General features: G+C 53.5%; 182 protein-coding genes, 6 tRNA genes and 2 pseudogenes. 133 read left to right on the forward strand and 57 right to left on the reverse strand.

Annotated features, from left to right (window positions below; genetic code table 11):
• Window positions 1–16 precede the first annotated feature (16 nt).
• On the reverse strand, window positions 17–4,018 hold the full coding sequence (locus AACZ64_RS03915) for a diguanylate cyclase (RefSeq protein ID WP_293615710.1): 4,002 nt from the start codon (window positions 4,016–4,018) through the stop codon (window positions 17–19).
• Window positions 4,019–4,332: 314 nt separating this feature from the next.
• Here AACZ64_RS03915 and AACZ64_RS03920 point away from each other — a divergent pair, with 314 nt between their 5' ends.
• A complete protein-coding gene (locus tag AACZ64_RS03920; protein ID WP_293615709.1) occupies window positions 4,333–5,004 on the forward strand; it encodes a biliverdin-producing heme oxygenase in 672 nt (223 codons plus the stop codon).
• Between the two features lie 17 nt (window positions 5,005–5,021).
• Window positions 5,022–7,121, forward strand: coding sequence for a sensor domain-containing diguanylate cyclase (locus AACZ64_RS03925; RefSeq protein ID WP_293615708.1), 2,100 nt, complete (start codon window positions 5,022–5,024; stop codon window positions 7,119–7,121).
• Between the two features lie 36 nt (window positions 7,122–7,157).
• Here the strand turns inward: AACZ64_RS03925 and AACZ64_RS03930 are convergent, their stop codons facing one another.
• The 5 genes from AACZ64_RS03930 to AACZ64_RS03950 form a co-directional block, all read right to left on the reverse strand.
• Window positions 7,158–11,120, reverse strand: coding sequence for a PAS domain S-box protein (locus AACZ64_RS03930; RefSeq protein ID WP_293615707.1), 3,963 nt, complete (start codon window positions 11,118–11,120; stop codon window positions 7,158–7,160).
• A complete protein-coding gene (locus tag AACZ64_RS03935) occupies window positions 11,120–12,325 on the reverse strand; it encodes an EAL domain-containing response regulator (protein WP_293615706.1) in 1,206 nt (401 codons plus the stop codon). Before AACZ64_RS03935 ends, AACZ64_RS03930 begins: the two co-directional genes overlap by 1 nt.
• A 201-nt stretch (window positions 12,326–12,526) precedes the next feature.
• Window positions 12,527–14,590, reverse strand: a complete 2,064-nt coding sequence (locus AACZ64_RS03940; RefSeq protein ID WP_339639715.1) for a response regulator — start codon at window positions 14,588–14,590, stop codon at window positions 12,527–12,529.
• The gene (locus AACZ64_RS03945; RefSeq protein ID WP_293614784.1) at window positions 14,590–14,988 is read right to left on the reverse strand and encodes a response regulator; all 399 of its coding nucleotides are present in this window, start codon (window positions 14,986–14,988) and stop codon (window positions 14,590–14,592) included. The genes AACZ64_RS03940 and AACZ64_RS03945 overlap by 1 nt, the downstream gene beginning before the upstream one ends.
• Window positions 14,985–16,130, reverse strand: coding sequence for an ATP-binding protein (locus tag AACZ64_RS03950; protein WP_293614785.1), 1,146 nt, complete (start codon window positions 16,128–16,130; stop codon window positions 14,985–14,987). Before AACZ64_RS03950 ends, AACZ64_RS03945 begins: the two co-directional genes overlap by 4 nt.
• Window positions 16,131–16,580: 450 nt before the next feature.
• Here AACZ64_RS03950 and AACZ64_RS03955 point away from each other — a divergent pair, with 450 nt between their 5' ends.
• The 3 genes from AACZ64_RS03955 to queF are packed head-to-tail and all read left to right on the forward strand — an operon-like array spanning window position 16,581 to window position 19,122.
• Complete coding sequence (locus AACZ64_RS03955; RefSeq protein WP_293614786.1) at window positions 16,581–17,522, forward strand: ABC transporter ATP-binding protein; 942 nt, start codon at window positions 16,581–16,583, stop codon at window positions 17,520–17,522.
• The gene (locus AACZ64_RS03960; RefSeq protein ID WP_036860768.1) at window positions 17,519–18,292 is read left to right on the forward strand and encodes an ABC transporter permease; all 774 of its coding nucleotides are present in this window, start codon (window positions 17,519–17,521) and stop codon (window positions 18,290–18,292) included. Before AACZ64_RS03955 ends, AACZ64_RS03960 begins: the two co-directional genes overlap by 4 nt.
• An 8-nt stretch (window positions 18,293–18,300) precedes the next feature.
• Window positions 18,301–19,122, forward strand: a complete 822-nt coding sequence (gene queF, locus AACZ64_RS03965; RefSeq protein ID WP_235189863.1) for an NADPH-dependent 7-cyano-7-deazaguanine reductase QueF — start codon at window positions 18,301–18,303, stop codon at window positions 19,120–19,122.
• A 16-nt stretch (window positions 19,123–19,138) separates the two neighbouring features.
• On the opposite strand, the gene AACZ64_RS03970 is transcribed toward queF, so the two are convergent.
• The gene (locus AACZ64_RS03970) at window positions 19,139–20,515 is read right to left on the reverse strand and encodes an adenylate/guanylate cyclase domain-containing protein (protein WP_272981052.1); all 1,377 of its coding nucleotides are present in this window, start codon (window positions 20,513–20,515) and stop codon (window positions 19,139–19,141) included.
• Between the two features lie 108 nt (window positions 20,516–20,623).
• Here AACZ64_RS03970 and AACZ64_RS03975 point away from each other — a divergent pair, with 108 nt between their 5' ends.
• From AACZ64_RS03975 to AACZ64_RS03985, 3 genes are all read left to right on the forward strand, one after another.
• The gene (locus tag AACZ64_RS03975) at window positions 20,624–21,181 is read left to right on the forward strand and encodes a nitroreductase (RefSeq protein WP_272981051.1); all 558 of its coding nucleotides are present in this window, start codon (window positions 20,624–20,626) and stop codon (window positions 21,179–21,181) included.
• 248 nt (window positions 21,182–21,429) lie between these two features.
• Window positions 21,430–21,520: transfer RNA gene (locus tag AACZ64_RS03980), tRNA-Ser, on the forward strand.
• A 337-nt stretch (window positions 21,521–21,857) separates the two neighbouring features.
• Window positions 21,858–23,204, forward strand: coding sequence for a YihY/virulence factor BrkB family protein (locus tag AACZ64_RS03985; protein ID WP_036860762.1), 1,347 nt, complete (start codon window positions 21,858–21,860; stop codon window positions 23,202–23,204).
• A gap of 65 nt (window positions 23,205–23,269) precedes the next feature.
• Here AACZ64_RS03985 and AACZ64_RS03990 read toward each other — a convergent pair whose 3' ends face one another.
• Together AACZ64_RS03990 and AACZ64_RS03995 are read right to left on the reverse strand one after the other, a co-directional pair.
• Entirely contained in the window at window positions 23,270–23,905 is a 636-nt protein-coding gene (locus tag AACZ64_RS03990) for a glutathione S-transferase N-terminal domain-containing protein (protein ID WP_036860760.1), read from the reverse strand.
• 205 nt (window positions 23,906–24,110) lie between these two features.
• Complete coding sequence (locus AACZ64_RS03995; RefSeq protein ID WP_272981135.1) at window positions 24,111–24,824, reverse strand: 16S rRNA (uracil(1498)-N(3))-methyltransferase; 714 nt, start codon at window positions 24,822–24,824, stop codon at window positions 24,111–24,113.
• A 203-nt stretch (window positions 24,825–25,027) separates the two neighbouring features.
• On the opposite strand from AACZ64_RS03995, the gene AACZ64_RS04000 reads away from it, so the two are divergent.
• Window positions 25,028–25,726 carry a lysozyme-like domain containing protein gene (locus tag AACZ64_RS04000; protein ID WP_200877080.1) on the forward strand — a complete coding sequence of 233 codons (699 nt, stop codon included), beginning with the start codon at window positions 25,028–25,030 and terminating at the stop codon, window positions 25,724–25,726.
• A gap of 76 nt (window positions 25,727–25,802) precedes the next feature.
• Here AACZ64_RS04000 and AACZ64_RS04005 read toward each other — a convergent pair.
• Window positions 25,803–25,879 (reverse strand) — tRNA-Arg (locus AACZ64_RS04005).
• Window positions 25,880–26,190: 311 nt separating this feature from the next.
• Here AACZ64_RS04005 and AACZ64_RS04010 point away from each other — a divergent pair.
• A complete protein-coding gene (locus AACZ64_RS04010; protein WP_272993161.1) occupies window positions 26,191–27,486 on the forward strand; it encodes a Glu/Leu/Phe/Val dehydrogenase in 1,296 nt (431 codons plus the stop codon).
• A gap of 20 nt (window positions 27,487–27,506) precedes the next feature.
• On the opposite strand, the gene AACZ64_RS04015 is transcribed toward AACZ64_RS04010, so the two are convergent.
• The 3 genes from AACZ64_RS04015 to AACZ64_RS04025 all read right to left on the reverse strand — a co-directional run bounded on the left by AACZ64_RS04015 (window position 27,507) and on the right by AACZ64_RS04025 (window position 30,775).
• Window positions 27,507–28,367, reverse strand: coding sequence for an alpha/beta fold hydrolase (locus AACZ64_RS04015; protein WP_293614788.1), 861 nt, complete (start codon window positions 28,365–28,367; stop codon window positions 27,507–27,509).
• Window positions 28,368–28,452: 85 nt separating this feature from the next.
• Window positions 28,453–30,201 carry a DUF4105 domain-containing protein gene (locus AACZ64_RS04020; protein ID WP_339639716.1) on the reverse strand — a complete coding sequence of 583 codons (1,749 nt, stop codon included), beginning with the start codon at window positions 30,199–30,201 and terminating at the stop codon, window positions 28,453–28,455.
• 97 nt (window positions 30,202–30,298) lie between these two features.
• Window positions 30,299–30,775 (reverse strand): DUF3015 domain-containing protein, encoded by a 477-nt coding sequence (locus AACZ64_RS04025; protein ID WP_293614790.1) that lies wholly within the window; start codon window positions 30,773–30,775, stop codon window positions 30,299–30,301.
• 277 nt (window positions 30,776–31,052) lie between these two features.
• Between AACZ64_RS04025 and ilvD the strand changes: the two genes are divergently transcribed.
• Both ilvD and AACZ64_RS04035 read left to right on the forward strand, forming a co-directional pair.
• Window positions 31,053–32,726, forward strand: coding sequence for a dihydroxy-acid dehydratase (ilvD, locus tag AACZ64_RS04030; RefSeq protein ID WP_293614791.1), 1,674 nt, complete (start codon window positions 31,053–31,055; stop codon window positions 32,724–32,726).
• 170 nt (window positions 32,727–32,896) lie between these two features.
• On the forward strand, window positions 32,897–33,676 hold the full coding sequence (locus tag AACZ64_RS04035) for a methyltransferase domain-containing protein (protein WP_293614792.1): 780 nt from the start codon (window positions 32,897–32,899) through the stop codon (window positions 33,674–33,676).
• 1 nt (window position 33,677) lies between these two features.
• Here AACZ64_RS04035 and AACZ64_RS04040 read toward each other — a convergent pair whose 3' ends face one another.
• The 4 genes from AACZ64_RS04040 to acnB form a co-directional block, all read right to left on the reverse strand.
• Window positions 33,678–34,166, reverse strand: a complete 489-nt coding sequence (locus tag AACZ64_RS04040) for a molecular chaperone DnaJ (RefSeq protein WP_339639717.1) — start codon at window positions 34,164–34,166, stop codon at window positions 33,678–33,680.
• Window positions 34,167–34,263: 97 nt separating this feature from the next.
• On the reverse strand, window positions 34,264–35,595 hold the full coding sequence (gene yegQ, locus AACZ64_RS04045; protein ID WP_293614796.1) for a tRNA 5-hydroxyuridine modification protein YegQ: 1,332 nt from the start codon (window positions 35,593–35,595) through the stop codon (window positions 34,264–34,266).
• Window positions 35,596–35,749: 154 nt separating this feature from the next.
• The gene (gene phaZ / locus AACZ64_RS04050; RefSeq protein ID WP_293614794.1) at window positions 35,750–36,973 is read right to left on the reverse strand and encodes a polyhydroxyalkanoate depolymerase; all 1,224 of its coding nucleotides are present in this window, start codon (window positions 36,971–36,973) and stop codon (window positions 35,750–35,752) included.
• Window positions 36,974–37,115: 142 nt separating this feature from the next.
• Complete coding sequence (gene acnB / locus AACZ64_RS04055) at window positions 37,116–39,725, reverse strand: bifunctional aconitate hydratase 2/2-methylisocitrate dehydratase (protein ID WP_339639718.1); 2,610 nt, start codon at window positions 39,723–39,725, stop codon at window positions 37,116–37,118.
• Window positions 39,726–39,978: 253 nt separating this feature from the next.
• Between acnB and AACZ64_RS04060 the strand changes: the two genes are divergently transcribed.
• From AACZ64_RS04060 to AACZ64_RS04130, 15 genes are all read left to right on the forward strand, one after another.
• Complete coding sequence (locus tag AACZ64_RS04060) at window positions 39,979–40,626, forward strand: glutathione S-transferase family protein (protein ID WP_293614614.1); 648 nt, start codon at window positions 39,979–39,981, stop codon at window positions 40,624–40,626.
• A 454-nt stretch (window positions 40,627–41,080) separates the two neighbouring features.
• A complete protein-coding gene (locus AACZ64_RS04065) occupies window positions 41,081–42,256 on the forward strand; it encodes a hypothetical protein (RefSeq protein ID WP_293614615.1) in 1,176 nt (391 codons plus the stop codon).
• A 32-nt stretch (window positions 42,257–42,288) separates the two neighbouring features.
• Window positions 42,289–43,572: an urea ABC transporter substrate-binding protein gene (urtA, locus tag AACZ64_RS04070; protein WP_293614737.1), complete on the forward strand. Its 1,284-nt coding sequence runs from the start codon at window positions 42,289–42,291 to the stop codon at window positions 43,570–43,572.
• 104 nt (window positions 43,573–43,676) lie between these two features.
• Window positions 43,677–45,344 carry an urea ABC transporter permease subunit UrtB gene (urtB, locus tag AACZ64_RS04075; RefSeq protein WP_293614616.1) on the forward strand — a complete coding sequence of 556 codons (1,668 nt, stop codon included), beginning with the start codon at window positions 43,677–43,679 and terminating at the stop codon, window positions 45,342–45,344.
• Window positions 45,341–46,489, forward strand: a complete 1,149-nt coding sequence (gene urtC / locus AACZ64_RS04080; RefSeq protein ID WP_293614617.1) for an urea ABC transporter permease subunit UrtC — start codon at window positions 45,341–45,343, stop codon at window positions 46,487–46,489. Before urtB ends, urtC begins: the two co-directional genes overlap by 4 nt.
• Before the next feature lie 26 nt (window positions 46,490–46,515).
• Window positions 46,516–47,319, forward strand: coding sequence for an urea ABC transporter ATP-binding protein UrtD (gene urtD, locus AACZ64_RS04085; RefSeq protein ID WP_293614738.1), 804 nt, complete (start codon window positions 46,516–46,518; stop codon window positions 47,317–47,319).
• Between the two features lie 22 nt (window positions 47,320–47,341).
• Window positions 47,342–48,037 (forward strand): urea ABC transporter ATP-binding subunit UrtE, encoded by a 696-nt coding sequence (gene urtE / locus AACZ64_RS04090; RefSeq protein WP_293614618.1) that lies wholly within the window; start codon window positions 47,342–47,344, stop codon window positions 48,035–48,037.
• An 85-nt stretch (window positions 48,038–48,122) separates the two neighbouring features.
• A complete protein-coding gene (locus tag AACZ64_RS04095; RefSeq protein WP_293614619.1) occupies window positions 48,123–48,947 on the forward strand; it encodes an urease accessory protein UreD in 825 nt (274 codons plus the stop codon).
• A 33-nt stretch (window positions 48,948–48,980) separates the two neighbouring features.
• Window positions 48,981–49,283, forward strand: coding sequence for an urease subunit gamma (locus tag AACZ64_RS04100; protein WP_293614620.1), 303 nt, complete (start codon window positions 48,981–48,983; stop codon window positions 49,281–49,283).
• Between the two features lie 28 nt (window positions 49,284–49,311).
• On the forward strand, window positions 49,312–49,635 hold the full coding sequence (locus tag AACZ64_RS04105) for an urease subunit beta (RefSeq protein WP_293614621.1): 324 nt from the start codon (window positions 49,312–49,314) through the stop codon (window positions 49,633–49,635).
• Between the two features lies 1 nt (window position 49,636).
• Entirely contained in the window at window positions 49,637–51,340 is a 1,704-nt protein-coding gene (gene ureC / locus AACZ64_RS04110) for an urease subunit alpha (protein ID WP_339639719.1), read from the forward strand.
• A gap of 10 nt (window positions 51,341–51,350) precedes the next feature.
• Window positions 51,351–51,791, forward strand: coding sequence for an urease accessory protein UreE (ureE, locus tag AACZ64_RS04115; protein WP_293614623.1), 441 nt, complete (start codon window positions 51,351–51,353; stop codon window positions 51,789–51,791).
• Entirely contained in the window at window positions 51,772–52,458 is a 687-nt protein-coding gene (locus AACZ64_RS04120; protein ID WP_293614624.1) for an urease accessory UreF family protein, read from the forward strand. The genes ureE and AACZ64_RS04120 overlap by 20 nt, the downstream gene beginning before the upstream one ends.
• A 21-nt stretch (window positions 52,459–52,479) precedes the next feature.
• Window positions 52,480–53,124, forward strand: coding sequence for an urease accessory protein UreG (gene ureG, locus AACZ64_RS04125; protein ID WP_293614625.1), 645 nt, complete (start codon window positions 52,480–52,482; stop codon window positions 53,122–53,124).
• Between the two features lie 31 nt (window positions 53,125–53,155).
• On the forward strand, window positions 53,156–53,359 hold the full coding sequence (locus AACZ64_RS04130; protein ID WP_339639720.1) for a hypothetical protein: 204 nt from the start codon (window positions 53,156–53,158) through the stop codon (window positions 53,357–53,359).
• Here AACZ64_RS04130 and AACZ64_RS04135 read toward each other — a convergent pair.
• Both AACZ64_RS04135 and AACZ64_RS04140 read right to left on the reverse strand, forming a co-directional pair.
• Window positions 53,356–54,294, reverse strand: a complete 939-nt coding sequence (locus AACZ64_RS04135) for a response regulator transcription factor (RefSeq protein ID WP_293614627.1) — start codon at window positions 54,292–54,294, stop codon at window positions 53,356–53,358. The two genes, AACZ64_RS04130 and AACZ64_RS04135, sit on opposite strands and share 4 nt — an antisense overlap.
• A gap of 13 nt (window positions 54,295–54,307) precedes the next feature.
• Window positions 54,308–57,715 carry an ATP-binding protein gene (locus tag AACZ64_RS04140; RefSeq protein WP_293614628.1) on the reverse strand — a complete coding sequence of 1,136 codons (3,408 nt, stop codon included), beginning with the start codon at window positions 57,713–57,715 and terminating at the stop codon, window positions 54,308–54,310.
• A gap of 349 nt (window positions 57,716–58,064) precedes the next feature.
• Between AACZ64_RS04140 and AACZ64_RS04145 the strand changes: the two genes are divergently transcribed.
• The 7 genes from AACZ64_RS04145 (at window position 58,065) to AACZ64_RS04175 (ending at window position 65,089) form a co-directional block, all read left to right on the forward strand.
• The gene (locus AACZ64_RS04145; protein ID WP_293614629.1) at window positions 58,065–58,208 is read left to right on the forward strand and encodes a hypothetical protein; all 144 of its coding nucleotides are present in this window, start codon (window positions 58,065–58,067) and stop codon (window positions 58,206–58,208) included.
• Between the two features lie 159 nt (window positions 58,209–58,367).
• Window positions 58,368–59,033 carry a tRNA isopentenyl-2-thiomethyl-A-37 hydroxylase MiaE gene (gene miaE / locus AACZ64_RS04150; RefSeq protein ID WP_293614630.1) on the forward strand — a complete coding sequence of 222 codons (666 nt, stop codon included), beginning with the start codon at window positions 58,368–58,370 and terminating at the stop codon, window positions 59,031–59,033.
• 76 nt (window positions 59,034–59,109) lie between these two features.
• Window positions 59,110–60,741: a tRNA-dihydrouridine synthase gene (locus AACZ64_RS04155; RefSeq protein ID WP_293614631.1), complete on the forward strand. Its 1,632-nt coding sequence runs from the start codon at window positions 59,110–59,112 to the stop codon at window positions 60,739–60,741.
• A gap of 132 nt (window positions 60,742–60,873) precedes the next feature.
• Window positions 60,874–62,016, forward strand: a complete 1,143-nt coding sequence (locus AACZ64_RS04160; RefSeq protein WP_339639721.1) for an efflux RND transporter periplasmic adaptor subunit — start codon at window positions 60,874–60,876, stop codon at window positions 62,014–62,016.
• A complete protein-coding gene (locus AACZ64_RS04165; RefSeq protein WP_293614633.1) occupies window positions 62,009–62,713 on the forward strand; it encodes an ABC transporter ATP-binding protein in 705 nt (234 codons plus the stop codon). Before AACZ64_RS04160 ends, AACZ64_RS04165 begins: the two co-directional genes overlap by 8 nt.
• Window positions 62,652–63,896: an ABC transporter permease gene (locus tag AACZ64_RS04170; protein ID WP_293614634.1), complete on the forward strand. Its 1,245-nt coding sequence runs from the start codon at window positions 62,652–62,654 to the stop codon at window positions 63,894–63,896. The genes AACZ64_RS04165 and AACZ64_RS04170 overlap by 62 nt, the downstream gene beginning before the upstream one ends.
• Window positions 63,893–65,089, forward strand: coding sequence for an ABC transporter permease (locus AACZ64_RS04175; RefSeq protein ID WP_293614635.1), 1,197 nt, complete (start codon window positions 63,893–63,895; stop codon window positions 65,087–65,089). The genes AACZ64_RS04170 and AACZ64_RS04175 overlap by 4 nt, the downstream gene beginning before the upstream one ends.
• A 28-nt stretch (window positions 65,090–65,117) precedes the next feature.
• Here AACZ64_RS04175 and AACZ64_RS04180 read toward each other — a convergent pair whose 3' ends face one another.
• The 3 genes from AACZ64_RS04180 to AACZ64_RS04190 all read right to left on the reverse strand — a co-directional run bounded on the left by AACZ64_RS04180 (window position 65,118) and on the right by AACZ64_RS04190 (window position 67,391).
• Entirely contained in the window at window positions 65,118–65,840 is a 723-nt protein-coding gene (locus AACZ64_RS04180; RefSeq protein ID WP_293614636.1) for a UDP-2,3-diacylglucosamine diphosphatase, read from the reverse strand.
• Window positions 65,841–65,870: 30 nt separating this feature from the next.
• Window positions 65,871–66,380, reverse strand: a complete 510-nt coding sequence (locus AACZ64_RS04185; protein ID WP_293614637.1) for a peptidylprolyl isomerase — start codon at window positions 66,378–66,380, stop codon at window positions 65,871–65,873.
• Window positions 66,381–66,491: 111 nt separating this feature from the next.
• Complete coding sequence (locus AACZ64_RS04190) at window positions 66,492–67,391, reverse strand: DMT family transporter (RefSeq protein WP_293614638.1); 900 nt, start codon at window positions 67,389–67,391, stop codon at window positions 66,492–66,494.
• Between the two features lie 168 nt (window positions 67,392–67,559).
• Between AACZ64_RS04190 and AACZ64_RS04195 the strand changes: the two genes are divergently transcribed.
• From AACZ64_RS04195 to AACZ64_RS04210, 4 genes are all read left to right on the forward strand, one after another.
• Window positions 67,560–69,230: a glutamine--tRNA ligase/YqeY domain fusion protein gene (locus tag AACZ64_RS04195; RefSeq protein ID WP_339639726.1), complete on the forward strand. Its 1,671-nt coding sequence runs from the start codon at window positions 67,560–67,562 to the stop codon at window positions 69,228–69,230.
• Window positions 69,231–69,278: 48 nt separating this feature from the next.
• A complete protein-coding gene (gene cysS, locus AACZ64_RS04200; RefSeq protein WP_339639727.1) occupies window positions 69,279–70,676 on the forward strand; it encodes a cysteine--tRNA ligase in 1,398 nt (465 codons plus the stop codon).
• 58 nt (window positions 70,677–70,734) lie between these two features.
• Window positions 70,735–71,616: a radical SAM protein gene (locus AACZ64_RS04205; protein WP_293614641.1), complete on the forward strand. Its 882-nt coding sequence runs from the start codon at window positions 70,735–70,737 to the stop codon at window positions 71,614–71,616.
• 222 nt (window positions 71,617–71,838) lie between these two features.
• Complete coding sequence (locus tag AACZ64_RS04210; protein ID WP_293614642.1) at window positions 71,839–72,780, forward strand: DNA cytosine methyltransferase; 942 nt, start codon at window positions 71,839–71,841, stop codon at window positions 72,778–72,780.
• Here the strand turns inward: AACZ64_RS04210 and AACZ64_RS04215 are convergent.
• The gene (locus tag AACZ64_RS04215; protein ID WP_293614643.1) at window positions 72,777–73,700 is read right to left on the reverse strand and encodes a hypothetical protein; all 924 of its coding nucleotides are present in this window, start codon (window positions 73,698–73,700) and stop codon (window positions 72,777–72,779) included. The two genes, AACZ64_RS04210 and AACZ64_RS04215, sit on opposite strands and share 4 nt — an antisense overlap.
• Window positions 73,701–73,705: 5 nt before the next feature.
• Window positions 73,706–74,794 (reverse strand): ParB N-terminal domain-containing protein, encoded by a 1,089-nt coding sequence (locus AACZ64_RS04220; protein ID WP_293614644.1) that lies wholly within the window; start codon window positions 74,792–74,794, stop codon window positions 73,706–73,708.
• A 417-nt stretch (window positions 74,795–75,211) separates the two neighbouring features.
• On the opposite strand from AACZ64_RS04220, the gene AACZ64_RS04225 reads away from it, so the two are divergent.
• The gene (locus AACZ64_RS04225; RefSeq protein ID WP_293614645.1) at window positions 75,212–76,675 is read left to right on the forward strand and encodes a hypothetical protein; all 1,464 of its coding nucleotides are present in this window, start codon (window positions 75,212–75,214) and stop codon (window positions 76,673–76,675) included.
• 672 nt (window positions 76,676–77,347) lie between these two features.
• Here the strand turns inward: AACZ64_RS04225 and AACZ64_RS04230 are convergent.
• The gene (locus AACZ64_RS04230; protein WP_293614646.1) at window positions 77,348–77,854 is read right to left on the reverse strand and encodes a PEP-CTERM sorting domain-containing protein; all 507 of its coding nucleotides are present in this window, start codon (window positions 77,852–77,854) and stop codon (window positions 77,348–77,350) included.
• Between the two features lie 511 nt (window positions 77,855–78,365).
• Here AACZ64_RS04230 and AACZ64_RS04235 point away from each other — a divergent pair.
• The 4 genes from AACZ64_RS04235 (at window position 78,366) to AACZ64_RS04250 (ending at window position 81,604) form a co-directional block, all read left to right on the forward strand.
• Window positions 78,366–78,650: a hypothetical protein gene (locus AACZ64_RS04235; RefSeq protein ID WP_293614647.1), complete on the forward strand. Its 285-nt coding sequence runs from the start codon at window positions 78,366–78,368 to the stop codon at window positions 78,648–78,650.
• 179 nt (window positions 78,651–78,829) lie between these two features.
• Window positions 78,830–79,429 (forward strand): hypothetical protein, encoded by a 600-nt coding sequence (locus AACZ64_RS04240; RefSeq protein WP_293614648.1) that lies wholly within the window; start codon window positions 78,830–78,832, stop codon window positions 79,427–79,429.
• Window positions 79,430–79,705: 276 nt separating this feature from the next.
• Window positions 79,706–80,368, forward strand: a complete 663-nt coding sequence (locus tag AACZ64_RS04245; protein WP_293614649.1) for a PEP-CTERM sorting domain-containing protein — start codon at window positions 79,706–79,708, stop codon at window positions 80,366–80,368.
• 447 nt (window positions 80,369–80,815) lie between these two features.
• A complete protein-coding gene (locus AACZ64_RS04250) occupies window positions 80,816–81,604 on the forward strand; it encodes a M90 family metallopeptidase (protein WP_293614650.1) in 789 nt (262 codons plus the stop codon).
• A gap of 181 nt (window positions 81,605–81,785) precedes the next feature.
• On the opposite strand, the gene AACZ64_RS04255 is transcribed toward AACZ64_RS04250, so the two are convergent.
• On the reverse strand, window positions 81,786–82,718 hold the full coding sequence (locus AACZ64_RS04255; protein WP_293614651.1) for a DMT family transporter: 933 nt from the start codon (window positions 82,716–82,718) through the stop codon (window positions 81,786–81,788).
• Between the two features lie 185 nt (window positions 82,719–82,903).
• On the opposite strand from AACZ64_RS04255, the gene AACZ64_RS04260 reads away from it, so the two are divergent.
• Window positions 82,904–84,334, forward strand: a complete 1,431-nt coding sequence (locus AACZ64_RS04260; protein ID WP_293614652.1) for an FGGY family carbohydrate kinase — start codon at window positions 82,904–82,906, stop codon at window positions 84,332–84,334.
• A gap of 12 nt (window positions 84,335–84,346) precedes the next feature.
• Here AACZ64_RS04260 and AACZ64_RS04265 read toward each other — a convergent pair whose 3' ends face one another.
• From AACZ64_RS04265 to folD, 3 genes are all read right to left on the reverse strand, one after another.
• Window positions 84,347–85,552 carry an FAD-dependent oxidoreductase gene (locus AACZ64_RS04265; RefSeq protein ID WP_293614653.1) on the reverse strand — a complete coding sequence of 402 codons (1,206 nt, stop codon included), beginning with the start codon at window positions 85,550–85,552 and terminating at the stop codon, window positions 84,347–84,349.
• 2 nt (window positions 85,553–85,554) lie between these two features.
• A complete protein-coding gene (locus AACZ64_RS04270) occupies window positions 85,555–86,295 on the reverse strand; it encodes a glycerophosphodiester phosphodiesterase family protein (protein ID WP_293614654.1) in 741 nt (246 codons plus the stop codon).
• An 85-nt stretch (window positions 86,296–86,380) separates the two neighbouring features.
• Complete coding sequence (gene folD / locus AACZ64_RS04275; protein ID WP_293614655.1) at window positions 86,381–87,226, reverse strand: bifunctional methylenetetrahydrofolate dehydrogenase/methenyltetrahydrofolate cyclohydrolase FolD; 846 nt, start codon at window positions 87,224–87,226, stop codon at window positions 86,381–86,383.
• Between the two features lie 165 nt (window positions 87,227–87,391).
• Between folD and AACZ64_RS04280 the strand changes: the two genes are divergently transcribed.
• The 4 genes from AACZ64_RS04280 (at window position 87,392) to AACZ64_RS04295 (ending at window position 89,485) form a co-directional block, all read left to right on the forward strand.
• Window positions 87,392–87,468, forward strand: a tRNA-Pro gene (locus AACZ64_RS04280).
• 37 nt (window positions 87,469–87,505) lie between these two features.
• Window positions 87,506–87,582, forward strand: a tRNA-Arg gene (locus AACZ64_RS04285).
• A 37-nt stretch (window positions 87,583–87,619) separates the two neighbouring features.
• A tRNA-His gene (locus AACZ64_RS04290) sits at window positions 87,620–87,695 on the forward strand.
• Window positions 87,696–88,264: 569 nt separating this feature from the next.
• Window positions 88,265–89,485 carry an HD-GYP domain-containing protein gene (locus tag AACZ64_RS04295; RefSeq protein WP_293614656.1) on the forward strand — a complete coding sequence of 407 codons (1,221 nt, stop codon included), beginning with the start codon at window positions 88,265–88,267 and terminating at the stop codon, window positions 89,483–89,485.
• Window positions 89,486–89,535: 50 nt separating this feature from the next.
• On the opposite strand, the gene AACZ64_RS04300 is transcribed toward AACZ64_RS04295, so the two are convergent.
• Window positions 89,536–91,860, reverse strand: coding sequence for a Tex family protein (locus AACZ64_RS04300; protein WP_293614739.1), 2,325 nt, complete (start codon window positions 91,858–91,860; stop codon window positions 89,536–89,538).
• A gap of 107 nt (window positions 91,861–91,967) precedes the next feature.
• Here AACZ64_RS04300 and AACZ64_RS04305 point away from each other — a divergent pair, with 107 nt between their 5' ends.
• The 3 genes from AACZ64_RS04305 (at window position 91,968) to fadA (ending at window position 96,154) form a co-directional block, all read left to right on the forward strand.
• Complete coding sequence (locus AACZ64_RS04305; protein ID WP_293614657.1) at window positions 91,968–92,642, forward strand: class I SAM-dependent methyltransferase; 675 nt, start codon at window positions 91,968–91,970, stop codon at window positions 92,640–92,642.
• Window positions 92,643–92,792: 150 nt separating this feature from the next.
• Complete coding sequence (gene fadB / locus AACZ64_RS04310; RefSeq protein ID WP_339639728.1) at window positions 92,793–94,943, forward strand: fatty acid oxidation complex subunit alpha FadB; 2,151 nt, start codon at window positions 92,793–92,795, stop codon at window positions 94,941–94,943.
• Between the two features lie 32 nt (window positions 94,944–94,975).
• Window positions 94,976–96,154 carry an acetyl-CoA C-acyltransferase FadA gene (gene fadA / locus AACZ64_RS04315; RefSeq protein ID WP_339639729.1) on the forward strand — a complete coding sequence of 393 codons (1,179 nt, stop codon included), beginning with the start codon at window positions 94,976–94,978 and terminating at the stop codon, window positions 96,152–96,154.
• A gap of 114 nt (window positions 96,155–96,268) precedes the next feature.
• On the opposite strand, the gene AACZ64_RS04320 is transcribed toward fadA, so the two are convergent.
• Window positions 96,269–96,577, reverse strand: coding sequence for a hypothetical protein (locus AACZ64_RS04320; protein WP_293614660.1), 309 nt, complete (start codon window positions 96,575–96,577; stop codon window positions 96,269–96,271).
• A gap of 232 nt (window positions 96,578–96,809) precedes the next feature.
• Between AACZ64_RS04320 and AACZ64_RS04325 the strand changes: the two genes are divergently transcribed.
• The 9 genes from AACZ64_RS04325 (at window position 96,810) to sthA (ending at window position 108,455) form a co-directional block, all read left to right on the forward strand.
• Window positions 96,810–98,162 carry a hypothetical protein gene (locus AACZ64_RS04325; protein ID WP_293614661.1) on the forward strand — a complete coding sequence of 451 codons (1,353 nt, stop codon included), beginning with the start codon at window positions 96,810–96,812 and terminating at the stop codon, window positions 98,160–98,162.
• A 133-nt stretch (window positions 98,163–98,295) separates the two neighbouring features.
• Window positions 98,296–98,380: transfer RNA gene (locus tag AACZ64_RS04330), tRNA-Leu, on the forward strand.
• A 39-nt stretch (window positions 98,381–98,419) separates the two neighbouring features.
• Window positions 98,420–99,745 (forward strand): trigger factor, encoded by a 1,326-nt coding sequence (gene tig / locus AACZ64_RS04335; RefSeq protein WP_293614662.1) that lies wholly within the window; start codon window positions 98,420–98,422, stop codon window positions 99,743–99,745.
• Window positions 99,746–99,930: 185 nt separating this feature from the next.
• Window positions 99,931–100,563, forward strand: coding sequence for an ATP-dependent Clp endopeptidase proteolytic subunit ClpP (clpP, locus tag AACZ64_RS04340; protein WP_293614663.1), 633 nt, complete (start codon window positions 99,931–99,933; stop codon window positions 100,561–100,563).
• A gap of 106 nt (window positions 100,564–100,669) precedes the next feature.
• Window positions 100,670–101,959 (forward strand): ATP-dependent Clp protease ATP-binding subunit ClpX, encoded by a 1,290-nt coding sequence (gene clpX, locus AACZ64_RS04345; RefSeq protein WP_293614664.1) that lies wholly within the window; start codon window positions 100,670–100,672, stop codon window positions 101,957–101,959.
• A 147-nt stretch (window positions 101,960–102,106) separates the two neighbouring features.
• A complete protein-coding gene (gene lon, locus AACZ64_RS04350; protein ID WP_293614665.1) occupies window positions 102,107–104,518 on the forward strand; it encodes an endopeptidase La in 2,412 nt (803 codons plus the stop codon).
• A 127-nt stretch (window positions 104,519–104,645) separates the two neighbouring features.
• The gene (locus AACZ64_RS04355) at window positions 104,646–104,921 is read left to right on the forward strand and encodes an HU family DNA-binding protein (protein ID WP_036860706.1); all 276 of its coding nucleotides are present in this window, start codon (window positions 104,646–104,648) and stop codon (window positions 104,919–104,921) included.
• Window positions 104,922–105,030: 109 nt separating this feature from the next.
• Complete coding sequence (locus tag AACZ64_RS04360) at window positions 105,031–106,908, forward strand: SurA N-terminal domain-containing protein (RefSeq protein ID WP_293614666.1); 1,878 nt, start codon at window positions 105,031–105,033, stop codon at window positions 106,906–106,908.
• A gap of 128 nt (window positions 106,909–107,036) precedes the next feature.
• Window positions 107,037–108,455: a Si-specific NAD(P)(+) transhydrogenase gene (gene sthA, locus AACZ64_RS04365; protein ID WP_293614667.1), complete on the forward strand. Its 1,419-nt coding sequence runs from the start codon at window positions 107,037–107,039 to the stop codon at window positions 108,453–108,455.
• Window positions 108,456–108,508: 53 nt separating this feature from the next.
• On the opposite strand, the gene AACZ64_RS04370 is transcribed toward sthA, so the two are convergent.
• A complete protein-coding gene (locus AACZ64_RS04370) occupies window positions 108,509–108,817 on the reverse strand; it encodes a hypothetical protein (RefSeq protein ID WP_293614668.1) in 309 nt (102 codons plus the stop codon).
• A 185-nt stretch (window positions 108,818–109,002) separates the two neighbouring features.
• Between AACZ64_RS04370 and AACZ64_RS04375 the strand changes: the two genes are divergently transcribed.
• The 3 genes from AACZ64_RS04375 to AACZ64_RS04385 are packed head-to-tail and all read left to right on the forward strand — an operon-like array spanning window position 109,003 to window position 112,198.
• Complete coding sequence (locus AACZ64_RS04375; protein WP_293614669.1) at window positions 109,003–110,247, forward strand: lipoprotein-releasing ABC transporter permease subunit; 1,245 nt, start codon at window positions 109,003–109,005, stop codon at window positions 110,245–110,247.
• Window positions 110,237–110,956 carry a lipoprotein-releasing ABC transporter ATP-binding protein LolD gene (gene lolD, locus AACZ64_RS04380; protein WP_293614670.1) on the forward strand — a complete coding sequence of 240 codons (720 nt, stop codon included), beginning with the start codon at window positions 110,237–110,239 and terminating at the stop codon, window positions 110,954–110,956. The genes AACZ64_RS04375 and lolD overlap by 11 nt, the downstream gene beginning before the upstream one ends.
• A 6-nt stretch (window positions 110,957–110,962) precedes the next feature.
• Window positions 110,963–112,198 carry a lipoprotein-releasing ABC transporter permease subunit gene (locus tag AACZ64_RS04385; protein WP_293614671.1) on the forward strand — a complete coding sequence of 412 codons (1,236 nt, stop codon included), beginning with the start codon at window positions 110,963–110,965 and terminating at the stop codon, window positions 112,196–112,198.
• Window positions 112,199–112,212: 14 nt separating this feature from the next.
• On the opposite strand, the gene AACZ64_RS04390 is transcribed toward AACZ64_RS04385, so the two are convergent.
• Window positions 112,213–112,767 carry a DUF2062 domain-containing protein gene (locus AACZ64_RS04390; protein ID WP_293614672.1) on the reverse strand — a complete coding sequence of 185 codons (555 nt, stop codon included), beginning with the start codon at window positions 112,765–112,767 and terminating at the stop codon, window positions 112,213–112,215.
• Window positions 112,768–112,937: 170 nt separating this feature from the next.
• Between AACZ64_RS04390 and AACZ64_RS04395 the strand changes: the two genes are divergently transcribed.
• The 3 genes from AACZ64_RS04395 to AACZ64_RS04405 are packed head-to-tail and all read left to right on the forward strand — an operon-like array spanning window position 112,938 to window position 117,132.
• On the forward strand, window positions 112,938–114,470 hold the full coding sequence (locus AACZ64_RS04395) for an FMN-binding glutamate synthase family protein (RefSeq protein ID WP_293614673.1): 1,533 nt from the start codon (window positions 112,938–112,940) through the stop codon (window positions 114,468–114,470).
• Between the two features lie 56 nt (window positions 114,471–114,526).
• On the forward strand, window positions 114,527–116,029 hold the full coding sequence (locus AACZ64_RS04400; RefSeq protein ID WP_293614674.1) for a glutamate--cysteine ligase: 1,503 nt from the start codon (window positions 114,527–114,529) through the stop codon (window positions 116,027–116,029).
• 2 nt (window positions 116,030–116,031) lie between these two features.
• Window positions 116,032–117,132: a succinylglutamate desuccinylase/aspartoacylase family protein gene (locus AACZ64_RS04405; protein WP_293614675.1), complete on the forward strand. Its 1,101-nt coding sequence runs from the start codon at window positions 116,032–116,034 to the stop codon at window positions 117,130–117,132.
• Here the strand turns inward: AACZ64_RS04405 and cobB are convergent.
• Window positions 117,129–117,836 carry a Sir2 family NAD+-dependent deacetylase gene (gene cobB / locus AACZ64_RS04410; protein WP_293614676.1) on the reverse strand — a complete coding sequence of 236 codons (708 nt, stop codon included), beginning with the start codon at window positions 117,834–117,836 and terminating at the stop codon, window positions 117,129–117,131. The genes AACZ64_RS04405 and cobB overlap by 4 nt on opposite strands.
• A gap of 113 nt (window positions 117,837–117,949) precedes the next feature.
• Between cobB and arsS the strand changes: the two genes are divergently transcribed.
• The 18 genes from arsS to AACZ64_RS04500 all read left to right on the forward strand — a co-directional run bounded on the left by arsS (window position 117,950) and on the right by AACZ64_RS04500 (window position 136,295).
• On the forward strand, window positions 117,950–118,924 hold the full coding sequence (gene arsS, locus AACZ64_RS04415; protein ID WP_293614677.1) for an arsenosugar biosynthesis radical SAM (seleno)protein ArsS: 975 nt from the start codon (window positions 117,950–117,952) through the stop codon (window positions 118,922–118,924).
• Window positions 118,924–119,598, forward strand: coding sequence for a TIGR04283 family arsenosugar biosynthesis glycosyltransferase (locus AACZ64_RS04420; protein ID WP_293614678.1), 675 nt, complete (start codon window positions 118,924–118,926; stop codon window positions 119,596–119,598). Before arsS ends, AACZ64_RS04420 begins: the two co-directional genes overlap by 1 nt.
• Window positions 119,595–120,242, forward strand: coding sequence for a TIGR04282 family arsenosugar biosynthesis glycosyltransferase (locus AACZ64_RS04425; protein WP_293614679.1), 648 nt, complete (start codon window positions 119,595–119,597; stop codon window positions 120,240–120,242). The genes AACZ64_RS04420 and AACZ64_RS04425 overlap by 4 nt, the downstream gene beginning before the upstream one ends.
• A 118-nt stretch (window positions 120,243–120,360) precedes the next feature.
• Window positions 120,361–120,549: a hypothetical protein gene (locus AACZ64_RS04430; RefSeq protein ID WP_293614680.1), complete on the forward strand. Its 189-nt coding sequence runs from the start codon at window positions 120,361–120,363 to the stop codon at window positions 120,547–120,549.
• Between the two features lie 102 nt (window positions 120,550–120,651).
• Window positions 120,652–121,290: a cytochrome c biogenesis heme-transporting ATPase CcmA gene (gene ccmA, locus AACZ64_RS04435; RefSeq protein ID WP_293614681.1), complete on the forward strand. Its 639-nt coding sequence runs from the start codon at window positions 120,652–120,654 to the stop codon at window positions 121,288–121,290.
• 2 nt (window positions 121,291–121,292) lie between these two features.
• Window positions 121,293–121,964, forward strand: coding sequence for a heme exporter protein CcmB (gene ccmB / locus AACZ64_RS04440; protein ID WP_293614740.1), 672 nt, complete (start codon window positions 121,293–121,295; stop codon window positions 121,962–121,964).
• A gap of 44 nt (window positions 121,965–122,008) precedes the next feature.
• Window positions 122,009–122,752, forward strand: a complete 744-nt coding sequence (locus tag AACZ64_RS04445) for a heme ABC transporter permease (RefSeq protein ID WP_293614682.1) — start codon at window positions 122,009–122,011, stop codon at window positions 122,750–122,752.
• A gap of 9 nt (window positions 122,753–122,761) precedes the next feature.
• On the forward strand, window positions 122,762–122,971 hold the full coding sequence (gene ccmD / locus AACZ64_RS04450; protein WP_293614683.1) for a heme exporter protein CcmD: 210 nt from the start codon (window positions 122,762–122,764) through the stop codon (window positions 122,969–122,971).
• 38 nt (window positions 122,972–123,009) lie between these two features.
• Complete coding sequence (gene ccmE, locus AACZ64_RS04455; protein ID WP_293614741.1) at window positions 123,010–123,465, forward strand: cytochrome c maturation protein CcmE; 456 nt, start codon at window positions 123,010–123,012, stop codon at window positions 123,463–123,465.
• A 23-nt stretch (window positions 123,466–123,488) separates the two neighbouring features.
• A complete protein-coding gene (locus AACZ64_RS04460) occupies window positions 123,489–125,462 on the forward strand; it encodes a heme lyase CcmF/NrfE family subunit (protein WP_339639731.1) in 1,974 nt (657 codons plus the stop codon).
• 16 nt (window positions 125,463–125,478) lie between these two features.
• Window positions 125,479–126,003, forward strand: a complete 525-nt coding sequence (locus AACZ64_RS04465; RefSeq protein ID WP_293614685.1) for a DsbE family thiol:disulfide interchange protein — start codon at window positions 125,479–125,481, stop codon at window positions 126,001–126,003.
• 13 nt (window positions 126,004–126,016) lie between these two features.
• Window positions 126,017–126,388, forward strand: a complete 372-nt coding sequence (locus AACZ64_RS04470) for a carboxymuconolactone decarboxylase family protein (protein WP_036860673.1) — start codon at window positions 126,017–126,019, stop codon at window positions 126,386–126,388.
• A gap of 117 nt (window positions 126,389–126,505) precedes the next feature.
• Window positions 126,506–127,063 (forward strand): cytochrome c-type biogenesis protein, encoded by a 558-nt coding sequence (locus AACZ64_RS04475; protein WP_293614686.1) that lies wholly within the window; start codon window positions 126,506–126,508, stop codon window positions 127,061–127,063.
• Window positions 127,060–128,250 carry a c-type cytochrome biogenesis protein CcmI gene (gene ccmI / locus AACZ64_RS04480; RefSeq protein ID WP_293614687.1) on the forward strand — a complete coding sequence of 397 codons (1,191 nt, stop codon included), beginning with the start codon at window positions 127,060–127,062 and terminating at the stop codon, window positions 128,248–128,250. Before AACZ64_RS04475 ends, ccmI begins: the two co-directional genes overlap by 4 nt.
• Window positions 128,251–128,380: 130 nt before the next feature.
• Window positions 128,381–131,881, forward strand: a complete 3,501-nt coding sequence (smc, locus tag AACZ64_RS04485; protein WP_293614688.1) for a chromosome segregation protein SMC — start codon at window positions 128,381–128,383, stop codon at window positions 131,879–131,881.
• A gap of 109 nt (window positions 131,882–131,990) precedes the next feature.
• Window positions 131,991–132,944, forward strand: coding sequence for a cell division protein ZipA (zipA, locus tag AACZ64_RS04490; protein ID WP_293614689.1), 954 nt, complete (start codon window positions 131,991–131,993; stop codon window positions 132,942–132,944).
• Complete coding sequence (gene ligA / locus AACZ64_RS04495; RefSeq protein WP_293614690.1) at window positions 132,944–134,977, forward strand: NAD-dependent DNA ligase LigA; 2,034 nt, start codon at window positions 132,944–132,946, stop codon at window positions 134,975–134,977. Before zipA ends, ligA begins: the two co-directional genes overlap by 1 nt.
• A 76-nt stretch (window positions 134,978–135,053) precedes the next feature.
• Window positions 135,054–136,295 carry an MFS transporter gene (locus AACZ64_RS04500; protein WP_293614691.1) on the forward strand — a complete coding sequence of 414 codons (1,242 nt, stop codon included), beginning with the start codon at window positions 135,054–135,056 and terminating at the stop codon, window positions 136,293–136,295.
• A 5-nt stretch (window positions 136,296–136,300) separates the two neighbouring features.
• Here the strand turns inward: AACZ64_RS04500 and AACZ64_RS04505 are convergent, their stop codons facing one another.
• Window positions 136,301–137,092 carry an RNA methyltransferase gene (locus AACZ64_RS04505; RefSeq protein ID WP_293614692.1) on the reverse strand — a complete coding sequence of 264 codons (792 nt, stop codon included), beginning with the start codon at window positions 137,090–137,092 and terminating at the stop codon, window positions 136,301–136,303.
• Window positions 137,093–137,132: 40 nt separating this feature from the next.
• Here AACZ64_RS04505 and AACZ64_RS04510 point away from each other — a divergent pair, with 40 nt between their 5' ends.
• On the forward strand, window positions 137,133–137,498 hold the full coding sequence (locus AACZ64_RS04510) for a TraR/DksA family transcriptional regulator (RefSeq protein WP_293614693.1): 366 nt from the start codon (window positions 137,133–137,135) through the stop codon (window positions 137,496–137,498).
• 10 nt (window positions 137,499–137,508) lie between these two features.
• Here the strand turns inward: AACZ64_RS04510 and AACZ64_RS04515 are convergent, their stop codons facing one another.
• Genes AACZ64_RS04515 through AACZ64_RS04535 form a run of 5 tightly spaced genes read right to left on the reverse strand, consistent with a single transcriptional unit; the run spans window position 137,509 to window position 140,611 of the window.
• Window positions 137,509–138,291 (reverse strand): pyridoxine 5'-phosphate synthase, encoded by a 783-nt coding sequence (locus AACZ64_RS04515; RefSeq protein ID WP_293614694.1) that lies wholly within the window; start codon window positions 138,289–138,291, stop codon window positions 137,509–137,511.
• 3 nt (window positions 138,292–138,294) lie between these two features.
• Complete coding sequence (locus AACZ64_RS04520; protein WP_293614695.1) at window positions 138,295–138,864, reverse strand: peptidylprolyl isomerase; 570 nt, start codon at window positions 138,862–138,864, stop codon at window positions 138,295–138,297.
• A 4-nt stretch (window positions 138,865–138,868) separates the two neighbouring features.
• Window positions 138,869–139,540 (reverse strand): TIGR04211 family SH3 domain-containing protein, encoded by a 672-nt coding sequence (locus tag AACZ64_RS04525; RefSeq protein WP_272993052.1) that lies wholly within the window; start codon window positions 139,538–139,540, stop codon window positions 138,869–138,871.
• Window positions 139,541–139,566: 26 nt separating this feature from the next.
• Window positions 139,567–139,866 carry a YciI family protein gene (locus AACZ64_RS04530; protein WP_272993050.1) on the reverse strand — a complete coding sequence of 100 codons (300 nt, stop codon included), beginning with the start codon at window positions 139,864–139,866 and terminating at the stop codon, window positions 139,567–139,569.
• A gap of 4 nt (window positions 139,867–139,870) precedes the next feature.
• A complete protein-coding gene (locus tag AACZ64_RS04535) occupies window positions 139,871–140,611 on the reverse strand; it encodes a VC0807 family protein (RefSeq protein WP_293614696.1) in 741 nt (246 codons plus the stop codon).
• Window positions 140,612–140,817: 206 nt separating this feature from the next.
• On the opposite strand from AACZ64_RS04535, the gene AACZ64_RS04540 reads away from it, so the two are divergent.
• The 12 genes from AACZ64_RS04540 (at window position 140,818) to AACZ64_RS04595 (ending at window position 157,427) form a co-directional block, all read left to right on the forward strand.
• The gene (locus AACZ64_RS04540; protein ID WP_293614697.1) at window positions 140,818–142,632 is read left to right on the forward strand and encodes a thiamine pyrophosphate-binding protein; all 1,815 of its coding nucleotides are present in this window, start codon (window positions 140,818–140,820) and stop codon (window positions 142,630–142,632) included.
• A 5-nt stretch (window positions 142,633–142,637) separates the two neighbouring features.
• Window positions 142,638–143,453, forward strand: coding sequence for a hypothetical protein (locus AACZ64_RS04545; protein WP_293614698.1), 816 nt, complete (start codon window positions 142,638–142,640; stop codon window positions 143,451–143,453).
• Between the two features lie 2 nt (window positions 143,454–143,455).
• Window positions 143,456–144,256 (forward strand): hypothetical protein, encoded by an 801-nt coding sequence (locus tag AACZ64_RS04550; RefSeq protein WP_293614699.1) that lies wholly within the window; start codon window positions 143,456–143,458, stop codon window positions 144,254–144,256.
• Between the two features lie 3 nt (window positions 144,257–144,259).
• The gene (locus tag AACZ64_RS04555) at window positions 144,260–146,398 is read left to right on the forward strand and encodes a TonB-dependent receptor (RefSeq protein WP_293614700.1); all 2,139 of its coding nucleotides are present in this window, start codon (window positions 144,260–144,262) and stop codon (window positions 146,396–146,398) included.
• 36 nt (window positions 146,399–146,434) lie between these two features.
• Window positions 146,435–147,379: an ABC transporter substrate binding protein gene (locus AACZ64_RS04560; RefSeq protein ID WP_293614701.1), complete on the forward strand. Its 945-nt coding sequence runs from the start codon at window positions 146,435–146,437 to the stop codon at window positions 147,377–147,379.
• Window positions 147,380–147,419: 40 nt separating this feature from the next.
• Window positions 147,420–151,853 (forward strand): EAL domain-containing protein, encoded by a 4,434-nt coding sequence (locus AACZ64_RS04565; RefSeq protein ID WP_339639733.1) that lies wholly within the window; start codon window positions 147,420–147,422, stop codon window positions 151,851–151,853.
• A gap of 126 nt (window positions 151,854–151,979) precedes the next feature.
• Window positions 151,980–152,603 (forward strand): L-threonylcarbamoyladenylate synthase, encoded by a 624-nt coding sequence (locus AACZ64_RS04570; protein ID WP_272981040.1) that lies wholly within the window; start codon window positions 151,980–151,982, stop codon window positions 152,601–152,603.
• 100 nt (window positions 152,604–152,703) lie between these two features.
• A complete protein-coding gene (locus AACZ64_RS04575) occupies window positions 152,704–153,546 on the forward strand; it encodes a ScpA family protein (protein ID WP_339639734.1) in 843 nt (280 codons plus the stop codon).
• A 23-nt stretch (window positions 153,547–153,569) separates the two neighbouring features.
• Window positions 153,570–154,268, forward strand: a complete 699-nt coding sequence (gene scpB / locus AACZ64_RS04580) for an SMC-Scp complex subunit ScpB (RefSeq protein WP_339639735.1) — start codon at window positions 153,570–153,572, stop codon at window positions 154,266–154,268.
• Window positions 154,268–155,095, forward strand: coding sequence for a 23S rRNA pseudouridine(2605) synthase RluB (rluB, locus tag AACZ64_RS04585; RefSeq protein ID WP_272981036.1), 828 nt, complete (start codon window positions 154,268–154,270; stop codon window positions 155,093–155,095). The genes scpB and rluB overlap by 1 nt, the downstream gene beginning before the upstream one ends.
• Before the next feature lie 35 nt (window positions 155,096–155,130).
• The gene (locus AACZ64_RS04590; RefSeq protein WP_339639736.1) at window positions 155,131–156,147 is read left to right on the forward strand and encodes an NAD-dependent epimerase/dehydratase family protein; all 1,017 of its coding nucleotides are present in this window, start codon (window positions 155,131–155,133) and stop codon (window positions 156,145–156,147) included.
• Window positions 156,148–156,152: 5 nt separating this feature from the next.
• Window positions 156,153–157,427 (forward strand): acyltransferase, encoded by a 1,275-nt coding sequence (locus AACZ64_RS04595; protein ID WP_293614708.1) that lies wholly within the window; start codon window positions 156,153–156,155, stop codon window positions 157,425–157,427.
• A gap of 10 nt (window positions 157,428–157,437) precedes the next feature.
• Here the strand turns inward: AACZ64_RS04595 and AACZ64_RS04600 are convergent, their stop codons facing one another.
• The 4 genes from AACZ64_RS04600 to AACZ64_RS04615 are packed head-to-tail and all read right to left on the reverse strand — an operon-like array spanning window position 157,438 to window position 160,951.
• A complete protein-coding gene (locus AACZ64_RS04600) occupies window positions 157,438–158,184 on the reverse strand; it encodes a YciK family oxidoreductase (protein WP_293614709.1) in 747 nt (248 codons plus the stop codon).
• The gene (locus AACZ64_RS04605; protein ID WP_293614710.1) at window positions 158,153–158,860 is read right to left on the reverse strand and encodes an HAD-IA family hydrolase; all 708 of its coding nucleotides are present in this window, start codon (window positions 158,858–158,860) and stop codon (window positions 158,153–158,155) included. The genes AACZ64_RS04600 and AACZ64_RS04605 overlap by 32 nt, the downstream gene beginning before the upstream one ends.
• 16 nt (window positions 158,861–158,876) lie before the next feature.
• Window positions 158,877–159,584: a bifunctional 2-polyprenyl-6-hydroxyphenol methylase/3-demethylubiquinol 3-O-methyltransferase UbiG gene (ubiG, locus tag AACZ64_RS04610; RefSeq protein WP_272981032.1), complete on the reverse strand. Its 708-nt coding sequence runs from the start codon at window positions 159,582–159,584 to the stop codon at window positions 158,877–158,879.
• Between the two features lie 41 nt (window positions 159,585–159,625).
• Window positions 159,626–160,951, reverse strand: coding sequence for a TRZ/ATZ family hydrolase (locus tag AACZ64_RS04615; protein WP_293614711.1), 1,326 nt, complete (start codon window positions 160,949–160,951; stop codon window positions 159,626–159,628).
• Window positions 160,952–161,127: 176 nt separating this feature from the next.
• Between AACZ64_RS04615 and gyrA the strand changes: the two genes are divergently transcribed.
• The 12 genes from gyrA to AACZ64_RS04675 all read left to right on the forward strand — a co-directional run bounded on the left by gyrA (window position 161,128) and on the right by AACZ64_RS04675 (window position 174,193).
• A complete protein-coding gene (gyrA, locus tag AACZ64_RS04620) occupies window positions 161,128–163,686 on the forward strand; it encodes a DNA gyrase subunit A (protein ID WP_272993022.1) in 2,559 nt (852 codons plus the stop codon).
• A gap of 12 nt (window positions 163,687–163,698) precedes the next feature.
• Window positions 163,699–164,784: a prephenate dehydratase gene (gene pheA / locus AACZ64_RS04625; protein ID WP_272993019.1), complete on the forward strand. Its 1,086-nt coding sequence runs from the start codon at window positions 163,699–163,701 to the stop codon at window positions 164,782–164,784.
• A 21-nt stretch (window positions 164,785–164,805) separates the two neighbouring features.
• Window positions 164,806–165,924, forward strand: coding sequence for a histidinol-phosphate transaminase (hisC, locus tag AACZ64_RS04630; protein WP_293614713.1), 1,119 nt, complete (start codon window positions 164,806–164,808; stop codon window positions 165,922–165,924).
• Window positions 165,921–168,140, forward strand: coding sequence for a bifunctional prephenate dehydrogenase/3-phosphoshikimate 1-carboxyvinyltransferase (locus AACZ64_RS04635; RefSeq protein WP_293614714.1), 2,220 nt, complete (start codon window positions 165,921–165,923; stop codon window positions 168,138–168,140). Before hisC ends, AACZ64_RS04635 begins: the two co-directional genes overlap by 4 nt.
• On the forward strand, window positions 168,137–168,835 hold the full coding sequence (gene cmk / locus AACZ64_RS04640) for a (d)CMP kinase (RefSeq protein ID WP_293614715.1): 699 nt from the start codon (window positions 168,137–168,139) through the stop codon (window positions 168,833–168,835). The genes AACZ64_RS04635 and cmk overlap by 4 nt, the downstream gene beginning before the upstream one ends.
• Before the next feature lie 115 nt (window positions 168,836–168,950).
• The gene (gene rpsA, locus AACZ64_RS04645; protein ID WP_293614716.1) at window positions 168,951–170,633 is read left to right on the forward strand and encodes a 30S ribosomal protein S1; all 1,683 of its coding nucleotides are present in this window, start codon (window positions 168,951–168,953) and stop codon (window positions 170,631–170,633) included.
• Between the two features lie 55 nt (window positions 170,634–170,688).
• Window positions 170,689–170,982 carry an integration host factor subunit beta gene (gene ihfB / locus AACZ64_RS04650; RefSeq protein WP_036860636.1) on the forward strand — a complete coding sequence of 98 codons (294 nt, stop codon included), beginning with the start codon at window positions 170,689–170,691 and terminating at the stop codon, window positions 170,980–170,982.
• Window positions 170,983–171,082: 100 nt separating this feature from the next.
• Window positions 171,083–171,376: a LapA family protein gene (locus AACZ64_RS04655; RefSeq protein WP_293614717.1), complete on the forward strand. Its 294-nt coding sequence runs from the start codon at window positions 171,083–171,085 to the stop codon at window positions 171,374–171,376.
• A gap of 13 nt (window positions 171,377–171,389) precedes the next feature.
• Window positions 171,390–172,580 (forward strand): lipopolysaccharide assembly protein LapB, encoded by a 1,191-nt coding sequence (gene lapB / locus AACZ64_RS04660; protein ID WP_293614718.1) that lies wholly within the window; start codon window positions 171,390–171,392, stop codon window positions 172,578–172,580.
• A gap of 40 nt (window positions 172,581–172,620) precedes the next feature.
• Complete coding sequence (pyrF, locus tag AACZ64_RS04665) at window positions 172,621–173,328, forward strand: orotidine-5'-phosphate decarboxylase (protein ID WP_293614719.1); 708 nt, start codon at window positions 172,621–172,623, stop codon at window positions 173,326–173,328.
• 62 nt (window positions 173,329–173,390) lie between these two features.
• Entirely contained in the window at window positions 173,391–173,705 is a 315-nt protein-coding gene (locus AACZ64_RS04670) for a helix-hairpin-helix domain-containing protein (RefSeq protein ID WP_293614720.1), read from the forward strand.
• 65 nt (window positions 173,706–173,770) lie between these two features.
• Window positions 173,771–174,193 carry a nuclear transport factor 2 family protein gene (locus AACZ64_RS04675; protein WP_293614721.1) on the forward strand — a complete coding sequence of 141 codons (423 nt, stop codon included), beginning with the start codon at window positions 173,771–173,773 and terminating at the stop codon, window positions 174,191–174,193.
• Window positions 174,194–174,217: 24 nt separating this feature from the next.
• Here the strand turns inward: AACZ64_RS04675 and AACZ64_RS04680 are convergent, their stop codons facing one another.
• Genes AACZ64_RS04680 through AACZ64_RS04690 form a run of 3 tightly spaced genes read right to left on the reverse strand, consistent with a single transcriptional unit; the run spans window position 174,218 to window position 177,660 of the window.
• Window positions 174,218–175,465 carry a class I SAM-dependent methyltransferase gene (locus AACZ64_RS04680; RefSeq protein ID WP_339639737.1) on the reverse strand — a complete coding sequence of 416 codons (1,248 nt, stop codon included), beginning with the start codon at window positions 175,463–175,465 and terminating at the stop codon, window positions 174,218–174,220.
• The gene (locus AACZ64_RS04685; protein WP_339639738.1) at window positions 175,452–176,279 is read right to left on the reverse strand and encodes a DUF1365 domain-containing protein; all 828 of its coding nucleotides are present in this window, start codon (window positions 176,277–176,279) and stop codon (window positions 175,452–175,454) included. The genes AACZ64_RS04680 and AACZ64_RS04685 overlap by 14 nt, the downstream gene beginning before the upstream one ends.
• Entirely contained in the window at window positions 176,272–177,660 is a 1,389-nt protein-coding gene (locus tag AACZ64_RS04690) for an FAD-dependent oxidoreductase (RefSeq protein ID WP_339639739.1), read from the reverse strand. Before AACZ64_RS04690 ends, AACZ64_RS04685 begins: the two co-directional genes overlap by 8 nt.
• Window positions 177,661–177,821: 161 nt before the next feature.
• On the opposite strand from AACZ64_RS04690, the gene AACZ64_RS04695 reads away from it, so the two are divergent.
• From AACZ64_RS04695 to AACZ64_RS04705, 3 genes are all read left to right on the forward strand, one after another.
• Window positions 177,822–178,442 (forward strand): sigma-70 family RNA polymerase sigma factor, encoded by a 621-nt coding sequence (locus AACZ64_RS04695; protein WP_293614725.1) that lies wholly within the window; start codon window positions 177,822–177,824, stop codon window positions 178,440–178,442.
• Complete coding sequence (locus tag AACZ64_RS04700) at window positions 178,432–179,082, forward strand: ChrR family anti-sigma-E factor (protein ID WP_293614726.1); 651 nt, start codon at window positions 178,432–178,434, stop codon at window positions 179,080–179,082. Before AACZ64_RS04695 ends, AACZ64_RS04700 begins: the two co-directional genes overlap by 11 nt.
• Window positions 179,083–179,146: 64 nt before the next feature.
• Window positions 179,147–180,562, forward strand: a complete 1,416-nt coding sequence (locus AACZ64_RS04705; protein ID WP_293614727.1) for an FAD-binding domain-containing protein — start codon at window positions 179,147–179,149, stop codon at window positions 180,560–180,562.
• Between the two features lie 52 nt (window positions 180,563–180,614).
• On the opposite strand, the gene AACZ64_RS04710 is transcribed toward AACZ64_RS04705, so the two are convergent.
• From AACZ64_RS04710 to AACZ64_RS04725, 4 genes are all read right to left on the reverse strand, one after another.
• A complete protein-coding gene (locus AACZ64_RS04710) occupies window positions 180,615–181,073 on the reverse strand; it encodes a DUF393 domain-containing protein (protein ID WP_293614728.1) in 459 nt (152 codons plus the stop codon).
• Entirely contained in the window at window positions 181,063–182,073 is a 1,011-nt protein-coding gene (locus tag AACZ64_RS04715; RefSeq protein ID WP_293614729.1) for an FAD-dependent oxidoreductase, read from the reverse strand. Before AACZ64_RS04715 ends, AACZ64_RS04710 begins: the two co-directional genes overlap by 11 nt.
• A gap of 52 nt (window positions 182,074–182,125) precedes the next feature.
• The gene (locus AACZ64_RS04720; RefSeq protein WP_339639741.1) at window positions 182,126–182,599 is read right to left on the reverse strand and encodes a glutathione peroxidase; all 474 of its coding nucleotides are present in this window, start codon (window positions 182,597–182,599) and stop codon (window positions 182,126–182,128) included.
• Between the two features lie 124 nt (window positions 182,600–182,723).
• Window positions 182,724–183,029, reverse strand: coding sequence for a hypothetical protein (locus AACZ64_RS04725; protein ID WP_293614731.1), 306 nt, complete (start codon window positions 183,027–183,029; stop codon window positions 182,724–182,726).
• Between the two features lie 64 nt (window positions 183,030–183,093).
• Here AACZ64_RS04725 and AACZ64_RS04730 point away from each other — a divergent pair, with 64 nt between their 5' ends.
• From AACZ64_RS04730 to AACZ64_RS04745, 4 genes are read left to right on the forward strand one after another with little or no spacing between them, the layout of a single operon-like run.
• Complete coding sequence (locus tag AACZ64_RS04730; RefSeq protein ID WP_293614732.1) at window positions 183,094–183,675, forward strand: DUF2878 domain-containing protein; 582 nt, start codon at window positions 183,094–183,096, stop codon at window positions 183,673–183,675.
• On the forward strand, window positions 183,662–184,165 hold the full coding sequence (locus tag AACZ64_RS04735) for a chalcone isomerase family protein (protein ID WP_293614733.1): 504 nt from the start codon (window positions 183,662–183,664) through the stop codon (window positions 184,163–184,165). The genes AACZ64_RS04730 and AACZ64_RS04735 overlap by 14 nt, the downstream gene beginning before the upstream one ends.
• A gap of 15 nt (window positions 184,166–184,180) precedes the next feature.
• Window positions 184,181–184,747 (forward strand): DUF3833 domain-containing protein, encoded by a 567-nt coding sequence (locus AACZ64_RS04740; RefSeq protein WP_293614734.1) that lies wholly within the window; start codon window positions 184,181–184,183, stop codon window positions 184,745–184,747.
• Between the two features lie 58 nt (window positions 184,748–184,805).
• Entirely contained in the window at window positions 184,806–185,594 is a 789-nt protein-coding gene (locus tag AACZ64_RS04745; protein WP_293614735.1) for an SDR family NAD(P)-dependent oxidoreductase, read from the forward strand.
• Between the two features lie 149 nt (window positions 185,595–185,743).
• On the opposite strand, the gene AACZ64_RS04750 is transcribed toward AACZ64_RS04745, so the two are convergent.
• Window positions 185,744–188,149: an acyl-CoA dehydrogenase gene (locus AACZ64_RS04750; protein ID WP_339639740.1), complete on the reverse strand. Its 2,406-nt coding sequence runs from the start codon at window positions 188,147–188,149 to the stop codon at window positions 185,744–185,746.
• Between the two features lie 253 nt (window positions 188,150–188,402).
• Between AACZ64_RS04750 and AACZ64_RS04755 the strand changes: the two genes are divergently transcribed.
• From AACZ64_RS04755 to AACZ64_RS04765, 3 genes are read left to right on the forward strand one after another with little or no spacing between them, the layout of a single operon-like run.
• Window positions 188,403–189,227, forward strand: a complete 825-nt coding sequence (locus AACZ64_RS04755) for a methyltransferase domain-containing protein (protein ID WP_293615735.1) — start codon at window positions 188,403–188,405, stop codon at window positions 189,225–189,227.
• Between the two features lie 12 nt (window positions 189,228–189,239).
• Window positions 189,240–189,890: an MBOAT family O-acyltransferase gene (locus AACZ64_RS04760; protein ID WP_293615734.1), complete on the forward strand. Its 651-nt coding sequence runs from the start codon at window positions 189,240–189,242 to the stop codon at window positions 189,888–189,890.
• A 34-nt stretch (window positions 189,891–189,924) separates the two neighbouring features.
• Entirely contained in the window at window positions 189,925–190,140 is a 216-nt protein-coding gene (locus AACZ64_RS04765; protein ID WP_293615733.1) for a hypothetical protein, read from the forward strand.
• Between the two features lie 127 nt (window positions 190,141–190,267).
• Here the strand turns inward: AACZ64_RS04765 and AACZ64_RS04770 are convergent, their stop codons facing one another.
• The gene (locus AACZ64_RS04770) at window positions 190,268–193,303 is read right to left on the reverse strand and encodes an efflux RND transporter permease subunit (RefSeq protein ID WP_293615732.1); all 3,036 of its coding nucleotides are present in this window, start codon (window positions 193,301–193,303) and stop codon (window positions 190,268–190,270) included.
• On the reverse strand, window positions 193,303–194,403 hold the full coding sequence (locus AACZ64_RS04775; protein ID WP_293615731.1) for an efflux RND transporter periplasmic adaptor subunit: 1,101 nt from the start codon (window positions 194,401–194,403) through the stop codon (window positions 193,303–193,305). Before AACZ64_RS04775 ends, AACZ64_RS04770 begins: the two co-directional genes overlap by 1 nt.
• A gap of 192 nt (window positions 194,404–194,595) precedes the next feature.
• On the opposite strand from AACZ64_RS04775, the gene AACZ64_RS04780 reads away from it, so the two are divergent.
• From AACZ64_RS04780 to AACZ64_RS04815, 8 genes are all read left to right on the forward strand, one after another.
• Window positions 194,596–195,633 (forward strand): MBL fold metallo-hydrolase, encoded by a 1,038-nt coding sequence (locus AACZ64_RS04780; RefSeq protein ID WP_293615730.1) that lies wholly within the window; start codon window positions 194,596–194,598, stop codon window positions 195,631–195,633.
• 130 nt (window positions 195,634–195,763) lie between these two features.
• Complete coding sequence (locus tag AACZ64_RS04785) at window positions 195,764–197,029, forward strand: FAD/NAD(P)-binding oxidoreductase (RefSeq protein ID WP_293615729.1); 1,266 nt, start codon at window positions 195,764–195,766, stop codon at window positions 197,027–197,029.
• A 257-nt stretch (window positions 197,030–197,286) separates the two neighbouring features.
• On the forward strand, window positions 197,287–197,703 hold the full coding sequence (locus AACZ64_RS04790; RefSeq protein ID WP_293615728.1) for a PilZ domain-containing protein: 417 nt from the start codon (window positions 197,287–197,289) through the stop codon (window positions 197,701–197,703).
• A 214-nt stretch (window positions 197,704–197,917) separates the two neighbouring features.
• Complete coding sequence (locus AACZ64_RS04795; protein WP_293615727.1) at window positions 197,918–198,481, forward strand: nucleoside deaminase; 564 nt, start codon at window positions 197,918–197,920, stop codon at window positions 198,479–198,481.
• Between the two features lie 275 nt (window positions 198,482–198,756).
• Window positions 198,757–199,503 carry a PEP-CTERM sorting domain-containing protein gene (locus AACZ64_RS04800; protein WP_293615726.1) on the forward strand — a complete coding sequence of 249 codons (747 nt, stop codon included), beginning with the start codon at window positions 198,757–198,759 and terminating at the stop codon, window positions 199,501–199,503.
• Window positions 199,504–199,836: 333 nt separating this feature from the next.
• Window positions 199,837–200,694, forward strand: coding sequence for a glycosyltransferase family A protein (locus tag AACZ64_RS04805; RefSeq protein ID WP_293615725.1), 858 nt, complete (start codon window positions 199,837–199,839; stop codon window positions 200,692–200,694).
• Between the two features lie 2 nt (window positions 200,695–200,696).
• Window positions 200,697–201,254 (forward strand): dTDP-4-dehydrorhamnose 3,5-epimerase family protein, encoded by a 558-nt coding sequence (locus AACZ64_RS04810; protein ID WP_293615724.1) that lies wholly within the window; start codon window positions 200,697–200,699, stop codon window positions 201,252–201,254.
• The gene (locus tag AACZ64_RS04815; protein WP_293615723.1) at window positions 201,251–202,222 is read left to right on the forward strand and encodes a Gfo/Idh/MocA family oxidoreductase; all 972 of its coding nucleotides are present in this window, start codon (window positions 201,251–201,253) and stop codon (window positions 202,220–202,222) included. The genes AACZ64_RS04810 and AACZ64_RS04815 overlap by 4 nt, the downstream gene beginning before the upstream one ends.
• A 170-nt stretch (window positions 202,223–202,392) precedes the next feature.
• Here AACZ64_RS04815 and AACZ64_RS04820 read toward each other — a convergent pair whose 3' ends face one another.
• Window positions 202,393–202,575 (reverse strand): (4Fe-4S)-binding protein, encoded by a 183-nt coding sequence (locus tag AACZ64_RS04820; RefSeq protein WP_293615722.1) that lies wholly within the window; start codon window positions 202,573–202,575, stop codon window positions 202,393–202,395.
• A gap of 471 nt (window positions 202,576–203,046) precedes the next feature.
• Between AACZ64_RS04820 and AACZ64_RS04825 the strand changes: the two genes are divergently transcribed.
• The 4 genes and pseudogenes from AACZ64_RS04825 to AACZ64_RS04840 form a co-directional block, all read left to right on the forward strand.
• A complete protein-coding gene (locus AACZ64_RS04825) occupies window positions 203,047–203,484 on the forward strand; it encodes a BLUF domain-containing protein (RefSeq protein ID WP_293615721.1) in 438 nt (145 codons plus the stop codon).
• Between the two features lie 212 nt (window positions 203,485–203,696).
• Window positions 203,697–205,082, forward strand: a complete 1,386-nt coding sequence (locus AACZ64_RS04830) for an amino acid carrier protein (RefSeq protein ID WP_293615720.1) — start codon at window positions 203,697–203,699, stop codon at window positions 205,080–205,082.
• The gene (locus tag AACZ64_RS04835) at window positions 205,082–206,185 is read left to right on the forward strand and encodes a PLP-dependent aminotransferase family protein (RefSeq protein ID WP_293615718.1); all 1,104 of its coding nucleotides are present in this window, start codon (window positions 205,082–205,084) and stop codon (window positions 206,183–206,185) included. Before AACZ64_RS04830 ends, AACZ64_RS04835 begins: the two co-directional genes overlap by 1 nt.
• A 171-nt stretch (window positions 206,186–206,356) precedes the next feature.
• A pseudogene (locus AACZ64_RS04840) lies at window positions 206,357–206,476 on the forward strand (integrase core domain-containing protein); the annotation flags it as partial.
• 201 nt (window positions 206,477–206,677) lie between these two features.
• On the opposite strand, the gene AACZ64_RS04845 reads toward AACZ64_RS04840, so the two are convergent.
• A complete protein-coding gene (locus AACZ64_RS04845) occupies window positions 206,678–206,860 on the reverse strand; it encodes a (4Fe-4S)-binding protein (protein ID WP_293615716.1) in 183 nt (60 codons plus the stop codon).
• Between the two features lie 211 nt (window positions 206,861–207,071).
• Between AACZ64_RS04845 and AACZ64_RS04850 the strand changes: the two are divergent.
• Window positions 207,072–207,562: pseudogene (locus AACZ64_RS04850) on the forward strand (ATP-binding cassette domain-containing protein); the annotation flags it as partial.
• A 142-nt stretch (window positions 207,563–207,704) separates the two neighbouring features.
• Here the strand turns inward: AACZ64_RS04850 and AACZ64_RS04855 are convergent.
• Window positions 207,705–208,574 (reverse strand): LysR family transcriptional regulator, encoded by an 870-nt coding sequence (locus AACZ64_RS04855; protein ID WP_293615714.1) that lies wholly within the window; start codon window positions 208,572–208,574, stop codon window positions 207,705–207,707.
• Between the two features lie 117 nt (window positions 208,575–208,691).
• Here AACZ64_RS04855 and AACZ64_RS04860 point away from each other — a divergent pair, with 117 nt between their 5' ends.
• Window positions 208,692–209,462 carry a ferredoxin--NADP reductase gene (locus tag AACZ64_RS04860; protein WP_293615712.1) on the forward strand — a complete coding sequence of 257 codons (771 nt, stop codon included), beginning with the start codon at window positions 208,692–208,694 and terminating at the stop codon, window positions 209,460–209,462.
• The last annotated feature ends 87 nt before the right edge of the window (window positions 209,463–209,549 follow it).

Consider the following 209,549-nt stretch of genomic DNA (forward strand, 5'->3'; position numbering starts at 1 on the left):
CAAACCGTCAGAAACTCTACTTTTGAATTGTCCACTTGACGGGGAAGCTTACGCTGGAGTAGCCGGTACCAAAGTCGTCAATCGCCACGAATATTCCCATTTCCTGGAGCTCCTTGATTTTTTCAAGGGAGTTCTTGACGTTGATGATCAAGAGGCTTTCAGTAACTTCCAATTCCAGGTTTTTTGCTGGCAGGCCGGTTTCAGCCAGAATGGTACGCACGCGCTCAACAAAATCCTCCTGGCGGAACTGGAGGGCCGAGACGTTGACGGATACCGGTACATCCAGAATGTCTCGTACACGCCAGTCCTGGGTTTGGCGGCAAGCCTCTCTCATTATCCATTTGCCGAGCGATATAATGATGCCGCTATCCTCGGCGAGGGGAATAAATTGGTCGGGAGTGACCAGCCCGAAATCCGGGTGTTGCCAGCGCACCAGCGCTTCTATGCCAACGAGGTGTTTATTGCGAAGGTCGATTTGTGGCTGATAGACCAGAAAGACCTCGCCTTTATCTGTGGCAGAGCGCAAGGCGTTCAGTATTGTCAGGTGTTCCCCGACATCGGCTCCCATCTCCCCCGCATAAAAATGGTATCGATCCTGCCCGCTCTGTTTGGCTGTCATCATGGCAATATCGGCGATGCGCATAAGACCCTGTACATCGCGGCCGTGCTCCGGATATAAAGCGATGCCGATACTGGCAGTGACCACGAGAGAGTGCTGCTCGATAGTAATGGGCTGCGTCACCTCGTAAATAATCTTGTTTGCCACCAATGACACATCTTCCTTTGAGCGCACGTTGCTCAGCACCGTAACAAATTCATCGCCCCCTACACGGCTGATAGTATCGGAATCTCTCAGCACGCCAGCGATGCGGGCGGCGACAGTCTTCAGAACCTGATCGCCGATTTCGTGGCCCAGTGTGTCATTTATGAGCTTGAAGCGGTCAAGATCGATAAAGAGCAGTGCAAGGATATTGTCATGGCGTGCCGCTTGAGCAATTGTCAGGGATGCGCGTTCCTGCAGAATCGACCGATTGGGCAGGTCAGTGAGGATGTCGTGAGTTGCCATATGCTCAACGTGACTTTCGTGTTTCTTCCGCTCGGTAATATCCTGATAGATGGCAATATGATGGTAGTTATCAGACGTGGGGTCGGCTACCCGTGTCACGGACATCCAGGCGGGGAAGACCTCGCCGTCCTTGCGTCGATCCCAGATTTCGCCCTCCCAGTGCCCCGTGTGTTGAAGCCTGTACCAAAAATCTTTATAAAATTTAAATGTCTGGTATCCGGAACTGAGAATTCGGGGATTCTGCCCCAGGAGTTCATCAGACTCATAGCCGGTGATTGTGGAAACCGATGGGTTAACCATGGTGATATGGTTATTTTTGTCGGTGATGAAGATACCTTCTCTGCTGGATTCGATGATTTTTACGTTCAAAAGCAGCTGGGCTTCGATCTCGCGACGTTTTTGTTCCAGCTCCAGCATGTCAAGGCTGTAGGCAAGGTCGGCGGTAAGCTCCGTCAGTAAATCCACCAGTTCTTTCCTGAAGTAATTTTTTTGATCGGCGAAAAACATCAGAACGCCCCAGGTATCGTTCCGTTTCACAATGGGGCACAACAGCGCAGATTTCAGGCCATGTTTTTGGGCAGAGGAGGCCCACTGGGCAGACTGTTTGTGATTGGCAATGTCCTCTATGACTACGGGGCGCTCCTCGCTTATTGCCACTGCACAAGGTTCTTCGCTGTGCTCGATATCTTCTAGTTCGTTGTATTCAAAAAAGGCTTCATTTACTAATTGGGATGCCTGGCCGTGAGAAGCACTGGAAGATACCAGGACGCCTTTCTCCAGTTTGCGTGTGCAGACCAGCTTCAATTCAGCGTTATGGGTGACGGCAATTTTGCAGACCTCGTTGATCAGGTCATCGGGGTCCCGTGCGCGAATAATAGCACCATTCATGGCGCTCAAAGCGGCGTAGTAGCGATTGATTGCCTGTAGATTTTCTTCGGCCATCCGACGAGAGGTAATATTTTCATGAAACGCCACAATTCGTGTGCTGTAGCTATGCTGAAACCGGGTAAAGTGCACCGAAAACCAGCGTTTTTCCGTGGGAGAGTGGCAGGGGTATTCGTGTTGGAAATGCTGAAGTGAGCCGGCCATTAACATTTTCAGACCTTTCATAACGATTGCGGCATCTCCATCCTCGTTCCAGGTTGCAGCGTGCTGACAGACCTCGAAGTAGTTTGCGCCTTTGTCGGTATCGCGTAGGTTGGCTCCCTCGCGGATGCTGAAATCGCGCCATCTTTTGTTGGTGGCAATAATAGTACCGCTTTCGTCCAGTACGGAGATATGGCCCACCAGCGAATCGATGATGGAGAGGGAGAAGCGTTCCGATTCCCGCAGTTTTTCCTGAAAGTACTCCCGTTCCGTGATGTCATAGGCAACCACCAGACGCGCATCTTTATTCTGAAATTTTAGGGGGCGGGACGATACTTCCACCGATATCTCGGAACCGTCTTTTTTCCGGTGATGGCGCGTATTTTTAGAGAGGTGCGTGTGGCTAACCCGCCTGCTCTGAATATCTGTCTCCGACATTGACAGGAATTCTTCGCGGGAATAACCGTAATAGTTTATTGCGGCTGTATTGACGGCGAGGAATGCCATTGTTTGATTGTCGGTTATCCACATCGAGTGCGGGTTTGCCTCAAACATATCCCGGTAAACCGTTTCCTGTTCCCGGAATCTGCTGCGGGCGTTGGACTCCCTGTCAAGAATGGCTGAGTGAAAAAGTTGTCTTTGCTGGCGCCACACCACTACCAAAACAGCAAAAGCGGCGAGCAGTACAAACAGAACCAATGTGCTGACCCAGGTTGCCAGTGTTTGTGCTGGTGCCATTGCTTCCTGATGGTCTATTTTTGCCGCTAGTAGCCACTTGGCGTTTGTTAACGGAAAGTAGACCGACAACACCTCCTTGCCCTGATGGTCTTCCGACTTGAGTGAACCGCGTGTGGACGATGGGGCTGCAATTGAGTTTGCCAACGCATCCCCCAGTCTTATTACTATCCCGTCGGGGTTTTTGTCAGGCATTTCTGAGATATAGACGCTGACGGCGTTATTCTTGTCCGCACGAACCAGGAATATTTCCAGCGTTTCAAAAAGATACGGCAGGTCGTCGACCGGTTTTAACATATCTTCTACGGGGAGTGTGTTGGCAACAACAAATACGCGAGGTGCTTCACCATTCCAGAGGATCGGTTGAATAAAACTCTGTCGTAGTTGCCGATTATCTTCGTCGAGATAAAGTATTTGACTGGATGCCTGTTTCTCTACCGGATTTTTCAAAACCTGCTCGCGTATTTCTCTTGTAATGAGATTGGTCGATTTCAGGTTTACTAATGGCTGCAGATTTTGGTCAACCAGGCCGATATTCTCGTAACCGAAGGTTGTGGCCATGACTTTGAAGCGTTGCTTGATAGCGGTTTTGGCCCTGGGCGTATTGCCCTCTTTCAGAGCGCGAATATCGGCAATAAACTCCGGGTTGACAGATACTTGAGCCAGATTATGTAGACGGTCGGTATCTCTTTGTTTAATGCTGTTGAGTTGCAGTTTGGCAACGGCTCCCAGGTCAAAAAAGGCCGCTTTTTCCAGTGGTGGTAGAGAGAGACGCAGGATACCAAATCCTACCGCGGGCACCACGAGTATCAGGGCGCCGATGATAAACAGGGTCCCCCGCCCGGTTGTGGGAGTGAAACTGTGAGTGGTGGTTGAGAAAATCTCCAATACCTGACTTCTTAGAAGGAAATACAGGGAAATGGTCGTTACAATGACAAACCCCAGCCCTTTTATTAGCTCGAGCTGGTTGAGTCTTTCCGGATCGCTTGTGATATAGGCGAGAAGGTAACCGGAAAGCAGTATCCATAATGACGCTGCAATCCCGTACAGGAAACTAATGCTGCCGGCGCTTAATAGTTTGGTTACAGGTTCTTTTGACGTGTTCTCTTCTTGTTCTTTTGTACTATCCACGTGCCCTTCTTAACTAGCTACCTTAGCTGTTAGCTTCGGCGCTTTTATCTAGAATACTGTGTAAGGCTAGCATGATTTTTTTGTTTCATCATGCGAATGAGAGTCAGGCTTAAACTAAAGCTGAGGCCGCGAGTTCGAACCTGTTTTCCTCATCCGTAATTAGAGTAGGGCAAGTGGTGTACATCACTGCCCCCTGTTTTTGCTGTCTTGTTGTCGAAGACTTTTCTTGGCTTCGGCCCCCTACCAAACTTGTCTGAATAGCCTATCATGACCACTTCCTCGGCTGTTTTTAGTCTGACGATAGAGGAAAATCAATGAGCAATTTGCGCCAAGCAACCCAACTGACTCCGGCTACATTGCTTGCCAGATTGCGTGAGGGCACCCGCACCGAGCACGCGATTCTGGAGCGACATCCGTTGTTGCAGCCCCTGATCAGTGATCCTCTGGAATTTCAGGATTACCTGAAGGTCTTGGCGGCTTTGCTCGCCTTCTACCAACAGCTTGAGCCTCTGCTGGAAGAGACGTTGCCGGTCGAGTGTCAGGAGTCAGGTTATCGCTACCTGTCCAGGTCGGTATTGCTGAGGGCCGATTTAGAGCAATTGACGGGCGATCGGCACTCTCTGGACACCGACCGGGTGCCATTGCTTCCTCTGCCGGATTTATCGTCATCAGATCGTGTCATAGGTGTGCTCTATGTGCTCTATGTGCTGGAAGGTGCAACCCAGGGTGGCAGGGTGATTGCTCCCCGGGTGGCCCGTTTGTTGGCTGGGATCGAATTGCCAATGGAAAAACCGGCACTCAATGGGTCTGATGGTGTCCAATACTTTCAGTTGTTTCGGCACAATGAGTGGGCGAAGTTGCAGCGGGTTATCGCGCAAGTATCCCGGCGCCCCCACGCTGCCGGGGAGACTGTAGCAGCCGCCATTGAAACGTTTCGTTGTCTTGGCGGTTATCTGGATTATTACCTGAATAGAGAGTGCCATTAACGACGTGAGGTAAGCATTTGAGCGCGCGTAATTCTCCACAACTGGATTCTCTCCAATTGGATCAGGCCCTGGCGCGCTGTGCCAGTGAGCCTGTGCATATCCCCGGGGCTATCCAGCCGGCGGGCTGCCTGTTATGTGTCGATGAACAAAATCATCGCATTGTTCAGGTCAGCGCCAATATCGAGTCCGTGCTGGGGTTGCCTGTTGATGCGGTTTTGGGTGCTTTCCTGTTTGACGTGCTGGAGCAGCAATCCCCGCGACTGGAAAGTGGGCCCTCTTTCCAGGGAATCATTGATGAACTGAATACACTTTCGGAGGACAGGCCTCTGGTGGTTCACGAAATCCGCTGGTCAGTGGACGGCGTTATGAAAGCCTTCCAGCTCAGCGCCTGGCGGCACAAACACGCTATGGTGCTTGAACTCGAACCGGTGCCGCGTCTCAGGCAGCGGCGTATTCTGGCAAAAATCAATCAATGGCTGGCACGTCTTGCCGAGGCAGAAACCCAGCAGGAGCTGCTTGATACCCTGGTGGGCGGGATTCGCCAGTTAATCGGCCACGACCGGGTTATGGTGTACCAGTTTGATCGCGACTGGCATGGCACCGTGATTGCGGAAGACTGTTCAGAAAAGACAGCCAGTTTTCTCGGTCACCACTTTCCGGCCAGTGATGTCCCGGAACAGGTTCGCAAACTCTACAGTGTCAATCCGGTGCGCAGTATCCCGGATGCAACAGCCGAGTCGGTCCCATTGCTGCATTGTGATCCCTCGTCCGGGCAGCTGCCCCTGGACCTGTCACCGGGTATGCTGCGCGCGGTTTCGCCGGTTCACCTGGCGTATCTGGTCAATATGGGCGTGGGCGCTTCACTGTCGTTAGCGATATACAGCAAAGACGGGTTATGGGGACTGGTTGCCTGCCATGCCCGTCAGCCCACCCCTTTATCGCCCGCATTGCGTGATGCCGCGTTGACTCTGGTGCGTATGGCAACCCAACGCCTGTTCCTGCTACAGGAGAGGAAAGATACGCGCTATGCCAGTCAGGTGCTGGAGAATCGCTTGCTACTTGTGGATCATCCCGGGGAGATAGTTAAGCCGAACCAGCTTATCGATGAGTACGGTAGGCAATGGATGCGCTTGTTTGGTGCCAGTGGTGTGGCACTGATGTATCAGAAAAAGTTCAGTTATGCGGGGCATGTGCCAGCACTTCCCGTGTTGTCCCTTGTCGTTGATCGTCTCACCGCCGAACATCACGGCAATGCGCCCTGGAGCAGTGATTGCCTGAATCGGACGATTATGGAGGACGTTGGTGATCTCGCCGGCAACGCCGGCTTGTTAGCATTGCCGCTGACAGCGGTGTCCCCGCCGGGCTGGCTGCTGTTTTTTCGCGAAGAGCAGCAGCAGGTGCGCTACTGGGCCGGCTCACCAGAGGCAAAAACGGTGATTGTCGATGGCCGGGCGGTTATCAGCCCCCGCAAGTCTTTTACTCGCTGGGCAGAGCAGGTGGCCGGACACAGCTTGCCCTGGCGGGCGATCGAGATAAGGCTGGCGCGGGAGTTGTCGGAAAATATCTCAATCACGATGTTTATCCATCAGATTGACCAGCTCAATGAGCGTTTGCACAAAACCAATCAATATCTGGCCTCGCTGGCAACCACAGATTCCCTGACAGATACATGGAACCGCTATCGGATTGAACAGGAGCTGGAAAAAGAGGTTGCTATTGCCCGTCGCTATGCCCGGCCCTGTGTGGTGCTGTTATTTGATATCGACAATTTCAAACGTTTCAATGATGTGCATGGGCACGAAGCGGGTGATCGGGTGCTCAAAATCATTGCTCAGGAGGCATCTGCCTGCCTGCGCGATTCCGATAATCTGGGGCGCTGGGGTGGTGAAGAATTTATTGTGCTGGCGGCCAACAGCACACTGGACGATGGTGTCCAGTTGGCGGAGCGGTTGCGTGCCCATGTCGAAGCGCTCGATTTTGGTGAGCTCGGCGGCGTCACCATCAGCGTGGGTGTCGCCGAGTGGCGCAAGGGGGACACCCGAAAGGCGCTGGTGGCACGTGCTGATGAAGCCATGTACCGGGCCAAGAACAGCGGTCGCAACTGTGTTAAAGACTGAGTGTTAGGAACTGAGCTGGCGCATGGGACAGCGAGTTCAGGTTGGATCCAGTATCTCGCGCAATTTGATCGCCAGTTGCTCGCGATGATAGGGCTTGCTGATCAACTGCACGCCGCGATCCAGACGGCCATTGTGAATAATGGCATTTTCACTGTAGCCGGAGGTGAACAATACTTTCAGGTTGGGGAGGATGTTCAGTGCCTGTTCGCTCAGTTGTCGACCATTAATCCCGCCCGGCATCACTACATCGGTAAATAACAGGTCAATGTCCTGATGCTTTGCCAGGACATCCAGCGCCTCTGCGCCGGAACGAGCAGCGGTGACACGATAACCGAGGCTTTCAAGAAGGGTAGTGACATAGGTTCTCACCTGATTGTCATCCTCCACCGCCAGAATATGCTCTGAGCCGCCGACGGGCTCAACAGCTCGGGGAGTCTCATAGACAACATCGTCTGTTGTCTTGGCTCGCGGAAAAAAAAGTTTGATCGTGGTGCCCTCATCCACCTCGGAGTAAATTTTGGCATGTCCACCGGATTGTTTGACAAAGCCGTAGACCATGCTGAGACCGAGCCCGCTGCCCTTTCCCATGGCCTTGGTGGTAAAAAACGGATCGAAAGCCTGGCTGACCAAATCGGCAGGCATACCGGTGCCGCTGTCGGATACCGATACCTGTACATAGTCTCCAGTGGTTACTTCCATCTGATCCTGTGCATAGGCCTCATCCAGCAGGGTGTTGGCTGTTTCAATAATCAGCCTGCCACCCTCTGGCATGGCATCACGCGCATTGATGGCTAGATTGAGCAGTGCCACCTCCAGCTGGCCGGGATCAATTTCGGCGGGCCAGAGTCCCTTGGTTTCTGCAAACGTCAATTCAATATCTTCGTTGAGGGCTCTCTTTAATAACCCAAGGGTGTTGGCCACCAGTTTGTTGATGTTTACCCGCCTGGGTTGCAATGCCTGACGACGGGCAAAGGCCAACAGACGGTTGGTGAGCTCCGCTCCCCGCTCCGCCGCTGTGACAGACATTTCTGCCAACCGCTGCAGTTCGGGTTGCTCGCCGAGCTGCTCCTGCATGAATTCGGCGTTGCCCAATATTACCGTGAGCAGATTGTTGAAGTCGTGGGCAATGCCACCGGTGAGGTGGCCGACCGCTTCCAGCTTTTGTGACTGGCGCAGTCGTTCATCCATTTCCCGCAGTTCGGTGACATCCACCATGCTGCCGACCATGCGTATGGCTCTGCCTGTTGAGTCCCGTGTGATAAAGCCCCGATCCACCACGGACTGCGCCTTGCCATTGGCATGGATAAACCGGTATTCACCCTGCCAGGTGAGTCCACCGCTGTTAAAAACGGCATAGAGTTCTGTGAGCAGGGCATTGCGATCATCCGGATGAATATGTTCAACCCAGAACTCCAGGCCATGATTGATTTGTGCGGGGTCGTGACCGAACATGGTTTTCAGGTTTTCGTTCCACCACAGGCTGTCCTCAACCAGATCCCAGTCCCAGATCACATCGTTGGTAGCTCTGGAGACCAGTTGGAATCGTTCGTCACTCTGCCTGACAGCCTGCTCAGCCATTTTCCGGTCAGTAATATCCCGCTCTACTGCAATCCAGTGGGTAAACCTGCCGGTTTCGTCCGCCAGTGGCACAATATCCACCTCCAGCCAGAATTCATCGCCACTTTTGGTGTAGTTGATCAGCTCAGATCGCACCGGTTGCCAGTGGGTGAGTGCCTCCCGGATACGATCCAGTTCCGCCCGCTGGGTTTTTGGTCCCTGCAGGAAACGCGGTGTTTTGCCGATGACCTCCTCCCGGCTATACCCGGTGTGCCGCTCGAAGGCATCGTTGACATAGATAATCCTCGGGCCCTCGGGTTCCTCCAGGGGCTCTGCCTCTGTGATCAGCAGAATGTCATTCTGTCGGGCGATGGCGGATTCCAGCAGTCGCAGGTGTTGCTCCCTTGCCCGTTCCTGGGTGACATCCTGAAAATAGATGGCGAGTCCGTCGATCGAAGGATAGGCTTTTACCCGCAGCCAGAGATTCAGTTCGCTGTAATGTTGGGTAAACGTACGTGTCGTCTGTGTGGCAAGGGCAGCCTCATACTCAATGCGGAAAGCGGAGTTCGCAGCAGCCGGAAAGCATTGCCGGATATTGTTGCCGATAAGCGCATCCCGGCGTTTGTTGAGGACTCGGCAAAATTCGTCGTTGACGAAGGTGAAATTAAAGTCCCTGTCGAGGGTGAAGAAGCCATCGCTCATACTTTCCAGCGTCTGTTCCAGTCTTTGCGATAGTGTCTTTGATTGCTCCCGGGCATTGATGTGATCGGTGATATCCTGAAAGGCACCGCGCACGGCACAGATGTGGCCGTCCGCGTCATATTCCGCTTCGCCGGTGCTGCGCACCCAGATCAGCCTGCCCGTAGCCGTATGCTTGGGCATCACCTCGCTAAATGACTCACCTCGCTCTGCGCAGGCATCAAAGATGCGTCGAAAGCGGTTGCGGTATTCCGGCAGGTAAAAATTGATGGCTTGCTGCAGTGTGGGTTGAAAGTCCGGCCCGACATCGTGAATATCGGCGGTCTCTTTTGACCACATTATGGTTTTTGTCTGAAGATCAAAACGCCAGCCGCCCAGGCGGGCAGCCTGTCCTGCAATCCGTTGCAGGCTGGTGGCCTCGGCCAGACGGTTGTCGGCCAGAACCTGATCGGTAATATTCTGCACCACTCCGGTGAGCACTCGTCCGTCGGCAGTATTGGCCAGCTCACCCATGCCCTGAACATACATAATGCTGCCGTCCGGTTTGGGGATCCTGTGGCGAAATTGCAACGGTGTATCGGGTTTTTCCAGAAAACTGTTCAGCTCGTCTACCAAACCCTGTCGGTCATCCGGGTGCATCAATTGCAGGTAGGCATCGAAGCAGTGGCCAAAGTCCTCGGGAGCAATATCGTACATGTCGTAGATATCGTCAGACCAGCTGAGCACATCGCTGTCGAGATTGAGTTTCCATATCCCCAGCTTCAGTAACCGTTTGGCCGTACGCAGGCTGGCCTCCTGTTCCTGCAGGCGACTGTTGGCCATTTTCAATTCGCGGGATCGCAGCAGGATGTCCAGCTCCAACCGAGCCTCGTCGTGCTCCTCCATGTCAGTGGCTCGCTGGGATGCCAGGCGACCCTCAGCTGAGTAGACAAACTCGGTAACATCCTCGGTTCTGAGGATAATGAATATAATTTGACCATCGGCCCCTTTAAGGGGGGTGTGCACGCAACTCCAGAAGTGTTCGGCGAAGCCGCCGCCCTGGTCTTCCGGACGAGGGATAGGGTAGCGCTGAACCGGCAGAATATCCGACATGCCGGTCTCTTTGACCTGTTCCAGCGAAGCCCGGAGATTCCGGACCCCGTCTGCCCTGCTGTCGTCGGGGTCATCGGGGAAAACATCGAACATTCGACGGCCCTTGATGTCCTGCCGCCGGGTACCGGTGGCCTTGAGATAGGCATCACTGGCGGCGACAATCCTGAATTCGTCGGGGGTCATGACCAGAAATTGCCCGGGCGCCGCTTCGAACAGGGATTGAAACAGGTTGGCCGAGGTCTCGGCTTCCTGCCGCAAATCCTGCTCCCGCTTCAGATGGTCGGCTTTATCTGCTTGCAGCGCCAGTAACTGGGTGACATCCCGGGCGGAGACCAGTTCGGCTTTTGTGCCGTCATGGTCCAGGGTGTGCGCGGTGATGGCCACTGAAATAATTTCCCCGCACTTGAGGCGGTGGCGCCAGATACCTGCGTCATTAAACCCTGCAGCCGGGTTTGCGAGGTTTTCGTGTAATTTGGCAACATCTTCCGTCGGTCGAATATCCTCAATGGTCATGGCGAGGAATTCGTCGCGGGAATAGCCGTATTTGGCGATGGCGGCATGGTTTACGTCAAGGAAGCGCAGGGTTTCCCTGTCATAGATCCACATCGGATCGGGGTGACATTCGAAGAGAATGTCTTCCGGGATATGCATCAACAGCCTCCGTCAATTACCGGCGGGTTTGCCAGCCACGAGAGGGTGTCGTCCGGTGACATCGGGCGTGCAATAAAATACCCCTGAGCTGAGTCGCAACCCATCTCGGCGAGAAAGGACAGTGTCCACTGATCTTCCACGCCTTCGGCGGTCACCAGCAGCCCCAAGGCTCTAGCCAGACCGACGATCGCCGCCGCAATTTTCTGGGATTCTTCGGACTGTGATGCCGAGATCACAAACATTTTGTCAATTTTCATTTCCGAGAACGGCAATCGGGCCAGCTGAATCAGGGATGAGTAGCCCACCCCGAAATCATCGATCGATAAGCTGAAACCCTTGATGCGGAACTGGGTCAGAAACTCCAGCATCATGATCGGATTTTCCATGCTACTGCTTTCGGTAATTTCAAGAATAATCTGTTCAGGGTTCAGTCCCAGCACCTGACACTGGGTCATCAGCCACTCGGATAGGCCGGCGTCAGCTATCACCCTGGCGGACATGTTCAGGGCGATGGTGGTATTGGTGCCACGAAACGATTCGGCAAACCAGCGAAGAGCTTGGCCAAATACCTGTTGGGTCAGCTCGCCGATCAGACCGGTTTCTTCCGCCAGTGGAATAAAGCGATCGGGCATGATGATGCCGATATCGGGGTGGTGCCACCGGGCCAACGCCTCAAAGCCTATACATTTTTCTGTGGCGCAGGAGACTTTGGGCTGGTAATAGACGCCTATTTGCTGCTCAGCCAGGCCCGCGGTGAGGGTCTGCCGGGTAACCTGGAATTCCTGTGGCCGGTTTTCGGGAGCCTTGAGGTGAGGCTGGTGGGTCTTGTCGCTGAGCAGCTCGCGGAGTCGATTGGGGGTAAAGGGTTTGCCCAGCACCCCCGAGACATTGAGACCATTCTCTGCGGCGGCTCGACCCGCAGCCTCCAGTACTCTGTTACCCAGACCGCTGGCAACGATCACGACGCCATCAAAGGCGATATCGGCCAGACGTTTCAGTATCTCGACACCATCCACTTCCGGCATCGCGAGATCAACTATCAGGTGTGAAGGGGCCCAATCTGCAACCAGGTGAAGAAACTCATCGGCACTGGTGGTGGCGCGGGCATCGTGACCGGCACCTTTGGCAATGGTGCAGATGGTAAAGCTGACGTCGGCATCATCATCGAGTACCAAGAGCCGTTTATCGGGGGGTCCTAATGTCATTACCAGACCTTAATTATTATTTGTAGGTTTGTCTGGCGGAGAGACCTGTCTGGCCAGAAAGATAATCCGTGATCAAATCCACCATAATTCCAGCATGCGGTATTGTGAGGGTTGTTTCAAGCGTGTTGGAAAGACGCGCTGATTAACGGTTATGGACTGTGGACAACCGGTGACCGGGGGGTTAGACAATGGTGATTTGTCTCATGTGTTGCCTTGTCGTGTCAGCACCCGTCGCAGGCATTGGGCAAGTTCAGCGCGGTGGTAAGGTTTTCTGATGAGGTTGGTGTTGTCTTGCAGCCCGTCGCCTTCATCGTCGTGGCCGGCAAATCCGGTGGTGAACAGTATTTTCAGGTAGGGACATTGCTCACTGGCCAGTTGGGCCAGTTGTCTGCCGCCCATACCGGGCATGCGCAAATCGGTGAACAGCAGGTCAACCGCATTGCCTTCGCGCAACAGATTGAGTGCCTGTTGGCCACCGGTTGCCGTGATCACCTGATAGCCCAGGGATTCCAGTTGGTGTTTAACAACATTTTGTACCAGGTGGTCGTCCTCCACCAACAGGATCCGTTCGTTGCCGCCGATCTTTTCAGATGGTTTCTCGTCAACCGGCAGCGGTGTCGGTGGCTGGTCGGAGACAGGGAGATACAGCAGGAAGGTGCTGCCATCACCCGGTTTTGAGTGGACACTGATCTGTCCGCCAGACTGGTTGATGAACCCGTGTACCATTGCCAAACCCAGCCCCGTACCGGCACCCTGTTCTGCAGAGGTGAAGAAAGGCTCAAACAACCGATCCACAAGCTCAGGGGCTATGCCGGTGCCCGTATCGGTTATCGATAACGCGACATATTGGCCACGACTCAAATCCAGCTCGGTTGAGTCGCTCGTCTGTGTAGCACGTGTTGAGATGGTCAGGTTGCCGCCCAGTGGCATGGCATTGCGTCCGTTGACACACAGGTTCAGCAGCGCGTGTTCCAGTTCTGAAGGGTCCACGTAGACTGCCGGCAGCCGGGAATCGAGTTCCAGGGTGATTACAATATTGCTGCCCAGTGTTCGCTGCAGCAGCGGCTTGATGCCGAGTACCAGTTGATTCAGGTTTACGGCCCTCGGGGTGAGGCTCTGTTGCCGGGCAAATGCCAGCAGGCGGTGGGTCAGATCCGCTCCGCGTTCAGCCGCTTCTGTGATCATTCTTGCCAGCTTTTGATTGTCGGGGTGGTCGTGCAGCGAGTCTTCCAGAATTTGCGCGTTACCCATGACCACCGTGAGCAGGTTATTGAAATCATGGGCGACCCCGCCGGTCAACATACCCAGAGCCTCCAGCCGTTGTGCCCGGTGAAGTTGTTTTTCCATTGTGATTCGGTTTGTGATATCGGTCATGCCACCGACCATCCGGATGACGGTGCCGTGGTCATCGCGAATCAGATGGCCGCGATCCTCCACCTGCGCCCAATGACCATCTGCACATCTGAAACGATAGCTGGCGGACCAATGATTGTTGTCATTTTTGGAAATGGCCAGTCGGCGTCCGGCCAGCACCTCCTCCCGATCATCGGGGTGAATCAACTCTGCCCAGGCGGCGTCGTCGGGTTGCGAGTCGGCGCGACGGTGGCCAAAGAGCTGTGTGAAACCGTCATTCCACCAGCGATTGTCACTGAGCATATCCCAGTCCCAGGCGGCGTCACTGGTGGCCTGGGCCAATAGCCGGAATCGCTCCACGCTGACCCGAAGCGCCGCTTCCGTGGCTTCCCGGCGGGCAATGTCCTTCTGTAAGGCCCGGTTGGCGATTTCCAATTGACGGGATTTTTCTTCCAGTTTGCGAACCAGTGTCTGGTTATAGGTCTTCAGAATTGTGTTTTCATCGAGGCTGATAGGACTGGTCGCAATAGGTTTGGCGATATGGGGTTGATCCTGTATCTGCCACAGGACTTTGAGAAAAGCCTCAGGCTCGGCAGACTTGAGAATAAAGGCATCAGCACCCAGATCCAGGGCCAGCTCACGGTCACTTTCCTCGGTGTAAGTGGCGGTGTAGATGATGAATGGGATACGCGAGAGGCGGGAGTCGGACTTCCATTGCTGGAGCAGCGTATAACCGTCCATGATGGGCATCAACAGATCAGAGACAATCATGTCGGGAGGGGTATTGCGTGCCTTATCCAGTGCTTCGTTGCCCTGGCTGGCGGTATCGACCTGATAACCGTGGCTGATGAGCAGCGTCTCCAGGTAATAGAGGTTTTCCTCCCGGTCATCAACGATGAGGATCCGCGACATCAGCTGCTTTCCATATCCGGAGACTGCCAGCAGACACTTTCCACCTCATCAACAAAAGTATCGGGGTCGATGGGCTTTTCGATATAACCGCTACAGCCCGCTGCCAGTGCGTTCTCTCGATCACCTGCCATGGCGTGGGAGGTCACTGCGATAATGGGGATATTGCCCACTGACTCGACCTCGCGCAGGGTTGCCGCCACGTCATACCCATGCATGGTCGGTAATTGTATATCCAGCAGAATCAGGTCGGGCAACAGCGCCTTGGCCAGTGCAATGCCTGCCGGTCCGTCGGTGGCCGATCTGACGCGGTGGCCGCGGTGTTCCAGTAAAAAAGTCAGCAGGTAGCGGTTGAGCTCATTGTCTTCAATGACCAGAATATCGAGGCGGGGTTCTTTCATGATAGCTCCAGTGGCAATATCACGGTAAATTCACTGCCCTGTGACCATTGACTGTCCACCTTGATCGTGCCGCCGAGTAGCTTGGTCAAACGGCTGCAGATAGCCAATCCCAATCCGGTGCCGTCATGTTGGCGGGTGAGGCCACTGTCGACCTGGTTGAAGGGTTTGAATAACAGCTCTATATCTTCCGGTCGGATACCAATGCCGGTATCGGTAACCCGGAATCGAACAGCGGGTACCGGCTGCTCGCCGCGAGGTGATGCCCCGTTATTTGCATCACCGGCTGCAGTGGTAGGAATCCATGCCGGTTCCAACTCCACATGCAACGCGACACTGCCCTGGTCCGTGAACTTAATGGCGTTGTTCAGCAGGTTCAGCAAAATTTGTTCAACCCGTCGACGATCACTGCACATGGTGGATAAATCTGCTGTGATATCCCTGTGAAGTGACAGACCTTTCTTCTCTGCCAGTGGCCGGACACTTTCGATTACCTGATCGATTGCGTCGGTCAGATCAAAATGCTCCCGTCGGACCTGCAACTGTCCGGCTTCGATTTTGGAGATATCCAGTACGTCGTTGATCAGATCCAGCAAATGGCGGGCACTGCTGCGGACCATGCCCAGTTGTTTTGTCTGTTCCCGGGTAATGGGCCCCGCCATTCCCTGCAGGATAATGCCGGTAAAACCGATGATTGAGTTGAGTGGGGTCCGCAACTCGTGGGACATGGTGGCCAGAAATGATGACTTCAATTGATCGGCAGTTTCAGCGCGATTAGCGACCGATTGCAGTTCATTGGTGCGAGCCCTGACCCTTTTTTCCAGGCTCTGATTCAATGCCTTGAGGTCGGCATAGGCTTTCTCCAGAGCACCGAAAGCCCACCAGATCAGTAGCAGTAATAACAACGAGGTAACCAGGACAAATCCGATTCCCTTGTACACGCTCCATCGGCTGAATGTTTCGGTATCGGCTGCCAATGCCATCAGTGCGTGGTCAGAGGCATAGATCCACAAACTGGCCACAATGGCATAGACGACGGTGATTAGCAGTGCGCGGCAACGCAGTGACCATTTTCTTCCCGGATCGCAGGAAGGTGGGAGCACGGTATTTTGACCCTGTTCGTCGTCGGGTCTGTTGGTGCTCATGGGACAATCCCGGAAATTGGATGGGTTCCGATTCTCGGTATTTCCCGTTTCGATAGTGCAGTCAAGTCGGGCAACATGGCCGTCCTTCCTGTCAGTGTGGCAGTTCCTTATCTCAAGTCTGCAATACCACTTTAATGCATGGACAGTTATTGCGGGCTGTTTTTATAAGTATGACCACTGCAGAATAGGCCCAGAGTGGTTGGTGGGTCAATCCTTGCCCTGACGATAGTGGGTTTGCTCGTCGCTGTGTTCGAGTTGCAGTATCGCCGACCCCTTATGTCGGTCCAATGCGCCGGGTTTTTTGGTGTTAACCGACAAACGTCGGGCAAAGTCATTTAGACTATACCCCCGCTGAGCCGGCCATGTTCTTTGGTTGACGCCCGGGCACTTTTATTCTGTAACCGTTTTTATTTTTGTAACTGCTTTTATTTTTGTAACTATTGGGACGCTATGACCGCTGCATTATCGATCCGCAATTTGCACAAACAGTATGACAATGGCTTTGAGGCACTCAAGGGCATCGACCTGGACGTTCAACCCGGCGATTTTTTTGCGCTGCTCGGGCCTAATGGTGCCGGCAAGTCCACGACCATCGGCATCATCTGTTCTCTGGTGAGAAAAACGGCCGGTGAGATAGCTATTTTCGGGACGGATATCGACAAGAACTTCTCCCTGGCCAAGCAATATATCGGCGTGGTTCCACAGGAGTTCAACTTCAACCAGTTTGAAAAGGTCATTGATATTGTCAAAACCCAGGCGGGCTATTTCGGGTTACCACCAAAACTTGCCGGGGAGCGCACCGAGAAATATCTGAGGCAGCTGGGCCTCTGGGAAAAGCGCAACCAGAGTTCGCGGATGCTCTCCGGTGGCATGAAGCGACGACTGATGATTGCCAGGGCGCTGGTTCACGAACCGCGGCTGTTGGTGCTGGACGAGCCCACGGCTGGTGTGGATATCGAGTTGAGGCGCTCCATGTGGCAGTTCCTCAGAGCGATTAATGCCAGTGGTACCACCATTATTCTGACTACACACTATCTGGAAGAAGCGGAGAGTCTCTGCCGCAACGTGGCGATCATCGATCAGGGAAAAATTGTCCACAATACCTCCATCAAGCAGTTGTTGCGGCAGCTCAACAAAGAGGTGTTTGTGCTGGATACCCGCGAGGCGTTGACCGATATGCCGACTATTGAGGGTTATCCGGGGCAGCTGATCGATGAACACAGTTTCGAGGTTGAAGTGGTGAAGGGGAAATCGCTGAACAAGTTGTTTGCCAGTCTCAGCGAGCGGGACATTCATGTGACCAGCATGCGGAACAAGGCCAACCGGCTGGAAGAGCTGTTTGTCTCTCTGGTGGAACCGCACAGGAATGAAACGGCGGAGGCCCAATTATGAATGCCGGTCAGCAATGGGTGGCGTTTACCACCATCCTGGTGAAGGAAGTTCGCCGTTTTATGCGCATCTGGCAGCAGACCCTGCTGCCGCCTGCTATTACGATTGCCCTGTATTTTGTAATTTTCGGCAAATTGATAGGCCCGCGCATCGGTGAGATGTCCGGCTTCACCTATATCGAGTTTGTGGTGCCGGGACTGATCATGATGTCGGTGATCACCAATGCCTATGGCAATGTGGTGTCTTCTTTTTTTGGCACCAAGTTCCAGCGCAGTATTGAAGAATTACTGGTGTCGCCGGTTCCCAACTACATTATTCTGCTGGGTTATGTCATCGGTGGTGTGGCCCGCGGTCTGGCTGTGGGGGTGATTGTGACGCTGCTGTCCCTGTTTTTTACCGATCTGCAGGTCAGTCATCTGGGTGTAACGGTCGCCATTGTGTTTTTAACCGCAGTCCTGTTCGCGCTGGCGGGGTTTATCAACGCGGTTTTTGCCAACAGCTTTGATGATATTTCCATTATTCCGACCTTTGTGTTGACGCCGCTCACCTACCTGGGCGGTGTGTTTTACTCCATCAGCATGTTGCCGCCTTTCTGGCAGGCGGTGTCGCTGGCCAATCCGGTGCTCTATATGGTCAACACCTTCCGGTACGGTCTGTTGGGCGTCTCGGATATTAATGTGGCATGGGCCTTTGTCATGGTGACGGGTTTCTGCGCCCTGCTGTTTTTCTTCTCGCTGTTCCTGCTGGAGCGGGGCAAACGATTGCGCAGTTGAGGTGAGCCGTGACTGAGAAAAAATTATTGCTGGGGGCCGACACTGACTATCCCGCCAGCTACAGTCCGCAGTTATTGCACTCGATTCCCCGGAAAGAGGGTAGGCAGACACTGGGTATTCTGGGCGCCGAGCCTTTTTTTGGCGTGGATCTCTGGACCGCCTATGAGGTCTCCTGGCTGGATATGCGGGGCAAACCCGTGGTGGCGGTGGCAGAGCTATCGATACCGGGCAGCACGGTCAATCTGGTTGAATCAAAATCCCTGAAACTCTATCTCAACTCGCTGAATCAGGAACGCTATCGCTCCGTGGAAGAGGTGACCCGGATCATTGAGCGCGACGTCAGTGCCTGTGTGGTGGGGCCGATACTGGTGGGGATCCACCCCGGCGACAGTTATCGTCACATGGGACTCGGCTCGCTGCCCGGTATTTGCCTGGATGACCTGCCGGTGGAGGTGGATACCTATGCCCCCGATCCTTCGCTGCTCGGTCTGGCAGATGGGCACACAATCGTCAGCGAGTCGCTCTACAGCCATTTGTTGAAAACCAATTGCCCGGTCACCGGGCAGCCCGATTGGGCCAGTATTCTGATTCGTTACAGTGGTCCTGCAATCGACCGCGAAGGGTTGTTGCGCTATCTGGTTTCTTTTCGCAATCATCAGGATTTTCACGAGCAGTGTGTGGAACGCATCTTTACCGAAATCAGGGAGTTGTGTCAGCCGGATACACTGGAGGTCTACGCCCGCTACACCCGTCGCGGTGGGCTGGAGATCAATCCCTATCGCAGCAGCGTGCAATCCGATCCGCCCAGGCTGCGCCTGTCGAGGCAGTAAGGATGGGTGCCAGGTATCAGTGGTTTTTCTTGTTTTTCAGTTGGGCGGCGGCTTCGATCAGGGACTTCATGATTCGATCCCGGTCGTAGTGGCGGATTCTGTCCATATCCATATAGAAAGAAAAGCCGTCTGTCATGTGCTCGAAGTAGCTCTGGTCACTTCCCATATTTTTGCGGAAGTCCACCACAGAATAAATTCGTACCGGCTGTTGATAGCCCTTGACCTGAATATCGCCCTTGTCGCGGCACATGATCTGGTCTTTCACCAGTGAGTAGGTCTCGTGTGAAATCAGGATCTCGCCGGGTTCTGCGGCGGACTCCAGTCGGCTGGCCAGATTCACCTCGGTGCCGAGCAGGGTGTAGTCCAGCCGGTTCTCCGTGCCAAAGTTGCCCACGGCGCAGTAGCCGGTATTCAGGCCCATACGTATTTCCATGGGTGTTTCTATGCCCTGACTGGCCCAGCGACGTTGCAATTCCTTCATGTGTTTTTTCATGGCAATGGCCATTGATACTGCGGCCGTACAGTCGGCCTTCACGCCATTACTGGTGGGGTCGCCAAAGAAAACCATAATGGCGTCGCCGATAAACTTGTCGATAGTGCCGCCGTGCTGCAGGGCAATTTGTGACATTTCGGACAGGTAGTTGTTCAGCAGGCTGGTCAGCACATCGCCTTCAAGTTCTTCGGCCAGTTCGCTGAAACCCTTGATGTCTGAAAAAAATACGGTCAGTTTTTTTCGGTGGGTTTCCAGCTTGACATCTTTGCCCGACTGGATGGCCTTCAGCAGGGTTGGGGAGAGGTATTTTGACAGGCGGTAATTCCTCAGTTTCAGTTGAACCTGTGTTTTTTCCAGCTCTTTCTGTTTCTCTCCCAAGGTTGCGATTTCTCTGGAACTACTGGCGCCGTAAATACAGATATATATCCCCAGCGCCAACAGTGGTGGCAGACTGGTCAGGATGTCTACCGAAAGTGTCCACTGGGGAAATTTCAGGAGTGCGGTTATTGCAATGCCGAGCAACAGCGCCAGGTTATCATTGCGTAATTTCCTGAAACCGCCACCAATGATTCCGTTGAACTGCAGCGTAATAATCAGCAGCAGAGCGGGCAAAAGGCTCAGGTCGATCAGGCAGATCAGGCCACCGAGCAGCAGCGCATCAATAAAGGATAAAACCGTCCCGACGCCGGACCGTGATGAGGGAGAGACGCGCTGCAATACAAAATGGGAAGACAGAATATAGCCAATGGTCACCAGCAGAGGCAACGTGACAATCAGCTCATGCTCCAGTCCACGATGGAACGTGAGTAGCGATAAAATACCGGCAAAACCTACCAGAAGGCGGAACAGGCTCTGGTAATGTAAAATGCGGTTTGTCTCTTTAAGACTGTTTGGCGTCATCCTGTAAGATAATGTTCCCGGTACAGTGAGTCAGTGCGCGTCATTACACGATGTCTGATCGAAAATGTCCATGACCCAGCAAAGTGGACGCAGCAGTAAGGAAAAAAAATGGATGCATTGCAGGCCCTTCACCAGCGCGTATCAGTACCCAGATTGTCCGAGCCCGCGCCGAAAGGTGACATTCTGGCCAATATTCAGCGAGCGGCGTTTCGTGCTGCCGATCATGCAAGAATGCGCCCCTGGCGTTTTCTTATCGTTGAGGGCGAGGGGCGCCAGGCGCTCGGGGAACTGTTTGTTCGTTCAGAAGAACAGCGGGGTGCCGAACTCAGTGACAAAGCGCGGCAGCGTATTGCCGAGCGCCCCCTGCGCGCGCCGATGGTCATGGTCGTGATAGCAAGCCCGAAAGAAAATCCCAAGGTCCCGGAAATTGAGCAGTGGCTATCCGCCGGTGCGGCTGCTCAAAATATGATTACTGCCGCTTATGCGCAGGGTGTCGGTGCGGTCTGGCGAACTGGCGACTACGCCTATGACCCCAGCGTTATGGCAGGGCTGGGGCTCAGCGATGCCGAACGTATCATCGGCTTCCTGTATCTGGGAACTGTCCAGATTGCGCCGCCCGAGGCCCCTGAAACAGCTATTGATGATTACTTCCAGAGCTGGCCCTGACAATTGCTTTTTCCGGGTTGCTTGTGTACAGTTCCGCTCCTCAAAATCCTGCGCCAACTGATCCACAGACGGGCAGATACCCTGAACTTTGGGCTGGTAAGCGGAAATTTTTCAAGCGCTTTACTGAGGTGTCCGAGTGGTTGATCCGGAGCTTCAGCGGAGAGGGCGCCCTTTAAGGTGACAACGAGCACTTAGGCGTGCGGTCTCGGAGTTAAGTTAGGCTTGTTAAAGCTTAGATGACAAAATTTGGTGAGGTGTCCGAGTGGTTGAAGGAGCACGCCTGGAAAGCGTGTATACGTTAATAGCGTATCGAGGGTTCGAATCCCTCTCTCACCGCCACAAATAAAAAACCCGGCCTTGTGCCGGGTTTTTTATTTGTCCGTGACGGGAGATCTGAATGAGACCCCCTGTTCGACAAAACGGCAACGCCGTTTTGGGCGCCGGTGCTCGCAACGGCGCGGAAAAACCCGGAACCGCGCAGCGGTGAGCCAATCTCTCCACGGGATTACTGCGGTCTTTACTTGGAATTTGGCCCTGTGATGGGTTTTTATTTACCCGCACTTTTTTAATTTCTACATGATGAGGAATAAATGTCTTTCCTGAATTTTGACTTGTCGCTCTCTGTTGTCCGTCATACCCTGTGTGCATTCATGCAATAGCGAACAGGCACTCAACAATGCAAAGCCCGCTAGGTTATTACGACCAGATAAAGAGTTTTTTGGAGAACCGGTTATGGCGTGCCGATATTGAATCGATGGCGCTACCCCAGCGCTATGGTTATAAATTTGTCAGGTTTCTTTTTGTTCTGATGCGCGAGTTTGCCAATGGGCAACTCAATTTGCGCGCCATGAGTCTTGTGTACACCACTCTGTTGTCGATGGTGCCACTATTAGCGGTCAGTTTTTCCGTGCTGAAGGCCTTTGGCGTGCATAACCAGATTGAACCATTGTTGTTGAATCTGGTGCAGCCCTTGGGGGAGAAGGGCAACGAAATCGTGGTGAACCTGCTCGGGTTCGTCGAGAACATGAAGGTGGGCGTGCTGGGCTCTGTGGGGTTGGCGTTACTGCTATATACCGTGGTTTCCCTGATCCAGAAGGTTGAAAGTTCGTTCAATTATGTCTGGCATGCCAAGTCCACCCGCCCATTTTCGCGTCGCTTCAGCGACTACCTGAGTGTCATTATGGTGGGGCCGGTGCTGATGTTTTCTGCCATCGGGATGACTGCTTCTCTGATGAATAGCGATGTTGTTCAGGCACTGGTCAGCATTGAACCATTTGGCAGTATCATGCTGGTGGTGACCAAGTTGATCCCCTTCCTGCTGATCATCATGGCCTTCACCTTTGTTTATATGTTTATGCCGAATACCCGGGTGAAGTTTACGGCGGCGCTGGTGGGTGCGGTGGTGGGCGGTGCCCTCTGGCAGAGCACGGGCCTGGTGTTTGCCGAATTCGCTTCATCCTCGACCAAGTACGCGGCCATTTATTCCGGCTTTGCCATTCTGGTGCTGTTCATGATCTGGCTTTACCTGAGCTGGTTTATTCTTCTGCTCGGTTCCCAGGTGGCCTATTACGTTCAGTATCCGGAGCAGATCAGGCTCAGTAATCAACGTGTACCACTGAGCGGAAGGCTGCGCGAGCAAACGGCGCTGCTGACCATATACTGGATAGCCCACCGTTTTGTTCGCCACAAAAAACCACTCTCGATCGAGGAGCTGTGCCAGTTACTGGCAATACCTGCCGAGCGTGTGACGGAGACTGTGCAGATGTTAATGGATCGGGAGTTGGTGGTTGAAACCAATGACGAGCCCAGCACCTATGTGCTGCAATCTGATCCGGCTAATATGACGGTGGCTGAATTTCTTCAGATTGTGCGCAGACCCAACGATGAGCAGTCGATGATGAACGATCAGATTCAATCAGTGGGGGGGGTCGACGAAGTCATGGCACAGTTGGAGTCATCGGTTGGTGAAAAACTGGCGGGGTTGACGTTGCGTAAACTGGTGGATGACGGGAAGCCGGATTAGCTGGCGTTCGGATTTAACTAAAAAAGGCCCCGAACGGGGCCTTTGTAATTGCCGGCAATAAATATTCAGGCACTGGCGCTTGGCCGTGCAGATACTTCATCGTACCAGCGCAGGCTGTTACGGTTGCCGTCGGGGATAGTGATATCTACCCATTTGGCAAAGTCCACTGCACAGACGGCGGTGATGTCGACCATTGTGAAACGGTCTCCCATGATAAATTTGTTACCGCCCTCCAGGTATTTTTCCAGCGAAATGAAAAAGCGCTTGAGGGTCTGAGTGCCGCGTTCCACCAGACCGGGTATGGCAGGTGATGGCACACCGGGCAGGCTGCGGTAGGCGAAACTGTCGTTTTCTAGCTTGTTGCGAAACACTTCGGAGGTGGCGATCATTCCCTCAAATTCCATTTTGCGCTGCATGCATGCAATCTGCGCACGCTCTACCGGCGTAGTTCCCAGTAGGGGTGGATCTGGATGCAATTCTTCAAGATAGCGACATATGGCCATGGCTTCATCGAAGCGGGTGCCATCGTCCAGTTCCAGGACAGGCAATAGACCGCGAGGGTTAATCGCAAGAAAAGAATCCTTCAGGTTTTCGCCACCGAGAATGTCGATTTCCACCTTGGGGATGTCCAGGCCTTTTTCGGCGATAAACATTCTGGCTCGTCTTGGGTTTGGCGCGACAGCACAGTCATACAGTTTCATCAGTTTTCTACCTCAGTTTTTATTAATTCTTATTGGTCGAATTTGTTATCTACACATTTTTGGGCGCAGATAGCGTTTTGGCCGCTGGGCCAAATTTATCTTGACCAACCGGTTTATATTCCACCGAAACCATAACGACAAAAACGGATTTTTTCAAACTGTGATGTTGCGGGTGCCAGACAATGGGTTGCTGTCAATAATTCAATCAGTGAAACAACCGACCCAGAATGGCCGGGATCGCCGTTTCCACCCGCAAAATACGGCTGCCCAGGGTGACGGGTTGAAATCCCGCTTCGCAGAGTTTGTCGATTTCGTAGTCGATAAATCCACCCTCTGGCCCGACCGCCAGTGTCACCGGGGATGAAAGCGGGCCTACCGGGCAAGGGGTGCCACTGCCTGGGTGGGCGACCAGAGCCAGACTGTCCGCCATGATGGCCGACAGTTCATCTTCCACAAAAGGCTTGAATCGGGGTCTGATCAGCACCTGGGGAAGCTGTGTATCACAGCCCTGTTCGAGGCCGAGTAACAGCTGTTCGCGAATGGCTTCTGGTGCCAGCCAGGGACTCTGCCAGTAGCTTTTCTCCACCCGCCAACTGTTGACCAGATACAGCTGTTTAACGCCCATGGTGGCGACCGTCTGCAGAATGCGTCGGAGCATTTTTGGTCGGGGCATGGCCAGTAAGAGTGTGACTGGCAGTGCCGGCGGCGGGGGTTGACTCAATACCACTGCCAGCTCTGCCGTCTGAGGGGTGAGCCTGAGCACCGTTGCCTCTCCGATCCGGCCATTTACCAGCCCGGCCCTGAGGCTGGTTCCTTCGCTGACCCTTTGCACTTCCAGCAGATGCTGCAGGCGCCGCCCGCCGAGCGTGACCTTTGAATCGGAGATGAAATCTGCGGGTTCCAGCAGCAATAAATTCATGGGGATATCCAGATGTTGTGAGCGAGATGTGGACCCGTTCAAAGCCCCGTGCCGGGGAATTATAGGCCGTTGAGTACTGCAAAGGACATGCTGTGTTGTGCATCCTGTGTGGAAAAAAGCGCGGCAACCCGTCTATTTCACTTTTGCTCCGGTTTGTGCTGAACTGAAACCTGTTTTGTCCAGACAATTTTCAGGTGAAGTCTTTGGCATTCCGGCGATCCATACGTAAAAAATGCTGGCGCTACTGCCGTCAAAAGTGTCGCCGGCATCCTGTGATCAGGCCAGCGGCGCTGTTGATTTTTTTTGTGTCGGTTTCGGGTTGCGCGCTGTTTGCTGCGGCGCCGCCCGCAAAGCAAAGTAATATCTGTGAGATTTTCAGACAGGAACCCGCTTGGTATGACCATGCCAGAGATGCTCAGGAAAAATGGGGCACGCCCATTGCTACCCAGATGGCCTTTATTCATCAGGAGTCTTCGTTTCGAAGCCACGCAAAGCCCCCACGGGATCGGTTGCTGGGGTTCATTCCGTGGTTTCGGTCTTCATCTGCCTACGGCTATGCCCAGGCGCAGGATCCGGTCTGGGGTGAATACGAGGAGGACGTTGGCGGTCTACTGACCCGCCGTACCCACATGAAATATGCCACAGACTTCATCGGTTGGTATAACCGCCGCAGTCACGAGCGATTGGGTATTTCCCTGTACAACCCGGAGCACCTGTACCTGGCTTATCATGAAGGACCGACCGGTTACCGTCGGGGTTACCATCGCAACAAGCCTCAGGTGTTGCGATCGGCCGTCAAAGTCAGTGGCCTCGCCAGTCGATATCAGACACAACTGGCGGGTTGTGAGTCGGAATTCCGCTGCAGACACTTCTGGCAGATATGGCCATTCTGTCGCGGTTGAGCGGTCGTGTGGTTTCGTAATACCTGGATTCTGCCAGCAGACCTGATGTCAGGAAATATTTGTCCCTTAAAAGATATGGCGCCCCGGGCAGGATTCGAACCTGCGACCTGCCCCTTAGGAGGGGGCTGCGCTATCCAGCTGTGCCACCGGGGCTTATTGGGTGTATAGAGAGCTGGCACCTCGCTTCGCTGGGCGGCAATTCTAGTTTTTTCAATGGATTAGAGCAAGCTCGAAAAGCTGTTGGCCGGGGTATGGATTGCAAAGTTTGCATTGCATGCGAAAGGTTTAACTCCATTTAGGTTGTAGATTCGAATCTTTTTATCCCCCTGTTGTCCACGAAAGCAGGTCGGAATGGGGACCTTCAACGTTGACCACAGCACGCTTATTCTTTAAAAGATTGCAGCCTTCGTTCAACCTGTCTGATCATTATGTGCCCTTTTTAACAGTAACTCAGGAGAGTCAGTTTGAGCCAAAAGAAAAGCCTCTTTAGCGACGCACAATCCCGGATGGCGGATATTTTTGACCGATTGGATGTTCACTGTGACGTCCGCCGTCAACTCGAGCAGCCCAAATGCATTCATCAGGCCGCCATTCCGGTCCGTATGGACGATGGCAGCTTGCGAGTCTTTCCGGGTTGGCGTGTTCAGTATGACCAGAGTCGTGGACCGGGCAAAGGCGGAGTACGTTTTCATCCCAATGTGGATGCCGATGAAGTTACGGCCTTGAGCTTCTGGATGGTATTGAAGTGTGCCCTGGTCAATCTGCCATTCGGGGGTGCGAAGGGCGGTGTTCAGGTGGACCCGAAATTGCTTTCCCGGATGGAACTGGAGAGACTTTCCAGAGGTTATATCCGCGCCTTTTACGATGTAATCGGGCCGGATCGCGATATTCCGGCACCGGATGTCAACACGAACGAAATTGTTATGGGCTGGATGGTGGATGAGTACTCCGAAATCACCCGCGAGAAAGTGCCTGCCATTATTACCGGCAAGCCTCCAGAAATGGGAGGCTCTGCAGGGCGCACTGCAGCGACCGGTCGCGGCGCTCTGCTGGTACTGGAAACCTGGGCCAGACGCAAAGGAAAACGACCTGAGGACACGACTATCGCCGTGCAGGGGTTCGGCAATGCCGGTTACTACTTCGCCCTTCTGGCACACGAAGCCGGCTACCGGATAGTGGCACTTTCTGATTCAAAAGGTGCGATTCATACCAACAAAGCTTTGGACCCGGAACCCATCTGGCGGCACAAGAACGAAACGCGTGAACTCAAGGGTATGGTCTACTGCGAATCGTCTGTGTGCACCGAGAGCGATGTCGGCCAGATCAGCCAGGAGGCTCTGCTGGCGTTGGATGTTGATGTGCTGGTACTGGCTGCACTGGAGAATGCTATTACGACTGACAATGTGGGCCAGGTGCGTGCCGGCGCCATTCTGGAAATCGCCAATGGCCCGGTGACGGCCAAAGCGGACGCAAGCCTGGCCGAAAAAAAAGTCACTGTATTACCGGATGTTCTGGCCAATGCAGGGGGCGTGATCGTCAGTTATCTGGAATGGGTACAGAACCGTACTGGCGATTATTGGTCACAAAGTTACATCAACGAACGCTTGGCGGATCAGCTTGTGAATCAGGCTGAGCTGTGCTTCGACCGGGCGGATGAAATGGATGTCAGTTACCGGGTTGCTGCTTATCTGCAAAGCGTCGAACGCATTGTCTCGGCCATCGCCAGTCGGGGCACCCAACAGTATTTTATCGGTGAGTGAAGCATTGTTTGGCAGGCGCTTCATCTTTTGGCCGTGTTTTCTTGCAGAAATCTGAGCGTGGTTTCACGGTAGGACTGGTCGCGGTAGGTGCCGATGTGTGGTGTGTCGGTGTGCACTGTTTCAATGGTGCTCTCGCTCCCGCTGCGCAGTTGTCTGACCAGATCGCGGGTGTGCCGCTGGGGGATGACAACATCGTTTTCACTACTGAAAATCAATAGTGGAAGGTGGGGCCATTTATCCGCCACCCGTTCGGGGCTGTATTGGTCGTCGATGAGCCAGGATAAAGGGTACTGGAGTGGCCAGGTCAACCAGAATTCCGAAAATTTTTCCCGCCCAATCCGGCGGTAACTGGCGAAAGGGGTGTCGAGAATGACCGCCTTGAGGCCGTCGACGGAGTGCTTCGACAAATAGTAACTACTCAGACTGGCGCCAATACTCTGCCCGAGCCAGAAGGCCGGGATACCTTGGCTCTGGCTGCGATGCTCAAGCCAGTCAGCGGCACTGGATAAATCGTTGAATACGCCGGGCAGAGAGGCAGCTCCCTCTGAGTGGCCGAAACCGCGGTAGTCTAGCAAGAGCAGTTCGTAGCCGGACTCTGCGAGCCAGGCGACACTGTGGATATGCGTGCTGATATTTTCGGCGTTGCCGTGCAGTACCAGGATGACGCCTTTGGGCACGGATGGCGGCAGCAGATGCCAGGCGTGCACCCGGATATCGTCACGGGTAGTCAGGAAGACGTCCCGATACTGGATACCCAGTATGTCCGGGGTGAGGCGCAAACGCTCCTGCGGGTAAAAGAACATGCCGCTGCAGGCCGTAAGTAGCGGGACTGAGAGTGAAAGGATCAGTGCCCATCGACAACCGCGCTGAATTCTTTTCAAAAACGCCATTCCAGTCCCAGTCGCTGTTGGTGAAACCAGTTGCCCTCTGTGGCGGTGGCGGACAGTTGGCCAATTAGAGACAGGTTTAATCCCAGTTCAGCTGATGGTAGTGATGATCATATCCCGCCACCGCCTCGTTCATCTGCAGGGAGAGATGTTGTTGCCAGTTTTCTCCCCGAAACAGCCAGCCACCGTGTAACCCAAGGCTTGCCGCGTAGTTGGAGGGCAAGCTATGTTGGTGCTGAAGTTGGCTTTCGGCAAGCAGGTAGACCTGGTGCTGCCCGGCGAGACGATAGCTGTGGCCTATGCCGACATTCAGGGTGGGAATCAGCGGGTCGTCGCCGTCTGCCAGGTATTTCCTGTAAAGCCCGGCATCCACCCGCCATGAGAGGGGTTTGAAAAAAGCGTCGCGGGGCGTCAGTGAGGTGATATTGAGGCCGGTAAAACGCTCCAGCCGCAAGGTGCCCGTTTCCCTTAAGGCCAGGTCGGTTTCGAGAAATTTGATCTGTGCGCCTTCCGGGTACCCGGCGGAAGGGTCGAGCAGGTCATGGTAGGCCGGGCGGATGCGTAACAGGGTAAATTCCACGTCCTCATTCTGTCCCTGGCTGAGCGCGACCTGAAAGGTCCGATGACCTTCATCGTCGCGAACAGCTGGCACGGGTGGTGGCCGATACGGCGAGGGCGCGTTAATTTCACTGCGTTTTTTCAGTAATGCCAGCGAGGCGTCGGCCACGGAGGATCGGGGAAGTTGCTGTTGTTGCGCATGGTAGCGCTGCAGGTCGAAGGCTACCTCCAGAGCACCGGCAGTGATCGCTGGATGGTTCTCATCATGGTGTTGTTCCGGGAGTGTGTTACCCGGGTCAGCCAGAGCCAGTGTGAGGGGATGAAGTGACTCCGACAGCTGTTCGATTTTGTATTTCAGCTCGGTGGCCATCGATGGACGGTAGCGCACCTCGTTGACCAGATCGCTGGCGACAATGCTGCGCAGGGTATCCGAGGGGATGGCGTAGGTCGAAAACTGTTGTGTCAATTGAAGACTGGGGCGCGCTGCGTCCAGCAGTGTGAGAATGCGATAGGCACAGTTCTCATCAAAGAAAAAATAGTCGAAGTGAGCCGGCAACAGCTCCCAGGTATGGAGTAGCAGGCGGTGAATTTCTTCAGCGTTCAGGTTGAGCCGGTATTCCCAGATGTCTCGGTTTTCGACCTCGCTGTACTCTTTCACTTTCTGGTAATAGGGCATCACCGATATGACGCCGGGGTATCCGCCGAACAGGCCGCGATAGGCGTAAATCAGTTCCGGATCATCGTGATTCACATTCGCAGCAAAGTTGATGGTCTGTGCCAGCAGGCGGTTTTCGTCGCGCTGGTTTTTCTGGTCCACCCGAAGAAACAGGTGGCCGAACATGGACGATGGGCTGTTCAGGTAAGCCGCAGGAAAGATCAGACTGATATATTCGGGCTCAAATTTTTGCAGCCATTGATTCAGTTCCGGGCAGTGGCCCTCGTCAATGGACAGGGTCTTGATCAACCCCTGACTGTGTAACCACTGTGCCCGGGCGGGGAAACGGCACTGCAGTTGTGGTCGTTGTTCGAGAACCCGGATATTGACCGACATTTCCTGTTCGGGGTCAGTTTTGCCGCGGTCGCTGAGGAAAAAATTGTCACTGTCCACTTCGGATCGCAGGGCGCCGTCCCAGTCACTGCGCTGGTATTGCAGCAGGGCCAGCCATTGTGGATCACTGGACAGGACAGAGATATTGCCAGGGGCCCCAAAGGCTGGCGCCATGTGTAAAAAAAGGAGCAGGGTGAGGAGTGTCTTCAGTGTGTGATTCATCCATGAATCCTATGGATGTCTGGGAATGAACATGGACAGGTTGATCTGTCCTGAAGGGGGTGAGTGCCCGGCAGTCAATGACCGCCGGGGCAGGTGTTTATACGTATTTGGCCAGAGTCTCGTCGTTGGCCATGAGGGAGACCATGGTCTGGACGATCTGTTCGCTGGTGACGTCGCTGTTGGGGTAAAGGGTGTTGAAGTTGTCGTGCATGACGCGCTTGAAAGTGGGCACGTCCCGGGCCTCAACTCCCATGACTGAAGCGACAGTGGAGAGGACTTCACCGTCACCTTTGGCAATATCGTTTGAGAGGCGATCCATGTTGTGGAACACCACGGCATTGCTGCCTGTGTAGTTGATGGTTCTGGATGTGTCGCAGCCATTGGTGCCGGATGTCATCCCGAAAGTATTGTTGCCGGAAGTGCCATTGGTTGTCGCAGCCACAACATGGGAGGCGACACCGGATTGGCCTTTGAAAAGCATGGAACCCCAGCCGCAGCCGGGACCGGTGTCACTGGCCATGGCAAATGAACTGGCGGTCAACATCACTAAGCCGGTCAGAATTGGTCGCATCATAAATAAATTCCTTATATTGATTAGAAACTGCTTCATTACAGGCATTGGGAGTATAAGGGAGTAAGGTGATTTTGTCAGTGAGCGTGCCGGGAGTTGTTAAACACTTCGCAAGATTGCCTGCCTGTCCGTGTTAGCCCCAATGGTTACAGATTGTCTGTTTAGAGCAGGAGCTGATAAGGTCCTAGACTTGATACTGTCATTGTGCCTGATTGCAAGTGTGCTCAGGTTTGATTTGGACGTTAACTCCCTTCTGTTAACAACTCGGTAAGATTGAGTGATGAGTGATACCCGAAAAAATTCATCCAGTGTGGTCGATGGCACCGCAAAGGCACCAGCCAGAGCGATGTTGCGCGCAGTTGGTTTCAATGATGCCGATTTTCAAAAACCTCAAGTCGGCATCGCCTCGACCTGGAGTATGGTCACCCCCTGCAATATGCATATTAATAAACTCGCCGAGTTTGCCTGTGAGGGGGCCGACGAAGCCGGTGGTAAAGGGGTGATCTTCAACACCATCACCATCTCTGATGGTATTTCAAATGGCACCATAGGTATGAAATATTCACTGGTGTCTCGTGAAGTGATTGCAGACTCGATTGAGGCCGTCGTTGGCTGCCAGGGATTCGATGGATTGGTGGCAATTGGCGGCTGCGATAAAAACATGCCGGGCTGTCTGATTGGCATGGCCCGCCTGAACCGTCCCGCCGTATTTGTCTATGGTGGGACGATTCAACCCGGCGCGAATCATACGGATATTGTTTCTGTCTTTGAGGCAGTGGGAAAACACGCCCGGGGAGATATGACGTCTGTGGAATTGAAACAGATTGAACAAACGGCCATTCCCGGCGCTGGTTCCTGCGGGGGCATGTATACAGCCAATACCATGGCCTCAGCCATTGAAGCATTGGGCATGAGCCTGCCGAACAGTTCTGCACAGGAAGCCGTCTCTCCTTCAAAAGCAGAGGATTGCCGACGGGCAGGCGCTGCCGTGATATCTCTGCTGGAAAAAGACATCAAGCCCACCGACATCATGACCCGGCAGGCCTTTGAAAATGCCATTACCACATTAATCGCACTGGGCGGCTCGACCAATGCCGTTTTGCATCTGTTAGGGATGGCCCATGCGGTGGATGTTGAGCTCACATTAGATGATTTTGCCCGCATCGGCCGCCAGGTCCCGGTATTGGCTGACTTGCGTCCCAGCGGCAAATATATGATGTCGGAGCTGATTGCCATCGGCGGCATTCAACCACTGATGAAAAGTCTGTTGCAGCGGGGACTGCTGCATGGTGATTGTCTGACAGTGACCGGCAAAACCCTGGCTGAAAATCTTGCCGATGTCGCTCCCTATCCTGCCGATCAAAATATTATTCATTCCTTTGAGAAGCCCATCAAAAAAGACAGTCATTTGGTGATTCTCAAAGGCAATTTAGCGCCTGACGGCGCTGTCGCTAAAATTACTGGTAAAGAGGGGTTACGGTTTACCGGTAAAGCCCGGGTATTCCACTCTGAAGAAGAGGCCCAGCAGGACATTTTGAATGGCACCGTGGTGAAAGATGATGTCATCGTTATCCGTTATGAAGGTCCTAAAGGCGGGCCGGGTATGCGGGAAATGCTCAGTCCGACTTCAGCCGTTATCGGCAAGGGCCTAGGTAATGACGTAGCCCTGATAACCGATGGTCGTTTTTCAGGTGGGAGCCACGGTTTTGTGGTGGGGCACATTACCCCTGAAGCCTTTGATGGCGGTCCTATTGCACTGGTTGAAAATGGTGATGAAATAACGATTGACGCGGAAACTGCTGAAATACGCCTTCACTTGAGCGATACGGAAATTCAACAAAGGCGCATGGCATGGCAACCTGTCCCGCCCCGCTATACCCGTGGACTTTTAGCGAAATATGCCAAAACCGTCTCCTCGGCTTCTGAGGGTGCAGTCACCGATAAAGATCTTTGAGCTGGAGTATCCCCCGTTAGTTTTCGAGATGCGGCTTCGCTTCCGTGGCAGATGTCTCGGTGGGCGGCGTGCGGGTTTTGGCTGCGTTATGCTCCGGCAGCAATCATCAATCCCTGAATATTTTAGATTGCAGCGGTAAAGTGGACGGCTTTTGCCGGATAATAGCGGCTATGACTCAGGATAGAAATTTTGACGATCTGGCCGAGCGCTTTCAACGCAAGGTCTACGGGGGCTTGAAGGGCGATATCCGTCTGGCGGTGCTGTGGCGGGACTTGGAACAGTATCTGCCGCAGATTCATGGCGGCGAACCACTTACCGTGCTGGATGTCGGTGCCGGTCTCGGCCAGTTGGCGATTCGCCTGGCCGGCCTGGGCCACAAGGTGGTGGTCAATGATGTGTCCGCTGAGATGCTGGCAGTGGCACAGACGACTGCCCGGCAGGCCGGAGTCTACGAACAGATCACCTGGCACCACTGCCCGTTTCAGGAACTGGTGGAACAGCAGCCGGGCCGATTTGATCTGGTGTTGTGTCACGCGGTAGTGGAGTGGCTGGCCAGGCCAGAATTATTGTTGCCGCAGTTGCAACGCTTCCTGGCCGCGGAGGGTCGCCTGTCCTTTACCTACTACAACCGGCATTCCTTTGAGTACCGCAATTTGCTGCGAGGCAATTTCAACCTGCTGAAAAGGGACAGGTTTGTCCCGGATTCAGGCAGTCTCACACCGGTGAATTCACTTTATCCCGAACAGGTCAAACAGTGGGTAGCTGATGCCGATCTGGTGGAGGTGGCGGCTACCGGTGTGCGGGTATTTCACGATTATGTGACGAACCCCCGGGGTGGTAACGCCGTTGCTGAAGCGGTGATAGAGATGGAGCTGGCCTACTCGCGACGGGATCCCTACCGGTGGTTGGGGCGCTATATTCATTTATTGTTGGCCCATGGAGACCGGTAGGCTAGCCGTGCGACTTCAGTAGCAGATCCCGGGCGGCATTCAGTTTCGAGGCCAGATAATCATTGCCTCCGCGGTCCGGATGCAGTTTCTGGATAAGTCGTTTGTGGGCATCGATAATGGCCTGGCGGCTGGCCCCCGGTTGCAGGCCGAGTAACTGGAAAGCTTCCTGTTGACTGAGTTCACCGCTGCTGCCAGCACTTGCCTGCCGCTCAGGCGGCGGCTGGTTTTTTCTGCGCAGAGCCTGCAGAAAGGGCCATGCCCTCAGGGCTAATCCGAACAACAATTTGAGCAGCGGCAGGGCGGCGGTGGCCGCTGCCAACAGCCAGTGCACCCGGCCGGTGACGACCAGCAGCAGAATGATTCCCAACAGGGCATAAAAACCGCCGCGGATTAGCGCCTTGCGGCGCAGTTCCGGGGGTTGTCGTTGATATTGCTGCCAGAGCAGGTAGCCCACCAGGCCCACAGCCAGCAACAGAATGATCCTTGCCACATTACCTCGGATTTTTCGTATTCGCCGGGCTACAGTCTAGCAGGAAGCCGTTGGTTTTGGCGCTGTGGTGCCGCGCCAATGTCCATCAGCACTGGCTCTACATATAGCGCATCAGCATGGCGTAACCGCCGTCTTCCGGCAGGGGAAGATCCGCCGGCATGGGAATCCGGACCACATGCCCGGAGCCGGGTGCCGCATTGATTTTCACGCCATCGCGATTTTCCAGTGCGTCCAGACTGAAGGTCATGTTGCCTTGCGGGGTGATCAGTTCCAGCGTATCACCAGCTTCAAACCGGTTTTTGACATCCACGGTAAACCAGCCCTTGTCGCGTTCGACACCACAGATTTCGCCGACAAACTGCTGATTCGGGTTACCGGAAACGCCCTGTTCATAATTCTGATATTCCTGGGGCACATGGCGGCGGTAGAAGCCTTCGGTATAACCGCGGTTGGCCAGATGATCCAGTTCAGCCATCAGGCTCATATCGAAGGGTTTACCGGCCAGGGCGTGGTCGATGGCGCGACGATAGACCTGGGCCGTGCGGGCCACATAATAATGGGACTTGGTGCGACCCTCGATTTTCAGGGAGTGGACGCCCATGGCGATCAGTTTTTCCACATGCTGGACGGCGCGCAAATCCTTCGAATTCATGATGTAGGTGCCGTGCTCGTCTTCAAAGGCCGGCATCATTTCTCCGGGGCGCCCCTGTTCCTCGAGCAGCATCATCGGTTCAACCTCGTCGTGACTGTCCGGTTTTTCCGGTTCCCAGGTTTTGGTAGGGATAATGTCGCCGGTTTCAGTCTGGGTGGCCTCATGGGCATCGTATTTCCAGCGGCAGGCGTTGGTGCAGGCGCCCTGGTTGGAATCCCGGTGATTCATGTAGCCGGACAACAGGCAGCGGCCCGAGTAGGCAATACAGAGGGCGCCGTGCACGAATACTTCCAGTTCCATTTCAGGCACGCGCTGGCGAATTTCCTCTACCTCCTCAAGACCCAGCTCCCGCGACAGGATAGTGCGGACAATTCCCTGTTGGTGCCAGAATCTGACGGTGGCGTAATTGACCGCATTGGCCTGCACCGAGAGGTGAATGGGCATCTCTGGCCACTTTTCCCGGACCATCATGATCAGACCCGGATCGGACATGATCAGGGCATCCGGCTTCATCTCGATCACCGGCGCCATATCTTTCAGATAGCTGCGAATCTTGTCATTGTGGGGTGAGATGTTGCTGGCAATATAAAACTGTTTGCCCTGCCGATGGGTTTCGGCGATGGCATCCGCCATTACGTCCAGGTGATTGAATTCATTGTTGCGCACCCGCAGGCTGTAGCGGGGCTGGCCCGCATAGACGGCATCGGCACCGTAGGCCAGTGCGTAGCGCATATTTTTGAGAGAACCTGCGGGGGAGAGGAGTTCTGTCATGTCAATCACCTGGAGTAAAGGAGGGCGGATTCTACAGGGTTGTACAGGATTTATACAGACGGCATCGTTGGGCTCATTGATCAGATCGGCAAATAAATCCCGAAAAAAGCAATGAAAAAAGGCCGGTGGATGACCGGCCTTTGTCCGTGCCTGAACAACATTACTTGTTGTGGCGGTTGATCCAGTCTTTCATCAGCGGAGCCACAAATTCACGGTACTTGCTGCCGTTGAAAATGCCGTAATGGCCGACACCCATCTGGACGTAGTGCTTTTTCAGTTTCTTGGGTAGGTTGGTACAGAGATGGAGAGCGGCTTCGGTCTGGCCGAGGCTGATCATGTCGTCCTTTTCCCCTTCCAGAGTGAGAATGGCGACATCCTTGATATCTCCGCAGTCAATGGTTTCACCCTGATACTGCATGATGCCTTTGGGCAGGTGCTGGTCGAGAAACACGCGCTCCATGGTTTCCATATAGTAATCGGCATCCATGTCCAGTACTGCCATGTATTCATCATAGAAATCGCGATGGCGATCCGCTTCGGCGATTTTGCCTTCGGCGATGTCCTTGAAGAACTGGATATGTTTTTGTGCGTGGGACCGCATGTTCATCGACATGAAACCACCCAGTTGCAGCATCCCCGGATAGACCTTGCGTCCGGCGCCATCGTAGCGCGAGGGGACCCTGTGAATGGCCACCCGGCGCAGCAGAGGCGCGGAGATTTTCTCGACCTTTCTGCCGAACTTGTTCGGGTTGATCCGGATATCGATGGGGCCAGCCATCATGATCAGGGATTTTGGTCGAGCGGGATGGTTGTGCTTGCTCATGTGCGCTACGGCCACCAATCCCGGCACCGCTGCCTGACAGATGGCAAACATGTGATTGCCGGGCCCGACATGCTCCATGAATTCAATGACGTACTGCACGTATTCCTCAAAGCCGAACTTGCCCTCGGATAGGGGGACGTCACGGGCGTCGAGCCAGTCGGTGACGTACACCTCATAGGTATCGAGAAACTGACCGAAGGTTTCCCGGGACAGCGTGGCATGGTGGCCGGAAAGTGCCGCCACACAGAGCAGTTTCGGTGCATTGGCGGGTAAACCTTCGCGGCGAAAGCGCAGCAGATTACAGAAGGGTTTCTCCACCACCACCTCTTCATGAACCGGATATTCCACCTCCTCAATCACCACCGGTTCGTACTCAAACCCTTGTTTCGGGTAGTGTTTCAGGAGGCGAATCGTGGATTCCAGAAAGGCTTTGCGCAGTCGGCCAAGACGCGTTTTGGAGAGGGGGTTCTTTTCGTGCGTGACGATATCGTGTGCCAGATCCAGTGCGGTGTTGACCGGCATCAGGGACTGACGGTATAGGTCGTAAAAGTGATAATGCATATACAGCACCTGCCAAAAACAGTGTGAAATCATTTAGTCACAGCAGATTAGAATAGGCAACCTAATCGCCAGAGCTCGCAAAATTTTCTGTGTCGAGCAAAAAAAACCCCGCAAAAGCGGGGTTTTTCAATAGCTTATATGATCAGGCTACATTGACGATTTGTTCTGCCGCAATCCGTTTGCCCTCGTCTGCCCCTTTCTGGAAGGAGGCGATCTGGTCAAAGTTCATGTAGCGGTAGATATCGCTGGACATGGAGTTGATCTTGTTCGCGTATTCCATGTATTCAGCCGTGGTGGGCAGGCGACCCAGAATACCACCCACAGAAGCCAGTTCGGCAGAAGTGAGGTAGACATTGGCCCCGTCACCCAGGCGATTGGGGAAGTTGCGAGTGGAAGTGGACAGTACGGTGACCCCTGCGTTGACCCGTGCCTGGTTGCCCATGCAAAGCGAACAACCGGGCATTTCTGTCCGTGCGCCGACCTTTTCATAGATCTCGTAGTAGCCTTCTTCCTTGAGGGTATGGGCGTCCATCCGGGTTGGCGGGCAGATCCAGAAGGTTGTGTTGATGCTGGGGGCTTCATTGAGCAACTTGCCCGCTGCCCTGAAGTGACCGATATTGGTCATACAGGAGCCGATAAAGATTTCGTCCACTTTGTCGCCCGCGACGTCAGACAACAGCCGCGCGTCGTCCGGATCGTTGGGGCAGCAGACAATGGGTTCCTTGATGTCGGCCAGATCGATTTCCAGTACGGCAGCGTACTCGGCATCGGCGTCGGCTTTCATCAGTGAGGGGTTGGCGAGCCAGTCTTCCATTTTGCCCACCCGGCGTTCCAGGGTACGCACATCGCCATAGCCTTCGGCGATCATCCAGCGCAACAGGGTGATGTTAGACTTCAGATATTCCGTCACAGAGGCTTCGCTGAGCTTGATGGTACAACCGGCTGCAGAGCGCTCGGCCGATGCATCCGACAATTCAAACGCCTGTTCCACGGTCAGTTTATCGAGACCCTCGATTTCCAGAATACGGCCGGAGAAGAAGTTCTTCTTACCTTTTTTCTCAACGGTTAGCAGGCCTTCCTTGATGCCGTAGTAGGGGATGGCATGTACCAGATCGCGCAGGGTGATACCCGGTTGCAGGTCACCCTTGAAGCGAACCAGTACCGATTCAGGCATATCCAGTGGCATCACACCAGTGGCGGCGGCAAACGCCACCAGACCGGAACCGCCGGGGAAAGAAATACCCATGGGGAAGCGGGTGTGGGAATCGCCGCCGGTGCCGACTGTGTCGGGCAGCAGCATGCGGTTCAGCCAGCTGTGGATAATACCGTCGCCCGGCCGCAGGGAAACACCGCCGCGGTTCATGATGAAATCGGGCAGGGTGTGTTGTGTCTCGACATCAATGGGTTTCGGGTAGGCGGCCGTGTGGCAGAAAGACTGCATCACCAGGTCGGCGGAGAAGCCGAGGCAGGCCAGATCCTTGAGCTCGTCCCGGGTCATCGGGCCAGTGGTGTCCTGTGAGCCCACGGTCGTCATTTTCGGTTCGCAATAGGTGCCGGGGCGGACGCCCTCGAGACCACAGGCCTTGCCGACCATTTTTTGCGCCAGGGTGTAGCCCTTGCCTGTGTCGGCCGGTTGCGCCGGCAGGCGGAACAGGTCGGAAGCGGGCAGCCCCAGATGTTCGCGGGCACGCTGGGTCAGGCCGCGGCCCACAATCAGGTTGATGCGGCCCTCGGCCTGTACTTCATCCAGAATCACACCGGATTTGAAGTGAAATTCGGACAATACGTCACCGGACTCGCTGAGAATCTTGCCGTCATAGGGACGGATTTCAATCACGTCGCCCATGTTGATATCGTCGACTGGTGCTTCAAAGACCAGGGCGCCGGCATCTTCCATGGTATTAAAGAAAATCGGGGCGACTTTGTTGCCGATACAGATGCCACCGGAACGTTTGTTTGGCACACCGGGGATATCGTCGCCGAAGAACCACAACACCGAGTTGGTTGCAGACTTGCGCGAGGAGCCGGTACCCACCACGTCGCCGACGAAGGCGACCGGCAGACCTTTGGATTTAATCTCCTCGATCTGTTTTATCGGGCCGATTTTGCCCGGCTCATCGGGCGTCAGACCGTCGCGGGTCATTTTATAGGCCGCCAGGGAATGCAGGGGAATGTCCGGACGAGACCAGGCATCGGGTGCAGGTGACAGGTCATCGGTATTGGTTTCGCCGGTCACCTTGAAAACAATGGCCTTGATACTTTCGGGGACAGCATCCTGTCGGGTAAACCACTCGGCATCGGCCCAGGACTGAAGCACGGCTTTGGCTTGGGCATTGCCGGCATCGGCTTTCTCGGCGACATCATGGAATGCGTCAAAAACCAGAATGGTACTTTTCAGCTGTTCCGCCGCATCGTTGGCGAGGTCGGCATCATCCAGCAATTCAACCAGCGTTTCGACGTTATAGCCGCCGTGCATATTGCCGAGTAATGTTACCGCAGCGGGGCGGTCAATCAGTGGGCAGGTGATCTCGCCTTTGGCTACTGCACTGAGGAAGCCGGCTTTGACGTAAGCCGCTTCATCCACACCGGGTGGAACGCGGTTGGCGATCAGGTCGAGCAGAAATTCTTCTTCCCCGGCGGGCGGGTTTTTCAGCAGTTCCACCAGATCGGCGGTCCACTCGGGTGTCAGGGGTTTGGGTGGGATTCCCTCGGCGGCACGTTCTGCCACATGTTGGCGATAAGCTTCAAGCACGGTTTGTGTCCTCTTTTTGTGTGAGTGTACCCAATCCGGGATCAACACCGGTTGGGCTATCGGTGACGGGTCACCGATGTGGGTATTCTGGCTGGGCGTACTGGCGTGCCCATAGGGGTCGCTATCTTACTACAGATCAAAATTCAGGGTAACTTGGCTCCAGTTGATAACGGTCATTCACCCAGTAAATTCTCTGTTACAATTTCCAGCATCACCATTAGGCCCGATGAGGGTTTCAGAACGGGTAACCGCCATGCTCAAATTATACGGATTTCATACCAGCCACTATTTCAATATGGTGAAACTGGCACTGTTGGAAAAAGGCTTCGAATTTGAGGAAGTCCACAGTTATCCCAGCCGGGAGCCCCTGTTCCTGACCATGAGTCCCATGGGCGAAGTGCCTTTTCTGGAAGCCCGGGAGGGCTACATCAGTAATGTCCCGGTGATTATGGAATTTCTCGAGGAAATTATTCCGGAGGTGCCACTGTTGCCGGAGGATGTTTTCGATCGGGCCAAGGTCAGGGAGTTAATGAGTATCCTGCTGCAGCATATTGAACAGCCGGTCAGCCGTCTGCTTGATCATGCCGACAGCGGAGGGACGCCGGATCAGGCACAGGTGGATCAGGTGGCGGTTGAGGTGGAGCAGGGCCTGGACGCATTGTCCCGACTGGCCAGGTTTGACCCTTACCTGTGTGGCGAAGACTTCAGTTATGCGGACGTCATTGCTTACCACTCTCTGGATCTGGTCAACAGCACCATGAAAAAGTTTGGCCCCTGGACAGTGATCGACGATATGGCCGGTCTGGCAGACTGGCGCAACACCGTCGCCACTCGACCGATCGTTCACCAGATGGACAATACACTGATCAGCGAACAGGACACTTTTTCAGCTGATTCCTGATCGACAGATTTTTAACCAACCAGAAAAACTCGTCATTCATGTGCTTCGTCAGCGCTGTATCGCCCGGAACTGACGGATACCTATTCTCAGGCGGCCAGGCCGATAATCTCTGCGACCAGCCGGTACGCTGTGTTCGATGTCTTTCTGAGTCCTCATAACACCTTCTTTGTGACACGATTGCCAGGTGATGCCTGACCGTTACGCCGTGACCTGATCCTGACGTCAGGCTGGGCATTCGTGATATTACCTTTCCAGATAATAAAATGCTTTGGGCACAGCGTAGCCTCCCATTTCTACTGTTCCTCTGTTCTCTACCAGATTCTGGCCGCCAGCCAATTGTGCAGTTACGTCAAATAACTTACTTGCATGGGGCATTGTGCGCATGGTGGCGCCTCGATCCCTCTCGAATAATGGGTATCGCAATCCATATCACTCATTGCTTAGGGGATTAACCATGAATACTTCTCATCTGTGGTCACTTAAAAGGCCGCGACAGGGGCTGATGAAAGGCGCTGCCGGTATGGCGATTCTGGGCCTTGCCTGCGCCGCTGCACCAGCATTTGCCGGGGCTAAAATGGAGTTGGACGATACACGCTGGATCAGTATCGGCGCCGGTATGCGCACCGAGTTCAAATCCGTTGAAGATGGCGCTGAAAATGGTAAGGACAACAGCAACGACTTTAGCGTGGCGAGCACCCGTATTTACGTGAGCGGTCAGCTCCATGAGTACATCAAGTTCACTTTCAATACCGAAAAACTCGATGACGAATCAGTGAAAGTGCTGGACGCTATTGCCCAGTTCGAGTTCTCCCCCGGCTTCAATGTCTGGATGGGTAAGATGCTGACGCCGGCGGACCGGATCGAGATGAATGGTCCTTACTACGCCCTGAGCTGGAACCAGTATACACAGCCATTGTATCCCTCGGATCAAGGTGGCGAAGCGGGTCGTCTGGGCCGCGATGAAGGTATCACCGTGTGGGGTACCCTCGGCAAGTTCCAGTATGCGGTGGGTGCATTCGACGGGCTGGAAGGCTATGGCAACCAGTCTGACAATCTGCTGTTTGCCGGCCGTTTTGCCTACAACTTCCTGAACATGGAATCCAACCCCGGTTATTACACCAGTTCCACCTACTATGGTGCACTGGGCAACATCCTTACCGCCGCCATATCTTTCCAGACCCAGTCCGATGGCACTGGCAGTGCCGAAGAGTCGGGCGACTTTAGGGGTTATACCTTCGACCTGCTCTCGGAAACCGTGCTTGATGGCGGCGGTGTGCTGACTTTTGAAGGTGAGTACAAAAAATTTGATGCCGATTACACCCTGGCTAGCCCCCCGGCGGTAGGCGACTGTTTCTGCCTGTTTGAAGGCGATTCTTCGTTCGGCACCCTGGCTTTTCTGTTCCCGAAGATGGTTGGTCCGGGCAAATTCCAGCCCTACGTGCGCTACGTGGAAAACAACCCGGATGATGGTGACAAGAGTGATTCAACTGAAGTCGGCCTGAACTACGTCATCTCCGGCCACAACATTCGATTCAATGCCAATTTCGTTACCGGTGACGCGAATATCAGCGGTTACGCCAGCGACGAGAATATCGATACCTTCACCTTCGGCGTACAGCTGCAGATCTGATTCGGCCACCTGAGGACAACGTAATGATGAACATGAAAAAACTGATTGTGGGCATTGCCCTGAGTGTTGGGGTTTCGACCCTGACTGCCACGGCCCTGGCGGCGGATACCATCAAGGTGGGTGTACTGCACTCCCTGTCCGGCACTATGGCCATTAGTGAAACCACCCTGAAAGACACCGTACTGATGATGATTGAAGAGCAGAACAAAAAAGGCGGCCTGCTCGGCAAGCAACTGGAAGCTGTGGTGGTTGACCCTGCCTCTAACTGGCCACTGTTCGCAGAAAAAACCAGCGAACTGTTGACCCAAGATAAAGTGGACGTCATTTTCGGTTGCTGGACCTCGGTATCGCGAAAGTCGGTACTGCCGGTCATCGAGAAGGAAAATGGTCTGCTGTTCTACCCGGTACAGTATGAGGGTGAAGAGTCATCCAAAAATGTGTTCTACACCGGAGCTGCTCCCAATCAACAGGCGATTCCAGCAGTGGATTACCTGATGAATGATCTGGGCGTGAAGCGCTGGGTACTGGCCGGTACCGATTATGTCTACCCCCGCACCACCAACAAGATCCTCGAAGCGTACCTGAAAGCCAAGGGCGTGGCAGCGGAAGACATCATGATCAACTACACGCCGTTCGGCCATTCTGACTGGCAGAGCATTGTCTCCGAGGTGAAGAAATTTGGCAGTACTGGCAAGAAAGCCGCGGTTGTTTCCACCATCAACGGTGATGCCAACGTCCCGTTCTACAAGGAGCTGGCTAACCAGGGTATTTCCGCCGAGGACACCCCAGTTGTCGCATTCTCTGTGGGTGAAGAAGAACTGTCAGGTATCGACACTGCGCCGCTGGTGGGGCACCTGGCTGCCTGGAACTACTTCCAGAGTGTGGAAAGCGATGCCAACGAAGCCTTTATTGCCCAGTGGAAAGCCTTCACCAAAAACCCCAAGCGCGTCACCAATGATCCGATGGAGGCGACCTACATCGGCTTCAACATGTGGAGCAAAGCGGTTGAAAAGGCCGGTACCACCGATGTCGATGCCGTTGAGCAGGCGATGATCGGTATCACGGCTCCCAACCTGACCGGCGGCATGGCGGTGATGAACAAGAATCACCACCTCTCCAAGCCGGTGTTGATTGGCGAAATCCAGGATGACGGCCAGTTTGAGGTGGTCTGGGAAACGGACGGTCTGGTACCCGGCGATGCCTGGTCCGACTTCCTGCCCGGCTCCAAAGACATCATTTCCGACTGGACGGCGCCGATTAAATGCGGCAACTACAACACGTTGACCAAGAGCTGTTCTGGTCAAAACTACGAGTAACTTCGAGGGCTCCCGGTTGTCACCCGACAGACAGCCGGGGGAACCCCCGCTCAACTGGCATACAACGTTCGACATGAAATCAACTCTCAAAGGGGAAAGCGCTCGTGAGGCAAGAACAGATTCTGCAATGGTTGCTGGCAGTGATTTTAAGCTTGTTGGCTTTCCTTGTGTCTATCAACGTCTACGCCGATGAAGTCGCCGAAACACCATCTGCACCATCTGCGGTTCAGAAAACCTCTTTGGAAGCACTGCTGACTGAGTTGACAAAGGTGAGTTTGAGTAAGGCGCCAGAAGTGTTGGATAAAATAGAAGACATTTCCGGCAAGGAAATCCTCCCTCTGTTCGACGCGATGTTGGGGGGTGACCTCTATTACCAACTGGATTCCCAGCGTGTGCTGATCGTCACGAAAATGGCCAAGGGCAGTCTACGGGGTAGCGACCCTCTGAGCGGCGAATGGTTGGATAGCCTCGATAAGAAAACTATTAAGAAAATACGTGTTAATAACAGCTTGCGTAGCCACCTGCGGGAAGCCATGGCCCGTATTAATCTGAAAACCGGTACGGTGGAGGAGCGTCGGACTGCTGTGCTGAGCATGCTGGATGACCTCAGTCCGCACAATATAGTGCTGTTAAAGGACGCCCGGCAGAGTGAGAAAAATGCAGACGTGCTGAAGATGATTGAGCTGGCTCTGGCCATGGATGTGGTGGGGCACTCCGCCAATAGCGCCGAGCGATTGCTGGCCATGGAAACCCTCTCCGGTCGGTTGGAGCCGCCTGTTCGCAACCTCCTCAAGGGCGTGGTGGATAACGATGCTGAAGGTGACCGCAAGGTGCGTGCCACAGCTGCAAAGGCATTGGGCACCATCAATGAGAAGCGCGAATTTTACGGCTTTGTGGAGCAATTGTTTTTCGGTCTCAGTCTCGGCTCGGTACTGTTGTTGGCGGCTATTGGGCTGGCCATTACTTTCGGGGTGATGGGGGTGATCAATATGGCCCACGGCGAGATGATCATGCTCGGTGCCTACACCACCTACGTGGTGCAATTGCTGATGCCCAACTTGATTGACTATTCACTGTGGGTGGCGATTCCCGCTGCCTTTCTGGTATCCGGTGCGGTGGGGGTGCTGATCGAGCGAACCGTGATTCGTCATTTGCACGGCCGTCCGCTGGAAAGCCTATTGGCCACTTTCGGGATCAGCCTGATTCTGCAACAGGCGGTACGGACTATTTTTTCTCCGCTAAACCGGCAGGTGTCGACACCAGAATGGATGAGCGGTTCTCTGGAGATCAATCCCGTGTTTTCGATTACCTACAACCGTTTGTACATTTTGCTGTTTGCGCTGCTGGTATTTTTTGTTCTCCAGTTGATTCTTAAAAAAACCTCCCTGGGTCTGAATGTTCGAGCGGTATCGCAAAATCGCGATATGGCCAAGTGCATGGGTATCCGCACCGAGTGGGTGGATGCCATGACCTTTGGGCTTGGTTCCGGTATCGCCGGTGTAGCCGGAGTGGCCCTCAGCCAGCTCACCAATGTGGGACCGAATCTGGGTCAGTCCTACATCATCGACTCTTTCATGGTGGTGGTGTTTGGCGGGGTAGGCAATTTGCTCGGCACTCTGGTGGGCGGCTTCACCCTGGGTATTGCCAACAAGTTTCTGGAACCCGTCACTGGCGCCGTGTTGGCCAATGTGGTGGTGTTGGTATTTATTATCCTGTTTATCCAGAAGCGACCTAAAGGGTTGTTTCCGCAAAAGGGGAGGGCTGCAGAATGAATTCATTGAGCGAAGCCCTTGGCAAATGGCGTCTGCCTGCCAATACCACGATGGTGTTTGTGGTGGTGCTGTTCACAGTGACGCTATTGGCAGCATTCGCAAACCAGATATTTTCCCCGGAGTCTGTATTCCATGTGAGTACCTATACCATCACCCTGTTGGGTAAATACCTCTGCTACGCCATGTTGGCGCTGGCGGTGGACGTGGTCTGGGGCTACTGCGGCATCCTCAGCCTGGGCCACGGCGCCTTTTTTGCCTTGGGTGGTTACGGCATGGGCATGTACCTGATGCGTCAGATTGGCGACCGGGGTGTCTACGGCAACCCCGAACTGCCGGATTTCATGGTGTTCCTCAACTGGCAGGAATTGCCCTGGTACTGGCTCGGCATAGATCATTTCTGGTTCGCCATGTTGATGGCATTGCTGGTGCCCGGCCTGCTGGCATTTCTGTTCGGCTGGCTGGCGTTTCGTTCGCGGGTCACCGGGGTGTACCTGTCGATTATGACCCAGGCACTGACCTATGCACTGATGCTGGCCTTCTTCCGCAACGAGATGGGCTTTGGGGGCAATAACGGCCTAACGGATTTTAAGGATCTTCTAGGTTTTGATTTGCAGGCGGACAGCACCCGGGTGGCACTGTTTGTCATCACGGCCATTTTGCTGGCCATCGCCTATCTGTTGAGTCGTTTCATTATGGATTCTCGAATGGGACGAGTGGTGGTGGCGATTCGCGATGCAGAATCGAGGGCGCGGTTCCTCGGCTATCGCACGGAAATGTACAAAGTCTGGCTATTTGTCTACTCCGCAGTGCTGGCAGCAGTGGCGGGCGCGCTCTATGTGCCCCAGGTGGGCATTATCAATCCCGGCGAGTTCTCACCACTCAACTCCATTGAGGTGGTGGTTTGGGTGGCGGTAGGGGGGCGCGGCACACTCTACGGTGCCGTGGTGGGCGCGCTGTTGGTGAATTACACCAAGACGCGCTTCACCGCCATCATTCCAGAGGGCTGGTTGTTCGGACTCGGTGCGTTGTTCGTGTGGGTAACATTGTTCCTGCCGAAAGGCCTGGCCGGGCTTCTGGATCGCTGGCAACAGAAAAAAATGGCAACGGATACCGATGATGGCGACAAAGTCGAGGTGAGAACATGAGCCTGCTCAGTGCAACCCGGAATTTGATGAAGCCCGATGAAGTATGGCCGTTTCTGGCACAGCGCAGAGGGCCGGTCGATGTGTCCCATCAGGTGATCCTGTATGTGGAGGGACTGAGTGTCACCTTTGATGGCTTCAAGGCGCTCAACAACCTCAACCTCTATGTCAACGATGGTGAATTGCGCTGCCTGATTGGCGCCAATGGTGCAGGCAAAACCACATTGATGGATGTGATCACCGGTAAAACCCGCTGCGATGCCGGTACCCTGTATTTTGGTCAGAAAATTGACCTGCTGGAGAAATCCGAAGCCGAGATCGCCAGGCTCGGTATTGGTCGTAAATTCCAGAAGCCCACTGTGTTTGAGGCACATTCAGTGTTTCACAATCTAGAGCTGTCCCTGAAAACCCAGAAAGGTGTTTGGCCTGCCTTGATTGCCACCCTGACGTCGGAGCAGCGGGACTGGATAGACGAGGTTATCAATATTATTGGCCTCAATTTCCACCGCGGTATGCCGGCGGGCGCACTGTCCCACGGTCAGAAGCAGTGGCTGGAAATCGGCATGCTGCTGGTATCTCAGCCGCGCCTGATGCTGATCGATGAGCCGGTGGCGGGTATGACGGCGCAGGAGACGGAGCACACTGCGGAGCTGCTGACCTCTCTGGCGGGGGAGCGCACGGTGATTGTGGTGGAGCACGATATGGAATTTGTTCGCAGTATCGCTCGCACGGTAACAGTGTTGCACCAGGGATCAGTACTGGCTGAGGGCACCATGGATCAGGTGCAGGATCACCCCGATGTTATCGAGGTTTATCTGGGTAAGGAAATCTGAGTCCCATGGCGGAGCACAACCTATGATTGCCATTGAGAAAGTGAACCAAAAATACGGCGGTACCCAGATCCTTTGGGAGCTGGATATGCAGATTGCCGAAGGATCTTGCACCTGCATCATGGGCCGCAACGGTGTTGGCAAAACCACCCTGTTGAAGTGCCTGATGGGGCTGTTACCCATCAGCAGTGGGGATATTCGCTATCGGGGGCAGGCCATACAGGGTCAGCCCGCGGAAAGTCGGGCACATCTGGGGGTTGGTTATGTGCCCCAGGGCCGGGATATTTTTCCGCTGCTGACGGTTGAGGAAAACCTGCTCACCGGGTTGCCCTGTCGCAAGGATCGCAGCAAGAAAATTCCCGACAAGGTCTTCGAGCTGTTCCCCGTGTTGGCGGACATGCTACACCGTCGCGGCGGCGACCTGTCCGGCGGCCAGCAACAACAACTGGCCATTGGAAGGGCACTGGTGATTGAGCCGAAACTGCTGATTCTCGATGAGCCCAATGAGGGCATCCAGCCCAACATCGTCAAACAGATTGGCGATGTGATCCTGAAGTTGAATGAAGAGGAGGGCCTGACGGTGGTACTGGTGGAACAGAAACTGGCTTTTGCGCGCCGGGTCGGCAAGGAGTTCCGGTTGATGGAAAAGGGCCGGGTGGTTGCGGCGGGTGCCATGGATGGACTGAGCAACCAGTTGATCAATCAACACCTGGCTGTTTGAGACGGACCGTTTTGTCATGAATGCGTTGGTCATACCAATCAGTTCCCTCCGGGAAAATACCCCTGACAGCCGATGGCACGCCCGGTTGGAATTACGTATTAGTTGTACGTCCCGAGGTTCGCGCCTGAGCCGCTGTCGCCATCGTGGCCCCCTCTACGTGCAGAAGCCTTTTTATCCGGAGGGGCCGGATCTCGCGCATATTTATTTGCTGCATCCACCGGGCGGCCTGGTATCCGGAGATCTTCTGCAACTGGATGCCACCGTGGAGGCCGGGGCCAAGGCGCTGTTTACCACCCCGGGCGCTGGACGGGTTTACCGGGCCCGCTTTGATCGTACCCTGCAGCAACAGTGCAACCATCTGGTGGTGGCGGATGGTGCCAGCCTGGAGTGGTTGCCATTGGAAAATATTGTCTATCGGGGCGCCAATGCATGCCTGGAAACCCGGGTGGAGCTTGGGGAAAACAGCCACTTTATGGGCTGGGAGGTGACATCTCTGGGGTTGCCCGCCAGTGGGGTCGATTTTGATCGCGGCCAGTTACAGCAGCGACTGATCATTTCCCGAGAAGGTCGGCCACTGCTGATAGAAGCGCTGCAGCTGTCGGAGGACAGCCCGGCATTGTATGGCAGCCGGGCAGGTATGCAGGGACTACCCATTAATGGCATTTTTGTGGCGGGGCCTTTTGACGAACGGACCCTGGATGACCTGTTGCTGGCCCAGTGTCGCGAGGTTCTGGCTGAACCGAAAAATGCTTGTTTGGTGGGTGTCAGTGTGGTCGGCGGTTTTTTACTGGCCCGCTACCTGGGCTCGAATTCTGAACAGGCCCGCCGGCTGTTCGTTGCCCTTTGGCAGCGATTGCGCCCGCACTTGATTGGTCGACCTGGCTGTGCGCCACGGATCTGGTCCACCTGATGTTGCATAAATCTGATTTTTAACGAGACGCTTATGGAGCTGTTACCCCGTGAAAAAGACAAATTACTGGTGTTCACCGCCGCATTGCTGGCCGAGCGCCGGCTGGCCCGCGGCCTGAAACTGAACTACCCGGAAGCGGTGGCGCTGATCACCATGGAGATTATGGAGGGCGCCCGCGACGGCAGAACGGTCGCCGAGCTGATGAGCCATGGCCGCGAAATTCTCAACGCCGAACAGGTGATGGACGGTGTGGCAGAGCTGATTGACGAGGTGCAGGTGGAGGCGACGTTTCCCGATGGCACCAAGCTCGTCACCGTGCACAACCCCATCGGCTGATGAAAGCTATTTTGCTCAGGAGAACAGCATGATCCCCGGAGAAATTCAGGTTGCCGCTGGCGATATTCTGCTTAATGAGGGCCGGGTAACTCTCAGCCTTAGTGTGGAAAATACCGGCGATCGCCCGGTGCAGGTGGGTTCCCATTACCACTTTGCCGAGACCAACCCGGCGTTGAAGTTCGACCGTCCCAGGGCGCGCGGTTTTCACCTCAATATTGCCTCGGGCACCGCGGTGCGCTTCGAACCGGGGCAGTCCCGGGAGGTGGAGTTGGTGGCCTATGCAGGTAAACGCGAGGTGTACGGTTTCCGTGGTGAGGTGATGGGGCCTCTCGATGGTGGTGGGGAGCAGTGATATGAGTCGCATGGATCGGCAGGGTTATGCACAGATGTTCGGTCCCACCACCGGTGACCGGGTACGGCTCGGCGACACCGAGTTGTGGATCGAAGTGGAAAAGGATTACACCTGTTATGGCGACGAGGTGAAATTCGGTGGCGGCAAGGTAATTCGGGACGGTATGGGGCAGAGCCAGCTAACCAGTGCCGATACGGTGGATCTGGTGATTACCAATGCCCTGATCCTCGACCACTGGGGCATCGTCAAGGCGGATGTGGGCATCAAGGAAGGCCGTATCGCCGCTATTGGCAAGGCCGGTAACCCGGATATCCAGCAAGGGGTGGAGATAGTCATCGGACCCGGCACCGAGGTGATTGCCGGCGAGGGCTCTATCCTCACGGCGGGGGGCATCGACGCGCACATTCACTTTATCTGCCCGCAGCAGATCGAAGAGGCACTGATGTCCGGCATCACCACCATGATCGGTGGTGGCACCGGCCCCGCCACCGGCACCAATGCCACTACCTGCACACCTGGTCCCTGGTATATCGGCAAAATGCTGCAGGCCACCGATGCCATGCCCATGAATCTGGGTTTCCTCGGCAAGGGCAATGCCAGCCGTCCTGAATCCCTGGAGGAGCAGCTGGTAGCCGGTGCCTGCGGCCTGAAACTGCATGAGGACTGGGGCACCACGCCCGCGTCCATCGACACCTGCCTTGGCGTGGCGGAGCGATACGATGTACAGGTGGCGATTCACACCGACACGCTGAATGAGTCCGGTTTTGTCGACGATACCCTGGCAGCGTTCAAGGGACGCACCATTCATACCTACCACACCGAAGGGGCAGGAGGCGGCCATGCACCGGATATCATCAAGGCCTGTGCACTGTCCAATGTGCTGCCGTCCTCGACCAACCCGACCCGGCCGTACACGGCGAATACGGTGGATGAGCACCTGGATATGCTGATGGTCTGCCATCACCTGGATGCCAGTATCCCGGAGGATGTGGCCTTTGCCGACTCCCGTATTCGCAAGGAGACCATTGCCGCCGAGGATATCCTCCACGATCTCGGTGCATTCAGCATGATCTCCTCCGACTCCCAGGCCATGGGGCGGGTGGGGGAGGTGATCACCCGCACCTGGCAGACGGCCCACAAGATGAAAGTGCAGCGCGGTTCGTTGCCGCAGGACGCCGCTGGCGCCGACAATTACCGCGTCAAACGCTATATCGCCAAATACAGCATTAACCCTGCAATCGCCCACGGTATTGCCCATGAAGTGGGTTCTATCGAGGTGGGCAAGCTGGCGGACCTGGTGCTGTGGAAGCCGGCTTTTTTTGGCATCAAACCGGCCCTGATCATCAAGGGCGGGATGATTGCCGCGGCTCCCATGGGCGATCCCAATGCCTCCATCCCGACCCCCCAGCCGGTGCATTACCGCCCGATGTTTGGCAGCTTTGGCCAGGCCCCGGCCCGCACCGCTGTGACCTTTACCAGTCAGGCGGCCCTCGATGCCGGTGTCGCCGAATCTCTGGGGTTAAAGCGCCGTCTGGTCGCGTGCCGGAATACCCGCAACATCGGTAAAGGCGATATGGTGTTGAACGACTGGCAGCCGAACATCACCGTGGATCCACAAACCTACGAAGTGCGGGCGAATGGCGAATTATTGACCTGCGAGCCGGCCACCGAATTGCCACTGGCCCAGCGTTATTGTCTGTTTTAAGAGGTAACTGATGGATATCTATGAGCGACTTGGCGTCGATAGTGAACAAATAACGGAAGCTGAAGTGGTTTTGACGCAGGAGCAGCGGGACAAGGGCCGCTTGCGTACCACCGCCAGCAATGGCCGGGAAGTGCGCATCTTCCTGGAGCGCGGCAAGCCCCTCCAGGTTGGCGAGTTACTGCTCAGTCAGTGCGGCACTTACCTGAGGGTGGCGGGGGCCGAGGAACCGGTGACCACCGCCCGCTGTGATGACTGGTTTATCTTCAGTCGGGCCTGTTATCACCTGGGCAATCGTCATGTGAAATTACAGATCGGTGATCGCTGGTTGCGTATACCCCCGGATCATGTGCTGGAGGAAATGCTGGTGATGATGGGATTGACCCTGACGCACGAAATGGCGGTATTTGTGCCGGAATCCGGAGCTTACACCCATGGCCATCACCACCACTGAAGCCGGGTTGCTGCGGCTGCTGCAATTGAGCAGTGCCAGCCTGCCGGTGGGAGGCTACTCGTTTTCACAGGGGCTGGAAACGGCCATAGAGTATCAGTGGCTGAGCAGTGCCGACGAGGTTGGTCATTGGCTGTCCATGCAACTGCAATATTCTCTGGCCCGTGTGGATCTGCCGTTGCTGTTGCGCCTCATGGCGGCATTGATGGCTCGTGACACTGAGGCTCTGGCGTATTGGAACAGCACTGTGCTGGCCTGCCGGGAAAGCCGCGAATTGTTACTGACGGATACTGCCATGGGGGAGGCGCTGCTGCGCTTGCTGCGTCAACTTGAGGTGCCGGTCAGCTGGCCGGTTGATCTTCAGGTTCCGCAGGCCAGCTTTGTGACGGCTTTTGCCCTGGCCAGCCATGCCTGGCAGATAGCGCCTGATAGTGCCTGCCTGGGATTGTGCTGGTCCTGGCTGGAAAATCAGGTGGCGGCGGCCACCAAACTAGTGCCGTTGGGGCAGAGTCAGGCCCAGCGGCTGCTCGGCGAGTTACAGCAACAGGTCCCTGAAGCGATCAATTTGGCAAAAATCTTACACGACCATGAGTTGGGTGGCAGCCTGCCCGCGCTGGCCATTGCCAGCAGTTGGCACGAAACCCAGTACAGTCGTTTATTCCGATCCTGAGATCAGAGAGGAGATATCAATATGACAGTAAAACAAACCCTGCGCGTGGGTGTCGGCGGTCCGGTGGGCTCCGGCAAGACTGCACTACTGCGCTCTCTCTGTGTGGCGCTGCGCGATCACTACGATATCGCCGTGGTTACCAATGATATCTATACTCGCGAGGACGCAGATTTCCTCACGCGCCACGAAGCACTCAGTGCTGACCGAATCGTCGGGGTAGAAACCGGCGGTTGCCCCCACACCGCCATTCGCGAAGATGCTTCCATGAATCTGGCGGCCATTGACCAATTGCTGGCCCGCCATGGCGCCCTGGATGTGATTTTTGTCGAAAGCGGTGGCGATAACCTCAGCGCTACCTTCAGCCCGGAGTTGTCGGACCTGACCCTCTACGTGATCGACGTCTCTGCCGGTGACAAGATTCCCCGCAAGGGAGGGCCTGGGATAACCCGTTCCGACCTGCTGATCATCAACAAGACCGACCTGGCCCCATTAGTCGGTGCCTCCCTGGCGGTGATGGATCGGGATGCCCGCACCATGCGCGGTGACAAGCCCTTTGTGTTTACCAACCTGAAGACCGTTGAGGGGCTGGGTGATGTGATCGATTTCATCGTCCGGGAAGGGATGCTGGCCGAAAAAAGCCTGCCCCGTGCCCAAGCGGTTATTTAATTTTCACAGAGAGAAAAACAGGGGACTAATGATGCAAAGCAAGAAAGTTATTCACAGGTTTATTGCACTGCTGTTAAGTTTTTTTGCCACGCTGGCACTGGCTCATCCCGGTCACGGTGGCAATGGGGCGAGCCACGACCTGGAACATCTGATCTGGATGCTGGGTGGCCTGGTCATCTGTGTGGTCGCCGCGGTGTTTTATGCCAGGGACAGGGAAAAAGACGGCCGTTTCTAATACTGGTTGAGGAGGCGGATGGCAATGCCTGCCGCCGCAGTCCGGTTTTCCACGCCCAGTTTTGGGAATACCTGTTCCAGGTGCTTGTTGACGGTGCGCGGGCTGACGCCGAGGATTTCGCCTATTTCCCGGTTGGCCTTGCCGTTGGCGACCCAGTACAACACTTCTGCTTCCCGCTGGGTCAGGTGCAGCTTTTCCCGCAGCAGACTTTCACCGGCAGGCTGTGATTCATCAGACAGTTTTAACAACAGTTCGGCATCGCCGCGCTGCTCTACCAATTCCACTACCAATTCAGTATCCAGCTGGGACAGCTTTAAACACTGTCCCGCTGTGGGGCGACGGCTCAGCCAGTTGCGCAATAACTCCGCCAGTTGTCGCTGCTGCCATTCATCGGTGGCGCCAGCACGGGTGAACAGGGCGTAAGTCTGCGGGGTGGCCCAAAGAACATGGCCCATGTGGTCTGCGGTAAACAGGAACTGCCCGGTGGAGTCCAGTGCCTGGCTGACACTGTTGGTGAGGCGGGCATTGAGAAGGTGCACCCTCATTCTTGCCAGCATTTCTTCGGGGCGGACGGGTTTGGTGAGGTAGTCGACTCCGCCGACCTCCAAACCTCTGACGACGCTTTCCGTATCGGTCAGGCCGGTCATGAAGATCACCGGTATCCCCGATAATTGCGGGTCCGCCTTGAGTTGGCGGCAGGTTTCGAAGCCGTCCATTTGGGGCATCAGGGCATCCAGCAGAATCATGTCCGGTCGCAGGCGTCTGGCAATGGTCAGCGCCTGATGCCCCTCCAGTGCGACCAGCACATTGATACCGGCCTGCTCCAGGGTGTCATTAATCAGGCTGAGGGCATCCGGATTGTCGTCTACCACCAGTACGATGCCGCTGGAAAAGATGTTGTCGGTCGGATTGGTTCTGGTCTGGGTGCTGTTCATTCCGTTGTTTCCATCATTCCGTTGTTTTCATTATCGCGATGAGCCGATCAAAACGCATGTTGTGGATTAACTGTTGCAGGCCATTGAACGTGTCGAGATCGATCATGGCGTGGGATCTTATTTCATTCAGTTTTTCGTGGGCGCCTTTTTTGTAGCCGATTTTGGCGTAGGCAAGCAGCTCCTTGAAAAGGGGGTGTTGTGGCTGCTCGAGATTCAGTTCGAGCAGCGGGGGGTTGACGGTTCTGGTCTCCGGCAACAATTCCTCGCCAGTGCGCCACTCCAGTTTCAGGCACAGTGCCAGGGTATCGAGCAACTTCTGGTTGCTGACGGGCTTGACCAGGTAGGCATCGTGGTTGGTGGTATCGGAACTGTGGCGGTGGTGTTCGTGCGCATCCGCCGAGAGCATGACAATAGGTGCCTGCAGGCCCTGTTTACGCAACTGGTGAGCCAGTTCGAGGCCATCCATGCCCGGCATGGTGACGTCCAGCAGGAGCAGATCCGGGGCCAGGGTTTCCAGCATTTCCAGGCAGGTTTCGGCATCCTGGGCCTCCAGCACTTTGAAGCCCAGGGGGACAAGCAGGTCAAAGAGCAGTCCCCGGTGTATGGGTTCGTCGTCCACCACCAATACTGAGCGTGTGCTGCCCTGATAGCCGGTGATATTTTGCTGTGGCTGAATTTCCTCTGCAGCGCTGTCCACCCAGGACAGCATTAATGAGACGGTGAAACAGCTGCCCTGACCGGGGGTGCTGGTGATACTGAGGTCTCCCCCCATGATATCGGTGAGCAGTCGGGTGATGGTCAGGCCGAGCCCGGTGCCGGAGACCACTGGCACGTGGCTGTTGCGGACCCGTTCAAAAGGTTGCAGGATCCGCTCGAGATCCCTGCCATCAATGCCCACTCCCGTGTCAATAACGGAAAATTCCGCCACCTGATTGCGGTAGTGGATGTGGAGGTCCACCCGGCCTTTTTCGGTGTATTTGACGGCGTTGGACAATAGGTTGATGAGTATTTGCCGCAACCGTTTCTCATCGGCAATGACCGTTTTGGGGAGGCTGTTGTGAATATGATGGAAGAACTCGATGCCCTTGGCTTCGGCTTGTGGGCGGAACATTTCCACCATCTGATCAACCAGCTCCGGCAGTTTGACATGGTTGCGGTAGATATCCAGGCGGCCGGCCTCGATCTTGGAAATGTCCAGCAGACCTTCGATCAGGTCGTTGAGGTAGTCGCCGCTGCGCTTGATGATTTGCAGGGCGTTGCGGTGTTTAAAAACAATGGATTGGTCGCTGTTGAGTAATTGGGCATAGCCGAGAATCGACTGCAGCGGGGTGCGCAGTTCGTGGCTGATGCCAGTGAGGTAGCGGCTTTTGGCGCTGTTGGCGCTTTCCGCTTGTTCTTTTGCCTGTTGCAGGGCGCGATCTGTTTCCTGGTGAGCATCGATTTCATCCAGCAACAAGCGTGTCTGGCGGTTGGATTCCTGTTGTGCCACCACCCGGCTTTCGTGGTTGAGCAAAAACAGCCAGGTGATGACACCGGAAATGATCAGCAGGATAAAGAACAGGGTCCACAGGGCGTTGCCCAGCAATAACGCCTGAGTGTTCGTCACCGGCGCCATTTGCGCATAGACAAGTGCCATGATGCCCGCCAGCAGGCTGTTGACGCAGAACAACGTGGCCGTGAAGCGTCCCAGCCGTGATTCCGCCAGGCGCGCAACCCGTTCGGGAACGAATATCTGCAGAAAATCGACCAATTGCTTGGAGAAGCGGGCATCTGGCTTGCAGCTGTCCAGACAGCGTGCATCGAGGGAGCAGCACAGTGAACAAATCGGTCCCTGATACGCGGGGCAGTGACTCATGTCTTCCTGCTCGAACGGGTTTTCGCAGATACAACACTGTATTACCGGAGAGGCCGTCGGCATATCGGGCAACTCTGCCGGGCTGAAGGTGACGATGAGTCCGGATGATTGGCGGGCGAGATAGAAGCGGCTCCGGGTCAGGAGGGCCAGTAGTGGTACCAGCACAAAGCAGGTTCCCAGGCTGATGAAATGGGCGAGGTTCTTCACCGTCGCCCCGAAGAAACCCAGATAGCAGAGAATACCCATGATGGAGGCGGCCAGCATGGCGCCGGTGCCCACCGGATTGATGTCGTAGAGGTGGGCCCGTTTAAACTCCACATACGATGGGCTAAGGCCGAGGGGCTTGTTGATTAACAGGTCCGCAGACAGGCAGCCTAGCCAGCTAATGGCAATAATGGCAAACACGCCCAGGACGCTTTCCAGTGCCCGGTAAATACCCAGTTCCATCAGGATCAGGGCGATGGTGACATTAAAAACCAGCCACACCACCCGCCCCGGGTGGCTGTGGGTGAGACGGGAAAAGAAATTTGACCAGGCGATGGAACCGGCATAGGCGTTGGTGACATTGATCTTCATCTGCGAGACGATCACCATCAATCCGGCAAGCATCAGTGACAGGGTGGGGGAATCGGTCAGATAGTTAAACACCATCTGGTACATATAGGTGGGATCGGCAGCTTGTTCGGCGGGTACATTGGAGCTGATGGCGAGGTAAGCCAGGAACGAGCCGAACAACATCTTCAAAATGCCGATGAAAATCCAGCCGGGACCCGCCAGCACCAGCCAGAACCACCACCGAAAACGATTTTCAGGGGTCTTTTTGGGCATAAAGCGCAGGTAGTCCACCTGCTCGCCAATTTGCGCCACCATGGCAAAAAAGATTGATGCGGCCCCGCCAAAGAGAATCAGGTTGAGATGGTCGCTCCCGGGAAGATTGGCCGGGGTGTATTGGGTCCAGTCATGCACTTGCGCGATTTCATACCAGGCGACCACACCCAGGGCGAGACATTGCAGCAGCAGCCAGAAGGACTGGGTGCCCACCTGGAATTTGCTGATGGCTTTGATGCCGTGGGTGACAATAGGAATAACGGCCAGAGCGCAGATGATATAACCAATTGCCGGGGGAATCCCCAGTAGTGCGTGCAGCGCCGAAGCCAGGATGGCGGCCTCAATAGCAAAAAATATAAAGGTAAAAGAAGCGTAAATCAGTGAAGTAATGGTGGAGCCCAGATAACCAAATCCGGCGCCTCGGGTCAGCAGGTCGATATCGAGGCCGTGTTTGGCGGCGTAGTAGGTAATGTGCAAACCGGTGATAAAGATCACCACTGCCACGGTCAGCATGGCGGCAATGGTATTGGTGAAACCGTAACTGAGGGTCACCGAGGCGCTGATGGCCTCCAGGGCGAGAAAGGCGGTTGCCCCCAAGGCGGTCTTGGCAACATGGTCAATACTCCAGCGCCTTGCCCCCACAGCCGTAAACCGCAGGGCATAGTCCTCAAGTGTCTCGTCGCCCACCCACTGATTGTAGTGTCGGCGGACGCGAAAGATCTGTTGTGCTGGGCGCATCGTTTACGCTCGCTTGAGCTGTTTGGGGCAGGAACAAGGGGTATCGAAACGCACCGCTACCATGCCCCGGTCTCGTGGCGCTCCAAAACGGTGCGTTGTGCAGGAGCCGCAAGCAGCTTGGACCTTGATTTGAACTGGCTTGATTAAATTAAGCAAAAATCAGGCCAATGAGCATCAGTCCGATATGGTCATATTCTGGAGGCGGGAATTTGGATGGGAGGACGGTTTGTATTTAGGGTTTGACGACCACTGACCAGAACTCACCGTTTCAGATTTCGTGGTTTTTAAGCTAAGTTGGAAGTGGCCAACGAACAGGGTGTCGTCGTGACAATCTTGCCAGACAACGCTGATGGCTCAGTCACTGTCCACCATCCAAGGTGGCGACTCCGTCAGGGTAAAAGGCCCCGGGACCGCTGGCCAGCGGGTGCTGGTGTTCGACGGAGAGGTTCGTCAGGTACTGCTGACGTTACCGCAGGACTCTGTTGAGGTTTAACCTGTGTTGGTGAAATTTCACAGATTAAGTGGTACGGTTCGGTCGGTTAATTAGAGTTTAAATCCACCATGCCCAGCCCCAATAGTTTCACAGATTACCCGGTGGAATTTCACAAATTGCGCGGCGGGCTACAGATTCAAACACCAAAGGCACGTTGTTGTGGCAGTATCCGCGCTCGATGAAATTCAGGCTTTCTTACCCTGTCCGACCCCCGATAGCTGGGTCGAGGAAGCAGTGAAGCCGGAAAATCAGGCTGTTTTGCTGATAGATCATGCCAACTGCGAGAAGAAAGCCGCCAGCACGGCGTTAAACCTGATTTACCGCTACATCGACCATTTTGAGCTGCTCAACAAAATGTCACGGCTGGCCCGGGAGGAAATGCGCCATTTCGAGCAGGTGATTGCCATCATGCAAAAGCGGGGTATTCCATACAGCAATATCAGTGCATCCCGCTATGCTGCAGGGTTGAGGCAACGGGTGCGCACCCATGAACCGGCGAAATTGCTGGATACCCTGATTGTCGGTGCCTTTATCGAGGCCCGCTCCTGTGAACGTTTTGCCAGAGTGGCACCCTTCCTGGATCCCGAGCTGCAAAATTTTTACCAGTCGTTGCTCACCTCCGAGGGACGGCACTATCGGGATTATCTCGACCTCGCCCTCCAGGCTGGTGGTCCGAAAGAAGTGAACGATCGTCTCGCTGTTTTCCGGCGGGAAGAGCGGTCTCTGGTGGAAACGCCGGACAGTGAGTTCCGCTTTCATTCCGGTGCGCCTGTAACCTCGGACAGAGGGTTGTCCGAGGTTGTATCGATGGGTACTCTCGCGTAGTTGACGGGTGGATTTCAGTCCCGAGGACGTTTATCCTTCAGCTCCTTCCTTATTTCTCTCAGGTCAGTCCCTGTCAATGTCAAAAGTACCCTTTCTTACCAAGCAGATTACCGCCCCGTACACCATTCCTTCCGGTATTGTGACCACGGCCACATCCATTATTCAGCGTATTTTTGACACCATGCCCGAAGTCGGTGTTATCACGACAAAGAGTGTCGGTCTGACCCCGAGGTCCGGTTACCGGGAGCCCGTGATCAGCCAGTATGCGCCCGGTTGTTTCGTGAATGCGGTAGGACTCACCAATCCCGGTGCCGAACAGCTCGCTGCCCAGTTGGCAACCCTGCGGGTGCCGGAAGATCGCTTCCTGCTCACCTCCATTTTTGGCGGCAGTGTCGAAGAATTTGTTGAGGTAGCCAAAATTGTCGCCCCGGTATCCGATGGCCTGGAGCTGAACCTGTCCTGTCCCCACGCGAAGGGTTACGGCATGGCGATGGGCCAGGATCCCGAGCTGGTCCGCCAGATCACCGCAGCGGTCAAAGCTGTGGTCGATATCCCGGTGATCCCCAAGCTCACACCCAATACACCGAATATTGCTGAAATCGCCAGGGCAGCCGTGGCCGGTGGAGCCGATGCGCTCTGCGCGATCAATACAGTGGGGCCTGGTTACACTTCGTCCCACGGCCATCCGGTGCTGAGTCACGGTTCCGGCGGCATGTCCGGTAAGGGTGTTCTGCCTATCGGCCTGAAATGCGTGCGGGAAATGGCCGAGGCGGTGGATTGTCCCATCATCGGTTGCGGCGGCGTCAGCAGTGCTGATGATGTGCGGGCTTTCCGCGATGCCGGTGCCGATATTGTCGGTGTGGGTTCCGCGCTGATTAGCCTGACCACCGACGAAATGGGCGAGTACTTCCGTACCCTGGAGCGCGACATGGCGCAGGGCAGCAACGCTGCGGAGCAGATGATTCGTTACGATGTGGATATGCAGTTCCGCCCCGTGATACTGGTGTCCAACGAGCGGGTAACGGACGATATCTGCATCCTCACCTTTGACCGCAAGGTGGATGTACAGGCTGGTGAGTTTGTCTTTTTATGGATACCGGGGGTGGGTGAAAAACCGTTCTCGGCTCTCACCGACGACCCCTTCTCGCTGGCGGTGATTGATGTGGGGTTGTTTACCCACGAGTTGATGTCACTGCAGCCCGGCACTGAAGCTTATGTGCGCGGCCCCCACGGCACTCCTGTTGCCCCACCGGCCGGTGCCAAAATTGTCACCGTCAGCGGCGGCACCGGTCTCGCAGCGGTTTACCAACTGGCCCGGGATTTTCCCAACAGTGAAATTTTTACCGGCGCACGCACCGCGGAGCGCCTCTACTTTCTTGATGAATGCCGCAAGATTGCCCCGGTGCATGTTTCCACTGACGATGGCAGTGAAGGCTTTCACGGTTTTGTCACCGAATTGCTGCGGGAGTATTTACAGCAGTTGGCCCCGTCAGAACGAAAAAACCTCATTTTCTACAATTGCGGGCCGTCCCCTATGGTGCGCGCTGCTGTGGCCGTGGAAAGGGAGTTCTGTGGCGATGATCAAATCTTCAGTGCCATTGATTACCTGACCAAATGCGGCGTTGGCCTCTGTGGTGCCTGTGCCGCCCCGGACGGTCGAAGAATCTGCGTGGATGGCCCGTTCATGGACGGTGCTTCAGTAGTCTAATCAAAACGGCCTGCGGGCCGTTTTTTTTGCGGTATCATTTTTTTACAGATTGGCCGATACAGGTCAACGCGCATCCTGCACAACAAAGCTTATGATGCCTGGCGTAACTTCAACTTGCATGGGACGTTGCGGATGAAAAAAAGCCTAATCACGCTGGTCGTTCTGGCAGTTCTTGCCGCGCTCTTTTATTACTGGTCACGCCCTGAACCGGTCACTGTCACAGTTGTCCCGGTTGAGCGGGGTGTGGTGGAGCGCACTGTGGCCAATACCCGGGCCGGCACCGTCGAGGCCTGCCAGCGCTCCCGGCTGGCCCTGTCCATTGGCGGGCGCATCGACCGGTTGCTGGTGGACGAGGGGGATCAGGTTGTGGCCGGGCAACTGCTGATGGTGCTGTGGAACAAGGATCGCGAGGCGCAATTACAGGTGGCGCAAGCCTCCGAGCTGTCGGCCCAGCAGGAGCGCCAGAGTATCTGTATTTCCGCGCAATCCGATCTGCGCGAGGCGAGGCGACTGACTAACCTGGCGGAAAGGAATCTGGTGTCCGAGGAGTCGGCAGATCTGGCCGAATCCAGGGCCCAGGCCAGTTCTGCCAGTTGCGAGGCGGCCAAGGCTCGGGTGGTGCAGGCAGCCGCCGCAGTTTCCGCCGCCGCTGCCGTGCTGGAACAGACCTTCCTGCGGGCGCCCTTTGAAGGTGCCGTCGCCGAGGTGACCGGGGAGGTGGGAGAATATGCCACGCCGTCTCCGCCGGGCGTCATGACGCCGCCGGCCATCGATCTGCTCACCGATGACTGTCACTACATCAGTGCGCCCATCGACGAGGTGGACGCCTCGGATATCGCCCTGGGCCTACCGGTGCGAGTCACTCTGGATGCCTTCCGGGATCAGGTTTTCCCCGCCACCGTAAGGCGCATCTCGCCCTACATTCTCGATCAGGAAAAACAGGCCCGCACTGTGGAAGTGGAAGCGGAGCTGGAGCCACTGCCGGAAGATGTCAGATTGCTGGCCGGTTACAGCGCAGATATGGAAATCATTCTCGACAGCGGCGACAACGCTCTGCGCATTCCCTCGGAACTGGTGGTGGATGACGAGTATGTGCTGGTGGTGGACGACGAGGGTATTCTGCAACGCCGTCAGATTCGCAAGGGTTTGACCAACTGGCGCTATACCGAAGTGCTGGAGGGGTTGAAAGAGGGCGAGCTGATCGTCAGTAATATTGGCAGCGAGGGCGTCGAAGCGGGCGCTCCGGCAAAAACTGGCCGGACGGCCAATGATTGAACTGCAGGACGTCAACAAGACCTATCTGGTGGGTGAGTCGCCGCTTCGGGCGCTGCGGGATGTGAATATCACCATTGACGCCGGGGAGTACCTGTCGGTGATGGGGCCTTCCGGCTCGGGAAAGTCCACCCTGCTCAATATGGTTGGCCTGCTGGATCGCCCGGACAGCGGCAGCTATCGTCTGGAGGGAACCGCCACGGAAGAACTGGGCGAGGAGCTGCGGGCGCGGTTGCGCGCCGACTATGTCGGTTTCATCTTTCAGGCATTTCACCTGATCAACCGCCTGACCACTCTGGAAAATGTCGAGTTGCCCATGATGCTGTCGGGCATTGCCCCCAAAAAACGCCGCCAGAGTGCGCTGGATGTGCTGGAGCAGGTGGGTTTGGCGGATCGGGCCGGGCACCGGCCCAACCAGCTTTCCGGGGGACAGTTGCAGCGGGTGGCCATCGCCCGGGCCATTGTCATGAGACCGCGTATTCTGTTGGCGGACGAGCCCACCGGCAACCTGGATCAGGCGTCTGGTGCCGAGGTGGTGGAGGTGCTGGAAAACCTCAATCGCGAGGGTATCACCCTGCTGGTGGTGACCCACGACGCCCAGCTCGGAAAGCGGGCCCTGCGGCGCATCCGCATGGTGGATGGTCAGATCGAAACCGACACTGGTGACGGCAATGCGCCTGCTGGATCAACTGCACTTTAACGGTCAGCTCTTTTTGCGCCATCGGGTGCGCACCGTGCTGCTATTGCTCGCGGTGGGGCTGGGCGTTGCCTCGGTAATTATGCTCACCAGCCTGGGTGAAGGCGCCCGCCGCTACGTGGACCGGGAATTCTCAGCACTCGGCAATCAGTTGCTGATCATTCTGCCCGGCCGCAAGGAAACCACCGGCGGCGCGCCACCCATCTACGGCGCCGCGCCCCGGGACCTGACCCTGGAAGATGCCCGGGCCCTGGAGCGCCTGCCGGCAATCAGGGCGGTGGCGCCGGTGATTGCCGGCACTGCGCCGGTGACTCGGGGCAGTCGCTCCCGTGAGGTGATCGTGTTGGGCAGTACTTCGGCTATCTTTCAGGTGCGCAAGATGGATGTGGCCCAGGGAAAAATTCTGCCGGAGCGTGCACGCAGTGAGGCCCTGGCGGTGTGCGTGCTGGGTTCCAAGCTGAAACGGGAGCTGTTTGGCAACCGCCGCGCCATCGGCGAGTGGGTGCGGGCGGGCGATCGCCGCATGCGGGTGATCGGCGTGCTGGAGGAGCGCGGCGAATCCCTGGGGCTGGATCTGCGGGACATGATCATTGTGCCGGTGCGCACCGCCGAACAGATGTTCAACTCGCCGGGACTGTTCCGGGTGTTGCTGGAGCTGGATGCCAATGCCGATTTCGATCGAGTTGAAGAGCGGGTGCGCGGGGTGATCCGCGAGCGCCACGAAGGCGAGGATGACGTTACCCTGATCAGCCAGGACTCCATGCTCGCGGCCTTCAACAATATCCTCACCACCCTGACCCTGGCCATCGCCGCCATCGCGGCCGTCAGCCTGCTGGTGGCGGGCATCCTGATCATGAATATCAGCCTGATTTCCGTCAGCCAGCGGCGCCGGGAAATCGGTCTGTTGAAAGCATTGGGCGGCAGCAGCCGTCAGGTGAGGCAGCTGTTTCTCGGGGAATCCCTGCTGCTGGTGAGCCTGGGCTCTGTGGCCGGTGTTGTCGTGGCCTGGGGGGCTGTGCTGATTGTCGCCCGACTCTGGCCGGTCTTTCCCCTGGCGCCGCCCTGGTGGTCGGTGCCCGCGGCAGTGGCCACGGCACTGCTGTCGGGACTGGTGTTCTCGCTGATTCCGGCGCGGCGCGCGGCGGCTCTGGATCCGGTGCTGGCCATGCGGGGACAGAACCTGTGAATTTTCTCGACTACCTGCGCTGGATTTTCCGGGCCCTGTGGATGCAGCGTCTGCGATCCGTGCTGACCATTGTCGGTTTTGCCATCGGCATCGCCGCCATGGTGCTGCTGAGTTCTCTGGGTGAGGGGCTGCGGCAATTCGTGATCCAGGAGTTTACCCAGTTCGGCAGCCATATCGTCGCCATTACCCCGGGCAAGACCGAGACCTTTGGTATGGGCGGTATCCTCAACACCACCCGTCCGCTGTCGCTGGAGGACTCCGAGGCGCTGAAGCGCATCCCGGGGGTGGAACAGGTGGTGCCGGTGGTGTTCGGTACCGCGCAGATCAAGGCGGTGGGGCGCAGCCGCTACACCGACGTGGCCGGCGTTGGCGCCCTGGCGGACAAGGCCTGGAAACTGGAGGTGTCACAGGGTTCGTTCCTGCCCCAGGAAGACATTCAGCGGGCGCGGGCCTTTGCGGTACTGGGCAGCAAACTGAAACGGGAGTTGTTTGGCGGTGACAATCCCCTGGGAGAGTTTGTCCACATTGGCGGCAACCGTTTCCGGGTGATCGGCGTCATGGCGCCCAAAGGGCAGTTCCTCGGCGCCGACCTGGACGACATGATCTATATCCCCGCCAACAAGGGACTGCAGATATTCAACCGCGAAAGCCTCATGGAGGTGGACGTTTTCTACAGCCCCGCCGTGCCCACCGAGCGACTCACGGAAAACATCAGGCGGCTGTTGATCGAGCGCCACGGTTTCGAGGATTTCACCATCGTCACCCAGGATCAGATGATGGCGACCATGGACAATATCCTGCGCATCCTGAAATACGCCGGCGGCGGGCTGGGGGCGATTTCCCTGCTGGTGGGAGCCGTCGGCATCACCACCATCCTGATGATCACCGTGACCGAACGCACCTCCGAGGTGGGGTTGTTGCGGGCTCTGGGTAGCACCCGCAGTCAGGTTCGCAACCTGTTTCTGGGTGAGGCGGTAATGCTGGGGTTGGTGGGCGGGCTGGCCGGTGTGCTGGTGATTGCCCTGCTGGTGGTGGGCGTACGGCTGTTTGTGCCGGGACTGCCGGTGGCCCTGAAGGGGGAAATCGTATTGGTGGCGCTTTTGATGTCCATGCTGATCGGCCTGATGGCCGGTGTGCGACCGGCGCTGAACGCCACCCGGCTCAGCCCTATTGATGCGCTCAGGGCTGAATGATGCGCTCAGGGCTGAATAGGTTCCCGGCTCAGCTTTGTTCGATGGGAAAGGAAATCAGTTCCGGCGAGTGGTCTTCTTTGATGCGGATATACCAGCCCCGTTGATGCCAGTCACCCAGAACCAGCCGTTCACCAAAGGCCATATGGTGGTGATAGGGGCGGTGGGTGTGGCCGTGAATCATCAGTTTCACCTGGTACTGTGCCATCAGTTGCGCCACAGTCTCCTCCGACACATCCATGATATTGTCCGACTTGTTGGCGTTGGCTCGCATGCTCTTCTGCCGCCACTCCACCGCCATCTTCTGACGTTTTTTGAGCGGCAGGTGGCGCAACAGAAATTTCACCAGCGGATGGCGGTACTTGCGGCGAAATTTCTGATAGTCGGCATCGCCGGTACACAGGGTATCGCCATGCAGAAGCAGCACGCGCTGGCCGCCCAGCTCCGCCAGATGGTGGTCGGGCAGCAGGGTGGCTCCGCTTTCCCGGGCGAATTGTTTGCCGATCATGAAATCGCGATTGCCGTGGGTAAAGAACAGACTGACACCGCTATCGGACAGTTTTTTCAGCGCTGCAATCACCTGGCGGGCCAGTGGCGCGGGGTCGTCGTCTCCGATCCAGGCCTCAAACAGATCGCCGAGGATATACAGTGCCTCGACGTCGTCGGTCTGCTTTTCCAGAAAAGCAAAAAACGCCCGGGTTACCGCCGGGCGTTCTGGGGAGAGGTGCAGATCGGAAATCAGCAGTGTGGTCATCAGCACCACCTGCCGTGGCCGGGAGCGGCCTTATTTATCCGCGTAGGCATCGCTGACGGTGACCTTCTGGATTTCCACCGGATCCTTGGGCACATCCTGATGCATGCCGTGACGGCCAGTGGGCACACCCTTGATTTTGTTGACCACATCCATGCCATCGGTGACCCGGGCAAATACCGCATAGCCCCAACCCTGGGGGTTCTTGCCGCTGTGGTTGAGAAAAGTGTTGTCGGAAACGTTGATGAAGAACTGTGAACTGGCGGAATGGGGATCATTGGTCCGTGCCATCGCCAAGGTGCCGGTTTCATTGGCCAGACCGTTATCGGCCTCGTTCTGAATGGGATCGCGGGTGGGTTTGTTCTGCATATCGGCGGTCATGCCACCGCCCTGAATCATGAATCCGTCAATGACGCGATGGAAGACAGTTCCTTCATAGAAACCGTCGCGGCAGTACTGCAAAAAATTAGCGGAGGAAACCGGCGCATTATCGAAATCCAGCTCAAGGCTGACATCGCCGTAATTTGTGTGCAGTGTAATCATCTGTAGTGAACCCTGTGACTGTCAAAAGAGCTGCGTATATTACGTTTTTCAGGGTTGAATTTAAACCGCTTTGCAGCGGCCCGGCGGCAGTGCCCGGGCTTCACAGCAAATTCAGGGGGTGTGGGTGTCCTCCGGGCGCAGATGCGGGGTGATCGCCGGTTCCTCAATACGGGCCTGCCAACCCTGTATCGCTGCACACAACAGAATCAGGCTGATTCCGATCCACAGGCCCAGATTGGGGTAGAACTGCCAGAAGATTATATCCACGCCGAGCGCCATGATGATGGCCGTGTACTGAAACGGTGCCACGATCACCGGCTTGCCGACCCTGTAGGCCGCCACCATCATGATAAAACCAAATGCTCCGCCGCTGCCGGAGACCAGAACCATCAGCAGCGTTTTGTTGTCCAGGGCAATCCAGACTTCCTGCTGCCAGAAAAATGCCGCCAGCAAAAGTGGGATATAGATGTAATAGTTCATCGACCAGTCCGATTCGGTGCGGGACAGATAGCGCGACCAGAGAATCATGATGGCAAAGGCCAGGGGCAGGACCGTCAGCGCCAGATAGTGCCAGCCTGAATTGCTGACGTCCGGTTTCAGCACCAGGCAGACACCGATAAAACCGGTGATGGTGGCCAGCCATTGAATGGCATTGGCCCGCTCCTTCAGAATCAGTGGCGATATGGCCGAAATCAGGATTGGTGCACCCGCAGTGGCGGCACTCACTGCACTGATCGGAAAATGTTTGATGGCCACATAGTAGCCGAGGCTGATCACGGTAAAGAACAGGCTGCGCAACAGTTGGTGCACAGGTTTGCTGACATGCAGGGTTCGCAGGCGGCCGGTGGCCAGAATAAACACCGTCAGTACCAGCAATGAAGCGGCGGTGCGCAGGCAGATCATCTGGCCGAGGGGTATTGTTTCCAGCAGGCGCTTCGCCACCGAGTCGCCCACCAGGAAAAACATCAGGCACAGCTGCAGGTAGAGAATGGCTCGGAGATTGGGATGCATGGCAGGAATAGGGTTAACTCACGGCTCGATTCTGGTGTTTTGCAGAGGATTCATACAGGGCGGAAGCTGAAGAATCCCGGACGGTTGGTGATCAGTTGTTTATACAGGCTTCCCCGGAGGCTATAATCCGGCTCTTTTTTGCGGAGGATGGCCCGGCGGGGCTGCAGTATGGCAGACGATAATAAACCGCTCAATTTTATTCAGCAGTTGATCTCCCGGGAGCTGGCCGATGGCTCGGTGACCAGCGTGGTGACCCGTTTCCCACCGGAACCCAACGGTTACCTGCACCTCGGGCACGCCAAATCCATCTGCCTGAACTTTGGGCTGGCGGAGCAGTTCGGTGGCGCGTGCAACCTCCGTTTTGACGATACCAATCCGGAAAAAGAAGAGGACGAGTACGTCAAGGCGATTATCGACGACGTGCGCTGGCTGGGTTTTCAGTGGGATGGTGAGGTGCGCTATGCCTCAGATTATTTCGAGCAGTTGTACCTGTGGGCCCAGTACCTGATTCGGGAGGGCAAGGCCTTTGTCTGCGAGCTGAATGGCGAGCAGATGCGCGAATACCGTGGCACCCTCACCGAGCCGGGCAAAAACAGCCCCTGGCGGGATCGTTCCGTTGAAGACAATCTGGTACTGCTGGAACAGATGAAAACCGGTGCCATTGACGAGGGTCGCATGACCCTGCGGGCCAAGATTGACATGGCCTCGCCCAATATCAACCTGCGCGACCCGGTGTTGTACCGGGTCAAGAAAAGATCCCATCACCGCACCGGCGATACCTGGAACATCTACCCCTCCTACGATTTCGCCCACGGTCAGGAAGATGCGATCGAGGGGGTGACCCACTCCATCTGCACACTGGAATTCGCCGCCAACCGACCGCTGTACGAGTGGTTTATCGACAATCTGCCGGTGCCGTCAAAGCCGCGTCAGTTCGAGTTCGGCCGGCTCAATCTGAATTACAGCATTACCAGCAAACGCAAGCTCAAACAGCTGGTGGATGAGGGCCATGTCAGCGGTTGGAATGATCCGCGTATGCCGACGCTCTCCGGTCTGCGCCGTCGGGGCGTAACCCCCCGGGCAATTCGCAATTTCTGTGACAGCCTGGCAGTGGCCAAGACTGACGGTGTGGTGGACATGGCCCAGTTCGAGCACTTTATCCGCGACGATCTCAACGATAATGCCCCGCGGGCCATGTGTGTTCTGCATCCCCTGAAAGTGACCCTCACCAATGTGCCCGAGGGCGAGGTGGATATGCGCACGGTGGCCGGTCATCCCAATCGCGATGATCTCGGCGAGCGCCAATTGCCCTTTACCCGGGAAATCTATATCGACCGCGAGGATTTCAACGAAGACAGCAGCCTGTCCCGCAAGAAATTCAAGCGGCTGGTGCCCGGCGAGTGGGTGCGGCTGCGCGGTGCCTGTGTCATTCAGGCCAATGAGGTGGTGAAGGATGACCGCGGTGAGATCGTCGAGATTCTGGCGGAAATGATTCCCGGCACCCACGGCGAAGACCCGCCCGAGGGCATTCGTCCCCGCGGTGTGGTTCACTGGGTATCCGCGACGGAGTGCGTAGACTGTGAAGTGCGGCTCTATGACCGGCTGTTCAGCGATCCGGCGCCGGATGCGGGCGATCGCAACTTCCTCGACTTCATCAACCCGGCATCGCTGACGGTATTGTCCGGTTGCAAGGTCGAAATCGGTCTTGCGGAGGCCGTTGCAGGGGATAACTATCAGTTCGAGCGGGAAGGTTATTTCTGTCGGGATACGGAAGCCGGTAGCGAGAATACCCTGGTGTTTAACCGCACCATCGAACTCAGGGATAACTGGAAAAGCTGACCGTCGGGGTCCAACTGAAGACCCCGCTTATTGATAAGACAAGGCACTATGGCACTGACTCTATACAACACTCTGACCCGGCAGAAAGAAGTCTTCAAACCCATCGAGGCGGGCAAGATTCGCATGTACGTCTGCGGTATCACCGTTTACGACTACTGCCATATCGGTCACGCCCGGGTACTGGTGGCGTTTGACGTGATCACCCGCTACCTGAGAACCCGGGGCTGGGACGTCACCTACGTCCGCAACATTACCGACATCGACGACAAGATTCTCAACCGCGCCAACGACAATGGCGAACCCTACATGGCGCTCACCGAACGGATGATCGACGCCATGCACGGCGACGAGGATGCTCTCGGCGTGTTGCGGCCCGACCTGGAACCCCGCGCTACCGCCTATATGGACGATATTCTCGCCATGGTGCAGATTCTGGTGGACAACCACTACGCTTATGCCGCCGACAATGGCGATGTCTACTACCGGGTCAGCCGGTTTGCCGACTACGGCAAACTCAGTGGTCGCAACCCCGAAGACCTGCTGGCCGGTGCCCGCGTCGAGGTGGACGAAGCCAAGGAAGACCCGCGCGATTTTGCGCTCTGGAAAAGTGCCAAACCCGGCGAAGTGAGTTGGGAATCTCCCTGGGGACCCGGTCGTCCCGGCTGGCATATTGAGTGCTCTGCCATGTCCACCTGCTGTCTGGGAGATACCTTCGATATCCACGGTGGCGGGCCGGATCTGCCGTTTCCTCACCACGAAAACGAAATCGCCCAGAGCGAAGCCGCCACCGGTAAAAAATACGTGCATTACTGGATGCACGCCGGTGCGGTGCGGGTGGACAACGAGAAAATGTCCAAGTCACTGAACAATTTCTTCACCATCCGCGAAGTGCTGAAAAAATATCATCCGGAAGTGGTGCGCTACTTCCTGCTGTCCAGTCACTACCGCAGTCCCATCAATTATTCCGAAGAGAATCTGATCGAGGCCAAGGGCGGCCTCGACCGTTTCTACACCGCGTTGCTTCCCTTTACCGAAGTGGCTCCCGCAGCTCTCGATACACTGCACGCCAGTGACTACTACCGCCGTTTTGTCGAATCCATGGATGACGACTTCAACACCCGCGATGCACTGGCCGCCATGTATGACCTGGTGCGGGACATGAACACCTGTGCCAAAACCGACCCGGCTCAGGCGGCGAAACTGGCCGCCGAGTTAAAAGCGTTGGGCGGTGTGTTTGGTATATTCACGGTGGAACCCAAAACCTTTCTGCAGGGAATCGCCAGCGATGGCCCGGACGCCGAACAAATCGAAACACTGATTGCCGAGCGCGTCGCTGCCAAGAAAAATCGTGACTTCGCCCGCGCCGACCAGATTCGCGACGATCTGCTCGCACAAGGTGTGGTGCTGGAAGATTCTCGAGAAGGCACCACATGGAGAAGGGAGTAAGTATCCTAAAGGGGTTCAGTTAAAAGCTAACTTTCCCGCAAGAGGGTAAGATAGGCTGATGAACTACGTAGAACCCCTTTTTCGTCCCCCCAGCGAGGCCCGCTCGCTGATCCTGCAGGTCACCAACGGCTGTTCCTGGAACCGCTGCACCTTCTGCGAGATGTACACCGCCCCGCAGAAAAAATTCAGCGTCAAACCCCAGTCGGAGATTGAACAGGAACTGCAACAGGTGGCCAGCAGCGGCTACCCCGTGCGCCGGGTATTTCTGGCCGACGGCGACGCCATGACATTGTCCTTCCGCCGCCTAAGGGAGCTTCTGCTGGCCATCCGCCAGTACCTGCCGGATGTGCAGCGCATCTCCTCCTACTGCCTGCCCAGCAACATGAAAAACAAATCCGTGGATGAACTGGCGGAGCTGCAACAGCTCGGCCTCAGCCTGATGTACGTGGGTTGTGAGTCCGGCGACGATCTGGTGCTGGAAAAAATCGACAAGGGCGAAAACTACGCCTCATCACTGGATGCCCTGCACAAAATCAAACAGGCCGGCATGAAAAGCTCGGTGATGATCCTCAATGGACTCGGCGGGCAACAATACACCGAGCAGCACGCCATCAACTCCGCGAAATTAATGAACGAGGCCCAGCCGGAATTTCTTTCAACTTTGGTAGTGAGTTTCCCCGGAGGCATTGAACGGTTTCAGCAAGGTTTTGGCGGTGAATTCCAACCGCTGACGCAGCAGCAACTGTTTCAGGAAATGGAAATTCTGCTGGATACCCTGGAGCTGGAGCGCACCGTATTCCGCAGCGACCACGCCTCCAACTATCTGGTCCTGAAAGGCACCCTTAACCGCGATAAAGCACAGTTGTTGCAGCAGGTACGCACCGCTATCCAGCGGCCCGGCGTGATTCCATTAAGGGAGGAGTGGCAGCGGGGACTGTAATGCACATTTAATGATGAGTGGTCAGATTTGTTATTTGAAAAAATGGGCTTGAATGCCATGATCTTGCGAGTAGAGAGGCGATACACTAGATGTTAACCTATCCTTTTTGATTGTCATGATCCACCTCTGCTTTTTACATCAACATATAGGATGTAAAGATAGAAGGCTATTAGGAGCTAATAGGGCTCATACATCGATTTATTTATATAGTGGGCAAATGTAATGACTAAGGCAGTTTCGTTATTCACTGGCTGTGGTGGCTCTGACGCTGGCATTATTAAAGCTGGTTTTGATGTTGTGCTAGCCAATGATATTTTGCCTTATGCACGAGACGTATATCTGGCAAACCACCCGGAAACTGAATACGTATTAGGTAGTGTTACCGATATAGAAACTTTCCCTAATGCTGAATTGCTTCTTGGCTGCTATCCATGCCAAGGATTTAGTCAAGGTGGTGTGCGAGATCCATCACGGCGTATTAATACGCTATATCTTGAGTTTTCTCGTGCTCTTAACCAAATCCAGCCAAAAGCTTTTGTAGTTGAAAATGTATCAGGGATGGTACGCAAAAACTTTAAACATTTACTAGAAGATCAGTTTCGCGTATTTGAAGAGGCAGGGTACAGAGTCAAGGCAGAAGTTTTAACAGCTTCTGATTATGGTGTTGCTCAGGATCGCAAAAGGATCTTTATCGTCGGTCTGCGAAATGATCTTGGCCTTGAGTATCATTTTCCCAAACCAACCCATGGGGAAAATGCCAGCCTAGACAAAGTTACCATACGTGATGTTATTGGTCATTTACCTGAGTGGCCAGAAGGGGAATTTTACGATCTCGATTTTCATTGGTATTACATGTCTAGAGACCGTTACAAGGCATGGGATCAACAATCTAGAACAATAGTAGCTAATCCTCGCCATATGCCGTTACACCCATCTAGCCCACCAATGATCAAGTATGAGCATAATGATTGGCGCTTTGAATATGATGGTAATGCACGCCGGTTCAGCTATCGGGAAGCTGCTGCTATCCAAGGGTTTAAAGACCTGATCTTCCCCGACAGTCCGGCAGGCACATTAAATATGCGCTATACGGTCGTTGGTAATGCCGTACCGCCTCCTCTTTTTGAGGCAGTAGTTAAAGCATTACCGGATATGTGGGGTTAGTTATATACAACATCCATTACTGTATCGAGTAGATCCAGATTTGGAAGCTCATTATGCAGCTCGTACTCGTCCGCAAGCCTAATTAACCGAAGCCGATCAACAAAGATTGCTTGCCCTATATCACTTTCATACGCCCATCCCCCATCTGATTCACGTAAGTCAAGAGGCAGAAAATAGTAAGTCGCCCATGGGTGCATGACAGGAAAGTGCGGATAATGTTTAGCGGGTGACGCTTCAAGTTGCTTGAAATCCCACTGGTTTTTTGAACAGCCACATTGAGCAAAAGCTATAGGTATCCCCTTGCGGCTATCAGCCATTGGATGCCAAGAAATCAGATCGATACCTCCATCGCCTCGATCATTTTTCTTAAAATCACGCTCTTTAAAATTAGCTTTACATCGTATGTCATTGGCAATGAGCTGCATCTTTTCAAATAGTGTACCTTGGTATGGAGCTTCCTCTCCTCCACCGGCCCAAGTTGCCCTTGTTTCTGCTCCTTGCGGCATAAGCCTCTGAAAAATCTTAAAGCACGCTTTCTCAAAATACCTAGCTAAATCTGCCCGACAGTCACTAGGGATGTGGCGCATAAGTGAAGCAAGCAGAAAGTTTAAATAAGTAACTTGCTCTTTCTTCTCAGGGTCAAAAGTTAACGCCAGGGTGTCGCCATCCTCACTTACCTGAAACGGGTATGCTCCTGAAAACTCATGGGAGCGTACGTTGGCAAAAGAAGTTATGTCCCGCCAACGTTCTTCTGCAGAAAATGTACGTACGTTAGTATCTCTTAAACGATTTTGTAAACTATACAGATCACCATACGAGAAACATTTATCTGGATGGATTAAAGCACGCAGCTCGATAAAATCAGTCCAGAATAACTGATCCGACTTATCTGGTGGTATCTCAAGTGCAAGAAGTAACATTTGCCCTAGTCCTCTAATTTATCCCTTAGATGATTTCTAATATCACGCGCACTATTTGCAAGTTTCTCAGCAAGTGAAAGATGCGAATGATTAAGAGGATCAACTTTTAATAACAGTTTCCATGAACTCTCCGCTTTACTTATAGCAGATTGAAGGGCGTTATTTAGTGCCTCTTGAGGGCCGTCGCTATACAGGAATGCCTCATCAAGAATGGACGTCTCTTTAAGTACATTAACTGCAGCCTGATCAGAAACGACAGCAGCAATTTCGGATAGTCTTCTAGATTCACCAATAATGGTCCGTCCCTGTTGATCCTTTACAAACATCCATGAAAAAAGACTTTTCAAGTTTTCTTCATTTAGGCTACCAGGTTCAAGATCATTTTTACTTTCTAACCCTAGCCAATCAGTTATTCTTTTATAATTCAACGCTGTCGTTATGTAAGAAAAAACAACATCTTTAGCTGTCATTTGAAGATCAAAAAAACTTTTCCTTTCGGCGTGTAAATATAGATTTAGAGCAGTCAACAGCTGAGCTACATAATCGCTTCTGCTGCCAATATCTTTTGCAAGATCTCGCATTTGGTTATCAATCGTTTCTTCAGCATAGAATTCGGTGCGAATCTTTGCGAGGTATTTAGCCTTAGAAAGAGAGTCCCACTCCTTGATTCCAGTGATGTGACGGTATCCAAGATATCGTAGAACGTCTCGGCGCTCAGGATAAATAATGCAGGGAAGTTCAAAAGGTGGTTCGACTATTGTCTCTTCGACAATTTGTTTAACACTGTTAGTCCTTTTGGGTGGAGGAGTAATCTCACCATTGAGAAGCTTTACTGCTGCTAAGCGCCTGTTACCCTCAACAACAATGAACTTATCATTCTCCCTCGTCACCAACAAAGGCTCACCTTCGAAATACCCTTTTTGACCGATTGAACGCATCAGGTCTGCTACACCTTCATCATCAAACATATCCTCAATAAGATCTTCCTGAGAATGTTCATTGTTTAATCTATAAAAACGTGGGTTATCTGAGTCGAAACCAAGTTCGGTAGTTAATATTTTCTGAACGGGTGGGGGAGCTATATTGTCTTCCATCTTCTCGGTCACTCCACAAAGTAAGCTGCAGTCCACGTAGCAAAATGCTATTCGTAGATTAAAATATGACTAAGGAAGGATTATAACTTATATACGTAGTCCTGCGCGGCAAAGCCCCAGGACATCAAAAAATAGGTCGTAACGATTATTTTTTGACCATATCTACTGACCCTCTGTTTGTCCCACTTAACTCACACCACAGGCAGTATGGGCTGCCACGACCCCTTTAATTTCTAGTCTTACGAAGTTCAGGTCATTGCGATATTGATTGCCGGTGGATTTTCCCTCGCAGCCATCGCGTTGTGCCCGGTTTCTGAAACGCCGTGGCCCATATCCCTGTCATACAAGATTCATCGGGTTGTCACGATAGACCTCTAGCATCAGTCCTGATGTTAATGATCAGTCTTGGAGGCATACGTGAAAAATACCCATAAATTGGTGCTGGCTGCAGCACTGGCCTGGTCCGGCGTGCCAGCAATGGCGGAGCAATGCATTGAAGGTGGCACTGTCGATTCCCCGACGCTGACCTGCACCGCGGCAGACAGTGGCAATATTGACGACGACCGAAACAATCTGTCAGTGACCGTCGAAATCGATGCGCAAATCGTCCGTACGGAAGGACGTCCGGTGCAATTGGGCGGGTCGGATCAGTCGGTCGACAACCAGGGCCTGATCGAAAGCGGCGACGATGATGCGATCCGGGGCACAGGTGCTAACCTGACGGTCGACAATTCCGGCACTATCCGTGGCAGTGACCGGGGTATCCGCCTTCAGGACGATGCTGACAATTTCACCCTGATCAACCGGGAAAGCGGTGAAATCCTCGCACGCAATCAGGCTGTCCGATTGGACAATGGTGACGAACTGGAAAACGCTAATATCACCAATTATGGCCTGATCGAAAGCACCGAGGGCCGCGCCATCCAGAGTCGCGGACCGGGCGGCACCGTGATTAACCACGGCACACTGCGGGGCGGTGAGGAAGTGGTCGAAGCGCGTGAGGACTTCACCATTGAGAACCGTGGCACCATTGCCCTCCGCGGGCTGGAGTGGAACGCGACGACTCGCAGTTGGTCCATAGATGGCTCGATGGCGACCGACGACGAAGACGGTGTGCAATTCGCCAGCGGGACGGCGGATAACCATGGCGTGATTCTCGGCACCGATGACGGGATCGACATTGACGAGGGGCGGGTGCACAACCATGCCACTGGTGTGATTGTGTCCACCGGATCCGCGAGTGATTCAATGGATGGCGGCAGCGGCATCGACGTGGATACATTATTTGAGCCTACGCAGGGCGATGTCCGCCCCGCCGGCCCACTGACCATCATCAACGAAGGCTATATCGAAGGTGTCCGCGCCATCGGCACGGATGAGGCCAGCACCTCCGAGATCACCATCGAGAACAGCGGCACCCTGCGGGGTCGGTCCGGCACCGCCATCCAGCTTGCCCCCGAACAGGGCGATAGCAGTCTGCTGGTCTCGGGCGACAGCAAGATCTTCGGCGATGTGATCTTTGGTGCGGGCGACGACCTGCTAACCGTGGAGGGGTTGACCTCGGGCCTGCTGATTAACGGCATCTTCGACGGCGGCGCAGGCAACAACAGCGTTTTTTTGAACGACTACCTGCTGTCCGACCTGCTCTCATTCGAGATTACCGACGATCTGATCAATCTCTCCCTCGCTATCCTGAATAACCAGGTGCTCTCAGGGCAGTTCATAAATTTTGCTACATGGACCTTTTCCTCTGATGGCCCTTTTTCCACTGAAGATCTTGCAAGCCGGTTTGCGACCCCAGTGCCAACACCCGCGATACTGCCCCTTTTCCTCCTTGGGCTCGCCGGGATCTGGGCCAGTCGAGCTCGTCTTTTGAAGTAGCCGTTGAGGCAGGGGCTTCTACTCTCGAGCAAGAAACCCGGGTCCTGGTTGAACTTAAAAATATGGTTTTCTCAACCTGTTGAGTACGGTTTAACAAAGGGCCCGGCATCCATTTTGATTGGCGTAGAGCCCATGCCATCGTACTGTTTTGTCGGCGCGCTGCACCGATAAATCACTCACTGCGACCCACCTTGTCTGCTTCACAATATAGAAGTGCATTTAAATGTACGCAGGTAATTCCCACGTCAAGAGTTCACTCAGGTAAAGATATCCGCCCGCTTTCTGTGTTTCTGGCGGGTGTCTCCATATTTGTAAAGCAGATCCATGAAACCTGCCATCTTATGGTGTTAACACAGAGAGCGCGCGGAGTTGCTGTGCTGGTGGACGTCCGGAAATCTGGGAGGATGCGAGGGCGGCTGGCGCTGCTGGAGGAGCTTTATAAAGCCGAAGAGCAGGTTGCCAATGGGAATGTATTACTAATGAAGGCACAAAATCACGAGTTTTGAATAGGCTGCTGGCCGACTTCCCTGAAAGTGGACGCATTGCTCCTGATGTGGACGCGTTGCATTAGAAATTAGAATAAAAAAGCCCCGCGATGCGGGGCGGACTTCAATATGAAGCAAGCTGTACTGCCCAGGGTTACCCCCTGGGCGAAACCCGGGTGGTTCCTGTTCAGCGTGCGGCGAGTTTGGCTCTCAGGCTCAGGGCCGCCAGGCCAATGCCCAACAGCAGCAAGGTGCCGGGTGCGGGCACAGTGCCGCCGGGAGTTTGCTCAATCATAAAGGCATAGTTGATGTATCCGCCACCCTGGCCGTTGTCTCTGACCCAGGCGGTGGTGTCACCATTAATATCGTAGATGCCGTTGTTGTTGGAATCTACCCGGTAGCTTTCGCCGAACAGGTCGACCCCGATATAGATCTGGTCAAGCCATACCATGTTGTTGATGGCCAGGGGATCTGTGCTCACAGTTGAAATCGCGTAATTGCTAAAGCTGCCACCAAACAGCAGCGCGGCAACTTCCTGGCCGGTGTAGGTTGGCGTTGTGAAGTCACTCCAGCTCGGGCCGTCGGCATTGTAGGTGTCCCAGCTGCCGACATAAATGGGTGCTGCGTACAGGGAGCTGCTGAATACCAGCGCAAATATGGCGGCGCACTTTCCCAGGAATTTCTTTGTAATCATGTTGTTCTCCAAATTTTACTGCCAGTTAGGTGGTCTTCGTTGCAGTGTCCTGACACTGCCAGGTGACGCCAACGTTTTGTAGTTTGTCTAACACACAATCATAAGCATAAAGTGTGCCATATTTTTATCTTATTAAATTACAATAAGTTAATGGGGGCTTTGAGTGTAGATGCTGGCTGACTGTAAATTATTTTGACAGTAAGCCGGGGAAGCACGTGATGCCAATTTTTAGAAGATGAAAGAATTGGTAACAACTGAGAATTAATTAAAGGGGGCGGTGAGAATTCAAATCTAAAGGGGCATCACAATTATTTATTAACCATTTATTGTTATCTGTTTTCATCACTTAACATAATTCAGGTATGTTTGAACCATTATGACTTTTTTGGCTGCTTGCTTTGGCTACTTGCGCTGATCAAGCAGTCTGACTGCCAAGTGGCAAACGCTCATAAGGTTGGTTATCTACAGGTTATTTCCTGCCTGTAACGCAACTGTGATATTTAGGGGGCATATGCTCAATTTTCTGCGAATTTTTAGTTGGTTGCTGTTCACATTTGGTGTCGTTGGGTTTCTGGCTGTTGCCCTGGGGTTTAAACCGGATATTGGCTCGCTAGCTTCGGCGCTCGGAATTCTTGGAATTCAGGTGATATTTTCGGCGATGATTCTGTACGGATTCAGGCTGCACCGGCAAGGCAGGATTGGCCGTCATAACCTTGTTTACGGTAGCTGGTTTATTATCGTCGCCCTTGTGATTATCGGTCAGGTCTGGATTAATATCAGTGACGTCAACTTTTAATAAAACGCAGTCCTGAAGTTAATGGGATTCGGTTTAACGAGGTGGTGGGGATGCCTTAATCCTGTCTCCCAGCCGTGGTTTTTTCACCCTCCAACGTACAAAGTCCGGATGTGTTGGAACGCAACTATCGGGTGGGGAATGGAAGATTTGAACCTGATATGTCAAACGGAGAAGGCATCATGAAATCAGTTTTTACAGGCTTTATCTTGTCATTTACCTTAAGTTTTTCTATTCATTCGGTCGCAGCTGACGGCATCAAGGAAGTGCTGGATCTGACCGAAAAGTATATCAAGTTGTGCCAGACAGATGACATCAAGCATGTCATGCCCAGTTTGGTTGCTGATGGCTTAAATAAACCTTCACGGGGTAGCACACCCACCAAAACCATCGACGATTGGGAGTTCAAAGTAGATATTCCCAGTCAAGGATTCAAAATGTGGCTTGCTCATCAACAGTCGGCCGGAATAGACCCCCCTTTTATTTGTAATATCAGTGCTTCATTGAAAAGCGGCGATACGCGAGATTTCAGTTTTATGAAATCTGATTTTTTACCGCTTATGATTAATATTTTTGGTGCCCCGACCCGTACCGAAACGCACCCAAAAAGGTCTGAAATTTACCATGCACAATGGTGCCAAACACCCAAAGGCGGCATGGAGCTCATGGCAGTGAATCCCCAGGTCAAAAGATGGGCTAATGCTGGACAGAGTGCTGATGTTGTTAATGTATTCAGGATTGGCATGAGTTTGTGGCAGGGTAAAGATAAGTATTGCCGATAACTTTCAACGCTGTTTTAAATGGGGAGTTTTTATTCATGTTTGAGTTCCAGCCTTTGGCTTCATTGTAAAGATGGTAAAAGGATCATGGCGCTGAGGTCGTCAGGTTCCTTTACATTGCTGGGATTCAAGTATCAAAGAAGTTTAGTTAACTGTTTGATTTTTAGTTATATTTATATTTTGGCCTGGATTTTGCTTAGGCCTTAAACTTGAATGTAAAAAGTGACGATTGATTTATCGTCAAACAATGAATATATCGAAAAGAAGGGGTACTAAATAATGCGTGGTCAATACAAAAAAATTCTGTTCGGATTGGGCTTGGGAATGGCCATGTCGGTTAGCGCCTTCAGTGTTCATGCGAGTCCCATTACCAGCGGGCTGTTCACTCCCGATGCGGTTGAAGACTACGAAGGCACGCCTGGCAGTCGAACAGTTTTAACCACGTTGTTTGGCGGAGACGTGAGTGTTGTCGATGGTTCAGTAAATCATCGGTCGGTTGACGCGGGTGACTGGATTGACTTCAGGTCATCAAGTGCGATTGTCCCGAATTCAGGCTCACGCTTTGGTGTTGGGTATGGCTTCGGTAGCTATTCCCTGGATTTTTCTGGACTGGGTGGGATTTTCGGATTCAGCGGCTGGTTCAGTGCTGCCGGTGCCGGTTCGGAGTTTATCGAGTTTTTTGGTCTTGCCGCGGAATCGCTGGATATCGTTTCCAGAGCTAACGGTTTTGGCCCGGGTGATGGCACTATGGAGTTTGTGAGCGTGCTGTCTACGGTTGCTATTGGGTCAATCACCATTTCCGGGTCAGAGATTGCATCGGACGATCTGGCCTATACAACATCCCGGGCTACCGGTCAGATTCCAGTCCCCGGTACTCTGTTGCTGGTTGGTCTGGGCCTGGCTGGCCTCGGTCTGCAGCGTCGTAGACGTGCTCTGGCCTGATTGCCAGCAGTCCCATTTGCTGTTCGGATCTAATGAATCAGTAACGTGAGTGACAGGCTCGTCTGATTAAAAATAGTTGTGGGCCAGGCTTCTCTAATTTATGGAAGCCTGGCCCACATTTTTATGTGTGATATTTTTTATAGGCTCGGCTTGCATGGCTTACCACCTGTTTCATTGTGGTAAATCAGTTCGTTTCATGTGGTTTGAGTCCTTTTCTTTAACGACTTCATTGATTGCCTGACGATATTTTTTTGTGGATTGGTCATTGGCCGTTCCATAGACGCCTGTCTAGTTCTTTCGAAAACTGGCGGTGCCAGAAAGCAGAATTTTCCGTAAGCTGTTCGCAGTGAGCGTCTGCATGAAAAATCGTGTTTCTCAGACGTTCCAATCCTGTCGTTCCTGAACCGTTCAAGACGTTATGCTGTAGTGAATTATGGTGCGTTAAACATGTTTAAGCGATTGCGCAACTGGCTGGAAGGTCGACGCGTTAAGAAAATGGGTTTTACCGCCGCGCAATGGGAGGCCGCTATTGTCGACTGGCCGGTGATGCATCGTTATCAGGGGTCCGAGCGCGATGCCCTGCGCGATATGACCTTTCGGTTTCTCGCGCGTAAAACGTTCGTTTCTGGCGGTGAGTTCCAGTTCACTGATGCCATGTGTCTGAAACTCGCGACAATGGCTTGTGTGCCCGTTCTACATCTCGGCCTGGATTGGTATGACCGCTGGCAGACGGTGATTCTCTACGAAGAAGATTTCGTGCCGAACCGCTCCCATCGCACTGATGATGGCGTGGTTCATGCCAGAGGTCCCGGCTTGAGCGGCGAAGCCTGGTATCGTGGTCCGGTGATTTTATCGTGGCAGTCGATCTGCGACAGCGGCGCAGATACGCGTCACGGTAAGGCCGCTAACGTGGTGATCCACGAGTTGGCGCACAAACTCGATATGTTGCGTGATGGTGCGAATGGTGCGCCGCCAATGCATCCCGATATGCGCCCCGGCGAGTGGCACGATATTTTTACGGCCGCGTGGGATCGATTGCAAAATGATCGGCAGCATCACCGATCACTGCCCCTTGATGATTATGCGCTGACCAGTCCGGCTGAATTCTTTGCGGTGTGCAGTGAAGCATTTTTCGAGACGCCGGAAACCATGAAGGCAGCGATGCCCGAAGTCTATCGGTTGTTGTGCCAGTTTTATCGCCAGCAACCGGTGCTGCTGGCGATCTCTGGTATGTAACCCATTTAACCCCTTTCGATCCGTTCGTCTTCCGGCAAAAATTGCTCGCCTGTGCCCCATCTTTTCCGCTGTTGTAGGCTCTATTACAGCAGTTTGAAAGCAAAGCTCCGCACGCTAAACCAGATAACAGTTTCGTCTTTATGCTGAACAGCTTGCGTTACGGGCTGGTGTGATTGAGACGTTACCCCTGTCGCATCAGGCTCAACCAGACGATGCCACTCAGCACCACAGCGCCACCCAGTAACTGAACCGGCGCCAGTGTCTGACCCAGAATCAGAAAACCCAGCAGTAGGGAGGCGACCGGTTCCAGATTCATTACCGGGGCGTTGCGAGCCATGTTCAGGCGCGGCACCAGCACAAACAATATAGTGGATGCAGTACCATACAGGGCCGCCAGACTGGCCAGCCCGACCCAGCCGGCCTGACTTTGGGGCAAGTTCAACCCACCAGGTACGATGCCCAGTACGCCACCGAGTGCCATTAACACCAGCACCGTCATCATGGTGAATACACTGCGTATCGCACCGGGCAGCTGGGATAGCCGGTTCTCGGTCACCCAGATGGCAACAGCAAAGAACAACGCAGCCGATTCAGCCAGTATCACGCCAGGCAACCAATCCGGCCCCATTGCGGCGGGATCTGCCAGCCATGTGCCCAAATCCAGCACCATGACCAGACCGATCAGAATAATCGTCATGATCAGGGTCAGTCTTAGAGTCGGTCGTCGACCGCCCAATAGCCACGTCAACAAGGTATACAGAATGGGCCAGGTGTTCACTAGCAAGAGGGCCACGGCCACCGGAATGCGTGCTACCGCCGAATAGAGACACAGGCTTTGCCCGGCGATCATGATACCCAGTAAGCACTGCCAGCGCCGTTTACCCGAGGGAATGCTGAGCCTGTGTTTTTGCGCAAGCACCAGCGTCAGCATCATCAGAAAGGCAATGCTGCCACGCGTCAGAATAGCCAGCAACACGCCGGTACCGTCATCAAAGGCCACCCGGGCCGCGACATGATTGGCGGCAAACAGAAAGGAACCGGTAACCAAAATGGCAATGGCCAGCGGTCGGGCCAGATGTTGGGAGGCGTTTGGCATGGTTTGACGTTCACTCAAGGTTCAAATCGTTCAGCCTAGCAGCTTAACCCAGGGGTCGGAATCGAGCTGACAGCCTTAATTCTTTACTAGCGAATAAAGGAATAAAGGGGATTTCAAAAAAGTGGGGGTAGCCAGAGACGCTTGAACCAGAGACGCTTGAATAAATTGTTGAGTAACTTGCCCTACTGACCTGTAATACACCTATGAATGATTCGCTTTATTTAGTAATTGACCAGGGTGGCCAAAGCAGTCGGGCGTTGGTGTTTGATGCCCAGGGCACCACTGCATTGTTGCTTCGGCGCGCTGTGGCGACACGGTTTATTGCGGGAAACCGGGTGGAGCAGGTACCAGCGGATGTGGTGAATTCCATTCGGGAGTTACTGGAAGACGTTGCCGACAGGCTGGGGCCGGATCTGCAACGGCTGCAGTCCGCTGCGTTGGTGACCCAACGCTCCAGTCTGGTGTGCTGGCATCGGCAAACCGGTGAGCCGCTGTCTCCGGTCATCAGCTGGCAGGATACCCGCGCTGCCGCGTATCTGGCCGATATCAAACTCGACCCGGCAACCATGGCTGATCTCACGGGTTTGCGCCCCAATGCCCACTATGGGGCCAGCAAATTGCGCTGGTGTCTGGATCACATTCCCGCAGTAAGCGAGGTAATGGCTACCGATCAGTTGCTTTGCGGGCCATTGGCAAGCTATCTGTTGTCTACCATTACCCGGGAGCACTCGGTGGCAGTAGACCCTGGTAATGCCCAGCGCACCCTGTTGTGGAATATTCATCATGGTGACTGGGATGAAACCTTGTTGCGCCAGTTTGCTATTCCCCGCCGGGTGCTACCCCCGGTTTGTTTCAGTCAGTCGGATTTCGGGGACCTTGATCTGGGTGGCAAAGCAGTGCCATTGGCGCTGATGAATGGCGATCAGAATGCCGCGTTTTTTGGTGTTGGCCCGCTGGAACCCGATCGTCTTTATATCAATGTGGGTACCGGGGCATTTATTGCCAGGCCCTGGCCGGCCGATGATCCGGCACCGACAGGCCTGCTGAAAACCCTCGTCTATCAGTCTGCCCGGCAACGTCTGTTTGTTGCCGAAGGCACGGTGAATGGGGCGGCCAGTGCCCTCGACAGCATCAGCGCCGAATTGGGCATTGAGCACTATCAAAGCTATCTGGCGGATTGGTGTGATAGTGAACAGAACGTCCCGCTGTTTCTGAATGGGGTAGGTGGGTTGGGTGCGCCCTGGTGGCAGAGTGATTTTCAAAGCCGGTTTATCGGTGAGGGTTCGGCGGCGGGTAAGCTCGTCGCGGTATTGGAAAGCGTGGTTTTTATGCTGATGGTGAACCTGACCCGCCTTCGCGAGGATCGCGATCCTGTCGTGGAGATAGTGGTCGGCGGCGGTCTGTCGATGATCGACGGCTTCTGTCAGCGGCTGGCAGACCTGTCCGGGTTGATCGTGTTGCGCAGTGGTGAAACGGAAAGCACCGCGAGAGGCGCGGCTTTTTTGCTGGCAGGTCAGCCGGGAGATTGGCCGTCGGCATTTGAGCAGTTTAAGCCGCAGCCTGATGGGGCTATCAAGCAGCGTTACACTGACTGGCTTAAAGCCATGGCGGACGCGACGGCAAGGTCTGTCTGACAGGGCCTGGAGTCAGGATTGCCCTTTAGCGGGTGGTAGGGGTAACCGGCGGGTGTCACCGCGTCGCCCGGCACTGGCCGGCCCCAGTTTTTTCTCAATCCGTTCCAGGACTTTTTCGGCGGTGGCGCGGTAGCCGGTGAGTTTTCCGCCATAGATCGCCAGATAGTGCGCGTTTTCGACAAACTCCACTTCGCGGCTGCGATGGTGAAATCCTTCAGCGGCTTTTGGCAGCACCCGGAGCCCCGCCATTTCGCCGCAAACTCGGCCATCATAGTCGGGGAAATAATGCTTCAAAATACCTAACAGGTAGTCTCTCTCTGCCGCTGTGGGCAGCACTTGATCCGGGTCGCCGTCAAAGCCGGTTTCGGTAGTGCCGAGCAGGGTGGTGTTATACCAGGGCAATACAAACACGGCGCGACCATCGCTGGGGGATTCCAGATAAAAACAGCGATCGCTGATTTTCCTGTCCAGCAACAGGTGCGTTCCCTGCACAAGATCCACGTCGAGATGACCGGGTGCTGGAGTTATCCGCCGGGCGATCTGGTTGGCCCATGGGCCAGCGGCATTCACCAGAAAACGACAGTGGACGGTTCTTTCCCCCGACGCCGCTTTCATCAGGACCCGGTAACCCTCCGGCGTGCTTTCCGCAGCGATGACTTCTGCCGGGCTGTCAACCTCGGCCCCGAGCGATGCGGCGGACTGAATTACCGCGCTGGTGAGTTTGGCGTCATCGGTCTGGGCATCGCGGTAGCGATACACTTTTTTCAACCCGGCTGTTTTCAGACCTGCGAGTTCGGGCCATTCGGCCGGTGGAACCACGTTAAACCGGGCATCGGTGCGGCAGCCCGACAGGAGCCAGTAGAGCGTCAGACCGGCACGAAGTTGCCAGGAGCGCAATCGCGACCCTTCATAAAGGGGGATGTAGAACCAGTTGCCATAAACCAGCTGCGGAGCCAGCGATAACAGGCGTGTGCGCTCCCGCAGGCTTTCCCGTACCAGCGAGAACTCCCAGCTTTGCAGGTAACGCAGACCGCCGTGAATCAGTTTGCTGGATTTGCTGGAGGTGCCTGAACCCCAACTGTTTTTTTCCAGCACCAGGCAGTGATAGCCGGCGGCCTGGGCGGCCTGTACCACCCCGGCGCCCATAATGCCGCCGCCGATCACCACCACATCGAACTGGTTGCCCGGATGGGGTTCGCTGGGGTTGTTGTCGGCCACTGTCAGAGGGCCCGGTGGGCGAGGTTGGTAATCATGCTGCCGATATCAAAGGTTTCCACCATATCGGCACCGCGGTTGAACCAGTCAATGGCCTGATCGGGGTCTTCCACCTCGTAGACCACTACAGTGCTTTGCAGTTCGTCCAGCGTGGCTCCTTCCGGCACTTTGTCGGTGTCGCAGAAAATAAATTCCGGTTGGATGTCGGTGATCCAGGGCCCCTGTCTGTCCTGCCAGTCCTTGAGTACCACTCCGAGGCGGGAAAACTGCTGTTCGTGGGCATACTGGATAAATTCGTCGCTGAAACTGATCAGTACGCACTGCCCGATAACCGGGTCAAGTATCTCGGTGACAATGCGGTAAGCATTTTTGATACCAACAGTTTCCAGTCCGGTGCGCTTCAGCTCGATAAAAGCCGTGACATTAGGATGCTCCGACAGCAACCCGACCAGCGCCGAGAGAGGCGTGATGTGCTCACCGACGAACGCCTGGCCCAGCCGCTCCGGTTCGTGGGCCGGATTTTGGCGCAGTTCATCCAGGGTCAACAGATGAATGGCGTTTTCCACGCCGCTGATACGGGTCATGAGGGTGTCGTGGTAAAGCACCGGCTGTTGGTCGGCGCTGAAGAGGATATCAGTCTCGATAAATTTTGCCCGGGCTTCAATTGCTTTGCTCATACCGAGCAGGGTGTTCTCCGGGTAGTGCCTGGGGTAGCCCCGGTGGGCGACCAGTCGCTTCGCTATCATGATGATATCCTGTCGTGCGCCTATCTCTTTATCCTAGAGCAGGGCAGGGGTAACGACAATCGCTATCGGGGTTGATGATGGCTGTTCAGCCCAGTTTTTTCTCACCGGCATCAACGGACTGCAGGATCAGCGTGTTGATGGTCATGGGGCCGACACCACCCGGTACCGGGGTGAGGGCGGCAGCGCGATCGTGCAGGGGCGCCAGTTCAATATCGCCGACACCGCCGGGATGGTAACCGGCATCCACTACCACTGCGCCATCCCTGATCCAGTCGGCCTTGATAAATTCGGGTTTCCCCACTGCGCCGACCACCAGATCGGCACCACCTATAATTGCCGGTAAATTTTCTGTGCGGGAGTGGCAGATGGTTACTGTGGCATTGGCATTGAGCAACATCATGGCCATGGGTTTGCCGAGAATCGGGCTGCGGCCGACGACGACGGTGTGCTTGCCTGCCAAGGGGATATCGTAGGCGGCCAGCAGACGCATGATGCCCTGAGGTGTGGCAGAGCCATAGGCGAATTCACCCATGGCCATGCGGCCAAAACCGAGGCAGGTGACACCGTCCACGTCCTTTTCCAGGGCGATGCTGTCGAAACAGAGACGCTCGTCAACTTGTTCCGGTACCGGGTGTTGCAACAAAATGCCATGGCAGTTGGGGTTGGTATTAAGCTCCTGAATTTTGGCCAGTAGCTGTTCAGTGGTGGTGGAGTCGGGCATTTCTACCGCGATGGATTCCATGCCCACGCGCTTGCAGGCATTTTGCTTCATTTTCACATAGGTGGCTGATGCCGGATCGCCGCCCACCAGAATGGTGGCGAGAATCGGTGCCTGGCCACCACTTTTCTGTTTCAGTCGCGCCACCCGTTCGCTCAGTTCGGCCTCGGTCTGCTGGGCGACGGCTTTGCCATCGAGAATGATTGCTGCCATGGTAAGTATGACTCCTGAGTCCGGGTGTAAATCCACGCATTTTCGCACTTCGCCTCTTGTCTGTGAAGCGAGTAACCGGCGGCAACCGATCCGGCTTTTTGATTGACGAAGCGGGTTGGCGTCAGTATTATGCGCTGCTCTCGAAATGAGGGTTCAGAGTAAGAACGGGGAATAGCGCAGTCTGGTAGCGCGCCTGCTTTGGGAGCAGGATGTCGGGGGTTCGAATCCCTCTTCCCCGACCACCCTCATCTTCGGAAACTGTTGTAAACTGCTTGTTGAGCGCCCGTAGCTCAGCTGGATAGAGCAACGGCCTTCTAAGCCGTAGGTCGCAGGTTCGAATCCTGCCGGGCGTGCCATCCAGTTCTGGCGCAATAGACAGCAAGTAATACAATGGTGGCTGTAGCTCAGTTGGTAGAGCACAGGATTGTGATTCCTGTGGTCGCGGGTTCGATCCCCGTCAGCCACCCCATCTTCCAGAAGGCGGTCCATTCGGACCGCCTTTTTTGTTCGGTTTCTTTTAGCGGGTTCGCTTGATTTTGGTTGTATCTGCAGGGCTGCATAACGTCTGCTGGCAGCTGAGCAGCAAAAGTTTACTAACCAGTCTGTGCATTTCCTGCTTGGCGGTTTCTTCTTCTGCGCCGGGAGGGCGCTCGCAGCACCAATGCAGGCATTCCTGGCCGGACTCGGCATCGACTATGCGAAGGCACGGGCGACCCTCTTTGAGATGCGTGTGAATGAGATACCCCATATTTTGACCCTCCGCATAAAAACTAATAGTAATCATTCTCATTTATATTAAGTGGGTGTTGAAAGTCCGTCAAGGCTGTCCATTGACCGGGGATAGCTTGTGTGGAACAGGTGCTGGTATGCAGATGTCAATTTGCCCGTTGTGCTTGACTGTGTTCCGCTCAAGTTTGAGAGCGGTAAATAAGCGGTTAATGAGAAACAAAATCGTTGCCAGATGATACAGAGAGTACTATTTTGGGTGGCAGCACCATAGAAAATCAGGTTGATCCGATGGTTAAGGAATTGATTTAAATGGATGTTCTGTCCCGAAAGAAATTAGTGATTGTCGTTCTTTATGGTCTGGTTGGCACGGGCTGGATACTCGGTAGTGACTGGCTGTTATTTCATCTTTTTGGTGACATTGAAACCACATTTTTAGGCAGTACGCTCAAAGGACTTTTATTTGTTGGTTTGATGTCCTTACTGCTCTATTTTCTGCTTTACCGTCTTGAGCGCTCTGAAAAACGTGCGGAACAGGCGGAAGTTGCCTCTGAATTGAATTTTTTTACACTGCCGGAATTTTTTGCGGCGGCGCCGGTTATTGTGTATGTGCTTGAGCAGAGGGATAGAGTGTCCCATGCCACCTGGGTCAGCCCCAACATCGTGGATGTATTGCAATACTCGACAGAGGAGGCGCTGCTGCCGGGCTGGTGGGAGAAACATCTGCACCCGGATGATCGTGAGGAAGCTATTAAAAGCAGTCAAAGAATTTTTGCGAGAGGAAAAGGTGTACATGAATACCGGTTTCAGCGTGGAGACGGCAACTATATCTTCGTGCAGGATGAACTGCATCGGTTAGCCTCACCGGTTCCTCGTTTCATCGGGGTTTGGACGGATATCAGTCAGCGATACCAACTGGAACAAAATACAATTCAATACGCAGGGCAGTTGGAACAGGCGATGCTCCAGACGGTCGATGCCGTCGCCAAGTTGACGGAACTCAGAGATCCCTATACGTCGGGTCATGAAAAACGCGTCGGCGAAATTTCTGCGGCGATTGCGGTTGAAATGGGATTTGATGAAAGGTACCAGGAAGGGTTACGGATTGCGGGGTTGCTGCACGATATTGGTAAAATTGGTGTACCTGCTGAAATTCTTGTCAAGCCATCAAGGTTGAGTGCCGGGGAATATGCATTGGTTAAAGAACACACCGAGTTCGGCTACCAAGTATTAAGAAATATCGATTTCCCCTGGCCGGTGGCCGATATAGCTCGGCAACATCACGAACGAATCGATGGCAGCGGTTACCCTTTAGGGTTGAAGGGTGAGCAAATCACCATGGAAGCCAGGATAGTTGCCATTGCCGATGTGGTGGAGTCAATGGCCTCCCACCGCCCCTATCGCCCGGGTTTGGGCATTGATGTGGCGTTGGCTGAAATCGAGCAAAATGCTGGCAAGTTATATGACACGGATGCTGCATCCGCCTGCCTGAGATTGTTCCAGGATAAGGGTTATACAGTCTCACCTGATTAGTAATCGTCAGCAATTCTCGCTTTTTCCGTATACCTGCCAATAGTGGGTAATCAGGGCTTTTTCATCGCTTCGGCGAACAGTGCGCCGAGGGTCCCGGTTTTGGCGGGCTGTTGTGCGGACTGCCCAGGTTTTTTGGACGTTTGCTTGTTTGTAGCGTTGTTGCGTTGTGGATGTTGGCGTGACTTTTCTGGCAATGCTTTGTTCTTTGTCGGTTCGTCGCCCAGCCGCATGGTCAGGGCAATGCGCTTGCGCGCAATATCCACTTCCAGTACTTTCACTCGCACGATATCACCGGCCTTGACGACTTCTCTTGGGTCTTTGACGAATTTATCTGCCAGTGCCGAGATGTGCACCAGGCCATCCTGGTGTACGCCGATGTCCACAAATGCACCGAAGCTGGTGATGTTGGTGGCCGTACCCTCCAGAGTCATCCCGGGCTGTAGATCCTTCAGCGTTTCAACACCGTCCTTGAAGGTGGCAGTCCTGAATTCCGGACGCGGATCACGGCCAGGTTTGTCCAGTTCGCTGAGAATATCCGTGATGGTGGGCAGGCCAAATCGCTCGTCCACATAGTTGTTTGCCGTGATGCTGCGCAGGGTGGTGGCGTCACCGATCAGCGACTGGATGGGTTTGCCGAGATCTTTGGCCATGCGCGACACCAACGGGTAGCTTTCCGGGTGAACAGCGGAGGCATCCAATGGGTTGTCACCATTGGCTATGCGCAAAAAACCGGCGGCCTGCTCGAAGGTTTTGTCGCCCAGTCGCGGTACTTTTTTCAGGGCGGAACGGCTTTTGAAGGGGCCGTGCTCATCCCGGAAAGCCACTATATTGTCGGCGATGGTCTGGTTCAGGCCAGCCACCCGGTTGAGGAGTGCGGCGGAGGCAGTATTCACCTCGACACCGACGGCGTTGACACAGTCCTCCACCACGGCATTCAGACTGCGGGACAGTTCAACCTGACTGACATCGTGCTGGTATTGGCCGACCCCAATGGATTTCGGGTCGATTTTTACCAGTTCCGCCAACGGATCCTGCAGTCGCCTGGCAATGGAAATGGCACCACGAATGGTGACATCCAGATGGGGGAATTCGCGTGCGGCAAGCTCGGAGGCTGAATACACGGAGGCACCGGATTCGTTGACCACCACCGCCTGTGTGGCGAGCTCCGGGTGATTTTTCAGCATTTCCCTGACAAAACGTTCGGTTTCCCGGCTGGCCGTGCCGTTGCCGATAGCGATCAATGCGATCTGGTGTTTTTGGCAGTATGCCAGCAGTTTAGCTTCTGCTTCGCGGGTTTTGTTCTGTGGCGGGGTCGGGAAAATGGCATCGTGATCCATGACTTTCCCCGTGCTGTCTACCACCGCCACTTTGACGCCTGTTCGCAGTCCGGGATCGAGTCCGATGGTGGATTTTTGGCCCGCCGGTGCGGCCAGAAGCAGATCCTTGATATTGGTGGCAAACACACCGATGGCGTCGGCTTCGGCCCGTTGCCGGAGTTCTGCCAGCAGGTCGGTTTCGATATGCACATGCAGTTTGACTTTCCAGGTCCAGCGCACCACTTCGGCCAGCCAATCATCGGCGGAACGACCCCTGTGCTCAATATTGAAGTGTCGGGCGACCGCGGTTTCGCAAGGGTGCTGATTGGAGGCATCCACGGCAAGATCTACCCTGATTGCCAGAATGCCTTCACGGCGGCCGCGGAACATGGCCAGTGCACGGTGTGAGGGGGTGTTTTTCAGAGGTTCACTGTGTTCGAAGTAATCACGGAATTTCTCGCCTTCCTGTGCCTTGCCAGTTATTACGGTGGTTGTCAGCAACGCTTCATCGGCAAGCTGCTGGCGCAGTCTGCCGATCAGGTTGGCATCCTCGCTGAACCGTTCCATCAGAATATACTTGGCGCCATCCAGTGCGGCTTTGCTGTCTGCGATACCCTGTTCCGGATTGATATAGGCCTGGGCTTGATGCTCGGGGTTCAGGCTTGGGTCATTGAGCAATGCATCTGCCAGCGGTTCCAGGCCCGCTTCAATCGCAATCTGTCCCTTGGTGCGACGCTTGGGTTTGTAGGGTAGGTAGAGGTCTTCCAGCCGGGTTTTGGTGTCGGCACCGAGAATAGCCGTTTTTAATTCGGGGTTGAGTTTGCCCTGTTCCTCAATGCTGGCGAGAATGGTGGATCGGCGATCTTCCAGCTCCCGTAGATAACCGAGCCGCTCCTCCAGAGTGCGCAACTGCGTGTCGTCCAGGCCCCCGGTTACTTCCTTGCGGTAACGGGAGATAAACGGTACCGTCGCGCCATCGTCCAGCAGCTGCATGGCGGCGGCAACCTGGGCCGGCTTGACGTTGATTTCCGTAGCGATCTGGTGCTGGATTTTATTCATATCGTCCATCGTATTGTCTATGGCAGGAATGCTGATAATGACAGAGTAAGGGCGCGATTATGGGCGATTCTCCTGGCCCACAACAGACTTGTCCCAGAGATTAAAATATGGCTGACAATGATGGTATTCAGTGTCCGCTCTGTGAAGACCGGGCAGTGGCGCACTACTGGTCTGACCGGCAACGGGATTACCTGCAGTGCTCGCATTGCCAACTGGTATTTGTTCCGTCCGGGCAGCAGCTCTCTCCAGCGCAGGAAAAGAGCCATTACGATCTCCATGAGAACAATCCCGGGGATCAGCGCTACCGGGCATTCCTGGGTCGTCTCTGCACACCGTTGATTGGCAAGCTTGCCCCGGGGAGCCGTGGGCTGGATTTTGGGGCCGGGCCGGGGCCGACGCTGTCGGTGATGTTGCAGGAAGCCGGGTTTGCTGTGGTGATTTACGATATTTACTATGCTCCAGATAGGTCAGTACTGGCCAATCGCTATGATTTCATTACAGCGACCGAAGTGGTGGAGCATTTGTCGCGGCCCGGTGAGGTGCTTCAGACCCTGTGGGCCATGCTGGAGCCGGGTGGCTGGCTGGGATTGATGACCAAGCTGGTACAAGACAAAGCGGCATTTGAGCGGTGGCATTACAAAAATGACCTGACCCATATCAGTTTTTTCAGCTTTGTCACCATGGATTATCTTTGCACTCGATGGGGAGCCAGTATTGAACGACCGGAAGATGATGTGATTTTGTTCAGGAAGCCCGATCGTGGTTTATGCTATGAAGTCTGACAGACAAATATGCCGCAGTCAGTACCCATGGGTCACAAATGCCCTTTGCCGGTCATTGTGGCCCTGCATACTATCACCCGGCGGTTCGCTAACTCGCGCCGCCGACCAATAGCCTTTAGTTACCACCACTTTTTCAGGATAGGAGCACCCATGTTTCAGGGCAACACCCTCAGCTTGAAGCCACTCAAAAACGGTTTTGTGGAGCTGAATTTCAATGCACAGCAGGGTTCGGTCAATATATTTAATCAGGCTACGTTGATGGAGTTGCTGGAAGCACTCTCGCTGCTGTCGGAAAAAACCGATATCAAAGGATTGCTGCTGACCAGTGGTAAAAGCGTGTTTGTAGCCGGGGCGGATATCACTGAATTCGGTGAGGCGTTCAAAGGCAGTGAGGCAGACCGCCGCAAATTTCTCGCTCCGGCCAATGAAGCGTTTAACCGAATTGAGTCACTACCGTTTCCGTCGGTAGTGGCCATCAATGGTTTTGCCCTCGGTGGCGGTTTTGAGGTCTGCCTCGCCTGTGATTTCCGGGTGATGTCGAGCAAAGCGCAGGTGGGATTGCCGGAAACCAAGTTGGGTATTATTGCCGGTTGGGGTGGCACGGTCCGACTACCGCGACTGATTGGTTTTGACAATGCTGCGGAGTGGATTGCCGGAGGGCAGCACAAGAAGGCCGCTGCCGCCCTCACAGACGGCGCTGTGGATGCCGTGGTAGAGCCAGACCTGTTGAAAGACGAAGCGGTGAAGATGCTGATGCGCGCCGCCAGCGGCGAACTCGATTATATGGTCCGTCGTCAGCGCAAACAGGCCCCCATACAACTCAATACGATTGAGCTGGGGATGTCCGTGCACACCAGTCGCGCTGCGGTTATGGCGAAGGCGGGCAGTAACTATCCCGCACCGCTGGCCGCCGTTGATGTTCTGTCGCAGGCTGCCGAAATGAGTCGTGACGAAGCACTTGAAGTGGAATTCCAGGCTTTCAGCGACCTGACCCAGACACCGCAGTGTCGGGCACTGGTGGGCATGTTTCTCAACGACCAGTTTATCGGCGGTGTTGCGAAAAAATATGCCAAACAGGCGACTAAATCGATTGCTCACGTTACAGCTCTGGGCGCGGGCATTATGGGTGGCGGTATCGCCTATCAAAATGCCATCAAGGGTTTTTCCGTGCTGATGAAAGACATCAACACCGATTCTCTGACGTTGGGTATGAGTGAGGCGAACAAACTATTGGCCAAGCGGGTAGATCGCGGCCAGATGAGTCCGCTGGAAGCGGGCTCGGTACTGTCGAGAATCATGCCTTCTTTGAGCTACGACGGGATCGAGCATACCGATATCGTGATTGAAGCGGTGGTGGAAAATGTCAAGGTTAAAAGTGTGGTGTTGCCGGAGGTTGAGGGGCGACTCCAGCAGGATGCTATTCTGGTGTCCAACACCTCGACGATTTCCATTGATCTGTTGGCTGAAAACCTGACACGACCAGAAAATTTCTGTGGCATGCATTTCTTCAATCCGGTTCATGCCATGCCATTGGTGGAGGTGATTCGCGGCAGCAAGACCTCTGATGAGACTGTGGGCTCCGTCGTGGCCCACGCGCTGGCGCTCGGAAAGAAACCCGTTGTGGTGAATGATTGCCCCGGCTTTCTGGTAAACCGGGTGCTGTTCCCCGCAGTGTTCGGCTTTGACAAGATGATAGTCGACGGTGCCGACTACCAGCATATCGACCGGGTGATGGAGGCTTGGGGCTGGCCGATGGGCCCCGCCTATCTACTGGATGTGGTGGGCATCGATACCGCCGTGCACTGTTTCCCCAGCATGGTGGAGGGCTACCCGGATCGCATGGCAGATGCTGCGGATATTTCGCCCACTCGTACCCTGTTTGAGAACGACCGGCTGGGTCAGAAAAATGGTAAGGGCTTTTATCTTTACCAAAAAGACCGGCGCGGCAAGCCCGGCAAGTTTGCGGACGACTCCGTGGCGGAGCTGTTTAAACCCCTAGTCTCCAGCTATCACCAGCTCACTGATGAGGACATCGTAGCGCGCTATATGGTGCCCATGTGTATCGAGCTGGCTCATTGTCTGGAAACCGGTGTGGTGGGTTCACCCGCTGAAGCAGATATGGCGATGGTTTATGGCCTTGGGTTCCCGGCGTTTCGCGGTGGCGTTTTCCGCTGGATGGATGAAATGGGGTTGGATAATTTCTGCGCTATGGCCGATCGCCTTGGCCATTTGGGTAAGCTCTATGCCCCCACTGAAAAAATGCGAGAGATGGCTGCCAGCGGTGAAGGTTATTACGGCTGATCGCCGGACCAGAGGTTAACAGGAGATTTTTTGTGAGCTTGAAACCAAGAGATACGGTGATTATTGATTGCGCGCGAACCCCGATGGGCCGCTCGAAAAATGGTTCCTTCAGGAATCGCCGTGCCGATGAAATCGGCGCGGCACTGATTGAGGGACTGCTGGATCGCAATCCGCAACTGAACCCCGCTGAAATAGATGACATCCTTTGGGGATGTGTGATGCAGGGTCGTGAGCAATCCTTCAACGTGGCCAGAATGACGGCTCTGCGTACCCGCATTCCCCACCACGTTCCTGCAATGACGATCAACCGGTTGTGTGGTTCTTCCATGTCGGCACTGCATATTGCCACGGCCAATGTGATGGCAGGACTGGGCGATATTTATCTGGTGGGGGGAGTGGAACACCTTGGCCATGTGCCGATGACGCATGATCACGACCCGAATCCGGCACAGAATCTCAGGGTTGCCAAGGCGGCGGGCATGATGGGTCTGACTGCAGAATATCTGGCCCGGATTCACGGTATTACCCGTGAACAGCAGGATGAATTTGGCGTTCGCTCCCATCACCTGGCGGCCGAAGCACGCACTGCAGGCCGGTTTGTCGATGAGATTATTCCGCTCGAGGCCCACGATGAGAATGGTGGCCTCTATTTAATGCAGGAGGATGAAACGATCCGTCCTGAAACCAGCCTGGAGGGATTGTCACAGTTGAAAACGGTGTTCGATCCGGTCAGCGGAACGGTCACTGCCGGTACTTCCTCGCAGGTTACCGATGGCGCAGCAGTCATGCTGGTGATGTCTGCCGAGCGAGCTACTGCTTTGGGTCTGACGCCAATGGCGAAAGTTGTTTCGGTGGCGGCGGCGGGTGTTGACCCCTCGATCATGGGCTATGGACCAGTACCCGCCACCCGTGCGGCTCTAAAAAAGGTGGGGCTGACCATTGCTGATATCGATTATCTGGAATTGAATGAGGCGTTTGCTGCCCAATCCCTGCCAGTGTTAAAGGATCTTGGTCTGCTGGACGTGATGGACCAGAAAGTGAATGTCAATGGTGGTGCAATCGCGCTGGGGCACCCGCTGGGTGCCTCCGGTGCCAGAATCAGCGGGACCTTGTTGAATGTGCTTCGTCAGCACAACGGTACACTGGGGGTTTCAACCATGTGTATCGGGCTGGGGCAGGGGGTGACGACCGTATTCGAACGCTTGAGTTAGCGGTGGGAGTTTGATCGATTTACAGATAGAACACGCTATTTCATGCGGCACAAAAAAACCGGCCTTGTGCCGGTTTTTTTGTTGGGAATGTAAAGATTTTCGGGTTGCCGATTATTATTTATCTTGTTCAGTGGCCTCTTTGGCTTTTTCCCACTGTTCTTTAGTTGCCTCCTTGGTTTCCTGCCATTGTTCTTCAGAGGCCTCTTTTATGTCGTCGCCCATCTCTTTCATGTCTTCCTTCGCTTCCTCCGCCATTTCTTTAGCGGTCTCGCCGGTTTCTTCCATTGTTTGCTCTGCGCTCTCTACAGCTTCTTCCATCACAGGTTGCTCACCGGTTCCCTCATCTTCTGCGCAGCCTGACAGCATAAAAACGGCGATGAGTGGAGTTGCCAGATACGCGAGTAATTTGTGTGGTTTGATCATAATACTATCCTGTAGGTTCGATAAGTTTTTCACGACGCATCATCGTGGTGGGGCCTGGGTTTTATAATTTTTTGTTACGTCAGTAAAGACACTCAAGTAGCTTTCGTCAAGTTGATTGTTTCAAGAACCTCGTCAGGCAGGTGCTTTTCAAGCAGACCTGCGGTTCTTTTCCTTCGGCGGGGTCATCGCTTTTTTGCTAGACTTTGTTACGAAATGATTGGAATGAATCAGCTTGGATATACGCCGAACGAAAAACCCTGAACACGCCCTTGAGCAATGGCTTGCCGGGCCGTTGAGCCCATGGGATTGCCTGACTCTCCGCTACGAGTATGTGCAGTATTACCTGTCCGGCTCGCCGGTCATTGAGTTGCTGGCTATTTTTCAGCAACTCGAGGGCCAGACCACTTTCACTGTGACCGCATTCGACGAGTTGCTCGTCGACCGGTTGGTGATGTTGGACCACGATTGTTTCGACCTGGGTGATTTCTGTGTTGCCTACGGTTTCCCCCTGCTTTTCCTCGATCGCCCCATGCGCCTGGAGCCGGTAGCTATTGATAAGCCTTGGGGGAGGGAAATCTGGTTTACCGGTATTGAGCAACGCGGCCAGTCTTATGTCAGTGATGGCGTCGCTCGCAGCCCCTTGCCCTGGATTCTCTCGGCTGCCCCCCGGCGACTGGCGGCTGGTGCAGAACGCCACATCAATCTGCTCAAGATACTCGATCCATTGCCGGAGGAAGTATACGGCGATCTGTACTTTGAGCTGCACGAGGAAAAGCGCGAAGTCTATGTCGTTACGCACATTGACCGCCATGCCTGGCCGGAAGGTATGGGCGCCATCCGTTTTGGTTTTGATCCGGAGGTCAAGGCGGCTTATGTCTCTGATGATGATTTCAGGGCAGACTTCCTGGCGGCTGTGAAACGCTATGAAGTTGTTCGCCGTGAGATTGACGACCTTTTCGACCAGCGGCGTGAAGTGCTCGGTATTGATGCCAATGTGCCGGTGCCAGCCAGTTGTTTGCAGGGCTGGTTCGATGAGCTGCCAGAGCTTCTGCAGCAGCAGGAGCATCAGTTGCGAGAGGAGATGAACCGATTTACGGCGCTGTTACCACTCTCCGTGGGCGATGTGGTCAAGATTCCGCTGCTGACACCTCATGCCCTGCAACACGGGGTTCGCACGGTGGAATTCCAGACCCCTGTCTATGAACGAAGGATCTTGTCATTTGCCCAGAAAGTTCTCACTCAGGGGCAATGGGACACGGAGCAGGCGGTAGCCATGATGTCCCTTGAGACCCCGGATTTGCCAGAGTTGACCATGTTGGAGGAGGGTCTGGGTTATCTGTTGGTTGAAGTGGTGAACTTCGATGATTTCCGTGTGTGGCGGCTGACGTTGCTGCCCGGTTCTGGTTATCTGGTGCCCGCTACGGGCTGTTATGGTCTGCTGATGGCGATTGATGGTGTGGTTGTATTGGGTGGCCATCATCTTCTGATGGAAGAGGCGGTTTTGTTGCCCGCTGAACGAACGGAAACGTTGTTGATCAATCAGTCTGCAGAAGATGCTGTCGTATTGATCGCCCGGCCAACCTGATGTCTTTTTAACTTTGTTGCGGATGGCACTACAGGGTCATCGGTTGTTGCTCAGGGGTGTGTGCTGTGGCAAAATCCACCCCCTTTGTCGAAAGCGGCTGCCTGCCGCATGATTCGATATTACCCGGCTTATTGCGGACGTGGCGGAACTGGTAGACGCGCCAGATTTAGGTTCTGGTATCGAGAGATGTGAGAGTTCGAGTCTCTCCGTCCGCACCATAAAATTAATTAAGTTAGCGAACTATTCAGAGGACAATCATGCAGGTTTCTATCGAAACAACTTCTGGTCTCGAACGTAAAATGACCCTGGGCGTACCGGCAGAGCGTATCGACGCTGAGGTGAATGAACGCCTGAATAAGGCCAGCAAAACAGTTCGGTTGGACGGTTTTCGCAAGGGCAAAGTGCCCATGAATGTATTGAAAAAACGTTTTGGTGATAGCATTCGTCAGGAAGTTGTCGGCGAAGTGCTGGGTCGCACATTCGCTGAAGCTGTTGCCCAGGAGAAACTTAAACCCGCAGGACGTCCTGAAATTGAGTCGGTGAAAGATGAACCGGGTCAGGATCTTGAGTTTGTCGCGACTTTTGAGGTTATGCCTGAGGTTGTTTTGACGGACCTGACGAAAGTGGTCGTCACCAAGCCTCTTGCCAAAGTGACAGAAGAGGATGTCACTGCGATGATTGACGCATTGCGCAAGCAGAACGCCAGTTGGGAAGAGGTCAACCGTCCCGCCGTTAATGGTGATGAGGTCAATATCGACTACAGGGGTATCATGGGTGGCGAGGAGTTTGATGGCGGTTCTGCCAAGGAATTCATGCTTGATCTCGGCGCCAGTAAAGCGATCCCCGGGTTCGAGGAAGGGGTCGTGGGTATGTCTGCCGGCGAAGAAAAAGTGCTTTCACTGACTTTCCCCGAAAACTATCACGCCGAAGAGCTGAAAGGAAAGCCTGTCGAGTTCACCATCAAGGTCAATGCAGTGACTGAGGCTGTCTTGCCCCCGCTGGATGAGGCGTTTTTTGCGCTGTACGGTATGGAACAGGGTACAGAAGAACGATTCCGTGAAGTGGTTCGCGTGAATATGGAGCGTGACCTGAAGCAGGCATTGAAAACCAAGACCACAGGCCGGGTTATGGAGCAGCTGTGTAATCTGCACAGTGAACAAGAAATCCCGGAGGTACTGGTTGCCAGCGAAATCTCCAAGATGAAAAAGCAGATGGCCGACCGCATGGGCGGTGGTGGCAGCAATTTTGATCCCGAGTTGCTACCCGATGACCTGTTTATTGATCAGGCGAAGCGTCGTTCCATTGTCAGCCTGATAGTTAATGAAATCGTTAAAACCGAGAAAGTTGAAACCAGTCCTGAAAGGGTTCGCGACCGTGTCGAAGAAATGGCTTCCACTTATGAGAAGCCCGAGGAAGTGGTCAAATATTACTACAGCAGTCAGGAGTTGATGAAGGGCGTAGAGTCTGCAGTGCTCCAGGATCAGGTGATTGACCATGTGCTTTCAGTAGCGACGGTCAATGAAGAGGAAGTCAGCTACCAGAAAGCCATTCAACCGGATCAGGACGGCACGGCAGATTTCTAGTATTCATTTATTCAGGCCACTTGGGGTACAGTCGTGACTCCGATGGTGTGTAGCGACAGGCCCCAAGCTTCAAGGATGTTTGGGGCCTGTTGGTTTTCGGAGTGATCGGGAGCGGTCCGGGTTACTTGCCTTCTCCCTACTGCTGGTTACAATGCTTCGACAGGTTTTTTCTTGAGTGAATATCTATGAAATTTGATCTATCTTCGACGTCCGGTCTCGATGTGAGTAACGCAGGTGGTCTGGTGCCCATGGTGGTGGAACAGTCTGCTCGCGGTGAGCGCTCCTATGACATTTACTCCCGTTTATTAAAGGAGCGCGTTATTTTCTTGGTGGGACCTGTAGAGGATTACATGGCTAATCTGGTGGTGGCGCAGTTGTTGTTCCTGGAATCAGAGAACCCCGACAAGGATGTTCACCTGTATATCAACTCGCCCGGTGGGTCAGTGACCGCGGGGATGTCAATTTACGACACCATGCAATTTATCAAGCCTCATGTCAGCACCATGTGTATTGGTCAGGCCGCCAGTATGGGTGCTTTCCTGTTGGCCGCCGGTGAAGCCGGAAAACGTTACTGCCTGCCAAACTCCAGAGTCATGATTCATCAGCCCAGTGGTGGCTCTCAGGGACAGGCATCCGATATTCATATTCAGGCCCAGGAGATTCTTAAGATACGCGAGCGTTTGAATGAGCGTCTTGCTTTCCATACTGGCCAGTCCATAGAGCAAATCGCCCTCGATACCGAGCGGGATAAGTTCATGAGTGCCGAGGAGTCACAAAAATATGGCATGATTGACCAGGTGCTGGACAAACGTCCCTAGAGTCGTTAGTCTTTTCAAAAGAGAAGATATGTTTTATCTGTTTGATATAAAAGAATTTTATTCTCCCTTGTCGGTTAAAGATGAGTAGATTTGTAGAGACAGTATTATGAGTGATGAGAAAACCGGAAAAGGGGAAGATGACGGCAAGTTGCTGTACTGTTCTTTCTGCGGCAAGAGTCAGCACGAAGTTCGCAAGCTGATTGCAGGTCCGTCGGTGTTTATCTGTGACGAATGTGTAGACCTTTGTAATGACATTATCACGGAAGAGATTCAGGACACTGACGCTGAGTCCTCCAGTGAAGAACTGCCTAAACCCAAAGAAATCAATGCGATTCTTGATCAGTATGTAATTGGCCAGGTGCGTGCCAAAAAAATCCTTTCTGTCGCTGTCTACAATCACTACAAGCGCCTCCAGAGTAGCGGCAAGAGTGCAGAAAAGGAGATTGAACTGGGCAAAAGTAACATCCTGCTGGTTGGTCCCACTGGCAGTGGCAAGACGCTGCTGGCCGAAACACTGGCGCGACTGCTGAATGTTCCCTTTACTATTGCCGACGCAACAACCCTGACAGAAGCGGGTTATGTCGGGGAAGATGTTGAAAATATTATTCAGAAATTATTGCAAAAATGCGATTATGATGTTGAGAAAGCCCAGCGTGGTATTGTCTATCTCGACGAAATTGACAAGATTTCCCGAAAATCGGATAACCCCTCCATTACCCGTGATGTGTCAGGCGAGGGGGTTCAGCAAGCCCTGTTGAAATTGATTGAAGGGACGGTTGCCTCGGTGCCGCCACAGGGTGGGCGGAAGCATCCCCAGCAGGAATTTTTGCAGGTGGATACCGGCAATATCCTTTTCATTTGCGGGGGCGCCTTTGCCGGTTTGGAGAAGGTTATCCAGGAGCGCTCCGATAAAGGTGGTATTGGCTTCAGTGCTCAGGTGAAAAGCAAGGATACCAGCAAAAATATTGGTCAGACTCTCACAGACTTGGAGCCGGAAGATCTGGTGCGCTTTGGTCTGATACCAGAGTTCGTGGGGCGTCTGCCCGTGATTGCCACACTTGAGGAGCTTGATCGCGATGCACTGGTGAACATTCTAGTCGAGCCCAAAAATTCCCTGATCAAGCAGTATGAGGCCATGTTTGAAATGGAAGGGGTGGAGTTGGATATCCGTCGTGATGCACTCGAGACCATTGCCGAGCGTGCACTGGAGCGGAAAACCGGTGCCCGCGGGTTGCGCTCGATTATTGAAAACGTCCTTCTGGAAACCATGTACAGCATTCCTTCTATGGACAATGTCTACAAAGTGGTGATTGACAGCACTGTAATTCGTGGCGAGTCAGAGCCGCTACTGGTTTACGAAAATAAAGAGCAGCAAAAAGCTGCCAGTGATGAGTAAGCTATTTTTTATCCCCGAAAGGCCCTGCGGGGCCTTCTTTTTTGCCTAAAGACATTTATCTGCCGCTGGTCACTTGTTTTTACCCCTGTAAACCCCATATTTGCAGTAAGCTAATTTGTATTAAACGCTCGCTAAAGAGGTTAAAGAATGGGACAGAACACTGTGCATAATCAATTGACAATGCTGCCTCTGCGCGACGTAGTGGTGTATCCCCATATGGTGATCCCACTGTTTGTCGGCCGGGAAAAATCGATTCTGGCCCTTGAAGAAGCGATGGTGCAGGACAAGCAGATTCTACTGGTGGCGCAGAAAGCTGCAGCGGAAGACGATCCGACACCCGATGATCTCTACCGTGTGGGCACTCTCGCCACGGTGTTACAAATGCTGAAGCTCCCCGATGGCACGGTCAAAGTGCTGGTTGAAGGTGTCGAGCGCGTTACTATCCAGAAAATTGATGAATCGCCCGGCTACTTCGTGGGTGTTTACGAAGTGATGTCCGACGAGGTGTTGTCCAGTAAAGAATCCGAAGCATTGATGCGATCGGCTCTGACCCAGTTTGAACAGTACGTCAATCTGAGTAAAAAAATCCCTTCAGAGGTTGTGAGTACCGTGGCAGGTATTGAGGATCCCAGTCGTTTGGCTGACACCCTGGCCACACACATGGCCCTCAGTGTCGAACAAAAACAGGGAATACTTGAAACACCTTCTCTGGCAAATCGGCTGGAGACATTGTTGGGCTTGATGGAATCCGAGATCGAGCTTTTTGAAGTTGAGCAGCGCATTCGTGGGCGCGTCAAAAAACAAATGGAAAAAAGCCAGAAAGAGTACTACCTCAACGAGCAGATGAAAGCGATCCAGAAAGAACTTGGCGAAGTTGAGGAGGGTGGCAATGATATCGAACAGCTGGAAACGAAAATCAATGAAGCTGGTATGCCAAAATATGCGCTTGATAAAGCAAAATCAGAACTGAATAAACTGAAAATGATGTCGCCGATGTCGGCTGAAGCCTCGGTTTTGCGCGGCTATATTGACTGGATGGTCAGTGTGCCCTGGAAAAAACGCTCCAGGGTCCGCCACGACCTCAAGCGTGCTGAACGCATTCTCCATGAAGACCACTATGGGCTCGAGGAGGTCAAGGAGCGAATTCTGGAGTTTCTGGCAGTCCAGCAGAGGGTGAAAAAACTTAAAGGACCCGTGTTGTGTCTGGTGGGGCCTCCGGGGGTGGGCAAGACCTCACTCGGTGAGTCCATCGCCAAGGCAACCGGCAGGAAATATGTGCGTATGTCTCTGGGTGGTGTTCGTGATGAAGCTGAAATTCGTGGGCACCGCAGGACTTATATTGGATCCCTGCCAGGCAAGCCGATTCAAAAATTGGCCAAAGCCGAGGTGAAGAATCCGTTATTCTTGTTGGATGAAATCGACAAGATGGGCATGGACCATCGCGGTGATCCCGCCTCGGCGATGCTTGAAGTCCTTGACCCCGAGCAGAATAATAGCTTCAACGACCATTACCTGGAAGTTGATTACGATCTTTCCGAAGTTATGTTCATCTGTACGGCAAATTCGATGAATATTCCCGGTCCTCTGCTGGATCGTCTCGAGGTCATTCGGATTCCCGGCTATACCGAGCAGGAAAAGATCAATATTGCGCTCAAATATCTGTTGCCAAAGCAACGCAAAGCTAACGGTCTGAAGCCGAACGAGCTGACCATGGACGACACAGCGGTGATGGACGTTATTCGTTACTACACGCGTGAAGCGGGTGTGCGAGGTTTGGAGCGCGAATTGGCAAAAATCTGTCGGAAAGTGGTTACGCGGAACGTTCGCGACGGTGTCAGGGAGTCTCACCACATTACTTCCGCTGAGCTCGAAGATTTGCTGGGTGTTTACAAATATGACTTTGGTCGCGCTGAAGAAGAGAGCCAGATTGGCCAGGTTACCGGTCTTGCCTGGACCCAGGTGGGTGGTGAGTTGTTAACCATTGAGTCTTCTGCGGTGCCAGGTAAGGGACAGGTGGTTAAAACCGGCTCGCTTGGTGATGTGATGCAGGAGTCTATCCAGGCGGCGTTGACGGTGGTTCGCAGTCGAGCAAAAAACCTGGGCATCAAACGCGACTTTTACCAGAAGGTAGACCTGCATATTCATGTGCCTGAAGGCGCGACCCCCAAGGATGGCCCCAGCGCCGGTATCGGAATGTGTACTGCTTTCGTTTCAGTGCTCACTGGTATCCCGGTGCGTGCGGATGTGGCCATGACCGGTGAGATTACCCTTCGCGGTCAAGTGTTAAGAATTGGAGGTTTAAAGGAAAAGCTATTGGCAGCTCATCGCGGTGGCATTCGCACGGTGCTGATTCCCTACGAAAATGAGCGCGACCTCAAAGAGATACCGGAGAATATTAAAGCAGATCTTGATATACATCCGGTCAAGTGGATTGATGAAGTTCTGGAGATTGCGTTGATTCGAAAACCGGAACCGTTGTCTGATGAAGAGTATGATCGCGTCGACAAAGATGAAACAAAAACTCATGGTGAGGCTGGAGCCCGCATAAATACTCACTAAAGCGCTTGACCGGTTTTCGGGGGGTTGGTATAACGTTGCAGTCATCTTACATGCCACAGCCTGCGGGAAAGCAGTAAAGTCGTGTGTTACAGGTGAAGAGTCTTATTAACATAACAAGGGGATTATTGTGAATAAATCTGAACTCGTTGATGCTATTGCCGATGCCGCTGATCTTTCCAAAGCGTCTGCCGGCCGCGCGCTGGATGCCGCTATTGACGCTGTAACCCGTACCCTGAAAAAAGGTGACCCGGTCTCTCTGGTAGGTTTTGGGACGTTTGCTGTTAAACAGCGTGCTGCTCGCACTGGGCGCAACCCTCAGACCGGGGCAGAAATCAAGATTGCTGCTGCCAACGTACCTAGCTTTAAAGCTGGTAAAGCTCTGAAGGACGCTGTTAATAAATAAAACGGCGTCTGCTGTTTGTCTTTTTTGTATGTTGAAAGGCGCATCAGCGATGCGCCTTTTTTTTTAAATAACCTTATCCGTCCAAATAAAACCAAATCAAGAGATTTTTATGCTGCAGGACTTTCGAGACAACCTCAAAGGCTCGGCCAAAATTGTATTGGTCGCTATTATTATTGTGCCGTTTGCCCTGTTCGGTGTGGATGCAATTTTTCTCAGCGGTAGTTCTGTTGAGGAAGTCGCCAGCGTCAATGGTGAGACCATTACGGAGCTTCGTCTCCAACAATCCGTGGCGCTTCAGAAGCAGCAGATTCTTAACAGGTACGAAGATCTCGACCCGTCCATGATCAACGATGAGCAGCTTCGTGGCCCCGTTATGCAACAGCTTATTCGCCAGAAAGCGGTTGAGCTTGCAGCTCGGGAACAGGGCATGGCTATCGACGACAAAATGATTTATCGCCTGTTGCTTGAGGTCCCTGATTTTCAAGTGGAAGGAAAGTTTGATGCCCAGCGCTATGAGTTTGTGCTCAGACAGATGGGTTACACCCCGAACTCCTACAATAAACTGCTTCGAGCAGATATGTTGAATAGCCAGTTTATGCAGGGGGTAAGCAATACCGGGTTTTCCACGGAGCGGGAAAACCAGCTATTGGCGAGCATCACTGAGCAAACCCGGGACTTCTACTACCTGACTATCCCCCGCGCGCCGGTATTGGAAGCAATTTCAATTACCGATGAAGAAATCCAGTCTTTCTATGAGAGCAATACAGACCAGTTTATGGCAGACGAGCAATTGGTGGTGGAGTACATAGAATTGCGTCCCGACGACCTGGTACAGGAAGTCGTCGTGGAAGAGAATGTTGTCAACGATGTGATCGAGGCCAGAATTAATGCCGCTCGAATCAAGCAATCGCGACAGGTCGCGCAGATTCTGCTTGAGAAACAGGACGACGGCAGTCATCTCGACAAAATTTCTGACATTCAACAGCAGCTGGAAGCCGGTGAAGACTTTGCTGTGCTTGCTGAGCAATACTCGGAGGATTACAGCACTGCTGAACAGGGTGGTGATCTGGGCTTTGTGCAACGTGGCGATCTGCCGGAATCATTGAGTGTGGCGCTGGATAGCCTCTCTGTCGGTGAGGTTTCTGATCTGGTAGAAACCGACCTCGGTGTCCATCTGGTCAAACTGCTGGCAGAAAAAAAGGCTGAGTTACCTAGCCGAGATGACATTGAGCCGGGTATCCGGCGTGAGCTTCAACGGCAGTTGGCACTGGAGTTGTTGCCAGAGAGAATTGAGGAGCTCAAGGACCTTTCCTATAATGCCTCCTCCCTGGAAAGTGTTGCCGACAGGCTTGATCTGACATTGCAGGTTACCGAACCATTCAGCCGCAATGGTGGTGAGGGTCTAGCGGGTAAACCACAGGTCATCACGGCTGCATTCAGCGAGCCGGTTCTGGAAAAAGGTCTTACCAGTGAAGTGCTTGATCTGGCAGATGATCACGTAGTGGTGCTGTCGCTTCGGGAGCGAATTCCTTCACGACTCAAACCCTTGGCTGAGGTCAGGCCCCGTATTGAGCAGATTCTCAAGAAAGAACGTGCAGACCGTCAGTTGATGGAGCGTGCTGAGACATTGGTCGCTCGTGTTAAAGGGGGTGAGTCAATTGAAGACGTGGCTAAACAGGAGTCGCTCCAATGGCAGGTTAATCTGGACACAAAACGGTTCAGTGGCAAACTCAACGAGGAGATTCGCCAGTGGGTTTTTTCACTAGCGGAGCCTGCGGATAGTGCGGTCGTTAGTGATTTGGCCCTTGCCAATGGCGATCATGTGGTTGTGTCCCTGACCCGGGTTACGGAGGGGGATTTCAACAAACTGAGTGCTGAACAGAAGCAGGTGCTTTCCACAACGGTTGCCCTGACGGCGGCCAGTCGCGATTACCAGGCGTATGAGACCCTATTGGTTGAACAAGCCGATATCACATCTAAATACTAGATAGGTGTATTGATCACCAGCATTCGTCTCGCTTGCTATGGTTTATAACGGTGGCCTTGGAGGTGTTGTGAAGTGGTAGCCAATATATGGTACCGAATATACCACCCATGAATCTGGAGTTTTAAAGCATGGCAGATTATCAATATGATCTGGTAATAATCGGCAGTGGTCCGGCAGGCGAGGGTGCGGCAATGTCCGCAGTGAAGCAGGGCTGGTCAGTGGCAGTAGTTGATGACAGGCCCATGGTGGGGGGTAACTGTACCCATCTGGGGACCATTCCTTCAAAAGCCTTGCGCCATGCAGTCCGGCGCATGGTGCAGTTCAATACCATGCCCATGTTCCGTGCAGTGGGCGATCCCCGTTGGTTCTCCTTCCCCGATTTGATGAAATCCGCAGATGATGTCATTCGCAAGCAGGTAGAAGGGCGGACAAAAGATTATGCTCGCAATCGTATCAAACTCCATTTGGGGCGAGCCAGCTTTACGGATGCTCACCATATTTCCATCAAACAGCCTGACCACACGCGCGAAACGATTAAGGGACGATTCTTTTTGATCGCAACGGGTTCACGTCCCTATCATCCAGACGATGTGGATTTTGATCATCCCTGTATTTTTGATAGTGATTCGATTCTGAGTCTGGATCGAACACCTCGCAATATTATTATTTATGGTGCCGGGGTAATCGGTTGTGAATATGCTTCGATTTTTGCCGGACTGGATACCCGTGTCGATCTGGTGAACAGTCGCTCCGGGTTGCTGTCATTTCTCGATGATGAGATTTCAGATGCACTCAGCTATCAGCTTCGCGATCTGAACGTCACCGTTCGACACAATGAGGAATATGACCATATAGAAACCCGTAACAACGGTGTCACTATGGAACTGAAGTCGGGCAAACGTATTCACGCTGAAGCGCTGCTCTGGTCCAATGGTCGTTCCGGCAATACTAAAAATATGGGGCTGGAAGAACTGGACCTGGTTGTGAATGAGCGGGGTCAGCTGGAGGTCAATGGGCACTACCAGACGACAGTCCCGCATATCTATGCGGCCGGTGATGTAGTGGGCTGGCCATCACTGGCAGGTGCCGCCTATGATCAGGGTCGGTTTGCTGCTGCACACATGTGTGGTGCTGCGCGTGAATATCACGTTGAAGACGTTGCTACCGGTATCTGGACGATTCCGGAAATCAGCTTTGTCGGCAAGACCGAGTCCGAACTCACCGAACAGCAAGTTCCCTATGAGATAGGCCGTGCTTACTTCAAGAACATAGCCCGTGCCCATATTTCCGGCGAAGAAGTCGGTGTATTAAAGATATTGTTTCATCAGGAAACGCTGGAAATCCTTGGTGTCCATTGTTTTGGTGCGGAGGCATCGGAAATTATTCATATTGGCCAGGCGATTATGAACCAGTCCGGCGATGCCAATACCATTGAGTATTTTATTCGTACCACATTCAACTACCCGACCATGGCCGAAGCCTACAGAATCGCCGCTATTAACGGGATGAACCGGCTGTGTCGGGAGTCCCGTAAACTGGTGATCTGATTGCCGGAGCCGAAAAACTCCCCACAATCATACGGCCCGGGATGGCATAAGTCTTACTCTGTGGCAGCGTTTCCCGATTCAGTGCGTTTTAGCACCGAATGAAGTACGTGCTCGTATTCAAAATAGACCTGAAATTCAGGGTACTCCCAGGATGAAATCGGCGGTTCTCCCACTGCGGGTTTCATGCTTAAGGGCTCACCAAATTTAGCGCGAACCCTGTCTTTGCTGATGCCTCGATCAGGTTTTTCAATGGCCTGATTTTGCGCCGATTGTTGTCCAACGGGGATAATAACCTGCTCGGCGATCGTAGCCAGGGGGAGGCTTATTAGCGCAGAAAAAAGCAGTATCAGTGGTTTATTCATGATCAAATTCCCTAGATTTCAGGCGTGTCCGGCTCGGATTGGGGTTGCCTTTGTCGGTTTTAATTATAGTAAGCTGAAATGCGGGAAGTGCAACTGCCAAATTGGCGGAGATCGGACAAACTGTTTGCCCGCCAGATAAAATGTTCACTTGTTTGCCTTCGGTGATTCCGATTTAATGCCTTCCCATGACTACTAACCTGCCTTTTTTTATCGGTCTGCGTTATATCCGCAGCAGACGCAAAAATGGTTTCGTATCTTTTATATCACTATTGTCTTTTGTCGCGATGGCACTCGGCGTGACGGCCCTGATCCTGGTTCTCTCCGTGATGAATGGTTTCGATTACGAAATAAGGCAGCGAATTCTTAACGTGGTAGCTCATGCAGCAATATTTAATGAAGACGGTGTCCGCAACTGGCAACAATTAGGTGCTGATGCAACCCTCGTCCGGGGTGTTGAGGCGTTTGCTCCCTACGTCGAGGGGTATGGGCTGCTGTCTTCAGATGCTCAGGGTCAGGGTGTTTTGATACAGGGTATAGATCCGCTTTTGGAAGGCGCGGTCAGCCCGATCAGTGAGCATATGATGGTAGGCGAGATGGCGTTACTGCAGCCGGGCGAGTATGGCATTGTTATCGGCAATCTGCTTGCCCGTTCGCTTGGGGTTATTCGGGGTGATTATGTGGTGCTGTCGTTGCCTGAACTGAATGTGACGCCGGCGGGTATTTTTCCGCGATATAAGCGGTTTCGTGTCTTTGGCGTTTTTCAGGTAGGTGCGCAGGTGGATGCGGGGCTGGCCTTTGTTCATTATCGGGATGCCCAGAAGTTGTTCCGAACCGGTGAAAATGTCACGGGTGTGAGGTTGCGACTTACCAATCCTTTTGCTGCAGGTGACATTGTTTCCACATTGAATGGCGATATGGCCCCTGGATTCAGGGCCAAAGCCTGGACGGAGGATATGGGTAATTTATTCCAGGCGATAGAACTGGAGAAAAAGGTGGTTGGCTTGCTGTTGGCGGCCATTATTGCTGTTGCGGCTTTTAATATTATTGCCAGCCTGATTCTGATGGTGGCTGATAAACGGCAGGATATTGCGGTGCTTCGCACCCTGGGTGTCGAGGCTGGAACGGTTTCACGAATTTTTATGGTACAGGGTAGTGCCGTAGGTGCTTTCGGGGTGCTCTGTGGCGTTGTTTTTGGCAGCTTGCTTGCCCTCTGGATTGGCGACATCGTCCACTGGGTTGAATATGTGGTAGGTTTCAGAGTATTTGATCCTGATGTCTATTTCATCAGCCAGCTACCCTCCAGGTTGTTGTGGCAGGATGTCCTTGTGATAAGCGGACTGGGTTTTGGTTTAAGTCTGTTGGCAACCTTGTATCCTTCATACCGGGCGGGACAGATTTTACCGGCGGAGGCCTTGCGTTATGACCACTGATTCATCCGCAGTGATGCACTGCGATAACCTTGCCAGACACTATCGCCAGGGCGTAGAGCGGATTGATGTGTTAAAGGGGTTGTCACTGCAGGTTGAAAGTGGTGAGAGAATTGCGATTATCGGGACGTCTGGTTCTGGAAAAACCACTCTTTTGAATCTGCTGGGCGGTCTGGATGACCCGGACGAGGGCTTCGTCAATGTAATGGGGGCTGCTCTGAAGCCAATGAGTGAATCGAAGCGGGCCCGCTGGCGCAATCAGTATCTGGGGTTTGTCTACCAGTTTCATCATCTGCTGGGTGAGTTCAGCGCACTTGAAAATGTGGCCATGCCGCTGCTGGTGGCAAAAATACCGGTTGCTGAAGCGACGGCGTTGGCTCAGGAAATGCTTGATCGGGTTGGTCTGGGCGCACGTTGCGACCATAAACCCTCTGAGCTGTCCGGTGGAGAGCGGCAGAGAGTCGCCATTGCTCGGGCGCTGGTGAGAAAACCGGCCTGTGTGCTGATGGACGAACCGACCGGCAACCTTGACCCTGTCACAGCAGAAACGGTACTCGCACTTCTGATGTCATTAAATCGTGAGTTGGCGATCAGTTTTGTGGTGGTCACCCATGATGCTCAGGTCGCGGCTCGGATGGATCGGGTGCTCTCACTTACAGAGGGCTGTCTGACGGATGTCACTGAATCTCACTCCATGGATCAGGGATTGTAGCCAACTGTGTTCAGACCCCTAACCGTCTTTATCGGATTGCGTAATTTTACCTCTGGCGCTGGCAAGCGGATGGTGTCGTTTATTTCACTGCTGGCCATTCTGGGACTGGTGATGGGCGTTGCCCTGCTGGTGGTGGTTATGTCCGTAATGAACGGATTTGATAGGGAAATGGAGACACGTATCCTCGCAGCAGTGCCTCACATACGATTGTTTAACGAGTACGATGTTCAGCAGAGTGACACGTTGCGGGATATCCTTGAGCAGCAGCCGAATGTCCGCGCCGTGATGCCCTTTACCCGGCTGGAGGGTATGTTGACGCACCGTGGCAAAACCAGACCAGTGGAGGTGATGGGGCTTGAGCCATCACTGGCCGACCCGTTCATGGGTGTGTTCGTCTCTCCTGACCTGATGGGGCAGCTGGCTGTTCATTCCAATGGCCTTTTGATGGCGGGTGAGATTGCCAAAAAACTGTCCCTGTCAGCGGGTGACCGGGTGACATTACTGGTGCCCGCATCCGGAGGTAACGGGCTCCAACAGGCACCAAAAGTGTCGACTTTTACCGTGCTGGGCACCTTTGACACTCGCACAGCGGCTGATCAGAGTCTGGTGCTGGCGAAGCTTGAGACAGCCTCCAGGCTGGCGGGACATCCGGGCCTGGCCCGGGGGTGGCAGGTGCGGGTGGCCGATGTCTTTGAGGCGCGTCAGACCGGTTATGCCCTGCTGCAAGTGCTGCCGTCCGGTTACCAGTTTTCCGACTGGATACAGACTCATGGCAATCTTTATCAAGCCATAAAAATGTCTCGCAACCTGGTTTCCCTGTTGGTTTTTCTGATCATTGCCATCGCTGTTTTCAATGTAATCTCAATGCTGATGATGACCGTGATCGACAAGCGTGCCGAGATAGCGATTCTCAAAACACAGGGGTTTGTCCGGCATGAGATTGTTGCAATTTTCCTCACTCAAGGTGTGCTGATTGGTCTCTTTGGTACCCTGCTGGGTGTGCTGCTGGGTGTGGTGGGGGCTTTGAATGTGACGGCTGCGGCCCGGTGGCTTGAGTCGTTAATGGGCCGCCCGTTACTCAGCTCGGAAATTTATCCACTTGACTACCTCCCTTCGGCACTGTTGTGGAATGATGTGGCGCTGATCGTTGCTGTGGCATTAGCGCTGAATTTTTTGGCGACCCTTTACCCGGCTATCCGTGCTGCCAATACACGTCCGGCAGATGTCCTGAGATACGAGTAATAGCTTTTTGTCAGTTAGGGATTTTCTCTCTGATTTAATAATGCAGCTGCGTGTCCCTGACGTTTTTTCTTACGAACACCCCAGTTTTTGATCACCTGCCACCGCCACAGATTCAAAATGGTCAGGTAGCCTATGATACCGCTGATCAACCCGCAAACCAGACTGCCGGTCAGCAGTGGCAGCCAAATTCTACTGCCCTGTGCAATTGCCCAGTCCCAACTGAGCTCAATGACAAGGTGAGATTCTCTTTGACCCAATAACCAGGTACCTACACTGTAGGCAAACAGGAACATCGGGGTGATCGTCAGTGGGTTGCTGATCCAGATCAGTGCCACGGCCAGAGGTAGATTGCTGCGGAATACCAATGCCAATAGTACGGCCACCAGCGTTTGTCCCGGAATCGGCAGGAAAGCACAAAATAGCCCGATAAAAAAAGACGTTGAAATCGAAGCACGGTTGATATGGAACAGGTTGGGATCTTTCAGTAGAGGGCCCATCCAGCGGATAGGGCGCACATTAAGGATTTTGTGTGGATCCGGCAGAAAGCGGCGTAAGATCTTTTTTGGCATAAGTTCGGGCTGATGACGTTGGGGGCGGGAATTATGATCAGTTTTTGTCCCACAGGCTACTGATCAGGTCAACTGGATAGTTGTTTCTATCAGCGTAACATGGTCAGATCGGTGAGATTATTTTAATCTCCGAAACCCTACCTCTACTTGAAAACAGGGCAAAATAAAATATGGAATCAGTCACGTCAGGTTGGGTTTACTTCACGCTAAATTCTCTGGCCGTCATCTTTGTACTTTCTTTTGGTCTGCTAATCCTTACGTTGGTTGTCTTCTATATCATTGATATTACCCAGACCAAACATGCGGTTCGCCGAAACTACCCTGTTGTCGGTCGTTTTCGTTACCTGTTTGAGCACATGGGTGAATTTTTCCGTCAATATTTCTACGCTCTGGACCGTGAGGAAATGCCCTTTAATCGGGCCGAACGTGCCTGGGTCTACAGAGCGGCCAAGGATGTGGATAGAACGCTGGCTTTCGGTTCAACGCGAGACCTGCGTCCGCTCGGTTCAATATTTTTTGTCAACTGTGCGTACCCCACCCGCGGTGAGGATGCGGTGGCCCCCAGCCCTATCACCATTGGGCCCTATTGTGAGATACCGTTCACAACGACCTCTATTCTGAATATTTCCGGTATGAGTTACGGCGCGCTCTCCAAGCCGGCATTGCAGGCGTTATCTCGAGGTGCGGCCAAAGCCGGCTGCTGGTTAAATACCGGCGAAGGTGGTCTTTCGTCCTATCACCTTGAGGGCGGCTGCGATATTGTCTTTCAGATTGGTACCGCCAAATTTGGTGTTCGGGACGAGCAGGGTCGACTCAGCGAAGAACGGTTGGCCGGTGTTGCGGCTCATCCGCAGGTCAAAATGTTTGAGATCAAGCTCAGTCAGGGTGCCAAGCCGGGAAAGGGCGGTATTCTGCCCGGGGCCAAGGTCACTGAAGAGATCGCACTGATTCGGGCCATTTCGGTGGGTGAGGATGCAATCAGTCCCAACCGGCACCTGGAAATCACCAATGCCGGCAGCTTGCTGGATATGATTGATCAGGTGCGCAGGGTTACAGGAAAGCCGGTAGGCTTCAAAACGGTTATTGGTGACACCGTCTGGCTGGAAGATCTCTTTAAACTGATACTGGCGCGAGGTATTGAATCGGCTCCGGATTTTATTTCGGTCGACGGTGCAGAGGGCGGCTCTGGTGCCGCACCTCAGGCGCTGATGGATTATATGGGGTTGCCCATCCGCGAGAGTCTTCCTGCGGTCGTTGACTTGTTGCATGGCTACGGTCTCAAAGAGCGCATCAAGGTGATTGCATCGGGAAAACTGATTGTGCCCTCCGGGGTGGCTTGGGCGCTCTGCATGGGCGCGGATTTTGTCAATTCCGGGCGTGGTTTCATGTTCTCTCTCGGTTGTATTCAAGCCATGCAGTGCAATAAAAATACCTGCCCCACCGGTGTCACGACCCATGACCCAAAATTGCAGCGCGGGTTGAACCCCATACTGAAATCCGAGCGGGTGGCAAACTACGTGGCGAACATGACCTATGATGTCGGTACGATTGCCCACTCCTGTGGTGTTTTCGAGCCTCGCCAGTTGCGTCGCCATCACGCCAGAATGGCTACCAGTTCCGGTCGCTCGGAAAGCCTTGAAAGTCTTTATCCATCGGAGCAGATGGGAGCCAGGTTGTTTCCCCCAGGAAATATTGATCAATGATGGCAAAGCAATGTCATAGTTAAAACCGGTCAGCCGGGATAAAAGAGGTGTGATTCATGGGGCAATCCATCGATAAAACCAGCTTTACACCTGTCGACTTCAAGCGATTTGAAGAAAAATTGCATTATTGCCTCGAAGCGCTGGATAGTCTTCTGGCCCGGCCGGGGTTCGGGCAGGGAAGCGCCAGTATTGGTGCAGAACTGGAGTTGTATCTGGTCGACGGGCGAGGGGGGCCGCTATTGCGCAATCTGGAGGTTCAGGCGCAGAGTAATGACCCTAGGTTGACCCTTGAACTGAACCGTTACAATCTCGAATTTAATCTGTCCCCGGTGTTTGCTGCAGGTCAGCCGTTTACTGCCATCGAGCAGCAAATGCTGGAAACTCTGGCGGATTTGCATTCGCTGCTGAATAAGGAGGGGGGTGGCGTCATACCCATCGGTATTCTCCCCACCCTGGGACCCAATCACTTTGGCGAAGCTGTGATGACTGATACGCCGCGTTATCAAGTTCTCGCTGAGGCCATCCGGCAATCACGAACGGATGTTTTCGGCATTAATATCGATGGTCCAGACCCTATTCATCTGGTCCACGGTGATGTGACACTGGAGGGCGCTTGCACGTCCTTTCAGTTGCACTACCGCACTGACCCCGCCCGGTTTGGCACGCTGTGGAACGCCATTCAGCTGGTTACCCCATTGATGGTTGGTGTTGCCGCCAACTCGCCACTATTACTGGGCCACCGTCTCTGGCACGAGACCCGAGTACCCTTGTTCAGGCAATCCATTGATGACCCTGAGGTCGGGCCCGATGGCTGGAGTAAACCGGCCCGAGTCAGCTTTGGTCACGGCTGGTTGCGTGGTAACGCAATGGAGTTGTTCCGGGAAACTGTACAACTCTACAAGCCTCTGATGCCGCTGGTCAGTGCAGAAGATCCCCGGGCCGTGGTGGCAGGCGGTGGCATGCCGCTGCTTGAAGAACTTTGTTTGCATGATGGAACCATCTGGTCCTGGAATCGGCCAATTTTTGATCCCGAAGGCGATGCTCATGTGAGGATAGAGATGAGATCGTTGCCAGCGGGACCTACGCCACTGGACATGGCGGCAAATGCAGCGCTGTTTATCGGACTCGCCGAGGGTCTGTCCGATCAGCTGGAGCCCTTGCTATCGGCCCTGCCGTTTAGCTATGCGGAGGAGAACTTTTACCGGGCGGCCAGAGATGGGCTGCAGGCCCAGGTACTATGGCCGAATGCCCGACAAAATGGTTTACAGGAGCAATCACTGGCCAGTGTATTAGAGCAGCTGTTACCCACTGCGGCACGGGGTTTGGCCAGTATCGGGGTCGATGAAAAGGAATACCGGAAGTGGCTGAAGGTTATCGAGGGCAGATTATCAACCGGGGTTAATGGTGCGAGCTGGCAGTTGGCCCAATTTAATCAGTTGATGTCTACTGGCATGAACCGGAAAGAGGTTTGCCGGCGGCTGCTGGCCGCTTACCAGTCGCGTTCAATGGCCAATATCCCGGTATCCCAGTGGACTGATATTGAGCAGGCAGAGGAGTGAATATGCAGTTGGGGAAGAGCTTCAGAATTCTTCAGAAGCCCTCGGCAGAAGACGTGCCAGCATCCGTTACCGATTTTCTCGTTCAGCTCGGCGGGCCGGCGGTGATCAAGCTGGACGGCCGCGATAAGCGCCGTTGCCGTTTTGTGGTCACCCTCCTGCACGGCAATGAACCCTCCGGTCTGAAGGCCATTCATCAATTGTTGCGCGAGGATTTTGAGCCGGAGGTGGATACCTACCTGGCGATTGTCTCGGTCGAGGCGGCATTGACGGAACCGCAGTTCAGTAACCGCTACTTGCCAGATCAGCGCGACATGAATCGGCTGTTTGCTCCCCCCTACTCTGATGCCCAAGCAATGTTGGCTGCTGAGTTGCTGGATATCATTCGCCGGGTGGAGCCCGAGGCCGTTATCGATCTCCATAATACCTCCGGTGATGGACCCGCTTTTGCGGTCGCTGTAGAAGAACAGCCCATTCATATGGATATCGCCATTCTTTTTACCCATCGGCTCATTATTACCGATATCCGTCTGGGGGCGCTGATGGAGTCCCCAGGACTCGGTTGTCCGATAGTGACGATTGAGTGTGGTGGCGCTGCGCAGGCACTGTCAGACACGATTGCCCGCCAGGGATTAAAACGATTTATGACGGAAGCAGAACTAGCCAGGCCGATGCTCCCCGATTCAGAGAAATTAGCCGAGCGGGATATCTATCGGCACCCGGTGAGGATGGAGCTGAAGCCCGCAGGACGCCTGTGTTACGCAGAGGAACCCTGCCCCGGTATGGATATTACGCTGCCGCTTCACCTCGATCGGCGAAATTTCGGCATCGTCGGTCCGGATTCGCCGCTGGCCTGGCTAAGCGGGCAGGGTATCCGGAATCTCAGGGTGGTCGATGCCCATGGCCATGACGTCATTGATGAATATTTTGTTTCACGGGAGGGCAAGCTTTACCCTCGAACCTTTTTAAAGCTTTTTATGGTGACGACCAATCCTTCGATAGCGGTGAGTGATTGTATTTTTTATGCAGTGAAAGAAGTGGACCATACCCATTTGCAAACGACACGAAGGACCCTTGATTCAATTGATTCTGGAGCCCGGGATTAGAGTGATCGAAAGTAATCGGGGACCAATATCGAGGCCGGTCCCTGATGGCATTCGTCAAACTGCGAACCGTTGGTTGAGATCTCCAGGTTGAGTTCAACCGTCTGTGCCCCGGCAGCTTTGGCGACGGCAAAGAACCCGGCAGCCGGATAGACATGACCGGAGGTGCCAATAGCAATAAATAAATCGCACTGGTGTAAAGCCCGGTAGATTTCATCCATAAAAAGTGGCATTTCACCAAACCACACCACGTGGGGACGGAGGGTGGCCATTTTGTCGCAGCATGGGCAGCGCACCGATAAAGCGGTATTCTGGTGACAGTCAAAAATGTTCCCGGTAGCACTGCAACGGGTTTTCAATAACTCACCATGCATATGAAGAACATGGCTACTGCCGGCCCGTTCATGAAGGTTATCGATATTCTGTGTGACCAGTGTGAAGTTGCCGGAACAGCGTTGTTGAAATTCAGCCAGTGCGAGATGGGCCGGGTTGGGTGCGATATCCGGATCCAGCAGTTGCCGTCTGCGTTCATTGTAGAACTGGTGTACTGTGGCTGGATCACGGGCAAAGCCCTCGGGTGAGGCAACATCCTCTACCCGGTGGTTTTCCCAAAGCCCATCGCTGGTTCGGAAAGTCTGTATGCCGGACTCAGCGGAGATTCCGGCACCGGTTAAAACAACGATGGATTGACAGGTTTTGGTAGGCATAGGGCATGTATTCTGTTTTTTTCAGTTTGGCAGGCAAATAGCGCCATACCGACTCCGGTTCTGTCCCAACCCGCAAGGGTCACAAAGCAGATGAATATTCGCAGGATAATACAATGAGAGATACCCGGCCGTTTCTGCTCACTACCGATTTCCCCGAGTTGCAGAGAAAAGGATTGTCGACGCTTCAGGTAAATTTGGGGTATCTCTGTAATCAAAGTTGCAGCCACTGCCACGTGAATGCGGGGCCAAACCGCACCGAACTGATGGATTGGGAGACCGTCCAACTGGTGTTGCGGGTATTGCGTGAACGACAGATTTCTACGCTCGATCTGACTGGTGGCGCGCCAGAGATGAACCCCCATTTTCGCCATCTGGTATCAGCGGCGATCAAGCAGGGTGTTACTGTCATTGATCGCTGCAACCTGACTATCCTCCTCGAGCCAGACCAGGCCGATCTGGCGGAATTCCTCGCAGCCCAGGGTGTAACAGTAGTTGCATCACTGCCTTGTTACACAGAGCAGAATGTTGCCGAGCAGCGCGGCAAGGGTGTTTTTCAGCAAAGCATAGAGGCGCTGCAAAAGCTGAATACACTGGGTTATGGGCGAAAGCCAGACCTCGCTTTAAACCTGGTTTACAACCCCAACGGCGCATTCCTTCCGCCCCCACAGCAGCAGCTCGAACAGGAATACAAAACCCGTTTATTGGAAGATTATGGCATTGTGTTCAACCAGCTTTTTACCATCACCAATATGCCGATCAGTCGCTTCGGTGCCACTTTGCTGGCTCATGGTAACTACGAACCTTATATGCAGTTGTTGAAAGACCATTATCACCGCGAGCACCTGCAGACAGTCATGTGCCGCGATACTGTCAGTGTGGATTGGCTGGGCTACCTCTACGATTGTGATTTCAACCAGATGCTTGAGATGCCCATGTCCGCCCCGAGCGAACACATTGCCTCAGACCGTCGACCGCATTTGCGGGAACTACTGCAGAATGATCTGTCCGGACGACCGATTGCCATTGGTGACCACTGCTACGGTTGTACCGCCGGCAATGGCAGTAGCTGTGGCGGTGCGTTGGACTAATGGCCGGTCTGCAGCTCAGTATCGTTATTCCGGTGCTCAATGAAGGTGCTGAGCTAACGTCCTGTCTTCAGTGTTTACAAGGGCTTCGCCAGGCAGAAGTGGAGCTGATTGTGGTGGATGGCGGAAGCTCGGATGATTCGGTGGAGCGGGCCACTGCCCAGGCTGATCTGGTCATCAACAGTCCCCGTGGCCGCAGTTTGCAGATGAATGCAGGGGCGGTAGAGGCTTGCGGCAATTACCTGCTGTTTCTCCACAGTGATACACGATTGCCTGTCGGGTTCTCCAGTCATTGGTTGTCGGACAGTGTTTGGGGGTTTTTCCCGGTCAAGCTCAGTGGAACCAGTTGGGCTTTTCGGGTGATTGAGCGGGCGATGAGTTGTCGGGCCCGTTTCTCCGGTATTGGCACTGGCGATCAGGCGCTGTTTGTACGCCGCGATATTTTTGATCAAATTGGCGGTTTTGCCGCTATCCCGCTGATGGAGGATGTGGAAATCTGTCGTCGCCTGAAAGTTCTCTGCCCACCCAAAGTGTTGTCTCCTACCGTTCTGACTTCCGCTCGTCGCTGGCAGCAGCGGGGAATTGTGAGCACGGTATTGCAAATGTGGTGGTTGCGGCTGGCATTTTTTCTGGGCGTTTCCCCGGCACGTCTGGCTAGACGGTATTACCCTGAATGATCCCCGGATCCTCTGACAGTTGCCTGATACAGTTTGCCAAGGCCCCATTATTGGGTGCTGTAAAAACCCGCTTGGAGCCCTCTCTGGGAAAGGCGGGGTGTGTGGCACTTCATCGTGCGCTGGTCAGTTGGGTCTTCAGTCGTCATCTGCCAGTGGGGCAGGTTGATAGCGAAGTCTGGTCTGACCGTAAGCACCCTTTTTTCGATGCTCTCCTGACTCCTGCGGAAGTGCCATTTCGCCTGCAGGAAGGCGCCGATCTTGGCCAGCGCATGTCCCACGCTTTTGCTGATCGACTACCGCATTACCGCAACGTGTTGTTGATCGGCAGCGATTGCCCGGGGATTAATGGTAATTATATTGCGGCTGCGCTCAAGGCGTTGCAGACAGTCCCCGCTGTATTGGGTCCGGCCCGTGATGGCGGCTATGTGCTGGTGGGGCTCAATCGACCTTGTCCGGGTATTTTTGAAGACGTGCCATGGGGAACCGGGAGGGTTATGGAGGTGACGCGGCAGCGCTTGATGGCGAACTGTTTGCAGTGGCTTGAGCTGGATACACTGGTCGATATTGACCGAAATGAAGATCTGCACTATCTAGTAAGTAGCGTTGAGCGGGAATTATTTTTTAAGAAATATTTAACTTGCTGATATTAAAAGAATTATTTTTCTTGACCAGTTTCTGTTTTGCGCCTATTTTTGCGCAAAATCAGTGGTGCTTGACCCCCGTCCCGCAGGGGTCGTTTTATCGGGATCCAGGAGTTTCGATATGAGTGGCGAAGAAGCTTTACAAGATGATGATTTCGATGGTGAGGGTGACGATGCTAGTCAGGAAACTGAAACGGCAGAGGTCGTTGTAAAAATAGTCAATTCAGAGGCTAGAAGGCGTCTTGAAGATCGCCTAGAAGAGCGTCGACTGCAAAAATTGATACGTGATTACGATTACGATATCGACTGACGGCAGTCATGCACTGTTTTTCCTTGATGGGGGGTAACTTTTTCCCTCACCACCCCGAGTTTTGGCATAATACTGTCTGCGCTTCTGGCTGGATGTTTTCTGTTGCCTCAAACTCCACAACTGATACTGGACTCGATTGCTTTTGAACGGGACGACTGTCTGTTGTTCTCCGGGATCTGTCTGTCGCTGGAGTCTGGAGACGTTCTACAAATAGAAGGGCCTAATGGGGTCGGCAAGACCACATTGCTGCGAATTCTTTCAACTGCCTTGATGCCCACTGCCGGCAAGCTGCTTTGGCAGGGCAGTGATGTGGCCCGTCATCGCCAGCTGTATTTGCAGAATCTATTGTTTCTCGGTCACTTGCCTGGGCTGAAACAATCACTGTCACCCACTGAAAACCTGGTCTGGTGGCGCCGGATTCATCGGGACCACAGCCCCCTCAAAAATGAAGAAATCCTTGGCTCACTGGGTTTGTGCGGCTATGAGGACATTCCCTGTTATGCGCTATCTGCCGGCCAACAGCGGCGGGCCGTACTGGCTCGTTTGTTAGTGACAGAAGCACCCCTCTGGATACTTGATGAGCCGTTTACCGCGATTGATAAACAGGGGGTCGCCGACCTCGAGGCACTCCTGATTGCGCATGCCCGGCGCGGTGGTATGGCAGTCCTATCGACACATCAGGATTTGGGTATTGCCAACGTGCGCCGTTTTCCCCTGGTGGCCTCGGCGGAGGCCGTTTGAGTATGGGTTATGGTTTTGTCGCGATATTGCGCCGCGATTTGCTGTTGGCATTCCGCAACCGGGGTGAGATAGCGAATCCGGTCATCTTTTTCTTCATTGTTGTGACCCTTATTCCCCTCGGGTTGACCCCTGAGGCCAGCCGTCTGGCTGAAATCGCACCCGGTATTTTGTGGGTTATGGCGCTGCTGGCATCGCTGCTGTCAGTGGAGGGACTGTTTCACAGTGATTATCGCGATGGCACACTGGAACAGTTGGTCATTTCTCCACAGCCGCTCTATTTAATGGTATTGGCAAAAATTTTGGCTCATTGGTTGATAACCGGTCTGCCATTAACCCTGCTGGCGCCGCTTTTAGGTATGATGTTGTCTCTTCCCACAGCGGGATATTTACCGTTGGTGCTGGGCTTGCTGATGGGCACTGCAGTGCTGAGTTTGCTGGGTGCGATAGGCGCCGGACTGACAGTAGCTCTGCGCAAGGGCGGATTGCTGCTATCACTGATTGTGATGCCGCTGTATATGCCAGTGCTTATCTTTGGTGCCAGCGCGGTTCAGCGATCTGTAGATGGGTTTTCGGTACAGGGCCCGTTGGCGGTCATGGGTGCACTGCTGGCTTTTTCGTTGCTGATTGCACCGTTTGCCACGGCCGGTGCGCTGCGGGTCAGTATGCACGGTTGACTATTTGGTCGGTGGCCCGATCAAAAATAAGGTTTAAAGATACTATGTGGCAATGGTTTCATCGTTTGGGCTCACCCCGCTGGTTTTATCAGGCCAGTGGCAAGTGGCTTCCCTGGCTGGCGGGTATTACCTTTGTGTTGCTGCTTATCGGCCTGATGTGGGGACTGGGTTTTGCACCACGGGACGCGAAGCAGGGGAACAGTTTCCGGATTATTTATATTCATGTGCCGGCCTCTTTCCTGGCACTGGCCGGTTACTACGTGATGGCGATTGCTGGTGCCGTGGGCCTGATCTGGAAGATGAAGCTGGCTGATATGGTGATGAAGTCGGCGGCACCCCTTGGTGCGGCCCTGACCTTTGTCGCGTTAATTACCGGAGCCATTTGGGGAAAACCCACCTGGGGAACCTACTGGGTTTGGGATGCTCGAATTACCTCCATGCTGGTATTGTTGTTTTTATACATGGGGGTGATGGCCCTGCAGCACTCATACACTAGCGTCGATGCCGCGAACAGGGCCAGTGCGGTATTATCACTGGTGGGGATGGTGAATATCCCGATTATTTATAAATCCGTTGACTGGTGGTACACACTGCATCAGCCCGCGACCATTAAATTTACGGAAGCTCCCACCATGCACCCCGATATGTTCCATCCGCTGCTGGTGATGATAGCGGGCTTTTATTGTTTTTATGCGCTGGTGCTGATTCTCAATACCCGCTCGGAAATACTGCATCGCGAACGTCGGTCCAGTTGGGTAAAGGATATTGTGTTGCAAAATCAGAGGTGATGGGCGTTGATGTTCCGTTTTGACAGTTTTCAGCATTTTTTGCAGATGGATGGGCACGGGGCCTATGTATGGTCTGCCTACCTGATAGCCATCCTTGTTATGGCCTGGCTTGTGGTCAGTCCACTGTTCCGGCAGTCACGAGTGCGGCAGGCTGTTACCCGGGAGCTGCGTCGTGAAACCGCCAGGCAACACAGTGCGGGCGAGGCAGGTAAAGAGTGAACCCGAAGCTTGCTTGCAACAACCAGAGTTAGACTATGATGCACCCGATTCGTCGACAGCGACTGTTTTTAGTCATTTTTATTGTAGTGGCGGCATCCCTTGCCGTGGGTTTGATGACCTATGCCTTACGGGATAACATCAATTTGTTCTATCCGCCTTCTGAGATTGCTGCCGGTGATGCGCCACCGGGTGTCCGCATTCGCGCCGGGGGGATGGTGGTAGACGGGAGTGTCGAGCGGGCAAGTGATTCGCTGTTTGTCCGTTTTCTGGTGACAGACGGTGAAGCCGAAGTGGAAGTCCACTATACCGGTATCCTCCCTGACCTGTTTGCTGCGGGCGAAGCTGCTGTGGTCACCGGTGAGCTGGACAAACAGGGCATTTTCATGGCATCTGAAGTGCTGGCAAAACACGATGAAAATTACACCCCGCCGGAAGTGGCAGATGCCATGAATGCAGCCCACGAACGGGCAAAGCAATCGACGGATGAATCCTGACAGGAAAAACCGGGTATTAACCTATGCTTGCAGAATACGGTCACTTTGCGCTGATCCTGGCACTGATTTTAGCTTTGTTGCAGTCTGGGATACCCCTGGCTGGTGCCTCTTTAGGCAACCGCCTGTGGATGGCCTCAGCGAGACCACTGGTGGTGGGTCAGACCGTGATGGTGGCTTTCAGTTTTGGCTGTCTGGTGGCGCTCTTCCTCAACGACGATTTTTCTGTGCGCTACGTCGCTTCTAATTCCAACAGCTTGCTTCCGGATTACTTTAAGGTCAGTGCGGTGTGGGGCGCCCATGAGGGCTCCCTGTTGTTGTGGGCCTTAATCCTGGCGGCGTGGAGTTTTGCAGTGGCTCTATTCAGTCAGACCTTGCCCAAGGAGCTGGTGGCAAGGGTGTTGGCGGTGATGGGATTGATCAGTGTCGGTTTCTACCTGTTCATGCTGTTCACCTCCAATCCGTTTGAGCGTAGCCTGCCCTTTTATCCTGCGGAGGGTGCCGACCTGAATCCGCTGTTGCAGGATATCGGACTGATTATCCATCCACCGATGCTGTATATGGGGTACGTGGGTTTTTCGGTGGCTTTTTCGTTTGCCGTGGCGGCTCTGCTCGCCGGTCGCCTGGACGCCGCCTGGGCCCGCTGGACCAGACCCTGGACCAATATGGCCTGGGTATTTCTGACACTCGGTATTGCCCTGGGTAGCTGGTGGGCCTATTACGAACTGGGTTGGGGCGGATGGTGGTTCTGGGATCCTGTTGAGAACGCCTCTTTCATGCCATGGCTGGTGGGAACGGCATTGATCCACAGTCTTGCTGTGACTGAAAAACGCGGCGTATTTCGCAGCTGGACGCTGTTGTTGGCGATTTTTGCCTTTTCGCTCAGTCTGCTCGGCACGTTCCTGGTTCGTTCCGGGGTGCTGACCTCGGTGCATGCGTTTGCTGCTGATCCGGAGCGAGGGGTCTTTATTCTGATGTTCCTGGCGCTGGTGGTAGGTGGTTCGTTGTTGCTTTATGCCCTGCGGGGACCTTCGGTTAAAGGGGTGACCCATTTTACCGGTGTTTCCCGGGAGATGTTTCTGTTAGGAAACAATATCCTGTTGGTCAGTGCCATGGTCATGATTCTGTTGGGCACACTTTACCCTCTGTTTGCCGATGTGCTTGACTGGGGCAAAATTTCTGTGGGGCCGCCTTATTTCAATCTGTTTTTTGTCCCGCTGATGCTTGTTCTGGCGGTATTCATGGCAGTGGCTCCAGTGATGCGTTGGAAGAGGAACAGCCTCGCCGGTCTGCGACGGTTTTTGACGCCACCATTGCTGGTTTCACTGTTGGCAGGCGCATTCTCGCCTCTGCTGTTTAACACGGACTATTCACTGATCATCGCGGTAACGATGGCCGTGGCAATCTGGGTGCTTGCGGTGACATTACTGGATCTCTGGCAGAAATCCGGTCATTCCCGTTCGAGATGGCATGGCCTGGTCCGGCTCAAGGGAAGTTACTATGGTATGGTTCTGGCGCATTTCGGGGTGGTGGTCTGTATGGTAGGGGCTGCTGTGACAACGGTTTACAGTATTCAGCGGGATGTGAGGATGGTGCCGGGCGATCAGGTGGAAATGGCTGGATACCAGTTCGAATTTGTTGAGGTGCGTAAGGTTCAGGGACCCAACTATATTGCGGACCAAGCGCTGATCACAGTGACCCGCGATGGAAAACGGGTGAATCAGCTGAAGCCTGAAAAGCGGCGCTATGTGGCCAGTGGTCAAACCATGACTGAGGTGGGTATAGACGGAAACCTGTGGCGTGACCTTTATGTGGCGTTGGCGGAGCCATTAGAGGGCGGGGCCTGGGCGATCCGGGTGCATTTCAAACCCTTTGTCCGGTGGATATGGCTGGGTGCTCTGCTGATTTCCATTGGTGGGTTGATTGCCGTACTGGACAAGCGATATCGGCGACAGCGGGTTACCCAGACCGAGTCGGCTACCCTGGTAGGCAACGTTTGAATGGTCGGGTGCTAATGTGTCCAGATTAAAGCTTTTTTTGCCCTTGATGGTGTTTGTGGTGCTGGCCATTTTTTTACTCAACGGCCTGGAGCGTGACCCCAATGCCATGCCTTCGGCGTTGATTGATCGGCCCGTTCCGGTATTTTCTCTCCCGGTACTGGGTGATGAAACACGTTCAGTGACGGAGGCGCTGTTTCAGGGTGAGCCCGCACTGCTAAATGTCTGGGCCACCTGGTGTGTTGCCTGCCGGATCGAACACCCGTTTCTCAATAAGTTGGCTGATCAGGGGATACGTATTATCGGCCTTAACTATAAGGACGATAATGCGGCGGCCAGAAAATGGCTGATGGACAAAGGTGACCCCTATGCGTTGAGCGTGATTGATGCGCGGGGCCGAATGGGACTGAACCTCGGTGTTTTTGGTGCGCCTGAAACCTACATCGTGGATCGTACCGGCACCATACGTTACAAGCATATTGGTGTTGTGGATGAGCGCGTCTGGCGAGACAAGCTCCTGCCAATATGGCAAGAAATTCAATGAGGTGACAGATCGTATGTCTGAAGAAGATTATCAACGAGGAATGAGTGTACGTCGCCAGGTGATGGGTGATGAGTTTGTCGATCGATCCATGGCGGCGGCCACCGCGTTTACACAACCCGTTCAGGACTACATCAATGAAAACTGTTGGGGTTCCGTGTGGGCGCGTGATGCCTTACCCCTAAAAACCCGTAGCATGATTACGATTGCCGTCCTGGCTGCACTCAAAGCGCCAGCTGAATTAAAAGGCCACGTGCGCGGTGCGTTGCGCAATGGGTGCACGGTTGAGGAAATTCGTGAGGTATTGTTGCATACCGCACCCTATATCGGGGCGCCTGCTCTTCAGGAGGCGTTTCGTGCAGCAAAGGAAATCGTTGAAGATCAGTGAGAGTGGGGGGCGCGGCGGCCAGCCTGTTGATGTCCTCCAGGAATCATCAGGTGAAGTCTTGCCAGCTCGCGCAATGAAGGGCTGCTCGGATGTAAACGCAGGAAAAACGGGAGCAGTATGCACAGGGTTTTAACCGTTGGGAGTTTCTTACTGCTGATACTGGCCGGTGCTGGTTCGGTCGGAGCCGCTGAGGATGTACAGACATTTTCATCCGATGAAAAACGGCAGCGGTTTCACGAGCTGGTGGCTGAATTGCGTTGTCCAAAATGCCAGAACCAGACCCTGGCAGATTCCAATTCCCCTATAGCTCAGGATCTCCGCGGGGAGATCTACCGGATGTTGGAAGACGGGAAAACAGACAGTGAAATTGTCGACTTTCTGGTTGCTCGCTATGGTGAATTTGTCATGTATCGCCCGCCGGTCAAAAATACCACATTGATACTCTGGCTGACTCCATTGCTTCTGGTGGTGATTGGTATTGGTGTTTTATGGAGGGTCAATCGTCGCCAGTCAATGGCTGCACAGCCAGCAAACTGGCCCGACGGGGTAGCGGCAACAGCCGGCAGCAGTGAAGCATTATCTGCGAAAGAACAGGCACAGTTGCAAACTCTGCTGGGAGAAAGCGAACAGTCTGAATCAGGTGACGATAAAAGCAGTGGTGGGGTGGAGCGATGATCTGGTCAATCCTGGCTTTTCTCACCTTGCTGGCCGGTCTTTTTGTGATTTACCCGCTGCTGCGAAAAGCGCCCCGAGTGCAGTCAGAGGAGGGGCAACAGGCGAACATTGTATTGTTTCGCGAGCAGCTGTCGGAGCTCGATCGCCAATTGGCCGATGGTGAAATGGATGAGCAGCAGTATCGTGAGCTGGTCGCAGAACAGAAACGCCTGCTACTGGCAGACGAGTCAGATTTACCGGTGATGGAATCTACCCGATCTCGTGGAGCCTGGTTGTTAATGGCGGGTCTGTTGCTGGTGCCGCTATTGGCTTTCAGTCTTTACCATCAGCTCGGTGCCAGTGAGGATGCGCTGATCAGTGAACTGATGGAGAAGCGCCTTGTAAACCGGGACAGCGAAGCAGATGCTCAAATTCGTCAGCAGTTGCAACAGAGGATTGCCGGCCGTCTGCAGAACCATCCCGATAACGTGTATTACCTTGTTATGCTGGCCCGTATGCTGCTTGAAGACGGTGAGTTTCTGCAGTCCAGTGCCACTTACCAGCGTGCTGTGCGGATTGCTCCCGAAGATGCAGACCTTCAGGCAGAGTATGCCCAGGCGGCTTATTTTGCCTCCGGAAATCGTTTCAGTCCTGAGGCCGATTCGGCGCTCGAGCGCGCATTGGCCCTTGATCCCAACAACCTCACCGCCTTGGGCCTAAAAGGCATCCGTGCATTTGAATCGGGCGATTATCTCGTGGCGATTACCAGCTGGCAAAACGCCCTGCAAGCGATTCATCCCTCAACTCCCCAGGCTGAATCCCTGAAAGCGGGAATCGAGCGTGCCCGTGAACAAATGGGAGACAGCATGCCCTCTCTGCGGGTGAGTGTCTCATTGGCGCCGGAGCTGACTGCTGATTCCGGACAAGTGATTTATGTATTTGCCCGGGAATGGCAGGGATCACCCATGCCATTGGCTGTGGCCAGATTGCAGGTGGCTGACCTGCCGACCACCGTCGTACTGGATGATTCAATGGCAATGCCCAACGGTAAGTTACTCTCTTCAGCTGATCGGGTTGAGGTGGTGGCGAGGATTTCATCAACGGGTTCAGTGGCTCCTTCAGCAGGTGATCTGGAAGGTGCCAGCGAGGCCCTCTCCATGAAAAAACAGGGTCTTGCAGCAACCATTGTTATCGACAGGAAATTATAGAACCACAGTTGCTTGTGGACGCTGTCCAGCTGTGTAAAATCGCAGTTTTCCGGGCGCTCGATAACACCCGGCTGATACGGCTGTCAATGCAACAAAACTTCTGGCAGGAATGCCATTAAAAAGAGACATCATGCGCCTCAAATGTATCAAACTGGCAGGCTTCAAGTCGTTTGTTGACCCGACCACTGTGTCTTTTCCGAGCAATCTCTGTGCCGTTGTTGGCCCGAATGGCTGCGGCAAATCCAATATCATTGATGCAGTGCGCTGGGTTATGGGCGAAAGTTCTGCCAAACATTTGCGCGGCGAGTCCATGACCGATGTCATTTTTAACGGCTCCGGCGGACGAAAGCCTGTGGGCCAGGCTTCGATAGAGCTGGTTTTTGACAACTCCGATAGCACCCTGGGCGGCGAGTATGCCAGCTGGAGTGAAATTTCCATCAAGCGAAAAGTCACCCGGGAGGGGCAGTCCCAATATTATCTGAACGGCAGCAAATGTCGTCGACGCGACATCACGGACATATTTCTCGGTACCGGCCTGGGCCCGCGCAGCTATGCCATTATTGAGCAGGGCATGATTTCCAACTTGATTGAAGCTCGTCCCGACGAGTTGCGCGTCTATATTGAAGAAGCTGCGGGTATTTCAAAATACAAAGAGCGCCGGCGGGATACAGAAAACCGCATCCGTCGCACACAGGAAAATCTGGAGCGCCTCACCGATATCCGCGAAGAACTGGGCCGGCAACTGGGTCGACTCGAGCGTCAGGCCCAGGCTGCTGAAAAGTACACCGAATTCAAAAAGGAAGAGCGCCGAATCAAGGCAGAGCTGCAGGCGCTTCGCTGGCGCTTGCTGGCGGAACAGATTGTCGAGCGCCGTCAGGTCATTTCCGGTTTTGAGTTAAAGGTTGAGGCACTGGTTACGGAACGCAGTGCTTGCGATACAGCGGTGGAGCGTCACCGTACCGAGTACACAGAGTCGGGTGACAGGTTTAACGAAGTGCAGGGGCGTTATTACAGCATTGGTGCTGAGGTGGCAAGAATCGAACAGGCCATTCAGCACGTGCAGGATCGCGCCCGCGAACTGCAACAGGATCTGATGCAGACGGACCGTAATTTTGCCGAATCCGAAGAGCATCTGCGTGTCGATCGCGAGAAGGCCGAGAGGTGGCAGAGTGAGTTGCTGGAAATCGCGCCTCAGCTGGAAAAGGCGAATGCCGCCGAGAAGCTTTCTCAGAGTGTGTTATCCCAGGCTGAGGAGACCATGCAAGTTTGGCAATCCCAGTGGGACGAATTCAATCTCAAGTCCGGCGAGCCCCGTCAACAGGCTGAAGTAGAGCAGTCCCGGATTCAACACCTGGAACAGGCATTGCGGCGACTGGCCGAGCGGATAGACACCGTGCAACAGGAATATCAGGGTCTCAGCGACAGTCCTGTACAGGAAGAAATTGCCTTGGTGCAGGCGCAGCTGGCGGAGGTCGAGCTGGCCCTCGGAGATCAGCAGGCTCGCCTTGATAGCCTGAACCTTGAAGTTGAAAATACCCGCCAGAAAAGCCTTGAAATCGGTGCTGAACTTGACCAGCAGCGGGGCCAGCTACAGTCCATGCTTGGCAGGCAGTCATCGCTGGAGGCGCTGCAACAGGCTGCATTAGGCGGTGAGGGTGATCAGCAACAGTGGATCGAGAACCAGGAGCTGACTGGATACCCGAAACTGGCAGAAACCTTACAGGTGGAGCCGGGTTGGGAAACGGCTGTGGAAACCGTGCTGGGTAATTACCTGCAAGCGGTTTGTGTTGATGATTTCACCTCGGTGAGTCATCAGCTTGACAGTTTTGGCAAGGGTCACCTGGTTTTGCTGGACCAGACTGAAACGGAGGTAATTCAGTCGGCATTAGCCAGTTCTCTTGCCAGTAAAGTTACGGGTGAGTGGGCCGGGTCATTATTAACCGGTGTGCTGGTCGCTGAAAACCTCTCTGCTGCATTATCGATACGAAAGACATTGGCACCAACGGAATCTGTCATCACGCGTGATGGATTGTGGCTCGGCGTTAACTGGCTCAGGGTAGCTCGCGATCAGGATGCCCGTGCCGGTGTTTTAAAACGACAACAGGCACTCGAGACGCTGACCCGTGAGCTGTCTGAGTCTCAATCGATCGTTGATGCGCTGTCTGTTGATAAAAGTACCACAGAGCAGGCATTGCGGGAGCTCGAAGTCAGTCGTGAGGACATTAGCCGCGATATGGCTGAGCAGCAGCGCCACTACGCGGAGCTTCGCTCCGTGTTGGCTGCCAACCAGATGCAGGTGGAGCAGTTTGCCGCCCGTCGTACTCGTGCCGAAAATGAGCTCAATGAAGCCTTGCAGCAGCAGCAGCTGGAGCAGGAAAATCTGAAAACCGCCCGGCAATCCCTGTCAGTTGCCATTGAAATGATGGAGCAGGATACCGTCCAGCGTGAGCAATTGCTTCAACAACGGGACAGCTCTCGGGCTGAGCTCGATCAGGCACGGCAGGCCGCCAGGCACGACCGCGACCACTGCCATGAACTGGCCATGCGGGAAAAGTCGGTCAGCACTCAGTTGCACGCTGTTCTGGAAGGGATTGAACGTTTGCAGGTGCAGGTGGCCCGACTTCAGGAGCGCCGCGAGCAGTTGCATGCGGTATTCAATCAGCATGAAGATCCGACACTAGAACTTCAGGAAGACCTGGCTGCACAACTGGAACGGCGTCTGACAGTGGAGAGAGAGCTCACTACTGCGAGACAGGCACTGGAAACGATCGAAGAGCAGATGCGCGAAACCGAAAAACGACGTAGCCAACTGGAGCAGCAGATACAGACAGAACGGGTGGAGCTGGAACAGCATCGCCTTTCTGCCCAGGATCTGGCTACCCGCAGTAAAACGATTGCGGAGCAAATCAGTGAGCACCGTTTTGACCTGGATAGCCTGCTGGCGGCACTGCCGGAAGATGCGGATCTCTCCCAATGGGAGGAGGAGCTGGAACGGCTGGCCAACCGCATTCAGCGGCTGGGTCCGATCAATCTCGCAGCAGTTGATGAGTTCAAGCTGGAATCGGAACGAAAAACGTATCTGGATGCTCAAAATGCCGAGCTGGAGGAAGCGCTGCAGACGCTTGAAGATGCGATTCGAAAAATTGACAGGGAAACCCGCACTCGTTTCAGGGAGACCTTTGATCTGATCAACAGCTCTCTGCAGGAGCTGTTTCCTAAATTATTTGGTGGCGGCCACGCCTATCTGGAACTGACGGGGGATGATCTGCTGGATACTGGCGTTACGATTATGGCTCGGCCACCGGGTAAGAAAAATACCACCATTCATCTGCTGTCGGGTGGCGAAAAAGCCATGACAGCTATTGCATTGGTGTTTTCAATTTTTGAGTTGAACCCTGCGCCTTTTTGTATGCTTGATGAGGTGGACGCACCGCTGGATGATGCGAATGTCGGGCGCTATGCCAGAATGGTGGAAGAAATGTCTGCCAGAGTGCAATTTATTTACATTTCCCATAACAAGATTGCCATGGAAATGGCCAATCAGTTGATGGGGGTTACCATGCACGAACCAGGGGTGTCACGCTTGGTCAGTGTGGATGTTAATCAGGCCGTGGAGTTGGCGGAAGCCTAGGGCCTGTTAACATGCCCCGGTAAATTACCCTGGTTGGCCAGGCGACCATTGCTGTTGCCATAGGGTTATTAAATTCGCAAAGCGACATTTTGACAGGATAAAAAAGACGATGGAATTTGGTGCTCGCGAAATGATGCTTGCATTGGGCGTGCTGGTTGTACTGGCGATTGTCCTCGATGTGATCCGGCGTGTGCGTAATGCTCGTTATGACAGAATTCATATGTCAAAACGAAAACAACCCATTTTTGATAGCGATGTCGGGCGGGATGAATACGGTAGCGAGTTGCCCGGCGGCGGCGCACGGGTTGTCGGCTACCGCAATGAATCCGATGTTGAGGAAATGAGCAGGGCTGTCAGGCAGCGTGCCGAAGCCAATAAACCTAAATTGACGGTACCCTTCAAGAAACCGGAACAATCCAGTCTTTTTCAGGAAGATCCGCTTCCTCCGTCCAGACCTGCCCGTGTGGAACCGGTTGAGACTGCTTCCGTTCCCACTGGGGAGGTTCCTGAGAACGAAACCACCGAGAAAGACGTTGTTGAGAAGAAGGTTGTTGAGAAGGAAGCTTCTGGCAGAAATGCCGTTGAAAAAAAGGCATCGGGTTCAGAGCGCGCCACTCGGAAACCTGCTTCTGTCGTCAGTGTTGTGGTGATGCATCTGATGGCGGGTGAGGACAAGGTGTTTGCGGGACAGGCATTGCTGGATGCATTGCTTGCGGAGGGACTGCGTTATGGCTCGATGAAGATCTTTCATCGCCATGTCGGTGATGATGGTTCGGGGCCAGTACTTTACAGTGTGGCCAATTCCGTTAATCCCGGCACCTTTGACCTGAATGACATGGAGCAATTTACCACACCGGGTGTCAGCTTTTTCTTTGCCATGGAGGATGTCGATGATCCTTCCGCTGCTTTTGAGCTGTTGTTGGGCGCTGCCAGACAGATGGCTGCTGATCTCGGCGGCACACTGAAAGATGAAAGTCGCAGTGTCCTCACCCGACAGACCGAAGAGCACTATCGGCAGCGCATAGCAGATTATTGCCGCACCCAGTTATCCGGAATTGAATAATGGCTTCACCGGACTCTGCCGTTCGGGAGAAAGCGGCTGCACTGCGCAGGCAACTGAACGACCATAACTACCGTTATTATGTGCTGGATGAGCCCTCAGTTCCGGATGTTGAATATGACCGCTTGATGCAGCGGCTCACCAGGCTGGAAACGGAGTTTCCCGAGCTGAAGACCCCCGACTCGCCCACCCAGCGCGTAGGTGGCGAACCGCTCAGCAGTTTTGAGCCGGTTACCCACGAAGTACCTATGTTGTCGCTGGATAACGCCTTCAGTGACGATGAACTGGTGGATTTTAATCGCCGCTTACAGGATCGTCTTAAGAGCCGGGATGCTCTGGTTTATGTGTGTGAGCCGAAACTGGACGGGGTAGCCGTCAGCCTGCTCTATGAAAATGGCTATTTGGTGCGCGCTGCCACGCGGGGCGATGGTGCCACCGGGGAAAATATTACAGCGAACGTTCGTACGATTAATTCTGTTCCCCTCAGGTTGCAAGGCGAGAACTTGCCGGCAGTTCTGGAGGTAAGGGGTGAAATTTATATGCCCCGATCCGGTTTTGAGCAACTGAATGCCAGGGCCAGATCCACTGACCAGAAACTGTTCGTCAACCCCCGGAACGCGGCAGCGGGGAGTCTTCGGCAACTGGATTCGAGAATCACCGCGTCGCGACGGCTGGAAATGATGGCCTACAGTCTTGGTCGTCTGGAAGGGCTCCAGTGGCCGAGTACACATATGGGCACGCTCCATCTGTTGAAAAAACTCGGCTTTCTGATTAACCCCCATATTGAATTGGCGGAGGGCATCCAAGGCTGTATTGATTACTACCAGAAAATGATCTCTGTTCGACAGCAGCTGCCCTATGACATTGACGGGATTGTTTACAAGGTTGATGACCTGGGGGCCCAGCGGCGACTGGGCTTTGTAGCCAGGGCTCCCCGTTGGGCGATTGCTCGTAAATTTCCCGCTCAGGAGGAGATGACGCGGTTGCTCGACGTTGAGTTTCAGGTGGGGCGAACGGGTGCAGTCACACCTGTCGCGCGATTGGAGCCGGTATTTGTAGGCGGTGTTACGGTGAGTAATGCGACCCTGCACAACCAGGATGAAGTGATCCGCTTGGGTGTCAAGCTCGGCGACAGGGTGATCGTGCGCCGTGCCGGGGATGTCATTCCCCAGGTGGTTAAAGTCATCGTCGAAGATCGGCCATCCGACGCCAGAGATGTGGAATTTCCCGATCATTGTCCGGTCTGTGGGTCACCGGTGGAACGGGTCAAGGGCGAAGCGGTAGCCCGTTGTTCCGGCGGACTGATTTGTCAAGCGCAGCGCAAACAGGCGATCAAGCATTATGCCTCTCGCAAGGCGATGGATATTGATGGCCTCGGCGACAAGCTGGTTGAGCAACTGGTGGATAAGGGACTGGTCAGCTCGGTGGCTGATCTTTACCGACTGACAGTGGATCAACTGGCGGGCCTGGAGCGTATGGCGGACAAGTCTGCTGCCAACCTGCTGGGCGCAGTGGCCGCCTCAAAGCAGACGTCGCTGCCACGCTTTATTTATTCGCTGGGGATTCGCGAGGTGGGTGAGGCCACAGCGCGCACTCTCGCAGAGCATTTTGGCAACCTTGAGGCTCTGCAGTCAGCGGATGAGGAACAGCTTCAGGAAGTGCCTGATGTGGGGCCAGTTGTGGCGCATTTTGTGAGCACTTTTTTTCAGCAGCCGGAGAATCGGCAGATTGTGGAAGAACTGCAGGGAGCGGGTGTGCACTGGCCGGATATGGTGGCACCTGATAAATCATCGCTGCCACTGGCCGGCGAAACCTGGGTGCTCACCGGCACGCTGACCTCAATGGGAAGATCCGAGGCGAAAGAGAAATTGCAGCAATTGGGAGCGCGTGTGGCGGGCAGTGTGTCATCTGGTTCTGCTTGTGTGGTAGCAGGGCCCGGTGCGGGTAGCAAGCTGACAAAAGCCAGAGAGCTGGAGGTCCCAATCATGGATGAAGATCAGCTGCTGGCCCTTTTCAAGGCGCACGGGCTGCTTTGACAAAATATTACAATTTCTTTCCTGAATGGCTGTTTTCGAGCCTTTATTGGCGCTTTTCTGACTATTTTTATCGCAAATGAATGATAACCCTAACGCCTTAACGGACAGCCCGACCGGCAGCTTTCGTTTTTACCTGCAGGGTATGGGTGTGAGTTCCTTTGCGCACGGTTTGCAAATCGTGCTGTTTCCCTGGCTGTTGGTCGGTGTCCTGAATGAATCTCCCGAGCGCGTTGGTATTGCGCAGATGGCCCTGATGTTGCCACAGCTGTTATTTGTATTGTGGGGCGGCGTCATGTCGGATAATCGCCATCCCGGGCAGCACCTGTTTCGGCTTTATCTACTCTATAACCTGCCTTGCCTGTTGCTGATGGGAGCACTGTGGTCAGGGCAGCTATCCTTCAGTGTAATGCTGCTCTACGGGTTCTGTTTTGGCACTATTACCGCATTCGTGCAGCCCGCCAGAGAAAGTCTCCTGTCGCGTGTTGTGGACAGCCAGCTGCAACAGGCCGTCGCCAGGGCTTCTTTTGTGCAGTTTACTGCCCAAAGTGCCGGTATTTTCCTGGCCGGTTATATGGATCGCATCGGCCTGTTGCCATTGATCGGTCTTCAACTGGTCATGTTGGCTACTTCGGGTTGGTTGCTGCGAAACAGCCTCGGTTATTTGCCAGAGAGCAGTATGGGTCGCCGCGGTTCTACCTGGGTGGACATGATGTCCGGCTTGAAACTGGTGTGGCATCACCGGCGGTTATTTCAGTTGATGATGGTGGTTGCGGCAACCGGTTTTCTCGGTTTTGGGCTCTATCTTGTTGCCATGCCCCTCCTGACCCGTGAGGTTTACCAGCAGGGGGCGTCCTTTTTTGCCTCCATTCAGTTCACTTTTATGTTGGGTATGATCATTGCCAATGTGATTATTATTCGACTGGTGGGGCGATTCAGGCAGCCCGGCAGGGTATTGTTAACCAGTCTGCTGATACGCGGTCTGTTTCTGATCATCATGGCCCTTCACCCTCCAGTCTGGCTATTATTTTTGTTGGTGCTGCTGTGGGGCGGTGCCTCGGGGGTTGCAATGATGCTGGGTCGCTCTCTAACCCATGAGGAGTCACCCCAGAAGTATCGGGCAAGGGTGGTCTCTGTGTACCAGTTATCACTGTTTGGTGCTGCGACAGTCGGTGCGTGGCTCAGTGGTCACGCCATTGCCTCCGTGGGGGTGCTGACAGCCATTGGTACACTGGGCGCATTGACCGTAGTAACGGCGTTAGTCGCCATTAAATTCAGCGATCTCTGGCAACCATTGCCCAATGACTCCCGGGAAGGTTGACCGGTTCAGTAGAACTCCCGAAAAGCCAGCAGAGCTGCAGTGACTGCCACATTCAGTGATTCCACGCCATTGTGCATGGGAATCCGAAGGTGGGTTGTACAGCAGTTGTTAACGGTTTTGGAAACCCCTTCTGTTTCATTGCCCAACACATAAACGACCGGTGTTTGCGGACGAAAATCGGTGAGTGTGTTTTCTCCGTGGGAGGACAGGGCGCAGCATGTGGCGCCCCGTTGCTTGAGCGCTTCAAGCGCCTCTGCCAGATTGTCGCAGTGGATCAGCCTGCTTTTGAACAGTGTTCCCGCACTGGCCTTTATGACCAGCGGAGAAATGGCAGCAATACCCTGGGCGGGTAACAGTAGACCGTGGCAGGGGCTGGCGGTAACCGAGCGGATAATCATGCCGAGATTTTGTGGATTGGTGATGCCGTCCAGTGCAATCAGGCTGTAGTTGTCCGCTGGTGGATTGGCGAGAAAGTCTTCCAGCAAGAGGTGATTGGGGCAAGCCAGATCCGCTGCCACGCCCTGATCCTGTTTGCCGTTGCGGGAAATACGCGACAGGGCCTGACGGCTGTGGAATTTTATTTCCACGCCCCGGACTTCGGCCAGCTTCATGATTTGGGCAATAATACCTACCGTCTGATTAGACTCGGCAAGGTGGAGCCGGTAACAGGGAAGATTATGGTCTTCGAGTGCTTCGAGCACCGGCTTTCGCCCATAGATGGTGAGCATCTTGTCAAAGAAACGCTTCCGTTCGAGATACTCGCCCCTTTGGGCGGGCGCATTATAATACTGTGTCATTGTGTGCAACCGGTAATCGATAAACCCGTATTATAAGCCTATGCAGAAGTTAACCGATAAACAGTTAGATCATTTCAGGGATATGTTGGAACGCTTGCGGATCGAACTCCGTGAGTTGCTGGATATATCCACAGATGCGAGTCGAACCGTGGTCCTCGATCAAACCATGGTCGGCAGATTATCGAGAATGGATGCGCTGCAACAGCAGCAGATGTCCCAAGCCAGTAGGGCTGCTTATCGCAAGCGCCTGGTGGCGGTAGAGCAAGCCTTGCGGTCACTGGATGACGGGGGATACGGTTGGTGTGAACGGTGCGGAGAGCTGATTGATACCCGACGACTTGAGATAAAACCTGAATCGGTTCGTTGTATTGGCTGTCAGCAGCTCAGTGAAACCGGGGGAGCCTAAAAGGAGGCTGTTATCTACCATCCCGGGTTGTTGCTGCCACTTCAAGAATGGCTTTGTAGGCTTTGACGGTTTCTGCCAACCCCAAAGTAATCGCATCGACAATCAGCGCGTGACCGATTGAGACTTCTTTCAGGCCGGGAATGGTCGAGAACATGGGCAGGTTGCCCAGATTGAGATCGTGTCCGGCATTGACGCCCAGGCCGAGCTCCGAGGCCAGTAACGCCGCCCGTCGGTGCTGTTGATACAGATTTTCCACTGTATCCGGGTCATTGTTCCAGGCTGCAGCATAGGGACCGGTATACAGCTCAATACGGTCCGCACCGAGCTGTTTTGCCAGCTCAATCTGTTCAGGAATGGGATCCATAAACAGGCTGACGCGGATTTTGAGGGACTTCAGTTTTTCGATAACCGGTAAGAGTTTGTCAGCTGTTTTGGTCAGATCAAACCCGTGATCAGAGGTGAGTTGGTGATCCGTATCCGGCACCAGTGTGCACTGGTCGGGTAGCGCTGCTTCTGCCAATGAAGTCAGACCCGGGTAGTCGCCCCTCTGTGCTGCAAACGGATTGCCCTCAACATTGAATTCAATTTCAGGTAATGGCTTGAGCAGCTCGGCCAGTTGCAATACATCCCCGGGTCGGACATGGCGCTGGTCCGGCCTGGGATGCACCGTGATACCGTTTGCGCCATGGCTGATACAGGCTTTGGCATGTTCAATCAGATCCGGGTAGTTTCCTTCACGGGAGTTGCGAATCAGGGCAATTTTATTGAGGTTGACGCTTAGAGCGATACTCATGTTTTATTGGGCATCCAGCAGGGTTGCTTCAATAATCCGCACTGGTTGTCTGGGGACATCATCATGAGGCCCTGACTTCCCAACCGGGACACGGGCAATTTTGTCTACCACCTCCATGCCTTTGGTCACTTTTCCAAATACCGCATAACCGGGATTCTGCGGGGTCTTATCCAGATTCCAGTTGTCGTCCAGGTTGATGAAAAACTGGGCCCTGGCGCTATTGGGGTCGGATGTTCTCGCCATGGCCACCGTGCCTCTGTGATTTTTGAGACCGTTATAGGACTCATTTTTAATCGGCTTGCTGGCTGGTTCCTTGGGGCTCATGTACTCATTGAATCCACCGGCCTGAATCATGAAGCCCTGTATGACCCGATGGAAAATCAGGCCATCATAATGTTTGTTTTTCAGGAGTTGGACGAAGTTGGCGACGGTCGCTGGTGATTTTTGCGGGTCCAGTGCCAGCTGAATATCGCCCATGCTGGTTTTTAGCAGGACCTGTACGGGCTCACTGGAGGCTGCCAGAGAGGCCGTTGTGCTTAACAGTAATATTGCTGTTGCGATGAGGTGTTTCATAGGTTTATCCCCACTCCGAGAATCGTTTGCGTCTTTTTAACCTGGGCAGGATGACGGTTAGCATTGATCCCATAAGCACTGCGAGGGCGCCATATAGGAACCAGGTGTTTCTTTCGCTACTCTCCAGTTGATGATTGGTTGCTTTCAACACATCGATTTCGTTTTGCAATATCCCGTTGCGCTCCAGCAGCTCCTGGTTCTGTGCATTCATCGAAATGGCATTGGCAGACATTTTTTTGATAGACGATAGTTCGCTGCTCACTTCATCATTCGTCTCTTTCAGGTGATCAAGTTCGGACAGCGATTGGGCGTTTTCTTCCTCCAGTTGCGCTAACCTCTCTGTCAATTGCCGAACTTTTTTTTCGGCGGCAGACAGCTGGGTTTTCATACGTTCGACCAGGTCGCGTGCAACAGGTTCTTTTTGCAGATACTGCGATGGCATCCAGCCATCAAGTCCACTTGCGGTGGTGACATGTGTCCAGCCCTCACTGTTGGTTTCCACCAGTGTCATCCCGGTGCCGCTTTTAATGCCACGATGCAGGATGGCACATCTCGCGCAGGGTGAAGATCGCAATGGCACTGTATATTCGTCAGAGACATAAATTGTCTCCGCACTGACCGGACTTGCGAGCAGCACTAATACTGCCATTGAAAATAGTCGCATGGCTTTAAGCATAAATATCTCTAATGGCTGTGATGAGTTCAAGGCAGTACCTTTTTAAATGGTTTGACTAAAACGTTGGCATAGACCCCAGCACTGTTGTATGGATCGGCATCGGCCCATTTTGTTGCAGCTTCCAGTGATGCAAATTCTGCCACGATCAGGCTGCCGGAAAAGCCTGCTTCGCCGGGGTTTTCGCTGTCTACAGCAGGGTGAGGTCCGGCAAGCAGTAATCTCCCTTCCATTTTCAGGTCTTCCAATCTCGCCAGGTGGGCAGGTCTGGAAGCCAGTCGCAGTTCCAGGCTGTTTGCTACATCCTGACTGATAATCGCATACCACATGGGCTTACTTCCCCTTTTTGTCGTGGTGGTGGATAACATCTTCAAGGGATAAACCGGTCAACTTGGTAATTCCTCTGAAGAGATAAAACAGTGCTCCCATCAACACCAGCATGGCTGGAAGGGCAATGACCGGAAAACTCAACGCCGTCATTTTGCCCAGTTGATCGTTAAATTCAACTGTACCCGGCTGCGCCGTGATCAGCAGTGTGGCCAGCAGATAATTCAGTAGTGATGAAAGGAAGAAGGATCCGGCTACCATCCAGGAAGCATTGGATAGACATTTCTCGAAGTGCAGACCATTGCCCTTTTCTGTCAGTGCAGCGGCTACACGATCTGTCTGGAGTATTTTGTCATTGTATAGAAACGTTTTTACCAGTGGGTAGGGCGTTTTCAGGGAGACAATAGTGGCCAGTCCGAATATGGCGGGAATAAGCGCTTCTTTTATGGCGATATAAGCCGGGTCCAGCTCAAGAAGACTGATTCCGCCCGTCAAAAAAACACTGACCACCCCCAGTGCAGAGAAGAAATTGATTTTTCTTGCAGCAACAAAGTCTTTTAGTCCGTAGATGACAGGGAACGCCAGCGCCACCACAATAGCGAGTCGGGTGCCAAGGTAGTCGTCACCACTGAGTTTGGTCAGAATTACTGTGGGAATGATGATGTTGAATAGCAGGTTTAGAAGCAGGCTTTCACTTTTGCCGTTATTGGCTTTGGTGTTTTGGGGTGTTCGGGACAGCTCGTTCATTAGCGGGAATCTAAAACAGTCTGTGTGTGGCCCGCCATTGTAAGGTAAGGCGGTCGGTTTATCGACCGGAAGTGACCTTCCGCCAATGCCTTGAGGATGCCGGATAAAGTGGGAGATAAAAAATAGCCAACTTGTTGAATTTTTAATAAAAATAAGGCAATAATGCATAAATCATCGCAATAGATTTAAGAAAAAGTTTTATCTCCTTGATTAAAAAGGAAAAAAATATGGGCGTTCTCGGGATGAGCAAAAAGCCAAAGCAGCAACTGCAAGCGGATGCAGAGTTTGGAGATCTGCTGATAGCCTACCTGGAACAACTGGGGGTGGAATATATATTCGGAGTCCCTGGTGGTGCGATCGAGCCGTTCTACAATGCCCTTGCGCGTAGTGAGAGGCGGGGTGGTCCTCGTGCTGTTATCGCCAGGCATGAAACCGGTGCTGCCTTTATGGCTGACGGGTATGCCCGGAATACCGGTAAACTGGGCGTTTGTTGTGCAACGACCGGGCCCGGCGCTACTAACCTGATTACCGGTGTGGCCTCAGCCTATGAAAACAATATTCCAATGCTGGTGATTACAGCCCAGACGGCACTATCTACATTTGGGCGGGGAGCGTTCCAAGAGTCGTCTTGTACGGGAACAAATACAGTTGGGTTATTTGAATATTGCACTCGTTACAACACCTTGGTTTCTCATGCCGGGCAGTTCGAGGCTAAGTTGGTGTCAGCAATCATGACAGCCCTCCAGTCTCCCGGGGGGCCCGTCCACTTGAGTGTGCCCCTCGATATTATGCGAGACAAGGTTGCAGGCAAAAACCCCACTTATAATCTTCTTAACTTGTTGAATAAGCCATCACTGGTTGACGATGTCGCAGTTAAGCACCTCTACGAGGAGTTGATTAACGCTCGCAATCCTGTTTTTCTTATTGGTGATGAGGCCAGTGAAGCAATAGGGACTATCCTTAGTCTCGCGGTAGATCTTGGCGCTAGGATTCTAGTGACCCCCCACGGCAAGGGCTTGGTTAGTCCTTACCATCCTTTGTTTCGTGGGGTGATTGGTTTTGCTGGCCACCAAAGTGCCCGCGATGTGCTGTCAGACCCGTCAGTTGATCTGCTAGTTGCCATAGGTGCAACACTCGGAGAGTGGGCTAGCGATGGCTGGGATACGAAGTCTTTGCTGACTACAAAAATGATTCATGTTGAGTCTGTAGAAGAAAATTTTATCAGAACGCCAATGGCTAAATTGCACGTTAGAGGACGTTTATCAACCATCTTTGATCAGTTAGTTGAAAAGTTAGTGGGTGAGCATAGGCATAAAATTTATGCTGTAGGAGATAACAAGGCAGCTACTGAGACTCCCCATGGAGAGTTGACGCTCCACTTTACTATGGACGATCCGGAATCCTATTGTTCTGATGCCACTCCAATTAAACCGCAGCGGTTGATGCGAGAACTACCTAAAATCTTTCCTCCAAACACCCGTTATCTTGCTGATTCTGGCGGAGCCTTTACGTGGGCTACGCACTATTTACATCCTTATGATAGGAGGATTGCAGGTAAGCGAAATGGGCGTGGTGGGTTATTTCGGGCGTCACTTGAGTTTGCATCAATGGGCTGGGCGATCGGTAGCTCGGTAGGTACGGCGCTAGCGGAAAAGGGTAGCACTGTTGTTTGTATAACAGGTGACGGGAGTATGTTAATGAGTGGCCAGGAAATAACTGTGGCCTCTCAGGAAAACCTGCCGGTAGTTTTTGTGATATTGAATGATAGTTGTTATGGAATGGTCAGGCATGGTCAGCAGCTTACTGGTGCTGAACCTATAGGCTATGAGTTGCCAGTTATCGACTTCTCCGCTTTCGCTCGGTCTATGGGAATTGTGAGTCATGTAATACATTCACCAGATGATTTACTGGCTCTGGACATTGATGCTATTTGTAATCGAAAAGGACCTACCTTACTCGACATCCGAATTGATCCCGATGAAGCACCGCCTATGGGTATGCGAACTAAAGCGTTGAAGTAGCCATTATGACGACAAAGCAGCAAGAACAAATTACCACCAAAATCTGGCGTGAAGTGCCCGAGGATGACAACCCGTTTGCGGCAGCTACCTGCTATTTCGCCGGCTTTGACGTGTTCGGGGATGTATTGCGCAATGCCAGCTACATTGATTATCTGTATCTGCTTTTCAAGCACGAGCCGCCCACAGCCGAAGCGGCAAAGCTACTGGAAGGTCTGGCACTTGCTTTAGCCAATCCGGGTCTGCGTGATCACAGTGTTCGTGCAGCGATGTGTGCTGCTGTGGGAGGGTCTACCCGGGCATCGGCACTGATTGCTTCAATTTCAGTGGGCGCTGGAAGTCTTGGCGGTGGCAGGGAGGTGTACACAGCGGTCAACTACTGGCAGATTTGTGGTACTGATCTTGCTGCCTGGGAAGCGATCATTAAATCCCCCCCACAGGAAGAGCGGGTTGATGTCTGGATGCCGGTGGAACATGCCCCGGGTTTTGATCCCAACGGGGTCAGCTGCCCTAAACCTGTCAGGCAAACCCTGGCGTATCTTGCTGAAATAAGTGAAGGGAATAGCCTCGCCTGGCTGATGCAGCATCGTGAAAAACTTGAAGCTATTGCGGGTGCCCCTTTGGCGATGTCCGGTGTCGCGGCTGCCGCAATGAATGATTTGTCCCTTACCGCTGAAGAATCGGAAATTCTTTTTATGCTGCTTCGGTTGCCCGGTGCAGCAGTACACGCACTTGAGCAGGAAAAACTGGGATGGCGTCGATATCCTTTTTTTGGCGATGGCCTGAAACTTATGCCTTACGAGCAAGTGAGCGATGAGGATTGAGCATGCCGGATGACCTGCAAAAGTACGAAGATAATTGGGAAACATCCATGGGTGCGTGGTTCCCGGGAGAAAAAGTTACATTAAGAGGCAAGGATGTTTTAGCGGAGTTAAGAAATTACCGTTGGCATCAATATCTCCTCTACGGCGTTACTGGAAAAAAGTCTGAGCGCATAGCCCGTTTATTTGAGGGTATTTGGCTCATCAGTTGTAGTTTCCCCGATCCACGTTTATGGAACAATAGAGTAGCTGCACTGGCCGCTACAGCCCGATCTACAGGAGTGCTGGCATCATCGGGGGCACTTGCTGTTACAGAAGCCACAATATATGGATTAAAACCAATAAAAGGGGCTATGGATTTTCTCTATCGCACGATGGCTAAAATTAAGAGCGGTCAAGTGCTTGAAGATGTTGTTCGAGAAGAATTAAAAAAATACAGGAATGTGTATGGATATGGGCGACCCATCACTGACCGAGATGAGCGAGTTGCGCCCTTAATGGAATTTGCTCACTCACTTGATGCCGGGCATGGTGAGTATACTCAGTTGGCATTTAAGGTTGATGAATATTTGTCATCTTCCCGCTATGGATACACCATCAATATTTCTGGGGTAGCCGCTGCTCTTATGGCGGACGAAGGTTATTCTCCAGACGATCATTATCATCTGGCAACTCTAGCTTTTACTGCGGGTGTGATTCCCTGCTTTATCGATGCCAGCAAGAAACCAGAGGGTGCTTTTTTTCCGTTGCGAACATCTCGCATCAATTATGAAGGCACAGAAGAATTGAGAGTCTGGGGTAAATAAACAATGAAAAAAATGATATTTGCGCCATTCCTGGTAATGGCTTCGTTAACAATTATTGCTGATAAGTCGGTGGCTGACTCCGATCTGGAGCTGATGTCCCTCTATGGCGGTGAGGAGTTCATCAGTATTGCCACCGGTGTTACCCAACCTATTGCCAAGGCGCCGGCTGTTGCTTCGGTAGTCACTGCGGAGGAAATAGAAAAAATTGGTGCACGGGATATTGACGATGTGCTGGAGACAATTCCTGGATTACACGTAGCCAGAGACATAACAGGTTATAACCCGATCTACACTTTCCGTGGTATTTATGCAGGATTTAACCCTCAGGTTTTAATGCTGATTAACGGGATACCGATAACAAATTTGTTTAATGGGGACAGAAATGTTGTCTGGGGTGGGATGCCAGTCCAGTCGATATCGCGTATCGAGGTGATCAGAGGGCCGGGGTCCGCCCTGTATGGTGCGGATGCTTTTGCCGGTGTCATCAATATTGTCACCCACGAGGCCAATGGGGAAGAGCATTTTGAGGCCGGAGCCCGGTACGGTACGTTTAATACCAAGGACTTCTGGGTCAGTAAAGGTGGCTCGGTAGGTGATCTGAAATTTTATGGCATCCTGGAGGGCCAAAAAACCGATGGTTTTAATGAAAAAATAAAAGCGGACGCTCAATCCCTCTGGGATATGTTCAGTGGAACCAATGCCTCATTGGCACCGGGTTCTGTGAACACCCAGCGCGAAAACTATGATGCCCGATTGGAATTGGTCTATAAAAACCTGACGTTACGTGGTGGGCTCCAATCCAGGAATAATGCAGGTGATGGCGTTGGTACAGCACAGGCGCTGGCAGAAAATAATCGGCTTTCCAGCCAAAGATTCAACACTGATCTGACCTATGACAATAAAGCGATAATCAAGGATCTCTCTTTAAAGGTGCAAGCCAGCTACCTGCACACCACCCAGGAAGTGGAGGGCGATCTGGTGCTTTACCCGGCGGGATCAACCGGGCCGTTTTTTGATGAATTTGGGGTGCCGATTTTTCCGGGTGGCTTTCCGGACGGTGTGATTGGTAGCCCGGAAGTCTATGAGCGTCACTCCAGACTGAATATATCCAGTTTTTATACGGGAATAGATAAACACGAGGTTGGTTTTGGCACGGGTTATTACTACGGTGACCTTTACAAGGTAAAAGAGTCAAAAAACTTTGGTATCAATCCGTCTACCGGCTTCCCCATTATGCCTGGGGACCCGGTGGTGGATGTGAGCGACACACCCTTTGTTTTCCTCGAAGAAGATGAGCGCGAAAACAGCTACTTCTTTTTGCAGGATATCTGGCAGTTTGCAAACGATTGGGAGCTTACCGCAGGCGTTCGCTATGATCACTACTCGGATTTCGGTGATACGGTAAATCCGCGTTTCGCACTGGTCTGGTCCACCACCAGGAAACTGACCACCAAGCTTATTTATGGTGAAGCCTTCAGAGCACCGTCCTTCGCGCAAACGCGAGCAATCAATAATCCACTTTTTAGTGGTAATTCAGCGCTGGACCCCGAAGAATTGAAAAGTTACGAAATTGCCTTTGACTATCGTCCGAATTACGATCTGATACTCAACGTCAATGCGTTTTATTATGAATGGGACGATATTATTCAGTTTGTCTCCGACCCCGGTGGCAGTACCAGCACGGCCCAAAACGCGGGTGAGCAAACCGGTCACGGTATGGAATTTGAGGCACGCTGGAATGCAACGGAGCGCCTCAAACTGATTGGCAATTTCGCCTGGCAGAAATCTAAAGACAGAAATCTCGATACAGACGCTGCAAACTCACCGGAAAAACAACTGTATGCTCAGATGGACTGGCAGTTTGCCGAGCATTGGAATCTGAACCTGCAGGCGAACTGGGTCATGGATCGAAATCGTGCAGGGGGGGATGCCCGTTCCGATATTGATAATTATGCCCTGGTCGATGTGACATTGCGTCGCAAGTCCCTGTGGAGTGGGATAGATGTAGCGCTGATTGTCAAAAACCTTTTTGATGAAGATGCCCGTGAGCCCAGCCCAAATTCCGATTTCGGGGCTTTTATACCCGACGACCTACCATTGGCGGGTCAGACTATCATGGCTGAAATACGTTATAACTATTAGGGAATGCTGCAGTCGGTCATTCGACAGGATCCAAGGATGAAACAACTATTTCTTAACTCTTCTGTATTTGCCAGCCGCTCGTTTTTTACAGCGGTTATGCTGTTTTTGATGCTATTTTTATCGGGTTTGAGTAGCCATACAGTCAGTGCTGAGCTGCTCGTTCTCTATCCGGAGATTCGCGCTCCGTTTTCAAAAATTTTTGAAGATATTTCAGCCGGCGCGCAAGAGGAATTCCGGGGGCGAACAACGCTCGTTTCTCTGGACGAAAATGAGGTCGCCTTACCCATTGTTAAGGCTAATCGTCCCGATGTCATATTGGCTCTGGGCCAGAGAAGTGTGTTGAGCCTGGAATTGGAAAAAAATCAGGTGCCCGTCGTGTTGGGGGCTGTAAATGATCCACGATATCCGTTTCCGGGAATTTTGATGATTCCCGATTCAAAGGTTATTCTGGAGAAACTGATTATGTTGTCTCCCGCCGTCAAGCGGGTTCATGTGGTAAAAAAAACCCCGGGAGAAGATATTCAACTGCGTGGAGCCAGTGAGTTTCTGGCCAGTCAGGGGAAGGAGTTGATCATTCATCAGGGGGCAGATATCAGAGAGGCCGCCGCTATCTATGCGGAATTGACGAAGCATGCTAGCTCGGGTGATGCCGTCTGGATTTTGCAGGGTGGCTCTTTTGTGAATAGCGCCATTTTATCGATGTTGCTGGATGTGGCATGGAAAAAAAATCTGGTGGTGTTTTCCTCGAATCCACTACACGTGAAGCATGGCGCTCTGTTTGCCGTTTACCCGGATAACCGAAAGATGGGTGCAAGCCTCGCCAACCTCGCGAATAGAATACTCACCAGTGATGTCGATCAGACGATGAGCCCGCTTCAGGATGTACTGCTGGCAGTTAATGAGCGGACAGGAAATCACTTGGGGCTCTCTCTTTCTTCCAAGCTCAGGGACGAAGTCAATCTATTGTTGCCGGCCAGGTAACTATTGAACCATGGGGCTCTCCAGAAACAAAACCACCAATATGAAATTCAGGCACCAGCTGGCCTTGATTTTTGTGGTTGGTATTCTGGTGATGGCACTGATCACTTCTCTCGCAGTCAGCAACATTTCAAGTAAGATCTTTCGTGATGGCCAACTGCAACAGGGCTTTCAGGTAATAGAGTCGCTTGCCAGACAGGGTGAACTGTCGCTCCTTTATCAGAGTCGTGAGAGCGCCAAGGATCTGGTGGATAATGCGCTTAACTTCCCCGGCGTCAAAGCGGTAACCGTGATGCTGGATACGGGTGAGGTTCTCTATGCTGGCGGTGATGAGGCGCTGCAGTCAGGCGTTCACTCAGATGAAGTCAGTCTCATTCACGAGGATGATAATCATTGGGTGTTCAATGCTCCCGTTCTTGCCGGGAAAACCGAGGATGCCCTCTGGGAAGAGTATTCTGATGACGGTAAATCCGAGAGGGAGACGCTGGGCTATATCTCGGTTGTTGTTGGCAAGGATGCTTTGATTTTGATGGAACAAAGTATTCTGCAGAGCAACCTATTCATTTCCATGATTATTGCTGTGATTCTGCTGTTGTTGCTGTTGGGCATTTCCCGTCGCCTGACCAATCCTCTGGAAAAGCTTTCGATAACCATGAAGCGCGCTGAAGAAGGTGATTCTGTGATTCGCGCAGATCTGGGCGGCCCCGCCGATATTACCGATATGCAGCATGCTTTCAATTCCATGATGGAGGCCCTGGAAAGTCGACAACAGGAGTTGGTAAGAGCCATGTCTGCGGCGCTGGAGTCCGCCCGTATCAAAGGAGAATTTGCGGCCAATGTGACGCATGAACTGCGCACTCCGATGAACGCAGTCCTGGGCATGCTGGATCTGTTGATGACCATGGGGTTGAGCCCGAAGCAGCTCGAGTATGTGGAAACAGCAAAAACCTCTGGTGAAGGCCTGTTGGAATTGATCGATGAAATTCTTACTTTCTCGGAAATTGATACCCATAACCTGACCATTGAGAAGGAAGACTGCTACCTTTACGAGCTTCTGGATGAAGTGACGGGTCTGCTGGCAAATCAGGCGCTAAAGAAGAAAATCGATCTGGGGTACCTGGCTGGTGAGCAGGTGCCGTCTGTCATTCATGGCGACGCGTCGAGGATTCGACAGGTGCTGATTAACCTGTTGGGCAATGCGATCAAATTTACCGATATCGGGGAGGTCGCAGTCTATGTGACGGTTATTGAGAATGCTGATAACGCTCCCCCTGAACAGATTATGTTGCAATTTGAGGTTCGCGACTCCGGTATCGGGATTACGGTTGAAGACCAGAACCGTATTTTTGAGGCTTTTACCCAGGTGGATTCATCCAGCACAAAGCAATACGAAGGAACTGGCCTCGGTTTGGCGATCAGCAGACAAATTGTTGAACTCATGGGCGGGCATATCAGAGTGTCCAGTGAGCAGGGCAATGGAAGCTCGTTCTGGTTCACCTTGCCGACGGAAATAAGAGGCGCTCAAAATACCGGGATGACTACAGCTACCACCCTTTCTGGTAAGAGGGCTTTGCTGGTCGATAATAGTCCCATCGTGCGCGACTTTGGTGTGCAACAACTGGATAGGTTGGGAATTCGTTGCGATGCAACCGACTCGGGGTTCAAAGCACTGGAGCTCATCCGCAAAATGTCCGCAGATGATGAAGAGCTGGATATTCTCCTGATTGATGAAGATATGCCGGGTCTGAAGGGACCTGATTTTCTCAAGCTGGTCAAGGAAGAGCCTTCCCTGAAAGATACCTTGATAGCTGTTCTCAATAATCCCTGGGTAACGGGTGGCCTGGAAAAGATGGCTGGCATGGCGCGTCTCAACAAACCCTTGAGAACCACCGAAATCAAAGGTTGCCTGGAACAGTTATTCCTGGGTGTCGCCGAGCCTGATGAGAAAAAAACAACCTCTAAAACGATCAACAAACTGTATAGCCGACAGCGAAAAATTCTGGTGGTGGATGACAATCGTCCCAATCAAAAAGTGGCGATCGCCATGCTTGAGCGTATGGGGTGCCAGTGCGAGCTGGTCGATACGGGCAAGGGTGCTGTAGAGGCAGTCATTCGCAATCGCTTTGATGCGGTTTTGATGGATTGTTACATGCCGGTCATGAATGGTTACGATGCGACCAGGCAGATCAGGATGTACGAAGGCGGCCATGATAACAGCTCCGGTATTCCTATTATCGCGATGACTGCCAACAATACCCAATTGGAAGTGGATCGTTGCATGGACGCGGGTATGGACGATTTTTTGTCAAAACCTCTGCGTATTGATGACCTGGAAAAAATGCTCCTGAAATGGGTGCCGCCAGACGAAGATGAATCCACCGGTAACGAGGTGGATGACGACCTCTTTTCTGTTCGTGGTGTGGATATCTCCGGCTTCAGTTATGACCCGCTGGTTATTCAGGAGTTAAAAGCAAGCGTTGGGGAGGTAATCGTTTCAATGATTGAAGCGTTCCTTGAAGACACGCCTGTGTATCTTCAGTCGCTAAAACATGCCATTACAGAGAACGATGGCCGCCAAGTGAGAGAGCTCGCGCACACGGTGAAGGGCAGTGCGTCCAACTTTGGTGCCCGGCGTGTCACAGAACTGGCCAAAACGATTGAAGAAAAAGGTGCGATTGACGATCTCGCTGGTGTCGATAGTCTGTTCGAACAACTTAAAGGAGCCTTTGCCACTCTCAGCAAGGATCTTCAAGAATTCATACCCGACTCGGACGATGCTGACAAAGTCCGCAAAAAGAGCTATCACATTCTGGTAGTTGATGATGATCGTTCCATGCGACTGGCGTTAAAGAACGTTTTCAAAAATGAGGATTATGTGATTGAGGAGGCGGGCAATGGCATGCAGGCGATTTCCATGTGTCAACGTGATATGCCCGACCTGGTCTTGATGGATGCCATGATGCCCGAGGTGGATGGGTTCACTGCCTGTGAGCGAATCCGTCAACTGCCTAAGGGCGCTAATACGCCGGTATTGATGATTACGGCACTGGATAATGAAGAAGCCATCGTCAAGGCTTTCGCTGCCGGCGCTTCTGACTATATCCCAAAACCCATCCATTTTGCTGTGCTCAAACAGCGCGTATCGCGACTGATTCATGCGAATAAGGTAGAGAAGCATGTCAGGCAATTGGCCTATCACGACCCGTTGACCGGTTTGCCCAACAGAACCAATCTGATGCAACAGCTCCGGGTGATGGTCAATCGTGCACAGATTGAGGAAAAAATGGTTGCTATCATGTTCCTCGACCTTGATCGGTTCAAAATGATCAACGATACCCTGGGCCACGATGCCGGTGACCTATTGTTAAAAGCCGTATCGGAGAGGATACAGCGCTGCGTAAGGAACCAGGATTTTGTGGCTCGGCTCGGTGGCGATGAGTTTACTGTGGTCCTTGAAGGCGTGACGGATCGGGATATCGTTTCCAAAATTGCGGGCAAAATCTGCGATGCATTGGGCCAGCCATTTGTTTTTTTACAGCAAAAAATGTTTGTCACCACCAGTATTGGCATTTCCGTTTTTCCCGATGATGGGCAGGATGTTGGCTCGTTGATGAAGCATGCCGACTCAGCGATGTTTCGTGCCAAGGAGCATCGCAATGGTTACTGTTTCTACGTCGAGGGCATGGAGGACGAAATGGCGCGTCGTATGGAAGTCGAGCGTGAACTTCGCCACGCTGCTGATTTTGATGAGCTGATACTCTACTATCAGCCCCAGATAGATACTGCGACAGGAGAGATGATCGGGGCCGAAGCACTTATTCGGTGGCAGCATCCCAAGCATGGTCTGCTGTCTCCCGATACATTTATCCCTCTCGCGGAGGAATCTGGACTGATCAATAAAATCAGTGACTGGGTTCTCGACAATGCCTGTAGACAGCTCAAAATCTGGCGTGACAATGGCAGCCAGATAAAGATGGCTGTGAATCTCTCCAGCAAGGATATTCAGCTGGAGGATTTCCGTCAGAAAATAAGTAATCTAATCGATAAATACGAGATCAGCCCGCAATCTCTGGAGTTGGAAATTACTGAAAGTACGCTGATGGAAAATCCCGAAGCATTAGAGTCTGATTTGAATGCGCTTCGAAAAATGGGTCTGACGCTGGCTATTGATGATTTTGGTAGTGGTTTTTCGTCACTCAATTATCTCAAGCGGCTGCCGGTCGATGTGCTAAAAATTGACCGCATGTTTATCCGGGATATCGATCGGGACGAAAACGACAAGGCAATTGTCAGCGGGGTGGTGGCATTGGCCAAGAGTATGGGGCTGAATACGGTTGCTGAGGGTGTGGAAACAGAAGAGCAGTACCATCTTCTTCAGCAACTGGGCTGTGATACCTGCCAGGGCTATTATTTTGGCAAGCCTGTTTTGGCGGCAGATTTTGAGAAGGCTTTTCTTCGCCCCGCTTTTGATGCATGAATGTGATTGATGGTTCTTGTGGTTGACCTGCCTGTGTAGTGGCCGCTTCAATCAGAAATACTTTTTCTGCCTTTATTGACGGGCAAATGTGTAATAATCTGCGCGGAAATTTACCGATGTTTGCCAATGAGTCAGTTTTTCACTATTCACCCTGAAAACCCCCAGCTGCGACTGATTCGTCAGGCTGTGGAAATTGTCCGTGCCGGTGGTGTTATTGTCTATCCCACCGATTCCGCGTATGCCCTCGGTTGCCAGATTGGCGACAAAAAGGCGCTGGACCGAATCCGTCAGATACGCCAGTTGGATAAACATCACAACTTTACCCTGATGTGTCGTGATCTTTCCGAGCTGTCGGCTTACGCCAAGGTGGACAATCAGGTGTTTCGTCTGTTGAAGACGTATACACCCGGGCCTTATACATTCATTCTCGATGCGACTGCAGAAGTGCCCCGTCGGCTTATGCACCCGAAGCGGAAAACAATTGGACTTCGGGTCCCGGGCAACCCGATCGCACTGGCGCTACTTGAGGAGCTGGGTGAACCCCTGATGAGTGTCACACTGATTATGCCGACGGATGAATACCCGTTGACGGATCCCTATGATATTCGTGATACCCTCGAGCATCATGTGGATCTGATCGTTGACGGGGGGTATTGTGGTCTTGAGGCGACTACCGTGGTTGACCTCTCCGGTGAGGTACCTCAGATTACCCGCCAGGGGGTTGGTCGGTTTGAAGACGTTATTGGCTGACCGTAATATCCTCGCTCAGAGGTTATGATTGCCAGCCATCGTATAATGCTCGGGTCCAGTACTTGGCCCCCACGCCATCTGCCTATAGTGATTTATGGTTATGACAGCCACTCCGGAAGGAGAGACAACGCAAGTGGATCCGGTTTCCGAGATATTGCCTCACCCTTTGCAGGGGGAAATGCCTTTTGCTGTCGTGTTGGGGCGTCAGATTACCGAGATACCCAAGGATCTGTACATTCCACCCGAAGCATTGGAGGTCTTTCTCGAGGCATTTGAGGGGCCCCTGGATCTGTTGCTTTACATGATTCGGCGACAGAACCTGGATATTCTCGAAATCAACGTTGCGGAGATTACCCGGCAGTACATGGTTTACATCGAGATGATGCAATCCATGCAACTGGAACTGGCCGCCGAATACCTGTTGATGGCCGCGATGCTGGCCGAGATTAAATCTCGTATGCTATTGCCCCGTCAGGTGGCTGAAGAGTATGAAGAGGACCCCCGGGCCGAGTTGATCCGCAGACTTCAGGAATACGAACGCTTTAAACAGGCCTCCGAAGACATTGATGACCTGCCGCGCCTCGGTCGCGATGTGTTTATAGCCACGGCAAAAGCACCAGATTCTCGGCAGGTGCGGGCCGAGCCGGACGTTGCCATGAAAGAGCTGCTACTGGTCCTTGCTGATGTGCTGCGTCGTGCGCAGATGTTCGAGAGCCACAAGGTGCAACTGGAACGTTTGTCCACCCGGGAGCGGATGTCCCAGGTGCTGGAGGCCCTGAAGGGTAAGCAGTTTCTGCCATTTGTCAGCCTGTTCACGTTGGCAGAGGGTCGCAGCGGTGTGGTAGTCACTTTTTTGGCGCTGATGGAATTGATCAAAGAGTCTCTCATTGAAATTGTACAGAGCGAACCTTATGGACCGATTCATGTTAAGGCTCGCTCCTAGCTCGGTTAACAGGCGTCATCACGATGGAAAATGATCAGTTAAAAAAAATCGTAGAAGGTGCTTTGCTGGCCGCTGGGCGATCACTGGATATTGGTCATCTGCAACAGCTGTTCGATATCGATCAGGTGCCGGAAAAGGATCAGCTGCTGGCGGTCATTGACGATATCGATGCAGAGTGCAGTGATCGTGGATTTGAGTTGCAGCGTACCGGCAGTGGCTACAGGATTCAGGTTCGGCAGGAACTGTCCCCCTGGATCAATCGCCTCTGGGAAGAAAAACCCAAAAAATACTCCCGTGCATTATTGGAAACCCTGGCGCTGATTGCCTATCGCCAGCCACTGACCCGGGGCGATATTGAAGAAGTTCGGGGTGTGTCCGTCAGTTCGGAGATTATCAAAACGCTTTTGGAGCGTGAGTGGATCAGAGCCGTCGGCCACCGCGATGTGCCGGGGCGACCTGCCCTGTATGCAACAACGCGCGAATTTCTCGATTATTTCAGCCTGAGCAGTCTCGACCAATTACCGCCACTGAATGACATTCGCGATATTGATGATATCAATCCCTCATTGACACTTGATATGTCGGCACGGAAGCAGAGTGATAAGGAGGTCGGTGATGTTTCGGTGGCAACTGCTGAAACAGAGGATACCGGGGTTGGATCCGGTCCAGAGGATAATGAGAATACTGAAATCAACCCACCTTCCAGCAATTGGCAACACTGATGTCTGAGAAACTACAAAAAGTACTGGCTGCTGCTGGCTATGGCTCACGCCGTGAACTTGAGCAATGGATCACCGATGGGCGTGTGGAAGTGAACGGAAAGCCGGCGAAGTTGGGTGATCGGGTTACCGCAGAAGACGCCATAAACGTCGACGGCAAACGCATCAAATTAGCTGCTGCTGACCGGAAAATTCGCGTGTTGCTTTATAACAAGCCGGAGGGCGAAGTCTGTACCCGGTCCGATCCCGAAGGCCGTAAAACCGTATTTGATCACCTGCCCAGATTGACGGGCGAGCGCTGGGTCGTGGTGGGCCGACTGGACATCAATACCACGGGTCTGTTGTTGTTTACCAATAATGGAGAGCTGGCGAATCGTCTGATGCATCCCTCCTACCAGGTGGATCGTGAATATCTGGTGCGCGTGCATGGTGCTGTTGACGATGCCATGATCAAACGCCTGCGTGAGGGTGTGTTGCTCGAAGATGGTCCGGCCAAATTCAGCGATGTGGTGCCCGGGGAGCGGGTGGGCAGCAACGGCTGGTATACCGTAGCGCTAATGGAGGGCCGTAACCGCGAGGTACGGCGTCTGTGGGAGTCGCAGGGCGTTGAAGTCAACCGCCTGAAACGCGTCCGGTTCGGGCCAATTTTTATGCCCTCCTACGTGCGGATGGGGCAGTGGATAGAACTTGATGACCGTGCGCTGTCAGACCTGTTGGCTGCGACCAATATGCCCGCCAGCAAAAAACAGCGTAAACAATTGCCAGAGGACAAACAGCGCTGGGAGCGCCAGATGAAACGACTGCGTTCCAAGGGGCCATCGTCCCGATAATTCGGACCAGCTGTGGGGTGACAGGGAGTGGTGTGTTGACAAAACGAGCATTTGTAACCGGCGCCACCGGGTTTGTGGGGGGCGCCCTTGTTCGTCGTCTGGTTTCTGATGGGTGGGAGCTGGTGGTGCTGGTTCGCGAGCAGAGTCAGTATGCACCTCTGAAAAAGCTGGGGGCAACTGTGGTTTTCGGTGACCTCTGCCAGCCGGAATCCCTGTCTGAGTTATTAAAAGGCTGCTCCGTCGTTTTTCATTGTGCCGCGCTGACAGGCGTTGAACACCGGATTGATGATTTTCATCAGGTTATCGCCGAGGGCACAAGTAATCTCCTGCAGGCAGCCGATTCGGCCGGGGTTGAGCGTTTTGTGTATGTCAGCAGCATTCTGGTTTATGAGCTGACAGAAAACGTCACACGGTATACGGAATCGATGTCATTGCTCACTTCCAGTATGGACCCCTATGGTCGGGCTAAAATTGCTGCGGAATCGGCATGCCTTGAGGCCCGCCAGGCTGGCATGTTTCAGGTGAGTATTTTGAGGCCGGTCTTTGTCTATGGACCCGGGGATCGATCGGGTGGCTTTCTGCCCACACTGCTGTCAATGCTCAAAACAGGCAGGTTCCGTTTGGTTGACGGAGGTCGTAGTCAGATTCCCATGATATATATCACTGATCTGGTGGACCTGTTGATACTTGCCGCAGAGCACCCCCTAGCCGATGGCCAGATATACAATGCCTGTTCCGCAGCCTCACCCCAATGGCATGAACTGACCACGATATTATGTGAAGAAATGCAGCTGGCTATACCCGGCAACGTCAATGGCCGTCTGGTCGGGCTGCTGGCCGGTGCAGCTGAAAACCTGGCAAAAATCGGACTTCTGGGTAAATTGCCCATCAGCAAGGCGGCGGCAAAATTATTATCCCAGGATGTCCGGTTTCCCACTGACAAAGCGGAGCAACAGCTGGGCTACCAATCCCGGGTTGCCTATCGGCAGGGGATTGTTGACTGTATGCCCATGCTTCGTGAATTTCTGAATTCCAGCGCAGGTAGTGAGTAAAAAACGTGTCAAATTCTGAAGACCCTTTCGCCCTCCGTAAAAACCTCGGCCTTCTGCTGAGCCCGCTGCCCGGCCAAATGAGGCCCGTGGATGGGTTGCGTGCTATCTCCATCCTGCTTGTACTGGCTATTCACTGTGTCTGGATACTGGCTGTTTTTGATGAGGGTGCGGCCCGGTTTTTTTATCAGGCACCGTTCTGGCTGAACTGGGTCTTCAATGGTGAGCTGGGTGTTGATGTTTTCTTTGTGATCAGCGGCTTTCTGATTTCATCGATCCTGATGAGTGAGTATCAGTCTTCCGGCAATATCCGCTTCGGTCATTTCTACAAACGCCGATTCATGCGGTTGATGCCAGCTTATCTGCTTGCCATGGGGTTTGGTCTGTTGCTGTTGCCCAACAAGGAATACATCTGGAGCAACCTTCTCTACATCAATAATTTATTGCCTGCGTCCACTCACTTTATGCCATGGACCTGGTCTCTGGCGATTGAAGAGCAGTTCTATTTTCTGTTCCCGCTCCTGTTGCTCTGGCTTCTGCGTCGCCGCAGTGTCGGGTTTTTAGCGGTTGTGATGACGGTTGCAGTTGTTGCGTCGCTGTTAATTCGTTATCTGGTGATCAAGTATCACCAGTTGCCACTGCCCATCTGTTGGTATGAAAACGCCTGCGAAGGTTTTTTTGATGTGATTGATCATATTTATGTGAAGCCATGGACGCGTTTTGGCAGTTTTCTGCCCGGGATTTTCGCCGCTTATTTCCACGTCTACCACCCGGAGGCGTTACGGAATTGTTTCCGGAGGAATGGGCCACTCATCGCCTGGCTATCCTTCTTCTCGCTGCTTGTCGTGGCGCTGGTGTTATCGATCCCTGTCAATAATCAATTGGTGTCGTTTCCTTCATCACTGGGCACTTTTTACTACATGAGCTTCAGACACCTATTTACTATTGCCATCGGCTTTCTTCTGATCAGTAGTCTTTACTGTGAGTATGGCTTTTGTGGTTGGCTGGCCCGGGGGCTTTCCGCCCGCTGGTTATACCCAATAGGTCAGTTGGCTTACTCGACGTATCTGTTTCACCCTTTTGTGATTGGTGCGCTCTATGGCGCGCTTTTCCAGCTGGCGGCTGAATTGCCCACCCTTCAGAAAATTGCCATAGCAACACTCGTGGGCGTCCCCCTCAGTCTATTGATCGCCACCGCGGTGTATCTGTTCGTAGAACGACCCTTTATGAACATGCGCGGTGGGCGCCGGCGAGAAGTCCCGGTGATGCCGGTCAGTAGTTAGGAGGGAAAGTTTACTGCGCATCCAGAGATTGGCCGGTTATCCCTTCGCTGGCGCTGCCCATAAGGTAAAGGTAGGTGGGCATAATGGCTGCCGGGGTTGTTACTGTCGCAGGGTCTTCCGCCGGAAATGCCGTTGCCCGCATGCGAGTGCGGGTGGCCCCGGGATTGATGCAGTTCACCCTGATGTTGCTGGTACCCTCAAGTTCATGGGCCAGTACCTGTGACAAGCCTTCAATGGCAAACTTCGAGACCGCATAAGCGCCCCAATAGGGCTTGCCCACTTTGCCGACACCGGAGCTGGTGAAGATAATCGAAGCGCTATCTGATTTTTCCAACAGGGGCAGGAGTGCTTTGGTCATGAGAAATTCAGCGGTTACGTTTACCTGCATGACTTTTTGCCAGCTGGCCAGGGTGTAATTGGCGATGGGGGTGCGCTGCCCCAATTTGCCGGCATTGTGCAGCAGACCGTCCAGTTGGCCGAATACCTCTTCCAGACGATCGTGCATGTCACGATAATCTTTCTCTACCGCACCATCCAGAGAGATTGGATAAATACCTGGTTGCGCGCCGCCAGCCTTTTCGATCTGGTCGTATACTTCTTCAAGCTTGGGGACTGTGCGGCCGATGAGGATGACGGTGGCGCCATGGGCCGCAAAGGTTCTGGCGGCCTCTGCACCAATGCCGTCGCCTGCGCCAGTGACAGCGATAACCCTGCCGTCCAGCAGGTTATCGGGTGCTTGATACTGCATGTGATTCATGGGGTTTCCTCTCAAAAATCAAGGGTGCTAACTGATGGGCATCATCGACAGTATAGGTGGCTCCCCAGCTGCCTGGATCTTCGCTCTCGTCCAGATAGCCGTAGGCGGCGGCGATAGTAGCTGTGCCGGCGCGTATCCCTGCTTCGATGTCCCTGAGGTGATCACCAATAAAAACGGCGGCCTCTGGAACAATAGCCAATTCCTGCAATGCAAGCAGGACGGATTCCGGGTCTGGCTTGGTGCGGGTGACATGATCCGGGCAAATGATGGTGCTTGGCGAGGACGTTAGCTGGAGTCGCTCCAGGAGGGCCAGGGTATACCGTTCCGGTTTGTTGGTCACAATTCCCCAGGGGATCTGATATTCAGACAGTTCGGCCAGGAGCTCAGCAATGCCCGGAAAGGGTCGGGTCTGTTCTGCCAAGTTATCCATGTACAGCGACAGCAACTCTTGACGTAGTGGCTCAAAATCCGGATGACTGTTGTGTAATGAAAAAGTCTTGCTGATGATCCCCGCCGAGCCGTGAGTCACCATTTTTCGAATGTCGTCCTCGTTCAGCAGGGGCATGCCCCTGCCGCCCAACAACCGGTTGGTGCAGGTCAGAAAATCCGGTGCAGTATCCAGCAGGGTGCCGTCAAGATCAAACAGGACAGCCTGAAATTTTGGTTGTTTGGCCATTAAGCTGGATATTCCATCAGGTGGGTTTTCGCACGCAGATCATGTAATTGACGTCCACATCGCGATCGGTCATCCGGTAGCGACGGGTCAGCGGGTTGTAGACCATCCCTGTCATGGCTTGCAGTTCCAGTCCGCATTCCCTGACCCACTGACAGAGTTCCGAGGGGCGAATAAACTTGCCGTAGTCGTGGGTGCCCCTCGGCAGAAGACGCAGTAGGTATTCCGCGCCGATAATGGCAAATAGATAGGCTTTGGGGTTGCGGTTAATTGTAGAAAAGTACAGATAGCCACCCGGTTTTACCAGTCGTGCGCAGGCAGCTATGACGGACAACGGGTCTGGCACGTGTTCCAGCATTTCCAGGCAGGTGACAATATCAAATTGCTCGGGATGTTGTGTGGCCATATCCTCCGCAGTGCTGTGCAGATAGTTTACGGCAACACCGCTTTCTAGCCCGTGCAGTTGGGCGACCGCCAGTGGTGCTTCGCCCATGTCGATGCCGGTAACATCGGCGCCACGATGAACCATGGCTTCAGCCAGGATTCCTCCTCCGCAGCCCACATCCAGTAATTTCTGCTCTGCCACCGGTGAGTAACTGTCGATCCAGTTAACCCGCAGCGGATTGATGTCGTGCAGGGGCTTGAATTCACTTTCCCGGTCCCACCAGCGGCTGGCAAGGGCTTCAAATTTGGCGATTTCAGCACGATCAATATTGGGCGATGGCATGTTGGATCCCCAGTTGGACATGTGGCGAATTTAAAGGTGCTTCAGCTTTTGCCGGTAAACTTGCGTTGCCACTGCTTGGCCTTGATCATGACTTCCTGTTCGTTAATGGTCTGTAGTTGCCGTTCCAGCATCAAGGCTCGACCATTGACCCACAGATGGCTGACGCGACTTCCCGAGTTGGTGTAAACCAGTTGAGACGCTGGATTATACAGCGGTTCAGTTTCGATTGTCCCAACCTCTATCGCTACCAGGTCTGCTGCTTTGCCCGCTTCGATACTGCCAATGCGATCCCCCCAGCCCAACGCTCTGGCCCCATTGATAGTAGCCATTTGCAGGGCAGTGTGTGCATCGGCGGCACCGGGATCGCCGGAAACGGCCTTGGCGACGATCGCTGCTGTGCGCATTTCGCCAAACATATCCAGATCGTTATTGCTTGCGGCACCGTCAGTGCCCAGTGCTACATTGATCCCTCGCTCCTGGAGCTGCGCCAGCGGACAGAATCCGCTGGCCATTTTCAGATTGGACTCTGGGCAGTGAACAACATGGGCGCTGAAACTGGCAATGGTTTCCAGATCGCTCTCATCCAATGCTGTCATGTGTACGCACTGGGTAAGGGGTGAAAAGAACTCCAGGGACTTGAGTCGTTGAATCGGCCTCACCCCATACTGCCCCAGGCTGTCCGAAACTTCGCCTGCAGTTTCATGTAGATGAATCTGTACACAGGTGTCCAGCTCCTGGGCGTAAGTGGCTATCTTGCGGAGTGGCTCATCGGAGAGGGTGTAGGGTGCATGGGGGCCAAAGGCAATACGTGTAAGCTCACGTCCTTTGTAGTCATCCCGCAACTGCAGTCCCTTGTGAATATACTCATCGGGGCCGCGTCCCCAGGGAGAGGGGAAGTCGAAAATTGGAAAGGCGATTTGGCTGCGAATACCGGCATGGCTGGCAACCCTGGCAGCGCTTTCAGGAAAGAAATACATGTCAGAAAAACAGCTGGTACCGCTGCGAATCATTTCCGCAACCGCGAGTTCAGTGCCGTCCTGAACAAAGCCGTCACTGACCCAGTGCATTTCGATGGGCCAGATATGCTCTTCCAGCCAGGTTTTCAGCGGGTAGTCGTCAGCGTAGCCACGCAGCAATGTCATGGCTGCATGACCGTGGGCGTTGACCAGTCCCGGCATCAGAATATGATTCGGCAGCGACACATGTTCACGAGCGCAGTATCTTCGCTCCGCCTCAATGAAAGGCAGCAAAGCGAGAATGTCGCCATCGCGGATAGCCACACAGCAGTCTTCGTAAACCTGACCCTCCGGGATGATCGGGATAATCCAGCGCGCTGAAATCAACAGATCTATGGGTTCAGGCGTCATGATGGGCCATTCCTTGAATAGGTAGCAGGTCGCGCAGTATACCCGCAGAAAAAAGATCATTAAACAAAGGCATACAAGGGCGTTTCAAGTGTATTTTGTGGTATGATCCCGCGCTTGTTTTGGCGCCATCAGGCGCCTGAACGTCCAAAACAAGCAGAAAGGGATCGAGCAGCAGTATGGGTGAATTAGCCAGAGAAATCCTGCCCGTCAATATCGAAGACGAATTGCGCCAATCCTACCTCGATTACGCGATGAGCGTCATTGTCGGCAGGGCACTTCCCGATGTTCGCGATGGTCTTAAACCGGTTCACCGGCGAGTGCTCTTTGCCATGAGCGTTCTGAATAACGACTGGAACAAGGCTTACAAGAAGTCTGCCCGGGTTGTGGGTGATGTGATTGGTAAATATCACCCCCACGGAGACTCCGCTGTTTACGACACGATTGTCCGCATGGCCCAGCCATTTTCCCTGCGCTACATGCTGGTGGACGGGCAGGGCAACTTCGGTTCCATCGACGGTGATTCCGCCGCGGCGATGCGTTACACCGAAATCCGCATGGCCAAGATTGCCCACTCACTGCTGGCCGACCTTGAGAAAGAAACCGTCGATTTTGTTGAAAACTACGATGGTACCGAGCTGATTCCCCAGGTGCTGCCGACCCGTGTTCCCAATCTTCTGGTGAACGGATCGTCCGGGATCGCAGTGGGTATGGCTACCAATATTCCGCCGCATAACCTGCGGGAAGTGGTGGCTGGCTGTCTGGCCCTGATCGACAACCCGGATATCACCATTGATGAGTTGATGGTCTTTATTCCCGGACCGGATTTCCCTACGGCGGCCATTATCAATGGTCGCGCCGGCATTATTCAGGCTTACCGCACCGGGAGAGGCCGTATTTATGTGCGGGCCAGAGCGGAAGTGGTGCGCGATGAGAAAACCAGCCGTGAAATAATCATTATTCACGAAATCCCTTATCAGCTGAACAAGGCGCGATTGATTGAGCGCATTGCCGAGCTGGTGAAAGAGAAAAAAATTGAGGGTATTTCAGAATTGCGGGATGAGTCCGATAAGGACGGTCTGCGGGTTGTTATTGAACTGAAAAGAGGGGAGTCGGGCGACGTTGTACTGAATAACCTTTATGCCCAAACCCAGCTGCAGAATGTGTTTGGTATCAATATGGTGGCGTTGGTTGACGAACAGCCCCGCACACTTAATCTCAAGGAAATGCTGGAAGCCTTTGTCCGCCACCGACGTGAAGTGGTGACACGCCGCACGGTTTATCTATTGAGAAAGGCTCGCGAACGGGGTCATTTGCTGGAAGGTTTGGCCGTCGCCATTGCCAACATCGATGCTGTCATCGAAATGATCAAGGGATCTCCGTCTCCCGCCGAAGCCAAAGAACGCCTGATTGCCTGCGGTTGGGATGCCTCGGCAGTCGGCCAGTTTCTGGAGCATACCGGCAGCCACGCCTGCCGCCCCGAAGACCTGGACCCCCAGTTCGGTATACGTGACGGCAAGTATTTCCTGTCTCCGGCCCAGGCCCAGGCCATTCTTGAGTTGCGCCTGCACCGACTGACCGGAATGGAGCACGACAAGCTATTGGGTGAGTACCAGGAGAAACTGGCAGAAATTGCCGAGTATCTGGCGATCCTCGACTCTCACAGTCGTCTCATGGACGTCATTCGGGAGGAATTGCGTGAGGTCAGTGAAGAGTTCGGTGATGATCGCCGCACAGAAATTATCGAATCGCAACATGATCTGACCATTGAGGATCTGATCACCGAAGAGGACCGGGTGGTGACCATCTCCCACGGTGGTTACGCAAAAACCCAGCCCCTCAGTGACTACCAGGCACAGCGTCGGGGCGGTATGGGCAAGTCTGCCACAGCGGTTAAAGATGAAGACTTTGTCGAACATCTGCTGGTGGCAAGTACCCATAGTACGATTCTTTGTTTTACCAGCCGGGGTAAGGTCTTCTGGTTGAAGGTCTATCAGATCCCTCTGGCTGGCCGCAATTCCCGTGGACGACCCATGGTGAACTTGCTGCCCCTCGAAGAAAACGAGCGGATTACCTCCATTCTCCCCGTAGATGAATACGCAGCTGACCGGTTTGTGATCATGGCCACGGCCAATGGCACGATAAAGAAAACATCGCTTGATCAATACTCCCGTCCCCGCAGTGTCGGGTTGCGGGCAGTGGACCTGGTGGAAGGAGATCATCTGGTGGGCACGGCGATTACGGATGGCAATTGCGATGTCATGCTGTTCAGTAGCGAGGGTAAAGCGGTGCGCTTTGCCGAGGCCGATGTGCGCGCTATGGGGCGGGTTTCCAAAGGTGTTCGGGGAATGCGGTTGCCCGCTGGCCATCAGGTGCTGGCTATGGTGATTCCCCAGGAAAACGGTTATGTATTGACGGTTTCCAGGAACGGTTACGGCAAGCAGACAGCCTTGACTGAATTCCCCACCAAGGGTCGAGGTGGCAAGGGCATGATCGCCATGCAGTGCACTGAGCGCAATGGCGCTCTGGTTGGTGCTGTGCAATTGTTTGACGGTGATGAAATTATGCTGATCTCTGATCAGGGCACCATGGTTCGCACCCATGTGGGTGAAATATCCGTGCTGGGTCGCAATACCCAAGGGGTTCGTGTCATCCGTCTCAAAGAGAATGAGGCACTGGTGGGTATGGCAAGGATAGAGGAACAGGAGCCGTTGCTTGATGAAGAGATGGAATCCTAACGGAGAGGCGGTATGGCAGAAGAAAACAAGCTCAGCCGGCTTCGTGAGCAAATCGATGCAATAGATGACCAGATCCTCGCCCTGATCAGTGAGCGCGCCAGTTGCGCCCAGCAGGTGGCTGAGGTCAAACGTACCGAGGGTGAGGATTCATTCTACCGCCCAGAGCGGGAGGCCCAGGTACTTCGCCATGTCATGATGAAAAATCAGGGACCGCTGGACAACGAAGAAATGGCCAGACTGTTCCGGGAAATCATGTCTGCTTGTCTAGCGCTTGAACAGCCGGTAAAAGTTGCCTTTTTAGGTCCTGAGGGTACTTTTACCCAGGAAGCTGCGCTCAAGCATTTTGGTCATTCAGCGCTGGCCGTGCCTTTCGGCGCAATCGATGAAGTCTTTCGGGAAGTTGCTGCTGGCGCAGTGAATTATGGTGTAGTGCCCGTGGAAAACTCCACGGAAGGCATGATTAATCACACACTGGACACTTTTCTTGACTCCACCCTGAAGATTTGTGGTGAAGTAGAGCTGCGAATTCACCACCACCTGCTGATCGGACCTAACACACATCCCGACCGGATTACCCGGATCTACTCCCACGCACAGTCGTTGGCCCAGTGTCGCCAGTGGCTTGATGCCCACTACCCAAAAGTTGAGCGTGTTGCGGTTAGTAGTAATGCAGATGCGGCCAAACGTGTCATTGGCGAATGGAACAGCGCTGCAATTGCCGGTGATATGGCTGCTGAGCTCTATAATTTGCAGAAGTTATCAGAAAAAATTGAAGACCGTCCAGATAACTCCACCCGATTTCTTATTATTGGTCGGGATGCTATTCCGCCCAGTGGTGACGACAAGACCTCTATCATCGCAGCTGTTCGCAATGAGCCGGGTGCTTTGCATCATCTGCTGGAGCCTTTCCACCGTCAGGGTGTAGATTTGACACGGGTGGAAACGCGGCCTTCACGGACCGGTAAGTGGACCTATGTGTTCTTTATTGATTTTGAAGGTCACTGTGACAATCCCGAAGTGGCCGAAGTGCTCAGGGAATTGGCTTCTTTCGTTGCCGACCTCAGAGTGCTCGGCTCCTATCCAAAAGCCGTCTTGTAACCAGCCGTCGGGTTGATACTTATGCGTATGGACTTAAAAAGCCTGGCATTGCCAGGCGTACAACATTTGCAACCCTATCAGGGTGGCAAGCCCCTCGATGAACTGGAGCGCGAGCTTGGTATTTCGGGTGCAATCAAGCTGGCAAGCAATGAAAATCCGCTCGGCTTGAGTGAACTGGCGAGGGCCGCTATAGAAGCCTCGTTTGAAAATGTTACCCGTTACCCCGACGGCAACGGCTTTTATCTCAAACGCCGACTCGCCGAGAAATTAGCCGTCTCCACCAGTCAGCTGACCCTGGGTAACGGATCCAATGAAATTCTGGAACTGCTGGCGAGAGGCTTCCTCGGCCAGCAGCACAATGCCATCATTGCTGAACACGCTTTCGTGGTTTATCAGTTGGTAATTACTGCACAAAATGCCACCGCACTGACTGTTCCGGCCAGCAGTTGGGGCCATGACTTGCCGGCGATGGCGGCCGCTGTGAATGAACACACGCGTTTACTGTTTATCGCCAACCCCAATAATCCGACCGGGACCTGGGTATCGCTTGCCTCAATTGAAGCCTTGTTGCAGAAACTGCCAGACACTGTACTGGTGGTGGTGGATGAAGCCTATTTTGAATATGTGGATCAACCCGGTTACGGCTCTGCCCTCGAATTGATTGATCGCTATGCCAATCTGATTGTTACCCGTACCTTTTCCAAGGCCTATGGGCTGGCAGCATTGCGCATCGGCTACTCGGTATCCCATCCGGATGTGGCGGATATTCTGAACCGTCTGCGCCAGCCATTTAACGTCAACAGCCCGGCACTGGCTGCTGCACTGGCGGTACTTGACGACGAAGCGTATCTGCAGCGCAGTATTGGCGTCAATCGGGAGGGCTGCGATCAGCTGGTGGCCGGTTTTGAGGCCCTCGGGCTGGCGTATATTCCATCGGCAGGTAACTTTATCGCTGTTCAGGTCCCGGGGGATGCGCTGGCCCTGTATGAGGCCCTGTTGCGCAAGGGTGTCATTGTTCGCCCGATTGCCCTATACGGTATGCCCCATCATCTACGGGTTTCTATCGGCCTGCCCGATGAAAACCAGCGCTTTCTCGACGCACTGGGCCAGCTGCTTGCCGACGGGGACACACCCAGATGACCCCTGTCATCAATCGTCTACTGGTAGTGGGACTTGGCCTGATTGGCGGCAGCCTGGCGAAGGCTGCCCGTGAGCGGGGAATTTGCCGGGAGGTGATTGGCAGCTCCAGAAATCCCGATACGCTGAGCAAGGCACTGGCATCCGGTGTGGTTGACCGGGTCATAACCGATATAGGTGATCTGGCGGCAGACTTGGGTGAGGGCGACGTGGTTTTGATTGGTGTGCCAACCCTGACCGTTCCCGATATTATGTACCAATTGCAGCCACTGTTGGCGGATAGCGTTACTGTGACCGATGTGGCCAGCGTCAAGGGCAGTGTCGTAGCTGCAGTGCGGCGCGCCTATGGCAAAATGCCCGTCCAGTTTGTGCCGGGACATCCGATCGCCGGTTCGGAAAAAAGCGGTGTGGATGCGGCGAATAGTGGTTTATTCGACGAACACAGGGTGATTCTGACCCCCTTGCAGGAAACCGGTAAAGAACATTTGCAGCGCGTTCGTGATCTATGGCAGGGAGCGGGCGCCGTGATCAGCGAAATGACGGTGGCAGAACATGATGAAGTTTTGGCGGCCACCAGTCATTTACCCCACATTCTGGCTTACACATTGGTGGATACACTCGCTGGTATGCGTGAAAACCGTGAGATCTTTCGTTACGCAGCCGGTGGATTTAGAGATTTTACGCGTATTGCCGCCAGTGATCCGATGATGTGGCACGACATTGTCATGGCGAATGATCAGGCGCTGCTAGCCGTGCTGGAAACGTTTACCGATCATGTGGATCAGCTGAAAGATGCTATTCAGAACAAGGACAGTGAATACCTGCTGGGGGTGTTTACCCGCGCCAGGGAAGCACGCAACCATTTTGCTAAAATGCTTGAAAACAAGGCTTACCTGGAGCCCATGACACAGACGATTGACTACCGGGTGTCCCCCGGCAATTCAGTTACCGGCAGCATTCGTGTGCCCGGTGATAAATCCATATCCCACCGCTCGATCATGCTGGGTTCGCTTGCCGAGGGCGTCACCACCGTGACCGGCTTTCTCGAGGGTGAAGACAGTCTTGCCACGCTACAGGCGTTTCGGGATATGGGTGTGGTTATTGAGGGCCCGCAGAGCGGTCGTGTGGTGATACACGGTGTTGGTATGACCGGTCTCAAGGCGCCTGCTTGCCCGCTGTATCTGGGTAATTCCGGAACATCAATGCGTTTGCTGGCCGGGCTGTTGGCCGGCCAGACTTTTGACGTGGAACTGGCAGGAGACGAGTCTCTGTCGAAGCGGCCTATGGAGCGTGTGGCAGCGCCCTTAAGACAGATGGGCGCTGTTATAGAGGCGGAGCAGGGTGGCAGGCCGCCCCTTCGTATCAGAGGAGGGCAGACGCTCAAGGGAATCGACTATTGTCTGCCGATGGCCAGTGCCCAGGTGAAATCTTCGGTGTTACTGGCCGGTCTCTATGCCAACGGGACTACTCGAACCACAGAACCGGCACCGACACGTGATCACACCGAACGGATGCTGACAGGTTTCGGTTATCCGGTTCGGCGAGAGGGTGCGGTTGCCGAGCTCGACGGCGGCGGAAAATTGTATGCCACGAACATTGACGTGCCGGCAGACATCTCATCTGCGACTTTTTTCATGGTGGCGGCGGCAATCGCGCCGGGTTCCGATGTGACGTTGACCCATGTGGGGGTTAACCCCACCCGTATCGGTGTCATCAATATCCTGCAGATGATGGGCGCAGACCTGGAACTCACCAACCACCGCGAAGTCGGTGGTGAGCCGGTGGCTGATATCCGGGTTCGGTATGCGCCACTTCATGGCATAGACATCCCCGAAGACCAAGTACCACTGGCTATTGATGAGTTTCCCGCTCTGTTTGTGGCGGCAGCCTGTGCCGAGGGAAGAACCCGCCTGACGGGTGCTGAGGAATTGCGGGTAAAAGAGAGTGACCGGATCAAGGCCATGGCAGATGGCCTGACTTGCCTGGGAATCCAGGCGATTCCCACCCCGGACGGCATCGATATCCAGGGTGGTACATTGCGTGCTGGTGAGGTGGACAGTCTGGGCGATCACCGTATCGCCATGTCCTTTGCGATTGCCTCGCTGAGGACACAGGGAAATATTCTGATACGAAATTGTAACAATGTGGCGACATCATTCCCGGGCTTTGTGGCTTTGGCCAACAGTGTCGGTTTGAAAATTGTCGAGGAAATACGATGAATGAAAAAAGAGTACCAGTCATAACCATCGACGGACCGAGTGGTTCCGGAAAGGGGACTATCTGTCAGTTGCTGGCTGCCAAGTTGGGGTTCCACTATCTCGATAGTGGTGCGCTTTACAGGTTGTTGGCTCTGGCGGCAAAGCGCCATGGTGTATCGCTGGATAATATGGAGTCTCTGGCTGTATTGGCTGCCCATATGGATATTTCATTCAAGACGCGCGATAACGGCAACACGCCAAAAGTGATGCTGGAGGGAGAGGACGTGTCTGCGTTGATTCGCTCCGAGGGTGTGGGGACTAACGCCTCAGTAGTTGCCGCGTATCCAGAAGTGCGCGATGCCCTCCTGCAGCGTCAGCGAGCTTTTGCCGTGTCGCCGGGCCTGGTGGCGGACGGCCGCGATATGGGTACCGTGGTTTTCCCCGACGCCATCGCCAAAGTCTTCCTGACAGCGAGCTCGGAAGAACGGGCGCAAAGACGTTATAAGCAGTTGATAGATAAGGGGGAAAGTGTTAGCCTTGCCGCCCTCGTAGAGCGGGTTGAAAAACGGGACGAACGGGACATGACACGCAAAGTGTCGCCGATGATTCCTGCGACCAACGCCGTGGTGTTGGACAGTTCAGCCTTGTCCATCGAGGAAGTATTGCAGAAAGTGGTGGATGTGGTCGCGGCAAGTGGCATACAACTACCGCAATAAATCGGGTTTGTGGTGTTTGGCCAGTAACGCACCATCTCTCCCTGAAACCAACAGCCCGCATAACTGGTAGTGCGGTTTGAGAGTCAAGTGGCTCGATTTTTACAGGTACATTTCAATGAGCGAAAGTTTCGCAGATCTTTTTGAAGAAAGTTTAAAAACTATCGAAATGAACGCCGGCGCAATCGTCACCGGTGTCATTATTGATATTGATAAGGACTGGGTAACCGTTCACGCCGGACTGAAGTCCGAAGGTGTGATCCCAAAGGTTCAGTTCATTGATGACAACGGTGAGTTGGACATCAATATTGGCGATGAAGTACAGGTTGCTCTCGAAGCCGTAGAAGATGGTTTTGGTGCTACTCGCCTGTCCCGTGAAAAAGCGCGTCGCGCAGAATCCTGGATTGAACTGGAAGCCGCTCACAAGGCGGATGAAGTGGTTACTGGCATAATCAGTGGCAAGGTCAAAGGTGGCTTCACGGTTGATGTCAATGGCCTGCGGGCTTTCCTTCCCGGTTCCCTGGTCGATGTTCGCCCGATCCGCGATACCGCTCATTTAGAAGACAAGCCTCTTGAATTCAAAGTCATCAAACTTGACCAAAAACGTAACAACGTCGTGGTATCACGCCGTGCCGTGATGGAAAAAGTGAATTCTGAAGAGCGTGATGAACTGCTCGCCAAACTGGAAGAAGGCATTACCCTGAAAGGTATCGTCAAGAACCTTACCGATTACGGTGCGTTTGTCGATCTTGGCGGTATTGATGGCCTGCTTCATATCACGGATATGTCCTGGAAGCGTATCAAGCACCCCAGTGAAATCGTCAATGTCGGTGATGAAATTGATGTCAAGGTGCTGAAGTTTGATCGTGAACGCAGCCGTGTGTCACTGGGCATGAAACAAATGGGTGAAGATCCCTGGGCCGATATTTCCGGTCGCTATCCGGAAGGTGCCCGTGTCAAAGCGGTCGTTACCAACCTCACTGACTACGGTTGCTTTGCCGAGCTGGAAGATGGTGTTGAAGGTCTGGTCCACGTTTCCGAAATGGATTGGACCAACAAAAACATTCACCCCTCCAAGGTTGTTCAGTTGGGTGATGAAGTTGAGGTCATGGTGCTGGACATTGACGAAGAGCGTCGTCGTATTTCACTGGGTATCAAACAGTGTCATATGAACCCATGGGATGAGTTCGCCATGAATCACAGCAAGGGTGAAAAAATCTCAGGCAGTATCAAGTCAATTACTGACTTCGGTATCTTTATCGGTCTGAACGGTGGTATTGACGGACTGGTTCACCTCTCTGATATCTCCTGGCACGAAACCGGTGAAGAAGCGGTACGCAATTTCAAGAAAGGTGATGAAGTTGAAACTGTGATACTTTCCATCGACCCGGAAAGAGAGCGTATTTCTCTGGGTATGAAACAGTTGTCAGATGATCCCTTCTCTAACTATGTCACTGAAAATGACAAAGGTGCGATCGTCAATGGTATTGTCAAGGAAGTGGATGCCAAGGGTGCAGTGGTGACTTTGAGCGGTGATATCGAAGGCTATTTAAAAGCCTCTGAAATCTCCCGTGAAAAGGTCGAAGATGCCCGCAACGCACTGAATGTTGGTGATGAGCTGGAGGTCAAGGTGATTAATGTGGATCGCAAGAACCGCTCTATCAACCTCTCTATCAAAGCCAAAGATGTCGCTGAGGAAAAGGCAGCTATCAAAGAACATCGCAAGTCTGAAACAGATAATATTGCACCGACTACCATCGGTGATCTGATCAAGGCCCAGATGGACACCAAAGAGAAGTAATGATTAGATTGGGGTAATGGTGACATTACCCCTTTTCTTATGAAATCAGAACGTTATGACAAAATCAGAATTAATCGATTATATCGTTACCCAGCAGGATCAACTCCCCCCCAGGGATGTGGAAATTGCCGTGAAAATGATCCTGGAGCGTATGACCCATGCGCTGGTCAATAATGATCGCATTGAAATTCGCGGTTTTGGCAGCTTTTGCCTGCATTATCGTGCCCCCAGGGTAGGACGTAACCCCAAAACTGGTGATTCGGTTAAGTTGTCGGGTAAATATGTACCTTATTTCAAACCTGGCAAAGAGCTTCGTGAACGCGTTAACAGCAGTCTCGAGGCAGGTTGAGTCTGTGGGTCCGATGACACGATAAACAAGACCAACCATCGGTAGTTTGGTTACAATAAACGGCAAGTATTTTGACTTGCCGTTTTTTTATGGGGATTTTATGGCATTGCTAAAGAAGCTCTTTTTCCTGTTGATCGGTTTGGCGGCAATTCTGCTGGGTATTGGTCTGGTATTAACCAACCCGGATGCCATTACGATTGATTTCTTTGGCCGTGAGTCCGGGCCGTTACCCCGTGGCCTCTGGCTTTTGGTAGCACTTTTTACAGGCTGCCTGACTGGTATACTTGCCAGCTTGCCGATGTTGCTACGACTCCGGCGACGAGTCCATGTGCTAAATCAGCAGCTCATCAAATTGAGAGTGGCTCCCGACCGCGCAAAAAACAAAACGGAGTAGCCCAATACCCTACATGGTAGATCACTTATTAATTATCGGGTTATTGCTGTCTTTTCCGCTATTCTGGTTTGCCGGTTATACCCGTGGTAAGGGCAGGCGTTTGGCGAACAGTGAGAGAGACCTCGCGCGCCATTATTTTCAGGGTATCAATTTCTTCCTTAACGAACAGCCGGATCAGGCTATTGATACCTTTATCCGCTCCGTCGAAGTTACACCCTATACATTAGAAACGCATCTGGCGCTGGGAAATCTGATGCGGCAACGGGGTGAAATAGAGCGGGCTATCCGGGTTCACCAAAATCTGCTTTCACGACCCAATCTCAATAACGATCAGTCGCAACAGGCTCATTTGGAACTGGGTAGGGATTTTTTGAAGGCGGGTTTATTTGACCGTGCTGAGCGCCTGTTTCTGGAGTTGGTGGAAGACCAGGGCAGTGATTTTCGGCAGGTATCACTGCAACACCTTGTTCAAATATATCGTGGTGAGCAGGAATGGGAAAAAGCTATCCGCGCTGCCGGTATGATGGATAAAAAGCGCTTTTCACGGTCTGTGGATAAGCTCGACATTGAGCAGGCGCAGTTTTGTTGTGAGCTGGCCGAACAAGCAATCGACATGTCTGACCTGCTACAGGCCAGGCGTCATATTAAAGCAGCGCTCAGGTACAATAAGAATTCAGCCAGAGCGAATATGCTTTGGGGGCGTTTGGAAATGCGCGCATCAAACAGCCTCGAAGCACTGAAACGCTTCAGCATGATTCCCCGGCAACAACCCGAATATTTGCCTGAGATTCTCCCACTTGTCAGGCAGTGCTACGAACAACTCGGTGATGAATCGGGCCTTCTAGTGCAACTGCAGTCTTGGCTAAAGACCTATCCCGGCACCAGTTTGCTGCAAATGGTGGTAGATGTGATGGTGAAACAGTGTGGAGAACAGCGGGCAACAGGTTTTTTAATGGACTATTTGCGAGAGTACCCGTCCATCAGGGGACTGCAAACATTGCTCAGGATTTCTTCCAATAGAGGTGCCGAAGCAGAACAAGAGCAGCTTAATCTACTGCAGGAATTATTGGACAGTTTACTGGCGCGCCGTTCGCAATACCGCTGTGTCCAGTGTGGTTTTAGCGGTGCTCAGCTCCACTGGCTCTGCCCCCAATGCCTGCGTTGGGAAACAGTTCAACCGGTTCGGGGAATTGATGGCGAGTGATCACTTGCCAAAGGCACTATTTTTAAAATGAGAATGACCCATGACACACGCTACTGACAGTAAGGTAATTGTTGCACTGGATTACAATACAGCGGCTGCGGCAGAGCGATTTGTGGCCGATGTCTCCCCCGATCTGTGCAAACTGAAGGTTGGGAAAGAGCTTTTTACCCGCTCAGGTCCGCAGTTCGTTACTACTCTGGTTAACCGGGGATTCGATGTTTTCCTGGATTTAAAATTTCACGACATACCGAACACGGTTGCAGCTGCAGTAAAAGTCGCTGCTGATCTCGGTGTATGGATGACTGATGTGCACGCTTCCGGTGGCCGTCGGATGATGGAAAATGCCCGGTTGGCCAGTGACCAGTCCGGTACCAATATGTTGTTGATAGCAGTGACCGTATTAACCAGTTTCTCTGCGGAAGATCTCGCGGAATTGAGTATCGGGTGTACCCCGGAACAGCAGGTGCACAGACTGGCAGCCATGGCAAAGACCTCGGGTATGGATGGCGTTGTCTGCTCCGCGATGGAAACTCGGGGACTCCGTAATTTGCTCGGTAACGATTTTACCCTCGTGACACCGGGTATTCGTCCTGTGTCGGCAGTGGCGGATGACCAACGGCGGGTTGTCACCCCTGCGCAGGCGATTGCCAACGGTAGCAGTTACCTGGTGATCGGCCGGCCAATTACCCAGTCGCCGGATCCGGTGAAGGCGCTACTTGCCATCAATCGGGAAATTTTGCAAGATTGATCGGGCGGCACACGATGTGCCGTTTCTATGAAATGGAGTGCCTCTGGCACAAGGAGTTCGACATGAAAAATGTAAAAACACTTCCCGGCGTTCTATTGTTGTCCCTGCTTGCGGTATTACCGTTCTGGCAAGCAGTTACAGCGGATGAGGCATCTTCTCAGGAGATGATGCAGCAACCTGTGATGGTCAATATCAATACCGCCACAGCCGATGAACTATCCAGTATGCTAAAGGGTATCGGTGAAAAGCGAGCTATGGCAATAGTGGCTTACCGGGAAGAAAATGGCCCATTCGCGACGGTGGAACAGCTGCAGTCGGTTAAGGGCGTGGGTGAAAAAGTTCTGGAACAGAACCGCGCTAACCTTTCGGTGAAGTAGTCTATCCCGAAAACCCCAGGGGCCAGCCTTTTGGCTGGCCTTTTCGTTGATTGAAGAGACTCAGTATGAGCGGCCTGACTGACTATATACACCTGCTGGAAAGGTTGGATCGATCGAATCTTGAACAGTTGAGAGCAGTCCTCAGCGAGGATGTGGTTTTTTCTGATCCATTCAATCAAGTGACCGGTGCCGATGCTTATCTGGCGCTTTTGAGTGAGATGTTTGAGCGGCTGGACAGTGTGAGTTTTACCGTTCACGACAGCCAGCAACAGGATGCTGTCGCTTATCTGTATTGGACGTTTTCTGGTCACAGTAGTGTGACCGGCTGGCTGAATTTCCAGGGCAGCAGTCGATTGACCTTTGATGTATCTGGCAAAATTGACCGCCATCAGGACTTCTGGGACAGCGCCGACCTCTATGAAAAAGTGCCTGTACTGGGTGCCCTGTTTCGCTGGTTGAGACGGCGGGTTGCTTTTCGGGAGCACTGACGTTTAAGCAGTTGAGCCCTATTGTCATTGTTTGTCACTTTGGTGTTCCAGTACGAAGAGTCCCACATCAATGGCACCTTCTTTAAACCCCCCTTCGCAGTAACTCAGATAGTAGCGCCACAAACGGTAGAAACGCTGATCAAAACCCATGGTGCTGATTTGTGCCCAGCGTTCCTCGAAGCGCTCCCGCCAACGTTCAATTGTCGTGGCATAGCCCCCACCAAACATTTCCTGATCGACAAGACAAAAGCCATGTTGTGAGAACTTTTCTTGCAGGGCCGTCACACTGGGCAACATCCCACCGGGGAAGATATGACGCTGAATGAAGTCAGCCTGCTTGCGGTAGACCTCGAAGCGCTTTTCATCAATGGTGATAATCTGCAGCACGGCTCTGCCACCGGGTTTTAATACGCCTTTGAGTTTTTTGAAGTAGCTGTCCCAATGGGCTTCACCCACTGCCTCAAACATCTCAATTGAAACGACCCCATCGTACTGTCTTTTCAGGTCTCGATAATCGGTCAAACCGATTGTGACCCGGTCTGCCAGACCTGCTTTGGTGAGCTTGTCCTCCGCCCAGCACTGTTGCTCCGAGGACAGGGTGATGCCGTGAACCCGGACATCAGCCGTTTCGGCAGCCTGCAGGGCAAACTCACCCCAGCCGCAACCAATTTCCAGCAGATGATCCTGTTTTCTGGGCGACAGTAAATGGAGAATACGTTGATATTTTTTCGTCTGTGCCTGTTGAAGGGATTGCCGATGATCGTCATCAAACATTGCTGCAGAGTAAGTCATACCGGGGTCGAGCCACTCCCGATAAAAGTTGTTTCCCAGATCATAATGCGCAGCAATATTTCGACGGCTGCCCCGGCGTGTATTCCGCCGGCTCCAGTGATAGAGGTTATAGAGCAGGTCATTGACATAACCGGCCTTCGCCATGCTGTTCAGCGTCGGTTCATTCTGAATCGCCCAGCGGATCAGGGCCGTCAGGTCAGCGCTGTCCCATTCACTTTGCAGATAACTGTCTGACCAGCCATTGGTGCCACCAAAGAATAACCGGAACAGGGGCGCCATTGAGTCAAGTCTGACAGAGGCCACAGTGTCACCCTGACCAAACAGGTGCCCGTGACCACTGGGAAACTGCATCGAGAGTACCCCCTGACAGTGAGCGAGCTTTCTCCGCAGCAGTCGGATAATTTGTGCTTCCAGCCATACTGGTGAGCTTGTCGGGTGCCTTGTGGCGATACCGTCGGCATCGAGGTCAGAGCCGTTCATGGTGCAATACTCCATCTTTGTCCCGCCAGCTAAAATCGCGGGTATTTTTCGTGGTTTTTCTGGGCTGCAGGGGTAGTCCTTTCAGCCACAGCTGCAACGCCTGCCAGTGAATGGCACCAATAATTTTCAGGGTCATTAGCGGATGGCTGAAAAAGAGCCGCAGCAAGGTTGCATCGTTGAGCGTCCGATACCGGCCGTTGAACGCAGCCAGCAGTACATGGTTGCCGGGCTTGTCTGCCCGGTCGTTGGATTGCCTGATGAAAACAGATACCTGTTTTTGATCGGGTGGCTGAATCCGGAAACGGTAATGGGTTTCCATCGGCATGAACGGGCTGACGTACATGGCTTTCTCGGCCCGCTGGTCTACCAGGGTGTTTTTCCGCTGAGGATCCACTGCAATCAGGTAGGTATGCTTTTGTTTGAAGGTGTTGCTGACTTCATAGAGCACAGCTGACAGCTGCTGTTGGTTGTTGTAACAGAAATAGATGCTCAACGGATTAAACACGTATCCCAGTATTCTCGGATAGCAGAGCAACTTGATATAGGCGGTGGCGTGACTAAAACCGCGCTCGGTCAATAGTCGGCCTATTTGTCCCCTCAGGTCTGATTCCCCACTGCCGTGATCTTTCTCGTGAAAGGAAAACAGATTGAAACGATTAAGGGAAAAGAGCCGAAGTCGGCCATCCAGTGTTTTCAGTTCATCGAGGTCGAGATACAGCGAGAAAACCCGATAGGTAAACCGGTGTTTTTTCGGGCGCAGACGCCGATGTATGACCTGGCCACTGTACAGTGCCGATTTCAGTTCTTCAGACACAGTACAGTTCCGCAGCAGAGTCGGGCAGTGAGCCAGTATGGATTTCAATCCGGGAGTTCGGCTCTTCCAGTTGCCAGGGGCGGACAACACTACCCAGCGCTTCGGCGACAGCCAGCCCCGATTGCAAACCGTCCTCATGGAAACCGTAACCGAAATAGGCGCCACAGAACCAGGTATGCTGTTTGCCCTGCAGTGACCAGAGTTGCTTCTGGGCGGCCAGTGAGGATTGATCGAACACGGGGTGGTCGTAAAAAAAGCTTCTGATAATCGTGCCGGACCTGGGCATTTTCAAAGGGTTTAGGGAGACCATTACCGGTTTTTCGGTAGCCAGCGGCTGGAGCTGGTTCATCCAGTAGCTGACGGACACTTTCCTTTTCTGGTCACTGACCAGTTGCCCGTTTTTTGCTACAGGTTTGTTGCTGGCCAGATAATTCCAGCTGGACCAGACTTGTTGACGCTTTGGCATCAAATCGGTGTCCAGATGAAGAAAAGCCCGGTTGCGTTGGTAGGGAAAACAGCTGAGCAGGGACTGTTCTTCGGTTGTCGGGTCAGCCAGCAGGGCAAGTGCCTGGTCACTGTGGCAGGCAAAAACGACGTCATCGAATTTTTCCCGGTTGCCGTGAATGTCGTCCAGAGCTACGTGATCCCCCAGTCTTGTGACAGATTGAATACGGGTATTCAATCGAATGGAACCCTGCAAGGCGGCAGCAATTTTATCCACATATTGACGACTGCCACCGACCACTGTACGCCATTGTGGCCGGTTATTTGCCTGGGTTAAACCGTGATTGCTGCAAAAACGCATAAAACTCAGGGCAGGATAATTCAGCATTTTGTCGACAGGTACTGACCAGATTGCCGCGCCCATGGGCAGCAGGTGGTTGTAAATGAAGGATTTGCCGTAACGATGTTTTTCAAGCAATTCGCCGAGGGAGAGGTGCTCGAGGTCGGCGGACTGGAGCAATTTTGGTGATTGTCGATAAAAGCGCAGCAGGTCGGCCACCATTCCCCAGAAAGCTGGTCGGAGCAGGTTTCGTTTTTGTGCCAGCAGCCCTGACAGGCCACTGCCGGAATATTCGAGCTCCCCGCCGTTGACGGATACGGAGAAGGACATGTCGGTATCACAGGTTTTCACCCCCAACTGCTCAAAAAACTTTACCAGGTTGGGGTAGTTGACGGGGTTATAGACAATGAATCCGGTATCGACGCTGATGGGCCGTTTGTCCAGATCAAAGGTTACCGTATTGGAATGTCCCCCCAGTCGATCATCCTTTTCAAACAGCGTCACATTCTGTGATTTACTCAACAACCAGGCACAGCTCAAACCCGAGATGCCGGAACCAATCACCGCAATATTCTTGCGGGGTGGGGCATCTTGCATAGAATTTTTCGGGGTTGGCGTCTTCATTGTGCAGTCCGTACTGAATGGGTTGCTGATATTACGCAGGAACTACGGAGAGGGATCACCCTTTTATTTGGCTTTATCGGGCGCGGGCGCTAATCTCTGTGATCTACCGAGACAGACCACACGTAAGGAGAGTCATGCAAGACCAACCGCCGGGAGATGAAGCGTTGAGCGTCGTGGCATTAAGAGCAGAACAGACATCCGAGACACCGGCGAAAGACTGGTCTGCAATGTTGGCAGAACTGGCCATTTCCCGGGACCGGCAGTTGTTTATCCGTCTGTTTCGTCACTTTTCGCCCAGAATCAAAGGCTACATCATGAAACTGGGCCTCACTGAAGCCACTGCTGAAGAGTTGACCCAGGAAGCCATGTTGTCCGTCTGGCGAAAAACCCATCTGTACGATCCCGGCAAGGCCGCTGCCAGCACCTGGATCTACACCCTGGCGAGAAACCTGAGCATTGACTGGATGCGCAAACAGAAATACCCGGAATACGACCTGGATAGCTGGCATGAAGAGGTGGGTGAGCCCGCTGTGCTGGAGTTGGCTGAGCAGGCTGTCATGTCTGATCAGGTGGCCATGGCAATTCGTCAATTACCTGATAATCAGGCACAGGTCATTATTATGTCTTTCTACGAGGGGCGCTCTCATTCAGAGATTGCCGACAGGCTGTCGATTCCCTTGGGTAGCGTGAAATCCAGAATTCGTCTGGCATCGGAAAAGTTAAAACAGGCGTTGAGAGGTAACCATGACCATTAATCATCATCTTGATGAAGCGACTCTATTCAGTTATGTGGCTGGCGCTTTGGCTCAGGGTCCCGCCCTTGTGGTCGCTTCCCATCTGACGATGTGTGATCGCTGTCGTCGACGGTGCCGCGAACTTGAAGCAGTCGGCGGCGCATTGCTGGAAAATACCGCCCTGGCGGCGGTCAGTGACAGTACTCTGGCATCGGTGCTCGATCGACTGGATCAGGATGTTATACCCGAAGCTGCTGCGCGGCCAGTATCCGTGGCAAACGGTGAAATTCCGGCACCTCTGGCAAGCTATGTGGGGGATTCACTCGAGGACCTGTCCTGGAAAAAGCTGGTACCGGGTGTTTGGGTGCATGACCTGCCCAGCCAGGGCAAGGGCATGACCCGCCTGCTGCGTGTTGCGCCGGGCAAAGCCGCGTTACCCCACAGTCACCGGGGTAGTGAGCTGACCTTGCTGCTGCGGGGCTCCTATTCCGACGAAGTGGGGCGGTTCAGTACAGGCGATATTGCCGATCTGGACGATCAGATCACTCACCAGCCACTGGTGGATAGTGATCACGATTGTATATGTCTGATCGCCACCGAGTATCCGCTCCGTTATACCACGCTGTTTGGCAAAATTACCCAGCCGCTTTTTGGTTTCTAGCCAGTGGCATGCCCCGCCACTCTTTGCAAACCATTTAGCGGACATGTCTACAGGAAAACTCTCAGTGAAATTCGTCTGGTTTCGCAACGATCTTCGCGTAGCTGACAACCCTGCCTTGTGCCGGGCCTGTGACGATGCCGCCGGTCAGGGCGTACTCGCTGTGGCTGCCGTCTGCCCCTTGCAATGGGCCAGTCACGATGAGTCCCCGGCGAAAGTGGAATTCTGGTTGGCCAACTTGCGGGATCTTCAGCAACAACTGACGGCGCTGGGGATTCCACTCAAGCTGATTCAGGTGGATAGCTTTGCCGACCTGCCAGGTAAGTTGTTATCACTCGCCGAGCAATTTCACTGTGATGGCCTTTATCTCAATCGTGAATACTGCCTGAACGAAAATCTTCGCGATAAACAGGTCGTCGCCAGATTTCGCGAGGCCGACATCCCGGTTTACGGCCTGCATGGTGATCTGGTATTTGCCCCCGGGAAAGTGATGAACGGCCAGGGATTGCCCTTTCGGGTATTCACACCTTTCAGCAAAGTCTGGCGAAACCTTTTTTCCGAACAGTACCCTGTGCCGCTACCGACGCCCTCGGTGCAACCTTTACCGCCTTTACCAAACGGCTTGGTTGTCGATGTGATTCCAGACAGGGTGAATTATGCGATCAATAATGGCAGCCGCTGGATTCCGTCGCTGTGGCCAGCGGGCGCAGAATCCGCTCATGCCCGATTGACGGATTTTGTGGCAACCCGGATAGAGGGCTATGCCGCTGACCGGGATTTTCCCTCAATGGACGGTACCTCGGCATTATCCCCCTATCTCAGTTGCGGTGTGATCTCCCCCCGCCAGTGTCTGGCGGCTCTGGCCGCCGCGTCAGATAGTGTGGACTGGCTGAATAACCAGTGGGTGACCGAGCTCATCTGGCGTGAGTTTTATCGCCATCTGATGATGCACTTTCCCGACATGAATCGCTGGGAACCTTTCAGACCCGAGGTTGAATCGCGTATTCGCTGGCTGGACGACGATCGGTTATTTGCTGCCTGGTGTCAGGGCGAAACCGGTTTTCCAATGGTTGATGCGGGCATGAAGCAGCTGCTGGCGACCGGCTGGATGCACAATCGCCTGCGCATGATCACCGCCTCTTTTCTGACCAAGCTGTTGCGACAGGATTGGCGGAAGGGCGCCTGTTTCTTTATGAATCACCTGATCGACGGGGACTTTGTTTCCAACCTCGGTGGCTGGCAATGGAGTGCATCGGTGGGGGCGGATGCCGCACCGTACTTCCGTATTTTCAGTCCCATGCGCCAGGCCGAGCGGTTTGATCCCAAAGGTGACTACGTGGCGCACTGGTTGCCTGAACTCAGGGAATTGAAGGGCATGCAGCGTCACGATCCGGCATTTGCCGCCAAAGTCGGGCGACCCGAGCCCATCATCGATTACAGTCAGGCCAGAGCTGCCAGCCTTGCGGATTACCAACGGCAATAACCATTCGGGCCTGACTTGTTGTTTAATTCTGTTCGAATAGCGCAGCAGGGGCTCAGTGTTTTTTTGTGTCTATCGCACAAGTGTTGCTGAAGCCCCTTTGGCAGGCACGCCGGTAACGTGCCCGTGCAAAATGTTCGTAGGCCCAGTTCAACAACGGTGTCAGATGAAAATATTCAACGGTTCGGGCCAGATACCGGTAGACCGGCAGGGCATGCCAGAGGGTGAGGAATGCCTCGGCTCCCTGAGTTACGCGGCCGCCCCTGTCGATTACATGAAACCGTCGCATGGCCTCGTGCAGTGTGATGCCGAACTCGTCGAGGAGCGCGGTGTTCTTTGAAATATCATCCCAGACAAGCTGACCGGTATGATCCCGCTTTATGTAATGGTGAATTTCTTTCTGGCAGATGGGGCAGCTGCCATCATAGAAGACAATGACCTTGCCCGGCTTGTTCAGAGCCAAGGGGAAGGTATTTCCGATTCCAGGATCGGATGCGGCTGCTTTATTCGCCATTCTGGTATGCCTGCAGATTGATGGAGACGGCTTTATGATTGGTGAGAAGTTTGTCGGCCAGGTGATTGGCGCTCAGCCACGCCCCCTCGCTGCCGGTGTACGCCAACCAGTCCGAGCAGACACCAATTCTGTTTTTCGGACACCACAGATACTCGGCGGAATCAGCAGACCCGTGCCTGGCGTATAGCCAACGGTGGGTGCGCAGTGCTGCAATCTCCAGGGGCTCCTCCATGACGGATTGGAAGGCTTTAATCAGCTCGGTGCCCACCTGTTTCGGGGCAGACGTTTGATGCCTTTTACTCCATTTTGGGTTGGCTTCCAGCAGCCAGGTTTCAGCAAATGGTCCGGCGCTGCGCCCGGGTTTGCTGCTGTTGCAGATGGCTCTTGCCAACAACGGGTGTCTGCCGCTGAACAGATCAACCGGTTTTTTGGTCTTCTGACGTAAACCCAGAGCCACCACCCAGGTGGGTATCGATTCTGCAGATCTTGCCAATTCTGCAAAGCGGGGTATTGCGGTCAGCAATGGTTCAGCCTGGGGTGCCGGTGTTGTGACAATCACAGCCTGATGGGTATTCAGCAATTGCCCGACATCGTTTTCGACGGCGACGCCCTCCGAGCCGGGATGCAATTTGCCTACACGGGTTGAAAAACAGAATGCTGCGCTACCCAGCAGGTTTCGTGTCAGGGTAGTTTGTTTCGGTGCTGCCAGATACACCGAAACAGGATCCAGCTCCAGACCGGTAAAGTCTCTGTGTGATGGCGTAAAACGCTGTATTTCGGATCGATCTTCCAGCCAGCTCCGAAATCTGTCAGAAACGGGTTCAAACCAGGGCGCGCCTAGGTCCACGATGGCTTCTGCCAGGCCACTGCTGGCTTGGCGGCCACCTGTGCCACGGCTTTTCTCATAGACCGTGACCTGATAACCCACCTCCAGTAAGCGCTCGGTCAAGGTGGTACCAGCCAGACCGGCGCCTATCACGGCAATGCTCTGATGTCTCATTGGTATCGTCAACTTGGCGTGCTCCGGTTCTGGTGAATGTTATCGGTTCAATTCAAAGAAGTGCCTTCACAGCTTTGCGAAACCGTCGGCTTTCCGGTGAGGTGACACTGCTGAACACTTCGACTACTTCGCCTTCGCGGTTGATCAGGTACTTGTAAAAGTTCCATTTTGGATAGGTGCCGGAGGTGTCGCCAAGGTAGGTCCATAGGGGGTCGGCATCGCCCTTGCGTACACGGGTCTTGGCAAACATCGGAAATTGCACGCCATAGGTGACACGGCAGAAGTTCTGGATTTCTTCGGCTGTCCCCGGCTCCTGATTGCCAAACTGATTGGACGGAAAACCGAGCACCACCAGGCCCTGATCACCGAACTCCCGGTAAAGTGCTTCCAGTCCCTCGTACTGCCCGGTAAACCCGCATTTGCTGGCGGTATTGACAATAATCAGCACCTTGCCGGCGTAGGTCTTGCAAAAGTCCACCGGTTTTTCATCAATCAAATCCGGCGCAGTAAACTGGTAAATATTCATGCAGTTGGCCTGTTGGGTGTCAGTGTCTGTCGTTATTGCTTCCTCCGATGCGGCGATATTGACGCAGAGGATTGACAGAAAAGTGGTCATTGCCAGGACGAGTCTGTTCAAGGGTGAATCTCTCCTAAAATGTCAGTGACATAGCGGGCCTTGTCGCGGCTGAACGGTCACCGGCGCAGGCTTCATCGTGACTGACGATCTGCACCAGTTCAGCGCGGTGCACGCCAGCGGAGCGACAAAGCGCATAGGCCTCACCCAAATGGCGACAGGACATCACCTCTCCCTCGCGGGTCTTGATCAGTTGCCTTCGCAGTTGCCCATTCTCAAAAAAAGCCACCTGAAGCACCATCGGCGCACAGGCATTCTGGATAAATCGCACGGTATCCAATTGCCGCATTTTTCGTAAATGCTTCAAAAGCTTGATCGTCATTACTGCTACCTGTTGATGGTGCGGTTGTCCCTGATCAATACGCGCTGTCTGGGGGCCTGGATCAGTGACCGATGATCTGACTGTAGTGGTAAATCGTAACAGTTACATTACAGCGGGAGATCAAACCTTGTTTTCTGGCATTTCCGAGTGTTTCTGGATCAACCTAATCGGCTTTCAGCTCATCTGGTGGTTGTCTGTGTTACTGGGTAATAGTGCAGTTCCGGTAGTTTTGTTACTGCTGGTGTTGCATCTGACCTTTCACCGCCAGCCACTGCTTGAAGCCCGTGTATTACTGGTGTGTGCAATATTGGGTTTTACGGTTGATGCCTTGCTTACCCTCGGCGGTGTGTTCGTTTTCAACCAGGGTAGCCCTTTGCCCCCGGTCTGGCTGGTACTACTGTGGCTGGGGTTTGCCGCCACTCTTCGTCAATGCCTGCGGTTTTTTTCCAGGCGCCACCTACTCTCCGCAGTCGTCGGGTCAGTGGCCGGGGCGCTGACCTACTGGGCGGCGATTAATCTGGGGGCGGCAGATTTCGGTTTTGCGGTGGTTCCTTCCCTGATGCTTCTGGCGGTCGTCTGGATGGGGTTATTTCCGGCACTGATGTCGCTGGCAGACCGGCTGGGAGGTGATCGTGTACAGGTTTAGTCGGGCACTGCTACTGATATTGTTGTCATTCTTTGTTGTTTCGGTACAGGCCGTGCCCGTGCCGGACCGGTTGCAGTCTGTGGGCCATGCAGAGCTCCGAGTTTTTTTTATGAAGGTCTACCGCGCCGAACTCTACAGTGTCACCGGACGTTACGAGAGATTACAGGGACCTCTGATGCTGAGGCTTACCTATCGACGGGATATAAGCAGTACCCGGCTGGTAAAGGAAACCCGCAAACAGATCGGCGATTTGCCGGACGAACAACTGGACCGATGGATGGCGCACCTGGCTAATATCTGGCCGAACCTGGCAGAGGGCGATGAGCTGACTTTTTATATGGACCCGGAGGATCGGGGCCATTTTCATCACAACGGTCAATACATCGGTTCCGTGGAAGATCCTGTGTTTGCCAAAGCCTTTTTGAATATCTGGTTGGCAGACGATAGTGCCTACCCAAAACTGACCCGAAAACTTCGGGGTGAACGCTGAAAAGAGGAGTTTTTAATGGCCCGCAATGTATCAAAAAGTATTTGTCTCGCTGGCCTGTTATTGGCAGGTTGCTCCTCCACGATTACCGATTACCAACATGAAACACCGGAGCTGCACCTGGACAAATTCTTCAACGGCCATCTGGTGGCCTATGGCATGGTGCAGGATTATCGTGGCAAGGTGATTCGCCGTTTCAGGGCGGAAATCAATGCCTCCTGGCAGGATGGGGAAGGGGTTCTGGACGAACAGTTTTTCTTCAATGATGGCGAACAGCAAACCCGCTGCTGGCGACTCACCAAAACCGGCAATCAATATACCGGTACGGCCGGAGACGTGGTGGGCCAGGCATCGGGCACTACCGAGGGCAATGCGCTGAACTGGCAATACGTGCTGGAAATTCCTGTCAATGGCAAAGTACGCCACATTAAGCTGAATGACTGGCTCTATCTGGTGGATGAAAACAATTTGATCAACCGCGCCACCATGAGCAAATTTGGTATCCCTGTGGGTGAGATCACGCTTTACATTCGCCGGGAATCTGATCAACCCGCCGATGATGTCTGGCCCGCCTGTCAGGCCTAGGGTGTCATCTGGAGAGTACGTGAGTTAGAGAATCATTTTGGAGACAGCAAAGACGACCATGAATGTTAAACAGAAAATGCAAACACCCTGGCACTGTATATGGATTACCGGTGCAGGGCGGGGTATCGGTGCGGCACTGGCACACTTGTTTTGTGAACGTGGCGCAACGGTCTATGGTTCTGCCCGCAATCTCGACGAGCTCAACCAGCTGCAGTCATCGCTGGCCTCTGCGCCCGGGAAATTTATTCCGGTTCCCCTGGATATCCGTCGCCCCGCCGAAATAGCCGCTCTGTTTGAACGCTGGGACAGAGAACAACGGTTTCCGGAACTGGTGGTATTGAACGCGGGGACCCATGACCCCGCCAGTGCAGAGGCCTTTTCTGCCCAGCGCTGCCGCAGACTGTTGGACATCAACCTTCAGGGTACGATCAACTGCCTCGATCCGGTTTTGCATCGCTACCTTGCCGACCGGAGGGGCCACATTGCTGTGATGGCCTCCGTCGCTGGCTACCGGGGCTTGCCAACGGCGGCGGCATACTGTGCCAGCAAGGCGGCACTGATCAGTCTGTGTGAATCGCTGTACATGGATTTACATGGCACAGGGGTGCGATTGCAGGTAATCAATCCCGGTTTTGTCCGAACACCGTTGACCGATAAAAACACCTTTCAGATGCCCGCGTTGATGGAGGCAGACGATGCCGCTATGGCTATTTATCGGGGGCTGCTGTCCAGTCGCTTCGAGATTGCTTTCCCACGGCGATTTGTATTCTGGATGAAATTGCTGCGATTGCTGCCGAATCGGCTTTACTTGTCACTGATGCGCCGGGCGACCCAGAAATCGCTATAAATCCTTTGTTGAAGCCCGTTTCATTGAGAGACCTGGCTGACTTAAAGATCATCCGGGTCGCAAGCGCTGCAGGACAAACCGGTGGTTCACCACCGGCAAAACACTGTAATTCTGTTGCCATTGGTTGTTACTCTGGCTCTCAACCCCGTCTATAGCGCTTTGAAGTGATCTGTCAGCAGGCAGTCATAGCGCTGTTTGTCGTAGGTTTTAATCGGCTCAATATCAGCAGCGCCGATGATGCCCTGTTCAGCTGCGCTGGCCAGTGCCAAATCCAGATTATCAGGATGTTGCAGAAGCCCCTTGTTGCGTGCACGAACGAATGCTTGCCAGGGTTTGTCTATTTTGAGCAATGCCTGAAAGGTTGATTCAACCCGCCCCACAGGATCCAGTGGATCTTCGTTGAGATACACGAATTGGCTCAGTGCCTGCCGCACGGAGTTCGGCTCCATGATCAGGCTGCCGAGTTGACGAATCTGATGATCATCCGGGGCCCGGTGAATACGCCCCAAAGGGAAACAGGTGAATGCCAGAATTTTGCCGAGCCACCGCAGAGGGAAGTTGTCACAAAATGCCAGCAACGCCTGTTGGGCCCTGAACAGGGAGCGCTGCACTGCATAACGGGCATGTGCTTCTGTATCATCGTTCTGTTGGTTGGCATCGTGGTACTTGAGGACACTGCAGGCAATAAACAGCTCGCTGTGGACGTCGCCAAGTCGGGCGGACAACAGCTCCCGCCGCTTGATATCTCCACCGAGTATACCCAGGGCTACGTCTGAGCAACTGGCCAGAGCCACACTGAGATGGTTAATTCGCTGATACCAGCGACGACTGAAATCAGAAGCGTCGTCGGGTACCGGGCTGAAGCGTGCCGCGGTGACGCCGTACAGCTTGAGCCGTGCGATATTGCTGAAAATGTGTCCCAGATGTTGCCGGAAAAGGGGATCAAATTCATCCAGTCCCGCTTGCTCATCGCCATGTTGCAACGTTTTTAATTCGGCATAGAGATAGGGGTGGCAGCGCATGGCACCTTGGCCAAAAATCATCAGGGAGCGAGTCAGAATATTGGCGCCTTCCACGGTGATGGCCACCGGTACCGAGTGGTACATTGAACCGAGAAAATTGCGCGGTCCCAATTGAATGGCCCGGCCACCCACCACGTCCATGGCCTGATTGACGATCTGCCGCATCCGCTCAGTGGCATGGAGTTTGGCCATGGCGGTCAGTACCGAGGGCGCGCCATCCGCCAGCCCCCGGGTTACCATCTGCCGCATTGCTTCCAGTGTATAAGCCCCTGCGGCAATTTCAGCGGTGGCCTCCTGAACGCCCTCAAATTTGCCAATTTCCATATTGAACTGGCGGCGGATCCGGGCAAAGGCGCCGACGGTGAGGTAACACATCTCACCGCTGGCAGTTGCCAGGGCCGGCAGGGATACGCCGCGCCCTGCGCCCAGACATTCGATCAGCATCCGCCAGCCTTTGCCGGCCATGTCGGCACCGCCGATAATCCAGTCGATCGGGATGAACACATCGGTGCCGCTAATGGGCCCGTTCATGAATGGAGCGCCCGGGTTGTGGCGGCGACCGATCTCGACACCGGGGTGGTCAGCGGGCAACAGGGCACAGGTAATACCGTATTCCACGGTGTCCGGGTCGCCGAGCAAGCCGTCCGGATCCCGCAGTTTGAAGGCGAGGCCAATTGCCGTCGCCACCGGTGCCAGGGTGATCCAGCGTTTGCTGAAAGTCAGGCTGAGCCCGAGTACTTCCTCGCCATTATGTTGCCCCATACAGACGATGCCGAGATCCGGAATCGAGCCTGCATCTGATCCGGCTTCCGGGCCGGTCAGGCCGAAGCAGGGGAGTTCTGTGCCATTGGCCAGCCCTGGCAACCAGCGCTGTTTCTGTTCTTCAGTGCCGTATTTCACCAGCAGTTCGCCAGGGCCCAGTGAATTCGGCACCATGGCAGTGACTGCGGCCGTGGGGGAACAACTGGCTATTTTGCTCATGATGCGACTCTGCGCGTAAGGACTGAAATCCAGCCCGCCAAACTCCTCCGGGATGATCAGACCGAAAAAGCCGTTTTTTCTCAGATACTCCCAGACCTCCGGCGAGAGATCCTGTCGCTGATGGACATCCCATTCATCGATAAGCTGACACAGCTCCACTACTTCATTGTCGAGAAATTGCTGTTCCCGCTCACTGAGCTGCGGCAGGGCAATGGCAGCAAACTGATGCCAGTCCGGCCTGCCGCTAAACAGCTCTTTTTCCCACCAGGTGGTGCCAGCCTCCAGGGCCTCCTGCTCGGTTTTACTGATGGTGGGCATGGACTTTCGCAGCATGTGATACATCGGTTTAATCAGCAATTGCTGGCGCCACCGGGGATGATTGAGGAGGATGGATATACCGACCGTCACCAATAATATCAGCCACATACCGCTGCAATAGATTGTCAGCAAAATGGTACCGACCACCATAACCAGGGAGCCGGTTTGCAATGGCGGGCGGTAATAAAATACGGCTGAGAGTAAACCGATAAACAGCAACAGTGATAATAACATAGTCTTTCCACCCTTTTTCGGCAGGCTCATGAGGCCTTCTTGCGTACCAATGATTGCAACCTTAGACGATTCCGTGCCTCTCGCCCAGTGGTTGTTGTATCATCATGATCGTCTAGGATAGTCTGGATTTTCTGACCTGCAGTGATTTGGCGCAGGTGAGAGAGCATCTCACAACAATGGATCACCACTGAGTTCCGGTTCGAGCTGTCGGCGCTGATTGTGATCATCGATAAAACAGGATTCTTTGTCACCCTTGCCCGCGATCAAAAACACAGAATTCGACCTCGATAAGAAGGCACTGGCCAATCGTTTTGGCTCCCGTGCGGAGAGTTATGAGGCCGCGACACCTGTCCAGAAAGTGATGGGGCAATGTCTGCTGGACAGAATTCGCAGTGAGCAGCCCAATGGCGGTGTTCGGGAGATTCTTGAAGTGGGTTGCGGCACTGGTCGGCTCACCAGAGCGCTCAAAGCCCTGTTTCCCTCAGCGAATATAACAGCCATCGATATATCACAGGAGATGATCGACCATGCCAAAAAACAGGTGCCGGGACCGGCCTACCTGGTTATCGACGCTGAAGAGTATCTGCAATCACTGAACAGACAGTTTGATCTGATCGTCTCGAATGCAACGGTGCAATGGTTTGTTCACCTGGATAAGGCTATCGGCAGAATGTGTTCGGCTCTTGCCCCGGGGGGATTTCTGGCGCTGGGCACCTTCGCCGAGCGCACCTTCTGTGAGTTGGCAGACGCCTTTAATTGTGCCTATCAGAAAAACCAGCTCGCTGTTCAAAACCACGTAGTGCCGATGAAGTCTGTCGATTACCTCCGCCAGACACTGCCGGAGGCCGAGTTGGTCGAGCGGGATATTCTTGCTCACTTTGCCGATGTCAGGACATTTTTACAGTCCATCAAAGATGCCGGGGCCGTGAACTCCCAGGCGGGCCAGCGACCGATTCCGAGGACTGTGCTCAGGGATATGCCCCACTACTACGAGGCACTCTATAAAAAACCCGGTAGTCGCGAAATTCAGGCCACCTACCACGCTTGCTTTCTGTTCTATCGCCGACCCCCAGGTTAGAGTCCGGCCACAATGTTGTTCAACTCCTATCTTTTCCTGCTGGTTTTTCTGCCACTGGTATTGGCCGGTTTTTACGGTGTAGGCCATGTTGCAGGACGTACCGGGGGCTTGCTCTGGCTGGTTGTCGCCTCGCTGATTTTTTATGCCAGCTGGGAGCTGTCCTATCTCTGGCTGCTGCTGGCATCGCTGTTATTCAATTATTTTTCTGCGGTGCTCATCCGTAAACTGTCCCGTTACCGGCGGTTGTGCCTATGGATTGCAGTACTGGCCAACGTGGGGCTACTGTTTTATTTCAAACTGGTCATCGCTGTTTTTGGCGGCAACGGTGCAGCCTTCAGTACGACCCACCATATCCTGATCCCTCTTGGAATATCTTTTATTACCTTCCAGCAAATTGCCTTTCTGGTGGACACCTACAAGGGCAAACTTACGGAAGGCAGTGCACTCGAGTACGTGCTTTTTATCACGTTTTTCCCACAGTTGATCATGGGCCCGATTGTCCATTACCGCGAACTGCAACCCCAGTTCAGAAGCGCCGGGTTATTTCGTTGGAATCCGGATAACTTCTCTCTGGGAATGTGTATTTTTATTGTTGGTTTGTTCAAAAAAGTGGTGCCGGGTAACGCTGACGGATTTTTCGACCATTTCCTCCTTTACCAGTGAGCCATTTCCTGAGCTGGGCGATAACCGGCATCGAATGCAATGGTATTGGGAGTCGAGTCATTACAATCATGAAATGGGGCAGATGGTCATTGATCGATTGTGGAATCACGACGATAGCCATGACGGTTTTGGCAAAAACCTTACCGCTGAAAATATTGCCGGGTGGCTGGACGAAGAGCGGAGCAATCTGAACGCGCTGGTACGCAGCCAGCCGATGCTGGTAAAGGAAATCAGCGATTTAGTTCGCTAGGCCCTGATTTGGTTGCATCTGTGGTGACTAAAAAACGCCAATAACGGCTGGCGTTTTGATAGTCCCGAACTGGGGATTCAGTGCGGTTGATTCACCCCGCGATGAGGAGCGCACTATCCGGCCGTGGTTAGTGCGCTTTTTGGTGGCTGCCCGCCAGCAGGCAATAGAAGGCTGGCAGTACAAACAGGGTCAGCAATGTCCCGATACCCAACCCTGTGGCAATGGTAAGACCAATCGCAAAGCGACTTTCTGCACCGGGTCCCGCCGCCATTAACAGTGGCACCATGGCAACCACCAGCGCGACGGACGTCATGAGGATAGGGCGCAACCGGATGGCCGAGGCCTCTATTACGGCATCGAGCTTACTGAGTTGCCGGTCGGCCTGCAGCTGGTTGGCAAATTCTACGATCAGAATACCGTTCTTGCTGACCACGCCGATCAGTGTGATCAGGCCCACCTGGGTGTAAATATTCATGGTCGCCGCACCCATCATGATAAATGCCATAGCCCCGGCCACCGACAGCGGTACCGTGACCAGGATAATGATCGGATCTCGCCAGCTTTCAAACTGGGCGGCAAGCACCAGATAGATTACCAGCAGTGAGAGGAAAAAAGTCACCATCAGGGCTCCGCCCTGTTGCTTGAACTGCCGCGATTGCCCTTTGTAGTCGTAATTGAAGCCAGCCGGAAACAGCTCGGCCGCTTTTTGCTCAAGAAATGTGATCGCATCACCCATGGCGACGCCGGGTTGCGTGACACCCTCAAGCGCGATGGCATTGAGCTGATTGTGCTGGGTGCGGGATGAGGGTTCGACCTGCTGCTCGAAATCCACCAGGTTGCTGAGAGGGATCAGGTCACCCGAATCGGCCCGAATGTAGTAGTTTTTCAGGTCATCTATTGACGCCCGGTCGCTGCGCTCCACCTGGGGAATCACCTCGTAGGAACGACCCTGCATGTTAAAGCGGTTGATATAGCCGCCGCCCAGCATATTGGCCAGCGACCGACCGATATCACCCATAGAGAGTCCCAGATCGGCGGCCCGGTCGCGGTCAATCACAATCTTGTTGATCGGGCGGTCGATCTCAATGGATTTCTGTAGGAACATGAAGTTGCCGCTGGCCATGGCGCTTCCCAGCAGTTCATCGGCCAGCGTATCGATCTCTTCATAACTTTTGCCCGAGGTGATCACGAACTGCAACGGCAGACCATTGCCAGCTCCCGGTATCGGCGGTCGGGGGAATACAGAGATGCGCACACCGGGGATTTTGGACATGGCTTGCTGCATCAGAGGTTCCACTTCGAACTGGGATATCTCCCGTTCGTCCCAGGGTTTCATCTTGAAGCCGCCAAACATCGAATTGGCACTGCCTCGGCCAATCAGCAGAAAAGTCTCATCGTAACCCGGCAGCTCTTCAAAAATTTCCTGCATCTGGTTGCCGTAACCTTCCATATATTCCAGTGTTGCCGTTTGGGGGGCGGCACCCATAAACAGCAGAATGCCCTGATCCTCTGGTGGTGCCAGCTCATTCTGGCTCAGCTGCAACATGAAATAGATGGATGCGAGAAGTACCAGCGCGAAAAAAACCACGACCCATACCGACTGCAGTACAAAAGCCAGTGAGCGCTGATAACCGCCGGCGAGCCGGTTGAAGCTGCGCTCGACAAAGCCCTCAAAGCGGGATGGGTTACCGTGGGGCTTGAGTATCTTGCCGGATATCATGGGGGAGAGCGTCAGGGCGACCACCCCGGATATCAGCACGGCACCTGCCAGCGTGAAAGCAAACTCTGTGAACAGGGAGCCAACTAGCCCACCCATGAAACCGATCGGTGCATAGACAGCCACCAGGGTCGTGGTCATGGCGATAATCGGAGTTGCCATTTCCCGAGCACCATTCAGTGCTGCTTCAAAGCGACTTTCACCGTTTTCGATATGGCGGTGAACGTTCTCCACAATAATAATGGCATCATCCACCACCAGCCCAATGGCCAGCACCATTGCCAGCAGTGTCAGCAGGTTGAGCGAAAAGCCCAGTATCAACATGATCAGTGCGCCGCCAATCAGCGATAGCGGTACGGCGATGGATGGAACAATGGCTGCCCGCAGGGAGCCTAATGTCAGAAAGATCACCAGCAGGACGATAATCACCGCTTCGCCCAGCGTCTTGATAACCTCCTTGATGGAGCTGTCGATAAATTCCGAGGCATCGTAGGGCAGTTCCACCAGCATGCCTTCGGGCAGCTGTGATCGAATATCCGGCAATTCAGCACGTACCAGTGCGGCAACATCCAGAGGGTTGGCGCCCGGTGCGATTTCGATGGCGATGTAGGTCGAGGGCTTGCCTTTGTAGTTGTTGATGGAGTCGTAAGTCTGTGATCCCAGCTCACTGCGGGCGATATCGCCGAGACGAATGATACTGTCGTCGGTCTGTTTAATGACCAGGTTGCGGAACTGCTCCGGATTGTTGACGTCGGTGTTGCTGGTCAGGTCGATGCGCACCAGTTCGTCCCGGGTACTGCCAATACCGGCGAGATAATTGTTGTTCAGTAGAATCTCGATCAGGTCGCGCGGGGTCATGTCGATTGCGGCCAGTCGCTGCGGATCAATCCAGACCCGCTGGGCAAAGGTTCTGCCCATCAATTCGGCCTTGCCAACCCCGGCTAGTGCCTGCAGTCTCGGCTGCACCTGTCGGGTAAGGTAGTCAGTAATCTGTGGAACCTTGATGGTGTCGCTGTAAAAAGCGATATACATCAGCGCGGTACTGTCCCCGGTGGTCGAGCTGATCACCGGGTCCCGCACGGCCTCCGGCAACACATCCCGCTTCGAGGCGACCTTGGCCTGAATTTCTGCCAGTGCATCATTGGCGTCGTAGTTCAGGACCATTCTGGCCTCGATGGTCGAGATACCCTGTTGACTGGTGGAGGATAGGTAGTCTATCCCTTCGGCCTCAGCAATGGCCTGTTGCAGCGGGATGGTCACGAAACCCTTGACCAGTTCAGAATCCGCGCCCGGATAGGCCGTGGAGACCGTCACCGTGGTGCTCTCCAGTTCCGGGTACTGGCGGACTTCCAGTTCCAGGATTGCGCGCAACCCCATTAGCAGAATGAGCAGGCTGACTACGGTGGACAGCACCGGTCGGCGAACAAAAATATCCGTAAAACGCATTAGTTGGCAGCCTTGTCGGAGGTCGCCGAGTCGACAATCTCAACGGCCTGACCATTGCGCAGCCGCAGCAGACCGGTGGCAACCACCTGTTCATCTTTTTTCACGCCACTGGTGACCGATACCCTGCCGCCCCGGACTTCGCCAGTGGTGACACTGCGCCGTTGCACTGTTTTTTGCTGACCTTCTCCAGACTCGATGACAAACACAAAGTCGCCATAGGTGTTGTAGGAAATCGCCGTGCGCGGCAGAGTGAGTACCCGGTCCTGCTGACCGCGATAGGTGCTGACATTGGCAAACATACCCGGTCGCAGCCGATGTTCCGGGTTGGGTAATTCGGCACGCACGGTAAGGGTTCTGCTTTCTGTGCTGACGGATGTCTCCAGGGCCAGCACTGCGCCAGTGAACAGTTGTCCGGGATGGGCGGCGACACGGACTTCAACCTTGTCCCCCACGCTGATGCGCGGAAGATCCCGTTCGGGGATTGTAAAATCCACATAGATGGGATCGAGCATACTAAGCTGCACGATGGGAGTGCCTACTTCAAGAAATTGACCGAGGTCGACCATGCGCAGTCCGATAATACTGTCGAAAGGGGCGCGGATACGTTTCTTGTTCAGGATGGCCTGCTGTTCGTGAACCCGGGCCTCAGCGGCTTCCAGGGTGGCCTTTGCCTCATCGAAGGCCGACTGGGAAATGGTTTTGCCCCGGATCAGGTTGGAATAACGCTCGAACTGTTGAAGCGCCAGCCGTTGTTCGGCTTTCAGGGTTTCCAGCGCGGCCTGATCTGTATCGGTGTTGAGTTTCAGAAGCAAATCACCGGCGCTGACCTGCTGGCCGGATTCAAATTCAATGTGCTCAACCACGCCCGCCATCTCATTGGCAATCCGTATACCGTTGACTGCCCGAACGCTACCAATTGCCGAGAGCGACTGCGGCCAGGAATCCTCCACCACGCGGGTTGCCTCTACCACCGAGGGTGGCGGAGCCTGACTCATCAGGGCTTGCTGTTGCTTTATCTGCTGCATTTTCCAGGCAAACAGGCTGCCCAGAATCAGGGTTAGCACAACAATAACAGTTATCAGTCTGGCGGTAGTTTTCATAGGATCAACGAACACTTTTTTAAGGCGGGTGTCGGGAAGGTTAAAACATCCAGCACCACGAAGGGTGAGCAAACATTTTACACAGATATTTACGATTGGCTATAAACGCTCGTCTAATTGTTTTGTCTTATGCAAGATCAGTCAGATTCAACCATAATCAACCAGATACAACCATCAATAGAGGGATGTTTTATGTTGTTCAGGCAGTTATTTGATAATACCTCTTCCACCTATACGTATCTGTTGGCCGATGAAACTACCCGGCGGGCGATTCTTATTGACCCGGTATTCGAGCAGGCCCAGCGAGATATGGCACTTTTGCGGGAGCTGAATCTGACACTGGCGCTGGTGGTGGATACCCACGCCCACGCCGACCATGTGACAGCAGCCTGGTTATTGCAGGAAAAGACCGGTTGCCAGATCGCCTCGGCAAAAGTGATCGGTGCGGAGCACGTCAATCTTCCTCTGGAGGACGGGCAGGTTTTTGGTGTTGACGGTATTCAGCTGAAAGCCCTGTCAACCCCCGGGCACACCAACGGCTGCATGAGCTATGTGCTGGAAGATCAGGCGATGGTTTTTACCGGTGACACGTTGTTGATTCGCGGCTGTGGCCGCAGTGATTTTCAGGAGGGCAGTGCCCACAACCTGTTCCACTCGATCACGGAAAAGCTCTTTAGTCTGCCCGATCACTATATGGTCTATCCCGCACACGATTACAACGGTAGAACCCAGAGTACCATCGGTGAAGAAAAAGCCTTTAACGCCCGTGTCGGCGGGGGTGCCGACGAGCATGACTTTGTTGAATACATGCATGCCATGAAACTGCCGCACCCCAAGAAAATTGACGAGGCAGTTCCCGCCAATCATCGTAGTGGTTGTCCGGAAAATGGTTTGTTGCCGGAGGAGCCCGACTGGGGTGATATCAAAGTGACCTATGCCGGTGTCCCGGAGGTGGATATTGACTGGCTGCAGTCCCACCGTTCAGAGGTCACACTGCTGGATGTGCGGGATATCGATGAGGTTCGTTCGGATAATTCCCCGGTTCTCCAGTCTGACCTGCTCATCCCCCTGGACAAACTCCGGCAGCAGGTAGCCGAGGTGCCGAGTGAGCGGCCGGTAGTGGCCCTGTGTCGGTCCGGGCGGCGTTCAGCGATGGCTGTATCGATTCTGACTGAGGCCGGCATTCAGCAGGTCGCCAGCCTTCGGGGCGGCATCATGGCCTCTCTGTAGGGTGTTCAGTCAAAGCTGCCCTTGCTAGACTTTTTATTCTATTGCGATATATGCATATAACTAAATTTAAGTCACGTGTATGCCATCATGCTCGTGACCAGCTGTAGTATGAAACCAGGAGGCCCTTGTCATGAGTAATCAAGACCCACATCACGTGCAGCCCGAAAAAATCTATTCCGTCCTGATTGTCGGTGGCGGTGCCGGAGGTATTGCGGTCGCGGCCAGCCTCCACAAACGTGACCGAAAACTGGAAATAGCCATTGTTGAGCCGTCAGATACCCATCATTATCAGCCCGGATGGACCATGGTGGGTGGTGGCGTTTTTCGCCCGGAAATCACGGCTAAGGCGATGGCCAAGGTAATGCCCGATTTTGTCACCTGGCATCAACAACAGGTTGTATCCCTGGAGCCGGATCAAAATTGTGTAACGCTCTCGGATGGCACGGTTCTGGGGTACAAGGCCCTGGTACTTGCTCCCGGTCTGGAGCTGAACTGGGCTGGCATTGAGGGGTTGACGGAAAGTCTGGGACAAAATGGTGTCACCTCCAATTACCAGGAGGGGATGGCTCAATACACTTGGGAAATGGTCAAGCGACTGAAAAAAGGCACTGCGTTGTTCAGCCAGCCGCCGATGCCCATCAAATGTGCCGGCGCTCCCCAGAAAGCCCTGTATCTGTCATCGGATCACTGGCGCCGCAATGGCGTGCTAGATGATCTCTCGGTTCAGTTCCACAATGCTGGCGCTGTGCTGTTTGGAGTGCCGGAGTATGTGCCAGCGTTGCAGTCGTATATCGATCGCTACGGGATTGATGTCAATTACCAGAGTAACCTGGTCTCGGTTAACGGCCCCGCCCAGAAAGCCGTGTTTCGCATTTCGGATACCGAGGGCGGTACCCAGGATCGGGAAATTAGCTTTGATATGCTTCACGCCGTGCCTCCCCAGCGGGCACCTGCTTTCATTCGCGAGTCCAGTCTGGCTAATGAAGCCGGCTGGCTCGATCTAAAGAGCGATACGCTCCGTCACAGCCACCATGAAAATATTTTTGGCCTGGGGGATGTCAGCGGCACGACCAATGCCAAAACCGCCGCTGCCGTTCGTAAGCAGGCCCCAGTGGTGGCCGAAAACCTGATCGCTCACCTCAACGACCAGCCGCTGACAGCCGAATATCTCGGCTATGGGTCCTGCCCGCTCACCGTCGAGCGGGGCCGGATTGTCCTTGCCGAATTCGGCTACGGCGGTGAGCTACAGCCGACCTTTCCGACCTGGGTGAACGACGGTACCAAGGCCACTCGGGCAGCCTGGTGGCTAAAGGCAAAACAACTGCCGATGCTCTACTGGCAAGTCATGTTGAAGGGCCATGAATGGCTGGCAAAACCGAAAAAACTGTCGCAATAAAAGCGGGCAAAGGCAGGGTGGCTGGGGTAGGGTGCTTTAGCTGGCAGACTCCCCAAACTGTTGCCAGTGGTACTTTTGGCGGAGCCGGAAATTTTGATCACACTACACCAAAACAGATATAGCGGGTTATACAAGGATGGGTGTGCATCTGTTTTGCCACTCTCGGGCTCTGGATTACATGCTCCATTTCTTTGTCGGGCAGCGCATAACTTGCGGATGCCTCACTAAGGGCAAGATGCCCACAGGAAAGTAGGCCTATGCGACAGTTTATCCGCCACCCCACTGATTTTCCCATTATGGTTTCCTCCGAGGATAGCAGCAGTAGCTATCAGGCCAGCCTCTGCAACATCAGTCAGGGAGGACTCGCCTGCCGCCTACCACGGGCGTACTCGCCGGGCACCGCCGTGACGCTGTACATTCCTTCACTGCAAACGGATTGCCGGGTTTCGGGTCGGGTGACGCGATGTCTCCCCTGTACCAAGGGGTTTCGGGTCGGCATCCAGTTCAATGATAAAGCGGAGTCCTTTAAAAGCAGGATGGTGGAGCAGGTCTGCCTGATAGAACACTATCGCCGGGAACTCGACCGGGAGGGTCGGGTGCTTGATAGTGAAACGGCAGCACAAGAGTGGATAGCTCGTTTTGGCAGACAGTTTGCCAAATCCTTCTCCGGCTAGGTCGCTACATCTGTTGATTGGCCATTTTCCGGCTCTCCAGGTGAGCTTTTTTGCTGAAACCTGATACGGGTTCCTTTGATGTATTCGAAGCAGCGTAATAATTATTCACTATTAAATATGAATAGACATGCGAAAAAATTATTCAGGGTCCGTTTGACTCGGTCGCTCTAGATTTGTCACCGAGATAGCCGCTTGATAGAGATGGATGCTAACCATGAACACACTGTTTGACAGTCTTACCCCGGTTACGGATGAGGTGCTTACCGCCGTTGCCCATATGCCGACGGCAAGCTTGCCGGTGCTGCTGGATGATGCGTTTGCCCGGCGACTGCGTGATGCCGATTTAATGCGCATTGCGGTATTGCTCGCGAAGAAAAGTTATGACGAGGGCGGCTGTCCCATCGGAGCGGTGATTGTCGATAATGCCACGCGCCGGCTTGTTGGGAAGGGCCACAATACGCTGGTGCAGGAGAATCACCCCTACAACCACGGCGAAACTGCGGCGATTCGTGATGCCGGACGGCTGGATTTCAACCGTACCACTCTGTTCACTTCACTGAGTCCCTGTGACGTTTGTGCCACTTTGCTCCACATGCGCGGTTTTGCCCGAGTGGTGGTGGGCGATGTCAGCAACGCCTCGGGTACTGAGCGACTGCTGCGCAGCAAGGGCGTACAGGTGGACATTCTGGAAGATCCGTTAGATGCCCGTTTTCGGGCCGAGCAACCTGTGCTGGAGTTGGAGGATTGGCAGGGGCTTGCCGCGACTCACAAATGTTGATGGCTTCTGTATCTTAGCCTGGTCAGTGTAAACGGACCCTTTCATTTATAGGCGCTAAACTCAAAAAATGTGTCAGGTAATTTTACAAAGTGCGCGCCAATATATAATCCTGTTTACACTAACACTCTGTAATATATTAATTTTTTGTATTTGGTATAAATTATGCTTAAATTTTTATAGGCCACTTTCATTGGGTTTTATCAATGGAGTTTTCTTGAAAGTACCGCAAGGATCAAAGTGGTACAAATTAATTAATACAAACATGGAGAATCAACATGTCATTAGCACTTAGAAGTAAGATTCCATCTCTTGTTTTGGCGTCGAGCTTACTTTTCGTCGGTGGGAATGCCTCTGCTGCCTTGCTCGATGCCTTTGAGAACGGGGGGTTCGAAGGGTATACAGGAAACACAAACGGATTTAACAGCGATGTTCCTCCCGGCTGGACTACCACAGCAGGGACTCCCGATGTATTCAATGCCAGCACCAATTTCCGAGGTTTTACCTGGAAGGCCAGTAGCACAGGCGGTGATTTTCTGCATGGCATTGGCTGGGACGGCAGGGCGGGATCGCCTTACGTCGAAAGTGCTCTGCAGGTTGGCCTGGGCGGATTGGTGATTGGTCAACAATACGAGATCTCGTTTGAACAGAGTATCAGCCACAGTGATTTTTCTGAAGCTGGAGGTTACTGGGAAATTATCTTTGGCGCAGAATCGCAGAACGCTGCAACGATGGAGCTGCCCACTTTCGGCGAAGCTGCTGACTGGATCTGGCAGACGTTAATATTTACTGCCGCGAGTGAGATTCAGACGCTCGAAGTCGTTGCACACAGCACATTTGGTGATCGGGCTGACATAGGTATTGACAGCTTCTTTCTGGGTGACCCTGGAACCAATCCTGATAACCCGGATACGCCTACTGACCCCACCCCTCCAACCGCATTGCCTGTACCGGGTTCTCTCCCACTGCTGGGTCTCGGTCTGGGTGCACTGCTGTTAGTGGCAAGAAGGCAGCGCCAATCCTGATGGCTACGCGTTGGGTCAGCAATGAAGCGATGACAGCTGGCCCATCGCTGCTTTCTTTGCCGGTAGGCTAATGAAAGCTGGGCTGAGCTTAGCACCTACTCCTTGAGCAAGTCCGGTTTCGCGAAAGGCAAGCGAATAGCCGGTATCTCCATTTATCCTCCCGGATTATCCGGGGGGATATCTTAATATTATTCACCGACTCTTCCGCATATCTCTGTCCTCAATAAGTAACTGGCTTTTGGCGTATGCTGTTGCCCAGTGGCCAAGTGAGCAGGTCATGGGGTCATTGGCTAAATTCCAATATACTGGGCTTTCACCTATAGAGAAATGTCCATGAGCGCGAACCCTTTGGTCGATGTGATCATTCCTACCTGCAATCATGGGCCGACGCTTTTGCGAGCTGTAGAAAGTGTTCTTGGCCAGACTTTTCAGGATTTTAGAATTGTGATTGTCGGCGACGGAGTTTCTCTTGAACATGCCACACTGATTGCGCAATTGTGTGCAGATGACGCGAGGATACAGTTTGTCGCCAACCCGAAAGGGGCCGGCCATGGCGAGGTGCACCGTGCCAGAGTGCTGGAGGATTCCCGCGCAACCTATGTTTGTTATCTTGGCGATGATGACCTGTGGCTTCCCCATCATCTGGAAACGTTAGTACCTCTTCTTGAAAAATACGATTTCGTGCACACGCTGCATACTGAGGTTGCCATTGATGGAACCCTCAGTGCTAATGCGGGCCGCATTGATGACGTCGAGACCCGCAGGCGCTTGCGGCTGATATGGAATTACTTCGGTCCGACCTGTGTGGGTCACAGGATGGATGCCTATCGCCGCCTCCCTTTTGGGTGGCGGCCCCGTCCGGACGGTATGCCCAGTGACCTCTATATGTGGCAGCAGTGGATTGCTTTACCGAATTGTCTTTTTTATGCCAGCCCGCATCCCACGACGCTCCATTTTGCGAGCCCATCGCGCCAAGACATGTCTTTGAATGAGCGATGTGCTGAACTCGATCAATGGAGTCAGCGGTTACGTGAAGAGAACTTTTCAGTATGGTTGCTGCAGGAAGTGATGGCGGATTGGCAGCGCAGATTTCTTCCGCCGGTTTCATGGCGGGCAAGGATTCCACAGCCACTCCGGAGGGTTTTAAAGCCGGTAATTCGCGATCTGAGAAAATGGATTGAAAAGGAATAAAAATGACCATTGAAATCGTGTCGATAGACATAGCCGGCGTGTCAAAGTTCAAGCTGAAGACCCACGCCGATAACCGGGGTTGCCTGACGGAATACTTTCGAGGCTGCTGGTCGAGTGACTACCAGCCGCTGCAGTGGAGTGTCACGACGTCCAGCCGGAACGTGCTTAGAGGGATGCACGTTCATCTGTGGCGTTGCGATTATCTTTTTGTACTGAGCGGCGAAATGACGCTCGGCCTATGTGATATCAGAACTGATTCTCCCACCTTTATGAAGTCGTGGCTCGGCCCCGTCAATTTTGAGCAGCCACAAATCTGGCTTATTCCACCGGGCGTCGCCCACGGTTTTTATACTCCCGAGGATTGTATGTACCTCATCGGGACATCTACGTATTGGTCAATGGATGACGAATTTAGTTGTTTGTGGGATGACCCAGAGCTGGATTTGTCCTGGGGCGTGAAGACCCCCGAGCTGTCGTCGAGGGATACTAATGCGGGCTCTTTAGCGCAACTGGTGCGTGAGATCCGTGGACTAAAATCGGCGTTTCTGAAAGCACCATGAGTCTGCGCGCTGGATTGCGAATCGGCCTGGTTGGCTGTGGTCGTTGGGGAAAAAATATTTTACGCGATCTTGTCAGTCTTGATTGTGAAGTTCATGTGGTCGCGCAAGATCTGGAAAGTAAAAGCAATGCGCGAGAAAACGGTGCTCAAGAAATTCTGGATGCGCTGTCGATGTTGGAGTCCGATCTGGATGGCTACGTCGTTGCGGTTCCCACAACCTGCCATCGGGAGGTTGTCGAACAGCTGATCCCCCGGGGTAAACCGGTCTTTGTCGAAAAGCCCCTGACGAGCGATGCAGCCGATGCAGCGAAACTGGTTGAGCTGGGTCGGGGCAGGCTTTTTATCATGGACAAATGGCGCTATCACCCTGGTGTCAACGCGATCAGGGATATCATCCGCTCGGAGCGTCTCGGCCGACTTCGGGCCTTAAACCTGCGGCGTTGCCAATGGGGCAGCGCCCATGCGGACGTCGATCCGATCTGGATCCTTTTACCGCATGATCTGAGTATCGTGCTTCACCTGCTGGGTGATATTCCTGAACCGCTCTTTGCCACTTGTCTGGGTGACGGAGACTGGTTGAGTGCCTTGACTGTATATCTGGGGAAAAAGGTGCCTGTCAGCATTGAGGTTTCGAGTTTGAGCGGTCAGAAGGAACGCTTTCTGGAGGCCGTTTTCGTTGGGGGCACCGTCACCATGACAGATGCCCAGCCCAGACACCTCTTGATCCGGTACACCGCTCAGTGTGGCCAGTCGCCAGAGGAGCTTGAGCTGCGGGACGTTGATGGATCCTTGCCGCTCTTGTTGGAGCTTAAAGCTTTTCTTGATTTCCTGCGTGGGGGTGAGCCGCCCATGAGCAGTGTTGAAGAGGGGCAGTTGATCGTACAGCGGGTTGAACAGTGCCGGAAGTTGGCCTTAATGCAGATTGACGCTGGAGTGACAGAGTCGCCGGTCAATCGATTGAAGCAATAAAAAAGGGCTGCATTTTTGCAGCCCTTTGTTTTATATGGCTACGCCTGCTGGACTAGAGCCAGCGCCCCAATGATTAACGCGTCAACAGGTATTACCCATAAAAAGCTTGTTATATGAGAGTTTTTAGCCTGATACGGGTGGACTATTACATAAATGGTGCTTTGGTCTAATTACTCGTCAACACATTTCAAAGCCCCAGTAGGACACTTGGCAACCGTCGCTCGAATATTATCGTCTGACTCTTGATCAGTATCGATCACCATGTTGCCGTCAATCACCTTAAAAACCTCTGGTGATCTTTTTACACATTCACCTGAATGTTTGCAGATATCGCCGTCAAAGGTGACTTTCATGCTGGTTAACCCCCTCATTAGTTTATTGTTATCCAAGGCTCACCGGGCAACAAGTGAGCTGCCACTAGTAAATATAGGGTTCCTGGCAAGAAATTCCAGTCCTTACCCATCACTCTTAAATCACGAACCAATAGGCGTTCGGCAGTCGGAGGACGTTATCATCGGGATAGAACCTAACTGTATGGGGTTTCTTGTGCCTACCATATATACAATTACTACATAATTCCTGAGATAGATGTATGGATTTTTAAAAGAGCTATTTCTTTTATTAACCTTGGCGCCACCTGATCTAAAGGGGCTTGTCGTTAGATGTCCGAGGTACCTACGACTTATCTCTTCTATGCTAAATTGTAACAGTGGCTTTATTCTGACAGTCACTGAGTCACGAGTAAAAAAGTGTAACCCCAGGAATTATAGAACTTTTTGTTTGTCATAATTCTGACAACAAGTTCATAAAAAAGGATATATATAATGTATCGACTCATCTACAAGAGCCGGAGTGCTACTCCTCTTAATTGGGCTTTAGTTGAGGATATCACCATGTCCAGTGAACCAAGTAACGATGCGGCTGGCATTTCAGGTGTTCTGCTGGCGAGTGAAACGCATTTTCTGCAAGTAATAGAGGGTAAGTTCGAGGATGTAAACGCACTTTTTCGGCGTATCTTTCGTGATGACCGGCACAGCGAGATAAGTATCATCAGCTTTTCTGTGATTGATGCTCGGCTCTTCCATGGTTGGGGGATGCGCGGTATTGGCACTTTCAATCTTAACAAGGAGATCGAATCAAAACTGGTAGAAAAGTACGGTGCGGAAGAGGGTGGTATACGCTTCCCCCTGGAAGAGTGGAAAACGCTTTCGCTGATTAATGATATCAAGTTGACGGGAGATTTGCCGTCTTGGAAAACATGAGCAACAAAATATCTAAAACGCTACGGTAGTATCCTTTTATCCCTGCTGACCAGCTTGTTGTAGCAACAGCACTTCTCCCCAGAGTATATCCCGGCCACTTTTCATGGTCAGGGATTGTTATGTCTGTTAAAAATGGACTTTTATGTGATCCAAAAAGTGCTCTAAGGGAGGAGGCTGGCGTTAGGGTAAGGTTTTAGCTCGTCGGGATTCTTATGTCTGTTATCAATCAGTTTGAAGCAGCATTTAATGCGTTCGCCAATTTTATGTGGAGCACGCCTTTGGTTGTGCTTTTGGTGGGTGGTGGCATTGGCTTGATGCTGTATTCACGTTTTCGTCCGTACTGCCATCTGGGTCATGCGCTGGCTTTATTACGTGGGCGCTATAACGATGAGCACGACCCGGGGCATGTTTCCCATGCCCAGGCCTTAAGTACGGCTTTGTCGGGCACGCTGGGTCTCGGCAATGTTGCCGGGGTTGCGATCGCCATTAGCGCGGGTGGGCCTGGTGCGGTTTTCTGGATGTGGGTGACGGCTATTATCGGGGTAACAACCAAGTTCTATACTGCGTCGCTGGCGGTAATGTATCGAGGCAGGGATTCAAGCGGTGAACTTCGTGGTGGTCCAATGTACGTGATAAGTGAGGGGCTGGGTAAGCGCTGGTATCCCCTGGCTGTTTTATTTGCCGTAGCCGGCGCGCTTGGAACATTACCATTGTTTCAGACAAATCAGCTTGTCAGCCTGTTGCGTGAGGTTGTGGCAATACCGATAGGCCTTGCTACAGAAAGCCAGCACATGACGTTTGATATCACTGCGGGTGTCGTTCTGGCCATCTTGGCCTTGCTTGTCGTGCTGGGGCGCATCGAACGCATTGGCAAGTTAACGGTGCGACTGGTACCAAGTATGGTGCTGCTTTATATCGGCATGACACTGATTGTGTTAATACGATATTGGCAGGATATCCCCGAGGTGTTTATGCTTATCGTCAACGACGCGTTCAGCGGCGGCAGTGTAGCCGGTGGTGCTCTGGGAACCGTCATCATGATTGGCGTGCGTCGCGGAGCTTTTTCCAATGAGGCGGGTATTGGCACGGAATCGATGGCCCATGGTGAAGCTAAAACCAGCGAGCCAATACGCGAAGGTGTCGTAGCCATGACCGGCCCGATTATCGATACGCTGATTGTTTGCTCATGTACCGCATTTATGATTCTGCTGACAGGCGTTTGGCAAACCGGCGGCGACATGGAAGGTGTTGCTCTCACTGTTGCAGCTTTAGAAAAGGTTTTCCCTCATAGTGGTATTTATTTGCTTTTGTTGATGGTTGCATTACTGAGCTTTTCGACCATCGTCACTTTCTGGTTTTATGGCTCGAAATGTGTTGGATTTTTACTGGGTGCAGACAAAGCCCGTTACTATACGCCGCTCTATTTGCTCATGATTGTCGTAGGCGCAGTCACGACGCTTGAATTGGTCAACGGTTTATTAATTGGTATGTATGCGATGATGGCTATACCAACGATGGTTTCTACTTTTTTGTTAGCACCACGAGTCAACGAAGCGGCGCATCATTACTTCCGTAAAATGAATAGTCTGACTCAATAATGGCTACCCAGGTTACACGCCCTGATTACTTGATAGACCTGGCGGTAGGCCAGCCAGAACCGGATTTGTTGCCGGTTGATTTGTTTCGGTCACTGTCGGTTGAGCAGCAAAACCTGGCTTATGGCGAGCAGGCCGGTGACGAAACATTCCGGCAGGTGCTGTCTGCATGGCTGTCAGAAGATTACGAACAGCCGGTTAATGCTGAACAGCTATTGCTGACGAACGGATCTTCCAATGCACTCGATATGATCTGTTCACAATTGAGCAAACCCGGTGCAACGATTCTGGTAGAAGATCCCAGCTATTTTATTGCACTTAAATTATTTAAAGAGCGCGGCTTCAACGTTGTTGCCTTGCCGATGGATGAAGACGGTGTCGAATTACAGGCTCTAGAACAGGCCATACAGAAATATAAGCCTGCATTTTTTTATACAATTCCCAGTTTTCATAATCCCTCAGGTATTACGCAGTCGTATAGTCGGCGGCAAGGTATAGTAAAGCTGGCAGCCCAAACGCGATGCCCTGTTGTTGCCGATGACGTTTATCAGTCGCTCTACTTTGGCCAGAAACCCCCTGCACCCTTGGCGTGTTATGACGATAACGCGCCTGTTTTATCCGTAGGCTCTTTTTCAAAAATCCTTGCACCCGGATTGCGGCTTGGCTGGATTCAGGGTTCCGGTGATATTTTTCACAGGCTCAAGAACTCGGCGTTACTGCAAAGTGGCGGGGGCTTGGCACCTGTCACTTCGGCATTGGTTGAGCCTTTGATTGTCAACGGTGAGTTTCAGAAGAACCTTGAGTATTTGCGGCAAATCTATGCAGCCCGATCTGAAGTGCTATTGGATGGGCTGGTGTCAACAATCGGTGATCAGATAAGTATCAAAAAGCCCAACGGTGGGTACTTTTTATGGGCAAGTTTTGTCGATGGGCGAGACGTCGCTGCAAAGCTTGATGAGGCCAGGCAAGCTGGTGTTAGTTATCTACCCGGTAAGATTTGTTCAGCCAACGGTCAATTTCCCTCGAGTATGCGTCTGTGCTTTGCATGGTATCCGCAACAACAGCTCATGACTGCTTCCGAACGTCTGGGGTTGGTATTCTCTTAAGCGCTTAACTATCGGCGCGTTTACCAATTGCTGCGTCGTCAGGGTGCTAAGGTGAATCACAAGAAGGTATATAGGCTTTATCGTGAGGTGGACTGGCCGTCCCCCCGCAAACACAAGCTCCCTAAAGGGGTGATGGGCGAACGACAGCCCCTGGCTCTGCTAGGGAACTTCGATCAATGGACTTACTGCCATGGCGTTAAACTGAAACTTATGCAGTCTGGAAAGCCGATACAAAACGGGTATGTTGAGAGCTTCAATGGTAAATTCCGGGATGGATGCCTGAACGAAAATTGATTCCTGTCACTGGCTGATACTGAGAAGAAGATTGAGGCTTGGAGCATCTTCTATAACTAAGTCATACCCCACTGCGCACTAGGATAGTCTACGCAATTTGATTACGCTCGAAAACACGCTGTTTCAGGTCATTTTGAGCAGCAACTAGAGCCGGATTTTTCTAACAATGAGCGGTACTAAAACGGGGTCATGGTCTAATTACTCATCAACACACTTCAATGCCCCAGTGGGGCACTTGGCAACCGTCGCTCGAATATTATCATCTGACTCTTTATTAGTATCGATCACCATGTTGCCGTCAATCACCTTGAATACCTCTGGTGATCTTTTCACACATTCGCCTGAATGCTTACAGATATTACCGTCAAATGTAACTTTCATGCTGGTTAACCCCCTTATTAACTTATTGTTCTCCAAGGCTTGCTGCGCAACAACCGAATTGCCACTAGCAACTATAGGATTTTTAACAATAAATTCCAGCCCTTACTCACCACTCTGTGATCACGAAGAATAAAGCGTTCAGTAGTCGGATGACGTTATCATCAAACTAGGACCTTACTGTACCTGTCAGGGATTAGTTGACTACTACATTCAACCGAGTTTGGTGTGTCAACATCACCAGCTTATTTTACGCCACACTGCGCGGCAGAATGTGTAAGGGGCCACTCGGTTATCATACATTCTTACGCAGCCTGTTGCCGATGCCCCAATATGATTTGGAACTGGCCTTGCCTTGCCTGGATCGGGTTGGATTGGCTGATAAAGCGTTGGCACGAGTAGATCAATTACCTGGTGGTCAGTAACAACGGGTGGGTATCGCCAGAGCACTGGCTCAACAACCGACCATTATTCTGGCCGATGAACGGTGGCCAGCCTGGATCCATCCACCTCAGAAAAAGTTCTGTCTCAACTAAAACAAATCTGTGCGGAAGACGGCATTACTGCCGTGGTTTCCTTACGTCAACTCGAAAACGCCAAACGCTTTGCGAATCGCATTATTGGTATGGCCAATAGGCCAATACCCAGGTGGTATTTGATGCGGCACCGCAACACTTAGATGACAAGCAGTTGGCGTTGATTTACCAATAACCTGTCAGTCCTGCACTCTAACGCCTCCCTACAGCCTGAGTGGCGAGGGGTGAAAATGCGCTTTCTCAGCACCACCAAATATCAGTCGCGACCGGTTCGGGATGCCGCTCAGTCGCACTCAGAACCGCACTGGACCTCAGCACAATTCAATCCACTGATGAATAGCTCGGCTTCTGAATTTTCGTTTATGCAGCGCCAGGTAAAACTGTCGGTCCATAGGGCGTTCGGGTACAGGCAGTGGCACAAGGGTGCCACGATCAAAGGCGTCTTGTAGGCAGAGCCGCGACAGGCAGCCCAGCCCCATGCCAGACTCTACAGCTCTTTTAATGGCCTCCGTGTGCTGTAACTCCAGCGGCGGCTTGAACTGTGGCAACAGGCCGTGCATGGCGCGGTCGAACGCCTGACGGGTGCCGGAGCCGCTTTCGCGCAATATCCAGTCTGCCCTTACCAGATCGTCATCCCTCAGCCAGGGCTTGCCCGCCCAGGGATGATCCGGGGCGCAGATGATCACCAACTCGTCTTTCTGCCAGGGCTGGAGAGAGAGGTCCGGGTGATTCAGTTCGCCTTCGATCATGCCAATGTCGAGTTCAAAATTGGCAACCTTTTCAACGATGGCAGCGGTATTGGCCACTTCCAGGGCCACTTCCGCCTCCGGGTGCTCACCGCGGTACTGCGTCAGGATGCCCACGGCCAAGTAGTTGCCAATGGTCAATGTGGCGCCTACCTTCAATGCCCCAAGGTCAGACTCCTGCTTAAGATCCTGATTCAGTTCCCGGGCTTGGTCGCGCAGGGCCTCGGCCCGAGGCCGGATGGCGCGGCCCAGGTCGTTCAGCACCAGGCGTTTGCCCAAGCGGTCAAACAACATGATGTCGTACTGCCGCTCCAGCTCTTTTAACGCGCTGCTGGCTGCAGACTGGGAAATGCTCAGATAGTCAGCTGCCCGACTGATGTTGCCGGTCCGGGCTGTTTCCAGAAAGACGTCCAATTGCCGCAGAGTGAAACGCATATAGATAAATTCGATTGCAATTATTTATATAAACCATTTTGCTTATAATAAAGTTCTGTCTATGCTCTTGGCAAATCATTCGACAAGGCTCTGGTTGTCCCAGAGAAGGCGGCATAAATGGCAGTTTTAGAAAAAGAGACGGTTCTGGACGTTCACCACTGGAACGAGTCGCTGTTCAGCTTCAAAACCACTCGTGATCTGGGTTTCCGCTTTAAGAATGGTCATTTCACCATGCTCGGTCTTGAGGTGGACGGCAAACCGCTGCTCCGTGCCTACAGTATTGCCAGCGCCAATCACGAGGAAGAGCTGGAATTCTTCAGCATCAAGGTGCCCGATGGTCCGCTGACCTCTCGGTTACAGCTGATCAAACCCGGTGACGAAATTCTGATCAGCCGCAAGCCCACCGGCACCCTGATCACCGACCACCTGCTGCCGGGCAAGAATCTTTATCTGCTGGCCACCGGTACCGGCCTCGCACCGTTCATGAGCATTATTAAAGATCCGGAAGCGTACGAGATGTACGACAAGATCATTCTGATCCACGGCGTACGGCACCTGAACGAACTGGCGTATCAGGAAGAGATCACCCAGAACCTGCCAAACAACGAGTTTTTCGGCGACTGGGTACAGGAGAAGCTGGTCTATTACCCAACGGTCACGCGCGAAGCGTTCCGCAACCAGGGCCGAATTACCGACCTAATGACGTCCGGCAAACTGTTCGCTGACCTGGGCATGCCGCAACCAAACCTGGACGACGACCGCTTCATGCTGTGCGGCAGCCCGGCCATGCTGAAAGACACCTCCAAGATCCTGGATGACTGGGGCTTCATGGAAACCCGGCATGGGGATCATGGGCATTATGTTATTGAGCGGGCGTTCGTAGGGTAAAAGAAGTTGTTGGTTGTGGAAGTCGAAAGTTAAAAGTTAAAAGTTAAAAGTTAAAAGTTAAAAGTTAAAAGTTAAAAGTTAAAAGTT

The sequence above is a fragment of the uncultured Porticoccus sp. genome, from assembly GCF_963975625.1.
In the GTDB taxonomy this organism is placed as follows: Bacteria; Pseudomonadota; Gammaproteobacteria; order Pseudomonadales; family Porticoccaceae; genus Porticoccus.

Excerpts from the sequence above, each read along its gene's own strand:
- AACZ64_RS03920 (WP_293615709.1), top strand. The coding sequence starts at position 4,333 with ATGAGCAATTTGCGCCAAGCAACCCAACTGACTCCGGCTACATTGCTT.
- AACZ64_RS03930 (WP_293615707.1), bottom strand. The coding sequence starts at position 11,120 with ATGCATATCCCGGAAGACATTCTCTTCGAATGTCACCCCGATCCGATG.
- AACZ64_RS03935 (WP_293615706.1), bottom strand. The coding sequence starts at position 12,325 with ATGACATTAGGACCCCCCGATAAACGGCTCTTGGTACTCGATGATGAT.
- AACZ64_RS03940 (WP_339639715.1), bottom strand. The coding sequence starts at position 14,590 with ATGTCGCGGATCCTCATCGTTGATGACCGGGAGGAAAACCTCTATTAC.
- AACZ64_RS03945 (WP_293614784.1), bottom strand. The coding sequence starts at position 14,988 with ATGAAAGAACCCCGCCTCGATATTCTGGTCATTGAAGACAATGAGCTC.
- AACZ64_RS03950 (WP_293614785.1), bottom strand. The coding sequence starts at position 16,130 with ATGAGCACCAACAGACCCGACGACGAACAGGGTCAAAATACCGTGCTC.
- AACZ64_RS03955 (WP_293614786.1), top strand. The coding sequence starts at position 16,581 with ATGACCGCTGCATTATCGATCCGCAATTTGCACAAACAGTATGACAAT.
- AACZ64_RS03960 (WP_036860768.1), top strand. The coding sequence starts at position 17,519 with ATGAATGCCGGTCAGCAATGGGTGGCGTTTACCACCATCCTGGTGAAG.
- AACZ64_RS03970 (WP_272981052.1), bottom strand. The coding sequence starts at position 20,515 with ATGACGCCAAACAGTCTTAAAGAGACAAACCGCATTTTACATTACCAG.
- AACZ64_RS03975 (WP_272981051.1), top strand. The coding sequence starts at position 20,624 with ATGGATGCATTGCAGGCCCTTCACCAGCGCGTATCAGTACCCAGATTG.
- AACZ64_RS03985 (WP_036860762.1), top strand. The coding sequence starts at position 21,858 with ATGCAAAGCCCGCTAGGTTATTACGACCAGATAAAGAGTTTTTTGGAG.
- AACZ64_RS03990 (WP_036860760.1), bottom strand. The coding sequence starts at position 23,905 with ATGAAACTGTATGACTGTGCTGTCGCGCCAAACCCAAGACGAGCCAGA.
- AACZ64_RS03995 (WP_272981135.1), bottom strand. The coding sequence starts at position 24,824 with ATGAATTTATTGCTGCTGGAACCCGCAGATTTCATCTCCGATTCAAAG.
- AACZ64_RS04020 (WP_339639716.1), bottom strand. The coding sequence starts at position 30,201 with ATGAATCACACACTGAAGACACTCCTCACCCTGCTCCTTTTTTTACAC.
- AACZ64_RS04025 (WP_293614790.1), bottom strand. The coding sequence starts at position 30,775 with ATGATGCGACCAATTCTGACCGGCTTAGTGATGTTGACCGCCAGTTCA.
- ilvD (WP_293614791.1), top strand. The coding sequence starts at position 31,053 with ATGAGTGATACCCGAAAAAATTCATCCAGTGTGGTCGATGGCACCGCA.
- AACZ64_RS04035 (WP_293614792.1), top strand. The coding sequence starts at position 32,897 with ATGACTCAGGATAGAAATTTTGACGATCTGGCCGAGCGCTTTCAACGC.
- phaZ (WP_293614794.1), bottom strand. The coding sequence starts at position 36,973 with ATGCATTATCACTTTTACGACCTATACCGTCAGTCCCTGATGCCGGTC.
- AACZ64_RS04060 (WP_293614614.1), top strand. The coding sequence starts at position 39,979 with ATGCTCAAATTATACGGATTTCATACCAGCCACTATTTCAATATGGTG.
- AACZ64_RS04065 (WP_293614615.1), top strand. The coding sequence starts at position 41,081 with ATGAATACTTCTCATCTGTGGTCACTTAAAAGGCCGCGACAGGGGCTG.
- urtA (WP_293614737.1), top strand. The coding sequence starts at position 42,289 with ATGAAAAAACTGATTGTGGGCATTGCCCTGAGTGTTGGGGTTTCGACC.
- urtC (WP_293614617.1), top strand. The coding sequence starts at position 45,341 with ATGAATTCATTGAGCGAAGCCCTTGGCAAATGGCGTCTGCCTGCCAAT.
- urtD (WP_293614738.1), top strand. The coding sequence starts at position 46,516 with ATGAAGCCCGATGAAGTATGGCCGTTTCTGGCACAGCGCAGAGGGCCG.
- urtE (WP_293614618.1), top strand. The coding sequence starts at position 47,342 with ATGATTGCCATTGAGAAAGTGAACCAAAAATACGGCGGTACCCAGATC.
- AACZ64_RS04100 (WP_293614620.1), top strand. The coding sequence starts at position 48,981 with ATGGAGCTGTTACCCCGTGAAAAAGACAAATTACTGGTGTTCACCGCC.
- AACZ64_RS04105 (WP_293614621.1), top strand. The coding sequence starts at position 49,312 with ATGATCCCCGGAGAAATTCAGGTTGCCGCTGGCGATATTCTGCTTAAT.
- ureC (WP_339639719.1), top strand. The coding sequence starts at position 49,637 with ATGAGTCGCATGGATCGGCAGGGTTATGCACAGATGTTCGGTCCCACC.
- ureE (WP_293614623.1), top strand. The coding sequence starts at position 51,351 with ATGGATATCTATGAGCGACTTGGCGTCGATAGTGAACAAATAACGGAA.
- AACZ64_RS04120 (WP_293614624.1), top strand. The coding sequence starts at position 51,772 with ATGGCCATCACCACCACTGAAGCCGGGTTGCTGCGGCTGCTGCAATTG.
- ureG (WP_293614625.1), top strand. The coding sequence starts at position 52,480 with ATGACAGTAAAACAAACCCTGCGCGTGGGTGTCGGCGGTCCGGTGGGC.
- AACZ64_RS04130 (WP_339639720.1), top strand. The coding sequence starts at position 53,156 with ATGCAAAGCAAGAAAGTTATTCACAGGTTTATTGCACTGCTGTTAAGT.
- AACZ64_RS04135 (WP_293614627.1), bottom strand. The coding sequence starts at position 54,294 with ATGAACAGCACCCAGACCAGAACCAATCCGACCGACAACATCTTTTCC.
- AACZ64_RS04140 (WP_293614628.1), bottom strand. The coding sequence starts at position 57,715 with ATGCGCCCAGCACAACAGATCTTTCGCGTCCGCCGACACTACAATCAG.
- AACZ64_RS04145 (WP_293614629.1), top strand. The coding sequence starts at position 58,065 with ATGGCTCAGTCACTGTCCACCATCCAAGGTGGCGACTCCGTCAGGGTA.
- AACZ64_RS04155 (WP_293614631.1), top strand. The coding sequence starts at position 59,110 with ATGTCAAAAGTACCCTTTCTTACCAAGCAGATTACCGCCCCGTACACC.
- AACZ64_RS04160 (WP_339639721.1), top strand. The coding sequence starts at position 60,874 with ATGAAAAAAAGCCTAATCACGCTGGTCGTTCTGGCAGTTCTTGCCGCG.
- AACZ64_RS04165 (WP_293614633.1), top strand. The coding sequence starts at position 62,009 with ATGATTGAACTGCAGGACGTCAACAAGACCTATCTGGTGGGTGAGTCG.
- AACZ64_RS04170 (WP_293614634.1), top strand. The coding sequence starts at position 62,652 with ATGGTCAGATCGAAACCGACACTGGTGACGGCAATGCGCCTGCTGGAT.
- AACZ64_RS04180 (WP_293614636.1), bottom strand. The coding sequence starts at position 65,840 with ATGACCACACTGCTGATTTCCGATCTGCACCTCTCCCCAGAACGCCCG.
- AACZ64_RS04185 (WP_293614637.1), bottom strand. The coding sequence starts at position 66,380 with ATGATTACACTGCACACAAATTACGGCGATGTCAGCCTTGAGCTGGAT.
- AACZ64_RS04190 (WP_293614638.1), bottom strand. The coding sequence starts at position 67,391 with ATGCATCCCAATCTCCGAGCCATTCTCTACCTGCAGCTGTGCCTGATG.
- AACZ64_RS04195 (WP_339639726.1), top strand. The coding sequence starts at position 67,560 with ATGGCAGACGATAATAAACCGCTCAATTTTATTCAGCAGTTGATCTCC.
- cysS (WP_339639727.1), top strand. The coding sequence starts at position 69,279 with ATGGCACTGACTCTATACAACACTCTGACCCGGCAGAAAGAAGTCTTC.
- AACZ64_RS04205 (WP_293614641.1), top strand. The coding sequence starts at position 70,735 with ATGAACTACGTAGAACCCCTTTTTCGTCCCCCCAGCGAGGCCCGCTCG.
- AACZ64_RS04210 (WP_293614642.1), top strand. The coding sequence starts at position 71,839 with ATGACTAAGGCAGTTTCGTTATTCACTGGCTGTGGTGGCTCTGACGCT.
- AACZ64_RS04215 (WP_293614643.1), bottom strand. The coding sequence starts at position 73,700 with ATGTTACTTCTTGCACTTGAGATACCACCAGATAAGTCGGATCAGTTA.
- AACZ64_RS04220 (WP_293614644.1), bottom strand. The coding sequence starts at position 74,794 with ATGGAAGACAATATAGCTCCCCCACCCGTTCAGAAAATATTAACTACC.
- AACZ64_RS04230 (WP_293614646.1), bottom strand. The coding sequence starts at position 77,854 with ATGATTACAAAGAAATTCCTGGGAAAGTGCGCCGCCATATTTGCGCTG.
- AACZ64_RS04235 (WP_293614647.1), top strand. The coding sequence starts at position 78,366 with ATGCTCAATTTTCTGCGAATTTTTAGTTGGTTGCTGTTCACATTTGGT.
- AACZ64_RS04240 (WP_293614648.1), top strand. The coding sequence starts at position 78,830 with ATGAAATCAGTTTTTACAGGCTTTATCTTGTCATTTACCTTAAGTTTT.
- AACZ64_RS04245 (WP_293614649.1), top strand. The coding sequence starts at position 79,706 with ATGCGTGGTCAATACAAAAAAATTCTGTTCGGATTGGGCTTGGGAATG.
- AACZ64_RS04250 (WP_293614650.1), top strand. The coding sequence starts at position 80,816 with ATGTTTAAGCGATTGCGCAACTGGCTGGAAGGTCGACGCGTTAAGAAA.
- AACZ64_RS04260 (WP_293614652.1), top strand. The coding sequence starts at position 82,904 with ATGAATGATTCGCTTTATTTAGTAATTGACCAGGGTGGCCAAAGCAGT.
- AACZ64_RS04270 (WP_293614654.1), bottom strand. The coding sequence starts at position 86,295 with ATGATAGCGAAGCGACTGGTCGCCCACCGGGGCTACCCCAGGCACTAC.
- folD (WP_293614655.1), bottom strand. The coding sequence starts at position 87,226 with ATGGCAGCAATCATTCTCGATGGCAAAGCCGTCGCCCAGCAGACCGAG.
- AACZ64_RS04295 (WP_293614656.1), top strand. The coding sequence starts at position 88,265 with ATGGATGTTCTGTCCCGAAAGAAATTAGTGATTGTCGTTCTTTATGGT.
- AACZ64_RS04300 (WP_293614739.1), bottom strand. The coding sequence starts at position 91,860 with ATGAATAAAATCCAGCACCAGATCGCTACGGAAATCAACGTCAAGCCG.
- AACZ64_RS04305 (WP_293614657.1), top strand. The coding sequence starts at position 91,968 with ATGGCTGACAATGATGGTATTCAGTGTCCGCTCTGTGAAGACCGGGCA.
- fadB (WP_339639728.1), top strand. The coding sequence starts at position 92,793 with ATGTTTCAGGGCAACACCCTCAGCTTGAAGCCACTCAAAAACGGTTTT.
- AACZ64_RS04320 (WP_293614660.1), bottom strand. The coding sequence starts at position 96,577 with ATGATCAAACCACACAAATTACTCGCGTATCTGGCAACTCCACTCATC.
- tig (WP_293614662.1), top strand. The coding sequence starts at position 98,420 with ATGCAGGTTTCTATCGAAACAACTTCTGGTCTCGAACGTAAAATGACC.
- clpP (WP_293614663.1), top strand. The coding sequence starts at position 99,931 with ATGAAATTTGATCTATCTTCGACGTCCGGTCTCGATGTGAGTAACGCA.
- clpX (WP_293614664.1), top strand. The coding sequence starts at position 100,670 with ATGAGTGATGAGAAAACCGGAAAAGGGGAAGATGACGGCAAGTTGCTG.
- lon (WP_293614665.1), top strand. The coding sequence starts at position 102,107 with ATGGGACAGAACACTGTGCATAATCAATTGACAATGCTGCCTCTGCGC.
- AACZ64_RS04360 (WP_293614666.1), top strand. The coding sequence starts at position 105,031 with ATGCTGCAGGACTTTCGAGACAACCTCAAAGGCTCGGCCAAAATTGTA.
- sthA (WP_293614667.1), top strand. The coding sequence starts at position 107,037 with ATGGCAGATTATCAATATGATCTGGTAATAATCGGCAGTGGTCCGGCA.
- AACZ64_RS04370 (WP_293614668.1), bottom strand. The coding sequence starts at position 108,817 with ATGAATAAACCACTGATACTGCTTTTTTCTGCGCTAATAAGCCTCCCC.
- AACZ64_RS04375 (WP_293614669.1), top strand. The coding sequence starts at position 109,003 with ATGACTACTAACCTGCCTTTTTTTATCGGTCTGCGTTATATCCGCAGC.
- lolD (WP_293614670.1), top strand. The coding sequence starts at position 110,237 with ATGACCACTGATTCATCCGCAGTGATGCACTGCGATAACCTTGCCAGA.
- AACZ64_RS04390 (WP_293614672.1), bottom strand. The coding sequence starts at position 112,767 with ATGCCAAAAAAGATCTTACGCCGCTTTCTGCCGGATCCACACAAAATC.
- AACZ64_RS04395 (WP_293614673.1), top strand. The coding sequence starts at position 112,938 with ATGGAATCAGTCACGTCAGGTTGGGTTTACTTCACGCTAAATTCTCTG.
- AACZ64_RS04400 (WP_293614674.1), top strand. The coding sequence starts at position 114,527 with ATGGGGCAATCCATCGATAAAACCAGCTTTACACCTGTCGACTTCAAG.
- AACZ64_RS04405 (WP_293614675.1), top strand. The coding sequence starts at position 116,032 with ATGCAGTTGGGGAAGAGCTTCAGAATTCTTCAGAAGCCCTCGGCAGAA.
- cobB (WP_293614676.1), bottom strand. The coding sequence starts at position 117,836 with ATGCCTACCAAAACCTGTCAATCCATCGTTGTTTTAACCGGTGCCGGA.
- arsS (WP_293614677.1), top strand. The coding sequence starts at position 117,950 with ATGAGAGATACCCGGCCGTTTCTGCTCACTACCGATTTCCCCGAGTTG.
- AACZ64_RS04420 (WP_293614678.1), top strand. The coding sequence starts at position 118,924 with ATGGCCGGTCTGCAGCTCAGTATCGTTATTCCGGTGCTCAATGAAGGT.
- AACZ64_RS04425 (WP_293614679.1), top strand. The coding sequence starts at position 119,595 with ATGATCCCCGGATCCTCTGACAGTTGCCTGATACAGTTTGCCAAGGCC.
- AACZ64_RS04430 (WP_293614680.1), top strand. The coding sequence starts at position 120,361 with ATGAGTGGCGAAGAAGCTTTACAAGATGATGATTTCGATGGTGAGGGT.
- ccmB (WP_293614740.1), top strand. The coding sequence starts at position 121,293 with ATGGGTTATGGTTTTGTCGCGATATTGCGCCGCGATTTGCTGTTGGCA.
- AACZ64_RS04445 (WP_293614682.1), top strand. The coding sequence starts at position 122,009 with ATGTGGCAATGGTTTCATCGTTTGGGCTCACCCCGCTGGTTTTATCAG.
- ccmD (WP_293614683.1), top strand. The coding sequence starts at position 122,762 with ATGTTCCGTTTTGACAGTTTTCAGCATTTTTTGCAGATGGATGGGCAC.
- ccmE (WP_293614741.1), top strand. The coding sequence starts at position 123,010 with ATGCACCCGATTCGTCGACAGCGACTGTTTTTAGTCATTTTTATTGTA.
- AACZ64_RS04460 (WP_339639731.1), top strand. The coding sequence starts at position 123,489 with ATGCTTGCAGAATACGGTCACTTTGCGCTGATCCTGGCACTGATTTTA.
- AACZ64_RS04470 (WP_036860673.1), top strand. The coding sequence starts at position 126,017 with ATGTCTGAAGAAGATTATCAACGAGGAATGAGTGTACGTCGCCAGGTG.
- AACZ64_RS04475 (WP_293614686.1), top strand. The coding sequence starts at position 126,506 with ATGCACAGGGTTTTAACCGTTGGGAGTTTCTTACTGCTGATACTGGCC.
- ccmI (WP_293614687.1), top strand. The coding sequence starts at position 127,060 with ATGATCTGGTCAATCCTGGCTTTTCTCACCTTGCTGGCCGGTCTTTTT.
- smc (WP_293614688.1), top strand. The coding sequence starts at position 128,381 with ATGCGCCTCAAATGTATCAAACTGGCAGGCTTCAAGTCGTTTGTTGAC.
- zipA (WP_293614689.1), top strand. The coding sequence starts at position 131,991 with ATGGAATTTGGTGCTCGCGAAATGATGCTTGCATTGGGCGTGCTGGTT.
- ligA (WP_293614690.1), top strand. The coding sequence starts at position 132,944 with ATGGCTTCACCGGACTCTGCCGTTCGGGAGAAAGCGGCTGCACTGCGC.
- AACZ64_RS04500 (WP_293614691.1), top strand. The coding sequence starts at position 135,054 with ATGAATGATAACCCTAACGCCTTAACGGACAGCCCGACCGGCAGCTTT.
- AACZ64_RS04505 (WP_293614692.1), bottom strand. The coding sequence starts at position 137,092 with ATGACACAGTATTATAATGCGCCCGCCCAAAGGGGCGAGTATCTCGAA.
- AACZ64_RS04510 (WP_293614693.1), top strand. The coding sequence starts at position 137,133 with ATGCAGAAGTTAACCGATAAACAGTTAGATCATTTCAGGGATATGTTG.
- AACZ64_RS04515 (WP_293614694.1), bottom strand. The coding sequence starts at position 138,291 with ATGAGTATCGCTCTAAGCGTCAACCTCAATAAAATTGCCCTGATTCGC.
- AACZ64_RS04520 (WP_293614695.1), bottom strand. The coding sequence starts at position 138,864 with ATGAAACACCTCATCGCAACAGCAATATTACTGTTAAGCACAACGGCC.
- AACZ64_RS04525 (WP_272993052.1), bottom strand. The coding sequence starts at position 139,540 with ATGCTTAAAGCCATGCGACTATTTTCAATGGCAGTATTAGTGCTGCTC.
- AACZ64_RS04530 (WP_272993050.1), bottom strand. The coding sequence starts at position 139,866 with ATGTGGTATGCGATTATCAGTCAGGATGTAGCAAACAGCCTGGAACTG.
- AACZ64_RS04535 (WP_293614696.1), bottom strand. The coding sequence starts at position 140,611 with ATGAACGAGCTGTCCCGAACACCCCAAAACACCAAAGCCAATAACGGC.
- AACZ64_RS04545 (WP_293614698.1), top strand. The coding sequence starts at position 142,638 with ATGACGACAAAGCAGCAAGAACAAATTACCACCAAAATCTGGCGTGAA.
- AACZ64_RS04550 (WP_293614699.1), top strand. The coding sequence starts at position 143,456 with ATGCCGGATGACCTGCAAAAGTACGAAGATAATTGGGAAACATCCATG.
- AACZ64_RS04555 (WP_293614700.1), top strand. The coding sequence starts at position 144,260 with ATGAAAAAAATGATATTTGCGCCATTCCTGGTAATGGCTTCGTTAACA.
- AACZ64_RS04560 (WP_293614701.1), top strand. The coding sequence starts at position 146,435 with ATGAAACAACTATTTCTTAACTCTTCTGTATTTGCCAGCCGCTCGTTT.
- AACZ64_RS04565 (WP_339639733.1), top strand. The coding sequence starts at position 147,420 with ATGAAATTCAGGCACCAGCTGGCCTTGATTTTTGTGGTTGGTATTCTG.
- AACZ64_RS04570 (WP_272981040.1), top strand. The coding sequence starts at position 151,980 with ATGAGTCAGTTTTTCACTATTCACCCTGAAAACCCCCAGCTGCGACTG.
- AACZ64_RS04575 (WP_339639734.1), top strand. The coding sequence starts at position 152,704 with ATGACAGCCACTCCGGAAGGAGAGACAACGCAAGTGGATCCGGTTTCC.
- scpB (WP_339639735.1), top strand. The coding sequence starts at position 153,570 with ATGGAAAATGATCAGTTAAAAAAAATCGTAGAAGGTGCTTTGCTGGCC.
- rluB (WP_272981036.1), top strand. The coding sequence starts at position 154,268 with ATGTCTGAGAAACTACAAAAAGTACTGGCTGCTGCTGGCTATGGCTCA.
- AACZ64_RS04600 (WP_293614709.1), bottom strand. The coding sequence starts at position 158,184 with ATGAATCACATGCAGTATCAAGCACCCGATAACCTGCTGGACGGCAGG.
- AACZ64_RS04605 (WP_293614710.1), bottom strand. The coding sequence starts at position 158,860 with ATGGCCAAACAACCAAAATTTCAGGCTGTCCTGTTTGATCTTGACGGC.
- ubiG (WP_272981032.1), bottom strand. The coding sequence starts at position 159,584 with ATGCCATCGCCCAATATTGATCGTGCTGAAATCGCCAAATTTGAAGCC.
- AACZ64_RS04615 (WP_293614711.1), bottom strand. The coding sequence starts at position 160,951 with ATGACGCCTGAACCCATAGATCTGTTGATTTCAGCGCGCTGGATTATC.
- gyrA (WP_272993022.1), top strand. The coding sequence starts at position 161,128 with ATGGGTGAATTAGCCAGAGAAATCCTGCCCGTCAATATCGAAGACGAA.
- pheA (WP_272993019.1), top strand. The coding sequence starts at position 163,699 with ATGGCAGAAGAAAACAAGCTCAGCCGGCTTCGTGAGCAAATCGATGCA.
- hisC (WP_293614713.1), top strand. The coding sequence starts at position 164,806 with ATGCGTATGGACTTAAAAAGCCTGGCATTGCCAGGCGTACAACATTTG.
- AACZ64_RS04635 (WP_293614714.1), top strand. The coding sequence starts at position 165,921 with ATGACCCCTGTCATCAATCGTCTACTGGTAGTGGGACTTGGCCTGATT.
- cmk (WP_293614715.1), top strand. The coding sequence starts at position 168,137 with ATGAATGAAAAAAGAGTACCAGTCATAACCATCGACGGACCGAGTGGT.
- rpsA (WP_293614716.1), top strand. The coding sequence starts at position 168,951 with ATGAGCGAAAGTTTCGCAGATCTTTTTGAAGAAAGTTTAAAAACTATC.
- ihfB (WP_036860636.1), top strand. The coding sequence starts at position 170,689 with ATGACAAAATCAGAATTAATCGATTATATCGTTACCCAGCAGGATCAA.
- AACZ64_RS04655 (WP_293614717.1), top strand. The coding sequence starts at position 171,083 with ATGGCATTGCTAAAGAAGCTCTTTTTCCTGTTGATCGGTTTGGCGGCA.
- lapB (WP_293614718.1), top strand. The coding sequence starts at position 171,390 with ATGGTAGATCACTTATTAATTATCGGGTTATTGCTGTCTTTTCCGCTA.
- pyrF (WP_293614719.1), top strand. The coding sequence starts at position 172,621 with ATGACACACGCTACTGACAGTAAGGTAATTGTTGCACTGGATTACAAT.
- AACZ64_RS04670 (WP_293614720.1), top strand. The coding sequence starts at position 173,391 with ATGAAAAATGTAAAAACACTTCCCGGCGTTCTATTGTTGTCCCTGCTT.
- AACZ64_RS04675 (WP_293614721.1), top strand. The coding sequence starts at position 173,771 with ATGAGCGGCCTGACTGACTATATACACCTGCTGGAAAGGTTGGATCGA.
- AACZ64_RS04680 (WP_339639737.1), bottom strand. The coding sequence starts at position 175,465 with ATGAACGGCTCTGACCTCGATGCCGACGGTATCGCCACAAGGCACCCG.
- AACZ64_RS04690 (WP_339639739.1), bottom strand. The coding sequence starts at position 177,660 with ATGCAAGATGCCCCACCCCGCAAGAATATTGCGGTGATTGGTTCCGGC.
- AACZ64_RS04695 (WP_293614725.1), top strand. The coding sequence starts at position 177,822 with ATGCAAGACCAACCGCCGGGAGATGAAGCGTTGAGCGTCGTGGCATTA.
- AACZ64_RS04700 (WP_293614726.1), top strand. The coding sequence starts at position 178,432 with ATGACCATTAATCATCATCTTGATGAAGCGACTCTATTCAGTTATGTG.
- AACZ64_RS04710 (WP_293614728.1), bottom strand. The coding sequence starts at position 181,073 with ATGGCGAATAAAGCAGCCGCATCCGATCCTGGAATCGGAAATACCTTC.
- AACZ64_RS04715 (WP_293614729.1), bottom strand. The coding sequence starts at position 182,073 with ATGAGACATCAGAGCATTGCCGTGATAGGCGCCGGTCTGGCTGGTACC.
- AACZ64_RS04720 (WP_339639741.1), bottom strand. The coding sequence starts at position 182,599 with ATGAATATTTACCAGTTTACTGCGCCGGATTTGATTGATGAAAAACCG.
- AACZ64_RS04725 (WP_293614731.1), bottom strand. The coding sequence starts at position 183,029 with ATGACGATCAAGCTTTTGAAGCATTTACGAAAAATGCGGCAATTGGAT.
- AACZ64_RS04740 (WP_293614734.1), top strand. The coding sequence starts at position 184,181 with ATGGCCCGCAATGTATCAAAAAGTATTTGTCTCGCTGGCCTGTTATTG.
- AACZ64_RS04745 (WP_293614735.1), top strand. The coding sequence starts at position 184,806 with ATGAATGTTAAACAGAAAATGCAAACACCCTGGCACTGTATATGGATT.
- AACZ64_RS04750 (WP_339639740.1), bottom strand. The coding sequence starts at position 188,149 with ATGTTATTATCACTGTTGCTGTTTATCGGTTTACTCTCAGCCGTATTT.
- AACZ64_RS04760 (WP_293615734.1), top strand. The coding sequence starts at position 189,240 with ATGTTGTTCAACTCCTATCTTTTCCTGCTGGTTTTTCTGCCACTGGTA.
- AACZ64_RS04765 (WP_293615733.1), top strand. The coding sequence starts at position 189,925 with ATGCAATGGTATTGGGAGTCGAGTCATTACAATCATGAAATGGGGCAG.
- AACZ64_RS04770 (WP_293615732.1), bottom strand. The coding sequence starts at position 193,303 with ATGCGTTTTACGGATATTTTTGTTCGCCGACCGGTGCTGTCCACCGTA.
- AACZ64_RS04775 (WP_293615731.1), bottom strand. The coding sequence starts at position 194,403 with ATGAAAACTACCGCCAGACTGATAACTGTTATTGTTGTGCTAACCCTG.
- AACZ64_RS04780 (WP_293615730.1), top strand. The coding sequence starts at position 194,596 with ATGTTGTTCAGGCAGTTATTTGATAATACCTCTTCCACCTATACGTAT.
- AACZ64_RS04785 (WP_293615729.1), top strand. The coding sequence starts at position 195,764 with ATGAGTAATCAAGACCCACATCACGTGCAGCCCGAAAAAATCTATTCC.
- AACZ64_RS04790 (WP_293615728.1), top strand. The coding sequence starts at position 197,287 with ATGCGACAGTTTATCCGCCACCCCACTGATTTTCCCATTATGGTTTCC.
- AACZ64_RS04795 (WP_293615727.1), top strand. The coding sequence starts at position 197,918 with ATGAACACACTGTTTGACAGTCTTACCCCGGTTACGGATGAGGTGCTT.
- AACZ64_RS04800 (WP_293615726.1), top strand. The coding sequence starts at position 198,757 with ATGTCATTAGCACTTAGAAGTAAGATTCCATCTCTTGTTTTGGCGTCG.
- AACZ64_RS04805 (WP_293615725.1), top strand. The coding sequence starts at position 199,837 with ATGAGCGCGAACCCTTTGGTCGATGTGATCATTCCTACCTGCAATCAT.
- AACZ64_RS04810 (WP_293615724.1), top strand. The coding sequence starts at position 200,697 with ATGACCATTGAAATCGTGTCGATAGACATAGCCGGCGTGTCAAAGTTC.
- AACZ64_RS04815 (WP_293615723.1), top strand. The coding sequence starts at position 201,251 with ATGAGTCTGCGCGCTGGATTGCGAATCGGCCTGGTTGGCTGTGGTCGT.
- AACZ64_RS04820 (WP_293615722.1), bottom strand. The coding sequence starts at position 202,575 with ATGAAAGTCACCTTTGACGGCGATATCTGCAAACATTCAGGTGAATGT.
- AACZ64_RS04825 (WP_293615721.1), top strand. The coding sequence starts at position 203,047 with ATGTATCGACTCATCTACAAGAGCCGGAGTGCTACTCCTCTTAATTGG.
- AACZ64_RS04830 (WP_293615720.1), top strand. The coding sequence starts at position 203,697 with ATGTCTGTTATCAATCAGTTTGAAGCAGCATTTAATGCGTTCGCCAAT.
- AACZ64_RS04835 (WP_293615718.1), top strand. The coding sequence starts at position 205,082 with ATGGCTACCCAGGTTACACGCCCTGATTACTTGATAGACCTGGCGGTA.
- AACZ64_RS04845 (WP_293615716.1), bottom strand. The coding sequence starts at position 206,860 with ATGAAAGTTACATTTGACGGTAATATCTGTAAGCATTCAGGCGAATGT.
- AACZ64_RS04855 (WP_293615714.1), bottom strand. The coding sequence starts at position 208,574 with ATGCGTTTCACTCTGCGGCAATTGGACGTCTTTCTGGAAACAGCCCGG.
- AACZ64_RS04860 (WP_293615712.1), top strand. The coding sequence starts at position 208,692 with ATGGCAGTTTTAGAAAAAGAGACGGTTCTGGACGTTCACCACTGGAAC.